At 60.2% G+C, this 229,825-nt stretch carries 200 protein-coding genes, 6 tRNA genes, 1 other RNA gene and 2 pseudogenes (1 of these 209 cut by a window edge); 136 read left to right on the forward strand and 73 right to left on the reverse strand.

Annotated elements, in window-relative coordinates:
• The first annotated feature begins 265 nt into the window (after positions 1-265).
• Positions 266-955: a FadR/GntR family transcriptional regulator gene (locus tag ACJ8KE_RS18095; protein ID WP_004933751.1), complete on the forward strand. Its 690-nt coding sequence runs from the start codon at positions 266-268 to the stop codon at positions 953-955.
• Between the two features lie 67 nt (positions 956-1,022).
• Positions 1,023-2,438, forward strand: coding sequence for a multidrug transporter subunit MdtD (mdtD, locus tag ACJ8KE_RS18100; protein ID WP_025160302.1), 1,416 nt, complete (start codon positions 1,023-1,025; stop codon positions 2,436-2,438).
• On the opposite strand, the gene rbsR is transcribed toward mdtD, so the two are convergent.
• From rbsR to kup, 7 genes are all read right to left on the reverse strand, one after another.
• Positions 2,435-3,436, reverse strand: coding sequence for a ribose operon transcriptional repressor RbsR (gene rbsR / locus ACJ8KE_RS18105; protein WP_025160301.1), 1,002 nt, complete (start codon positions 3,434-3,436; stop codon positions 2,435-2,437). The two genes, mdtD and rbsR, sit on opposite strands and share 4 nt — an antisense overlap.
• 4 nt (positions 3,437-3,440) lie before the next feature.
• Positions 3,441-4,373, reverse strand: coding sequence for a ribokinase (gene rbsK / locus ACJ8KE_RS18110; RefSeq protein WP_079450349.1), 933 nt, complete (start codon positions 4,371-4,373; stop codon positions 3,441-3,443).
• 61 nt (positions 4,374-4,434) lie between these two features.
• Positions 4,435-5,322 (reverse strand): ribose ABC transporter substrate-binding protein RbsB, encoded by an 888-nt coding sequence (gene rbsB / locus ACJ8KE_RS18115; RefSeq protein WP_049299635.1) that lies wholly within the window; start codon positions 5,320-5,322, stop codon positions 4,435-4,437.
• Between the two features lie 24 nt (positions 5,323-5,346).
• A complete protein-coding gene (gene rbsC / locus ACJ8KE_RS18120) occupies positions 5,347-6,315 on the reverse strand; it encodes a ribose ABC transporter permease (protein WP_004933766.1) in 969 nt (322 codons plus the stop codon).
• A 6-nt stretch (positions 6,316-6,321) separates the two neighbouring features.
• Entirely contained in the window at positions 6,322-7,827 is a 1,506-nt protein-coding gene (gene rbsA / locus ACJ8KE_RS18125) for a ribose ABC transporter ATP-binding protein RbsA (RefSeq protein ID WP_442517332.1), read from the reverse strand.
• Positions 7,828-7,834: 7 nt separating this feature from the next.
• Complete coding sequence (gene rbsD / locus ACJ8KE_RS18130; RefSeq protein WP_016929625.1) at positions 7,835-8,254, reverse strand: D-ribose pyranase; 420 nt, start codon at positions 8,252-8,254, stop codon at positions 7,835-7,837.
• A gap of 170 nt (positions 8,255-8,424) precedes the next feature.
• The gene (gene kup / locus ACJ8KE_RS18135) at positions 8,425-10,293 is read right to left on the reverse strand and encodes a low affinity potassium transporter Kup (RefSeq protein WP_015379467.1); all 1,869 of its coding nucleotides are present in this window, start codon (positions 10,291-10,293) and stop codon (positions 8,425-8,427) included.
• A 283-nt stretch (positions 10,294-10,576) separates the two neighbouring features.
• Between kup and ravA the strand changes: the two genes are divergently transcribed.
• Entirely contained in the window at positions 10,577-12,085 is a 1,509-nt protein-coding gene (ravA, locus tag ACJ8KE_RS18140) for an ATPase RavA (RefSeq protein ID WP_016929624.1), read from the forward strand.
• A 2-nt stretch (positions 12,086-12,087) separates the two neighbouring features.
• Positions 12,088-13,551, forward strand: a complete 1,464-nt coding sequence (viaA, locus tag ACJ8KE_RS18145) for an ATPase RavA stimulator ViaA (protein ID WP_004933781.1) — start codon at positions 12,088-12,090, stop codon at positions 13,549-13,551.
• A gap of 4 nt (positions 13,552-13,555) precedes the next feature.
• On the opposite strand, the gene asnA is transcribed toward viaA, so the two are convergent.
• Positions 13,556-14,548, reverse strand: a complete 993-nt coding sequence (gene asnA / locus ACJ8KE_RS18150) for an aspartate--ammonia ligase (RefSeq protein ID WP_016929623.1) — start codon at positions 14,546-14,548, stop codon at positions 13,556-13,558.
• Between the two features lie 155 nt (positions 14,549-14,703).
• On the opposite strand from asnA, the gene asnC reads away from it, so the two are divergent.
• From asnC to ACJ8KE_RS18265, 23 genes are all read left to right on the forward strand, one after another.
• Positions 14,704-15,165, forward strand: coding sequence for a transcriptional regulator AsnC (gene asnC / locus ACJ8KE_RS18155; RefSeq protein WP_004933786.1), 462 nt, complete (start codon positions 14,704-14,706; stop codon positions 15,163-15,165).
• Between the two features lie 100 nt (positions 15,166-15,265).
• On the forward strand, positions 15,266-15,706 hold the full coding sequence (gene mioC / locus ACJ8KE_RS18160; protein ID WP_016929621.1) for an FMN-binding protein MioC: 441 nt from the start codon (positions 15,266-15,268) through the stop codon (positions 15,704-15,706).
• Between the two features lie 380 nt (positions 15,707-16,086).
• Positions 16,087-17,976, forward strand: coding sequence for a tRNA uridine-5-carboxymethylaminomethyl(34) synthesis enzyme MnmG (gene mnmG / locus ACJ8KE_RS18165; RefSeq protein ID WP_033639108.1), 1,890 nt, complete (start codon positions 16,087-16,089; stop codon positions 17,974-17,976).
• 138 nt (positions 17,977-18,114) lie between these two features.
• Positions 18,115-18,735, forward strand: coding sequence for a 16S rRNA (guanine(527)-N(7))-methyltransferase RsmG (rsmG, locus tag ACJ8KE_RS18170; RefSeq protein ID WP_015379471.1), 621 nt, complete (start codon positions 18,115-18,117; stop codon positions 18,733-18,735).
• A gap of 639 nt (positions 18,736-19,374) precedes the next feature.
• Positions 19,375-19,758: a F0F1 ATP synthase subunit I gene (atpI, locus tag ACJ8KE_RS18175; RefSeq protein WP_004933796.1), complete on the forward strand. Its 384-nt coding sequence runs from the start codon at positions 19,375-19,377 to the stop codon at positions 19,756-19,758.
• A gap of 22 nt (positions 19,759-19,780) precedes the next feature.
• Complete coding sequence (atpB, locus tag ACJ8KE_RS18180; RefSeq protein WP_015376132.1) at positions 19,781-20,560, forward strand: F0F1 ATP synthase subunit A; 780 nt, start codon at positions 19,781-19,783, stop codon at positions 20,558-20,560.
• A 49-nt stretch (positions 20,561-20,609) separates the two neighbouring features.
• Positions 20,610-20,849, forward strand: a complete 240-nt coding sequence (gene atpE / locus ACJ8KE_RS18185) for a F0F1 ATP synthase subunit C (RefSeq protein WP_004093904.1) — start codon at positions 20,610-20,612, stop codon at positions 20,847-20,849.
• Between the two features lie 57 nt (positions 20,850-20,906).
• Positions 20,907-21,377, forward strand: coding sequence for a F0F1 ATP synthase subunit B (atpF, locus tag ACJ8KE_RS18190; RefSeq protein ID WP_004933804.1), 471 nt, complete (start codon positions 20,907-20,909; stop codon positions 21,375-21,377).
• Between the two features lie 14 nt (positions 21,378-21,391).
• Positions 21,392-21,925 carry a F0F1 ATP synthase subunit delta gene (atpH, locus tag ACJ8KE_RS18195; protein WP_015376133.1) on the forward strand — a complete coding sequence of 178 codons (534 nt, stop codon included), beginning with the start codon at positions 21,392-21,394 and terminating at the stop codon, positions 21,923-21,925.
• 12 nt (positions 21,926-21,937) lie between these two features.
• On the forward strand, positions 21,938-23,479 hold the full coding sequence (gene atpA, locus ACJ8KE_RS18200; protein ID WP_016929618.1) for a F0F1 ATP synthase subunit alpha: 1,542 nt from the start codon (positions 21,938-21,940) through the stop codon (positions 23,477-23,479).
• A gap of 59 nt (positions 23,480-23,538) precedes the next feature.
• On the forward strand, positions 23,539-24,402 hold the full coding sequence (gene atpG, locus ACJ8KE_RS18205) for a F0F1 ATP synthase subunit gamma (RefSeq protein WP_004933811.1): 864 nt from the start codon (positions 23,539-23,541) through the stop codon (positions 24,400-24,402).
• A gap of 32 nt (positions 24,403-24,434) precedes the next feature.
• Positions 24,435-25,817 (forward strand): F0F1 ATP synthase subunit beta, encoded by a 1,383-nt coding sequence (gene atpD, locus ACJ8KE_RS18210; RefSeq protein ID WP_004933813.1) that lies wholly within the window; start codon positions 24,435-24,437, stop codon positions 25,815-25,817.
• A 20-nt stretch (positions 25,818-25,837) separates the two neighbouring features.
• Positions 25,838-26,257, forward strand: a complete 420-nt coding sequence (locus ACJ8KE_RS18215; protein WP_004933814.1) for a F0F1 ATP synthase subunit epsilon — start codon at positions 25,838-25,840, stop codon at positions 26,255-26,257.
• Between the two features lie 290 nt (positions 26,258-26,547).
• A complete protein-coding gene (gene glmU / locus ACJ8KE_RS18220) occupies positions 26,548-27,921 on the forward strand; it encodes a bifunctional UDP-N-acetylglucosamine diphosphorylase/glucosamine-1-phosphate N-acetyltransferase GlmU (protein WP_442517333.1) in 1,374 nt (457 codons plus the stop codon).
• A 152-nt stretch (positions 27,922-28,073) separates the two neighbouring features.
• Positions 28,074-29,903, forward strand: a complete 1,830-nt coding sequence (glmS, locus tag ACJ8KE_RS18225; RefSeq protein ID WP_097103044.1) for a glutamine--fructose-6-phosphate transaminase (isomerizing) — start codon at positions 28,074-28,076, stop codon at positions 29,901-29,903.
• A 335-nt stretch (positions 29,904-30,238) separates the two neighbouring features.
• Entirely contained in the window at positions 30,239-31,279 is a 1,041-nt protein-coding gene (gene pstS / locus ACJ8KE_RS18230) for a phosphate ABC transporter substrate-binding protein PstS (protein WP_079450353.1), read from the forward strand.
• A gap of 91 nt (positions 31,280-31,370) precedes the next feature.
• Complete coding sequence (gene pstC / locus ACJ8KE_RS18235) at positions 31,371-32,327, forward strand: phosphate ABC transporter permease PstC (protein ID WP_016929615.1); 957 nt, start codon at positions 31,371-31,373, stop codon at positions 32,325-32,327.
• Position 32,328: 1 nt separating this feature from the next.
• A complete protein-coding gene (pstA, locus tag ACJ8KE_RS18240) occupies positions 32,329-33,219 on the forward strand; it encodes a phosphate ABC transporter permease PstA (protein ID WP_004933824.1) in 891 nt (296 codons plus the stop codon).
• Positions 33,220-33,273: 54 nt separating this feature from the next.
• Positions 33,274-34,044: a phosphate ABC transporter ATP-binding protein PstB gene (pstB, locus tag ACJ8KE_RS18245; protein WP_016929614.1), complete on the forward strand. Its 771-nt coding sequence runs from the start codon at positions 33,274-33,276 to the stop codon at positions 34,042-34,044.
• Between the two features lie 11 nt (positions 34,045-34,055).
• On the forward strand, positions 34,056-34,790 hold the full coding sequence (gene phoU / locus ACJ8KE_RS18250; RefSeq protein WP_016929613.1) for a phosphate signaling complex protein PhoU: 735 nt from the start codon (positions 34,056-34,058) through the stop codon (positions 34,788-34,790).
• A 168-nt stretch (positions 34,791-34,958) separates the two neighbouring features.
• Positions 34,959-35,798, forward strand: a complete 840-nt coding sequence (locus tag ACJ8KE_RS18255; protein ID WP_016929612.1) for an ABC transporter substrate-binding protein — start codon at positions 34,959-34,961, stop codon at positions 35,796-35,798.
• 81 nt (positions 35,799-35,879) lie between these two features.
• Positions 35,880-36,593 carry an amino acid ABC transporter permease gene (locus ACJ8KE_RS18260; RefSeq protein ID WP_016929611.1) on the forward strand — a complete coding sequence of 238 codons (714 nt, stop codon included), beginning with the start codon at positions 35,880-35,882 and terminating at the stop codon, positions 36,591-36,593.
• A 1-nt stretch (position 36,594) separates the two neighbouring features.
• Entirely contained in the window at positions 36,595-37,335 is a 741-nt protein-coding gene (locus ACJ8KE_RS18265; protein WP_004933841.1) for an amino acid ABC transporter permease, read from the forward strand.
• Here the strand turns inward: ACJ8KE_RS18265 and yieH are convergent.
• Together yieH and ACJ8KE_RS18275 are read right to left on the reverse strand one after the other, a co-directional pair.
• Positions 37,332-38,000, reverse strand: coding sequence for a 6-phosphogluconate phosphatase (yieH, locus tag ACJ8KE_RS18270; RefSeq protein WP_016929610.1), 669 nt, complete (start codon positions 37,998-38,000; stop codon positions 37,332-37,334). The genes ACJ8KE_RS18265 and yieH overlap by 4 nt on opposite strands.
• A 46-nt stretch (positions 38,001-38,046) precedes the next feature.
• Positions 38,047-38,451 (reverse strand): NUDIX hydrolase, encoded by a 405-nt coding sequence (locus tag ACJ8KE_RS18275; RefSeq protein ID WP_016929609.1) that lies wholly within the window; start codon positions 38,449-38,451, stop codon positions 38,047-38,049.
• Between the two features lie 231 nt (positions 38,452-38,682).
• Here ACJ8KE_RS18275 and ACJ8KE_RS18280 point away from each other — a divergent pair, with 231 nt between their 5' ends.
• Positions 38,683-40,020, forward strand: a complete 1,338-nt coding sequence (locus ACJ8KE_RS18280) for an NCS2 family permease (RefSeq protein WP_004933851.1) — start codon at positions 38,683-38,685, stop codon at positions 40,018-40,020.
• Positions 40,021-40,055: 35 nt separating this feature from the next.
• On the opposite strand, the gene ACJ8KE_RS18285 is transcribed toward ACJ8KE_RS18280, so the two are convergent.
• From ACJ8KE_RS18285 to ACJ8KE_RS18300, 4 genes and pseudogenes are all read right to left on the reverse strand, one after another.
• Positions 40,056-41,108: a hypothetical protein gene (locus ACJ8KE_RS18285; protein ID WP_033639104.1), complete on the reverse strand. Its 1,053-nt coding sequence runs from the start codon at positions 41,106-41,108 to the stop codon at positions 40,056-40,058.
• A 76-nt stretch (positions 41,109-41,184) separates the two neighbouring features.
• Entirely contained in the window at positions 41,185-41,751 is a 567-nt protein-coding gene (locus ACJ8KE_RS18290) for an NADPH-dependent FMN reductase (protein WP_004933859.1), read from the reverse strand.
• Positions 41,752-41,912: 161 nt separating this feature from the next.
• Positions 41,913-42,638, reverse strand: coding sequence for a 4'-phosphopantetheinyl transferase family protein (locus ACJ8KE_RS18295; protein WP_033639103.1), 726 nt, complete (start codon positions 42,636-42,638; stop codon positions 41,913-41,915).
• 275 nt (positions 42,639-42,913) lie between these two features.
• Positions 42,914-43,015: pseudogene (locus ACJ8KE_RS18300) on the reverse strand.
• Between the two features lie 193 nt (positions 43,016-43,208).
• Here ACJ8KE_RS18300 and ACJ8KE_RS18305 point away from each other — a divergent pair.
• Complete coding sequence (locus ACJ8KE_RS18305; protein WP_028128064.1) at positions 43,209-44,102, forward strand: hypothetical protein; 894 nt, start codon at positions 43,209-43,211, stop codon at positions 44,100-44,102.
• A gap of 56 nt (positions 44,103-44,158) precedes the next feature.
• Positions 44,159-45,280 (forward strand): threonine/serine transporter, encoded by a 1,122-nt coding sequence (locus tag ACJ8KE_RS18310; RefSeq protein ID WP_079450355.1) that lies wholly within the window; start codon positions 44,159-44,161, stop codon positions 45,278-45,280.
• Positions 45,281-45,290: 10 nt separating this feature from the next.
• Here the strand turns inward: ACJ8KE_RS18310 and ACJ8KE_RS18315 are convergent, their stop codons facing one another.
• The 6 genes from ACJ8KE_RS18315 to rpmH all read right to left on the reverse strand — a co-directional run bounded on the left by ACJ8KE_RS18315 (position 45,291) and on the right by rpmH (position 50,078).
• Positions 45,291-46,091 (reverse strand): MBL fold metallo-hydrolase, encoded by an 801-nt coding sequence (locus tag ACJ8KE_RS18315; protein ID WP_016929603.1) that lies wholly within the window; start codon positions 46,089-46,091, stop codon positions 45,291-45,293.
• A 147-nt stretch (positions 46,092-46,238) separates the two neighbouring features.
• On the reverse strand, positions 46,239-47,603 hold the full coding sequence (mnmE, locus tag ACJ8KE_RS18320; RefSeq protein WP_016929602.1) for a tRNA uridine-5-carboxymethylaminomethyl(34) synthesis GTPase MnmE: 1,365 nt from the start codon (positions 47,601-47,603) through the stop codon (positions 46,239-46,241).
• A 96-nt stretch (positions 47,604-47,699) separates the two neighbouring features.
• Positions 47,700-49,337 carry a membrane protein insertase YidC gene (yidC, locus tag ACJ8KE_RS18325; protein WP_016929601.1) on the reverse strand — a complete coding sequence of 546 codons (1,638 nt, stop codon included), beginning with the start codon at positions 49,335-49,337 and terminating at the stop codon, positions 47,700-47,702.
• Between the two features lie 2 nt (positions 49,338-49,339).
• Positions 49,340-49,597, reverse strand: coding sequence for a membrane protein insertion efficiency factor YidD (yidD, locus tag ACJ8KE_RS18330; protein ID WP_004933881.1), 258 nt, complete (start codon positions 49,595-49,597; stop codon positions 49,340-49,342).
• Positions 49,561-49,920 carry a ribonuclease P protein component gene (gene rnpA, locus ACJ8KE_RS18335; protein WP_004933883.1) on the reverse strand — a complete coding sequence of 120 codons (360 nt, stop codon included), beginning with the start codon at positions 49,918-49,920 and terminating at the stop codon, positions 49,561-49,563. Before rnpA ends, yidD begins: the two co-directional genes overlap by 37 nt.
• 17 nt (positions 49,921-49,937) lie before the next feature.
• On the reverse strand, positions 49,938-50,078 hold the full coding sequence (gene rpmH / locus ACJ8KE_RS18340; protein WP_000831330.1) for a 50S ribosomal protein L34: 141 nt from the start codon (positions 50,076-50,078) through the stop codon (positions 49,938-49,940).
• A 682-nt stretch (positions 50,079-50,760) separates the two neighbouring features.
• Between rpmH and dnaA the strand changes: the two genes are divergently transcribed.
• The 5 genes from dnaA to yidA all read left to right on the forward strand — a co-directional run bounded on the left by dnaA (position 50,761) and on the right by yidA (position 57,764).
• A complete protein-coding gene (dnaA, locus tag ACJ8KE_RS18345; RefSeq protein ID WP_004933889.1) occupies positions 50,761-52,155 on the forward strand; it encodes a chromosomal replication initiator protein DnaA in 1,395 nt (464 codons plus the stop codon).
• Positions 52,156-52,159: 4 nt separating this feature from the next.
• Positions 52,160-53,260 carry a DNA polymerase III subunit beta gene (gene dnaN, locus ACJ8KE_RS18350; protein ID WP_004933892.1) on the forward strand — a complete coding sequence of 367 codons (1,101 nt, stop codon included), beginning with the start codon at positions 52,160-52,162 and terminating at the stop codon, positions 53,258-53,260.
• Between the two features lie 45 nt (positions 53,261-53,305).
• Positions 53,306-54,391 carry a DNA replication/repair protein RecF gene (gene recF, locus ACJ8KE_RS18355; RefSeq protein ID WP_004933895.1) on the forward strand — a complete coding sequence of 362 codons (1,086 nt, stop codon included), beginning with the start codon at positions 53,306-53,308 and terminating at the stop codon, positions 54,389-54,391.
• A gap of 18 nt (positions 54,392-54,409) precedes the next feature.
• Positions 54,410-56,824: a DNA topoisomerase (ATP-hydrolyzing) subunit B gene (gene gyrB, locus ACJ8KE_RS18360; protein WP_016929599.1), complete on the forward strand. Its 2,415-nt coding sequence runs from the start codon at positions 54,410-54,412 to the stop codon at positions 56,822-56,824.
• 124 nt (positions 56,825-56,948) lie between these two features.
• Positions 56,949-57,764: a sugar-phosphatase gene (gene yidA, locus ACJ8KE_RS18365; protein WP_016929598.1), complete on the forward strand. Its 816-nt coding sequence runs from the start codon at positions 56,949-56,951 to the stop codon at positions 57,762-57,764.
• A 25-nt stretch (positions 57,765-57,789) separates the two neighbouring features.
• Here the strand turns inward: yidA and ACJ8KE_RS18370 are convergent, their stop codons facing one another.
• Both ACJ8KE_RS18370 and ACJ8KE_RS18375 read right to left on the reverse strand, forming a co-directional pair.
• Complete coding sequence (locus ACJ8KE_RS18370) at positions 57,790-58,731, reverse strand: ornithine cyclodeaminase family protein (protein WP_416170485.1); 942 nt, start codon at positions 58,729-58,731, stop codon at positions 57,790-57,792.
• Positions 58,718-59,686: a threonine/serine dehydratase gene (locus ACJ8KE_RS18375; protein ID WP_016929596.1), complete on the reverse strand. Its 969-nt coding sequence runs from the start codon at positions 59,684-59,686 to the stop codon at positions 58,718-58,720. The genes ACJ8KE_RS18370 and ACJ8KE_RS18375 overlap by 14 nt, the downstream gene beginning before the upstream one ends.
• 490 nt (positions 59,687-60,176) lie before the next feature.
• Between ACJ8KE_RS18375 and ACJ8KE_RS18380 the strand changes: the two genes are divergently transcribed.
• A complete protein-coding gene (locus tag ACJ8KE_RS18380) occupies positions 60,177-61,457 on the forward strand; it encodes a DUF3748 domain-containing protein (protein ID WP_079450359.1) in 1,281 nt (426 codons plus the stop codon).
• A 30-nt stretch (positions 61,458-61,487) separates the two neighbouring features.
• Here the strand turns inward: ACJ8KE_RS18380 and ACJ8KE_RS18385 are convergent, their stop codons facing one another.
• A complete protein-coding gene (locus ACJ8KE_RS18385; RefSeq protein WP_049299620.1) occupies positions 61,488-61,835 on the reverse strand; it encodes a YceK/YidQ family lipoprotein in 348 nt (115 codons plus the stop codon).
• A gap of 310 nt (positions 61,836-62,145) precedes the next feature.
• On the opposite strand from ACJ8KE_RS18385, the gene ibpA reads away from it, so the two are divergent.
• The 3 genes from ibpA (at position 62,146) to ACJ8KE_RS18400 (ending at position 64,924) form a co-directional block, all read left to right on the forward strand.
• Positions 62,146-62,559, forward strand: a complete 414-nt coding sequence (gene ibpA / locus ACJ8KE_RS18390) for a small heat shock chaperone IbpA (RefSeq protein WP_004933919.1) — start codon at positions 62,146-62,148, stop codon at positions 62,557-62,559.
• A gap of 107 nt (positions 62,560-62,666) precedes the next feature.
• Positions 62,667-63,095 (forward strand): small heat shock chaperone IbpB, encoded by a 429-nt coding sequence (gene ibpB, locus ACJ8KE_RS18395; protein ID WP_004933922.1) that lies wholly within the window; start codon positions 62,667-62,669, stop codon positions 63,093-63,095.
• A gap of 170 nt (positions 63,096-63,265) precedes the next feature.
• Positions 63,266-64,924, forward strand: a complete 1,659-nt coding sequence (locus ACJ8KE_RS18400) for a putative transporter (protein ID WP_016929592.1) — start codon at positions 63,266-63,268, stop codon at positions 64,922-64,924.
• A 42-nt stretch (positions 64,925-64,966) separates the two neighbouring features.
• Here ACJ8KE_RS18400 and ACJ8KE_RS18405 read toward each other — a convergent pair whose 3' ends face one another.
• Positions 64,967-66,220, reverse strand: coding sequence for a valine--pyruvate transaminase (locus ACJ8KE_RS18405; protein ID WP_016929591.1), 1,254 nt, complete (start codon positions 66,218-66,220; stop codon positions 64,967-64,969).
• 135 nt (positions 66,221-66,355) lie between these two features.
• Positions 66,356-68,419 (reverse strand): alpha-amylase, encoded by a 2,064-nt coding sequence (locus ACJ8KE_RS18410; RefSeq protein WP_261420199.1) that lies wholly within the window; start codon positions 68,417-68,419, stop codon positions 66,356-66,358.
• Positions 68,420-68,614: 195 nt separating this feature from the next.
• Here ACJ8KE_RS18410 and ACJ8KE_RS18415 point away from each other — a divergent pair, with 195 nt between their 5' ends.
• Positions 68,615-68,767 carry a hypothetical protein gene (locus ACJ8KE_RS18415; protein WP_019455508.1) on the forward strand — a complete coding sequence of 51 codons (153 nt, stop codon included), beginning with the start codon at positions 68,615-68,617 and terminating at the stop codon, positions 68,765-68,767.
• Between the two features lies 1 nt (position 68,768).
• Here the strand turns inward: ACJ8KE_RS18415 and ghrB are convergent, their stop codons facing one another.
• The 8 genes from ghrB to ACJ8KE_RS18455 form a co-directional block, all read right to left on the reverse strand.
• Entirely contained in the window at positions 68,769-69,746 is a 978-nt protein-coding gene (gene ghrB / locus ACJ8KE_RS18420; protein WP_016929588.1) for a glyoxylate/hydroxypyruvate reductase GhrB, read from the reverse strand.
• Positions 69,747-69,819: 73 nt separating this feature from the next.
• A complete protein-coding gene (locus tag ACJ8KE_RS18425) occupies positions 69,820-71,088 on the reverse strand; it encodes an MFS transporter (protein WP_016929587.1) in 1,269 nt (422 codons plus the stop codon).
• Between the two features lie 141 nt (positions 71,089-71,229).
• Positions 71,230-72,195, reverse strand: coding sequence for a sugar kinase (locus ACJ8KE_RS18430; RefSeq protein ID WP_442517350.1), 966 nt, complete (start codon positions 72,193-72,195; stop codon positions 71,230-71,232).
• A gap of 7 nt (positions 72,196-72,202) precedes the next feature.
• Complete coding sequence (locus ACJ8KE_RS18435; protein ID WP_016929585.1) at positions 72,203-72,955, reverse strand: sugar phosphate isomerase/epimerase family protein; 753 nt, start codon at positions 72,953-72,955, stop codon at positions 72,203-72,205.
• A gap of 166 nt (positions 72,956-73,121) precedes the next feature.
• Positions 73,122-74,156, reverse strand: a complete 1,035-nt coding sequence (locus tag ACJ8KE_RS18440; RefSeq protein ID WP_016929584.1) for a LacI family DNA-binding transcriptional regulator — start codon at positions 74,154-74,156, stop codon at positions 73,122-73,124.
• 124 nt (positions 74,157-74,280) lie between these two features.
• Positions 74,281-74,943 (reverse strand): OmpA family lipoprotein, encoded by a 663-nt coding sequence (locus ACJ8KE_RS18445; RefSeq protein WP_016929583.1) that lies wholly within the window; start codon positions 74,941-74,943, stop codon positions 74,281-74,283.
• Positions 74,944-75,189: 246 nt separating this feature from the next.
• Positions 75,190-75,642, reverse strand: coding sequence for an N-acetyltransferase (locus ACJ8KE_RS18450; RefSeq protein ID WP_028128062.1), 453 nt, complete (start codon positions 75,640-75,642; stop codon positions 75,190-75,192).
• Entirely contained in the window at positions 75,639-76,205 is a 567-nt protein-coding gene (locus ACJ8KE_RS18455; RefSeq protein WP_016929581.1) for a DNA-3-methyladenine glycosylase I, read from the reverse strand. The genes ACJ8KE_RS18450 and ACJ8KE_RS18455 overlap by 4 nt, the downstream gene beginning before the upstream one ends.
• A 196-nt stretch (positions 76,206-76,401) precedes the next feature.
• On the opposite strand from ACJ8KE_RS18455, the gene ACJ8KE_RS18460 reads away from it, so the two are divergent.
• The 7 genes from ACJ8KE_RS18460 to ACJ8KE_RS18490 all read left to right on the forward strand — a co-directional run bounded on the left by ACJ8KE_RS18460 (position 76,402) and on the right by ACJ8KE_RS18490 (position 87,441).
• Complete coding sequence (locus tag ACJ8KE_RS18460) at positions 76,402-78,390, forward strand: autotransporter domain-containing esterase (RefSeq protein ID WP_028128061.1); 1,989 nt, start codon at positions 76,402-76,404, stop codon at positions 78,388-78,390.
• Positions 78,391-79,113: 723 nt separating this feature from the next.
• The gene (gene glyQ / locus ACJ8KE_RS18465; protein WP_004933966.1) at positions 79,114-80,031 is read left to right on the forward strand and encodes a glycine--tRNA ligase subunit alpha; all 918 of its coding nucleotides are present in this window, start codon (positions 79,114-79,116) and stop codon (positions 80,029-80,031) included.
• 9 nt (positions 80,032-80,040) lie between these two features.
• Positions 80,041-82,110, forward strand: a complete 2,070-nt coding sequence (gene glyS / locus ACJ8KE_RS18470; protein ID WP_016929579.1) for a glycine--tRNA ligase subunit beta — start codon at positions 80,041-80,043, stop codon at positions 82,108-82,110.
• Between the two features lie 309 nt (positions 82,111-82,419).
• Positions 82,420-83,139, forward strand: a complete 720-nt coding sequence (locus tag ACJ8KE_RS18475) for a DUF3053 domain-containing protein (RefSeq protein WP_016929578.1) — start codon at positions 82,420-82,422, stop codon at positions 83,137-83,139.
• A 541-nt stretch (positions 83,140-83,680) separates the two neighbouring features.
• Complete coding sequence (locus tag ACJ8KE_RS18480; RefSeq protein WP_016929577.1) at positions 83,681-85,591, forward strand: PTS mannitol transporter subunit IICBA; 1,911 nt, start codon at positions 83,681-83,683, stop codon at positions 85,589-85,591.
• A 58-nt stretch (positions 85,592-85,649) separates the two neighbouring features.
• Positions 85,650-86,795, forward strand: coding sequence for a mannitol-1-phosphate 5-dehydrogenase (locus ACJ8KE_RS18485; RefSeq protein ID WP_117287573.1), 1,146 nt, complete (start codon positions 85,650-85,652; stop codon positions 86,793-86,795).
• Between the two features lie 94 nt (positions 86,796-86,889).
• Positions 86,890-87,441, forward strand: coding sequence for an MltR family transcriptional regulator (locus tag ACJ8KE_RS18490; protein WP_016929575.1), 552 nt, complete (start codon positions 86,890-86,892; stop codon positions 87,439-87,441).
• Here the strand turns inward: ACJ8KE_RS18490 and ACJ8KE_RS18495 are convergent.
• Positions 87,438-88,046 carry a LysE family translocator gene (locus tag ACJ8KE_RS18495; protein ID WP_016929574.1) on the reverse strand — a complete coding sequence of 203 codons (609 nt, stop codon included), beginning with the start codon at positions 88,044-88,046 and terminating at the stop codon, positions 87,438-87,440. The genes ACJ8KE_RS18490 and ACJ8KE_RS18495 overlap by 4 nt on opposite strands.
• A gap of 141 nt (positions 88,047-88,187) precedes the next feature.
• On the opposite strand from ACJ8KE_RS18495, the gene ACJ8KE_RS18500 reads away from it, so the two are divergent.
• Together ACJ8KE_RS18500 and ACJ8KE_RS18505 are read left to right on the forward strand one after the other, a co-directional pair.
• Positions 88,188-89,654, forward strand: a complete 1,467-nt coding sequence (locus tag ACJ8KE_RS18500) for an aminotransferase-like domain-containing protein (RefSeq protein ID WP_079450362.1) — start codon at positions 88,188-88,190, stop codon at positions 89,652-89,654.
• A 73-nt stretch (positions 89,655-89,727) separates the two neighbouring features.
• Positions 89,728-90,090 (forward strand): YibL family ribosome-associated protein, encoded by a 363-nt coding sequence (locus tag ACJ8KE_RS18505; RefSeq protein WP_261420201.1) that lies wholly within the window; start codon positions 89,728-89,730, stop codon positions 90,088-90,090.
• A gap of 11 nt (positions 90,091-90,101) precedes the next feature.
• On the opposite strand, the gene ACJ8KE_RS18510 is transcribed toward ACJ8KE_RS18505, so the two are convergent.
• Together ACJ8KE_RS18510 and yiiM are read right to left on the reverse strand one after the other, a co-directional pair.
• Positions 90,102-90,881, reverse strand: coding sequence for a class I SAM-dependent methyltransferase (locus tag ACJ8KE_RS18510; protein WP_261420203.1), 780 nt, complete (start codon positions 90,879-90,881; stop codon positions 90,102-90,104).
• A 102-nt stretch (positions 90,882-90,983) separates the two neighbouring features.
• Positions 90,984-91,655, reverse strand: coding sequence for a 6-hydroxyaminopurine reductase (gene yiiM, locus ACJ8KE_RS18515; protein ID WP_261420204.1), 672 nt, complete (start codon positions 91,653-91,655; stop codon positions 90,984-90,986).
• A 131-nt stretch (positions 91,656-91,786) separates the two neighbouring features.
• Here yiiM and ACJ8KE_RS18520 point away from each other — a divergent pair, with 131 nt between their 5' ends.
• A complete protein-coding gene (locus ACJ8KE_RS18520) occupies positions 91,787-92,401 on the forward strand; it encodes a histidine phosphatase family protein (RefSeq protein ID WP_028128060.1) in 615 nt (204 codons plus the stop codon).
• A gap of 32 nt (positions 92,402-92,433) precedes the next feature.
• On the opposite strand, the gene ACJ8KE_RS18525 is transcribed toward ACJ8KE_RS18520, so the two are convergent.
• Together ACJ8KE_RS18525 and sodA are read right to left on the reverse strand one after the other, a co-directional pair.
• Positions 92,434-94,362, reverse strand: coding sequence for a methyl-accepting chemotaxis protein (locus ACJ8KE_RS18525; RefSeq protein WP_033639082.1), 1,929 nt, complete (start codon positions 94,360-94,362; stop codon positions 92,434-92,436).
• A 125-nt stretch (positions 94,363-94,487) separates the two neighbouring features.
• Positions 94,488-95,108 (reverse strand): superoxide dismutase [Mn], encoded by a 621-nt coding sequence (gene sodA / locus ACJ8KE_RS18530; RefSeq protein ID WP_004934003.1) that lies wholly within the window; start codon positions 95,106-95,108, stop codon positions 94,488-94,490.
• A 416-nt stretch (positions 95,109-95,524) separates the two neighbouring features.
• On the opposite strand from sodA, the gene fdnG reads away from it, so the two are divergent.
• From fdnG to selB, 8 genes are all read left to right on the forward strand, one after another.
• Positions 95,525-98,572 (forward strand): formate dehydrogenase-N subunit alpha, encoded by a 3,048-nt coding sequence (gene fdnG / locus ACJ8KE_RS18535; protein WP_086013585.1) that lies wholly within the window; start codon positions 95,525-95,527, stop codon positions 98,570-98,572.
• A 12-nt stretch (positions 98,573-98,584) separates the two neighbouring features.
• Positions 98,585-99,487, forward strand: coding sequence for a formate dehydrogenase subunit beta (fdxH, locus tag ACJ8KE_RS18540; protein WP_033649532.1), 903 nt, complete (start codon positions 98,585-98,587; stop codon positions 99,485-99,487).
• The gene (gene fdoI, locus ACJ8KE_RS18545; protein ID WP_004934017.1) at positions 99,484-100,119 is read left to right on the forward strand and encodes a formate dehydrogenase cytochrome b556 subunit; all 636 of its coding nucleotides are present in this window, start codon (positions 99,484-99,486) and stop codon (positions 100,117-100,119) included. Before fdxH ends, fdoI begins: the two co-directional genes overlap by 4 nt.
• Positions 100,119-101,048 (forward strand): formate dehydrogenase accessory protein FdhE, encoded by a 930-nt coding sequence (fdhE, locus tag ACJ8KE_RS18550; protein ID WP_033639080.1) that lies wholly within the window; start codon positions 100,119-100,121, stop codon positions 101,046-101,048. The genes fdoI and fdhE overlap by 1 nt, the downstream gene beginning before the upstream one ends.
• A 114-nt stretch (positions 101,049-101,162) precedes the next feature.
• Positions 101,163-101,813: a DcrB-related protein gene (locus ACJ8KE_RS18555; RefSeq protein WP_442517334.1), complete on the forward strand. Its 651-nt coding sequence runs from the start codon at positions 101,163-101,165 to the stop codon at positions 101,811-101,813.
• Positions 101,814-101,848: 35 nt separating this feature from the next.
• A complete protein-coding gene (locus ACJ8KE_RS18560; protein WP_004934025.1) occupies positions 101,849-102,454 on the forward strand; it encodes a glutathione S-transferase in 606 nt (201 codons plus the stop codon).
• Positions 102,455-102,521: 67 nt separating this feature from the next.
• A complete protein-coding gene (selA, locus tag ACJ8KE_RS18565; RefSeq protein WP_442517335.1) occupies positions 102,522-103,916 on the forward strand; it encodes an L-seryl-tRNA(Sec) selenium transferase in 1,395 nt (464 codons plus the stop codon).
• Positions 103,913-105,769 carry a selenocysteine-specific translation elongation factor gene (gene selB / locus ACJ8KE_RS18570; RefSeq protein WP_239442352.1) on the forward strand — a complete coding sequence of 619 codons (1,857 nt, stop codon included), beginning with the start codon at positions 103,913-103,915 and terminating at the stop codon, positions 105,767-105,769. Before selA ends, selB begins: the two co-directional genes overlap by 4 nt.
• On the opposite strand, the gene ACJ8KE_RS18575 is transcribed toward selB, so the two are convergent.
• Positions 105,759-106,670 (reverse strand): LysR family transcriptional regulator, encoded by a 912-nt coding sequence (locus ACJ8KE_RS18575; protein WP_089196388.1) that lies wholly within the window; start codon positions 106,668-106,670, stop codon positions 105,759-105,761. The two genes, selB and ACJ8KE_RS18575, sit on opposite strands and share 11 nt — an antisense overlap.
• A 121-nt stretch (positions 106,671-106,791) precedes the next feature.
• On the opposite strand from ACJ8KE_RS18575, the gene ACJ8KE_RS18580 reads away from it, so the two are divergent.
• Positions 106,792-107,418, forward strand: coding sequence for a LysE family translocator (locus tag ACJ8KE_RS18580; protein WP_060448344.1), 627 nt, complete (start codon positions 106,792-106,794; stop codon positions 107,416-107,418).
• A gap of 54 nt (positions 107,419-107,472) precedes the next feature.
• Here the strand turns inward: ACJ8KE_RS18580 and ACJ8KE_RS18585 are convergent, their stop codons facing one another.
• Positions 107,473-108,720: an MFS transporter gene (locus ACJ8KE_RS18585; RefSeq protein WP_097103152.1), complete on the reverse strand. Its 1,248-nt coding sequence runs from the start codon at positions 108,718-108,720 to the stop codon at positions 107,473-107,475.
• 217 nt (positions 108,721-108,937) lie between these two features.
• Between ACJ8KE_RS18585 and ACJ8KE_RS18590 the strand changes: the two genes are divergently transcribed.
• A complete protein-coding gene (locus ACJ8KE_RS18590) occupies positions 108,938-109,930 on the forward strand; it encodes an acyltransferase (RefSeq protein ID WP_049299610.1) in 993 nt (330 codons plus the stop codon).
• Here the strand turns inward: ACJ8KE_RS18590 and ACJ8KE_RS18595 are convergent.
• The 3 genes from ACJ8KE_RS18595 to ACJ8KE_RS18605 all read right to left on the reverse strand — a co-directional run bounded on the left by ACJ8KE_RS18595 (position 109,925) and on the right by ACJ8KE_RS18605 (position 112,891).
• A complete protein-coding gene (locus ACJ8KE_RS18595; protein WP_442517336.1) occupies positions 109,925-110,848 on the reverse strand; it encodes a GlxA family transcriptional regulator in 924 nt (307 codons plus the stop codon). The two genes, ACJ8KE_RS18590 and ACJ8KE_RS18595, sit on opposite strands and share 6 nt — an antisense overlap.
• Positions 110,849-110,850: 2 nt before the next feature.
• A complete protein-coding gene (locus ACJ8KE_RS18600; RefSeq protein ID WP_016929556.1) occupies positions 110,851-111,402 on the reverse strand; it encodes a cysteine hydrolase family protein in 552 nt (183 codons plus the stop codon).
• A 100-nt stretch (positions 111,403-111,502) separates the two neighbouring features.
• Positions 111,503-112,891, reverse strand: coding sequence for an amidohydrolase family protein (locus ACJ8KE_RS18605; protein WP_442517337.1), 1,389 nt, complete (start codon positions 112,889-112,891; stop codon positions 111,503-111,505).
• 205 nt (positions 112,892-113,096) lie between these two features.
• Between ACJ8KE_RS18605 and ACJ8KE_RS18610 the strand changes: the two genes are divergently transcribed.
• Positions 113,097-113,717, forward strand: a complete 621-nt coding sequence (locus tag ACJ8KE_RS18610; RefSeq protein ID WP_016929554.1) for a nucleotidyltransferase domain-containing protein — start codon at positions 113,097-113,099, stop codon at positions 113,715-113,717.
• Positions 113,668-114,108 carry a DNA-binding protein gene (locus ACJ8KE_RS18615; RefSeq protein WP_097103021.1) on the forward strand — a complete coding sequence of 147 codons (441 nt, stop codon included), beginning with the start codon at positions 113,668-113,670 and terminating at the stop codon, positions 114,106-114,108. The genes ACJ8KE_RS18610 and ACJ8KE_RS18615 overlap by 50 nt, the downstream gene beginning before the upstream one ends.
• 6 nt (positions 114,109-114,114) lie before the next feature.
• On the opposite strand, the gene ACJ8KE_RS18620 is transcribed toward ACJ8KE_RS18615, so the two are convergent.
• Positions 114,115-114,969, reverse strand: a complete 855-nt coding sequence (locus ACJ8KE_RS18620) for a LysR family transcriptional regulator (RefSeq protein WP_033639068.1) — start codon at positions 114,967-114,969, stop codon at positions 114,115-114,117.
• Between the two features lie 126 nt (positions 114,970-115,095).
• On the opposite strand from ACJ8KE_RS18620, the gene ACJ8KE_RS18625 reads away from it, so the two are divergent.
• The 4 genes and pseudogenes from ACJ8KE_RS18625 to ACJ8KE_RS18640 form a co-directional block, all read left to right on the forward strand.
• Entirely contained in the window at positions 115,096-116,295 is a 1,200-nt protein-coding gene (locus ACJ8KE_RS18625) for a cyanate transporter (RefSeq protein ID WP_097103018.1), read from the forward strand.
• A gap of 75 nt (positions 116,296-116,370) precedes the next feature.
• On the forward strand, positions 116,371-117,714 hold the full coding sequence (locus ACJ8KE_RS18630; protein ID WP_442517338.1) for an esterase-like activity of phytase family protein: 1,344 nt from the start codon (positions 116,371-116,373) through the stop codon (positions 117,712-117,714).
• A 98-nt stretch (positions 117,715-117,812) separates the two neighbouring features.
• Positions 117,813-117,907 (forward strand) — tRNA-Sec (locus ACJ8KE_RS18635).
• A gap of 168 nt (positions 117,908-118,075) precedes the next feature.
• Positions 118,076-118,300: pseudogene (locus ACJ8KE_RS18640) on the forward strand (hydroxyacid dehydrogenase); the annotation flags it as partial.
• A gap of 45 nt (positions 118,301-118,345) precedes the next feature.
• On the opposite strand, the gene ACJ8KE_RS18645 reads toward ACJ8KE_RS18640, so the two are convergent.
• Positions 118,346-119,083 carry a DUF6216 family protein gene (locus ACJ8KE_RS18645; protein WP_015376218.1) on the reverse strand — a complete coding sequence of 246 codons (738 nt, stop codon included), beginning with the start codon at positions 119,081-119,083 and terminating at the stop codon, positions 118,346-118,348.
• 246 nt (positions 119,084-119,329) lie between these two features.
• The gene (locus ACJ8KE_RS18650) at positions 119,330-120,232 is read right to left on the reverse strand and encodes a LysR family transcriptional regulator (protein ID WP_097103017.1); all 903 of its coding nucleotides are present in this window, start codon (positions 120,230-120,232) and stop codon (positions 119,330-119,332) included.
• 140 nt (positions 120,233-120,372) lie between these two features.
• Here ACJ8KE_RS18650 and ACJ8KE_RS18655 point away from each other — a divergent pair, with 140 nt between their 5' ends.
• The 6 genes from ACJ8KE_RS18655 to ACJ8KE_RS18680 all read left to right on the forward strand — a co-directional run bounded on the left by ACJ8KE_RS18655 (position 120,373) and on the right by ACJ8KE_RS18680 (position 126,238).
• Complete coding sequence (locus ACJ8KE_RS18655) at positions 120,373-121,908, forward strand: MFS transporter (RefSeq protein WP_079450375.1); 1,536 nt, start codon at positions 120,373-120,375, stop codon at positions 121,906-121,908.
• Between the two features lie 41 nt (positions 121,909-121,949).
• Complete coding sequence (locus tag ACJ8KE_RS18660; RefSeq protein WP_016929545.1) at positions 121,950-122,993, forward strand: HlyD family secretion protein; 1,044 nt, start codon at positions 121,950-121,952, stop codon at positions 122,991-122,993.
• Positions 122,990-124,435, forward strand: coding sequence for an efflux transporter outer membrane subunit (locus tag ACJ8KE_RS18665; protein WP_110146488.1), 1,446 nt, complete (start codon positions 122,990-122,992; stop codon positions 124,433-124,435). Before ACJ8KE_RS18660 ends, ACJ8KE_RS18665 begins: the two co-directional genes overlap by 4 nt.
• On the forward strand, positions 124,416-125,189 hold the full coding sequence (locus tag ACJ8KE_RS18670; RefSeq protein WP_442517339.1) for a siderophore-interacting protein: 774 nt from the start codon (positions 124,416-124,418) through the stop codon (positions 125,187-125,189). The genes ACJ8KE_RS18665 and ACJ8KE_RS18670 overlap by 20 nt, the downstream gene beginning before the upstream one ends.
• A gap of 21 nt (positions 125,190-125,210) precedes the next feature.
• Complete coding sequence (locus tag ACJ8KE_RS18675) at positions 125,211-125,654, forward strand: universal stress protein (protein WP_079450378.1); 444 nt, start codon at positions 125,211-125,213, stop codon at positions 125,652-125,654.
• Between the two features lie 71 nt (positions 125,655-125,725).
• Complete coding sequence (locus tag ACJ8KE_RS18680; RefSeq protein WP_240293809.1) at positions 125,726-126,238, forward strand: Mpo1 family 2-hydroxy fatty acid dioxygenase; 513 nt, start codon at positions 125,726-125,728, stop codon at positions 126,236-126,238.
• Between the two features lie 64 nt (positions 126,239-126,302).
• Here ACJ8KE_RS18680 and ACJ8KE_RS18685 read toward each other — a convergent pair whose 3' ends face one another.
• Positions 126,303-126,473: a hypothetical protein gene (locus ACJ8KE_RS18685; RefSeq protein ID WP_167796742.1), complete on the reverse strand. Its 171-nt coding sequence runs from the start codon at positions 126,471-126,473 to the stop codon at positions 126,303-126,305.
• A gap of 386 nt (positions 126,474-126,859) precedes the next feature.
• On the reverse strand, positions 126,860-127,960 hold the full coding sequence (locus ACJ8KE_RS18690; RefSeq protein WP_016929541.1) for an alkene reductase: 1,101 nt from the start codon (positions 127,958-127,960) through the stop codon (positions 126,860-126,862).
• A gap of 380 nt (positions 127,961-128,340) precedes the next feature.
• Here ACJ8KE_RS18690 and ACJ8KE_RS18695 point away from each other — a divergent pair, with 380 nt between their 5' ends.
• Positions 128,341-129,507, forward strand: a complete 1,167-nt coding sequence (locus ACJ8KE_RS18695; RefSeq protein WP_016929540.1) for an MFS transporter — start codon at positions 128,341-128,343, stop codon at positions 129,505-129,507.
• 33 nt (positions 129,508-129,540) lie between these two features.
• On the opposite strand, the gene ACJ8KE_RS18700 is transcribed toward ACJ8KE_RS18695, so the two are convergent.
• The gene (locus tag ACJ8KE_RS18700; RefSeq protein ID WP_110146489.1) at positions 129,541-130,290 is read right to left on the reverse strand and encodes an NAD-dependent epimerase/dehydratase family protein; all 750 of its coding nucleotides are present in this window, start codon (positions 130,288-130,290) and stop codon (positions 129,541-129,543) included.
• Between the two features lie 658 nt (positions 130,291-130,948).
• Between ACJ8KE_RS18700 and bglF the strand changes: the two genes are divergently transcribed.
• The 3 genes from bglF to ACJ8KE_RS18715 all read left to right on the forward strand — a co-directional run bounded on the left by bglF (position 130,949) and on the right by ACJ8KE_RS18715 (position 135,753).
• Entirely contained in the window at positions 130,949-132,814 is a 1,866-nt protein-coding gene (gene bglF, locus ACJ8KE_RS18705; protein ID WP_016929538.1) for a PTS beta-glucoside transporter subunit IIABC, read from the forward strand.
• A gap of 14 nt (positions 132,815-132,828) precedes the next feature.
• Entirely contained in the window at positions 132,829-134,232 is a 1,404-nt protein-coding gene (locus tag ACJ8KE_RS18710; protein WP_004934102.1) for a glycoside hydrolase family 1 protein, read from the forward strand.
• A gap of 150 nt (positions 134,233-134,382) precedes the next feature.
• The gene (locus tag ACJ8KE_RS18715; protein WP_370530997.1) at positions 134,383-135,753 is read left to right on the forward strand and encodes a carbohydrate porin; all 1,371 of its coding nucleotides are present in this window, start codon (positions 134,383-134,385) and stop codon (positions 135,751-135,753) included.
• On the opposite strand, the gene ACJ8KE_RS18720 is transcribed toward ACJ8KE_RS18715, so the two are convergent.
• Positions 135,754-136,353 carry an HD domain-containing protein gene (locus ACJ8KE_RS18720; RefSeq protein ID WP_097103013.1) on the reverse strand — a complete coding sequence of 200 codons (600 nt, stop codon included), beginning with the start codon at positions 136,351-136,353 and terminating at the stop codon, positions 135,754-135,756.
• Positions 136,354-136,449: 96 nt separating this feature from the next.
• On the opposite strand from ACJ8KE_RS18720, the gene ACJ8KE_RS18725 reads away from it, so the two are divergent.
• From ACJ8KE_RS18725 to ACJ8KE_RS18760, 8 genes are all read left to right on the forward strand, one after another.
• Entirely contained in the window at positions 136,450-136,914 is a 465-nt protein-coding gene (locus tag ACJ8KE_RS18725; RefSeq protein WP_016929534.1) for a MarR family winged helix-turn-helix transcriptional regulator, read from the forward strand.
• A gap of 160 nt (positions 136,915-137,074) precedes the next feature.
• Complete coding sequence (locus tag ACJ8KE_RS18730; RefSeq protein ID WP_004934114.1) at positions 137,075-137,500, forward strand: organic hydroperoxide resistance protein; 426 nt, start codon at positions 137,075-137,077, stop codon at positions 137,498-137,500.
• Between the two features lie 225 nt (positions 137,501-137,725).
• Positions 137,726-139,420: a kdo(2)-lipid A phosphoethanolamine 7''-transferase gene (eptB, locus tag ACJ8KE_RS18735; RefSeq protein ID WP_016929532.1), complete on the forward strand. Its 1,695-nt coding sequence runs from the start codon at positions 137,726-137,728 to the stop codon at positions 139,418-139,420.
• A gap of 123 nt (positions 139,421-139,543) precedes the next feature.
• Positions 139,544-140,134, forward strand: a complete 591-nt coding sequence (gene uhpA / locus ACJ8KE_RS18740; protein WP_004934117.1) for a transcriptional regulator UhpA — start codon at positions 139,544-139,546, stop codon at positions 140,132-140,134.
• Positions 140,131-141,675, forward strand: coding sequence for a signal transduction histidine-protein kinase/phosphatase UhpB (gene uhpB, locus ACJ8KE_RS18745; RefSeq protein WP_016929531.1), 1,545 nt, complete (start codon positions 140,131-140,133; stop codon positions 141,673-141,675). The genes uhpA and uhpB overlap by 4 nt, the downstream gene beginning before the upstream one ends.
• Positions 141,676-141,771: 96 nt before the next feature.
• Positions 141,772-143,103, forward strand: a complete 1,332-nt coding sequence (locus ACJ8KE_RS18750) for an MFS transporter (RefSeq protein WP_004934121.1) — start codon at positions 141,772-141,774, stop codon at positions 143,101-143,103.
• Positions 143,104-143,223: 120 nt separating this feature from the next.
• Positions 143,224-143,300, forward strand: a tRNA-Pro gene (locus ACJ8KE_RS18755).
• Positions 143,301-143,337: 37 nt separating this feature from the next.
• Positions 143,338-143,466: non-coding RNA, RtT sRNA (locus tag ACJ8KE_RS18760), on the forward strand.
• A gap of 48 nt (positions 143,467-143,514) precedes the next feature.
• Here the strand turns inward: ACJ8KE_RS18760 and ACJ8KE_RS18765 are convergent.
• Together ACJ8KE_RS18765 and ACJ8KE_RS18770 are read right to left on the reverse strand one after the other, a co-directional pair.
• Positions 143,515-143,865 (reverse strand): HVO_A0114 family putative DNA-binding protein, encoded by a 351-nt coding sequence (locus tag ACJ8KE_RS18765; protein ID WP_016929530.1) that lies wholly within the window; start codon positions 143,863-143,865, stop codon positions 143,515-143,517.
• Positions 143,862-144,149 (reverse strand): toxin-antitoxin system TumE family protein, encoded by a 288-nt coding sequence (locus tag ACJ8KE_RS18770; RefSeq protein ID WP_079450383.1) that lies wholly within the window; start codon positions 144,147-144,149, stop codon positions 143,862-143,864. Before ACJ8KE_RS18770 ends, ACJ8KE_RS18765 begins: the two co-directional genes overlap by 4 nt.
• A gap of 397 nt (positions 144,150-144,546) precedes the next feature.
• Here ACJ8KE_RS18770 and ACJ8KE_RS18775 point away from each other — a divergent pair, with 397 nt between their 5' ends.
• The 6 genes from ACJ8KE_RS18775 (at position 144,547) to dppF (ending at position 152,533) form a co-directional block, all read left to right on the forward strand.
• A complete protein-coding gene (locus ACJ8KE_RS18775; protein WP_079450384.1) occupies positions 144,547-146,238 on the forward strand; it encodes a glycosyl hydrolase family 18 protein in 1,692 nt (563 codons plus the stop codon).
• 601 nt (positions 146,239-146,839) lie between these two features.
• The gene (dppA, locus tag ACJ8KE_RS18780) at positions 146,840-148,447 is read left to right on the forward strand and encodes a dipeptide ABC transporter periplasmic-binding protein DppA (RefSeq protein ID WP_016929528.1); all 1,608 of its coding nucleotides are present in this window, start codon (positions 146,840-146,842) and stop codon (positions 148,445-148,447) included.
• A 170-nt stretch (positions 148,448-148,617) separates the two neighbouring features.
• Positions 148,618-149,637 (forward strand): dipeptide ABC transporter permease DppB, encoded by a 1,020-nt coding sequence (dppB, locus tag ACJ8KE_RS18785; protein ID WP_033634229.1) that lies wholly within the window; start codon positions 148,618-148,620, stop codon positions 149,635-149,637.
• Between the two features lie 11 nt (positions 149,638-149,648).
• Positions 149,649-150,551: a dipeptide ABC transporter permease DppC gene (gene dppC, locus ACJ8KE_RS18790; protein ID WP_025304838.1), complete on the forward strand. Its 903-nt coding sequence runs from the start codon at positions 149,649-149,651 to the stop codon at positions 150,549-150,551.
• A 15-nt stretch (positions 150,552-150,566) separates the two neighbouring features.
• Positions 150,567-151,547 (forward strand): dipeptide ABC transporter ATP-binding protein, encoded by a 981-nt coding sequence (dppD, locus tag ACJ8KE_RS18795; RefSeq protein WP_004934132.1) that lies wholly within the window; start codon positions 150,567-150,569, stop codon positions 151,545-151,547.
• Positions 151,544-152,533, forward strand: coding sequence for a dipeptide ABC transporter ATP-binding subunit DppF (gene dppF, locus ACJ8KE_RS18800; RefSeq protein WP_016929525.1), 990 nt, complete (start codon positions 151,544-151,546; stop codon positions 152,531-152,533). Before dppD ends, dppF begins: the two co-directional genes overlap by 4 nt.
• Positions 152,534-152,831: 298 nt before the next feature.
• Here the strand turns inward: dppF and bcsG are convergent, their stop codons facing one another.
• From bcsG to bcsE, 3 genes are read right to left on the reverse strand one after another with little or no spacing between them, the layout of a single operon-like run.
• Complete coding sequence (gene bcsG, locus ACJ8KE_RS18805; RefSeq protein ID WP_079450385.1) at positions 152,832-154,487, reverse strand: cellulose biosynthesis protein BcsG; 1,656 nt, start codon at positions 154,485-154,487, stop codon at positions 152,832-152,834.
• Entirely contained in the window at positions 154,484-154,687 is a 204-nt protein-coding gene (bcsF, locus tag ACJ8KE_RS18810) for a cellulose biosynthesis protein BcsF (RefSeq protein WP_004934139.1), read from the reverse strand. Before bcsF ends, bcsG begins: the two co-directional genes overlap by 4 nt.
• Positions 154,674-156,242 carry a cellulose biosynthesis protein BcsE gene (bcsE, locus tag ACJ8KE_RS18815; protein ID WP_442517340.1) on the reverse strand — a complete coding sequence of 523 codons (1,569 nt, stop codon included), beginning with the start codon at positions 156,240-156,242 and terminating at the stop codon, positions 154,674-154,676. The genes bcsF and bcsE overlap by 14 nt, the downstream gene beginning before the upstream one ends.
• 189 nt (positions 156,243-156,431) lie before the next feature.
• On the opposite strand from bcsE, the gene bcsR reads away from it, so the two are divergent.
• The 9 genes from bcsR to ACJ8KE_RS18860 all read left to right on the forward strand — a co-directional run bounded on the left by bcsR (position 156,432) and on the right by ACJ8KE_RS18860 (position 172,469).
• The gene (bcsR, locus tag ACJ8KE_RS18820) at positions 156,432-156,623 is read left to right on the forward strand and encodes a cellulose biosynthesis protein BcsR (protein WP_016929521.1); all 192 of its coding nucleotides are present in this window, start codon (positions 156,432-156,434) and stop codon (positions 156,621-156,623) included.
• 3 nt (positions 156,624-156,626) lie between these two features.
• Positions 156,627-157,367, forward strand: a complete 741-nt coding sequence (gene bcsQ, locus ACJ8KE_RS18825) for a cellulose biosynthesis protein BcsQ (RefSeq protein WP_028127819.1) — start codon at positions 156,627-156,629, stop codon at positions 157,365-157,367.
• Complete coding sequence (gene bcsA, locus ACJ8KE_RS18830) at positions 157,364-159,967, forward strand: UDP-forming cellulose synthase catalytic subunit (protein WP_193843193.1); 2,604 nt, start codon at positions 157,364-157,366, stop codon at positions 159,965-159,967. Before bcsQ ends, bcsA begins: the two co-directional genes overlap by 4 nt.
• A gap of 62 nt (positions 159,968-160,029) precedes the next feature.
• Complete coding sequence (bcsB, locus tag ACJ8KE_RS18835) at positions 160,030-162,336, forward strand: cellulose biosynthesis cyclic di-GMP-binding regulatory protein BcsB (protein ID WP_028128283.1); 2,307 nt, start codon at positions 160,030-160,032, stop codon at positions 162,334-162,336.
• A 5-nt stretch (positions 162,337-162,341) separates the two neighbouring features.
• Positions 162,342-163,454, forward strand: a complete 1,113-nt coding sequence (gene bcsZ / locus ACJ8KE_RS18840; RefSeq protein WP_028127821.1) for a cellulose synthase complex periplasmic endoglucanase BcsZ — start codon at positions 162,342-162,344, stop codon at positions 163,452-163,454.
• Positions 163,436-166,909, forward strand: a complete 3,474-nt coding sequence (gene bcsC / locus ACJ8KE_RS18845) for a cellulose synthase complex outer membrane protein BcsC (RefSeq protein WP_016929516.1) — start codon at positions 163,436-163,438, stop codon at positions 166,907-166,909. Before bcsZ ends, bcsC begins: the two co-directional genes overlap by 19 nt.
• Before the next feature lie 230 nt (positions 166,910-167,139).
• Positions 167,140-169,146: a biofilm formation regulator HmsP gene (gene hmsP / locus ACJ8KE_RS18850; protein ID WP_028127370.1), complete on the forward strand. Its 2,007-nt coding sequence runs from the start codon at positions 167,140-167,142 to the stop codon at positions 169,144-169,146.
• Positions 169,147-169,419: 273 nt separating this feature from the next.
• On the forward strand, positions 169,420-170,706 hold the full coding sequence (locus ACJ8KE_RS18855) for a dicarboxylate/amino acid:cation symporter (protein WP_016929514.1): 1,287 nt from the start codon (positions 169,420-169,422) through the stop codon (positions 170,704-170,706).
• Positions 170,707-170,966: 260 nt separating this feature from the next.
• The gene (locus ACJ8KE_RS18860) at positions 170,967-172,469 is read left to right on the forward strand and encodes a M16 family metallopeptidase (RefSeq protein WP_028127369.1); all 1,503 of its coding nucleotides are present in this window, start codon (positions 170,967-170,969) and stop codon (positions 172,467-172,469) included.
• 26 nt (positions 172,470-172,495) lie between these two features.
• Here the strand turns inward: ACJ8KE_RS18860 and ppiC are convergent, their stop codons facing one another.
• Positions 172,496-172,777, reverse strand: coding sequence for a peptidylprolyl isomerase PpiC (gene ppiC, locus ACJ8KE_RS18865; protein WP_004934175.1), 282 nt, complete (start codon positions 172,775-172,777; stop codon positions 172,496-172,498).
• A gap of 109 nt (positions 172,778-172,886) precedes the next feature.
• Between ppiC and rep the strand changes: the two genes are divergently transcribed.
• Positions 172,887-174,911, forward strand: coding sequence for a DNA helicase Rep (gene rep / locus ACJ8KE_RS18870; RefSeq protein ID WP_004934177.1), 2,025 nt, complete (start codon positions 172,887-172,889; stop codon positions 174,909-174,911).
• Positions 174,912-174,943: 32 nt separating this feature from the next.
• On the opposite strand, the gene ppx is transcribed toward rep, so the two are convergent.
• Together ppx and rhlB are read right to left on the reverse strand one after the other, a co-directional pair.
• Positions 174,944-176,440 (reverse strand): exopolyphosphatase, encoded by a 1,497-nt coding sequence (gene ppx, locus ACJ8KE_RS18875; RefSeq protein WP_016929512.1) that lies wholly within the window; start codon positions 176,438-176,440, stop codon positions 174,944-174,946.
• Between the two features lie 5 nt (positions 176,441-176,445).
• On the reverse strand, positions 176,446-177,732 hold the full coding sequence (gene rhlB, locus ACJ8KE_RS18880) for an ATP-dependent RNA helicase RhlB (RefSeq protein WP_015376249.1): 1,287 nt from the start codon (positions 177,730-177,732) through the stop codon (positions 176,446-176,448).
• Between the two features lie 131 nt (positions 177,733-177,863).
• Between rhlB and trxA the strand changes: the two genes are divergently transcribed.
• The 19 genes from trxA to ACJ8KE_RS18975 all read left to right on the forward strand — a co-directional run bounded on the left by trxA (position 177,864) and on the right by ACJ8KE_RS18975 (position 195,457).
• Positions 177,864-178,190: a thioredoxin TrxA gene (gene trxA / locus ACJ8KE_RS18885; RefSeq protein ID WP_004934187.1), complete on the forward strand. Its 327-nt coding sequence runs from the start codon at positions 177,864-177,866 to the stop codon at positions 178,188-178,190.
• A 400-nt stretch (positions 178,191-178,590) separates the two neighbouring features.
• Entirely contained in the window at positions 178,591-179,850 is a 1,260-nt protein-coding gene (gene rho, locus ACJ8KE_RS18890) for a transcription termination factor Rho (protein ID WP_004934188.1), read from the forward strand.
• Positions 179,851-180,139: 289 nt separating this feature from the next.
• Positions 180,140-181,237 carry a UDP-N-acetylglucosamine--undecaprenyl-phosphate N-acetylglucosaminephosphotransferase gene (gene wecA, locus ACJ8KE_RS18895; RefSeq protein WP_028127624.1) on the forward strand — a complete coding sequence of 366 codons (1,098 nt, stop codon included), beginning with the start codon at positions 180,140-180,142 and terminating at the stop codon, positions 181,235-181,237.
• A 20-nt stretch (positions 181,238-181,257) separates the two neighbouring features.
• Positions 181,258-182,310: an ECA polysaccharide chain length modulation protein gene (wzzE, locus tag ACJ8KE_RS18900; protein ID WP_261420240.1), complete on the forward strand. Its 1,053-nt coding sequence runs from the start codon at positions 181,258-181,260 to the stop codon at positions 182,308-182,310.
• 85 nt (positions 182,311-182,395) lie between these two features.
• On the forward strand, positions 182,396-183,526 hold the full coding sequence (gene wecB / locus ACJ8KE_RS18905; RefSeq protein WP_028127626.1) for a non-hydrolyzing UDP-N-acetylglucosamine 2-epimerase: 1,131 nt from the start codon (positions 182,396-182,398) through the stop codon (positions 183,524-183,526).
• Positions 183,523-184,785, forward strand: coding sequence for a UDP-N-acetyl-D-mannosamine dehydrogenase (gene wecC, locus ACJ8KE_RS18910; RefSeq protein ID WP_016929507.1), 1,263 nt, complete (start codon positions 183,523-183,525; stop codon positions 184,783-184,785). The genes wecB and wecC overlap by 4 nt, the downstream gene beginning before the upstream one ends.
• Positions 184,782-185,849 carry a dTDP-glucose 4,6-dehydratase gene (gene rffG, locus ACJ8KE_RS18915; RefSeq protein ID WP_033639020.1) on the forward strand — a complete coding sequence of 356 codons (1,068 nt, stop codon included), beginning with the start codon at positions 184,782-184,784 and terminating at the stop codon, positions 185,847-185,849. The genes wecC and rffG overlap by 4 nt, the downstream gene beginning before the upstream one ends.
• A 48-nt stretch (positions 185,850-185,897) precedes the next feature.
• Positions 185,898-186,779 carry a glucose-1-phosphate thymidylyltransferase RfbA gene (rfbA, locus tag ACJ8KE_RS18920; protein WP_016929505.1) on the forward strand — a complete coding sequence of 294 codons (882 nt, stop codon included), beginning with the start codon at positions 185,898-185,900 and terminating at the stop codon, positions 186,777-186,779.
• On the forward strand, positions 186,757-187,488 hold the full coding sequence (rffC, locus tag ACJ8KE_RS18925) for a dTDP-4-amino-4,6-dideoxy-D-galactose acyltransferase (RefSeq protein ID WP_016929504.1): 732 nt from the start codon (positions 186,757-186,759) through the stop codon (positions 187,486-187,488). The genes rfbA and rffC overlap by 23 nt, the downstream gene beginning before the upstream one ends.
• Entirely contained in the window at positions 187,475-188,605 is a 1,131-nt protein-coding gene (rffA, locus tag ACJ8KE_RS18930) for a dTDP-4-amino-4,6-dideoxygalactose transaminase (protein ID WP_033634227.1), read from the forward strand. Before rffC ends, rffA begins: the two co-directional genes overlap by 14 nt.
• A gap of 1 nt (position 188,606) precedes the next feature.
• On the forward strand, positions 188,607-189,857 hold the full coding sequence (gene wzxE / locus ACJ8KE_RS18935) for a lipid III flippase WzxE (RefSeq protein ID WP_016929502.1): 1,251 nt from the start codon (positions 188,607-188,609) through the stop codon (positions 189,855-189,857).
• Positions 189,854-190,939 (forward strand): TDP-N-acetylfucosamine:lipid II N-acetylfucosaminyltransferase, encoded by a 1,086-nt coding sequence (locus ACJ8KE_RS18940; RefSeq protein ID WP_016929501.1) that lies wholly within the window; start codon positions 189,854-189,856, stop codon positions 190,937-190,939. Before wzxE ends, ACJ8KE_RS18940 begins: the two co-directional genes overlap by 4 nt.
• On the forward strand, positions 190,936-192,303 hold the full coding sequence (gene wzyE, locus ACJ8KE_RS18945; protein ID WP_016929500.1) for an ECA oligosaccharide polymerase: 1,368 nt from the start codon (positions 190,936-190,938) through the stop codon (positions 192,301-192,303). Before ACJ8KE_RS18940 ends, wzyE begins: the two co-directional genes overlap by 4 nt.
• A gap of 14 nt (positions 192,304-192,317) precedes the next feature.
• Entirely contained in the window at positions 192,318-193,058 is a 741-nt protein-coding gene (gene wecG / locus ACJ8KE_RS18950) for a lipopolysaccharide N-acetylmannosaminouronosyltransferase (protein WP_048796346.1), read from the forward strand.
• Positions 193,059-193,423: 365 nt separating this feature from the next.
• Entirely contained in the window at positions 193,424-194,827 is a 1,404-nt protein-coding gene (gene thrP, locus ACJ8KE_RS18955) for a bifunctional threonine/serine APC transporter ThrP (protein WP_004934226.1), read from the forward strand.
• 135 nt (positions 194,828-194,962) lie between these two features.
• Positions 194,963-195,039, forward strand: a tRNA-Arg gene (locus tag ACJ8KE_RS18960).
• 63 nt (positions 195,040-195,102) lie between these two features.
• A tRNA-His gene (locus ACJ8KE_RS18965) sits at positions 195,103-195,178 on the forward strand.
• 41 nt (positions 195,179-195,219) lie between these two features.
• Positions 195,220-195,306 (forward strand) — tRNA-Leu (locus ACJ8KE_RS18970).
• A 74-nt stretch (positions 195,307-195,380) separates the two neighbouring features.
• Positions 195,381-195,457: transfer RNA gene (locus ACJ8KE_RS18975), tRNA-Pro, on the forward strand.
• 718 nt (positions 195,458-196,175) lie between these two features.
• Here ACJ8KE_RS18975 and hemY read toward each other — a convergent pair.
• The 4 genes from hemY to hemC are packed head-to-tail and all read right to left on the reverse strand — an operon-like array spanning position 196,176 to position 200,201.
• Positions 196,176-197,372 (reverse strand): protoheme IX biogenesis protein HemY, encoded by a 1,197-nt coding sequence (gene hemY / locus ACJ8KE_RS18980; protein ID WP_004934228.1) that lies wholly within the window; start codon positions 197,370-197,372, stop codon positions 196,176-196,178.
• Positions 197,373-197,375: 3 nt separating this feature from the next.
• A complete protein-coding gene (hemX, locus tag ACJ8KE_RS18985) occupies positions 197,376-198,500 on the reverse strand; it encodes a uroporphyrinogen-III C-methyltransferase (protein WP_016929498.1) in 1,125 nt (374 codons plus the stop codon).
• 22 nt (positions 198,501-198,522) lie between these two features.
• Positions 198,523-199,263 (reverse strand): uroporphyrinogen-III synthase, encoded by a 741-nt coding sequence (gene hemD / locus ACJ8KE_RS18990; protein ID WP_028127629.1) that lies wholly within the window; start codon positions 199,261-199,263, stop codon positions 198,523-198,525.
• Positions 199,260-200,201, reverse strand: a complete 942-nt coding sequence (gene hemC / locus ACJ8KE_RS18995; protein WP_004934233.1) for a hydroxymethylbilane synthase — start codon at positions 200,199-200,201, stop codon at positions 199,260-199,262. Before hemC ends, hemD begins: the two co-directional genes overlap by 4 nt.
• A 316-nt stretch (positions 200,202-200,517) precedes the next feature.
• Between hemC and ACJ8KE_RS19000 the strand changes: the two genes are divergently transcribed.
• Positions 200,518-203,070 (forward strand): class I adenylate cyclase, encoded by a 2,553-nt coding sequence (locus tag ACJ8KE_RS19000; protein ID WP_004934235.1) that lies wholly within the window; start codon positions 200,518-200,520, stop codon positions 203,068-203,070.
• 36 nt (positions 203,071-203,106) lie between these two features.
• On the opposite strand, the gene cyaY is transcribed toward ACJ8KE_RS19000, so the two are convergent.
• A complete protein-coding gene (cyaY, locus tag ACJ8KE_RS19005; RefSeq protein ID WP_004934237.1) occupies positions 203,107-203,427 on the reverse strand; it encodes an iron donor protein CyaY in 321 nt (106 codons plus the stop codon).
• Between the two features lie 78 nt (positions 203,428-203,505).
• Between cyaY and lptM the strand changes: the two genes are divergently transcribed.
• The 6 genes from lptM (at position 203,506) to uvrD (ending at position 209,183) form a co-directional block, all read left to right on the forward strand.
• A complete protein-coding gene (lptM, locus tag ACJ8KE_RS19010) occupies positions 203,506-203,712 on the forward strand; it encodes an LPS translocon maturation chaperone LptM (protein WP_116403984.1) in 207 nt (68 codons plus the stop codon).
• Between the two features lie 71 nt (positions 203,713-203,783).
• Positions 203,784-204,608 carry a diaminopimelate epimerase gene (gene dapF, locus ACJ8KE_RS19015; protein ID WP_004934244.1) on the forward strand — a complete coding sequence of 275 codons (825 nt, stop codon included), beginning with the start codon at positions 203,784-203,786 and terminating at the stop codon, positions 204,606-204,608.
• Positions 204,605-205,318 carry a DUF484 domain-containing protein gene (locus ACJ8KE_RS19020; RefSeq protein ID WP_004934247.1) on the forward strand — a complete coding sequence of 238 codons (714 nt, stop codon included), beginning with the start codon at positions 204,605-204,607 and terminating at the stop codon, positions 205,316-205,318. Before dapF ends, ACJ8KE_RS19020 begins: the two co-directional genes overlap by 4 nt.
• On the forward strand, positions 205,315-206,226 hold the full coding sequence (xerC, locus tag ACJ8KE_RS19025) for a tyrosine recombinase XerC (RefSeq protein WP_016929495.1): 912 nt from the start codon (positions 205,315-205,317) through the stop codon (positions 206,224-206,226). The genes ACJ8KE_RS19020 and xerC overlap by 4 nt, the downstream gene beginning before the upstream one ends.
• Positions 206,226-206,942, forward strand: coding sequence for a 5-amino-6-(5-phospho-D-ribitylamino)uracil phosphatase YigB (yigB, locus tag ACJ8KE_RS19030; protein WP_016929494.1), 717 nt, complete (start codon positions 206,226-206,228; stop codon positions 206,940-206,942). The genes xerC and yigB overlap by 1 nt, the downstream gene beginning before the upstream one ends.
• Before the next feature lie 78 nt (positions 206,943-207,020).
• Positions 207,021-209,183, forward strand: a complete 2,163-nt coding sequence (gene uvrD / locus ACJ8KE_RS19035) for a DNA helicase II (protein WP_025304874.1) — start codon at positions 207,021-207,023, stop codon at positions 209,181-209,183.
• A gap of 46 nt (positions 209,184-209,229) precedes the next feature.
• Here the strand turns inward: uvrD and ACJ8KE_RS19040 are convergent, their stop codons facing one another.
• Complete coding sequence (locus ACJ8KE_RS19040) at positions 209,230-209,703, reverse strand: WbuC family cupin fold metalloprotein (RefSeq protein ID WP_016929492.1); 474 nt, start codon at positions 209,701-209,703, stop codon at positions 209,230-209,232.
• A 444-nt stretch (positions 209,704-210,147) separates the two neighbouring features.
• Between ACJ8KE_RS19040 and corA the strand changes: the two genes are divergently transcribed.
• A complete protein-coding gene (corA, locus tag ACJ8KE_RS19045; RefSeq protein WP_004934262.1) occupies positions 210,148-211,098 on the forward strand; it encodes a magnesium/cobalt transporter CorA in 951 nt (316 codons plus the stop codon).
• Positions 211,099-211,114: 16 nt separating this feature from the next.
• Here the strand turns inward: corA and rarD are convergent, their stop codons facing one another.
• Together rarD and ACJ8KE_RS19055 are read right to left on the reverse strand one after the other, a co-directional pair.
• Complete coding sequence (rarD, locus tag ACJ8KE_RS19050) at positions 211,115-212,002, reverse strand: EamA family transporter RarD (RefSeq protein WP_442517341.1); 888 nt, start codon at positions 212,000-212,002, stop codon at positions 211,115-211,117.
• Positions 212,003-212,068: 66 nt separating this feature from the next.
• Entirely contained in the window at positions 212,069-212,539 is a 471-nt protein-coding gene (locus ACJ8KE_RS19055; RefSeq protein WP_016929489.1) for a thioesterase family protein, read from the reverse strand.
• 203 nt (positions 212,540-212,742) lie between these two features.
• Between ACJ8KE_RS19055 and pldA the strand changes: the two genes are divergently transcribed.
• From pldA to rhtC, 3 genes are read left to right on the forward strand one after another with little or no spacing between them, the layout of a single operon-like run.
• Positions 212,743-213,621 (forward strand): phospholipase A, encoded by an 879-nt coding sequence (gene pldA / locus ACJ8KE_RS19060; protein WP_016929488.1) that lies wholly within the window; start codon positions 212,743-212,745, stop codon positions 213,619-213,621.
• 43 nt (positions 213,622-213,664) lie between these two features.
• On the forward strand, positions 213,665-215,497 hold the full coding sequence (gene recQ, locus ACJ8KE_RS19065; RefSeq protein WP_442517342.1) for an ATP-dependent DNA helicase RecQ: 1,833 nt from the start codon (positions 213,665-213,667) through the stop codon (positions 215,495-215,497).
• A gap of 12 nt (positions 215,498-215,509) precedes the next feature.
• The gene (gene rhtC, locus ACJ8KE_RS19070; protein ID WP_016929486.1) at positions 215,510-216,130 is read left to right on the forward strand and encodes a threonine export protein RhtC; all 621 of its coding nucleotides are present in this window, start codon (positions 215,510-215,512) and stop codon (positions 216,128-216,130) included.
• Positions 216,131-216,177: 47 nt separating this feature from the next.
• Here the strand turns inward: rhtC and rhtB are convergent, their stop codons facing one another.
• Entirely contained in the window at positions 216,178-216,798 is a 621-nt protein-coding gene (gene rhtB, locus ACJ8KE_RS19075) for a homoserine/homoserine lactone efflux protein (protein ID WP_004934282.1), read from the reverse strand.
• Positions 216,799-216,946: 148 nt separating this feature from the next.
• On the opposite strand from rhtB, the gene pldB reads away from it, so the two are divergent.
• Together pldB and yigL are read left to right on the forward strand one after the other, a co-directional pair.
• Positions 216,947-217,990 (forward strand): lysophospholipase L2, encoded by a 1,044-nt coding sequence (pldB, locus tag ACJ8KE_RS19080; RefSeq protein ID WP_033639011.1) that lies wholly within the window; start codon positions 216,947-216,949, stop codon positions 217,988-217,990.
• A gap of 4 nt (positions 217,991-217,994) precedes the next feature.
• A complete protein-coding gene (gene yigL / locus ACJ8KE_RS19085; protein ID WP_004934290.1) occupies positions 217,995-218,792 on the forward strand; it encodes a sugar/pyridoxal phosphate phosphatase YigL in 798 nt (265 codons plus the stop codon).
• 43 nt (positions 218,793-218,835) lie between these two features.
• On the opposite strand, the gene glpQ is transcribed toward yigL, so the two are convergent.
• Complete coding sequence (gene glpQ / locus ACJ8KE_RS19090; protein WP_342168275.1) at positions 218,836-219,915, reverse strand: glycerophosphodiester phosphodiesterase; 1,080 nt, start codon at positions 219,913-219,915, stop codon at positions 218,836-218,838.
• A gap of 82 nt (positions 219,916-219,997) precedes the next feature.
• A complete protein-coding gene (gene glpT, locus ACJ8KE_RS19095) occupies positions 219,998-221,353 on the reverse strand; it encodes a glycerol-3-phosphate transporter (RefSeq protein WP_004934295.1) in 1,356 nt (451 codons plus the stop codon).
• Positions 221,354-221,717: 364 nt separating this feature from the next.
• On the opposite strand from glpT, the gene glpA reads away from it, so the two are divergent.
• The 3 genes from glpA to glpC are packed head-to-tail and all read left to right on the forward strand — an operon-like array spanning position 221,718 to position 225,821.
• Entirely contained in the window at positions 221,718-223,367 is a 1,650-nt protein-coding gene (glpA, locus tag ACJ8KE_RS19100) for an anaerobic glycerol-3-phosphate dehydrogenase subunit A (RefSeq protein ID WP_016929484.1), read from the forward strand.
• Positions 223,357-224,625 carry a glycerol-3-phosphate dehydrogenase subunit GlpB gene (gene glpB, locus ACJ8KE_RS19105; protein ID WP_442517351.1) on the forward strand — a complete coding sequence of 423 codons (1,269 nt, stop codon included), beginning with the start codon at positions 223,357-223,359 and terminating at the stop codon, positions 224,623-224,625. Before glpA ends, glpB begins: the two co-directional genes overlap by 11 nt.
• Positions 224,622-225,821, forward strand: a complete 1,200-nt coding sequence (gene glpC, locus ACJ8KE_RS19110; protein WP_442517343.1) for an anaerobic glycerol-3-phosphate dehydrogenase subunit GlpC — start codon at positions 224,622-224,624, stop codon at positions 225,819-225,821. The genes glpB and glpC overlap by 4 nt, the downstream gene beginning before the upstream one ends.
• A 33-nt stretch (positions 225,822-225,854) precedes the next feature.
• Here glpC and ACJ8KE_RS19115 read toward each other — a convergent pair whose 3' ends face one another.
• From ACJ8KE_RS19115 to ACJ8KE_RS19125, 3 genes are all read right to left on the reverse strand, one after another.
• The gene (locus ACJ8KE_RS19115; protein ID WP_442517344.1) at positions 225,855-226,418 is read right to left on the reverse strand and encodes a DcrB family lipoprotein; all 564 of its coding nucleotides are present in this window, start codon (positions 226,416-226,418) and stop codon (positions 225,855-225,857) included.
• Positions 226,419-226,498: 80 nt separating this feature from the next.
• Entirely contained in the window at positions 226,499-226,933 is a 435-nt protein-coding gene (locus tag ACJ8KE_RS19120) for a GNAT family N-acetyltransferase (protein WP_016929480.1), read from the reverse strand.
• A 41-nt stretch (positions 226,934-226,974) separates the two neighbouring features.
• Positions 226,975-227,634: a 7-cyano-7-deazaguanine/7-aminomethyl-7-deazaguanine transporter gene (locus tag ACJ8KE_RS19125; RefSeq protein ID WP_115435377.1), complete on the reverse strand. Its 660-nt coding sequence runs from the start codon at positions 227,632-227,634 to the stop codon at positions 226,975-226,977.
• A 220-nt stretch (positions 227,635-227,854) separates the two neighbouring features.
• On the opposite strand from ACJ8KE_RS19125, the gene tusA reads away from it, so the two are divergent.
• A complete protein-coding gene (gene tusA, locus ACJ8KE_RS19130; protein ID WP_025304890.1) occupies positions 227,855-228,100 on the forward strand; it encodes a sulfurtransferase TusA in 246 nt (81 codons plus the stop codon).
• A gap of 80 nt (positions 228,101-228,180) precedes the next feature.
• Here tusA and ACJ8KE_RS19135 read toward each other — a convergent pair whose 3' ends face one another.
• Positions 228,181-229,825, reverse strand: the 3' portion of a protein-coding gene (locus ACJ8KE_RS19135; RefSeq protein ID WP_305179574.1) for a zinc/cadmium/mercury/lead-transporting ATPase. The gene runs 674 nt beyond the window's last position; only the last 1,645 of its 2,319 coding nucleotides appear in the window; its start codon lies beyond the right edge, outside the window — the gene reads right to left on this strand; its stop codon occupies positions 228,181-228,183.

The raw sequence follows: 229,825 nt of genomic DNA on the forward strand, positions 1-229,825 counted from the left end.
CGCCCGGAGAGTCAAGCGTTTATTTCGCTTTCTTCTCGCTGACCCGGCGGCTTGTCAGTCGTTGTTCCCGGTCAGTGGAGGCGCATTATAGGGAGTTCTCGGCAGGCCGCAACCCCTAAATGCAAAAAACTTTTCAAGCGCGTTTTTTTTCAACAAAAGGGCGAAAAAGCGGCGAATTTATGTCACTTTTTCAGGCAAACAGCCATAAAAGCTGGCGATCACTGGAGTAAAATAGAAATAACGATGTCAGTAAGGATCCGCAGCCATGCCGTTAAATGCACAACAACAGGCCGCCCAACGCAATCTTTCTTATCTGCTTGCAGAAAAACTCGGCCAACAAATTCTGGCAGGCGATTATCAGGCCGGCAGCATTCTGCCTGGTGAAATGGAACTGGGCGAGCAATTCGGCGTCAGCCGTACCGCAGTGCGCGAAGCGGTGAAGATGTTAGCCGCCAAAGGCATGTTATTGCCGCGCCCGCGCATTGGCACCCGCGTGATGCCGCAAAGCCAATGGAATTTCCTCGATCAAGATTTACTGACCTGGTGGATGACGCGGGAAAACTTCGATCAGGTGATGCAACACTTCCTTATCTTGCGCACCTCGCTGGAGCCGCAGGCCTGCGCGTTGGCGGCAAACCACGCCAGCCCGCAGCAAACCAAGTTGCTGGCGGGGCTGATGGCGGAAATGCGCGCGCTGCATACCCAGTTTGATCGCGAGCGTTGGATCCAGGTCGATACCCAATTCCACCAGCTCATCTACGAGGCCAGCGGCAACCCGTTCCTGACCTCGTTCGCCAACCTGTTCAGTTCGGTGTACCAAAGCTACTTCCGCGCCATCACCGGCAATGAAGTGATCAAGCTGCGCCATCATCAGGCTATCGTCGATGCGATACTCGCCGGAGACAGCGCAGGCGCCCTCGTCGCCTGCCAGGTACTGCTGAAAGAGAAAGACTAGACACGCTCCCCGCTTATATATAGAAGAAAGAGACGAGGGACAGACGACCATTTAACCAGGACCGACCATGACCCAATCCGCGCGCAGTATGGCAGGACTACCGTGGATCGCCGCAATGGCGTTCTTTATGCAGGCGCTGGACGCCACTATCCTCAACACCGCGCTGCCGGCGATCGCCCAAAGCCTGGGGCGTTCGCCGCTGGCGATGCAATCGGCCGTCATCAGCTACACGCTGACGGTGGCAATGCTGATCCCGGTCAGCGGCTGGCTGGCGGATCGCTTCGGCACTCGACGGGTATTCATCTTCGCCGTCACGTTATTCACCCTCGGTTCGCTGCTGTGCGCCTTGTCTCCTACGTTGAGCGCGCTGGTTGCCTCTCGCGTGCTGCAGGGCATCGGCGGCGCGATGATGATGCCGGTCGCGCGCTTGGCGCTGCTGCGCGCCTACCCGCGCAGCGAACTGCTGCCGGTGCTGAACTTCGTCACCATGCCCGGCCTGGTCGGGCCGATTCTGGGGCCGCTGCTGGGCGGCTGGCTGGTAACCTACGCCACCTGGCACTGGATTTTCCTGATCAATATCCCTATCGGTCTGCTCGGCATCTTCTATGCACGCAAATACATGCCGGACTTCACCACGCCCAAACGCCGCTTCGATTTCCTTGGCTTTATGCTATTCGGCCTGAGCCTGGTGCTGATCTCCACCGGGCTGGAGCTGTTTGGCGAGCGGGTGCTGGCCAGCTACGTTTCGCTGGGCATTCTGCTCAGCGGCTTCGTAATGCTGTTCGGCTACATCGCGCACGCACGCCGCCATCCTCAGCCACTGATCGGTCTCGACCTGTTCAAAACCCGCACCTTCTCGGTCGGCATCGCCGGCAACGTCGCCTCCAGACTGGGCACCGGCTGCGTGCCGTTTTTAATGCCGCTCATGCTGCAGGTGGGATTCGGCTACACGGCGATCGTCGCCGGTTGCATGATGGCGCCAACCGCCATCGGCTCGCTGATGGCGAAATCCACCGTCACTCAGGTACTGCGCTGGTTCGGCTACCGTAAAACGCTGGTCGGCATCACCGTTATCATCGGGGTGCTGATCGCCCAGTTCGCCCTGCAAAGCCCGGGCATGCCGCTGTGGCTGATGATCCTGCCGCTGTTCGTGCTGGGCATGGCGATGTCCACCCAGTTCACCGCCATGAACACCATCAGCCTGGCGGATTTGAACGACGCCAACGCCAGCGCCGGCAACAGCGTCCTGGCGGTCACCCAACAGCTGTCCATCAGCTTCGGCGTGGCGATCAGCGCGGCGGTGCTGCGTTTTTACGAATCCCTGTCGTTAGGCACCATGATCGACCACTTCCATTACACCTTTATCACCATGGGGATCGTCACCGTGGCGTCGGCGCTGGTGTTTATGTTGCTGAGAAGGAAAGATGGCCGCAATTTGATCAGCGGCCAGGAAAGCAAGAAAGAAGCGAAGGCGGCCAGTTAACGGCGCCCCACCGAGGCGCGTTCCACCAGCTCGGGCGTCAGCACCAGCACCTGGGGTGCGCGCTCCGGGTTCTGCAGGCGGTTGATCAGCGCATCGATCGCCAATTCGCCCAGCGAATCCTTCGGTTGGTGAATGGTGCTCAGCGGTGGCGCCAAATAACGCGCCAGCTCAATGTCATCGTAACCCATCACCGCCATATCCTGCGGCACGGAAAGCCCGGCCTGATACAGCGCCTGATAAACGCCTACCGCCACCGCGTCGTTGCCGGCGAACACCGCATGCGGCGGCTCGTCCAGCGCCAGCAGTTGGCGCATGGCGTTTACCCCGCCCTCAAACTCAAAGTCGCAATGCACTTCATACCCTGGCGGAACCGGCAATCCGGCGCGACGCATCGCGTTGCGATAACCTTCCAGTCGGTGACGGGCGGTGGTTTTATCCTGCGGGCCGGCGATGCAGGCGATCTTGCGGTAGCCGCGGGCGATCAGATGGTCGGTCGCCATCTCGCCGCCCAGCAGCGAGTTATCCTGAATAATGTCGTTGGCGCCCTCGAACGGCGCCCAGTCCATCATCACGATCGGCAATGACGGGTAGCGGCTCAGGGCATCTTGCGATGGCCGGTGGTTTTCGGTGCACATCAACAGCAAACCGTCGACGCGCTTTTGCAGCAGCGTCTCCATGCTGCGGTTCATGCGCGCGGCGTCTTCTTCGGTATTGCACAGAATTAAACTGTAGCCGCGTTCATAGCAGCTGCGCTCCACGCCGCGCACCACTTCGGCATAAAACGGGTTGTTGCTGGCGGTCACCAGCATGCCGATGGTGCGCGTCTGATTGAGCTTCAGGCTGCGCGCCAGCGCGGAAGGCGCATAGTTCAGCTGTTCCACGGCCGCCATGACCTTGTCGCGCACGCTGTCGCTGACAAAGCGATTGTTGTTGACCACATGCGAAACGGTAGAAGTTGAAACGCCCGCCAGGCGGGCGACATCTTTCATGGTGGCCAAAGGATCACCCCTGCTGCTGCAAGAAGGCGTCGATCTCTTCACGCCACGGCACCGAAGGTTGCGCGCCTGGGCGGGTCACGGCGATCGCCGCCGCCGCATGGGCGAAACGCACCGCGTCGGCCATGACCTTGCCTTCCAACAGGGCGGTCACCAGCGCACCGTTAAAGGTATCGCCGGCGGCGATGGTATCCACCGCTTGCACCTTGAAGCCGGGCACCCGTTTGCCGTTGCCGTTGCCGTTTTCGCTCAGCCACACGCCGCGGCTACCGAGGGTGATGATCACCGTCGCGATGCCCTTGTCGTGCAGCGCCTGCGCCGCACGCGCCGCATCGTCGTCGTTGTCCACGGCGATGCCGGTCAGGCGCTGAGCTTCGGTTTCATTCGGGGTGATGATATCGATCATGGCCAGCAGCTCGTCCGGCAGCTCGCGCGCCGGGGCCGGGTTGAGGATCACCTGCGTTTGATGTTGTTTCGCCAGGCGGGCGGCGGCGATCACCGTCTCCAGCGGCGACTCCAGCTGCATCAGCAGGGCATCGGCGTCGATGACTTTTTGTTGGTAGCGCGCCAGGTAATCCGGCGTCACCGCGGCGTTGGCGCCGGCATCAATGCCGATCACGTTCTCGCCTTCGGCGTTGACGAAGATCAGCGCCACGCCGGTGGTGCTGTCGGCGATGGCTTCAATCGGTTGAGTATCAATGCGATCGCTCGCCAGCTGCCGGCGGATACGCTCACCGATATCATCGGCGCCTACGCAGGCGATAAAGGCGATCTCCGCCCCGCTGCGCCCGGCCGCCACCGCCTGATTCGCGCCCTTGCCGCCAAACGCCACCTTATACTGTTTCCCGATCACCGTTTCGCCCGGGTGGGGGAACTGTTCAATATTGAGGATATGGTCGGCATTGATGCTGCCAAGAACCACCAGCTTACCTGTTTCCATCGCATTGATTCCTGAATTGCGCGCCATCGTAAACGCCCCGTTCCGATGGCGCTGGAATGACTTACTGAGTGACCAGCTTCAAATCCACCGGGATGGTCGCCGGCACTTTTTCGCCTTTCAGCACCTTATCGGCGGTTTCCACGCCGATCACGCCGATCTGATCGGGGCGCTGCGCCACGGTCGCCGCCAGCTTGCCGCCTTCGACCGCTTTCACGCCGTCGGCGGTGCCGTCGAAGCCTACCACGATCACGTCGGTTTTACCGGCAGTTTGCAGCGCACGCAGCGCGCCCAACGCCATTTCATCGTTCTGGGCAAATACCGCCTGCACATCCGGGTGAGCGGTCAGCAGGTTCTGCATCACGTTCAGACCCTTGGTGCGATCGAAATCGGCCGGCTGGCTGGCCAGCAGTGTGAATTTATTCTGATCCAGCGACTGTTTGAAGCCTTCGCCGCGTTCACGCGCGGCGGAGGTGCCGGCAATGCCTTCCAGCTGAATCACCTTGGCATCGGTGCCCGCTTTCTTGGCGATGAAGTCGCCGGCCATTTTGCCGCCCACGCGGTTATCCGAAGCGATGTGGCTCACCACGTCGCCCTTGCTCGCCACACGGTCCAGCGTGATGACCGGGATCTTAGCCTGGTTGGCCATCTTGATGGCGTTACCCACCGCGTCGGAGTCGGTCGGGTTGATCAACAGCAGCTTGGGCGCCCGCACCATCAGATCCTGCACGTTGGCCAGCTCTTTCGCCGGGTTGTTCTGGGAATCCAACACCACCAGGTTGTAGCCCAACTTGTTGGCCTCTTGCTGCGCACCATCCTTCATCGAAACGAAGAACGGGTTGTTGAGGGTGGACACCACCAGCGCGATGGTGTCTTTGGCCATGGCATTGGCGCTCAGGGTGGCGCTCAGCGCGATGGCGGAGGCTAAGGTTGCCAGTTTTTTCATTTTCATCATCGTGATTCCTGTAGGGGGAGGTTACTTGTTGCTTTTGTTATCTACCAGAACCGCCAGCAGTATCACCACTGCCTTCACGATCATTTGGTAGTAGGAAGAAACACCCAATAAATTCAGGCCGTTGTTCAGGAAGCCGAGGATCAGCGCCCCGATCAGCGTGCCGACGATGCGCCCCTTGCCGCCGGCCAGGCTGGTGCCGCCCAGCACCACGGCGGCGATGGCGTCCAGCTCATAGCCGGTGCCGGCGGTTGGCTGCGCCGACGACAGGCGCGCCACTTCGATTACCCCAGCCAACGCCGCCAGCAGGCCGCACAGCGAGTAGACGATAATCTTCACTTTATCGACGCTGATGCCGGACAGACGGGTCGCCGCTTCGTTGCCGCCCAGGGCATAAATATAGCGGCCCAGGCGCGTATGGTGCAGCATATACCAGGCGGCGATGAACACGATCGCCATGATCCAGATCGGCGTAGGCACGCCCAGCGGACGGCCGATGCCGAACCAGCCGAAGGTGTCGGCCACATCGGTGAAACCGGTGTTGATCGGGCTGCCGTTGGTGTACACCATGGTGACGCCGCGCAGCAACAGCATCATCACCAGCGTGGCGATAAAGGCCTGCACTTTGCCTTTGGCGACGATCACTCCGGTGCAGGCGCCAACCGCGGCGCCCAGCGCCAGTGCCGCCGCCACCGCCACCAGCGCGTTGACCTCAAAGCCGACGATCGACGCCGCCACCGCGCCGGTCAGCGCCAGTAGCGATCCCACCGACAGATCGATGCCGGACGTGAGGATCACCAGCGTCATCCCCACCGCCATGATGGCGTTCACCGAGGTCTGCTGCAGAATATTGAACAGGTTGTTCAGGGTGAAGAAGTTCGGGCTCATGGAAGAGACCACGGCGATCAGCACCAGCAGCGCAATCAACGACTTCTGCTCTAACAGCCACTCTTTACTGAACCAGCGCTTAGCTGCGATAGTCTGGGAACTCATATCTGATTACTCCTGCTTTACGCCGTATTGCTTGCCGACGGCTGCCGCCATCAACGCTTCCTGGGTGGCCTGTTCAATCGGGAAATCGCCGCTGAGATGCCCTTCGTGCATCACCAGAATGCGATCGCTCATGCCCATCACCTCCGGCATTTCCGAAGACACCAGAATGATGCTCAGCCCTTCCTGTTTGAACTGGTTGATTAACTGATAGATCTCTTTTTTGGCGCCGACGTCGACGCCGCGCGTCGGCTCATCGAGGATCAGCACCTTCGGCCGGGTCATCAGGCCGCGGGCGATCGCCACTTTCTGCTGATTGCCGCCGGAAAGCAGACCGATCGGCTGCTCCATCGACGGCGTTTTGATATTGAACAGGCGGATGAAGTCCCCCACCGCCTGCCGCTCGTCGGCCTGCTTCAGGCTGCCGTCGGCGCGGCTGAAGTAACGCAGCGCGGTCAGCGACATGTTTTCCTTCACCGACATGCCCAGCACCAGGCCGTCGCGCTTGCGGTCTTCCGAGATATAGACGATGCCGTTCGCCAACCCATCCTGCGGCGAATGGGTGACTACCTCGCGGCCGTCGAGGTTGACGGTGCCGGCCTTGCGCGGCGCGGCGCCATACAGGATCTTCATCAATTCGGTGCGCCCGGCGCCCATCAGCCCGGCCACGCCGAGGATCTCGCCGCGATACAGCGTAAAGCTGATGTCTTCAACGCCGGGGCCGGAAAGGTGGCTGACGTCCAGCCGCTTTTCCCCGCGCGGCAAATCAAGGCGCGGGTATTGTTCTTCCAGCTTGCGGCCGACCATCATCTCAATCAGCGAATCTTCCTGCAGCTCGCTCACCGGCCGCTCGGCGATGAACTGCCCATCGCGAAATACCGTCACGTCGTCGCAGATTTCAAAAATCTCTTTCAGGCGGTGCGAGATATACACGATGCCGCGCCCTTCGGCCTTCAGCTCGTTGATCACCTTGAACAGCGAGGCGGTTTCGGTATCGGTCAGCGCATCGGTCGGTTCGTCCATGATGATCACTTTCGATTCGAAGCTCAGCACCTTGGCGATCTCCACCATCTGCTGATCGCCAATCGACAGCTCGCCCACCAGCCGATGGCTGCTGTAGCGCAGGTTGAGGCGCGCCAGCAAGCGATCGGCCTCGGCGTACATGCGCTTCCAGTCAATGCGGCCGAAACGGTTGACGAACTCGCGGCCGAGGAAGATGTTTTCCGCAATCGTCAGTTGCGGGATCAGGTTCAGCTCCTGATGGATAATGCCGATGCCCGCTTCCTGCGAATCCTTGGGCCCGTTGAATACCACCTCTTTACCGAGAAAATACTGACTGCCGGCGTCTTTCTGGTAGATGCCGGTCAGCACTTTCATCATGGTGGACTTCCCGGCGCCGTTTTCCCCCACCAGCGCCATCACCTTGCCGGGATAGACGCTGAGGGCGGCGCCAGAAAGCGCCTTCACGCCGGGAAAGGCTTTATCAATCCCTTTCAGTTGCAGTAAAGGTTGCATAAACGCCTCAGAAAGTTACGCCGGCGCACAGGATCACGTTCGCGTAAGGCGAACACTCCCCGCTGCGAATCACCGCCCGGCTGTGCTCGGTTTGCGCTTTAAACGCCTGATGGCTGATATAGCGCACGCTGATGGTGTTACCCTGGCGTTGGCCCAGTGCGGTCAGTTCCGCCAGCAGCGCCTCGTGGAGCGACGGATTCTGTTTCACGATCTCTTCCGCCAGGATGGCGCTTTCTACCTGCATCTCTTGCGTGACCGCCGCGAACACCTGCATGAAGGTCGGCACGCCCTGCGTCAGCGCCAGATCGATGCGCTGCGTTTCCGCCGGTATCGGCAGGCCCGCGTCGCACAGAGTGAGCTGGTCGGTATGCCCCAGCCGGGCAATCACGGCAGACACGTCGGAATTCAGTAATACGCCTTTTTTCATCTTCTCACTCCGCTAGCGAAACGTTTCGCTCTTTGGAGGAGTTTAAAAAAACGGCAGGGGAAGGCAACCAGGACAATGCAGAAGTGTGATCGTTATCGAAACGTTTCGTTCGCACACGGACAAAGCGCAAACAAAAGGGGCTCAGCCATGCTGAGCCCCTGTCAGGCGGATTAGATCTCGACCTGCGTGCCGAGTTCGATGACCCGGTTCGGCGGAATTTCGAACTGATCCGGCGCGCGCAGCGCATTGCGGCTCAGAGCGACGAACAGTTTGCCGCGCAGGTAGAGGTACCATGGCCGCTTGGTGAGGATCAGCGATTCATGGGACATGAAGAACGACGTCTCCGACATGCGGCACGGCAACCCTTCCAGCCCGCAGCGGTGGAACACTTCCTCGACATTCGGCGTTTCACGCCAGCCGTAGCTGGCCACCACCCGCCAGAAGGTCGGCGACAGCTGCTCGATGGTTACCCGGCGCACGTTGTGCACGTAAGGCGCATCCTCGGTGCGCAGCGTCAGCAACACCACACGCTCGTGCAGCACCTTGTTGTGCTTCAGGTTGTGCAGCAGCGCAAAAGGAATGACGTTGGTGGCGCGCGACAAGAACACCGCGGTACCCGGCACCCGTACCGGCGGCGATTTCTCCAGCGAGGCAATCATCGCCTCCAGCGAGTTGCCGTGCTCATGCAGACGACGCAACAGGCGGAAACGCTCGCTCTTCCAGGTAGTCATAATGATGAACATCACCAGCGCCAAGGTCAGCGGCAGCCAGCCGCCGGAGAACAGCTTCAGGGCGTTGGCGGAAAACATCGGCACGTCGATGATCAGCAAGATGGTCACGATGCCGATCGCCAGGAAGCGATTCCAGTGCCAGTTATTGATCGCCACCGAGGTGACCAGAATGCTGGTCAACACCATGGTGCCGGTGACCGCGATGCCGTACGCCGCCGCCAGGTTGCTGGAGTGCTCGAAGCCGATGATCACCAGCACCACCGAGATGTACAGCGTCCAGTTGATCACCGGAATGTAGATCTGGCCGGATTCCATTTCCGAAGTGTGAATGATGCGCATCGGCGACAGATAGCCCAGGCGCACCGCCTGGCGAGTCAGCGAGAAGACGCCGGAAATCACCGCCTGCGAAGCGATCACCGTCGCCAGGGTCGCCAGAATCAGCAGCGGGATCAGCGCCCAATCAGGCGCCAACAGGAAGAACGGGTTTTTGATCGCCTCAGGATTTTTCAGCAGCAGCGCGCCCTGGCCGAAGTAGTTGAGCACCAGCGAAGGCAGCACCACGGTGAACCAGGCCAGACGGATCGGGAACTTGCCGAAGTGCCCCATATCGGCATACAGCGCCTCGACGCCGGTGATCGACAACACCACCGCCCCCAGCGCGAAGAACGACACCTTCTTATATTCCATGAAGAAATTGAGCGCCCATTTGGGATTCAGCGCCTGCAGCACTTCCGGGTTCGAAATGATGCTGCGCGCGCCCAGCACCGCCAACACGATGAACCACAGCAGCATTACCGGGGCGAACAGCTTGCCGACGCTGCCGGTGCCGTGCTTTTGGATAACGAACAGCAGCGTCAGCACCAGAATGGAGAGCGGCACGATATAGGCGTCAAGCGCAGGCGCGGCGATTTCCAACCCCTCTATCGCCGACATCACCGAGATCGCCGGGGTGATCACCACCTCGCCATAGAAGAAGCTGCCGCCGATCAGGCCCAGTATCACCAACACCGCAGTGGTGCGCGCCGAGGTATTGCGCCCGGCCAGCGACATCAGCGTCAGAATGCCGCCCTCGCCGGCGTTGTCCGCGCGCATCACGTAGGTGAGATATTTGAGGGAAACGATCACGATCAGCATCCAGAAAATCAGCGACAGGAAGCCGAAAACCACGTCTGGACGAACATCGAAGCCGTAATGGCCGGAGAAACACTCTCTCAACGTATAGAGAGGGCTGGTGCCGATATCACCGTAGACCACGCCGATGGCAGCCAAGGTTACCGCCGATAAGGACTGCTTATGCTCTGCGCTCATAATTCGTTTCTTTATCAGAACATCCGTTAGCGATGCATCCGCATCAGGCAAAATACGGGCTCAAAGATCCGTCACGCCCACCAGAAAGCCGCACAGTATGCACCATTTATACCGCTTGCCTACCCTTATATCAGAGCCGAAAAATAAACAAAATGTGAACCGAATATCCGGCTTAACTTAGAAAAATATTACTAATCAACAGGCTATACCACTAAAAATAATGGTGGTTTATCATCGGATTATCGACCAAGATTGGCTAACTCTCGGACAATGCGACAATTATATGACGCCATCATCCCTTCTGGCAGAACGAATTTCCCGCCTCAGCAACGCGCTGGAGAGCGGTCTTTATGAGCGGCAAGAGGCAATCCGTCTGTGCCTGCTGGCGGCGCTGAGCGGCGAAAGCGTATTCCTGCTCGGCCCGCCCGGCATCGCCAAGAGCCTGATCGCGCGCCGGCTGAAGTTTGCCTTCCGCAACGCCCGCTCCTTTGAATACCTGATGACGCGTTTTTCCACGCCGGAGGAGGTCTTCGGCCCGCTATCTATTCAGGCGCTGAAAGATGAGGGGCGCTATCAGCGTCTGACCGCCGGCTATCTGCCGGAAGCGGAGATCGTGTTTCTGGACGAGATCTGGAAGGCCGGCCCGGCGATCCTTAACACGCTGCTGACGGCGATCAACGAACGCCGTTTTCGCAACGGCAACAGCGAAGAACCGATCCCGCTGCGCCTGCTGGTCACCGCCTCCAACGAACTGCCCGAAGCGGACAACAGCCTCGAAGCCTTATATGACCGCATGCTGATCCGTCTGTGGCTGGACAAGGTGCAGGATAAACAGAATTTCCGCTCGCTGCTGGTCAACCGCCAGAGCGAAAGCCAAAACCCGGTGCCGGCAGCGCTGAGCATCAGCGACGAAGAGTTTCTGCAGTGGCAACCGCAGATCGACAAAGTCGCGCTGCCGGAAGCCTGTTTTGAGCTGATCTTCCAGCTGCGCCAGCGGCTGGATGCGCTGGAGCAGGCGCCTTACGTCTCCGATCGGCGCTGGAAAAAAGCCCTGCGCCTGCTGCAAGCCTGCGCCTTCTTCAGCGGGCGCGACGCCATCGCCCCGCTCGACCTGATGCTATTGAAAGACTGCCTGTGGCACGATCTCACCTCGCTGAAACTGCTGCAACAGCAGATCGATCAGTTGCTGACCGAGTCAGCCTATCAGCAACAATCGATGCTGATCCAGTTGCAACAGATCCACACCCGCTGGCTGCAGGACCAGCAACAGCAAAGCGATCGGCAGGCCATCAGCCTGGTGAAAAAGGGCGGCATGTTCAGCCGTAAACCGCAATACGCGCCGGCCACGCCGTTCCCCGGCGGCACCCTCACCCTGCTGCTGCAAAAACCGCTGCAGCTGCACGACATTCAGGTCAATCATCTGAGCATCGAAAGCAGCGCGCTGGACAACTGGCTGCAAAAAGGCGGCGACGTGCGCGCCAAGCTAAATGGCATCGGCTTCGCGCAGCCGATCGATTTGGACGTGGACGATCAACTACACCTCACGGTGTTGGACGTCAGCCGCCAGCCATCGTTGCTGGCGCTGCCGGGCAAACAGGCCACCGCCACGCCACAGGCGCTGCTGGATGAAATGGACGGATTGGCCCAGCGCCTGGCGGAGCAACGCCGCGCCTTCAGCCAACATCAGCCCTGTCTGTTCACGCCCGCCGCCGGCCTGGCCAAGATCGAAGCCAGTCTGCTGCAGGTCGCGGAACAGGTTAAACAACAACTGCAGCAAATGCGCGGCCAGTAACCATGCTCAGTCTGGAGACGCTCGATCTGCTGCTGGCGATCACCGAAGGCGAGATGATCGAGGAGATGATCGTCGGCATGCTGGCGGCGCCGCAGCTGTCGGTATTCTTTAAAAAGTTTCCGGCCCTTCGCCGGGCGCTGGATCGCGATCTGCCGCGTTGGAAGCTGCAGCTTAAGGAACGTCTGCAGGAGGCGATGGTGCCGCCGGCGCTGGCGCAGGAATTTTACCGCTACCAACAGTGCCAGTTGGAGAACAACACCCAGTTTTATCACAACCTCAACGACACGATGGAACTGCTGCGCCAGCTGGTCTCACCGTTTTATGAACAGGCGCGCGCGCTGGTGGACGCCGCCGATCTGCCCAATCACCCGCTTGACGACAGCTTTCAAACCCTGTTTCTGCAGCGCTGGCGCATCAGCCTGACGCTGCAGGCCACCATGCTGCACCACCAGTTGCTGGAACAAGAGCGCGAGCAGCTGATGGCGGAGCTGCAGGAGCGCCTGGCGCTGAGCGGCGCGCTGGAGCCGCTGCTGTCGGAAAATGACACCGCCGCCGGCAGGCTGTGGGACATGAGCAAAGGCCAGCTGCAGCGTGGCGATTACCAGCGGCTGGTGGAGTACGGCAACTTTTTGCAGCAGCAGCCGGAGCTGAAAAAGCTGGCGCAACAGCTGGGCCGCAGCTATCAGGCCAAGGCGGTGCAGCAACAGGACGCGCAGCCGGAGCCGTTCAGGGTCATGGTGCAGGTGCCGGCCACGCTGCCGGAAGAAGTGAGCGGCATTCATCAGAGCGACGACATCCTGCGCCTGCTGCCGCCGGAGCTGGCGACGCTGGGGATAGAAGAGCTGGAATTCGAGTTCTACCGCCGCCTGTTGGAAAAGCGGCTGCTGAGCTACCGTCTGCAAGGCGACGTCTGGCAGGAACAGATCCTGATCCGCCAGGTCACTCACCAGCAGCAGGATCAACAGCCGCGCGGGCCGTTTATCGTCTGCGTGGACACCTCCGGATCGATGGGCGGTTTTAACGAACAGTGCGCCAAGGCCTTCTGTCTGGCGCTGCTGCGCATTGCGCTGGCGGACAACCGCCGCTGCTATATCATGCTGTTCGCCAACCAGATCGTGCATTACGAACTCACCGCCGCCAGCGGCATCGAACAAGCGGTGCGCTTTCTCGGCCAGCAGTTTCGCGGCGGCACCGATCTGGCGGCCTGCCTGAACGCCACCGTCACCAAAATGGCGGAGAGCGGCTGGTTCGACGCCGATGCGGTGATCATTTCCGATTTTATCGCCCAGCGGTTGCCGGAGGAGGTAATAAAGAAGGTGAAACAGCAGCAACAAAGCCACCAGCAACGTTTCCACGCGGTGGCGATGTCCGCTTACGGCAAACCCGGCATCATGCGCATCTTCGATCATATCTGGCGCTTTGATACCGGGTTGAAAAGCCGTTTGATGCGCCGCTGGCGGCGCTAGGCGGTTAGAGCAGGCCTTCGACCGCGCCGCGCACTTCCGGCGACCACACACCGCACTGCACCTGGCCGATATGCGACAGCTGCAACAGCAGCATCACCAAACGCGACTGACCGATGCCGCCGCCGATGGTCTGCGGCATATCGCCGCGCAGCAGCGACTGGTGCCATTCCAGCTTCATGCGCTCTTCGTCGCCGGTCAGCGCCAGCTGATGTTTCAGCGCCGCGGCGTCGACGCGAATGCCCATGGAAGACAGCTCGAAAGCGTCCTGCAGCACCGGGTTCCACACCACGATATCGCCGTTCAGGCCCGCCAGTCCATCCGCCGTCGGCGTAGTCCAGTCATCATAATCCGGCGCACGCACATCGTGCGATTTGCCGTGCGACAGCTTGCCACCGATGCCGATCAGGAACACCGCGCCCAATTCTTTGGCAATCGCTCGCTCACGCCCTTTGGCGTCCAGATCCGGATAGCGCTGCAGCAGGGTTTCGCTGTGCACGAAGTGGATCTGTTCCGGCAGGAATGGGGTCAGGCCATGCTCACGGCTGACTTCCGCCTCCGTCGCCTTGATCGCAGCGTAAATGCTGCGCACGGTGTTTTTCAGGTAGTCCAGGCTGCGCTCACCGTCGCCCATCACCCTCTCCCAGTCCCACTGATCGACGTACACCGAGTGGATTGGCGTCAGACGGTCTTCATCCGGGCGCAGCGCCTTCATATGGGTATACAGGCCTTCGCCGGCACCGAAATCGTAGCTGCCCAGGGTTTTGCGTTTCCATTTCGCCAGCGAATGCACCACTTCGAAGGTGGCGTCCGGCAAGGTTTTGACTTTGACCTGCACCGCTTTCTCGCTGCCGGAAAGGTTATCCTGCGTGCCGTCGCCCAGGCGGCTAAGGATCGGGGCCTGCACTTCGATCAGACCGAGCTGTTGCTCCAGCTGGCGGGAGAAGAAGGATTTGACCTGGCTGATTTGTTGTTGTTTTTGGATAAACTGTTTTTTCATTGCCGTATCTCTTGTAAACCTGTCTCTGTTGCCATCGATTAAGCAACAAAATGACACGACTATTCAATATCCATTAATCAATATTGCCTTTTCACTTTTAATCGTTCATTTTTACCCGGACAGAATTCAACAATCGTTAATTAATGGGGGATTAAATGGCGGAAATTTATCAGATCGATAATCTCGATCGCGGCATTCTCAACGCCCTGATGGACAATGCGCGCACACCGTACGCCGAACTGGCGAAAAACTTCGCCGTCAGCCCCGGCACTATTCATGTGCGGGTGGAGAAGATGAAGCAGGCCGGGATCATCACCGGCGCGCGCATCGACGTCAGCCCCAAACAGCTGGGCTACGACGTGTGCTGCTTTATCGGCATCATCTTAAAGAGCGCCAAGGATTACCCTTCGGCGCTGAAGAAGCTGGAAAGCCTGGAAGAAGTGGTGGAAGCCTATTACACCACCGGCCACTACAGCGTCTTTATTAAGGTAATGTGCCGATCGATCGACGCGTTGCAACAGGTACTTATCAACAAGATCCAGACCATCGATGAGATCCAGTCTACCGAAACGCTGATCTCGCTGCAGAACCCCATTATGCGCACCATCGTGCCGTAACCCGCCAAATTGCATACCCACATTATCCACAGGTAGATCCCAGCCGATTCACAGCGTACAATGCAGCCACTTTGAGTGAGAAGGTTGGGATCGTTGGTTCATGGCAGACATTACTCTGATCAGTGGCAGTACGCTTGGCAGCGCCGAATACGTGGCTGAACATTTGGCTGAAAAGCTGGAAGACGCGGGTTTCTCTACCGAGATGCTGCACGGCCCTGAACTGGATGAACTGCCGTTGACCGGCCGCTGGCTGGTGGTCTCTTCCACGCACGGCGCCGGCGAACTGCCGGATAACCTTCAACCGCTGCTGGAACAGATCGCTGAGCAGCAGCCGGATCTTTCCGAGGTGCAGTTCGGCGCCGTCGGTTTGGGCAGTTCGGAATACGACACCTTCTGCGGCGCGATCAAACAGATCGACGATCTGTTGATCGCCAGAGGCGCTAAAAGGATCGGCGATCGTCTCGAGATCGACGTGACCGAGCATGAAATTCCCGAGGATCCGGCCGAGGAATGGGTAAAAAACTGGATTAATTTACTCTAATTCGTCTAAAGATCGCGCGAACGATTGTGGATAACTAAGCTTAAAAGCAGGGTAAAAGCCGTAGTTATCCCAATAACAACCGTAGAGCGCTTTTTGTCCTGTGCATAACAAGCCTTTTAGATCCCAGCTTATCTGCGTCGGGATCACCGATCATTCACAGCAAACGATCCTCCTTAATCTGCTGATCTTCATCGTGAATAGTCACTTATCCACAGAGGATCGCGATCCTAATAAGAGATCTAATAAAGAGATCTTTAAATAAAAAAGATCTTCTTTTAATTACCGACGATCCGGACCACTTGGTCGATCGTCTAAACTTGAGTAGAATCCCCGACCCCAGGGCAAATACGATCGTTCGCAATACGGCGAGGTGCAGTTCCATGTTTTATCCAGATCAATTTGACGTCATCATCATCGGTGGTGGCCATGCAGGTACCGAGGCCGCCATGGCCGCGGCGCGCATGGGACGTCAGACTTTATTATTGACACACAATATCGATACGCTGGGACAGATGTCCTGTAACCCGGCGATTGGCGGTATTGGTAAAGGGCATCTGGTTAAGGAAATTGATGCGCTCGGCGGCTTGATGGCGACGGCGATCGACCATGCCGGCATCCAGTTTAGGATACTAAACGCCAGCAAAGGCCCTGCCGTTCGCGCTACTCGCGCTCAGGCGGATCGCGTCTTGTATCGCCAGGCGATCCGTACCGCGTTGGAGAACCAGCCCAACCTGATGATCTTCCAACAGCCGGTTGAGGATCTGATCGTCGAAAACGATCGCGTAGTCGGCGCCGTCACACAAATGGGCCTGAAATTCCGCGCCAAGGCGGTGGTATTGACCGTAGGCACCTTCCTGGACGGCAAGATCCATATCGGCTTGGAGAATTACAGCGGCGGCCGCGCCGGGGATCCTCCTTCGATCTCGCTGTCGCAGCGTTTGCGTGAACTGCCGCTGCGCGTTAACCGCTTGAAAACCGGTACGCCGCCGCGCATCGACGCCCGCACTATCGATTTCAGCGTACTGGCGCCGCAACACGGTGATACGCCGGTGCCGGTATTCTCTTTCCTGGGCGATGCCAGCCAGCACCCGGAACAAATGGCGTGCTACATCACCCACACCAATGAAAAAACCCATGACGTGATCCGCAATAACCTCGATCGCAGCCCGATGTATGCCGGGATCATCGAAGGGATCGGCCCACGTTACTGCCCGTCGATCGAAGACAAGGTCATGCGTTTTGCCGATCGCAACGCGCACCAGATCTTCCTTGAGCCAGAAGGGCTGACCAGCAACGAGATTTACCCTAACGGGATTTCCACCAGCTTGCCTTTCGATGTGCAGATGCAGATCGTCCGTTCGATGGAAGGAATGCAGAACGCGCGTATTATTCGCCCTGGTTATGCCATCGAGTACGATTTCTTCGATCCGCGCGATCTGAAACCTACGCTGGAAAGCAAATTCATTCAGGGCCTGTTCTTCGCCGGCCAGATCAACGGCACCACCGGGTATGAAGAAGCCGCCGCGCAGGGCTTGCTGGCCGGTCTGAATGCCGGGCGTTTCGCCGATGAACAAGAGGGCTGGGCGCCACGTCGCGATCAGGCCTACCTCGGCGTGCTGGTGGACGATCTCAGCACCCTTGGTACCAAAGAGCCGTACCGCATGTTTACCTCTCGCGCCGAGTATCGTCTGATGCTGCGCGAAGACAACGCCGATCTCCGCCTGACGGAAAAAGGCCGCGAGCTGGGCCTGGTGGACGACGTGCGTTGGGCGCGTTACAGCGAGAAGCTGGAGCGAATCGAACGCGAACGTCAGCGCCTGCGCGACATCTGGATGCATCCGCACGCCGAGAACGTCGAACAGGTCAATGTGCTGCTGAAAGCGCCGCTGTCGCGTGAAGCGAACGGCGAAGAACTGCTGCGTCGCCCGGAGATGGATTACGCGCAGTTGACCGGCACCGACGCCTTCGCGCCGCCGCTGGACGACGTCCAAGCCGCCGAGCAGGTCGAGATCCAGGTCAAATACGAAGGCTACATCGCTCGCCAACAGGAAGAGATCGAAAAACAGCAGCGCAACGAGAATACCGTGCTGCCGCTGGATCTTGACTACCGTCAGGTTTCGGGACTGTCGAACGAAGTGATCGCCAAGCTGAACGATCACAAACCGAACTCCATCGGCCAGGCTTCGCGCATCTCCGGCATTACGCCAGCGGCGATCTCGATTTTGCTGATCTGGCTGAAAAAGCAGGGACTGCTGCGCCGCAGCGCATAAATCCCGCATCCAGGCGGCCGTTTGCTCAACCCGTAGCCAAACGGCCGCTGACATCACTTGCGCCCTGAATTATCATAGTCGCCTCATTGCGCCAGCTAACCATCCGCTGGTCGTTCAGCGCCTGCCAGAGGATCCGTTGTGCAAAAAAAATTAGACTCGCTGCTCGCGGCAGCTGGCATTGAGCTGCCCGATCAGCAGAAACAGCAGCTGCTGGGCTATGTCGGCATGCTGGATAAGTGGAACAAGGCTTATAACCTCACGTCGGTGCGCGATCCGCAACAAATGCTGGTGCGCCACATCCTCGACAGTATTGTGGTCAATCCGCATCTGCAGGGCTCGCGTTTTATCGATGTCGGCACCGGCCCCGGTTTACCGGGCATTCCGCTGGCGATCGTGCGCCCGGACGCGCATTTCACGCTGCTCGACAGCCTGGGCAAGCGCGTGCGTTTTCTGCGTCAGGTGCAGCATGAGCTGGGCCTGAACAATATCGAGCCGGTGCAGAGCCGCGTCGAAGCGTTTCCGGCCGAGCCGCCGTTCGATGGCGTGATCAGCCGGGCATTCGCTTCGCTGCAGGATATGCTGTCCTGGTGCCATCACCTGCCGGCGAAAGGGCAGGGGCGTTTTTACGCGTTGAAAGGCGTGCGTCCGGATGAAGAACTGACGCAGCTGCCGGCTGGCGTTAGCCTGGAGTCCATCGTGCGGCTGCAGGTGCCTGAACTGGAAGGCGAACGTCATCTGGTGATTCTTAAGGCAAACTGAGTTTGCTTTTGATCAAACAAGCGTGAATTAAAGGTCGTACCAAGCAGAAAGGTAAGCAGGCTAATTAGTTGGTCGCTTTTTTTAGTTAATTTACTTTCTATTAACACAAAAAACGCGGCTAATTAGCGACAATAGAGTAATTGCATTTGGAAATAGTCACGTTAGCAATCATGTGCGAAAGATTGGCGTTTGCTGCTAATGTTAATTGGCTGTTGGAATATTGCCCCGCTGCTTGTCAATAAAAGGTTTTCATCGGGTATACGGATTGTTTTTGAACAGTTAACTGGTAATGTTTTGATTTATATAATTTTTTGATCGCTCAAATTGCTAAAGACGGTTTGGTTGACCATCGGCTATAAATCAGGAAGGGACATTACTGTGATCGGCTTCGCGTTTCTAAACGCAACGCTGGAATAATCAGACAATTAAATGCGCCCTATTATTCCGACCGTTTTCTTGTGAAAATAGGCTGGAATAGGGAAATTTAAATAATTGTTCACCTTTTCGCTACTTATCGATTGAATTCGTTGGTATGCCCCGTATAATTTGCTCGTTTTTTGCTGCTTGACTCAGGACAGCAAAAACAGTTGTATACGTCACTCAGCATACCCCCTCTGGGGTACGGAGAGAACAAACGTCATGTCTGTGTCCCTTTACAGCGGGAAAGTCGCACGCAAACTGCTGTTTTTGCAGTTAATGACTTTTGTTCTGATCAGCGTTGCTTTCTGGCTGAAAAGCCCGGAATGGAGCGCTTCGGCGCTGGCAGGCGGTCTCGCCGCCTGGTTGCCGAGTGCAATGTTTATGCTGTTTGCCTTGCGCCATCAGGCGCAAACGCCGGCGCCCGGTAGGGTTGCCTGGTCGTTCGCCATCGGCGAGGGGCTAAAGGTCGTGATCACCATCGTTTTGCTGATCGTGGCGCTGGGGGTGTTCAAGGCGGAGTTTATACCGCTTGGCCTGACCTATTTAGCGGTGTTAGTGGTGCAGATAGTGGCACCGGCCGTGATTAACAGTTACCGAACTTAACTAAATAAGGGTAAGAGGCATCATGTCTGCAGGAGAAGTCTTGACTCCACAGGAGTATATCGGTCACCACCTGACGCAGCTTCAGGTCGGGACTGGGTTCTGGTCGATCAACATCGACTCGATGTTTTTCTCCGTCGTCCTCGGGGCGCTTTTCCTGGTGATCTTCCGCAAAGTGGCCAAAAACGCCACCAGCGGCGTGCCGGGTAAACTGCAAACCGCCGTGGAGCTGGTGGTCGGTTTCGTCGACAGCAGCGTGCGCGACATGTACCACGGCAAGAGCAAGGTGATTGCGCCGCTGGCGCTGACCGTGTTCGTCTGGGTGTTCCTGATGAACTTGATGGACCTGCTGCCCATCGACTTCCTGCCTTACGTTGGCGAACACATCCTCGGCCTGCCTGCGCTGCGCGTCGTGCCTACCGCCGATGTGAACGTCACGCTGTCGATGGCGCTGGGCGTGTTTATCCTGATTCTGTTCTATAGCATCAAAATGAAAGGCGTTGGCGGGTTTGTTAAAGAGTTGACCATGCAGCCGTTCAACCACCCTGTATTCATTCCTATCAACCTGATTCTTGAAGGTGTCAGCCTGCTGTCCAAACCTGTTTCACTGGGTCTGCGACTGTTCGGCAACATGTATGCGGGTGAGTTGATCTTCATCCTGATTGCCGGCCTGTTGCCGTGGTGGTCACAGTGGGTCCTGAGCTTGCCTTGGGCTATCTTCCACATCCTGATCATTACGCTTCAAGCCTTTATTTTCATGGTTCTGACGATCGTCTATCTGTCGATGGCGTCTGAAGAGCACTGATTTTCTTAAAACACTTGCACTTTTAAACTGAAACAAACTGGAGACTGTCATGGAAAACCTGAGTATGGATCTGCTGTACATGGCTGCCGCTGTGATGATGGGTTTAGCGGCAATCGGTGCTGCGATCGGTATCGGCATCCTGGGTGGTAAATTCTTGGAAGGCGCTGCTCGTCAGCCTGACCTGATTCCTCTGCTGCGTACACAGTTCTTTATCGTTATGGGTCTGGTCGACGCCATCCCGATGATCGCTGTAGGTCTGGGTCTGTACGTGATGTTCGCCGTCGCGTAAGTAGAGCAACCCTCTACGACGTAACCAAACTATTAACTTTTAAAGAGGCATTGTGCTGTGAATCTTAACGCAACAATCCTCGGCCAGGCCATCGCGTTCGTTCTGTTTGTCTGGTTCTGCATGAAGTACGTATGGCCGCCGATCATGGCTGCCATCGAGAAACGTCAGAAAGAAATCGCTGACGGCCTCGCTTCTGCAGAGCGTGCCAAAAAAGATCTGGACTTAGCGCAAGCCAATGCGACCGACCAGCTGAAAACTGCCAAAGCAGAAGCTCAGGTGATCATCGAGCAAGCGAACAAACGCAAAGCTCAGATCATGGATGAAGCGAAAGCCGAAGCCGAGCAGGAACGTAACAAAATCGTGGCGCAGGCTCAGGCTGAGATCGAAGCCGAACGTAAGCGCGCTCGTGAAGAGTTGCGTAAGCAAGTCGCGATGCTGGCAATTGCCGGCGCCGAGAAGATCATCGAACGTTCCGTGGATGAAGCTGCTAACAGCGACATCGTTGATAAACTGGTCGCTGAACTGTAAGGAGGGAGGGGCTGATGTCTGAATTTGTAACTGTAGCTCGCCCCTACGCCAAAGCAGCTTTTGACTTTGCCGTTGAGCACCAAAGCGTAGAGCGCTGGCAGGACATGCTGGCGTTTGCGGCTGAAGTCACTCGCAATGAACAGATTTCTGAACTGCTGTCTGGCGCGGTTGCGCCAGAAACGCTGTCCAAGACGTTCATCGCGGTTTGTGGCGATCGGCTCGACGAACATGGCCAGAACTTTATCCGTGTAATGGCCGAAAATGGACGTTTACTGGTTCTTCCTGCCGTGCTGCAGCAGTTCATCGAACTGCGCGCCTCGCTGGAATCCACCGTCGAAGTCGAAGTGCTCTCTGCGAGCGCGCTGAACGACGAACAGCAGGCGAAAATCGCCGCTGCGATGGAAAAACGTCTGTCACGCAAAGTTAAGCTGAATTGCAAAATTGACAAGTCTGTACTGGCCGGCATCGTTGTTCGCGCCGGCGATATGGTGATTGATGGCAGCGTTCGCGGTCGTCTTGAACGCCTGACAGACGTCTTGCAGTCTTAAGGGGACTGGAGCATGCAACTGAATTCCACCGAAATCAGCGAACTGATCAAGCAGCGCATTGCTCAGTTCAATGTAGTGAGCGAAGCTCACAATGAAGGTACTATCGTTTCCGTCAGCGACGGGATCATCCGCGTACACGGCCTGGCCGAAGTTATGCAGGGCGAAATGATCGCGCTGCCTGGCAACCGTTACGCAATCGCATTGAACCTGGAGCGCGACTCCGTCGGTGCCGTGGTCATGGGTCCGTACGCGGATCTGGCCGAAGGCATGAAGGTTAAATGCACCGGCCGTATCCTGGAAGTTCCAGTCGGTCGTGGTTTGCTGGGCCGCGTAGTTAACACCCTGGGCGCGCCAATCGACGGCAAAGGCCCGATTGAGAACGACGGCTTCTCTCCGGTAGAAGCTATCGCGCCAGGCGTTATCGAGCGTCAGTCCGTTGATCAGCCGGTTCAGACTGGCTACAAATCCGTTGACGCCATGATTCCAATCGGCCGTGGCCAGCGTGAGCTGGTGATCGGTGACCGTCAGACCGGTAAAACCGCGCTGGCGATCGATGCGATCATCAACCAACGCGACTCCGGCATCAAATGCGTTTACGTGGCTATCGGCCAGAAAGCGTCCACCATCGCTAACGTGGTGCGCAAACTGGAAGAGCACGGCGCACTGGCCAACACCATCGTGGTGGTGGCGACCGCTTCCGAATCCGCCGCACTGCAATACCTGGCGCCATACGCCGGTTGCGCAATGGGCGAATACTTCCGTGACCGCGGTGAAGACGCGCTGATCGTGTACGATGACCTGTCCAAACAGGCCGTTGCTTACCGCCAGATTTCCCTGCTGCTTCGTCGTCCGCCAGGTCGTGAAGCTTACCCAGGCGACGTATTCTACCTGCACTCCCGCTTGCTGGAGCGCGCAGCGCGCGTCAACGCCGAATACGTTGAAGCCTTCACCAAAGGTGAAGTTAAAGGCCAAACCGGTTCACTGACCGCTCTGCCGATCATTGAAACCCAGGCGGGTGACGTTTCCGCGTTCGTTCCGACCAACGTAATCTCGATTACCGATGGTCAGATCTTCCTGGAATCCAACCTGTTCAACTCCGGTATTCGTCCGGCAGTTAACCCGGGTATCTCCGTATCCCGTGTTGGTGGCGCCGCGCAGACCAAGATCATGAAGAAACTGTCCGGCGGTATCCGTACCGCGCTGGCGCAGTATCGTGAATTGGCTGCGTTCTCCCAGTTCGCCTCCGATCTGGACGACGCGACCCGCAAACAGCTGAGCCACGGTCAGAAAGTGACCGAGCTGCTGAAACAGAAACAGTATGCGCCGATGTCGGTTGCACAACAGTCTCTGGTGCTGTTTGCCGCAGAACGCGGTTACCTGAACGACGTCGAAGTCGCCAAAGTGGTGAGCTTCGAAGCCGCGCTGGTAGCCTATGCGGATCGCGAGCACGCCGAACTGCTGAACCACATCAACCAAACTGGCAACTTCAATGATGAGATCGAGGGCAAGTTGAAAGACGTCCTCGAGACCTTCAAGAAAACCCAGTCCTGGTAACGCCGAACGGTCCTGCTGTTGAAAGACAGCAGGCCGTCTGGCACTGAGGAGAAGCAGAGATGGCCGGCGCAAAAGAGATACGTAGTAAGATCGCTAGCGTGCAAAACACGCAAAAGATCACTAAAGCGATGGAAATGGTCGCCGCCTCCAAAATGCGTAAATCGCAGGATCGCATGGCGGCCAGCCGTCCTTATGCAGAGACCATGCGCAAAGTGATTGGTCACCTTGCGTTAGGGAATCTGGAGTACAAGCACCCGTACCTGGATGAGCGTGACGTTAAGCGCGTCGGGTATCTGGTGGTGTCTACTGACCGTGGTCTCTGCGGCGGCTTGAACATCAACCTGTTCAAAAAGCTGCTGGCGGAGATGAAAGCCTGGTCCGAAAAAGGCGTCGAAACCGACTTGGCGCTGATTGGCTCTAAAGCGGCCTCTTTCTTTGGTTCCGTGGGCGGCAACGTGGTTGCCCAGGTGACCGGCATGGGGGACAAACCTTCCCTGTCGGATCTGATCGGGCCGGTGAAAGTGATGCTGCAGGCCTACGACGAAGGTCGTTTGGACAAGCTGTACATTGTCAGCAACAAATTTGTTAATACGATGTCCCAAGAGCCGCAAGTGCTTCAGCTACTGCCGTTACCGCCAGCCGATGACGAAGAGCTGAAGAAAACGCCTTGGGATTACCTGTATGAACCCGATCCAAAAGTGCTGCTTGATACCTTGCTGCGCCGCTATGTGGAGTCGCAGGTTTATCAGGGCGTCGTGGAAAACCTGGCCAGCGAGCAGGCCGCACGAATGGTCGCGATGAAAGCCGCAACCGATAACGGCGGTAGCCTGATCAAAGAGCTGCAGTTGGTATACAACAAGGCGCGTCAGGCCAGCATCACTCAGGAACTCACCGAGATCGTTTCGGGAGCCTCCGCGGTTTAAGCTAGGTTTACGAATTACGTAGAGGATTCAAGATGGCTACTGGAAAGATTATCCAGGTAATCGGCGCCGTGGTGGACGTCGAGTTCCCTCAGGATGCCGTACCGAAAGTGTACGACGCCCTTGAGGTAGAAAACGGCACCGAAAAACTGGTGTTGGAAGTTCAGCAACAGCTGGGCGGTGGCGTGGTTCGCTGTATCGCAATGGGGACCTCCGACGGTCTGCGTCGCGGTCTGAAAGTGAACAACCTGGACCACCCGATTGAAGTGCCGGTGGGTAAAGCTACCCTGGGTCGTATCATGAACGTATTGGGTCAACCGATCGACATGAAAGGCGACATCGGCGAAGAAGAGCGTTGGGCGATTCACCGCGCGGCGCCAAGCTACGAAGAGCTGTCCAGCTCCCAGGAACTGCTGGAAACCGGTATCAAGGTAATGGACCTGATTTGTCCGTTCGCCAAGGGCGGTAAAGTCGGTCTGTTCGGCGGTGCGGGCGTAGGTAAAACCGTAAACATGATGGAGCTGATCCGTAACATCGCGATCGAGCACTCCGGTTATTCCGTGTTTGCGGGCGTGGGCGAGCGTACTCGTGAGGGTAACGACTTCTACCACGAAATGACCGACTCCAACGTTCTGGACAAAGTATCCCTGGTTTACGGCCAGATGAACGAGCCACCAGGTAACCGTCTGCGCGTTGCGCTGACCGGTCTGACCATGGCGGAGAAATTCCGTGACGAAGGCCGTGACGTTCTGCTGTTCGTTGACAACATCTACCGTTACACCTTGGCCGGTACCGAAGTGTCCGCACTTCTGGGCCGTATGCCATCCGCGGTAGGTTATCAGCCAACGCTGGCGGAAGAGATGGGCGTTCTGCAAGAACGTATCACCTCGACCAAGACCGGTTCCATCACTTCCGTACAGGCCGTTTACGTTCCTGCGGATGACTTGACTGACCCGTCTCCAGCCACCACCTTTGCGCACTTGGACGCAACCGTGGTACTGAGCCGTAACATCGCTTCTCTGGGTATCTACCCGGCCGTTGACCCGCTGGATTCCACCAGCCGTCAGCTGGATCCGCTGGTCGTTGGCCAGGAGCACTACGACGTAGCGCGTGGCGTGCAGTCCATTCTGCAACGCTACCAGGAACTGAAAGATATCATCGCGATCCTGGGTATGGACGAGCTGTCTGAAGAAGACAAGCTGGTCGTATCCCGTGCGCGTAAGATCCAACGCTTCCTGTCTCAGCCGTTCTTCGTGGCAGAAGTCTTCACCGGTTCTCCGGGCAAGTTCGTATCGCTGAAAGACACCATCCGTGGTTTCAAAGGCATTATGGACGGCGACTATGACCACCTGCCGGAGCAGGCGTTCTACATGGTTGGCACCATTGAAGAAGCAGTGGAAAAAGCCAAGAAACTGTAACGCCTTGAGAGGAGGGTGATATGGCTATGACTTACCATCTGGATGTAGTCAGCGCGGAAAAACAGATGTTTTCCGGCCTGGTGCAGAAGATCCAGGTGACAGGCAGCGAAGGTGAACTGGGGATCTTCCCTGGCCATGCGCCGCTGCTGACTGCCATCAAGCCTGGCATGGTGCGTATTGTTAAGCAGCACGGTGAAGAAGAGTTCATCTACCTGTCCGGCGGCATCCTCGAGGTGCAGCCGAGCGTGGTTACCGTGCTGGCGGACACTGCTATCCGTGGTACTGACCTCGACGAAGCGAGAGCGTTGGAAGCTAAGCGTAAAGCTGAAGAACACATTCGCAGCTCTCATGGCGATGTCGACTATGCTCAGGCATCCGCTGAACTGGCGAAAGCGATCGCAAAACTGCGCGTTATCGAGCTCACCAGAAAAGCGATGTAATGTTTGGGTGCTCTGCACCCAACTTTAAGAAAGCGGCCCATAGGGTCGCTTTTTTTTTACTTTAAAATAAGCATTTCGGCCCGGCTGGCAGAGTGGTATATAACCCCTGATATCGGGCAAGAAACGTCGCCGAACGCCGACAGTTTTTTTGCCCTGGAGCTGAATTGGGCATGGTGGTGACAGACCACGCGCCGCGCGGCCTGCGCCGGGTTCGTGATGAGAAATATGTAGTAATATCGTCGCTAAACGGTTTTACTTTCGTCTATCAAAATGGAGTTATCAGGTTGCTTATGTCGAACAGCGCAATGAGCGTAGTTATCCTCGCCGCAGGCAAGGGTACGCGCATGTATTCCGATCTTCCCAAAGTGTTGCACCCGTTGGCCGGCAAGCCGATGGTGCAACACGTCATTGATGCCGCGATGAAGCTGGGTGCGCAACATGTTCACCTGGTATACGGCCACGGCGGCGATTTGCTGAAAAGCACGTTGACTGACGGCGCGCTGAACTGGGTGCTGCAGGCCGAGCAACTGGGTACCGGTCACGCAATGCAGCAGGCCGCGCCGCATTTTGCCGATGATGAAGACGTGCTGATGCTGTACGGCGACGTGCCGCTGATCTCCGTCGATACGCTGCAACGCCTGTTGGCGGCTAAACCGCAGGGCGGCATCGGCCTGCTGACGGTCAAGCTGGACGATCCGAGCGGCTATGGCCGCATCGTGCGTGAGAACGGCGACGTGGTGGGCATCGTCGAGCATAAAGACGCCAGTGAAGCGCAGCGGCAGATCAACGAGATCAATACCGGCATCCTGGTGGCGAACGGGCGCGATCTGAAACGCTGGCTGGGAATGTTGAATAACGACAACGCACAGGGCGAGTTTTACATCACCGATATCATTGCGTTGGCGCATGCCGACGGCAAGAAAATCGAAGCCGTGCACCCGTCGCGTTTAAGTGAAGTGGAAGGCGTGAACAATCGTCTGCAGCTGGCGACTCTGGAGCGCGTATTCCAGTCGGAACAGTCTGAAAAGCTGCTGTTGGCCGGCGTGATGCTGCTGGATCCGGCGCGTTTCGATCTGCGCGGGGAACTTGTTCACGGCCGTGACATCACTATTGATGCGAATGTGATTATCGAAGGTCACGTCAAGCTGGGCGATCGGGTGAGAATCGGCGCCGGCTGCGTGCTGAAAAACTGCGTGATCGGTGATGACTGCGAGATCAGCCCTTACAGCGTGCTGGAAGACAGCGTGCTGGAAGCAGACTGCACGGTAGGGCCGTTCGCCCGCTTGCGCCCAGGCGCGGAGCTGGCGGCAGGGGCTCACGTCGGCAACTTCGTGGAAATGAAAAAGGCGCGCCTGGGCAAAGGCTCCAAGGCCGGCCACCTCAGCTACCTGGGCGATGCTGAAATCGGCAATGACGTGAATATCGGCGCCGGCACCATCACCTGCAACTACGATGGCGCCAACAAGCACAAGACGCTGATCGGCGACGGCGTGTTCGTCGGTTCCGATACTCAGCTGGTGGCGCCGGTGTCGGTCGGCAAAGGCTCCACCATCGCCGCCGGCACCACGGTGACGCGCGATATCGCCGAGAACGAACTGGTGTTGAGCCGCGTCAAGCAGGTGCACATTCAGGGCTGGCAACGTCCGGTGAAGAAGAAGTCATAGTGTGTTTTGCGTTGGGCTCCGTTCACGAGCCCAATACAAAACATAATAATCCCCACCATCTACAGGCTCGGGGGCGCACGGTAAAAACCGGCAAAAATCAGGTCAAGGCATCGAAAGCGCCCATGAAGGGCGTTCATTAGGAATATAACTGAATGTGTGGAATTGTAGGCGCAGTAGCGCAACGTGATATCGCAGAAATCCTGTTGGAAGGTTTACGTCGTCTCGAGTACCGCGGTTATGACTCCGCCGGTCTGGCGGTGGTCGATGAAAAAGGCAACGTCAGTCGCCTGCGTCGCGTTGGCAAGGTACAAAAGCTGGCCGAAGCGGCGGAACAAACCGATCTGCACGGCGGTACCGGCATCGCTCACACCCGTTGGGCTACGCACGGTGAACCGACCGAAGCGAACGCGCACCCGCATGTTTCCGACTACATTACCGTGGTGCATAACGGCATCATCGAAAACCACGAGCCGCTGCGCGAACTGCTGATTGAACGTGGTTACCGTTTCAGCTCTGAAACCGATACCGAAGTGATTGCGCACCTGGTGCACTGGGAACAACTGCAAGGCGGTACGCTGCTGGAAGTGGTTCAGCGCGTGATCCCGCAGCTGCGCGGCGCTTATGGCACCGTGGTGATGGACAGCCGCGATCCGAGCGTGCTGGTCGCGGCGCGTTCCGGCAGCCCGCTGGTTATCGGCCGTGGCGTTGGGGAAAACTTCATCGCTTCCGATCAGCTGGCGCTGCTGCCGGTCACCCGCCGCTTCATCTTCCTGGAAGAGGGCGACGTGGTGGAAGTGACTCGCCGCACCGTCAACATTTTCGACAAACAGGGCAACGCCATCGAGCGCCCTGAGATCGAGTCCCAGGTGCAGTATGACGCCGGCGACAAGGGCGCTTACCGCCACTACATGCAAAAAGAGATTTACGAACAGCCGCTGGCGCTGAAAAACACCCTGGAAGGGCGTTTCAGTCATGGCCAAATCAACCTGAGTGAGCTGGGGCCGCACGCCGACGAGCTGCTCGCCAAGGTGCAGCACGTGCAGATTATCGCCTGTGGCACTTCTTACCACTCCGGTATGGTGGCGCGTTACTGGTTCGAAGCGCTGGCCGGCGTGCCGTGCGATGTCGAGATCGCGTCCGAATTCCGTTACCGCAAATCGGCGGTGCGTCCGGGCAGCCTGATCATCACTCTGTCGCAGTCCGGCGAAACCGCCGACACTCTGGCGGCGCTGCGCCTGTCCAAAGAACTGGGTTATCTCGGTTCGCTGGCCGTTTGTAACGTTGCCGGCTCTTCGCTGGTGCGTGAATCCGATCTGGCGTTGATGACCAAAGCGGGCACGGAAATCGGCGTAGCCTCGACCAAAGCCTTCACCACGCAGCTCACCGTGCTGTTGATGCTGGTGGCGCGCCTGGGCCGTCTGAAAGGCATGGCGGAAAGCGTGGAGCACGAGATCGTGCATGGTCTGCAGGCGTTGCCGGCGCGTATCGAGCAGATGCTGTCGATGGATAAAGATATCGAAGCGCTGGCGGAAGGCTTCTCCGACAAGCACCATGCGCTGTTCCTCGGCCGTGGCGATCAGTATCCGATCGCCATGGAAGGGGCGCTGAAGCTGAAAGAGATCTCCTATATTCACGCCGAAGCTTATGCGGCGGGCGAGTTGAAACACGGCCCGCTGGCGCTGATCGACGCCGATATGCCGGTGATTGTGGTGGCGCCGAACAACGAACTGCTGGAAAAGCTGAAGTCCAACATTGAAGAAGTGCGCGCGCGCGGCGGCCAGCTGTACGTGTTCGCCGATCAGGACGCCGGCTTCGTCAGCAGCGAAGGCATGACCATCATTCCTCTGCCGCACGTCGAGGAAATCGTCGCGCCGATCTTCTACACCGTGCCGTTGCAGCTGCTGTCTTACCATGTGGCGCTGATCAAAGGCACCGACGTTGACCAGCCGCGCAACCTGGCGAAGTCTGTCACCGTAGAGTAATTTGCCGCAGGTAAACTGCAAAAGCCGGCCTTAGCGCCGGCTTTTTTCATGAGTGACCTTAAAGATGACAGCGCTGCCGTTTCGGTGATAAACGTTGTCATATTCAAGCGGATAGGCCGCGCCAAGCCGGTTTTTTATTGCTTGGGAAATGTGCTGTTTCACGGCTAACCTTCTGATTTAAATACAAACAAACACTCATTAAATGCACTGTAATATAACTGTCATATTGCGTACATTTTTCTGTCACCAAACTGTCCTATTTTCCCTCCTGCAGCAATACTTACTCTGATTAAAACGACTCGAAGTCGATTTTAAGTATCCCATTAGGAGGGATTATGAAACTGATGCGTACCACCGTCGCCAGTATTGTGGCAGCGACCTTCTCCCTGACCGCCGTGTCCGCGTTCGCTGCTGCCAGCCTGACCGGTGCAGGTGCGACATTCCCCGCTCCGGTTTACGCCAAGTGGGCAGATTCTTATCAGAAAGAAACCGGCAACAAAGTTAACTATCAGGGCATCGGCTCCTCTGGCGGCGTAAAGCAAATCGTGGCCAACACCGTTGACTTTGGCGCTTCCGACGCCCCGCTGTCTGACGACAAGCTGGCGGCCGACGGCCTGTTCCAGTTCCCGACCGTGATCGGCGGCGTGGTGCTGGCGGTGAATATCCCGGGCATCAAATCCGGCGAACTGACGCTGGACGGCAAAACCCTGGGCGATATCTACCTGGGCAACGTCAAAAAATGGAACGATCCGGCTATCACCAAGCTGAACCCAGGCGTGAAACTGCCTGACCAAAACATCGCCGTAGTGCGCCGCGCCGACGGTTCCGGCACTTCGTTCGTGTTCACCAGCTACCTGTCCAAAGCCAATGCGCAGTGGAAAGAAAAGATTGGCGCCGGTTCTACCGTTAACTGGCCGACCGGTCTGGGCGGTAAAGGCAACGACGGCATCGCCGCCTTCGTTCAGCGTCTGCCAGGCTCTATCGGCTACGTAGAATACGCTTACGCCAAGCAGAACAACCTGGCTTACACCAAGCTGGTGTCCGCTGACGGCAAACCGGTCAGCCCGACCGAAGAGAGCTTCAGCAACGCCGCCAAGGGTGCAGATTGGAGCAAAACCTTTGCTCAGGATCTGACTGACCAGAAAGGCGACAACGTGTGGCCAATCACCTCCACCACCTTCATCCTGGTGCACAAAGAGCAGAAAAACCCTGTTCAGGGCGCCGAAGTGCTGAAGTTCTTCGACTGGGCCTACAAAACCGGTGCAAAACAAGCTAACGAGCTGGATTACGCCACCCTGCCGGCAGAAGTGGTTGAGCAGGTGCGTGCGGCCTGGAAAACCAACGTAAAAGACAGTTCAGGTAAAGCGCTGTACTAACAACGCAGGGGCGCGGGTTCGCCGCGCCCCACACAGTTCTTCAGGCTCCGATCCCGGTTGGGGCTGCCAGGGTTCAAACAGAGAGTAATCTATGGCTGAGTACAAGCCGACCATCAAAGCACCGGGCAAAAACGGTGACATCATTTTCAGCGCGCTGGTGAGACTGGCTGCGCTGATTACCCTATTGTTGCTGGGCGGCATCATTGTTTCGCTGATCTTCGCCTCCTGGCCAAGCATGCAGAAATTCGGCTTTGCGTTCCTGTGGACCAAAGAGTGGGACGCGCCGGCGGAGCAGTTCGGCGCGCTGGTGCCGATCTACGGCACCGTGGTCACCTCGCTTATCGCGTTGATCATCGCCGTGCCGGTGAGCTTCGGCATCGCGCTGTTCCTGACCGAACTGGCGCCGAACTGGCTGAAGCGGCCGCTGGGCATCGCCATTGAGCTGCTGGCGGCCATTCCGAGCATCGTCTACGGCATGTGGGGACTGTTCGTGTTCGCCCCGCTGTTCGCCGAATACTTCCAGACGCCGGTGGGCGACGTGCTGTCGGGCATTCCAATCGTCGGCGAGCTGTTCTCCGGCCCGGCCTTCGGCATCGGCATCCTGGCCGCCGGGGTGATCCTGGCGATCATGATCATTCCTTACATCGCCGCAGTGATGCGCGACGTGTTCGAACAGACCCCGGTGATGATGAAAGAGTCGGCCTACGGCATCGGCTGCACCACCTGGGAAGTCATCTGGCGCATCGTGCTGCCGTTCACCAAAAACGGCGTCATCGGCGGGGTGATGCTGGGCCTGGGCCGTGCGCTGGGGGAGACCATGGCGGTGACCTTTATCATCGGCAACACTTATCAGCTCGACAGCGCTTCGCTGTACATGCCGGGCAACAGCATCACCTCGGCGCTGGCCAACGAATTCGCCGAAGCCGAGTCCGGCGTGCACACCGCCGCACTGATGGAGCTGGGCCTGATTCTGTTTGTTATCACCTTTATCGTGCTGGCGCTGTCGAAACTGATGATCATGCGTCTGGCCAAGAATGAGGGGCGTTAACATGGCGACGATGGATATGCAAAACGCAGTCGTTCTGGCGGAAAGCCGCCGCAAAATGCAGGCCTGGCGCCGGCAGAAAAATCGCCTCGCGCTGTTCCTGTCGATGGCGACCATGGCGTTCGGGCTGTTCTGGCTGATCTGGATCCTGATCGCTACCGTCACCAAAGGCTTCGACGGCATGTCGCTGGCGCTGTTCACCGAGATGACCCCGCCGCCGAATACCGCGGGCGGCGGCCTGGCCAACGCCATCGCCGGCAGCGGCCTGTTGATCCTGTGGGCGACCCTCTTCGGTACGCCGCTGGGCATCATGGCCGGCATCTACCTGGCGGAATACGGCCGTAAATCTTGGCTGGCGGAAGTGATCCGCTTTATCAACGACATCCTGCTGTCCGCACCGTCGATCGTGGTGGGCCTGTTCGTTTACACCATCGTGGTGGCGAAGATGGAACACTTCTCCGGTTGGGCCGGCATCGTGGCGCTGGCGTTGCTGCAGGTGCCGATCGTCATTCGCACCACCGAGAACATGCTGAAGCTGGTGCCGGATACGCTGCGCGAGGCCGCCTATGCCCTGGGCACGCCGAAATGGCGCATGATTTCCGCCATCACGCTGAAGGCGTCGGTGTCCGGCATCATCACCGGCGTGCTGCTGGCGATTGCGCGCATCGCGGGGGAAACCGCGCCGCTGCTGTTCACCTCGCTGTCGAACCAGTTCTGGAGCACCGACCTGATGCAGCCGATCGCCAACCTGCCGGTGACCATCTTCAAATTCGCCATGAGCCCGTTCGCCGAATGGCAACAGTTGGCCTGGGCCGGGGTGCTGTTGATCACCCTGTGCGTACTGTTACTGAATATCCTGGCGCGCGTAATTTTCGCCAAGAAAAAGCATTCGTAAAATTTTGAGCGCCGCTTTGGCGGCGCTGATGAAAAGAGAGAAGTCTTGATGAGTATGGTTACTGACGCTTCCAGCAGCAAAATTCAGGTACGCGATCTGAACTTCTACTACGGCAAATTCCATGCGCTGAAGAACATCACGCTGGATATCGCCAAGAACAAGGTCACCGCGTTTATCGGCCCATCCGGCTGCGGCAAATCCACCCTGCTGCGCACCTTTAACAAGATGTACCAGCTGTACCCGGAACAGCGTGCGGAAGGCGGCATTCTGCTGGACGGCCAGAACATCCTGACCGACAACTCGGATATCGCGTTGCTGCGCGCCAAGGTCGGCATGGTGTTCCAAAAGCCGACGCCGTTCCCGATGTCGATTTACGACAACATCGCTTTCGGCGTTCGCCTGTTTGAAAAGCTGTCGCGCGCCGATATGGACGAGCGCGTGCAGTGGGCGCTGACCAAGGCCGCGCTGTGGAACGAAACCAAGGACAAGCTGCACCAGAGCGGCTACAGCCTCTCCGGCGGCCAGCAGCAGCGTCTGTGCATCGCCCGCGGCATCGCCATTCGTCCGGAAGTGCTGTTGCTGGATGAGCCTTGCTCGGCGCTGGATCCGATCTCTACCGGCAAGATTGAAGAGCTGATCAGTGAACTGAAGGCCGATTACACCGTGGTGATCGTGACGCACAACATGCAGCAGGCGGCGCGCTGCTCCGACTCTACCGCATTTATGTATCTGGGCGAGCTGATCGAGTTCAGTGATACTGATAACCTGTTCACTGCGCCGCAGAAAAAGCAGACTGAAGACTACATCACTGGCCGTTATGGTTGATAGGAAGCATCATGGATAACCTGAATTTAAACAAACACATTTCCGGCCAGTTCAACGCAGAGCTCGAGCATATCCGCACCCAGGTGCTGACCATGGGCGGGCTGGTGGAGCAACAGCTGACCGACGCCATCACCGCGATGCACAATCAGGATGGCGAGTTGGCCAAGCGCGTAATTGAAGGCGACGCCAAGGTCAACATGATGGAAGTGGCGATCGACGAAGCGTGCGTGCGCATCATCGCCAAGCGCCAGCCGACCGCCAGCGATCTGCGCCTGGTGATGGCGATCATCAAAACCATTTCCGAGCTGGAGCGCATCGGCGACGTGGCGGACAAGATCTGCCGCACCGCGCTGGAAAAGTTCTCGCACCAGCATCAGCCGCTGCTGGTCAGTCTGGAGTCGCTGGGGCGCCACACCGTGCAGATGCTGCACGACGTGCTGGACGCGTTCGCGCGCATGGATCTGGACGAAGCGATCCGTATTTACCGCGAAGATAAAAAGGTCGACCAGGAATACGAAGGCATCGTGCGTCAGCTGATGACCTACATGATGGAAGACTCGCGCACCATTCCGAGCGTGCTGACCGCGCTGTTCTGCGCCCGCTCTATCGAGCGTATCGGCGACCGCTGTCAGAACATCTGCGAATTTATCTTCTATTTCGTCAAGGGGCAGGATTTCCGTCATTTGGGCGGCGATGCCCTGGAAAAGCTGCTCTCTCCGGGCGGTAAAGACGAAAAGGCCGACTAACTCTTTCCGGGTAATATCCTTCAAAGGCGCGGTTTCCCGCGCCTTTATTCCATCTTAAGCGCATAAAGATAAAAAGGTTATAAATATAGCTTTTTATATTATTTCCTGACCTATGTGGCGCTTGCTAGCTTATTCGCCAGCAGGACATCAACCACTTAGGAGCTTTCTATGAAACATCGCGCTTTGGCCTTAACGTTGTTAGCCAGTCTGACCGGCCTCGCCGCCGGCGCCGCGCACGCGGACAAACTTGACGATATCAAGCAAGCCGGCGTGGTGCGTATCGCGGTGTTCGACAGCAACCCGCCGTTCGGCTACATCGATCCGCAGAGCAAAAAGCTGGTGGGCTACGATGTGGACGTCGCCGACGCGATCGGCAAAGCGCTGGGGGTGAAAGTGGAGCTGCGCGCCACCAACCCGGCCAACCGCATTCCGCTGCTGGTGTCGAAGAAGGTTGACCTGATTGCCGCCAACTTCACCATTACCGACGAGCGCGCCAAGGAAGTGAACTTCAGCGTGCCGTATTTCGCCACCGGCCAGAAATTCATCGCCCGCAAAGGCGTATTGAAAACCCCGGAAGACATCAAGAAGCTGCGCATCGGCGCGGACAAGGGCACGGTGCAGGAAATCACCCTGCGCGAGCGTTTCCCGACGGCGAAAGTGATCTCTTACGATGATACCCCGCTGGCGTTCGTGGCGCTGCGCAACGGCAACGTGCAGGCGATCACTCAGGACGACGCCAAGCTGGTCGGCCTGCTCGGCAACCTGCCGGCGGCGCAGAAGGCGGAATTTGAAATTTCGCCGTTCAGCCTGACCAAAGAGTATCAGGGCGTGGGTATTCCCAAGGGCGAAGATCGCTTGACCGCCGCGGTGAATGAGACGCTGATCAAGCTGGAAAACGACGGCGAAGCGGTTAAGATTTACGATCGCTGGTTCGGGCCGGAAACCAAATCCGCCCAGCCGCGCGGCGATTTCAAAATCGCGCCTTTGGATCAGCAACCGAAAGCCTGATTTAACCGCTCGCGGTGAGATCGGTACGGAGGGGCGCAGCTTGCTGCGCCCCTGATGCATTCTGCAAGACAAGGATTGAACATGAACCTGGACTGGCTGCTGGCGCCGCAATACCTGAACTGGCTGTGGCACGGCTTTCTGCTGACGCTGTGGCTTTCCGCCTGCGCGGGCCTGGCGGCCACGCTGTTGGGCTTCGTGCTGGCGGCGATGCGCGACAGCAGCCTGCGGCCGTTGCGTTGGCTGGCGATGGGATACAGCTCGTTGTTTCGCAATACGCCGCTGCTGGTGCAGCTGTTCTTCTGGTACTTCGCCGCCGGGCAAATCCTGCCGTCCGCCGCCATGCAGTGGCTGAACAGCGCACATCAGGTCGGCCCGCTTGAGTGGCCGTCGTTCGAGTTTCTCGCCGGTTTCTTCGGCCTGACGCTGTACTCCACCGCCTTTATCGCCGAAGAGATCCGCTCCGGCATTCGCGGCGTCGCCGGCGGGCAGAAATATGCCGCTCAGGCGCTGGGGCTGACCGGCTGGCAGGCGATGCGCTACGTGGTGCTGCCGCAGGCGCTGAAAATCGCGCTGCCGCCGCTGCTGGGGCAATACATGAACGTGATCAAGAACTCGTCGCTGACCATGGCGATCGGCGTTGCCGAACTCTCTTACGCCTCGCGTCAGGTCGAAACCGAAACCCTGCGCACCTTCCAGGCGTTCGGCGTGGCGACGGTACTGTATATCGCCATCATCGCGCTGCTGGAAGGTTGGGGCATGTGGCGACAACAGCGTAAACCGCTGGGAGGACATTGAGATGGATTTCAGCGTGATTCACGACAACCTGGGTTACCTGCTGTGGGGCACCTGGCCGGATGGGCCGCTGGGCGGCGCGGCGCTGACGTTGGCGATCAGCCTGATGGCCGGGGTCGCCTCGGCGGTGCTCGGCACCTTACTCGGCGTGGCGCTGGCAATGTCGCGCGGCGTCGCCGCCGGGCTGCTGGCGGCGGTGTTGGGCTTTTTCCGCGCCATTCCGGTCATCATGCTGATCTTCTGGACCTATTTCCTGCTGCCGATGGTGTTTGGCGTCGAGATCCCGGAAATTACCACCGTGGTGTGTGCGCTGGCGCTGATCGCCTCGGCCTATCTGGCTCATGCGGTGAAGGCCGGCATCGCCGCGATCGGTCCCGGCCAGTGGCAGGCCGGGCTTTCTCTGGGGCTGACGCGCTGGCAGACGCTGCGCATGATCGTGCTGCCGCAGGCGCTGCGCATGATGGTGCCGTCGTTCATCAACCAGTGGATTTCTCTGATCAAAGACACCTCGTTGGCTTATATCGTCGGCGTTGGCGAATTGACCTTCCTGGCGACCCAGGTTAACAACCGCAGCATGGTCTATCCGATGGAAGTGTTCCTGTTTGTGGCGCTGGTCTATTTCGTATTCTGCCTGGCGCTCGATCTGCTGGCCAACGCGGTCAACCGCCGCTTCGGCGCGCAAACCCGCGCGCTGAAGCGGTCCTGGCGCTGGTGGCGCAACAAGCCGCCGTTGCCGGCCAGTTAATCGGCCGTCAGCCGCCAGCCGCGTTCGCGCCACAGCGCGGGCAATTGAGCCAGGTCGTCAAACGTGGTCACCAGCGGGTGATCGATCGGCGGATTATGCGGATCGGCGCAGAAGTAAAAGACCGGAATGCCGGCATTGATGCCGGCCTGCGCGCCGGCGGGCGAATCGTCCACCAGGATGCAGCGCGTCACCGGCACCCGCATCTGTTCGGCGGCGTGAAACACGATCGCCGGATCCGGCTTCCAGCGCTGAATGTCATAGCCGCTGAACAACCGGTCATCAAAATAAGGCAGCATGCCGGTCAGGCCGAGCGAGTGCTGCATCTTGCTGACCGGCCCGTTGGAGACGGTGCAGACAGGCACTGTCACCTGCGCCAGCAGCTCGCGGGCGCCGGCAATCTGTTGCAGCTCGCTGTCGAACAGCCGCGCCACTTCCTGCCGATACAGCGGCTCCAGCGTCTCTTTTTCCAGGTCAGTGCCCTGCTCGGCATTGACCCGATCGATAATCTCGTACAGCTTCACCCCTTTGTATTTCTTGAATACCTCTTCCAGCGACAGATGAATGCCGTAGTGGGCGAACATATGGACATAGGCTTTGCTGCACAGCACTTCGCTGTCCACCAGCGTGCCGTCGCAGTCGAACAAAATGCAGTCAATCTGATTCATGCGGGACAGGTTCCTTCGGGTTAACGCCGCTGAGGCGACTCAGCGATCACTTGATCAGGTTACGCGCCTTGAGATCGTGCAAAATCAGCGCGGCGACGTGTGAGCACTGCGGCAGATCGCGGCTGTCGCACCACTTCAGCTCAGCGATTTCGGCGGCGGGCTGCAACTGCCCGGTAAAGTCGGCCTGGTAGCAGCGAATGCGCACTTGGGTACCGTCCTGCTTGCCGTCCGCCGGGCCGGTGAACTCGCCGTAAAACGCGATGGATTGCGACAGCAGCGCAACGGTCAGCTCTTCGTCGATTTCGCGGCACAGCGCCTGTTCGTCGGTTTCGCCCGCTTCGCGCTTTCCGCCCGGCATATAAAACAGCGTCTTGTTGTGCGAGCGCACCAGCGCCACTTTGTCATCTTTCAGCGCGATCAACGCCAGCTTATCGATAAAGGTCGAAGACATGCGGATTCCTGTTTTAACGGATAGGGATAGAGGGGCGATAGGCTATTTTATCGGCCGTGCCGGCAAACGGCAACGCAGCGGGCGGCAAGGGGGATGAATGCCTGTAAATACAAGCCGTTGACGCGTTTAGCCGTAAAGACGGCGAAAAAAACCTGTGACCGGCGTCAAAAGCCCCACTTTTTGTTATAGGATAGCCGGCGACTGTCCATTCCCATTTTCGGAATTCTGATAATGACCAAACCAGTATCTGGCCTTGACGCTGAGCAAGGCTTGCTTGGGCGCGTGTTTAAACTCAAGCAACATGGCACGACGGCGCGTACGGAAACGATTGCCGGTATCACCACCTTCCTCACCATGGTGTATATCGTGTTCGTTAACCCGCAAATTTTGGGCGCAGCGGGCATGGATACCCAGGCAGTATTTGTCACCACCTGTTTGATCGCCGCCTTCGGCAGCATCTTTATGGGCCTGCTGGCGAACCTGCCGGTGGCGCTGGCGCCGGCGATGGGCCTGAACGCCTTCTTCGCCTTCGTGGTGGTCGGGGCGATGGGCATTTCCTGGCAGGTGGGCATGGGCGCCATCTTCTGGGGCGCGGTCGGCCTGCTGTTGCTGACCATTTTCCGCATCCGTTACTGGATGATCGCCAACATTCCGGTCAGCCTGCGCGTCGGCATCACCAGCGGCATCGGGCTGTTCATCGGCATGATGGGGCTGAAAAACGCCGGCATCGTGGTGGCCAACCCGGACACGCTGGTGACCATCGGCAGCCTGACCTCGCACAACGTGCTGCTGGGGGCGCTCGGCTTCTTCATCATCGCCGTGCTCTCTTCGCGCAACTTCCACGCGGCGGTGCTGGTGTCGATCGTGGTCACCACCCTGATCGGCTGGATGCTGGGCGACGTGAAATACGGCGGCCTGTTCTCCCTGCCGCCGAGCATCACCTCGGTGGTGGGCCAGGTCGACGTGGCCGGCGCGCTGAACATCGGGCTGGCCGGGGTCATCTTCTCGTTTATGCTGGTGAACCTGTTCGACTCTTCCGGCACCCTGATCGGCGTCACCGATAAAGCCGGCCTGACCGACAACCAGGGCAAGTTCCCGCGCATGAAGCAGGCGCTGTACGTTGACAGCATCAGCTCAGTGGCTGGTTCGCTGGCGGGCACCTCTTCCGTGACCGCTTACATCGAAAGCTCGTCCGGCGTCGCCGTCGGCGGCCGCACCGGTCTGACGGCGGTGGTCACCGGCCTGCTGTTCCTGCTGGTGATCTTCCTGTCGCCGTTGGCGGGCATGGTGCCGGCTTACGCCGCCGCCGGCGCGCTGATCTATGTCGGCGTGCTGATGACCTCCAGCCTGGCGCGGGTGAAGTGGGACGATCTGACCGAAGCGGTACCGGCGTTTGTCACCGCGGTGATGATGCCGTTCAGTTTCTCGATCACCGAAGGCATCGCGCTCGGCTTTATTTCCTACTGCGTGATGAAGCTCGGCACCGGCCGCTGGCGTGAAATCAGCCCGTGCGTGGTGGTCGTGGCGCTGCTGTTCGTGCTGAAGATCGTCTTCGTCGACGGCCATTGACAGCCAAAGGGCCGACGCCCGTCGGCCCTGAAACCCTAGACGCCCGGCGTCGCATCCGGCGCCCGATCCAGCACCCACTGCAACGGCCGCCTGAAGCGCGCCTGCCAACTGCCGGCGGCATCCTCTCCTTGGGCGAAGTGCAGCGTTTGCACCTGATTATCCTCCCCGAACAGATTGGCGAAGTGCAATGCCAGCGCCTGTTCGCTGAAATTCTGCCGATCGTAATACGCCATCACGATTTTCTTTTGCGCCGCCAGCGACTGCTGGGCCGGCTTGATCTCGCCGTTGGGGGCGATCAAGAGCGCGCCGGCATAAAACTGCGGGTACTTGGCGATCAGGTTGGCGGCGTGCAACGCGCCCTGGCCGCGGGCGCTGAGGTAAATCCGCCGGGGATCCAGCTTTAGCTGCGGAGCCAGCTGTTGCAGCGTACGCTGAATGGCGGTTTGGGTGCTCTCGTCGCTGTAATTCGACCAGCGGAAGCTGTTTTCCGACAGCATCTGCGTGCCGTTGAGCTCGATGTAGGCCACGCCCATTTCGCCGAACAGCAGCCGCTCCTCGGGGCTGATGGCGGCGGCTTTGCCGTAGGTATGCAGGAAGATCACCGTTGGCCACCCTTCGGGTGGCGTTTCGCCGTCCGGTATCGCGTAGCTGGCCTTGCCTTCATAGCGGCGAGCGTGCTGCAGATAGCGCGCTTTGGTGGCGGCCAGGATAGATTGGTAGGTGGCGGAGTGTTGGATGCTGTTGAAGGCGTCGTCCTCCAGCAGGTTGTAGTAGTACCACAGGCCGCGGTCGGCGCTCAGCTGCAGGTAGCGCTCCGCCAGCTCGGTTTGCCCTTTCTCCGCCGACGACACCGCCAGCTGGTAGGGCGCCCAGACATTGCGGCCGTCTTCGCGCATCAGCGTCAGGTACAGCGACATGGCGCCCAGTTTTTTATCTTCCTGGTTTTGCGCGGATCGCGACAGCTGGGCGTTGAGCGCGCTGTGCGCAGGCAGCTCCAGCGGTTCTTCACCGGCGGGATAACGCATGTCTGCGGCGAAAGCGGGACTGGTGATGGAAACGAAAAATAACGCTAAAATGAAAAAATACATGATGCTATGGCTTTAATTTCAATAAATTGACGGACGTCATGTCCTGTTGCGGCGCCCCGCGGGCGCCGCGAGACCTTCACTCCACGCGGCGAATAAAATCGCTGAACGCGGACAGCTGGCCGGTCAGGAAATCCAGCGTTCCCTGATCGCTCAGTTCACCGGCCTGTTCATCGACCTTGCTTTGGATCACGCCGCCCATAAACTCAGGCTTGTTCATTACCATCGCATCGAGGAACACCAGGATCTGACGCAGATGGTATTGGCAGCGCGCGCCGCCGATCGGCCCCATTGAGCTGGTTTGAATGGCCACCGGCTTGCCGGCCAGCGGCTGATTCGGTACGCGAGACAGCCAATCGATGGCGTTTTTCAACCCGCCGGGCACGGAATAGTTGTATTCGGGGGTGACGATGATCACGCCGTCGGCCTGGCGGATCTGCTCTGCTATCGCTTCGACTGCGGCAGGAAAGCCTTCACCCTGTTGCATGTCGGCGTCGTACAGCGGGATATCGCGGATGGAGGGCAGCGCTTCAATGGTGACGCCCTGCGGAGCCAGGCCAGGCAGGGCGCGGGCCACCATGGCGTTGTAGGAGCCTTTGCGCAGGCTGCCGAGTAGAGTGACGATTTTTAAGGCTTGGTCTGACATGGTGATTCTCCCTTTCGAATGAGCAGATTCAGCGTACAACATGGGCGAATAGTAGGCTAAAGCGCGGGTCGAGAATAGGCGATTGCTCAACATTTAGCTGTCTTTACAATTTAATCCAGTAACTCGTGCGGTAAAGATCGCGTTATCCGCTTTGCGCCGCGTCAACCTGGCGTCTTCAGGCCCGTCAGTTTAACGAAGCGTGAGGATGCCGCCGGGCTGCGCGGCGAGATTTCCCCGTCTTTGTGCAGGCCGCCGCGCTCTTCGTAGCGCCAGCACAGCAGGCGATCCAGCTCGGGGCTGCCGGCGCAGGCCCAGCTCAGATATTCGTCGGCGTCGCTCATCACCTGAACGTCCGGCGTGGCGCTGGAGCGCAGGTGACCGGAGAAGGGATGCAGACGTAGCGTGGATTGGCCGCTGTTGCCGAGACCGGAAATTTTCAGCACGCTTTGCCGAATGCTCCACAGCTGAGTCTCCGCCTCCAGCCGATCGTCCTGCGCGCCGATCCAGGCACTTTCCGCCGGCGTCTGATGCGCGTTCTGCAGCGCGCTTTGCCGGCTGCCGCGCGCCCGCATCACTTCGATATCCAGTCCGACTTTGCCCTCGTCGCTAAGCAGCACGCCCACGGTGTTGCTGGCATAGGCGAGGCTAAAATCGGGCAACTGATGATCGGCGAAGCAGGGGCGGCCGGTCGGCGTGGTGGCGATGGGGGGCAGCGTCGGCAGGCCGTACAGGTAGAACATCATTTCGGCGAGCAGAATGCGCCCTTGCAGGTAACGCGTGCGGCGCTTAACGGAAAAGGTGCGGGTGGCGGCTATCACTTCGTCGGAGAGTCTCTGGGTATCCAGGACAGCGGAGGCCGGGGTCCATCGGGCAAAATGACACGCCATTGTTCACTCCATGACAGAGGGTCGCTAAGAACGCAGGGGTGTTAGATTAAGACTAAGTTGAGGATTTATCATCAAAAAACACTATGCGGATTATCCGATTTGTTGGCTTTTGCGCTGTGCAGGAGGGCATGGGGGCATGCAAGGCGAAGGTTATTCAGACCTCAAATCGCGTTGCGTAACGGGGTCGTGCATAAAATTAATCAGTTCCGAAGCCAGCCGCTTTCGAATCGACGGCGTCCAATGAACCCATAAAATATCGCCTGATAAGAAAAAGTTGGCGGAGAGAGCAGGATTCGAACCTACGACACGATGACTCGTGTGGATTTAAGAAACGGTTAGTTTCTTAAATCTGGCTTAAACCACTCGCCCACCTCTCCGCGTTCGTTTGTTGGAAACATAAAACCACATAATTAAAATGGTTAAAATAACCTGAACTTGAAAATGTGAGCAAACCCACAAAAACCCTATTTATTGTGTGTGTTTATTAATTATCAGAGTCAGGTCACTAAATTTACATTAGCTATTGTTATAAAAAGTTGGCGTCATTGGCTACGAATAGGGAAGAAGGGTATGCCAGATCTCGAATTAATGCCGCTGCAAAGCGCCGATTTTTATAAGACAGCTGAACGTGTTGTTTTTAAAGAATATAAATGTAACTGCAAAAAAGGTTGGAAGGGTGAAGATCGCTTTATCGTCTACAAAGCCGATCAGAATAGGATCGCTGAGGTTATCAACAATGAGGTTTCAAATAACAACGTTGAAGACCTCATCGCGCTGGCATCGTCTTTTTTGACGGATAAGGTGGTGATTTCCGGCGGGCATACCGTGGTTAATTTGGACGATCGTTTTTCTGTCAGCAGTGAAGTGGAAAGGTCTGCGCGCTTCTGCATTGACTACATTGCCGAATCCATCAGACGGCTCAGTGTTCAGCCTGACTTCTTGATGGAAATAAATGATTTCTATATGGAAAAAAGCGATGGCAGCGAGATAGACGGCGCTAACGAATTCAGGAAGATGGCGACATCGCCGTACATTATTCCGGAAAAAATAAACGACTACATTCTGGCGTCGAATCAACGTCATGGCATTGATATCAATGCATTTTATGTCAGTGAAAAAAACATGGCGGATCGCTTTAAACGCCACATTAAAAACCGTATGGATAAAGAGGCGTATTTTCAGCGCCAAGACGGAAATGTGAAGATGACGGTGGGTGAACACACGTTCGATATCATCAAGGAAAATAAACCGACCTGCGCGGCGGGAAATGCTGCGACGTTCAGGGCTATTCGGTATCGCATTTCCCCCAATAAAATCTTTGATAATTACACGTCGCATATTGGCGTTTTTCCGCTGTGTTCACGCGTCAACGTGCTTAACGGCTATCGTGCGGCCGCGACTTTTTACGATAACTTCGCTTTGCCTTCTTTACTGGTCTTCTTCGGCAAATCCTGTTTCGAATGACATTTTTGTGCCAGCTGGCTATGCGTCACGCATAGCCATGATGGTCGAGCATCATCATGAAAATCTCACACCTGTATTGGCCTGTCACTTTCTTCTCCACGGCATTTGGCGCCGGGATTTTCTTTTTGCCACAGGCGGTGGGGCCGGGCGTGCTGGGGATGAAAGTGTTCATGCTGTTTATCGTTATCGCCATGTCGGTATCGATGATGGCGCACTATCTTTTTTTCAAATTCATCATTTCGCACCCGGAGAAAGATTTCCTGGCGGCATCATCGACATTTATCGGCGAGCGGGCAGCGGCAATCGTCTGTGTGCTGTTTATTTTGTCGATGATTATTATCGTGCTGATAAATTTCATCACCTTAGTCAACGTCGTCGCGTCTTTTTTCCACAACGGATTCTGGGTCAGGGGCGGCATTTCGCTGTTGCTGAGTGCCGCGCTGTCGGCGGCATGGTTGGCGTTTAGTCAGCGAATCGAGCACCTGATTTCCAGAATGGCACTGGTTTCTATCGTACTGGTGGCGATCCTGGCGGTGTTTTTCCTGTTACAACCTGCGGGGGGGCAGCAGGCGGTGCAGGCGCCGCCTGGCATTTCATTGCAGACGTGGCTGCTGCTGCCGATTTTTCTTTTTACATTTAACTTTACCCCGTGCATCCAACGCTTTGCGAAAAGCGCCTTACGACCGCAGGCGCGCAGTATTCTGTTTGGCAAGGTACTGATCATGGCGTTTATCGTCATGATCGTTATCGCCATCAGCCGCTTGCTGACGCTGGATGACATCTCAATCATTAACAGCCGCAATGTGGATGCGCTGTTTTATACCGCCGGTTTGACCGGCAACGCCACGGCGTGGTTAGGCGCTGCCCTGTTGCTGTGTTTACTGACCGGCGGCGCCTATATCGGCACGTTGACCGGCGTGATCGATGGCATTACGTCCTTCGGCGTGGCGGGCAAAAAGAGAATCATCGCAGGGAATATCGTTGTCTGTACGTTTATTGGCGCGATCAACCCGAGCATTATCAAGATCATCTCGGGCTGGTCGATACCCGTTATCGTGATGACCGTCTTTTTCATCCCATCACTGTATTTTTTGCTACGGGGCGGCGGCAGGCAAAAGGGGATCGGCGTCGTCGTGCTGGGCTGCGGGATCGCGGTAATCGCAACGTTGTTGGTGTAAAGCGGCACGCTTAATCCAGAACCAGCCTATCGCCGGTGGCCGGCGCGATCCCTTCCGGCAGCCATAGCCGGCCCCAGGCGCCGGTACAGTGGCAGCCCATAATCTTTTCCGGCTGATGCTGGCGCAAAAAACGGCGGACGCGCCAGAGCGTGCGCGGGGAAGCGCAGCGTAGATGAAAACCGCCGATCAAGGCGTGGATCCGATCGATCCCGGTGATTTGCTGGCAATGGCGCACGATATTCACGATCCCGCGGTGCCCACAGCCGGTCACGATCACCAGACCGCGATCCGATTTGTAAATCAGCACCCCTTCGTCAATAACGTAATCTACCGCTGCGTTCTCCCCGGCGATCACCCCGTAGGCGCGGGGTGCGGGCACCGCGATTTCGCCTGACCACATAAAGCGATCGCCGATCGCCAGCGGTTCGCGGCTGTATTGCATGCGGTGGCGCGAGTAGTCGATATCCAAAGAGAGCTTTTTGATTTTCCGAGTGTGGCCCAGCACCTTCAGCGCCGCATAGCGCTCATCGCCGACCTGCGGGTGGCAGATGATACGGCTGTTGTCTGGCAGCCAGGCGACGCCGCCGCAGTGGTCATAGTGGCCGTGGGAGAGCACCGTCGCGGTGATACGGGAGAGATCGACACCCATCAGCGCCGCATTGCGCAGAAAGCTGTCGTCGGGGCCGGTATCGAACAGTATGGACGTCGTATCATCCTCAATCAGCAGGCTTAACCCGGCCTTGGCCTGCAATAGCGGGTTGGCGCCGGCGGCGCGGCGGTTTTCCAGCAGTACCCTGAGGGTCAATGCCATGTTGACTCGTTCCTGAGAGAGATTCCTGACTGGCCAGTATAGCGCGGGACGCTGCGGCGGCTCTGTGAGCCGGCGCGCAGAGCGAGAGCGGAAAAGAAAAACGGCCGGAACAAGGGCTTGTCCCGGCCGTGAAGGTGTCTGGCGGTGTTACTTGCCGATACAGAAGCTGGAGAAAATGCGGCCCAGCAGGTCGTCGGAGGTGAATTCACCGGTGATTTCACTCAAGGCCAGCTGCGCCTGGCGCAGTTCTTCGGCCAACAGCTCCCCCGCGTAAGCGCTCACTAACTGTTCTTTGCCCTGCACCAGGTGCTGCGCCGCCAGTTCCAGCGCCTGCAGGTGGCGGCGGCGCGCCAGGAAGCCGCCTTCCATGTTGCTGGTGAAGCCCATGCTCTGTTTAAGATGATCGCGCAGCACATCGACGCCTTCGCCGGTGCGGGCCGACAGGCGAATAAGTGAGTGGTTATTCACTTCCGTCAGACCCAGCGTTTCACCGGTGATGTCGGCCTTATTGCGCACCACGGTGATCGGCAACGTGCCTGGCAGGCGCGCCATAAACTCCGGCCAGATCTCCGCCGGCTCGGTGGCGGCGGTGGTGGTGCCGTCAACCATAAACAGCACCCTGTCGGCCTGTTCGATTTCGTTCCATGCACGTTCGATGCCGATGCGCTCCACTTCGTCGCTGGCGTCGCGCAGGCCGGCGGTGTCGATGATGTGCAGCGGCATGCCGTCGATATGGATATGTTCGCGCAAGACGTCGCGGGTGGTGCCGGCGATATCGGTGACGATCGCCGCCTCGCGCCCGGCCAACGCATTGAGCAGGCTCGATTTGCCGGCGTTGGGGCGCCCGGCGATCACCACCTTCATCCCTTCACGCAGCAGGCTGCCCTGGCGCGCTTCGCCGCGCACGCTGTCCAGATCCGCCATGACGTCGTTGAGCTGCGCCTCGATTTTACCGTCGGACAGGAAGTCAATTTCCTCGTCCGGGAAGTCGATCGCCGCTTCCACGTAGATTCGCAGGTGAGTGAGCGCTTCCACGAGCTGGTGGATGCGGGTGGAGAACGCGCCTTGCAGCGAGTTCATCGCCGAACGCGCCGCCTGCTCGGAGCTGGCGTCGATCAGATCGGCAATCGCTTCGGCCTGCGCCAGATCGAGTTTGTCGTTGAGAAACGCGCGCTCGGAGAACTCGCCCGGCCGCGCGATGCGCACGTCGGGCAGCGCCAGCACGCGCTTGAGCAGCAGATCGAGGATCACCGGCCCGCCGTGGCCCTGCAGTTCCAGCACGTCTTCGCCGGTAAAGGAGTTCGGCCCCGGGAACCACAGCGCGATGCCCTGATCGAGGGTGGCGCCCGTGGCGTCGCGGAACGGCAGATAGTCAGCGTAGCGCGGCTTCGGCAGCTTGCCGAGCAACGCCTGGGCGACGTCTTTGGCCTTGCTTCCTGAAATGCGCAGAATGCCGACGCCGCCGCGTCCCGGCGGGGTGGCTTGGGCTACGATGGTATCGGTGGTGCTCATAACGGTTCTCTCTGACGATTAAGATGCAAAAAGGCGGTCTAATGACCGCCTTTGGTGTTACTGCAAGGGTCGGCGCGCCGAACCCCTACACTACGCTTAGCTTTTTTTCTTGTCGCGGCTGTGCAGACCGCGTTTTTCCAGACCACGGTAAATCAGCTGCTGCTGCAGGATGGTCACCAGGTTGCTGACGATGTAGTACAGCACCAGACCGGACGGGAACCACAGGAAGAACACTGTGAAGATCACCGGCATGAAGGTCATGATTTTCTGCTGCATCGGATCAGTCACGGTGGTCGGCGACATCTTCTGAATGAAGAACATCGTCACGCCCATCAGGATTGGCAGGATGTAGTACGGGTCTTGCGCCGACAGGTCATGGATCCACAGGGCGAACGGCGCGTGGCGCAGCTCGACCGAACCCATCAGCATGTAGTACAGCGCCAGGAAGATCGGCATCTGAATGATCAGCGGCAGGCAGCCGCCGAGCGGGTTCACTTTCTCCGCCTTGTACAGCGCCATCATCTCTTGGCTCATGCGCTGTTTGTCATCACCGATGCGCTCGCGCATCGCCTGCAGCTTCGGCTGCAGCATGCGCATTTTCGCCATCGAGGTGTACTGCGCCTTGGTCAGCGGGTACATGATGCCGCGCACGATGAAGGTGATGATGATGATGGAGAAGCCCCAGTTGCCGATAAAGCCGTGGATGAACTTCAGCAGTTTGAACAGCGGCTGGGAGATGAACCACAGCCAACCGTAATCCACGGTCAGATCCAGGTGCGGCGCCAACTGGGCCATCTGGTCCTGCAGCTCCGGGCCGACCCACAGGGTCGCGTTCAGCTGCTGCTGAGCGCCCGGCTGCACCACGACCGGCGTAGATTTGAAGCCGATGGTGGACAGGTTGTCGCCCGGTTTGGCGGTGTAGAAGGTGTTGTCACCTTTGGTCGCCGGCACCCACGCGGTGGCGAAGTACTGCTGCAGCATGGCGACCCAACCGTCTTTGGTGGTGACGCTCAGGTTTTCATCTTTGTCGAACGCGTATTTCTGGTACTTGTCCTCGCTGGACGAGTACGCCGCGCCGCGGAAGGTGTGCAGCGCAAAGTTGCTGCTGCCGGTGTCACGGTGCTTAGGCAATTCGGTGGTCTGCTTCAGCTGGCCGAACAGGGTCAGCTCCAGCGGCGTCGCGCCTTTGTTGTCGATGCTGTAATCCACGCCGACCGCATAGTGGTTGCGTTTAAGCACGAAGGTTTTGGTGTAGACCGCGCCGTCTTTATCGGTGTAGGTCAGCGGGATGCGCAGCTCGTCCTGGCCTTCTGGCAGGGTGTAGCTGTCCTGCGCCGCCTGATACAGCGGGCGTTCGCCGTTGGCCGGGTTGTCCGGGCCGTTTTTACCGGTCAGGCCGCTTTGCGCCTGATAGACGAACGACGGGGTGGTTTCCAGCAGTTGGAACGGAGTCGATGAACCCAGAGTATCCGGGTAGGCCAACAGTTTAGCCTGCTCGATATCGCCACCACGGGTGTTGATGGTCAGTGACAGCACGTCGGTGTTCACGGTAATCAGCTTACCCTGACCACTGGCTGGCACGGCCTGGCTGGCGGCATCACCGGCTACTGCGTTCGAAGTCTGTTGCGTGGTCTGTGCGGCCGGCTGCGGAGCGTTGTCCGTTTGCCATGCCTGCCAGATCATGAAAGACACGAACAGCAGAGCGATGAGAAGAAGATTGCGTTGCGAATCCATCGTTAGTGTTCTCTGTTATCGTCGGTTTTTGGCGGCACCGGATCATCGCCACCTGGGTTCAAAGGGTGGCATTTTAATACGCGTTTCAATGCTAACCAACTGCCTTTTATCATGCCAAACCTGCTTAATGCCTCAATTGCGTAATGAGAGCATGTCGGCTGGAAGCGACAACGAGGCCCTAGCAGCGGGCTGATGACGAGCTGATAGGCCCGCACCAGCCCGATCAGGATGCGGGAGCCTGGCGACAGTGGCGACGCCATAATTTATCCAAAGCTTCCGTCAGCGCGCGGTTATCCAAATCCGCTATCCCCTTTTTGGCCACCACGACAAAATCCATCGCCGGTAATTCGTGCTGGCGCAGGCGGAAGCTCTCGCGGGTTAGGCGTTTGATCCGATTACGCTCGTGCGCGCGTTTGACGTGTTTTTTGGCGACGGTAAGACCGATGCGGGGATGCCCCAGCTGGTTCAGGCGGCCGAGGATGGTGATTTGCGGCGTGCCAGCCCGTTGTGGCTGCTGGAAGACGAAAGTGAAATGAGTGGGAGTTAACAAACGTAACTCCCTGGGAAAAGCGAGCTTAACCACTCAGCGGGTTAGCTTTATTACTTAGAAACAGTCAGACGAGCACGGCCTTTCGCACGACGGCGGGCCAGAACTTGACGACCATTTTTGGTGGCCATACGAGCACGGAAACCGTGGCTACGGTTGCGCTTCAATACGGACGGTTGGAAAGTGCGTTTCATAGCGATTTCTACCTAAACTTAAAATAATTACTGATCAGTAAACGCGTTTGGCTACTCGGCGTGAAGATGACCGACGCCTCAATCGCAATACATAAAGAAGCGGGATTGTAATAATTGTACAGTCCTGAGTCAATTCGCATCGCGCCAGCCTACCTGGTTGTCTGCCAATAACGGAACAAAATCCGGTCTTGGCCCGTGGTCACCGCAGAATCCTGTCTGGCTAATGACGCACCATAAGGAACCAGGTATCACACGTAGGGCGAAGATTATACGGACTCGGGGTGAAATCGCAAGGATCCCCGTGAGATCCTTTGCGCGCGATCGCAGGATCCGGCGTGGATAACAGGGTATAACCGGTTGACAATGTAAAAAACGCGGCGCAGCGGCCGGGATCTGCGCGGTCATTCGGCGCTGGCGGTGAAAAGATCGCCGCCGGCCGCGGCCTGTGGATAAAATGGATCTAATCTGTGAGGAAGGGGAGGATCTCTTGCTCGGATTGCGCTATGATCCGTCATTCCGATCGCGATCCCTCATGCCGGGATCGTGAGGGACACAAACCGTGAAAGGCGGTTCGCATCCCCCACAGGCAAACAGCCGATGCCGGGTATGTGTCAAAAATCATGAGTTATAAAAAAGTTGCCCGTTTCTTTTCTTTATTGATCTTGTTCGAGTGGAGTCCGCCGTGTCACTTTCGCTTTGGCAGCAGTGTCTTGCCCGATTGCAGGATGAGTTACCTGCCACAGAATTTAGTATGTGGATTCGCCCATTGCAGGCGGAACTGAGTGACAACACCCTGGCGCTGTACGCGCCTAACCGTTTTGTGCTGGATTGGGTTCGCGATAAGTACTTAAACAACATCAATGGTCTGCTGAATGATTTCTGCGGCACGGACGCGCCTTTGCTGCGTTTTGAAGTCGGCAGCAAGCCGATCACGCAGGTGATCAGCCAGACCGTGACCGCCAGCGTCAGCAGCGCCCCTGCGGCTCCGGCGGCGCGCACGGCCGCGCCTTCGCGCCCGAGCTGGGACAACGCGGCGGCGCAACCCGAGCTCTCTTATCGCTCCAACGTCAACCCCAAACACACCTTCGACAACTTCGTCGAGGGTAAGTCCAACCAGCTGGCGCGCGCGGCGGCTCGCCAGGTGGCGGACAATCCGGGCGGCGCCTACAACCCTTTGTTCCTGTATGGCGGCACCGGCCTGGGTAAAACTCACCTGCTGCACGCGGTCGGCAACGGCATCATGGCGCGCAAGGCCAACGCCAAAGTGGTCTACATGCACTCGGAACGCTTTGTGCAGGACATGGTCAAAGCGTTGCAGAACAATGCCATCGAAGAGTTTAAGCGCTACTACCGTTCGGTCGACGCGTTGCTGATCGATGACATCCAATTCTTTGCCAACAAGGAGCGTTCGCAGGAAGAGTTCTTCCATACCTTTAACGCCCTGTTGGAAGGCAATCAGCAGATCATCCTGACTTCGGATCGCTACCCTAAAGAGATCAACGGGGTGGAAGATCGTCTGAAGTCCCGCTTCGGCTGGGGGCTGACGGTGGCGATCGAGCCGCCGGAGCTGGAAACCCGCGTGGCGATCCTGATGAAAAAGGCCGACGAAAACGACATTCGCCTGCCGGGCGAAGTGGCGTTCTTCATCGCCAAGCGCCTGCGTTCCAACGTGCGTGAGCTCGAAGGGGCGCTGAACCGCGTGATCGCCAACGCCAACTTTACCGGCCGGGCCATCACCATCGATTTCGTGCGCGAAGCGCTGCGCGATCTGCTGGCGCTGCAGGAAAAGCTGGTCACCATCGACAATATCCAAAAGACGGTGGCGGAGTATTACAAGATTAAAGTCGCGGATTTGCTGTCCAAGCGGCGTTCGCGATCCGTTGCCCGCCCGCGCCAGATGGCGATGGCGCTGGCGAAGGAACTCACCAACCACAGCCTGCCGGAAATCGGCGATGCGTTTGGTGGCCGCGACCATACCACGGTGTTGCACGCCTGCCGGAAGATCGAGCAGTTGCGTGAGGAAAGTCACGACATCAAAGAAGATTTCTCCAATTTAATCAGAACATTATCTTCATAGCGCTATGAAATTTATCGTTGAACGTGAGCATCTGCTAAAACCGCTGCAACAGGTGAGCAGCCCGCTGGGCGGCCGCCCGACCTTGCCGATCCTGGGCAACCTGCTGCTGCAGGTGACGGAAGGCTCCCTGCTGCTGACCGGCACCGATCTGGAGATGGAGATGGTGGCGCGCGTCGCCCTGTCCCAGCCGCACGAGCCGGGCGCGACCACCGTGCCCGCGCGCAAATTCTTTGATATCTGCCGTGGCCTGCCAGAAGGGGCGGAGATTGCCGTCACGCTGGAGAGCGAGCGCATGCTGGTGCGGTCTGGCCGCAGCCGCTTCTCGCTGTCCACGCTGCCCGCGGCGGACTTCCCGAACCTGGACGACTGGCAGAGCGAGGTGGAATTCACCTTGCCGCAGGCGACGCTGAAGCGCCTGATCGAAGCCACCCAGTTCTCGATGGCCCACCAGGACGTGCGTTACTACCTGAACGGCATGCTGTTTGAAACCGAAGGCGAAGAGCTGCGCACCGTCGCGACCGACGGCCACCGCCTGGCGGTGTGCTCGATGCCGATCGGCCAGCAGCTGCCGTCGCATTCGGTGATCGTGCCGCGTAAAGGGGTGATGGAGCTGGTGCGCTTGCTGGACGGCGGCGATTCGTTGTTGCAGCTGCAGATCGGCAGCAACAACATTCGCGCCCACGTCGGCGATTTCATCTTCACGTCCAAGCTGGTTGACGGCCGTTTCCCGGACTATCGCCGCGTCTTGCCGAAGAACCCGGACAAAACGCTGGAAGCCGGCTGCGATCTGCTCAAGCAGGCGTTCGCCCGCGCGGCCATTCTCTCGAACGAGAAATTCCGCGGCGTGCGGCTGTACGTCAGCCAGAACCAGCTGAAGATCACCGCCAACAACCCGGAGCAGGAAGAGGCGGAAGAGATCCTCGACGTCAGCTACGACGGCGCGGAGATGGAGATCGGCTTCAACGTCAGCTACGTGCTGGACGTGTTGAACGCGCTCAAGTGTGAAGACGTGCGCCTGCTGTTGACCGACTCGGTCTCCAGCGTGCAGATCGAAGACGGCGCCAGCCAGGCGGCGGCCTACGTTGTCATGCCAATGCGGTTGTAGTCTCGTTACCTTGAATTACAGCACCGTCATCGGTAAAGAGATTGCATGGCTCTGACGCGTTTATTGATTAAAGATTTCCGCAATATCGAGGCGGCGGATTTGGCGCTGGCGCCGGGATTCAACTTCCTGGTCGGCGCTAACGGCAGCGGCAAGACCAGCGTGCTGGAGGCGGTGTATACGCTCGGCCATGGCCGAGCCTTTCGCAGTCTGCAGGCCGGTCGGGTGATCCGCCACGACCAACCGGAGTTCGTGCTGCACGGCCGCATTGAAGGCGCGGAACGCGAGCTGTCGGTAGGATTGAGCAAGAGCCGTCAGGGTGACAGCAAAGTACGCATCGATGGCAGCGACGGCCACAAGGTGGCCGAGCTGGCGCAGCTGCTGCCCATGCAGCTGATCACCCCCGAAGGTTTTACCCTGCTGAACGGCGGGCCGAAATTCCGGCGCGCTTTCCTGGACTGGGGCTGTTTTCATAACGAACCCGGTTTTTTCACCGCCTGGAGCAACCTGAAACGGTTACTGAAGCAGCGCAATGCCGCGCTGCGCCAGGTGAGTCGCTATGCGCAGATCCGCGCCTGGGATCAGGAACTGATCCCGCTCGCGGAGCGCATCAGCGAATGGCGGGCGGAATACAGCGACGCGATCGCCGCGGATATCACCGCGACCTGCGCGCAGTTTCTGCCTGAATTCGCCCTGAGCTTCTCCTTCCAGCGCGGCTGGGACAAAGAGAGCGACTACGGCGAGCTGCTGGAGCGCCAGTTTGAGCGCGACAGGGCGTTGACCTATACCGCGGTGGGGCCGCATAAAGCGGACTTTCGCATTCGTGCCGACGGCACGCCGGTAGAGGATTTGTTATCGCGCGGTCAGCTTAAGCTGCTGATGTGCGCGTTGCGCTTGGCGCAGGGTGAGTTTCTCACCCGGCAGAGCGGGCGGCGTTGCCTGTATCTGATTGATGATTTTGCCTCCGAGCTGGACACCGGCCGTCGCCGGTTGCTGGCCGATCGCCTGAAAGCCACCCAGGCCCAGGTTTTTGTCAGCGCGGTCAGCGCTGAGCAAGTGACCGACATGGCCGGTGAAAAGGGCAAGATGTTCCGCGTGGAACAGGGTAAAATAGAGGTTCAACCACAGGACTAAAATGAGCGAGAAACGTTGATGTCGAATTCTTATGACTCCTCAAGTATCAAGGTATTAAAAGGGCTGGATGCGGTGCGCAAGCGCCCGGGCATGTATATCGGCGATACCGATGACGGCACCGGTCTGCACCACATGGTATTCGAGGTTGTGGACAACGCTATCGACGAAGCGCTCGCGGGCCACTGTAGCGACATTCAGGTCACTATCCATGCCGACAACTCGGTATCGGTGCAGGATGACGGCCGCGGCATTCCGACCGGCATTCACCCGGAAGAAGGGGTTTCAGCCGCAGAGGTCATCATGACCGTGCTGCACGCCGGCGGTAAATTCGACGACAACTCCTATAAAGTTTCCGGCGGCCTGCACGGCGTGGGCGTCTCGGTGGTTAACGCCCTGTCGGAGAAACTGGAGCTGGTGATCCGCCGCGAAGGCAAAGTGCACGAACAAACTTACAGCCACGGCGAGCCGCAGGCGCCGCTGACCGTGGTGGGCGAAACCGAGCAGACCGGCACTATGGTGCGTTTCTGGCCAAGCCACCAGACCTTTACCAATGTGACCGATTTCGAGTACGACATTCTGGCCAAGCGCCTGCGCGAGCTGTCCTTCCTCAACTCCGGCGTGTCTATCCGCCTGAAGGACAAGCGCACTGACCGTGAAGACCACTTCCATTACGAAGGCGGCATCAAGGCGTTTGTCGAGTACCTGAACAAGAACAAAACGCCGATCCACCCGAACGTGTTCTACTTCTCCACCGTGAAAGACGACATCGGCGTGGAAGTGGCGCTGCAGTGGAACGACGGTTTCCAGGAAAACATCTACTGCTTCACCAACAACATTCCGCAGCGCGACGGCGGCACGCACCTGGTCGGTTTCCGTACCGCGATGACCCGTACGCTGAACAGCTACATGGAGAAGGAAGGCTACAGCAAGAAGGCCAAGGTCAGCGCCACCGGCGATGACGCGCGTGAAGGCCTGATCGCCGTGGTGTCGGTGAAGGTGCCGGATCCCAAGTTCTCCTCTCAGACCAAGGACAAGCTGGTCTCTTCTGAGGTGAAAACCGCGGTTGAAACGCTGATGAACGAGAAGCTGGTGGATTACCTGATGGAAAATCCGGGCGACGCTAAAATCGTGGTCGGCAAAATCATCGACGCGGCGCGCGCGCGCGAAGCGGCGCGTAAAGCGCGTGAGATGACCCGCCGCAAAGGCGCGCTGGATCTGGCCGGCCTGCCGGGCAAGCTGGCGGACTGCCAGGAACGCGATCCGGCGCTGTCCGAACTGTACCTGGTGGAAGGGGACTCCGCGGGCGGCTCTGCCAAGCAGGGGCGCAACCGCAAGAACCAGGCTATCTTGCCGCTGAAGGGGAAAATCCTCAACGTCGAGAAGGCGCGTTTCGACAAAATGCTCTCTTCACAGGAAGTGGCGACGCTGATCACCGCGCTGGGCTGCGGCATCGGCCGTGACGAGTACAGCCCGGACAAGCTGCGTTACCACAGCATCATCATCATGACCGATGCCGACGTCGACGGTTCGCACATCCGTACGCTGCTGTTGACCTTCTTCTACCGCCAAATGCCGGAAATCATCGAGCGTGGCCACGTGTTCATCGCACAGCCGCCGCTGTACAAGGTGAAGAAAGGCAAGCAGGAGCAGTACATCAAAGATGATGAGGCGATGGATCAGTACCAGATCGCCATCGCGATGGACGGCGCCACGCTGCACACCAACGCCAGCGCACCGGCGCTCGGCGGCGAGCAGTTGGAAAAACTGGTGGCCGAGCACTATGGCGTGCAGAAGCTGATCGGCCGCATGGAGCGCCGCTACCCGCGCGCGCTGTTGAACAGCCTGATCTATCAGCCGACGCTGAACGAAGGCGATCTCAGCGATGAAGCCAAGGTGAAGACCTGGATCGCGTCGCTGGTGCAGGCGCTGAACGACAAAGAGCAGCACGGCAGCAGCTATGATTTCGTGATCTTCGAGAACCGTGAGCGCCAGATGTTCGAGCCGGCGCTGCGCATCCGCACCCACGGCGTGGATACCGACTACAAGCTGGACTTCGACTTCATCCACGGCGGCGAATACCGCAAGATCTGCCAGCTGGGCGAGCAGCTGCGCGGGCTGATCGAAGAGGGCGCGTTCATCGAGCGCGGCGAACGCCGTCAGCCGGTAGACAGCTTCGAGCAGGCGCTGGAGTGGCTGGTGAAAGAGTCGCGCCGCGGCCTGTCGGTGCAGCGTTATAAAGGTCTGGGCGAGATGAACCCTGAGCAACTGTGGGAAACCACCATGGATCCGGAAAGTCGCCGCATGCTGCGCGTGACCGTCAAGGACGCCATCGCTGCCGATCAGCTGTTCACCACGCTGATGGGCGATGCGGTTGAACCGCGTCGCGCCTTTATCGAAGAAAACGCCCTGAAAGCGGCGAACATCGATATCTGATGCGTTAATGGCTGTGAAAATCCGCGCCGGGCGACCCGCGCGGATTTTTTTTGGCCTTTTTTGGCGCTGACAGCCGAGGCTGAAACGCGTTAGCATGAATAAAAACCACTGGGAGAAGCGTTGAATGGCTATTGAACTGATTGCGATCGACATGGACGGCACGTTGCTGGATCCGCAGCATCAAATCACGCCGGCGGTAAAGCAGGCTATCGCGGCGGCGCGGCGCAAAGGGGTGCACGTGGTGCTGGCCACCGGGCGGCCATATGTCGGCGTGCAGGACTATCTGCGCCAGTTGGACATTCAGGGCCCTGGCGATTTCTGTATCACCTATAACGGCGCGCTGGTGCTGCGTGCGGCTGACGGCGCCTGCATTCTGCAAGAAACGCTGGGCTTTGAGGATTATCTGCACTTTGAGCAGATGGCGCGCGAGTTCGGCGTTCACTACCAGGCGTTTGATTTCGATACCCTGTATACCCCGAACAAGGATATCGGCAAGTACACCATACACGAAGCGGAAATGACCGGCATTCCGCTGAAATACCGCAGCGTGGAAGAGATGGATCGCCAGATGCGTTTCCCTAAAGTGATGATGATCGACGAGCCGGAGCTGTTGGACCGCGCTATCGCGCGCATCCCGGCGGAAACGCGCGAGCGTTATACCATCCTGAAAAGCGCGCCTTATTTCCTCGAGATCCTGCACAAGAACGTCGATAAGGGCGCCGGGGTGAGAATGCTGGCCGAGCATTTGGGCGTGGCGCGGGAAAACATCATGACGCTGGGGGATCAGGCCAACGATACGGCGATGATCGAATATGCCGGCGTCGGCGTTGCGATGGGCAACGCCATTCCCGAACTGAAAGCGGTGGCGCAGTTTGTCACCAGCGCCAATACCGAAGACGGCGTGGCGCGCGCTATCGAGAAGTTCGTGCTCAACGCCTGATAACGCGGGGCGCTGCGGCGCCTCTTTATACTTTCGCCAACACCCCTTTGGCGATCTGCAGATCCTGAATCGCCAGCCCGGTGAGATCGGCGATGGTGATGTGATGCGGCTCGCGTCGCACCCGTCCGCCCTGCGCCAATGCGGCGCCCATTTCGACGATTGGCGTTGAAGTCAGCTTGTGCTGCCGATAAGCCGTTGCGATCTCGCCATAGTCTGTACACTGAGCCAGTGCATCGACCAGCAGCGCGTCCGCGCGGGCCACCAGCTCGGTCGCCAGCTCCTGCTTACCGGGCGCGTCGGCGCCCACCGCGGTAATGTGCGTGCCGGGCCGAATATCCGCCGCCTGCAAAATCGGTTCGCGGCTGGGCGTGGTGGTGACGATCAGCTGACAGTGCGCCGCCAGCTCCGCCGCATCCTGCGTGACCCGCACCCGAAAACCCTCGGCCTCGACATCGCGTCGATACGCCGCCAGCGCCTGTTCGTTGCGGCCCCACACCCATACCTCGCGGCAATCGGTCACCGGTTTCAGACATTGCAGCTGCAGCCGCGCCTGCAGGCCGGTGCCGACCATGCCTATCGCCTGAATATGCGGCGGCGCGCACAGATCGGCGGCGATGCGGCCGGCCAGTGCGGTGCGCAGCGCGGTCAGCCAACCCTCATCCTGCAACAGTGCGCGGGGCTCGCCGGTTTGGGCGGAGAACGCCATCATCAGCCCTTGATTGCTCGGCAGGCCTTGTTCGGCATTGCGATAGAAACCGGTGGAGATCTTGACCACGAACAGTTCGTCGCCTTCCAACCAGGCGGATTTGATGCAGCAGTCGCCGGCGGCCTGTTCGAACAGGAAATGCTGCGCCGGGGGCTGTTGTACCCGTTGTTGCGAGTAGGCGATAAAACCCTGCTTCAGCAGCGGCGTTATGGTCTCGGCGTCGAACGCGGCGAGAATTTGCTGCCGATTAAGGATGCGCATCGGCGATGGCCTTGAGGTATTTCTCCAGCACGATGTTTTTACCGCACAGCACCACCGCCACCTTTTTGCCTCGGTATTCCGGCGCCAGTTTGATCGCTGCCGCCAACGCCACGCCTGCTGCGCCTTCGATAATCCAGCGATCGCTGGCGGCGATCCGGCGCATCGCGAGTTTGATCTCCGCCTCGCTGACCAGCACTTTGCGGTCAATCAGCTGCTGGCACAGCGGGAAGGTCACGGCGCCCGGCTCGACGCCGCCGGCGGTGCCGTCGGACAAGGTTTCTTGTTCTTCCACCGGGAAGATATGGCCGGCTTCCAACGCGCTGTACAGGCTGGTGGCGTTTTCCGGCCAGCAGGCGATAAGCTGCGTGTTTGGCGACAGTTGCCGCAGAACGGTGCCGATGCCGGCGATATAGCCACCGCCGCCCACCGCCACGAATACCGCGTCCAGATCGGCGAGTTGTTCAACCAGCTCCATGCCGCAGGTGCCCTGGCCGGCGATCACCTGTTCGTCGTTATACGGCGAGATATAGGTTTTCCCCTGTTCGCGTGCGGCCAGTTCCCCCGCCAGTTCGGCGTTCAGCGCATCGCCCGGCACCAATTCCACGATGCCGCCCAGCGCCCGGATGGTGTCGAGCTTGATGCTCGCCGCCGTCTCCGGCGCATAAACCGTGACGCCAACGCCCATACGCTGCCCCGCCAGAGCGACCGCCTGACCGTGGTTGCCGGTAGAGGCGGCGATCACGCCGCGCCGGCGTTGCTCGTTATCCAACAGCCGCAGCTTGTTGCTGGCACCGCGAAATTTAAAGGAACCGGTGTGCTGCAGGTGGTCGCATTTCAGATACAGCTCGCAGCCCAATTGCTGAGAAAGCAGCACGCTGCGCTCCAGCGGCGTGACCCGCACCTGAGGGCGCAGTTGCTGATGAGCGGAAACAATGGCATCGAAGAGGGTGTTCATACCGGCTCCAGAAGATTTGTTTGGACTAAAAATCCAGTTTGTACTTTTTTGTATTAATTGTAAACCCCCGCAGCCTGACCCTCGGGCACACCGATCAGAAAACGGCAACGGTCGGAAGGAACATTGCGTTTTCGGTGAAAATAATCATAAACCGGTCGTCTAGTGGCACGATTTTTTATTTATTTGCGTTAAGTAAGGCGCCGCCGCTGCCTTATTCTTATAAGGAAGATGAGAATGAAAAAATAGCGTTTTCATCACCCAACCTATTACATTGGCGCCGTTGAGTTTCGCCGGCAGGAATACAATTGCCTAGTCGGCCGCTTATTTCCTGCCGACGCCGTCGATCGGCTTAAATGATAAGACGCTGAAAAATAATTGCGTGATTTCGAACCGAAAAATTCCTCCCGCCTCACCCTCACAGGCCATATGAAACGCTGCGGGCGATCCGGTAAGATGACGGCTCAGCGCCAGCATGTGCAGGAGAGCCGCCATGAGCCATCGGGAAAAACAACTGACTTTCGACCCACGCGGGCATCAGTTAACCAATATCAACGTCTGGACGCCGGACAGCCAATGGCTGGCTTATGACGTGCGTCCGCGCGGCGCCTCTTTCACCGGCCTCAGCATCGAGCGTGTCAACGTCGCCAGCGGCGCGGTGGAGGTGATTTATCGCGCCCAGCACGGCGCCCACGTCGGCGTGGTCACGGTCAGCCCCGATGCGCCGGCGCGCTATGCCTTTATTCACGGACCTGAGCACCCGGACAGCGCCTGGCAGTATGATTTTCACCACCGCCGCGGGGTGATCGTCAGCGAACCGGATCGCGAGTTGGCCATCACCCTCGACGCGCTGGATATCACCGCGCCCTATACGCCCGGCGCGCTGCGCGGCGGCAGCCATGTGCACGTTTTCAGTCCGGACGGCAGCCGCCTCAGCTTTACCTACAACGATCACGTGATGCATGAACGCGATCCGGCGCGCGATCTGCGCAACGTCGGCGTGGCCGTGCCGCTGCACGGGGTTAACCCGCCAAAACAGCACCCGCGCGAGTACGACGGCAGCCACTATTGCGTGTTGGTCAGCGAGACGGTGCCGCAGCCGCGGCCGGGCAGCGATCAGATTAATCGCGCTTACGAAGAAGGCTGGATCGGCCGCGAAGGCTACCGTAAGGCCGACGGCAGCCGGCAGCGCTGGGCGCTGGCATTTATCGGCGATACGTTGTCCGCCGCCGGAGAGAAGCTGTCTGAGGTGTTTATCGTCGATCTGCCGGAGAACGACGTCGACTACGCCCGGGCGGGCGCTCTGCCGCTGCAGGGGACGGAAAGCGAGCTGCCGGCGCCGCCGCTTGGCGTCAGGCAGCGGCGGGTAACCTTTACCGGGGATCGCCGTTTTCCTGGCGTGGCTGGTGCGCCGCGCCACTGGCTGCGCAGTTCGCCGGACGGCAGCCAGATAGCTTTTCTGATGAAGGACGACGGCGGCGTGGTGCAGCTGTGGACGGTGTCGCCGAACGGCGGTGAGCCGCGCCAGGTCAGCCGCAGCGAGCATGACATCCAGTCGGCGTTCAGCTGGCACCCGCAGGGCGGGACGATAGCCTTGGTGTGCGACAACAGCGTGATGCTGTGCGAGGTGGCCAGCGGCCGCCTGCAGCGATTGACGCCGCGCAGCGTGCAGCCGCCGTCGGGGGATGCCGTGGTGTTTTCGCCGGATGGCAAGAAAGTGGCGTTTATGCGCGAGATAGCGGGGTTCAACCAGATCTTTGTGGTTGAGGCGTAAGGCGGGCCTGATGACCCGCTGCGTGTGCGATTAGTGCGTGGCGGTGCTGTCGTCGCCCTGACCGGGATTGCCGGTCGCCGCCAGATTCTGCTGCTCGCTGCGCAGGATACGCGCTTTTGGCGAGTCTGTGGTGGCGTCGTTGCCGGAGCGCAGATAGTCGTAAGGCAGCAGCACGGTATCCATCACCGCGGAGAACGGCAGATCCAGCGCCACCAGCGGCATCATCGCCCAGCTGGTGTTGTCGTCCTTCAGCATGTCCACGCTGGCGCGGGTGCCGGGATAGTAACCCTGATTCGGGCCGGTATGGCTCATTACGCTGGAGCAACCGCTGGTCGCCAACAACATGCAGCCCGTCGCTATCGCTTTCATCGTCGTCATTAATCCATCCTGCAGGGTTGCTGTTCCCCTAAATTAAGCTGATTTATAACATCCTGTTGCTGCTTTAAAAGAAGCAAAATCCCGCTCTGTGGCGGCTCTCTCACTTTAGTGTAAGTGGTAAAAAAAACTTTTACCTTATTGATGCAAATTTTTTTTGATCCTCGCCTGTTGAATTGATGAAAGCAACCCCCATTTTATCATCAGAGCCGAATTGAGAATTCGCCGTAAGGGAATTCTGGCTTAATTAGCCTGTCCAGAGTGGAAGGCGTATTTATTTCAACCTCGCTGAAGTGCCTTAGGAGGCTGTTTTATGCGTAATTTTGATCTTTCCCCGCTATACCGTTCCGCCATTGGTTTCGATCGCCTGTTCAACGCGCTGGAGGCTGGCCAGAGTCAGGGCAACGGCGGTTATCCCCCTTATAATGTCGAACTGGTGGATGAAAATCATTATCGGATCGCCATCGCGGTAGCCGGGTTTGCCGAGCAGGAGCTGGAGATCACCACGCAGGATAATCTGCTGATCGTGCGCGGGGCGCACAACAATGAACCGGCAGAAAAAACCTATTTATACCAGGGCATCGCCGAGCGTAATTTCGAGCGTAAATTCCAGCTGGCCGAACATATTCAAATTAAAGGCGCCAAACTGGAGAATGGCCTGTTGTATATCGACATGCAACGCATCGTGCCGGAAACATTAAAACCGCGCCGCATCGAAATTAAATAAATTTCCGTTTCGCCGGCAGGTACGCTGCCGGTAAATATGAAGTCATGATTAGCCTGCCGTCAGGGGGCTGAATAAACACATCTCGCTTAATGAAAGGAGTTGTTCCTATGCGTAATTACGATTTATCCCCGCTTCTGCGTCAGTGGATTGGTTTTGATAAATTGGCCAGTTCAATGGGCGGCCAGGAACCTCAGGGGTTCCCGCCGTATAACATCGAGAAAAGTGATGACAATCACTACCGCATTTCTCTGGCGCTGGCCGGTTTCCGGCAAAGCGAACTGAATATCGAAGTGGAAGGGCCGCGGTTGACCGTCAGCGGTAAACCCACGCCGCCGGAAAAACAGGTTGAATACCTGCATCAAGGTCTGGTGTGCAAAGAGTTCCAGCTGACTTTCACCCTGGCGGAGCATCTGCAGGTGTCCGAAGCCAAATTTGAAAACGGCCTGTTGCACATCGATCTGGTGCGTCAGGTGCCGGAAGCCTTGCAGCCGCAGCGTATCGCCATCGGTGCGACGCCGGAGCTGGAAGCGAAATAACCGACTGAAAAGCGGTCATCATCATGCGAGGGAGATCCCAACGGATCTCCCTCGCTGCGTTATGTGGCGCGTGCCACAGTCCCCCCTTCTGCCCGATGCCATAATCCTTGTTAATTGTGTGTCTTTGGCCGCAAATCCCGTGTTCAACTTTTTTGGCAAGGATGTGACCTATGAGCGATATCGCCCTGACCGTCAGCATGTTGGCGTTGGCGGCCGTCATTGGGCTGTGGATGGGGAACTGGAAGCTGTATGGCGTCGGGCTGGGCATCGGCGGCGTGCTGTTCGGCGGTATCCTGGTTGGCCACTTTGCCCAGAGCGGGCAAATCAGCCTGAACGGGGACATGCTGCACTTTATCCAGGAGTTTGGCCTGATCCTGTTCGTCTACACCATCGGCATCCAGGTCGGCCCCGGTTTCTTCTCTTCGCTGCGCGTCTCCGGTCTGCGGCTCAACGCCTTCGCGGTGCTGCTGGTGGTGACCGGCGGCATAGTGGCGGCGGCGGTACACAAGCTGTTCGACGTGCCGCTGCCGATCATCCTCGGCGTGTTCTCCGGCGCGGTCACCAACACCCCGGCGCTGGGCGCCGGTCAACAAATCCTGACCGATCTCGGTTCCGATCCGGCGCTGGTGGACGGCATGGGGATGGGCTACGCCATGGCCTATCCGTTCGGCATATGCGGCATCCTGCTGGTGATGTGGCTGATCCGGCTGTTTTTCCGCATCAACATCGAGCGTGAGGCGCAGGCGTTTGAAAGCCGTCTGGGCAATCAGCGCGAGCTGCTGCACGCCATCAACGTGGCGGTGCGCAACCCCAATCTGCAGGGCATGGCGATCAAAAGCGTGCCGCTGCTCAACGGTGAAGCGATCGTCTGTTCGCGCCTCAAGCGCGGGGAGCTGCTGATGGTGCCGGCGCCGCACGAGCGGCTGGAGCTTGGCGACTACCTGCACCTGGTGGGCAAACGCGAAGATCTGGAGAACGCCCGGTTGGTGATCGGCGAAGAGGTGGATGCCTCGCTGTCGACGCGCGGCACTGCGCTGCAGGTGGTGAGGGCGGTGGTGACCAACGAGCAGGTGCTGGGCAAGAAAATCCGCGATCTGAATCTGAAGCAAAAGTATGACGTGGTGATTTCACGCCTCAACCGCGCCGGCGTGGAGCTGGTGGCCGGCAGCAACGTGACGCTGCAGTTTGGCGACATTCTCAACCTGGTCGGCCGGCCGGAGGCCATCGACGCGGTGACGGCGATTGTCGGCAACGCCCAACAAAAACTGCAGCAGGTGCAGATGCTGCCGGTCTTTATCGGTATTGGTCTCGGGGTATTGCTCGGTTCCATTCCGCTGTTCGTGCCCGGCTTCCCGGCGGCATTGCGGCTGGGGCTGGCCGGCGGGCCGCTGGTGGCGGCGCTGATCCTGGGGCGCATCGGCAGCATCGGCAAGCTGTACTGGTTTATGCCGCCGAGCGCCAACCTGGCGCTGCGCGAACTGGGCATCGTGCTGTTTCTGGCGGTGGTCGGATTGAAGTCGGGCGGCAACTTCATCGATACGTTGCTGCACGGCGAGGGGCTGACGTGGGTCGGGTACGGCGCCTTGATCACCGCCATTCCGCTGCTGAGCGTCGGCATTCTGGCGCGCACGGTGGGCAAGATGAACTATCTGACGCTGTCCGGCATGCTGGCGGGATCGATGACCGATCCGCCGGCGCTGGCCTTCGCCAACGGTCTGCATCCCACCAGCGGCGCCGCCGCGCTGTCTTACGCCACCGTATATCCGTTGGCGATGTTCCTGCGCATCATGTCGCCGCAGCTGCTGGCGGTGCTGTTCTGGACGCTGTAATCCAAAAAAAGGGCGCCGTGGTGGCGCCCCGATGGGTTGAGCTCAGTTCGCTTCCTGATGCGCGCGTTCGATCTCTTCCGCCAGGATCGCCACGCCGCGCTCGATTTTCTCCGGATCGGGCACGTAGTTCATGCGCATGCACTGGTGAGTGTGCGGCCAGTCGTGCTCCAGCCCCGGGAAGAAGTAGTGGCCCGGCACCATCAGCACGCCGCGCTTTTTCAGGCGCTGATACAGCACTTCGGTGGTGATCGGCAGATCCTTGAACCACAGCCAGAGGAAGATAGCCCCTTCCGGTTTGTGGATCAGGCAGCGCTCCGGCGACAGGTAGCGGCGAATAATCTCGATGGTGTGCTCGACGCGCTGTTTGTAGAACGGGCGAATCACCTCGTTCGACAGTCGCAGCAGATCGCCGCGCGCGATCATTTCCGTCGCCATCGCCGGCCCCATGCTGCCCGGCGACAGGCTGATGATGCCGTTCATGTTGGTCAACGCGGTGATCACCTTCTCGTCGGCGATCACGATGCCGCAGCGCGAGCCCGGCAGGCCGAGTTTGGACAGGCTCATGCACAGAATGGTGTTCGGGTTCCACAGCGGCGTGGCGTCGCTGAAGATAATACCGGGGAACGGCACGCCGTAGGCGTTATCGATCACCAGCGGAATATCGCGTTGCTGCGCCAGCAGGTCGAGCTTCATCAGCTCTTCGTCGGTGATCACGTTGCCGGTCGGGTTGGTCGGCCGTGAAACGCAGATCATGCCGATGTCGTCGCCAAGGGTGAGGTGTTCGAAATCAACGTGATATTTGAACTGGCCGTCCGGCAGCAGCTCGATGTTCGGTTTGGCGGAGACGAACAGCCCTTCGTCCAGCCCGGCGTCGGCATAGCCGATATATTCCGGCGCCAATGGGAACAGCACGCGGCGGCGCGAACCGTCGGCGTAGCGGCCGGCGAACAGGTTGAACAAGTAGAAAAACGCGCTTTGGCTGCCGTTAGTCAGTGCAATATTCTGTGGCGAAATCTCCCAGCCAAGCTCGTCGCGCAGCAGATTGGCCAGCGCTTTCAGCAGCGCGTCCTTGCCTTGCGGGCCGTCGTAGTTGCACAACGCTTCGGTCAGTTTGCCCTGGTCGAGCATCTCCTGGCACAGCTGTTTGAAGTAGGCTTCCATCTCTGGGATCTGCGCCGGGTTGCCGCCGCCGAGCATGATGGCACCGGGGGTGCGCAGGCCTTCGTTCAGGTCGTCCATCAAACGGGTAATGCCCGCATAACGGGTAAATTTTTCGCCGAAAAGTGAGAAAGTCATAGGTGTAGCAGTACTGTTTCTTAGCAGGTAATCCCCCACCATACCGCCAGACAAATCCCGCTGCAATGCGGCCGACAAATCGACCAATGGGCAAAAGCTTCGCTCATTGGCCGATTGTTAGCATATTACGCTGGATTATTGTGACCGTTCGCCGGCCCATACCACCATCACCTTATCGTCGCCGAGCCGACGGCTGAAAGCATAGTAGGCGGCGTGCGGCTGCGGGTTTTGCACGCCGCCGCCGATCGCCGGGTGGCGAGCGCGGAACTGCCCCAACCGTTGCCAGTGGGCCAGCAGCGGGGCTTTTTCCCCCTGCAGATCAGGCCAGTTCATGTCGGAGCGGGTGCCCTGCAGCGGATCGGAGCCGGTTGGGCCGAGCGGTCGGCCGCTTTCATCGCCGTAGTAAATCTGCACCGCGCCCGGCGCCAGCAACAGCAGGTTCGCCGCCCGCTGTTGGCGCACCTGCGAGCCTTTGGCGTCGCTGGCGAAGAACAGCCGGGTGTCGTGTGAAGAGAGGTAGCTCAGCACGTTGAAGTCCTGCAGCCGTTCGGCCATCTGCCGGTAGGTGGCGTCGATATCAGCGAAGCAGCCCAGCGCCTGCGACGCCTGGTCCTGGAAATCGAAGTTGATCATCGCGTCGAAGCCGTTTTGGTAATAATCGCTTTTCATCACCCCGTGGCCCCAGGCCTCGCCGGTCATCCAAAACGACGCATCATCCAGCGCCTGCTGCGGATGCTCCGCTTTCCACGCCGCCAATGCCGCCGTGGCGCGCTGTTTCAACAGCGCCAGCGTCGGTTTTTCCACGTGCTTGGCGGTGTCGACGCGGAAACCGTCGATGCCGTAATCGCGCACCCACTGGCTGAGCCAGACGGTCAGGTAATCGCGGGTGGCGGCGCCGGGCATGTCGCGCGCGGCGGTGTCGGGTTTGTGGCGATAGAACAGCGGCAGGCCGCTGGCGCCGGGCGCTTCGGTTTTGATGTCCGGCAGGAAGGCCAGCGACATCGTCAAATCGTCATAGCCCGGCGCGTCATAGTCGCCGATGTCGGTGCGGATCCAATTTTTCCCCCACCATGGGCGCCAGCCCGCCTTGTCGCTGAAGTTGATGTAGTCGTTGAAGCTGTGCCAGTTTTGCCCTGGCCCGGGGCGCCAGTCGCTCCAGTTTTTCCCCAGGGTTTTCTCCACCTCCGCGCCTTGCAGATACAGCGAGCCGAAGTGGAACGTCTGCATATCCGCCAGCGTGGCGTAGCCGACGTGGTTCACCACCACGTCGAACAGAATGCGAATGCCGCGGCGATGCGCCTGCTCGACCAGCGTGCGCAGCTCCTGTTCGGTGCCCATGTTGGCGTCGAGGCGCGTCCAGTCCAGCGCGTAATAGCCGTGATAGGCGTAATGCGGGAAATCGCCTTGGGTGCCGCCGCCGACCCAGCCGTGGATCTGCTCCAGCGGCGAGCTGATCCACAAGGCGTTGACGCCGAGCTGCTGCAGATAATCCAGCTTCTGCGTCAGGCCGGCCAGATCGCCGCCGTGAAAGGTGCCTATTTCCTGCAGGCCGTCGCTGCGGCGCCCGTAGCTGTGGTCATTGGCCGGATTGCCGTTCTCAAAGCGATCGGTCAGCACGAAGTAGACCGTGGCGTTATGCCAACTGAACGCCGCCGGTTTCGCCGTGGCGGCGGATTCCAGCAACAACAGGCCGCCGCTGGCGGCGGCGGGCTGCAGCGTGATTTTCCCCTGGTTCACCTGCGCCGTTTGACCGGAATAGAAATCGCGCAGCGTTTCGCCTTCGGCGAAGGTGGAGGCGACGTCGACCGTGACCGGCTTGCCGTCCCAGCGCGGGCAACTGCGCACGGCAACGGCGGCGTTTTCCGGCGCGCTGCTCAGGCTGAGCTGCAGCGTCGGCGTGCCGCTGCGCGTGTCGATGCGCACCTGATAGTCGCCTGCGCGGAACTGCCGCCAGCTGACCGGCGGATGGGCGCCGCAGGGCTGCAGTGACAGCGCCTGGTTAAGTTTTACCGCCTCGGCCGGCTGCCAGCAGTGGTTATCCTGATACAGGCGCAGCGGCAACTGGCCTTTGGGCAGCGCGGCCTGGCTGGCGAACAGCCCGGCGGCCGTTTCGTCGAAGGCCGGGAATCCCGGCAACGTCCAGCCGGCCAGCGCCGAAGGCGACAGCAGCATCAACAAGGGCAGGGGTAACAGTTTCATGGCTCTCCTTACGCGCGGCAGGAAGCGTTTTTTCCGCTGGGTAGCGCCAGTGTGGCAAACGGCGGAAAAATGGCCTCCTCCCTGAGAGGGTTTTTCGGGGAGGAGAGGAAGGGCGGAGCGTTTTCGGATTGATTCGGCTTGGCTTTGCGCGCGCGCTGCGGCAGATTAAACGATGAACATCAAAGGAGGTTAGCGATGACGGACAAAAACTGGCGAGAAGAGATCGTTCAGGCAATTCAGGATGCCGAATTGCAGCACTTCGCCGAAGAACATCAGCTGCAGGCGCTGTTCGCGCCGCAGCAGGAAGAGCAACACGGCCGGTTATCCGCAGACCACCGGCCGCGCTGAGTTATTTCCGCAACAGCTGCGGGTTGACGCAGTTTTCTTTCACCGTGCCGGTCAACGCGGCGATCAAATTATCCACCGCGCAGGCGGCCATGCCGTAGCGCGTTTCATGGGTGGCGGAACCGATGTGCGGCAGCGCCACCACGTTCGGCATGCTGAGCAGCGGCGAATTGGCCGGCAGCGGCTCTTTCTCGAACACGTCCAACCCGGCGGCGTGGATCACGCCGTTTTGCAGCGCTTCGATCAGCGCCTGCTCATCCACCACCGGCCCGCGGCCGGCGTTGATCAGAATGCCGCTTTTCTTCATCTTCGCCAGCTGATCGCGGCCGATCATGTGGAAGGTTTGTTCGGTCAGCGGCAGCGTGATGCAAACGAAATCCGATTCGGCCAGCAGGGTATCCAGATCGCAGCGGCGCGCGTTGAAGCGCTGTTCCGCCTCTTCGTGCGTGCGGCGGGCGTTGTAGAGCACCGGCATGCCGAAGCCGAAGTGCGCGCGCTGCGCTAGCGCCAGGCCGATGCGCCCCATGCCGAGGATGCCGATGGTTTTGTGGTGCACGTCGACGCCGAACCAGTCCGGCCCGATGCTGCCGCGCCATTCGCCGGCCTTCACCCGCTCCGCCACTTCCACCACCCGGCGCGCGGTCGCCAGCACCAGGCTCATGATGGTGTCGGCGACGGTTTCGGTCAGCACCGTCGGGGTATGCATCAGCAGCACGTTATGGGCGTTGAGCGCCTCGACGTCGAAGTTGTCGTAGCCGACGGAAACGGTCGAGGCCGCGCGCAGTTTGGGCGCCTGCTGCAGGAAGGCTTCGTCAATTTTACCGCCGGAACCGATGATCCCTTCGGCCTGCTGCAGCGCCTGGCGCAGTTCGTCGCGGTTCTCCGGCTGCAGGCCGTTGAAGGCGTGCACGGTGAAGTGCTGTTCCAGACGTTCACGCAGATCGGCGGGCAGGCTTTTGTACAATACGATAGAAGGCTTCATCACGAACTCCAGCTGAGCCAAAGGGGGCATGGCGCCCCCCCGGTTGGGTTAACAGAGAAAAAGTATAACCGGATCAAGCCAATTGCGGCTGGATCTCGTTGCGGGCGGGCTTGACGATCAGCGTCAGCACCACCGCCACCACCAGTGCGATGGCCATAAACATGTAAGAGGCCGCCGGGCTGCCGGTGGCGCCATTCAGATAGCCGACGAACCACGAACCGAAGAACGAACCCAGCGCGCCCATGCTGTTGATCAGCGCCATGGCGCCGCCTGCGACGTTTTTCGGCAGCATTTCCGGAATGATGGCGAAGAACGGCCCATAAGGGGCATACATCGCAGCGCCGGCGACCACCAGCAGGCCGTAGGAGATCCAGAAGTGGTTGGCGCCGACGGCGTAAGATCCGAAGAACGCCAGCGCGCCGATCAGCAGCAGCGGCCAGACGAACAGCTTGCGGTTTTGCATTTTGTCCGACGCCCAGGAGACGACGATCATGGCGATGGTTGCCGCCAGGTAAGGCACCGCCGACAGCCAGCCGGCTTCCACCATGCCCATCTGCATGCCGCTGCGCAGGATGGAAGGCAGCCACAGCACGAAGCCATACACGCCGATGCTCCAGGCGAAGTACTGCACGCACAACAGGATCACGTTGCGTGAGCGGAAGGCTTCGCCGTAGTTGCGCACGGCCTTGATGCCTTTCTGCTCTTCGTCCAGTTGCTGTTGCAGCACCTGTTTCTCATCGGCGCTCAACCAGCCGGCCTGCGCCGGTTTGTCTTTCGCCAGCACCCACCAGCAGAACGCCCAGATAATCGCCGGAATGCCCTCGATGATAAACATTTCGCGCCAGCCGAAGGCGTGGATCAGGTAGCCTGACACCACCGACATCCACAGCACCGTCACCGGGTTGCCGAGGATCAGGAAGGTATTGGCGCGTGACCGTTCCGATTTGGTGAACCAGTTGCTGATGTAGATCAGCATCGCCGGCATCACCGCCGCTTCCACCACGCCGAGAATAAAGCGGATGGCGGCCAGCATCGGGATATTGCTGACCACGCCGGTCAGCGAGGCGCAACCGCCCCACAGGATCAGGCACCAGAAGATCAATTTTTTGACGCTGCGGCGTTCGGCGTAGATGGCGCCGGGAATTTGGAAGAAGAAATAACCGAGGAAAAACAGCGCGCCCAACAGCGAGGCCATGCCCTTGGTGATGCCGAGATCTTCATTGATGCCGGCGGCAGAGGCGAAGCTGAAGTTGGCGCGATCGAGATAGGCCAGGCTGTAGGTGATAAACACGATGGGCATGATGTACCACCAGCGTTTGGCCGCGACAGTCGCTTTGTTCATGTTCAGTATCCTTCAGTGGTGTTGCATCCCCTTCGCATGGCACGCTGGGCGTGAAAGACGAAGGGGCAGATGCTCTCCCGACGCGTCCCGGTTGTAGGGCCAGAGGCTGACGTCATGCGGAGAAGTCGTTTTTTTTTATTGTTATTCGGCCAGCGCCGCACGGGTCGGCAGGCCTTCGCTGTCGCCGATGGCCTGGATCGCCAGCGAGCCGATTTTGTTGCCGCGCTGCACCGCCTGTATCAGCGTTTTGCCTTCCAGCAGGGCGCTGAGGGTGCCGACGGCAAAGCCATCACCCGCCCCCACGGTATCCACCACGTTGTCGACCTTGACTGCGGCCATCGCCGCTTTATCGCCGGCGGCGGTTTTAAACCAGGCGCCGTCCGGGCCGGTTTTGATGATCACCGCCTGCACGCCGCGTTCCAGATAGAAATCGGCGATGCCTTCCGGCGTCGATTGGCCGGTGAGGATCTGCCCTTCTTTCAGCCCCGGCAGCACCCAGTCGGCGGCGAACGCCAGTTGGTTCAGCTGCTCGATCATCACCTCGCGGCTGGGCCACAGCACCGGGCGCAGATTGGGGTCGAACGAAATGGTTTTGCCCATGGCGCGCATCTCGCACGCCGCATGGTGGCACAGCGCCAGCGATTCGCTGGACAGCGCCGCCGCCACGCCGCTCAGGTGCAGGTGGCGCGCGGAACCGAAATACTCGCGGTTAAAATCGGCAATCGACAGGTGGCTGGCCGCCGAGCCCTTGCGGAAGTATTCCACGCTGGGATCGGTACCATCGGTGGTTTTGGATTTCACCTGAAAACCGGTGGGGTAGTGGCCGTCGACCGTCACCTGCCGGTAATTGATGCCTTCCTTTTTCAACTGCTGCAGGGTGAAGCGCCCGAACGAGTCGTTGCCGACGCGGCTGACCCAGCCGACGTTCATGCCCAGACGGGCCAGGCCGATCGCCACATTCAGTTCGGCGCCGGCGATGCGTTTGGTGAAGGTTTCCACCTCCGCCAAGTCGCCGGTCTGCGCCGCTACGAACATCGCCATGGCTTCACCCAGCGTGACCACATCCAGGGGCGCCTGCTGTGCCGTCGTTGCCGTTAACGTTGTCATCATGGGGTTACTCCGCACGCAAGATATTGACGTAATGGCGGGTGACGGCTTCCAGGTCATCGCCCTGCAACGGGAATTCGATACCGCGCGGCACATCGTGCGGCAGGCGGGCCAGCAGGTCGCGCCAGCTGCCGTCGGTATCGTCCAGCGCGATGGCGCGCCAGCCGCGCGGGCCTTGGGTGGCGGCTTTGACGTGCACGTAACCGACGTGGCGGGCCAGGCGTTCGGCGGCGGCGAAGGCGTCTTGCCCCACCCACAGCCAGTTGGCCATATCGAAGGTCATGCTGACCGGCAGGTGGCTATCTTCCGCGGCGTGGAAAAAGGCGTTCAGCATCGACAAAATGCCGCAGTCCGGCGTTTGGTCGTTCTCGACCACCAGCTTGACCGGGTGTTGCTCCAGCGCCACTTTCAGCTCGGTAAAGTCGAAGCCGGGGCGGAAATGGCCGAGGGACAGCTTCAGCTGGCGCGCATTCAGCGTCTGCGCTTCCGCCAGCAGCGCCGGCAGGTTGGGGTTCAGCGTATGTTGCGGGGTGAACAGCGCCTCAGGGGCGGAGTAGACGGCGAACAACTGCTGGCGATCGATCTCTTGCGCCAGCGCCGGCAGGCTGTCCAGCTCGCCGGCGGTGAACAGTTCGCGGCGGATCTCCACTCCGTCGGCGCCCGCGCCGGCGATGAGGGGCAACAGCGCGCGCTGGCCGCCGTGTTGTTTGACGGTATCGGTGCCGTAGGCGCCGGTGACCACGATGATTTCTGTTTTCATTTTGACTCCTGAGGCGGCATTGTCGCCGCCGCTGCTGTTACCGGTACGTTAAATGGAACCGGTTCCAGCGAAAAGCGGCAGAGTGTAAAAATATGATCGCAATCACGAAGCTGAGCAAAAAACAGCCGGCGAGGGCGGGGCGGTCAACGGCCCCGGAAAAGGCGGGTTAGCGGGTGGTGGAGCCTCGGACGATCAGCTCGCCGGAGAACATCTGCTCGCCGCTGGGGGCGGCCAGGCCCTGAATGCGTTGCACCAGCCGCTCCAGCGCCGCGTGCCCCATTTGGTAGGTGGGCTGTTTCAGCGTGGTGATGCCGACGCCCGCCAGTTCCGCCCACTCCAGCTCGTCGAAGCCCAGCAGGCCGATGTCGTTGCCCCACTGGATGCCGAGCCGACGCATGGCGCGCGCCACCTGCAGCGTCAGGGCGCCGTTGGCGGAGATCACCGCCTTGCGCATGCCGCGGTGGCGGCCGCTGAAATCGCTCAGCACCTGCTCCAGTTTCTGCCGATCGTTGAGCGGCGTTTCGGCCTGCTCCGCCAACAGCGCGGGGTGCTGCGCCATGGTATGCCTGAAGGCGTGCAGGCGTTCCAGGCGGGTATTGACCGTACCGAGCGGCTCGCTGAGGAACAGGATCGCTTCGAAACCTTGTTGCAACAGGTGTTCGGTGGCGACGGTGGCGGCTTCGCGGTTGTTCAGGCCCACCACATCGCAGGCGAAGTCGGGGATTTTGCGGTCGATCAGCACCATCGGCAGCATCGACTGTTGCAGCGTGGATAACGCTTCCTCGCGCATGCCGACCGCGTTGACCACAATGCCTTCCACCCGGTAACTGCTGAGCAGCTGCAGGTAGTGCTGTTCCTGATTGACTTCGTTGTTGGTGTTACACACCAGCAGGGTAAAACCGTGTTGACGGCAGGCGGCCTCGATGCCGCGCATCACGTCCACTGAATAGGGGTTGGTGATATCGGCGAGGATCAGGCCGATCAGGCGGGTCTGGCCGCCCTTCAGGCTACGCGCCATCTGGCTTGGCCGGTAGTCGAGCTGCTGGATAGCCTGTTCGATGCGCTGTTTGAGATCGTCGGAAAGCAGGTGCTGTTCACCATTCAGATAGCGCGACACGCTGGTCTTGCCGGTTTTGGCGATGCTGGCCACATCGCTGATGGTGGCGCGTCCTGAGGCGCGCGTTGCCTTGCCTGTGCTCACAGCCGATCCCTCCTGCGGTTAATTGCCAAGGAGACTACCATACCCGATGTGCGAGCGGGAATATTGAAGGATAAGGAGAAAGTCGGGAGGAAGCGGCGGGGCGCAGGTGGCGCCCCGCACGGGATTACTGCAGCGGGCTGAGGGTGATCTCGACGCGGCGGTTTTGCGCCTTGCCTTCCGCGGTGCTGTTGGAGGCGATCGGGTTGTCCGGGCCGGCGCCGGTGGTGCGGATACGGTTCGCCGCCACGCCCTGGGTGATCAGCGCGCTGGCTACGCCGTCGGCGCGCTGCTGCGACAGGTTCATGTTGAGCGAGCGGGAACCGGTGCTGTCGGTGTAGCCGACCACGTTGACCGCGGTTTTCGGATACTCTTTCAGCACCATGGCGACGCCGGTCAGGGTGTTGGCGCCCGCCGGTTTCAGCGTGGCGCTGCTGCTGTCGAAGGTCACGTTGTTCGGCATGTTCAGCACGATGTTGTCGCCCTGACGGGTGACGCTGACGCCGGTGCCTTTCATCTTGTCGCGCAGCTTGGCTTCCTGCACGTCCATGTAATAGCCTGCGCCGCCGCCGAGGGCTGCACCGGCCGCTGCGCCGATCAGCGCGCCCTTGCCGCGATCTTTCTTGGAAGAGGACAGCACGCCGACGCCGGCGCCCAGTGCGGCGCCGAGGCCTGCGCCGATGCCGGATTTGCCGACTTCGGATTCGCCGGTGTAAGGGTTGGTGGTACAGGCTGACAGCGTGAGCGCGACGCTCACTGCGCCGGCAATAATTGCAATGCGTTTTTTCATGTTCTTGTCCTTAATGGCATCAATTCTGTACGCGCCGGCCCAACACGGGGGCGCAAAAAGTAGGCGACGCAGGTGGGGCCCGCATCACCGCGCTACTATGACGCGTTGGCTCGCCGGCAGTTCCGGAGAAAAACGTGACAAATGATGAGCGCGGGTAAGTGCTGGGGGAGTTATGCGACAAAACGCCGGGCGGCGCCATGCAGCGGATTCCTAATTGCGCGCCGCCAGGGCGCGAATGCGCCTTTTTTAACCGTAACCGGTTGAATTCTCGATTGCCGGCCAGTTCATGATCAGCGTATAGGCCTGGGTTTCGTCGTTAAACAGGCGTTGCGTTACCTGAAAACCGTGCTTGTGGTAAAACGCGCAGGCGCGCAGGTTTTGCTGATACACCTCCAGGCTGAGCCGACGGTAGCGCTGCTGTACGTGCGTCATCAACGCCTGGGCGACGCCGCGGCCGTGAAACGCCCGATCGACAAACAGCGCGCCGATGAACTGCTCGTCCAGCACGCTGATAAAGCCGACGATTTCGTCGTCATGCCAGCAGGCCCAGCTTTGCGCGCGCGGCAGATAGTTTTCCCGCACCAACGCGGCGCTCTCACGCCAGTATTTTTCCGCCACGAACGGATGGGCGGCGATGGTGCTGGGCAGCCACAGCGCCATCAGCCGTTCGATATCCTCCGGGCCACAGGGGCGGATCACCGTGGCTTTGGGTAACACATGCACCCCGTGAGATGATCGTTCACCAGCCCGCTGGCCTGCATGAAGGCGTAACAGATGGTGGAGCCGATAAACTTGAAGCCGCGCTTTTTCAGCGCCTTTGACATGGCGTCGGACTGCTCGGTTTTGGCCGGCACCTGATTCAGCGCTTGCCAGCGGTTAAGCTGCGGCCGGCCGCCGACGAAGTCCCAAATGAAGGTAACGAAATTCTCCCCGGCCGCCTCCATCGCCAGATAGGCCTTGGCGTTGGTGATGATGGCTTCTATCTTGCCGCGGTGGCGGATGATGCCGCTGTCCTGCAGCAGGTTTTCCACGTCTTGTTCGGTCATGGCGGCGACACGCCGCGGATCGAAATCGTGGAAAGCGCGGCGGTAGTTCTCGCGCTTTTTCAGGACGGTGATCCAGGAAAGGCCGGCTTGCTGCCCCTCGAGGCACAACATTTCAAACAGCTCGCGCGCGTCGGTGGTGGGCGCGCCCCATTCCTTGTCGTGATACTCGAGATACAACGGATCGGCCGTCACCCAACCGCAACGTTCGTCTGCCATCCTGAATGTCCTTATGCTGTGTTTATGAACAGTAATCATCGCTCGAAGCGCCGAACTTGGCAAGCCTCTGATTGTTTTGTCATCGGCCCGCTTGACGTGACGAAAAAGCCGACAATAGTTACTACATGGCCGGTGGAAAACTGACCAACGATAAAAACGACATGGCCTTCATTTGCAGGCTCTCAGGAGTCGATCCATGCCTCTAAAAATAACGTGCATGCCCCGCCCGGCGGCGCTTGCAGTGGCGTTACTTTGCAGTGTGACCCTTCCGGCTCAGGCGTACGATCAACTCTACGTCTTTGGCGACAGCCTGAGCGATACCGGCAACAACGGCCGGTTCACCTATGACGGCAGCCAGCACCTGCTGTACGACGAAGCATTGGCGCAACGCATCGGGGCGGCGCTGGTAGCTTCGGACAACGGCGGTGAGAACTACGCCGCCGGCGGCGCGGTGGCGGTGCCGGGCCTGAACCCGGCCGACAACACCCAGGAGCAGGTGCAGCGTTACCTGAACCGGGTCAATGGCCAGGCCGACGGCGACGGTTTGTATATTCATTGGATCGGCGGCAACGACCTGGCGGCGGCAGCGCTGAATGCCGCTACCGCGCCCGGCGTGGCCTATAACAGCGCCGCGGCGGCGGCGGCGCAAGTGCATTCGCTGCTGAACGCCGGCGCCGGCACGGTGATCGTGCCGACGGTGCCGAACATCGGCTCCACGCCGCAGCTGATGGAATTGATCATTCAACAGGCGCTGTCACCGGTGCAGGGGGCGGCGATCCAGGCGGCTTATGCCACGCTTAGTTCGGTGGCGACGCCGGACAACGCTTCACGCACGCAGGCGATCCACGCGGCGTTGACCGCTGCGGCGAAGCAGGGCAGCGCCATTCCTCAGGTGCAGCAGGCGATCGCCGCGCAGCTTATCGCGGCGTATGACGGCCTGAGCGCGCAGGCCGCTCAACTGACCGATTTCTATAATCAAAGCGAAGACCGTTTGCTGGCGCAGGGGAGCGGCAATATCGTGCGGGTGGACGTCAACAAGCTGTTCGCCGAAGCGATCGCCAATCCGGCGCAGTTCGGCTTCGCCAACACCGCCGGCATGGCTTGCCCGCCGGGCGTTTCCTCGGCGGTCTGCCGTTCCGACATGCCCGGCTTCGACGCCGGCCAGTCCTATCTGTTCTCCGACCATTTCCACCCCAGCCCACAGGCGCACCTGCTGATTGCGGATTATATCCAGGCGGTATTGGATGGTCCGGCGCAGGTGGTGGCGCTGAATCAGGCGACGGCGGCGATGGCGCGCGACAGCCGCGCCACGCTCGACAGCCGCTTCCAGCAGCTGCGCAACGGCGACAACCCGCAGGGTTCGCTGGGGGTGTTCGGCGGTTACGCCGGCCAGCACTACGACTATGCCGATAACCGGGCCGCGGGGGACGGCAACGCCACCACCCACAACCTGACCGTCGGCGTGGACTATCAGCTGACCGACAGCTGGTTGATCGGCGCGTTGATCGCCGGTTCCAACGACGATCAGCATCCTTCCAGCCGCTTTGATTACAAGGCGCGCGGGCTGCTGCTGTCGGCTTTCAGTTCACTGGCGATCTTCGAGCACGGCTGGGTCAACGCCGATCTGCACTATGCGACGATGGATTATGACGACATCCGCCGCAGCATGCGGCTGGGGCCGCTGACGCGCACCGAAACCGGTTCGACCACCGGCAGGCAGTGGGGCGCGCGCGTGACCGCCGGCTATGACTTCCCGATCGCCTCTTACCTGACTACCGGGCCGGTGGCGCAGTTCGCCTGGGACTACAGCCGCGTTTCCGGCTACAGCGAAGACAGCGATGACAGCACCGCCATGCGCTTCAACGATCAAACCTACCACTCGCAGATCGGTGCGTTGGGTTGGCGGCTGGATACGCAATTCGGCGTGTTTAACCCTTATGCGGAGGTGAGTTATCAGCACCAGTTCGGTGACGACGTCTACCGCGCCGGCGGCGGCCTGAAATCGACGCAAACCTCGTTCACCCGCGACAGTGCGGGCCAGGACAAAAATTGGGTGGATGTCACGTTGGGGGCCAACATGCCGTTGACGGACCGGGTATCGGCCTTCGCCACCGTCTCGCAAACCGGCGGGCTGAGCAGCGGCGAGCAGTTTATGTATAACGTCGGCGTCAGCGCGCGTTTTTGAATTGGCCATCGGCGCGCTCAAGATAAGCCATAAGGTCTGATAAGGGATTTATGCGGAAGGCGGCCTGGGGAAATTATGCGGGCCGCAATGAGGTTGGCGGAAAGACAAAAAAAAACTGATCCTATGAAAGGATCAGGTAGCCACTTGGCCAACACCAGGGAAAATTTTATTTATTATTGTATAACCAAAGATTAACTGTCAATTTGTTTCTGTGGCCCGTTAGCGCCGTATTTCATCCCTGGCCGTTCCTCCCATGCCCTGCGCGTCGGCACGCCGCGCGATATCACCTTATTTTTCACGATAATAAGAAATAATCCGGCACTTGATCACATTATCTCTCGATGAGGGGAGTTTTTTAGTTGATAAAATTAACAAAAATAACATCGGCGCAACTTTATCTCGTGGGAAATATAAGGATATGCGCACGTAAATCAGCATAAATTTAATCGGTGAAGGGGGAAATAGCGTTCAGCCAATTGATTATTTAAACGGCGGCGAGTGATGTTTTTGTTAAATGTTTCTAATGTGTGTGCCGGGTGTGTTTTTCTGGACGGCGAGGGGACCGGCAGACGCGTTGTTTTTCCCGCTGTGCCCGATGCGTGAAAATCCAGCGTTTCTCACCCCGATTCGCACTTGTTGCCGGATTCTGGCTGTATATCTTACGGTCAAAGGGTATACTGGCGCATTCCATCTAAATCCACTTGTATCGCGTGCGAATTCAACATGCAAAAGTTTGATACCAAGACCTTCCAGGGCCTGATCCTGACACTGCAGGATTATTGGGCGCGCCAGGGCTGCACCATCGTTCAACCATTGGACATGGAAGTCGGCGCGGGAACCTCACACCCGATGACGTGCCTGCGCGCACTGGGGCCGGAGCCGATGGCCGCCGCCTATGTGCAGCCATCTCGCCGCCCGACCGACGGCCGCTACGGTGAAAACCCGAACCGTCTGCAGCACTACTACCAGTTCCAGGTGGTGATTAAGCCATCGCCGGACAACATTCAGGAACTCTACCTGGGCTCGTTGAAAGAGCTGGGTCTGGATCCGACCATCCACGACATTCGCTTTGTGGAAGACAACTGGGAAAACCCAACGCTCGGCGCCTGGGGCCTGGGTTGGGAAGTGTGGCTGAACGGCATGGAAGTGACGCAGTTCACTTACTTCCAGCAGGTCGGCGGCCTGGAGTGCAAGCCGGTGACCGGCGAGATCACCTACGGTCTGGAGCGTCTGGCGATGTACATCCAGGGCGTGGACAGCGTGTACGATCTGGTGTGGAGCAACGGCCCGCTGGGCGTCACCACCTACGGCGACGTGTTCCATCAGAATGAAGTGGAGCAGTCCACCTACAACTTCGAATACGCCGACGTCGACTTCCTGTTCTCCTGCTTCGAGCAGTACGAGAAAGAAGCCCAATCGCTGCTGGCGCTGGAAAAACCGCTGCCGCTGCCGGCCTACGAACGCATCCTGAAGGCGGGCCATACCTTCAACCTGCTGGACGCGCGCAAGGCGATTTCGGTAACCGAGCGTCAACGCTACATTCTGCGCATCCGCACGCTGACCAAAGCCGTTGCCGAAGCCTACTACGCTTCCCGCGAAGCGCTGGGCTTCCCGATGTGCAACAAGAAGAACGAGAACTAAGAGGCAGCCATGACTCAACAGACTTTCCTGGTGGAAATCGGCACGGAAGAGCTGCCGCCGAAGGCTCTTCGTTCCCTGGCGGAATCTTTCGCCGCCAACTTCACCGCCGAACTGGACAACGCCGGCCTGGAACACGGTGAAGTGAACTGGTTCGCCGCACCGCGCCGCCTGGCGCTGAAAGTGGCCAACCTGAGCGCGGCGCAGGCCGATCGCGAAATTGAAAAACGCGGCCCGGCGATCGCCCAGGCGTTCGACGCTGAAGGCAAACCGAGCAAAGCGGCCGAAGGCTGGGCGCGCGGCTGCGGCATCACCGTCGATCAGGCTGAACGCCTGGTGACCGACAAGGGCGAGTGGTTGATGTACCGCGCCCACGTCAAAGGCCAGTCGGCGCAACAACTGCTGGCCGGCATGGTCAGCACCGCGCTGGCTAAACTGCCGATCCCGAAACTGATGCGTTGGGGCGACTCTGACGTGCAGTTCGTGCGTCCGGTGCACACCGTTACGATGCTGCTGGGCGCCGATCTGATCCCGGGCACCGTGCTGGGCATCGACTCTGCGCGCACCGTGCGCGGCCACCGCTTCATGGGCGAAGCCGAGTTCACCCTCGATAACGCCGACCAATACCCGCAGATCCTGCTGGAGCGCGGCAAAGTGGTCGCCGACTACGAAGCGCGTAAAGCCCTCATCAAACGCGACGCCGAACTGGCGGCGCAGAAGATTGGCGGCAAGGCCGATTTGAGCGACAGCCTGTTGGAAGAAGTGGCCTCGCTGGTGGAATGGCCAGTGGTGCTGACCGCCAAATTCGAAGAAAAATTCCTGGCGGTGCCGGCGGAAGCGCTGGTGTACACCATGAAGGGCGACCAGAAGTATTTCCCGGTGTACGACGCCGCGGGCAAACTGCTGCCGAACTTTATCTTTGTGGCCAACATCGAGTCGAAAGACCCGCAGCAGATCATTTCCGGCAACGAGAAGGTGGTGCGTCCGCGCCTGGCCGATGCCGAGTTCTTCTTCAACACCGATCGCAAGAAACGCCTGGAAGACAATCTGCCGCGCCTGGAAACCGTGCTGTTCCAACAGCAGCTGGGCACCCTGCGCGACAAGACCGATCGCATTCAGGCGCTGGCGGGCTGGGTTGCCGGCCAGATCGGCGCCGACGTCAACCACGCCACCCGCGCGGGCCTGCTGTCGAAGTGCGACCTGATGACCAACATGGTGTTCGAATTTACCGACACCCAGGGCGTGATGGGCATGCATTACGCGCGCCACGACGGTGAGGCGGAAGACGTCGCCGTTGCGCTGAACGAGCAGTATCAGCCGCGCTACGCCGGTGATGCGCTGCCGCAGTCGCTGGTGGCCTGCTCGCTGGCGATCGCCGACAAGATGGATACCCTGGCCGGCATTTTCGGCATCGGGCAGCATCCGAAAGGCGATAAAGACCCGTTCGCGCTGCGCCGCGCCGCGCTGGGCGTGTTGCGCATCATCGTCGAGAAAAACCTGCCGCTGGATCTGCAGACCCTGACCGAAGAGGCCGTGCGCCTGTACGGCAGCAAGCTGACCAACGCCAAGGTGGTCGACGAGGTGGTGGAATTCATGCTGGGCCGCTTCCGCGCCTGGTATCAGGAAGAAGGCCACGCCGTCGATACCATTCAGGCGGTGCTGGCGCGCCGTCCGACCAAACCGGCCGACTTCGACGCGCGCGTCAAGGCGGTATCCCACTTCCGCACGCTGGACGAGGCGGCGGCATTGGCTGCGGCCAACAAACGCGTCTCCAACATTCTGGCCAAGTCTACCGAAACGCTGAACGACAGCGTGCGCGCCTCGGTGCTGAAGGATGCGGCGGAGATCCAGTTGGCGACTCACCTGGTGGTGCTGCGCGACAAGTTGCAGCCGTACTTCGCGGCGGGCAACTACCAGGAAGCGCTGGTGGAACTGGCCGCGCTGCGTGAGCCGGTGGATGCGTTCTTCGACAACGTGATGGTGATGGCGGACGATGCGGAAGTGCGCGTTAACCGTCTGACGCTGCTGAGCAAACTGCGTGAGCTGTTCCTGCAGGTGGCGGATATCTCCGTGCTGCAGTAAGCGGTTCTTTGCTGTGAAAAGGCGCCTGCGGGCGCCTTTTTTATTTCCGAAGCTGGGCTGTGAAGGTAAGCTCGCCCGGCGGCTTGGGGTGACTGACTTGGGAGAATTGCAGCCTCCGCTCGCCGACGGCAATGAACCTCAGTGCGTTTTGCGCACGATGTTCAACCGCCACCGGCCGAGACAATGTTCACCGCAAACGGAATCGCGTATCGGAACGCCGCCAGTTGATCTATTCTTATAGGCGCACGGAGTGCGGAAAAAGGGGCGGAGTCCAATGAAAAAGCAGGTTTATAACAGGAGTTATGTCACATGGCGGTAGGAATCCAGAGCAGAGGTTTCGCGCGTTGGTTGGCACCGGTATTGGCATTGTTGGTGGTCATGCAATTGACCGCCTGCGGCGATAAAGAGCCGGAACAGCGCAAAGCATTTATCGATTACTTACAGAATACCGTGATGCGCAGCGGGGCGAATATCCCCACGCTGAGCGAAGACCAGAAGCAGAAGTTCGGCAACTATGCCGGCGATTACGCGATTTTGGTCGGCTTTTCACAGCAGCTGTCCAAGTCGGTCGGCGCCAGCCTGACCCCGGCGCTGGATCAGATTAACCAGATCCGCACCGCACAGGACTATCTGAACAAACGCGATGCGCTGCAGCAATCGGTCGGGGCGTTGAACCTGCTGGGCCAGCAGATCCAGTCCGCCAAGTCGCAGGCGGATACCGCCCGCGCGGCGTTGAAACAGCCCGACGATCTGAAGGCGGTGTACAACCAGGCCTATGACAAAATCGTCACCGCGCCGGCCAACGCCCTGATGCCGGCGATCCCGACCACCGCCAGCTTTGTGCAGGATCTGGTGCAGGTTGGCGATTTCCTGCAGAGCCAGGGCAATCAGGTCAGCTTCAACAACAACGGCGTGCAGTTCCGCACTGCGCAGCAGGTGGCGCAGTACAACACCATGATGTCGAATCTGGTGGCCAAACAGCAGAACCTGGTGAATGCGCAGAAAGCCATTCAAAGCGTGACGCAATAACGCGCCTACGACGATCTACAGGCCGGCATTGCCGGCCTGCTTTATTTCCCCTCAGCGTTTCCAATAGCTTGCTGGTTTATTGCGCAGGCTTCTGTACTACACTTCAATTAATCCATTCATTCGGCAATGTAGTTTTCTTTCATTCATCACTTCGCTAGTTCCCGGCGGGATGAGTGCTCACAGGGAAGATCAAACAGAGCGTCGCGATTGGTCGCTGCAGCCAAAAATAAATTGTGATGTTTATCACAGTTTAAAAACAAATAACCAAGTTAAAAATGTGACCGTTATCACTTTATTGTCGATTTTTGGGCGGTTTTTTTCTCACTGTGCTTTTTTTACACGTCATAAGTGTGATCTTTATCACTATAAATGAGGGTTTGTTGGGGTGTTGTGTGTGACTTGTATCACAAAAAATTCGTGAAGTTCGCGTGACAAAAACAGCGTGATAGAGTCCGTTTCGCATACAGCGGCAACACGGCTGGATCGTCACAACAATAATCACGCGCTCTATTGTCAGCGCGTAACAATAGGGGTGTGTTTTATGTTTTCACCAGACATCAAGGTTAAAGTGCAAAACTTTGGCCGCTTCCTGAGCAACATGGTGATGCCCAACATCGGCGCCTTTATCGCCTGGGGGATTATCACCGCGCTATTCATTCCAACCGGCTGGCTGCCGAATGAAACCTTAGCCAAGCTGGTCGGCCCGATGATCACCTATCTGCTGCCGCTGCTGATCGGCTACACCGGCGGGCGGCTGGTGGGCGGCGAGCGCGGCGGCGTGGTCGGCGCCATCACCACCATGGGCGTCATCGTCGGCGCCGACATGCCGATGTTCCTCGGCTCGATGATCGCCGGCCCGCTGGGTGGCTGGGCTATCAAGCATTTCGACCGCTGGGTGGACGGCAAGATCAAAAGCGGCTTTGAAATGCTGGTGAACAACTTCTCCGCCGGCATCATCGGCATGCTGCTGGCAATCCTGGCTTTCCTGGGCATCGGGCCGCTGGTGGAGGTGCTCTCCAAGCTGCTGGCGGCGGGCGTGCACGTGATGGTGAAGAACAACCTGTTGCCACTGGCGTCCATCTTCGTTGAACCGGCGAAAATCCTGTTCCTGAACAACGCCATCAACCACGGCATCTTCTCGCCGCTGGGTATCCAGCAGGCCACGGAAGTCGGTAAGTCGGTATTCTTCCTGATTGAAGCCAACCCAGGCCCGGGCATGGGCGTGCTGATGGCCTACATGTTCTTCGGCCGCGGCAGCGCCAAGCAATCCGCCGGCGGTGCGGCGATCATTCACTTCCTGGGCGGCATCCACGAAATCTACTTCCCTTACGTGCTGATGAATCCACGTCTGCTGCTGGCGGTGATCCTGGGCGGCATGACCGGCGTATTCACCCTGACGATGCTGAACGGCGGCCTGGTTTCTCCGGCTTCCCCGGGTTCGATCCTGGCGGTGCTGGCGATGACTCCGAAAGGCGCCTACTTCGCCAACATTGCGGCGGTGTGCGCAGCCTTTGCCGTCTCCTTCGTGGTGTCTGCTTTCCTGCTGAAAACCTCCAAAGTGAAAGAGGATGACGATCTGGAAGCCGCGACCCGCCGCATGCAAGAGATGAAATCGCAGTCCAAAGGCGGCGCAGCGGCGCCAGCGTCGGTCGACGGCGATCTGAGCACCGTGCGCAAAATCATCGTCGCCTGCGATGCGGGCATGGGTTCCAGCGCCATGGGCGCCGGGGTGTTGCGCAAGAAAGTGGCGGACGCCGGGCTGAAGAACATCTCGGTGACCAACAGCGCCATCAACAGCCTGCCGGACGATGTGGATCTGGTCATCACGCACCGCGATCTGACCGAGCGCGCGATGCGCCACGCGCCGCAGGCCCAGCACATCTCGCTGACCAACTTCCTCGACAGCAAGCTGTACAGCGATCTGGTCGAGCGTTTGCTGGCGGCCAACCAAACCAGCGACAACCAGCAGAAGGTGCTGGATGACAGCGTCGAAGCCGGTGAGCCGAACCTGTTCAAGCTGAGCGAAAGCAACGTGTTCCTCAACCTGCAGGCCAGTGACAAAGAGCAGGCGATCCGCTTCGCCGGCGAGCAGCTGGTGAAGGGCGGCTACGTTGAGCCGGAATACGTGCCGGCGATGCTGGAGCGCGAAAAGCTCACGTCCACCTACCTGGGCGAGTCGATCGCCGTGCCGCACGGCACCATCGAGGCTAAAGACCGGGTGCTGCGCACCGGCGTGGTGTTCTGCCAGTACCCGCAGGGCGTGCGCTTCGGCGATGAAGAGGACGAAGTGGCGCGCCTGGTGATCGGCATCGCCGCGCGCAACAACGAGCATATTCAGGTGATCACCAGCCTGACCAACGCGCTGGATGACGAGAGCGTGATCGAGCGGCTGGCGAATACCACCAGCGTCCAGGAAGTGCTGGACCTGCTCGGCGGCAAAAAAGCCGGATAACAGAATCATTTTAAAGGGTGCAGCTTGCTGCACCCTTCGACATTAAGAAGGTAGAGTTATGAAAGCATTACATTTTGGCGCAGGGAACATCGGCCGCGGTTTTATCGGCAAGCTGCTGGCGGACGCGGGCGTTGAGCTGACCTTCGCCGACGTCAATCAAACGGTGCTGGATCTGCTGAACAGCCGAAAAAGCTACTCGGTGCACGTGGTGGGCGAGCAAGAGCGCGTGGAGAACGTCACCAACGTCAGCGCCGTCAACAGCGGCGGCGAAGCCGCGGTGGCGCTGATCGCCGAGGCGGATCTGGTGACCACCGCCGTGGGTCCGCAAATTCTCGCCAAAATCGCCGGCACGATCGCCAAAGGACTGGTGCTGCGCCATCAGCAGGGCAATGTGCAGCCGCTGAACATCATCGCCTGCGAGAACATGGTGCGCGGCACCAGCCAGCTGAAGCAGCACGTGTTCGCCGCGCTGCCGCAGGACGAGCAGGCATGGGTTGAGCAGCATGTCGGCTTCGTCGATTCGGCGGTCGATCGCATCGTGCCGCCGGCGGACAGCAGCGATCCGCTGGAAGTGACGGTGGAAACCTTCAGTGAATGGATCGTCGATCAGACGCAGTTTAAAGGCCAGCCTCCGGCGATCGCCGGCATGGAGCTGACCGACAACCTGATGGCCTTCGTCGAGCGCAAGCTGTTCACCCTCAACACCGGCCACGCGATCACCGCCTACCTCGGCCAACGGGCCGGGCTGCAAACCATTCGCGACGCCATTCTCGATCCGGCGATCCGCCGGGTGGTGAAAGGGGCGATGGGAGAGAGCGGCGCGGTGCTGATCAAACGCTACGGCTTCGACGCCGACAAGCACGCCGCCTACATCAACAAAATTCTCGGCCGCTTCGAAAACCCGTATCTGCACGATGACGTCGAGCGCGTGGGGCGCCAGCCGCTGCGCAAACTGAGCGCCGGCGATCGCCTGATCAAACCGCTGCTGGGCACGCTGGAATACGGCCTGCCGCATGCCAACCTGATCCAGGGCATCGCCGCCGCCATGAGTTACCGCAGCGAACAGGATCCGCAGGCGTTGGAGTTGGCGGAATTGCTGAATACGCTCGGGCCGAAAGCCGCGCTGGCGCAAATTTCCGGCCTGCCGGCGGAAAGCGAGGTTGTAGAAGAGGCCGTTGCTGTGTATAACGCCATGCACAAGTAGAATCGTGATGATGAACACCCGAGCGCAGCTTGCTGCGCTCCTGGAACCCGAGTTCGGCATCGACGGCCCTCCCCACGCCTTTCGAAAAGCGACGATGGAAGAAGCACAGGCATTTGAAAACCAGGTTCTGGAAAAGCTGAACGCGGGCAAAACGGTGCGCAGCTTCCTGATCGCGGCGGTAGAGCTGCTGGCGGAAGCGCTCAACGTGCTGGTGGTGCAGGTATTCCGCAAGGATGACTACGCGGTGAAATATGCCGTCGAACCGCTATTGTCCGGCAGCGGCCCGCTGGGGGAGCTGTCGGTGCGCCTGAAGCTGATGTACGGCCTGGGGGTGATTTCCCGCCACGAATATGAAGACGCCGAACTGCTGATGGCGATGCGCGAAGAGCTGAACCACGACGGGTCGGAATACCGCTTCGTCGACGACGAAATACTCGGGCCGTTCGGCGAGCTGCACTGTGTGGCAGCGCTGCCGCCGGTGCCGACTTTCCTGCAGCCGGGCGAGGCGGATGAAGCGCTGATCGCCATGCAGCGCCAGCGCTATCAGCAGATGGTGCGCTCCACCATGGTGCTGTCCATTACCGATCTGATCGCCGGCATCGGCGCCAAGCAACCCTCCCGGCTCTCTCCTCTCGGCCGCGGCTAGGCAAAGGCCGCGCGCCACTCGTCGAACAACAACCACAGCGCGGTGGCGGCCATCAGCCCGGACATCGCGCCGTTGAACACCCGCAGCTTCCAGGTGACCCGCAGCGCGTTGCGCAAGCGGTCGCCCAGCACCGCCCACAGCAGCACGCAAGGCAAGTTCAGCAGCGCGAAACCGGCGATGACCGACAGCGTATGGACAAAGGTGGCGCCTTCGCGCGGGGTGAACAGGATCGCTACGTTGATCACCATCAGCCAGGCCTTGGGGTTGACCGCCTGAAACAGCGCGCCGTTGAGCAGGCTCATCGGCTGCGCCTGCTCTTTGGCGTCCGGCGAGGCCGCCTGGAACAGTTTCCATGACAGCCACAGCAGATAAGCGCAGCCGATCACCGCCAGCGGCAGGCGGATGACGCCGGCCCAGCTCAGCGCCAGCGCCAGCAGCGGGATAATGATCGCCAGCTGTACCGCACAACCGACGCAGATGCCAAACAGCATCGGCAGGGTGCGGCGCAGGCCGAAGTTGACGCCCGACGAGGCCAGCAGCAGGTTGTTGGGGCCGGGGGTGATCGACATGACGGTGACGTAGCTGACAAAGGCAGAGTCCAGCATGGCAGGTTCCTTGAAAATGACGGTGATGACGAGAGATCAGCATAATCGCTGCAATGGGATGGTGACAGAACCACAAATCGGATATTGTCATGGTTACAGTTGTACAGAATGTAAACTGTACCCATTGCCTGGAGAGAAACTGTGACCCTGCTCGATGAAACCCCGGATACCCGTTACCTGCAGCTGGCGGACACGTTGGCCGAAGCCATTCGCCGCGGCACGCTGCAGCCCGGCGACCGCTTGCCTTCGGTGCGGCGCTGTGCGCAAACCCATCGCGTCAGCATCAATACCGTGGTGTCGGCTTACCGCACGCTGGAGGATCGCGGGTTGATCGAGGCGCGACCGCAGTCGGGGTTTTATGTCCGCAGCACGCTGCCGGCGCTGAAGATGGCCTCGGCGCCCAGCGGGCGCATCGAACCGCCGGCGGACGACGTGCTGGCGCTGATCGACACCGTGTTTGCCGCCCAGCAAAACCCGGCCTTCACCAACATTGCGTTGGCTTGCCCGCAGACCAGCGACTTTTATCCCGGCGGCAAGTTGGGGCGCATGCTGTCCTCTCAGCTGCGCCGCCAGCCGGATCTGATCGGGCAGTATCCGTTGCCGCCCGGCAGCCTGCGGCTGCGTCAGCAGATCGCCCGCCGCTCGATGACGCTGGGCATGCTGCTGGAGCCGGGCGACGTGGTGCTGACCCACGGCTGCATGGAAGCGCTGCAGCTGGCGCTGCGCGTCACCACCAAACCGGGCGACTGCGTCGGGCTGGAGTCGCCGACCTATTTCTACCTGCTGCCGCTGCTGGCCAGCCTGGGGCTGAAAGCGCTGGAAATCCCTACCGATCCGCAGTTGGGACTGTCGTTGGACGCGCTGGAGCTGCTGTTGAACGAGAAGCGGCTGAATGCGGTGATCGCCATGCCGACGGTGCAAAACCCGCTGGGCTGCACCATGCCGCTGGCGGCGAAAAAGCGGCTGGCGCGGCTGATGAACGATCATCAGGTGCCGTTAATTGAAGATGGGCTGTATGCCGAGATCCAGTTCGGCGGCGCGCTGTCGCCGGCGGTGAAGGCGTTCGATCGCGACGGCTGGGTGCTGTTTTGCTCCAGCTTTACCAAAACGCTGGCGCCGGATTTTCGCGTCGGCTGGGTCTGCGGCGGCCGCTTCCACGAGGCGTTGCGCAAGCTGAAGGCGGTGTCGTCGATGTCAGAGTCGCAGCTGCTGTCGGAAACGCTGGCGACCTTCCTGGAGAGCGGCGGTTACGATCACCATTTGCGCAACCTGCGCAAGCGCTATGCGGCGCAGGTCGACGAGGCGCGGGCGCTGATCGCCCGGCATTTCCCGCGCGGCACGCTGGCCACGCAGCCGGCGGGCGGCTTCGTGTTCTGGGTCGAATTCCCCCCTGGCGTGGACAGTGTGGCGCTGTTCCATCAGCTGCTGGAGGAGCAGATCTGTTTAACGCCGGGCACCCTGTATTCGCCCAGCGGGCGTTACCGCAACGCGCTGCGGCTCTCCTGCTGCTACCCGTTCAACGCGCGCTACACCCAGGCGTTGGCCCGGCTCGGCGCCAGGGCCTGCGAGATGAGCGGCTTGCCGCCCGGCATTGCGCAGGACGGGTAACGGCGCGCGCCTTTTGCTACAATGCCGGTATCATTGATTAGCGTGCCATTTTGGGCACAACGGGCCAGAGACCATGAAAGAGAAAGAAAAGGCAGAGATCAAGCGCCTGAGCGACCTGCTGGACGCCTTGAACCACAAAGACGCCACCGTGATCCAACAGGGCAACCCTGAGTTGATCGCGCAACACACCAAAGAGAAAGAGAAACTGGCGACGGAGATCGAGCGCCTGAAAAACGTGCGCGGCGAGAAGCTGAGCGCCGAAGCGCAGAAGCTGAGCAAGCTGCCGTTCAGCCGCGAGATCACCAAGAAAGAGCAGGCCGATATGGGCGCGCTGAAGAAAAGCGCGCGCGGGTTGATCGTGGTGCACCCGATGACCGCGCTGGGCCGCGAGATGGGCCTGAAAGCGGTCACCGGCTACGCCAAGAAAGTGTTCTGAACCCCTGGGCGTCAGACCTTGGTGGTGTAATACGCCTTGGTCTGATAGGGCACGGTGACCGTGTCCTGGCCCCGTAGCTCCTCTTCTTCCGCCACCAGTTGGCGCAACCGATCGATAACCTGCTCCTGTTGCGGCTGCGGCAGCGCGGCGATAAAGCTGGTTGAACGCACGCGGTTGTAGATCACGTCCTCCACCGCACCCCGGTGGCCCAGCATAAACACCTGCTCCTGCAGCGGTTCAAAGCCTTTGAACGGGAAGAACTTGCGCCATTCGCCGGTATAGTAACGCGGCGCATCGCCTTCGTGGCTATCGACGATCTGATTCAGTTTGCGCACCCAGCCGACGCGCGCATCGCGCATGTTCCACACCAGACCGAGTTTGCCGCCGGGCTTGAGAATGCGCTGGATTTCCGCCAGCGCCTGCGGCGTGGCGAACCAATGGAAGGACTGGGCACAGACCACGGCATCGACCGACTCGTCCGGCAACGGGATCGCGTCGGCGGTGCCCGCCAGCGTTTTCACCTGCGGCAGCGCTGCCGACAGTTTTTCCAGCATTTGCGGCACCGGTTCGACGGCGATCACCTGCGCGCCGGTTTCCAGCAGGCGCGGGGTGAACTTGCCGGTGCCGGCGCCGAGATCGATGACCGTCATGCCGGCGTGCAGGCCGATGACGTCACGCAGCCAGACGGCGATTTCCGGCGGGTAATCCGGCCGGCCTTTCACATAGCGATCGGCATTGGCCTGATAGCCTTCGGCGGCGGCGTGATGAATCGAATGGGTCGGGGTGGTCATATACCTGGCTCCTGGCTGAAAAAACGTGCGGCTACAGTATAGGCGGAAGAAAAGGGTTAACGCGGCATTCGGCGCACGTTTTTCATTTTTCCGCCCGCGCTTTCAATGGCCGAGCAGGCGGCGGTTGAAATCCTCAAGGCGCCCTTCGGCGAGCCGCGTGAGCATGGTCTTGCTCCAGCTCGCGGAGAGGCCGGCCACCGCCAACAGGCGGCGATACTGTTCCGCGTCGAACGGCATGTGCCAGGCGATGGCGATGGCTTCGGCCACCGACACATCGCTGTTGCGCGCCGCCAGCGCCAGCGGACGATCGCCGCTGACCGCGCCCGGCGACACCACCCGATACAGCCAGCCGCAGCGGCCGCTTTGCTGCATCAGCAGCGAAATGTCCTCAATGGCGAAGTGATAGTTGAGCTTGAAGCACGGCGAGCGCGGCTGGGTGACCTGGATCAGCGCCTCGCCCCAGCGGAAGACGTCGCCCATAAACACATTGTGTTCGGTCAGCCCTTCGGTGGAGATATTCTCGCCGAAGGCCGGGGCGCAAAACTGCTCCGCCTGCGCCGGAAACTGCTCGCGCCAGTGGGCGTAATGCTCGCGCGGGTAGTGGCACAGCGCGCGATCCGGCCCGCCGTGATAGCTTTTCTCCGCCTGTTCGTCGCCTTCCAGCCCGAGCGGCGTGAGCCGGACAGCGCCATCCACCTGGCGTTTGGCGATGGCGCTGGGGCGCCCGCCCTCATAGGGTTGAATGCTGCCGATGTAAACGTCTGGGTGATGCATGTGCGCCTCCGTGTCTCGCGTCGAGGGCTCAGCATAGCCTGAGTTGTTCTCGTACACTACCCGGCGTTTACCTGTACGGAAGGATGTGTTTTTCCTGTCTATATTTAGGCTTTTATCGTCGAGAAAAAACCATGCGTTTCATTGTATTGAGGCATGCGGAGTCAGAATGGAACCGCTCGGGGATTATTCAGGGGCGAAGTGACAGTCCGCTGACAGAAGAGGGGCGACGTCAAATCGCTGGGCTTGGCGCTCGCTTGCAAATGTTATCGGTCACTTCGTTGATCAGTTCACCGACTGGTCGGGCTTTTACGACAGCGGAGACGTTGGCTGAGCGATGTGGCTGCACTGTGCAAATGGATGAGCGTTTGCAGGAGCAAGATTTTGGCCGACTGGAAGGATTATCTTATGCGCAGGCCATGCGCGATTATCCTGAAGCGACGCAGTGCCTCTTTGCCGGTAAGGCAGAGGCGTCGGCGCCGGGAGGGGAGAATGCTTATGAGGTTGCCTGGCGCCTGATGGCTTGTCTGTCCGATCTGGCTGTCGATGGACAAAATCAAACGCTTGGTGTTGTTACGCACGGCCATGCTCTGCAGGCACTGATTTGGTGGCTTAAAGGGGCCGACCCGCAGGAGGACCTTCGCAGATACGGTCATCGCAATTGCGGCTATGCAATGCTTGATGTGACCGCCTCTGGTTTTAATTTGTTGAATTGGGGAGTCGCGACCCACCTGTTGCCAAAAAGATAGGGCGAGGAACGGATATTCCTCGCCTGAGGGCGTCAGAAGGTGGTCCAGTTATCTTCCGCTGCGGCGTTGGCGGCCGCGGGTTTGACGGCTGGCGCTTTCGGCGCGGCGGCTTTGGCGGCGAGGGGCTCGGTCTGTTCCGCCAAGCGGAACACCGAAACGCTCTGCAGCAGCATATCGGCCTGCTCTTCCAGCGAATCGGCGGCGGCGGCGGACTCTTCCACCAGCGCGGCATTCTGCTGGGTGGTGTGGTCCATCTCGACGATCGCCTGGCCAATCTGGGCGATGCCGCGCGTCTGTTCATCGGAGGCGGCGGCGATCTCGGCCATGATGTCGCGCACGTGGGTGACCGAACGGACGATCTGTTCCATGGTATTGCCGGTGCTTTCCACCAACTCAGTGCCGGTTTTCACCCGGCTGACCGATTCGGCGATCAGCCCTTCTATTTCCTTGGCCGCCTGGGCGCTGCGGCTCGCCAGGCTGCGCACTTCACTGGCGACCACCGAGAAGCCGCGGCCCTGTTCGCCGGCGCGCGCCGCTTCCACCGCGGCGTTGAGCGCCAGGATGTTGGTCTGGAAGGCAATGCCGTTAATCAGGGTAGTAATTTCGGCGATACGCTGCGAACTGCTGGAGATATCGCGCATGGTGCTGACCACGTTTTCCACCAGCTTACCGCCCTGTTGTGCGGTCTGCGAGGCGTCGGTGGCCAGTTGGTTGGCGTGATGAGCATTGTCGGCGTTTTGTTTCACCGTGGCGGTCAGCTGTTCCATGCTGGCCGCGGTTTCCTCGACCGCCGCCGCCTGCTGTTCGGTGCGGGAGGAGAGATCGGTGTTGCCGGCGGCGATTTCCGCCGAGGCGGTGGAGACCTGGCTGACCCCCATCTGGATCTTCTCAATCATGGTGCGCAGGTTTTGGCTCATCGCCGCCACTGCGTTCAGCAGTTGCCCCAGCTCGTCGCGGCGGGTGCTGGTCTGCGCCTGGCGCAGGTCGCCGCCGGCGATGCGTTCCGCCATGGCCAGCGTGCTGTGCAGCGGACGGGTGATCTGCAGGGTGATGCGCCAGGCGATAAGCACCCCGGCGATGATGGCGATCAGGGTGGTGACGCCCATCTGCAGCTGTGCCAGATTGATGTTGTTGCGCGTCTGCACCAGTTCGTCCTGCATAAAGGCGTTCACCAGCGTGCCGATCGCTTGCGCGCGTTCGCCGAGCTGCCGGCTGATTTGCTGTTCGTGCTCATAGGCCGGCAGGTAGGCCGCGATGCGGTTTTTGTAATCGTCCAGCGCGGCCAGCAGCGGTTGCAGCTGCGGGCGCTGCGCGTCGCTGACCCGGCGGCTCAGGGCGTTGGCCGCGTCGCGCGCGTCGTCGATGGCCGCCATCAGCGGCGCTTCGGTTTCCTTGTTCAGGCTCAGCAGCAGACCGCGCGCACCGTAGCGCACCTGGGTCAGCTTCTGGTTAAGCTGGATGAAGGCCAGCTGCAGATCGCCGTTGGTGAGCTGACGCTCCACCTGGCTCAGGCTGGCCTGCACTTCCGACATGTTCCAGCTCTGGCGCACCGCGTCTTTTGCCGTGACCGCCTGCTCAAAGACTTTTTGCTGCTGTTGATATTCCCCGATCAGCGTCACCAGACGCTGCAGATCCTTGCGGCTTTGGGCGTCCCAGTCCAGCGCCTGCCCCTGATCTATCAGCTTGACGGCATTTTCAATATTGGCGCGGTTGTTCTGCAGATACTCCGGCTGGTAGGTCTGGCCGTACATGGCGCGGTTGTATTTGGCCTGGTTGATCTCCTCGTTCAGCCGGTTGCTGAAGTCGATGCGATCGGCGCGGGATTCGATGATATGCAGATATTGCGCCCCGGTGCCGGCGATGACGACCGCCAACAGCAACAACAGCGCGAAGCCGAGACCGAGCTTTTTACCTACGGTGAGATGAGTGAACTTTCCTGCCAATGCTTGCAATGCCGCCATAGCGTTTTTCCTTCTCCGGGCGAACGTCAATTGAACAAACCATCGGCAAGAAGTGGTCAAACTTTAGCGGATTTCAGGCAAAAAAATACCCGCCGGTGGCGGGCATCTTTATCAACGGGGGCGAGTTACTTCTTCGCGGCGAAGCGTGCGGCGGCTTCATCCCAGTTGACCACGTTCCAGAACGCCTTGATGTAGTCAGGGCGTTTGTTCTGATATTTCAGGTAGTAAGCGTGTTCCCACACGTCCAGGCCGATGATTGGGAAACCGGAAGCGCCGGCGACGGCTTCGCCCATCAGCGGGCTGTCCTGGTTGGCGGTAGACACTACGGCCAGCTTGCCGTCTTTCAGCACCAGCCAGGCCCAACCGGAACCGAAGCGGGTGGCTGCGGCTTTCTCGAACTCTTCCTGGAATTTCTCAACGCTGCCGAAATCGCGCTCGATGGCCGCTTTCAGATCGCCGCCCAGCGTGGTGCCGGTTTTCAGGTTTTTCCAGAAGAAGCTGTGGTTGGCGTGACCGCCGGCGTTGTTGCGCATGAAGGTGCGTTTGTCGGCAGGCACTTTGTCCAGATCCTGGATCAGTTCTTCAACGCTGTATTTGGCCAGCTCAGGGTAGGCTTCCAGCACGGTGTTGGCGTTGTTGACGTAGGTCTGGTGGTGTTTGGTGTGATGGATTTCCATCGTCTGCTTGTCAAAATGCGGTTCCAGTGCGTCGTAAGCGTACGGCAGGGATGGCAGTGAATAACTCATAATCATCATCTCCAGTGGTATATGGGCGGCGCAAAGGGCGAGCACCGCGTAAGCAGTCGGATCATTATAGTTAATTAAATGATATTGAAAATGATTATCAATGCCCTGTGAATTGTGTGGTTAATGAACAAATCGTTGCGTTAACATGTTGATAGAAGAGGGCGCTGGGTGGCCGGTTCAAACCGTCGCCCCGGCACGTTGGTTACTCTCTATACTGTAGGGAGCGCCAACGTCGAAATGTATCGAAATGTGCCAATGCGTTCACTGAATGAGCACGAGTGTGTAACAACCACAAGCACGCTGTGGTAATATGGCCGGCGTTCGTAGCAAGCATAACAACAGTGACATTCGCGTTTGCCGCGCTAGCGGGCAGGCGCATTTGAACAATGTGACAATCGAGAGTAAAGGAGACCCCCATGCAGGTCAGCAGAAGGCAGTTCTTTAAGATCTGCGCTGGCGGTATGGCAGGAACGACGGTGGCCGCGCTGGGCTTTGCCCCCGAAGTGGCGTTGGCGGAAACCCGGCAGTACAAACTGCTGCGCGCCCGCGAGACCCGTAATACCTGTACGTATTGTTCCGTCGGCTGTGGGCTGTTGATGTACAGCCTTGGTGATGGCGCCAAAAACGCCAAAGAAAGCATTTTCCATATCGAAGGGGATCCGGATCACCCGGTAAACCGCGGCGCGCTTTGCCCGAAAGGCGCCGGCCTGGTTGACTTCATCCACAGCGAGAGCCGCCTCAAGTACCCGGAATACCGGGCGCCGGGGTCGGACAAATGGCAGCGCATCAGCTGGGACGACGCCTTTACCCGCATCGCCAAGCTGGTGAAAGAAGACCGTGACGCCAACTTCATCAAAACCAACGATCAGGGCGTTACCGTCAACCGTTGGCTGACCACCGGCATGCTGTGCGCTTCGGCCGCCAGCAATGAAACCGGTTTTCTGTCGCAAAAATTTAGTCGCGCTCTCGGCATGCTTGCCGTAGACAACCAGGCGCGTGTCTGACACGGACCAACGGTAGCAAGTCTTGCTCCAACATTTGGTCGCGGTGCGATGACCAACCACTGGGTTGATATCAAGAACGCGAATTTGATTATCGTCATGGGCGGTAATGCGGCGGAAGCGCATCCGGTGGGGTTCCGCTGGGCGATGGAAGCCAAAATACACAACAATGCCAAGCTGATCGTGATCGATCCGCGCTTTACCCGAACCGCGTCGGTGGCGGACTTCTACACGCCGATCCGCTCCGGGACCGACATCGCTTTCCTGTCGGGCGTGTTGCTGTATCTGATGACCAACAACAAGTTCAACCGCGAATACGTCGAGGCCTACACCAACGCCAGCCTGCTGGTGCGGGAAGACTTTGCCTTCGAAGACGGGCTGTTCAGCGGCTACGACGCGGAAAACCGCAAGTACGACAAAACCACCTGGAACTACCAGTTCGACGAGAACGGCTTCGCCAAGCGCGACGTCACGCTGCAGGATCCGCGCTGCGTGTGGAACCTGCTGAAACAGCACGTGAGCCGCTACACGCCTGACGTGGTGACCAACATCTGCGGTACGCCGAAGGACGATTTCCTCAAGGTGTGCGAATACATCGCCGAAACCTGCGTCGCGGATAAAACCGCTTCGTTCCTGTACGCCCTGGGCTGGACTCAGCACTCGGTCGGCGCGCAGAACATCCGCACCATGGCGATGATCCAGCTGCTGCTCGGCAACATGGGCATGGCGGGCGGCGGCGTCAACGCGCTGCGCGGCCACTCCAACATCCAGGGGCTGACCGATCTCGGCCTGCTGTCGCAGAGCCTGCCGGGCTACTTGACGCTGCCGTCGGAGAAACAGACCGATCTCGACACCTACCTGAAGGCCAACACGCCGAAGGCGCTGCTGCCGGGCCAGGTGAACTACTGGGGCAACTACCCGAAATTCTTCGTCAGCATGATGAAGACCTTCTACGGCGACAAGGCGCAGAAGGACAACAGCTGGGGCTTTGACTGGTTGCCGAAGTGGGACAAAGGCTACGACGTGCTGCAGTACTTCGAGATGATGGCGCAGGGCAAGGTCAACGGCTACTTCTGCCAGGGCTTTAACCCGGTGGCGTCGTTCCCGAACAAAAACAAGGTGGTGGCTTCGCTGTCCAAGCTGAAGTTCCTGGTGACCATCGATCCGTTGAACACCGAGACTTCCAACTTCTGGCAGAACCACGGCGAGTTCAACGAGGTGGATCCTTCGCAGATCCAGACCGAAGTGTTCCGCCTGCCGTCCACCTGCTTCGCCGAAGAGAACGGCTCGATCGTCAACTCCGGCCGCTGGCTGCAGTGGCACTGGAAAGGCGCGGACGCCCCGGGCGAAGCGCTGAACGACGGCGAGATCCTGGCGGGCATCTTCAGCCGCCTGCGCGAGATGTATGCGCGCGACGGCGGCGCGGTGCCTGAGCAGGTGCTGAACATGACCTGGGACTACCTGACGCCGGACAACCCGGCGCCGGAAGAGGTGGCGCAGGAGAACAACGGCAAGGCGCTGGCGGATCTGCTGGATGCCGACGGCAAAGTGCTGGTGAAAAAAGGCGAGCTGCTCAGCTCGTTCGCGCAGTTGCGCGACGACGGCACCACCGCCAGCGGTTGCTGGATCTTCGCCGGCAGCTGGACGCCGGCCGGCAACCAGATGGCGCGGCGCGACAACGCCGATCCGTCCGGCCTCGGCAATACGCTGGGCTGGGCCTGGGCATGGCCGCTCAACCGCCGCATTCTGTACAACCGCGCCTCGGCGGATCCGCAGGGCAAACCGTGGGATCCGAAACGCCAACTGCTGGAGTGGGACGGCGCCAAGTGGGTCGGGGCCGATATCCCGGACTACAGCACCGCTGCGCCGGGCAGCGACGTCGGGCCGTTCATCATGCAGCCGGAGGGCATGGGCCGCCTGTTCGCCACCGACAAGATGGCGGAAGGGCCGTTCCCTGAACACTACGAGCCGTTCGAAACGCCGCTCGGCACCAACCCGCTGCACCCGAACGTGGTGTCCAACCCGGCGGCGCGCGTGTTCAAGGACGATCTGGCGGCGATGGGCAAATCCGACAAGTTCCCTTACGTCGGCACCACCTATCGTCTGACCGAGCACTTCCACTACTGGACCAAGCACGCGCGGCTGAACGCCATCGCCCAGCCGGAGCAGTTCGTGGAGATCGGCGAAAAGCTGGCGGAGAAGAAGGGCATCAAGCAGGGCGATACCGTGAAAGTCAGCTCCAACCGCGGCTACATCAAGGCCAAGGCGGTGGTGACCAAGCGTATTCGCACGCTGCAGGTGCACGGCCAGGAAGTCGACACCATCGGCATCCCGATCCACTGGGGTTACGAAGGGGTGGCGAAGAAAGGCTTTATCGCCAACACGCTGACGCCGTTCGTCGGCGACGCCAATACGCAAACGCCGGAGTTCAAGGCGTTCCTGGTCAACGTGGAAAAGGTGTAACGGAGACGAATTATGGCCATGCAATCTCAAGACATCATTCGTAAATCCGCCACCAATGGTTTCACGCCGGCGCCGCGCGCCCGTGACCACCAGGAAGAAGTGGCCAAACTGATCGATGTCACCACCTGTATCGGCTGCAAGGCCTGTCAGGTGGCCTGTTCCGAATGGAACGACATCCGCGACGAAGTGGGGCACAACGTCGGGGTGTACGATAACCCCGCCGATCTGACCGCCAAGTCGTGGACGGTGATGCGCTTCTCCGAGGTGGAGGAAAACGGCAAGCTGGAATGGCTGATCCGCAAGGACGGCTGCATGCACTGCGCCGATCCGGGCTGCCTGAAGGCCTGCCCGTCGGAAGGCGCGATCATTCAGTACGCCAACGGCATCGTCGACTTCCAGTCCGAGCACTGCATCGGCTGCGGCTACTGCATCGCCGGCTGCCCGTTCGACGTGCCGCGCATGAACAAGGACGACAACCGGGTGTACAAGTGCACCCTGTGCGTCGACCGCGTGGACGTCGGCCAGGAACCGGCCTGCGTGAAAACCTGCCCGACCGGCGCCATTCACTTCGGCACCAAGGAAGCGATGAAGCAGGTGGCGGCGGATCGCGTCAGCGAGCTGAACACCCGCGGCTACCAGAACGCCGGTCTGTACGATCCGGCGGGGGTGGGCGGCACGCACGTGATGTACGTGTTGCACCACGCCGACAAACCGCAGCTGTACCACGGTTTGCCGGACAACCCGAGCATCAGCCCGGCGGTGACCTTCTGGAAGGGCGTGTGGAAACCCCTGGCGGCCATCGGTTTTGCCGCCACCTTCGCGGCCAGCGTGTTCCACTATGTCGGCGTCGGGCCTAACCGCGTCGACGATGAGGACGAGCACGACGAGTCGCACGACGAGGAGACGCGCAAATGAGAAAGGAAAAGCCCATTCAGCGTTACAGCGCGCCGGAGCGCATCAACCACTGGATCGTGGCATTTTGCTTCGTGTTCGCCGCCATCAGCGGGCTGGGGTTCTTCTTCCCCTCCTTCAACTGGCTGATGAACATCTTCGGGACGCCGCAGCTGGCGCGCATTCTGCACCCGTTTGTCGGGGTGATCATGTTTGCCGCGTTCCTGCTGATGTTCCTGCGCTACTGGAAGCATAACCTGATCAACCGGGAAGATATCGTCTGGGCCAAGAACATCCACAAAATCGCCATGAACGAGGAAGTGGGTGATACCGGGCGCTATAATTTCGGCCAGAAGTGCGTGTTCTGGGCGGCGATTATCAGCCTGGTGCTGCTGCTGGCCAGCGGCGTGGTGATCTGGCGGCCGTATTTTGCGCCGTCGTTCTCCATCCCGCTGATCCGCATCGCGCTGCTGGTGCATTCGCTGGCCGCGGTCGGCCTTATCATCGTGATTATGGTGCACATTTACGCCGCATTGTGGGTAAAAGGCACCATTACCGCGATGGTGGAAGGCTGGGTGCCGGCGGCCTGGGCCAAGAAACATCATCCGCGCTGGTACCGTGAGGTCCGCGAGAAACGACAGGAAGATAAACCCTGATGAGTATCCGCATCGTTCCTAAAGAGCAGTTAGGGGCACAGCGTGAGAAGTCCACAACGGCGGAGAACATCCCGCCGTTACTTTTCGCCAACCTGAAAAGCCTGTACAGCCGCCGCGCCGATCGTCTGCGTCAGCTTGCGGTCGACAATCCGCTGGGCGACTACCTGAACTTCGCCGCCGAGCTGGCGCAGGCGCAGCAGCATGCGCTGCACGATAACCCGCTGCAGCTCGATCTGAGCGAAGCGCTGGCGCAGGGCGCCGCCAGCGGCAAACCGCCGCTCGATCTGAGCGTGTTCCCGCGCAGCGAGCACTGGCGCAAGCTGCTGACGTCGCTGATCGCCGAGCTGCGCCCGCAGGCGCCGGAGCATATCCTGGCGGTGCTGGACAACCTGGAGAAGGCCTCGGCGCACGAGCTGGAGCTGATGGCCGACGCCTTGCTCAACCGCGAGTTTGGCAAGGTGGGCAGCGAAAAGGCGCCGTTCCTCTGGGCCGCGCTGTCGCTCTATTGGGCGCAGATGGCCAGCCTGATCCCTGGCAAGGCGCGCGCCGAATACGGCGAGCAGCGTCAGTTCTGCCCGGTGTGCGGCAGCATCCCGGTCTCCAGCATGGTGCACATCGGCACCGTCAACGGCCTGCGCTATCTGCACTGCAACCTGTGCGAAAGCGAATGGCACGTGGTGCGGGTGAAGTGCAGCAACTGCGAGCAGACCCGCGATCTCAACTACTGGTCGCTGGACAGCGAACAGGCGGCGGTGAAGGCGGAAAGCTGCGGCGACTGCGGCACTTACCTGAAAATCCTCTATCAGGAAAAAGACCCGCAGGTCGAAGCGGTGGCCGACGATCTGGCTTCGTTGGTGCTGGACGCTCGTATGGAAGAAGAAGGCTTCGGCCGCAGCAGTATCAATCCGTTCCTGTTCCCGGCGGAGTAACCGCCCGGCCCCGTTCGCGCGGGGCCGGACCAGCAATTTCAGCACGGGCTTCTGGCAATCGCCCGGGCGAGTTGCTACGTTTAGGCCATAACGCGCCAAGCGAAAGGAACCACGATGTTAAACACCCTGGCAAAACTGACCGCGGTCGCCGTGTTGGCGATCGGACTGGCGGCCTGCGACAACAAGGACGACACCAAACCGGCGGTGCCGCCACCCGACACCAAACCGACCGTGACGCAGCCCGCGCCACCGCCGCCGCCTGCGCCGGTAGAAACCCCGCCCGCGCCGCCGGGGCTGAACGTGTCGCTGCAGAAGGGCAAGATCACCTTCGAGCTGCCGCCGGGCTTTAGCGATCAAACGCTGAACAGCGGCATCATCAACGACAGCACCTCCACCATCCAGCGCTTTCTTGACGGCAAGTCGCGCCAGAGCGCAGTTTCGTCCGAAGTGATCCCGCCGGACGGCATGAAGCTCAATACCAGCGACAAAATGCTGAAAGAGCTGACGCAGAGCGCCATCACGGTGCTGGCCGAACGCTATCAGAATATCCAGACCACCAAAGAAGAGAACTTCAGCGTCGGCAAACAGAAGTTTCGCCGGGTGGATACCGAACAGACCGTCAACGGGCAAAAGGTGGTCTCCACCCTGGTGTTGACGGTGTTCAACAAGCGGGTGGTAACGTTGCAAATACTGTCGCCGGCCAAAACGCCGGAAGTGCATCAGGCGCTGGTGCAGCGGATTATCGATACCCTGGCGGTGAAGTAAGGACGCCGCGGCCAGGACGAAGCGGAGGAGACCGGATGAAGCTTATCGGCAGTTACACCAGCCCCTTTGTGCGCAAGATTTCCGTGATGCTGCTGGAGAAGGGGATTGCGTTCGAATTCGTCAACGATCCGCCGTATGAGCCCGGCAGCCGGGTGAAGGAGCTGAACCCGCTCGCCAAGGTGCCGGTGCTGATCGCCGATGACGGCGAGGTGTTTTACGACTCGCCGGTGGTGGCCGAATACCTCGAGCTGCTGGCGGTGGAGCCGGCGTTTTTGCCGGCCGAACGCGCCGCCGCGTTGCGCGTTCGGCAGGTGGCGGCGTTGGCGGACGGCGTGACCGAAGCGGCGGCGACCCTGTTTCGCGAAAGCCGGCGCGCGCCGGAAAAACAGGACGAAAACTGGATGCTGCGCCAGCGTGACAAGCTGACGCAGGGCCTGGACGCACTGGAGGCGCTGGCGCGGGAAAAAACGTGGCTCAATGCCGAGCGGCTGACGCTGGCGGATATCGCCACCGGCTGCGCGCTGGGCTACCTCAATTTCCGCCGCATCCTGCCCAACTGGTGCGTCGAGCGCCCGACGCTGGTCAAGCTGGCCGAACGCCTGTTCGCCCGCGAAAGTTTCGCCCGCACTGCGCCACCTTGAGTTTTTTTCTCCCCGCCGCGGCGGGGTTTTGCTATGCCGATACGTCTAAATTGAAAACCGAGCGACCATGAGCACTGAATCCCACCTTCTTTACAGTCAACTGCCCGCCATCGACCGTCTGCTGCGTGAACCCGCGATTGAACCGCTGGTGGCGCAGCATGGCCAGACGCTGATCGGTGAACTGTTGCGCCGGCTGCAGGCCCAGGCGCGCGACGCGATCAAGCAACAGCAACGCTTGCCGGCCTGGTGCGGCGACTGGCCGCAGGCGCTGCGGGCCGAGCTGGCCCGGCAGCAACGCCCGGCGTTATTGCCGGTGTTCAACCTCAGCGGCACCGTGCTGCACACCAACCTCGGGCGCGCCCTGCTGGCGCAGCCGGTGAAGGATGCGGTGAGCGCGGTGATGGGGGAGGCGGTGACGCTGGAGTACGATCTGGACGGTGCCGGGCGCGGCCATCGCGATCGGGCGGTGGCGGATCTGCTGTGCCGGCTGACCGGCGCGGAGGACGCCTGCATCGTCAATAACAACGCGGCGGCGGTGCTGCTGATGCTGGCGGCGATCGCCCCCGGCAAAGAGGTGGTGGTGTCGCGCGGCGAGCTGGTGGAAATCGGCGGCGCGTTCCGCATTCCCGACGTGATGCGCCAGGCCGGCTGTCAATTGGTGGAGGTCGGCACCACCAACCGCACCCATCTGAAGGATTACCGCCAGGCCATCAATGAGCAGACTGGCCTGTTAATGAAAGTGCACACCAGCAACTACAGCATTCAGGGCTTCACCGCGGCGGTCGACGAGGCCGAACTGGCGCAGCTCGGGGCCGAACAGGGCGTGCCGACCGCCACCGATCTGGGCAGCGGCTCGCTCATCGATATGGCGCAGTACGGACTGCCCGCCGAACCGATGCCGCAGCGGTTGCTGGCTGCCGGCGTCGATCTGGTGACGTTCTCCGGCGATAAGCTGCTGGGCGGCCCGCAAGCCGGCATCATCGTCGGCAAAAAGGCGCTGATCGCGCGCCTGCAGCAGCACCCGCTCAAGCGCGCGCTGCGCGTCGGCAAGCTGACGCTGGCGGCCCTGGAGGCCACGCTGCGGCTTTATTTGCAGCCGGAAAAACTGGCTGAGCAACTGCCGACGCTGCGGCTGCTGACCCGCCCGCAGCAGGAGATGCAACAGGCGGCCGAGCGGCTGCTGGCGGCGCTGGCGCCGCGGTTCACCGCCGATTTCGCGCTGCGCGCCGAACCGTGCTGGTCGCAGATTGGCAGCGGTTCGCTGCCGGTGGATCGCCTGCCCAGCTATGCGCTGACCTTCACGCCGCGCGACGGCCGCGGCGCCACGCTGGAAGCGCTGGCTGAACGCTGGCGCCGCCTGCCGCAGCCGGTGATCGGCCGCCTCGGCGACGGCCGGCTGTGGCTGGATCTGCGCTGTCTGGAACAGGAAGGGGCGCTGATCGACGCGCTGAGCGCATCATGATCATCGCCACCGCCGGCCATGTCGATCATGGCAAAACCACCCTGCTGCAGGCGATCTCCGGGATCAACGCGGATCGCCTGCCGGAAGAAAAGCGCCGCGGCATGACTATCGATCTGGGCTACGCCTACTGGCCGCAGCCGGACGGCCGGGTGCTGGGCTTTATCGACGTGCCCGGCCACGAGAAATTCCTCGCCAATATGCTGGCGGGCGTCGGCGGTATCGACCATGCGCTGCTGGTGGTGGCCTGCGACGACGGCGTGATGGCGCAGACCCGCGAGCATCTGGCGATCCTGCGCCTGAGCGGGCGCCCGGCGCTGACGGTGGCGCTGACCAAGGCCGACCGGGTGGAGGCGGCGCGGGTCGATGAGGTATGCCGCCAGGTGCGCGACGAGCTGGCGCGTCAGGGCTGGCCCGATGCGCCGCTGTTCGTGACCGCAGCGGCGGCGGGAGTGGGCATCGAGGCGCTGCGCGCGCATTTGCTGGCGTTGTCGCCCGGCGAGCATGCGCTGACGCGCCGTTTTCGTCTGGCGGTAGACCGCGCGTTCAGCGTCAAAGGGGCGGGGCTGGTGGTGACCGGCACCGCGCTCGGCGGCCGGGTGAAGGTGGGGGATACGCTGTGGCTGACCGGCGCCGATGCACCGGTGCGGGTGCGCGGCCTGCATGCCCAGAATCAGACCGTGGAACACGCGCAGGCCGGGCAGCGCATCGCGCTTAACATCAGCGGCGATGTCGATAAAGAGCGGATCGCGCGCGGCGATTGGCTGCTGGCGCAGCGTCCGCCCGAAGCGGCGGAACGCATTCTGGTGGCGCTGGAGACGGATCGGCCGATCCGCCATTGGCAGCCGCTGCATCTGCACCATGCCGCCAGCCACATCACCGGGCGCATTTCGTTGCTGAACGACGGGCTGGCGGAACTGATCCTCGATCGCCCGCTGTGGTTGGCACAGAACGATCGGCTGGTGCTGCGCGATATCGGCGCGCGGCAAACGCTGGGCGCGGCCCGGGTGCTCAGGCTGAATGCGCCCAAGCGCGGCAAGCGCCAGCCGGACTATCTGGCATGGCTGCAGGCTTTGGCGCAGGCGCAAGACGATGCGCAGGCGCTGGCGCTTGAGTTGCCGCATGGCGCGCTGTCGCTGGCGGCGTTCGCCTGGGCGCGACAATTGACGGACGATGGCCTGAACGAGCTGTTGGCGAACGGCGATCTGCTGATCGTCGGTGACCGGGCGCTGGCGCAGGATCAGGTGCAACAGGCGGAAAGCCGCCTGCTGCAGGTGCTGACGGACTATCACCAACAGCACGCCGATCAGCTGGGCTTAGGGCGCGCCCGCCTGCGGCGTATGGCTCTGCCTCAGCAGCCGGAGGCGTTGGTGTTTATGATGATCGATCGGTTGCTGAAGGCCGGCGCGCTGCGCAATACGCGCGGCTGGCTGCACCTGCCGGAACACGGCCTGGCGTTCAGCGCCGAAGAGGCGCCGCTGTGGGCGCGCATCGAACCGCTGTTCGGCGACGAGCCGTGGTGGGTGCGCGATTTGGCAAGCGAACTGGGCGAGGAAGAGAGCCGGGTGCGCGCGCTGCTGCGCAAGGCGGCCCAGTTGGGCCATGTGACGGCGGTGGTGGTGGATCGCTACTACCTCAGCCGACGCATCGATCAGTTCGCGGCGCTGATCCGCGAGCTGGATGCGGAGCGCGGTGGCGCCAACGCCGCCGATTTCCGCGATCGGCTCGGCGTCGGGCGCAAGCTGGCGATCCAGGTGCTGGAGTTCTTCGATCGCAGCGGCTTTACCCGCCGCAAGGGCAACGAGCATCTGCTGCGCGACGGCGGGCTGTTCGGTAGCGAGTCCCCTACCCGATAAACCTGACGGCGGCCCGGCTGACGTCGGGCGTCTGGGCGGTGAGAAACGCCTGTAAACGTTCGATCAGCGGCCGTTTTGCCGATTCTTCCGGCCAAACCAGATAGTAACCGTCGCCGGTGCGCACGGCGACGTCACAAGGCAGCGCCAATAATCCCTCCTCAATCGTTCGCAGGCTCAGCGCCAGATCGCCGATCGAGACGCCGTGCCCGGCGATGGCCGCCGCGTTGCCCTGTTCCAGCGAATCAAATACCTGGCCGCGCGTGAGATCGATCGGGGCCGCGATGCCGCTTTTTTGCAGCCAGCGTCGCCAGTCGCGCCGATCGGGCGAAGGATGGATCAGCGGGCAGGTGGCGAGATCGCGCTGCGCGTCGGCGAGCAGCGCGGGGGCGCAAATTGGGATCAGCCATTCGTCGAACAGCTTGGCGGCGGCGGTATTGGCGCCGAAATGGCCGTTGCCGAGCAGGATGGCGCAGTCGTAGGGTTCGCTGAAAAAATCCACGCTGTCGATGTCCATCCACACGCTGGCTGCCTGCACCTCGAACGCCTGCGCCGTTTGCCGGAATCGGCTCAGGCAGTCCAGCAGCCAGCGTAGGGTCAGGGTGGAGGGCGCCTTCATCCGCAGCAGATCGCGGTGGCTTCTGAACAGCTCGCAGGCTTGTTCGATGCGGCCAAACCCTTGCTGCAGCTCGGCGGCGAAGATTTTCCCCTGCGGCGTGACCTCGATACGCGGGCCGTTGCGCTGGAACAGCCGACAGCCGAAGTGCTGCTCCAGCGTTTTGATGTGCTTGCTGACGGCGCTGGGGGTGAGATGCAGCTCGTCGGCGGCCAGCGTGAACGAGCCGGTGCGGGCGGCGCTCTCGAAGGCGCGCAGAGCGTAAAGCGGCGGAAGGGAACTGGCCATCGCGGCGTCTCTAAGAATGAGTCTGGCTCACAGTAAACGACAGGATTACTCCTTTTTCAAGGCGGGGGCTACGGCATCATAATGATCCGACGCCAACCGCCTGAATGTGAGTGAAATAAAGATGAACCTGTCGTTGCTGGCGGCGTATTTCGCCGCCATTTTCTTGCTGATCGCCACGCCAGGGCCGGTGGTGATGATGGTCGCCAACACCGCGGCGCGCTTTGGCGCCCGGCGCGCGCTGTTGACCGCGCTGGGAAGCAATGGGGCCTCTTTGTTGCTGATCGGTATTGCCGCGCTGGTTGTCACCGGGCTGTTCGCGGTGGATATGCGCTTGCTGCAGTGGATAGGCCTGCTGGGCTGCCTGTTTATCGGCCGCATGGCGATCGCCTCGCTGTATGAGGATTTATCCGCACGAACCCCCGATGCGCAGCCCGTTGCACCGTCGCAAAAACGCTCGGCGATCGCGTACGGTTTTCTGGTAGGCATCGCCAATCCCAAGGACATCATCTTTTTCGTCGCCTTTTTTCCGCAGTTTATCGCCGTCACCCCTTCGGTCGGCGCCAGCCTGACGCTGCTGACCGCGCTGTGGGTGCTGGCGGATTTCGCCATCTTGCTGGCCTATATCACCCTGCTGTCGGGAACGGCGCTACAGCGCGCGCGGCGGGCGATCTCTGTCCTGTCGGCGTTGCTGCTGTTGGGGGTGGCGGTAGTGGGAGCGGGGTATGCGCTGTGGGAGCTGCTCGGCTGAGGCCGCATAAAAAAACGCCGGTCGGGAAACCGGACCGGCGTTTTATCGTCGCGTTTACACCGCGCCGGTCGGCTGCGGTGTGGGGTCGCCGTTGCGGCGTTTGCCGAGGAACAGCGCCACCAGCGTCAGCCAGCACAGGCCGCTGATGAGGTTGAACAGGTTGAACAGCCCGCTGCCGCCCCAGACGTAGGCGACCTTGGCTAGCTCGATGCCGACGGTGAACACCATCATGCTCAGCATGCCCATAGTGGCCGACACCGTGCCTTTGCTGACATTGCTGGAGAACAGCGTCAGGCGGTACAGCCCGGCGTTGGCGAGGCCGATGCCGAAAGCGTACAGGCTCAGGCCGGCGGTCATCCACAGGTAGGCGTGGCTGGAGAACTGGGTCGCCAGCGCGGCGATCAGCAGCCCCAGCAGCATCGGGCCCGCGCCCAGCTTGATCAGGCGCTCCACGCTGTTTTTGCCGGTCAGGCGCGCCAGCGTCAGGTTGCCGAGGATCAGCGCGCCGAACACCGGGATTTGCAGCAGGCCGTAATCCAGCGCCGACAGCGACTCACCGCTGATCAGGATCACCGGCGACTGGGCGATCCAGGCCAGCAGCGGCAGGCTGGCGAAACCGATCGCCAGGGCGCCGCACAGGAAGCGGCGGTTGCCCAACACCTGGCGGTAGTCGCGCCATAGGTTGGCGGCGGAAAACGCCTCGCCCTGCAGCGTGGCGGTTTCCGGCATGGCTTTCCACAGGCCGTAGAAGGCGATGGCCGCCAGCGCCGCAAACAGCACGAACATGCTTTGCCACGGCGCGACGTGGATCAGCGCCGCGCCGGCCAGTGGCCCCAGCAGCGGGGCGATCAGCGCCACGTTGGCCATCAGGGCGGTGATCTTGATGCACACCGCCTCCTCGAACGACTCCTGGATCGTGGCGTAGCCGACCGCGCCGATAAAGCACAGGCCGATGCCCTGCAGGAAACGCATGGCGATAAACTGCTCGATGGTGGTGACCAGCAGGATAGCCAGGCAGGAGACGATAAAGAACGCCACCCCGGCCAGCATCACCGGACGACGGCCGCGGCGATCCGACAGCGGCCCGAGCAGCCACTGCAGGAAGATGCCGCCGGCCAGGTAGGCGGTCATCGAGGTAGGCACCCACTCTTCGCCGGCGTTGAAATCCGCCACGACGGCCAGCATGCCCGGCTGAATCATATCGTTGCCGATATAGGTGGCGAACTCGAACAGCACCAGACAAAGAGGGAATAAAAGCGCCTGTCGGCCCAAACGTGCCGCAGGTGGTAATGTCGTTTTCATATTATTGTACTGATAGTAAAAGAGAAAAAGGAACTGCCAGGGCGGGAAGCGCAAACTGAGCGAGTTGTGGCGGCTATTTTGCCGCCAATTGTTCACCTTCGCAATCATAAGGTGTTGTTTAAGTGCATTCTGATATTTCGCTTTTGGGTTGTCGCCGAACGCCGTGCCCGATAACCTCTTCTTAACATATCAATATGACACAAGATCGGGCGAGCGTTTGAGCGAGAAAATCGGCTGGATAGACAACCTGCGGGCGATGGCGTGCATGATGGTGGTGATGATCCACGCCACCACCTATTACGTCACCAACGGCGCGGCGATAGGGCTGCACAACTGGGATATCGCCAACGTGCTGAACTCGCTGTCGCGCGTGTCGGTGCCGCTGTTCTTTATGATTTCCGGCTACCTGTTCTTCGGCGAAAAGAGCGCCGGCCGGCGGCATTTCACCCGCATCGCCTGCTGCATTCTGTTCTACAGCGCCATCGCGCTGATCTACATCGCGGCCTTCACCAAGATCGGTTTCTGGCCGTCGCTGCGCGGCATTTTGCAAAAGCCGGTGTTCTATCATCTGTGGTTTTTCTACGCCATTGCAGTGATTTACCTGCTGTCGCCGCTGATCAGCGTCAAACCGGTGTCGCGCCGCTACCTGGCCGCCGCGCTGGTGGTGTTGGCGGCGATCGCCAACCCGAATACCGACAAGCTGACTTTCGGCAACGCGCATCTGCTGCCGGTTAACCTGTATATCTACGGCGATACCTTCTACTACCTGCTGTATGCGTTGGCCGGGCGGGCGATTGGCATGATGGAGACGCGCGGGCGCGCCGTGGGCTGGCTGGCGGCGTTGGGATTTGCGCTGTGCGTGGCGCTGATCGCGCGCGGCACCAAACATCAGCTGTTCATCAACGGCAACTTCGCCGATACCTACTACATCTACAGCGGCCCGCTGGTGTTTATGGCGGCAGTGGCGCTGCTGGTGTGGGTGAAACACTGTCTGCCGCAGCCGATCGGCTGGCTGAGCGCGTTTTCCCGCCATTCGCTGGCGATTTACGGTTTTCACGCCCTGATCGTCAACGTGATGCGCAATCGGCACCTGGATTTCACCGGCCACCCGCTGCTGGATATCTTCTGGGTGTTCGGCGTGGCGCTGGGGCTCAGCCTGCTGCTGTCTGTCGGCCTGCAGCGGCTGGATACCCGCCGGCTGGTGTCATAGCGGCGAGCGCTGGCGCTGCTGGGCGCGGCGCAGCTGCCGCCCGGAGGAAAAACCGGCCGCCAGCGCGGCCTTCTCCAAGCCATATCCTTGCTGCAGGCGCTGTTGCGCCACCGCCAACCGCAGCTGTTCATGATATTCCCGTACGCTGATGCCGACGTGGCTGCGAAACAGCCGCGCCAGATGGCGGCTGCTGACGTGCGCCTTCTCCGCTATCTGCGGCACCGACCAGTCGGCCTCCGGCTCGGCGGCCATCACGTCCTGCGCGCGGTGCACCGCCGGGTGCAGGTGGTTGCGGTAACGCAGCCAGGGCGACAGCTGCGGATCGTCGCCGGCGCGGCGGAAATAGACCACCATGTCGCGGGCGACGTCGCGCGCCCGGCCGGAGCCGCAGTGGCGGTGGACCAGGTGCAGCGCCAAATCGATGCCGGTGGTGATGCCCGCGCTGGTGTAGACGCCGCGGTCTTCAACGAAGATGCGGTTCTCTTTCACCTGCGCCGCCGGCGCCTGCCGGCGGATACGCTCGATAACGTCGTGGTGGGTGGTGCACTGATAGCCGTCGAGCAACCCGGCCTGCGCCGCCAGCAGCGCGCCGGAACAGATGCACACCAGGGTGATGCGCTGCCGCTGCAGATCGGACCGCAGCGTCGCCAGCCAGCGACGCGCCTGCTCGGCCTCTTCCCCGGCGAAATAGCGCTGCGAATCGCCGACCCCCGGCAGCACCAGGATAGCGCCGTCGTCCAGGCGTTCGGGCAACGGCTGCAGGCCGCTCAGCGTCATGCCGATGGAACAGACGATCTGCGGCGCCGGGCTGAGATAACGCAGGCTGAACTGCCCGGCGAGGCGCAGGGTTTCCGCCGGGCCGCTGACGTCCAGCGACAGCACGTTGGGCAACAGCAGAAAATAGACGGCCTGCGACATGATTACTCCTGTGCGAGTTGCGCCAGCGCCTCATCCACGCTGGCGATGCGGGCGAAACGATCGACCAGTACGGTTTCAGTATGCCGCTTCAACTGCGCGGGGGTAAAGACTTCGCCGTCGGGATGGCGCATCGGGAAGGTCAGCGTCGCCTCGGTGACGAAAGTCACCCGATAACCGAGATCGGACGCCACCCGGGTGGTGGTTTCGCAGCACTGTTCGGTGCGGATGCCGGAGACGATCAGGTGGGTGATGTCCCGCTCGCGCAGCCAGGCGTCGAGGCCGGATTCGGTCAGCGCATTGTGCACATGCTTATGCACGGTGACATCCGCCTGGTGGGTGAGGAACGGCAGGCGCTGCACGTGGCCTGAAGCCAGTGAGAACGGCCCCTGCGGCGAGACGTGCAGCACGTCGACCAGCGCCGCGCCGCGTTGTCGGCAGCCCGCGATCAGGCGGGTCAGAGCCTGTTGAAACGCCGGCAGATCGTCCTCCTGCCAGAATGGACGGTGCTGGAATGATTGCTGGACATCGATGATCAATAACGCGCTCTGTGACATTTTCGGCCCTCCGCCAGTGTGTGTAGCGACCATCTTGCGCCGCACCTTACTCGGACAGAAGGCCAAAAACGGCCATCATGATGACAACAGCGGACCGACCTTAGGCTTTGCTCACCTGACCGGCCACCAGGCGCCCCCGATGGAAGGTGGCGCTGCGTGCCGGCAGACGGGCGACCGCCTCGGCGGAACAGCTGGCGTTGACCAGCACGAACTCGGCGGCGTCGCCGGCTTGCGGCCAGGCGCGCTGCCCCTTATCGTCCAGCGGCAGCACGCCGCCGGTGGAGATGGCCATGGCGCGCGACAGGTGATACTCGTCGGAGCCGCGGTACAGTTGGGCGTACAGGTTGGCCTTCTCCAGGATGTCGCCGGTGCCGAACGGCGACCAGTGATCGATTACGCTGTCGGTGCCGGTCATCACGAACACCCCTTTCTCGCTGAGCTGCGGCAGCGGCATCATCAGGCCGCCGATCGGCACCGTGGAGGCGATGGTGATCTGCTGCGCCGCCAGCCGGGTGGCGGTTTCCGCCAGTTCGCCCTGCGTCAGCGTGGTCAGGGCGAAAGCGTGGCTGATGGTGACCTTGCCGCGCAGCGCCGGGTTTTTCTCCACGGTGGCGATCATGTAGTTGATGGCGGCGACCCCGGCCGGGCTGGTTTCATGCAGGTGGATATCCACGCCTTTGCCGGTATCGAGGGCGATCTGGAACATGGCGTCGAGCGATTTCTCCATCGCGCCGTCGACGTTGGTCGGATCCAGCCCGCCGACGTACTGCACGCCCATCTGCATCGCTTCGCGCATCAGCGCGTCGACCCTGGAGTGCAACAGGCCGTGCTGCGGGAAGGCGACGATTTCACAGCTGAAGTCCGCCCGGTGGTTTTCCAGCGCGCGCTGCAGGTGCTCCAGGCTTTTCAGGCCGCTGACCGGATCGATATTGCAGTGGCTGCGCGCCACGGTGCTGCCTTTGGACTGCAGCAGGGCAATCAGGTTTTCCGCCCGCTGCTGCGAGGTGGGCAGCAGTTTCGGGATCAGCGTCTGCTCCAGCGCGATCATGTCCATGATAGTTTTGCCCTGGCGCGGGCGCGGCGCCTGCCACGGGCCGCTGTAGAAGGTTTTGTCCAGGTGGATGTGCATATCGCGGAACGCCGGCAGCAGCAGCTGGCCCTGCGCCTTATAGCGGGGCACGCCGGCGGGCAACGCGGCGTTGGCGGCGTGAATGGCGGCGATCTTGCCGTCTTTGATCTCCAGGGTGTACAGCGCGGTGCGGGTGCCGATCACCGTTTCGCCGTCGTATTCAAAGCCGTCTTCCAGCCGCACCTCACTCAGGCAGTAGTGGCGATCGGTCAGGGTCATCGGCGTTGGCGCACACGGCTCGCCGCCAGGCGAAGCGGCCTGCGCCATGCCGCCTGTCAGGCCGATCACCGCGCAGGCGGTGGTGAGTTTGCCGGTTTGGCTGAGGAAGGCTCTGCGGCCCGGTTGCTGAGGGTTTTCCACGTTCGGTTCCTTAATCCAGAGGTGAGGGGTGAAAACATCCTCCAATTTAGGAGAGGAACCGGCCGGTTGGCAGCGACATTTGCCACTGGTGACTATTCGATTTGGTAATGACCGGCGTGCGCCGGGGCAAGGATTTTCCTGGCTTGCTCTTTCGTAGCTTTAATGGCTACATTTGTAGCCATTAAAGCTACATGAGGTTAGCGTTATGCACGATCCGATGCTCGAGTTGCTGTTCAGCGAATACCGTAGAAAAGTGCTAAGCCTGCTGTTTATTGAAGCCGGGCGTGCGTTTCATGTGCGAGAAATTGCGCGGCGCACCGCAACTCAGGCCGGCACTTTACATAAAGAGTTGAGCAGGTTGGCGGAGAGCGGCATCTTGCTCAGGCAGCGGCAGGGCAACCAAATTTGCTATCAGGCCAACGCCGATTGCCTGATTTTCCCTGAGCTGGCGGCGATTTTCCGCAAGGTTTGCGGGCCGGCGGAGTGCTTAAGGCAGACATTGGCAGCGTTTGGCGAAGCTATTGAACGCGCTTTTATTTTTGGTTCTGTCGCCAGTGGCAAAGCGACGGCGGCCAGTGATATCGATGTTCTGATTGTCGGCAAACTGTCTTTTGCGGAGGTGATTCAGGCGGTTTACCCGCTGCAGGCAACGCTGGGTCGGGAAATTAACCCCAAACTGTACTCGCCAGAAGAGTGGCGAGCGGCTTTGGCCGAGAACTCCGCGTTTATACAGGACATTATGCAGAAACCCCAACTTTGGATTGCGGGAGACAAGGATGACGCTGGACAATCTGGTCGGGCTGGGACTGGAGGTGATAACGCCTGACGCGGGGGCGATTAAAAAATTGCTGGCCGCCGCCGCTCGCAATCGACGCGATGCGGGTATCACTCAGCTCAGCAATGAGAGCCGTTTCGACACGGCATATAAAGCGGTCATGCAAATGGCGAATGCCGCTTTGCAAGCCAAAGGATACCGCACGCTGACCAGCAAACCCGGCCATCACCAGATCATGATCCAATCGTTGCCGCTCACCGTAGGGCTGCCGCAAGAGGAAATGATCTGCCTGGATGCATTGCGAAAACAGCGCAACGTGGCGGATTATTCCGGCGACTTGGTGACGGACGCGGCGGTACAGGCTTGCCTTGAGCAGACAGAAGCGCTGTGGGTACGGATTATCGACTGGCTGCAGCACGAACATCCGCAGATAGTGGCGTAAGCTGCCTTACTTCAGCCCGCAAAACACCGTTAGCCGCTGGGCCAGCGCCAACGTGGCGGCAGGGGCGCCGTCGCGGTAGTAGAGCGCCAGTTCGAAGCTGTCTATCGGCGGCAATCCTTCGGCTCCGCCCAGCACCCGGTGCGTCGGCAAACGGCAGCCGGCCGGCAGCAGGGTGACGCCCAGCCCGGCGGCCGAAGCGGCGGTCAGCGCCGCCAGGCTGGCGCTGCTGTAGCCGATGCGCCAGCGTTTGCCGAGGTTGTCGAGCGCCTGGCACAGCTCGTCGCGGTACAGGCCGTTCAGTGGAAATACCGCCAGCGGCACCGGCGATTGCTCGATGGCCGGGAAGGCCAGGCTGTCCAGCCACAGCAGCGGTTCCGGCCGCGCGGCGCGCGGCGGTTGCCGGCGGCGCTGTTTCACCAGGATCAGATCCAGCTCTTCACGCGCGTAGGCGCTGTGCAGATCGGCGCTCAGGCCGCTGGCGACGTCCAGCCGCAGGTGCGGGTGCTCGCGGCTGAAGTCGGCCAGCAGTTCGGTGGTGGGCACGGCGAAATCCTCCGGCATGCCGATCCGCAGCACGCCGTCGCGCCAGATGCCGGTCAGCGCGTCATGGGCTTCTTCATTCAGCGCGATAATGCGGCGCGCGTAGCTCAACAGCTTGACGCCTTCTTCGGTCAGCAGCACCTGGTGCGAGGAACGCTCAAACAGCGGCTTGCCCAGCATCTCTTCCAGCCGGCGCACCTGCTGGCTGACGGTGGACTGCGACAAAAACACCCGCTCTGCGGCGCGGGTGAAGCTGTTGCTGTCGCACACGGCGACGAAGCTGAGCAGCAGCTGCGGATTGAACATCGGGTAGCGATTCATTTTCCCACTGTTGGCTATTTTATTATTTAATTTCCCAATACTAGCGGCGTTGCCTACAGTAACGCAACGCTGCGGCGATCGCGCTGTGACGCCGCACTCTTCATTTCGCAGTACCAGGAATATGCCGTGTTAAATCATTCTGTTAATTCACCTTCCCCGCGCCGCTGGCTCAACCCTCTGTTGCTGGCGCTGGTGTTGATCGGCCTGAACATGCGGCCGCTGTTGACCTCGATCGGCCCGTTGCTGCCGACGCTGCGTCAGGCCACCGGGCTGAGCTTTGGCGGCGCGGCGCTGCTGACCACGCTGCCGGTGCTGATGATGGGGCTGATGGCGCTGGCGGGCGGCGCCATCAATCGGCTGTTCAGCGAACGCAGCGCCGTGACGTTGAGCCTGCTGGCGATCGGGCTGGGCGCGCTTTGGCGCGAACTGGCCCCCGGCAGCGCGCAACTGCTGATGAGCGCGGTGCTGGGCGGGCTCGGCATCGGGGTGATCCAGGCGGTGATGCCCGGCATCATCAAGCATCACTTCCTGAAAAGCATGGCGCTGGTGGCCGGGCTGTGGTCGGCGGCGCTGATGGGCGGCGGCGGGCTGGGGGCGGCGATCACCCCGTGGCTGATGAGCGCGGGGCACGACTGGCACAGCGCGCTGGCCTGGTGGGCGTTGCCGGCCCTGGTGGCGCTAGTGGCCTGGTGGCCGGTCAGTCGGGGGCTGTCTCGCCTGGGCGCGGCGGGAGAACACCGCGGCCCAAGCCTGCTGCGCAACCGGCGCGCCTGGCTGCTCGGCGCCTATTTCGGCCTGATCAACGGCGGCTATACCAGCCTGATCGCCTGGCTGCCGCCGTATTACATGCAGCTTGGCTGGCAGCCGCAGGCCAGCGGTTCGCTGCTGGCGCTGATGACCTTCGGCCAGGTATTGGGCGCGTTGCTGCTGCCGGCGCTGGCGCGCAATCATGACCGGCGGCCGCTGCTGTTGCTGGCGCTGATGATGCAGCTGATCGGCTTTATCGGCCTGATTTATCTGCCGCAGACGTTGCCGTGGCTGTGGGTGTTGCTTTCCGGGCTGGGGCTGGGCGGCGCGTTCCCGCTGTGCCTGGTGCTGGCGCTCGATCATCTGCACCAGCCGGCGGCGGCCGGGCGGCTGGTGGCCTTCATGCAGGGTGTCGGTTTCCTGCTGGCGGGCGTCACGCCTTACCTTTCCGGCCTGCTGCGCGATTACAGCGGCGGCTTCGTGCTGGACTGGCAGATCCACGCGCTGCTGGTGGTGGTGCTGATCGCCATCACCTGGCGCTTCCACCCGCACAGCTATCGGCGGGCGTTCGCCGAATAATATTTCTGTCATTGCCGCTCCCTATAGTGACGTTGCTTTTACTTCTGGGCGATAACAACGAAAAGGGACAATGACATGCACAACACCAAAACCCGGCTGGCGCTGCTGGTCGGCTGCATGGCGCTGAGCGCCAACCTGTGGGCTGAGGCGCAGCCGGTGCAGGCGACGCTGGCGGGGCATGCGCTGCTGCCGGTGAAATCCGCCGTTTCCACACCGAAGGATGCGCCGAGCGATTTGCAGCAGAGCGGCAAATACACCAGCGGCAAACGCGTCACCGAGCTGGGCAGCGTGGCGGGCAAATCCGCCGATCGCCTGACCGGCATCGGCCTGCCGATCAACGGCCAACCGCTGCAGGGCCACTCCGGCATCAAACACATGCCCGACGGCACCTACTGGGTGCTGACCGACAACGGTTTCGGCAGCAAGGCCAACTCCCCGGACGCCATGCTGTACCTCAACCACTACAAAATCGATTTCAAAGACGGCACGGTCGCGCCGCTGAAGACGGTGTTCCTGCACGATCCGGATAAAAAGGTGCCGTTCCACATCATCAACGAGAGCACTGAGCAGCGCTATCTGACCGGCAGCGATTTCGATCCGGAAAGCTTCCAGTTTGCCGATGATGCCTTGTGGATCGGTGAAGAGTTCGGGCCTTACCTGATCAAGGCCGACCTGAACGGCAAGGTGCTGGCGGTGTTCGACACCCAGGTGGACGGCAAGGTGGTGAAATCGCCGGACAACCCGACGCTGACCCTGCCGGGCGCGCCGGACGGCAAGCAAAACTTCCAGGTGGCGCGTTCCAAAGGCTTTGAAGGCATGGCCGCCTCGCCGGACGGCAGCAAGCTGTATCCGCTGCTGGAAGGGGCGCTGTGGGATGGCGAACAGTTCGAGAACGTCGGCGGCAAACGCTACCTGCGGGTGCTGGAGTTCGACGTCAAACAGCAGGCCTGGACCGGCCGCAGCTGGCAGTACGTGCTGGAAGACAACCAGAACGCCATCGGCGATTTCAACATGATCGACGCCACCCACGGGCTGGTGATTGAGCGCGACAACGGCGAAGGCACGCCGGATAAAGCCTGCACCGCCGGCGCGCCAACCGACAACTGCTTCAGCCAGGTGGCCAAGTTCAAGCGGGTGTATAAAATCGCCTTCTCGGAGGCCAACGTCGGCAAACCGGTCGAAAAATTGGGCTATATCGACCTGATGAACATTCAGGATCCGAACAAGCTGGCGCGCAAGCCGCTGAACGACGGCGTGCTGACCTTCCCGTTCTTCACTATTGAGAACGTGGACGTGGTGGACGCCAACCACATCATCGTCGGCAACGACAACAACTTCCCGTTCTCCTCCAGCCGCCAGCCCAATATGGCGGATGACAACGAGTTCATCCTGCTGGACGTGAAGGATTTCCTGAAGTAGCGCTCCCCGGCCGCCGAATCGCCGGCGGCCGCCATTTCCCGCTTAGCGCAGCGAACAAACTGCGCTATAATCAGCGCCTTGCTTCTTCTCTTCTCCAAGGAAGATCCTCGTCCCCGGTGGGGCGGCCGGACTTCAAATCCGGTTGGGGCCGCCAGCGGTCCTGGGCAGGTTCGACTCCTGTGATCTTCCGCCAAATTACTGTTTCCCTCACTTTCTTAAATTCAACAAAATCCTATCCAAGCGAGTCAGGTTGCAGACATTTTTTGGAAAATAACTGTTGTTCGAGTAATGAGCTTTGATGTGGTTCTCTGGCATACTGAGCGAATTACAGCGTTGTCAGTCAGATTAAAGCGGAGGAGACATGGCAAACAAGCACTTAACCCAATCACCGGTAGGTGAGTTTGTTATGTTTGCCAGCGATGATGGCGAAGTGCGCGTTGAATGTCGATTTGAGCAAGAAACGCGAGCGACCATCGCGTTTCTTTATCAAGTGACTCCCCAGGCGATTACGCAACATATCAAAGCGATCTGCGAAGAAGCTGAACTTGAACAAAACGCAACCTGTAAGTCTTACTTACAGGTTCAATAGAAGGGGAAACGCCAGATAAGTCGCAATATTTAAGCTAAGCGGTTATGTGATATAGTAATATGCTCTTTCTTGTTGTTTGATGATGTAGTTCCTTACTTTTCTCTTAAGGGAAAGAGTAAGAAAAATACTGATTATTAACCAGAAAAGAATGATTTCTATGATGGTCAATATTGGGTATATAATTATCTTGTCTTTTTTTACTTCATCTATGTATTTATTTAGTTCAACTTGGTTTTTCTCATCATTAAATATTTCGCAAATCAATGATGACAACTCTGGAGAGATGTTTTTTATTCTTTTTAGTTGATTGTTATTTCCAAGGCATTGTTTTTTGTCAATAGACCAAGGGTGACGGGAAAACAAAGATGATTCCTTGGCGGAATGGTTGGTGATAAAGAAGCTTTCATTTGTTGTTTTTAACGTTAAAAGAGTCCACCCATTTTGAATGCGTAATGTTTGTATGTGCATGTGAAACACAAATAAAAGCCCAATGGTCACTGAAAAAATAATAAAACCAGACAGTATTTTATCAATGAGTGTGTTCTGGGGTGTTTTTTTTAGAGGAATAGATATGGAGAACAATCTAATTGTCCAGTTGGGGATACCTGCTTTACTCAAGTATTCAGATTCGCCGTTTAATGGTTTGTTTAAATATTTAAGTGTTATCATTCCTGTTGCGAATATACTTCCTAATACTCCAAGGATGCTTGAAAATATTTCAATGGTTGACTTGAAACTTTCGTCAGTAAATAATTCAGTGATAGATAGTGCGTTACTCATGTTGTTTCCTCATTGTGACTGTTACGCTTTGTTGATTTTTTATTATTCTTATAATTTTTTCAAGTTGTTAACAGCTATCTAGTCTATGATAAGTACATGGTGTTATTGATATGAAACTCATTGAGTTGGGAAATGATTAGTGGTTAATATACGAAATGTCTTCCTATATTTAGCTAAGCGGCTATTTTAGTAACAGCATAATATATCTGAAATACGATTTGCTATAAGCCCCCACACCTAACCCCCTCACTCCCGCTGCAAAAAGAACTGCTTGATGGTCTGCCGTAGCCAGCGGTGCGCCGGATCGCGATCCAGGCGCGGGTGCCAGGCCTGGACGATAAACACCGATTCCAGCTCGAGCGGCAGCTCGATCTCCGCCAACGGCAGGTGGATGTTGCTCACCCCTTGCAGCACGTGGCGCGGCAGCGGCAGGATAAAGTCCGATTTCATGGTCAGCATCATCGCCGAATGGAAGCCCGGCAGGGTCAGGGCGACGTTGCGCTGCAGGCCGAGATCGCGCAGCGCGTCGTCGATCGGCCCCTGCGTGCGCCCGCGGCGGGAGACGCTGATATGCGGGTAATGGGTCAGGGTTTCGGGCGTTACCCGGCCGATGATCGGGTGCCCAGGGCGCACCAGCGCCTGAAAGGTGCTGGTGAACAGGCTCTGCGTCTTGATTTCCGGATGCCAGTCGCGTGAGGAACCGATCACCAGATCCACCTTGCCGCTGCGCAGCGCGTCATCCTCGCCGTCGCTTTCAGCGATAAACTTCAGGCCGCTTAACGGCGCCATGTCCCGCAGCGTCTCCAGCAAGCCGCCCGCCAGCGCGCCGATAAAAATGTCGTTGGCGCGAATGGTGAAGGTTCGGGTCAGCTTGCCGGGTTCGAACGCAACATTCGGTGCGATCAGCGCGGCGGCCTGCTCGATGATCTCGCCGAGCTGGCGTTTCAACTCCAGCGCGCGCGGCGTCGGCACCAGATGCTTGCCGGCCCTGACCATGATCGGATCGTCGAACTGCCGGCGGATGCGCCCCAGAATGCGGCTCATCGCCGGTGCGCTCAGATTCATCTTTTCGGCGGCGCCGCTCACGCTCCCTTCTTCCAGCAGCAGATTCAGCGCATAGATCAGGTTGAAATCAATTTTTTGCGGCATGGACTCTCCGGTGGTGGCGCGTTCAATGGATTGCGTTTTGTGCAACTAGTTAATTACATCATTTCATTTTAAACAATCGAAATAAGTCCGGATACTGCCCACGACAACAAAGATTGAGGCTGAAACAGCAGGAGTGGGGAATGGTTGAGGTGTCTGTTACGCCGCACCACAAAAATCGATGGCTCGCCAGCGCCGGTGAAATCAACGGCCGCACCTGGCTGGGGCTGTTCGGCGTGTTTTTGGCGGTGATGGCCAGCGGTGTGGGGGAAAACGCCAGCAAGTTCGCGCTGGCGGATATACAGGGCGGCATGCTGCTGAGCTTCGATGCCGGCAGTTGGCTGACCACCTGTTACGTCACCGGCTTTGTGATCGGTTCCGGGTTCACGCCCTGTTTTTGGCCAACCTTTTCGCTGCGCCGGGTGGCGTTGACGATGTGCGGCCTTTACCTGGCCGGTGGGCTGCTGACGCCCTGGTTGGGAGAACAGTATGGCGTGCTGCTGGCGGTGCGCAGCCTGCAGGGCTTCGCCGGCGGCGCGTTGCCGCCGATGCTGATGACGGTGGTGCTGCGTTTTATGCCGCCGCTGATCAAGGTGCTGGGGCTGGGCGCCTACGGCTGGGTCTCGGCCTGGAGCGCTACGCTGGGCGCCACCGCAGCCGCCTTTGCCTTTCACTGGGGTTGGAGCGGGTACTTCTACTGGAACCTGCCGCTGATGGCGATCGCCGCTGTGTGTATCGGCTACGGTCTGCCGCAGGATCCGTTGCGGCTGGAGCGCCTGCGGCAGTTCAACTGGCGCGGTCTGCTTCTTGGCGGCATGGCGCTCGGCATGCTGACGATGGGCATCTCACAGGGGGAGCGCCTCGACTGGCTGAACTCACCGCTGATCTACGTTTTATTGTTGGGCGGCATCGGGTTATTGGCATTATTTCTGATGAACGAATGGTATCACCCGCTGCCTTTTTTCAATTTGCAGCTATTAAGCAAAAAGAATTTGTCCTTCTCCTTAATTACGCTGGGTGGCGTGCTGTTAATTATGGTGTCGCTGGTCAATATTACGTCGGGATATTTATCCGCGATTCAGGGCTATCGTCAGGAACAAACCTCCGACTTAATGCTGTGGGTGTCATTGCCGCAATTAATTACGCTGCCGATTGTCGCCATTATTTGCAATACGCCGCGGGTGGATTGCCGCTGGGTGCTGGCGATCAGCCTGCTGTTGATGGCCACCGCCTGCGTGCTGGCCGCCCAGCTGACGCCGGAATGGAACGGCGATACGTTTCGCGTTATCGCGCTGTTGCAGGCGGTCGCGCAACCGATGGCGATCATCCCTCTGCTGATGCAGGCGACCGGCGGACTGTTGCCGACCGACGGGCCGTTTGCGGCGGCCTGGTTCAACGCGGTGAAGGGTTTCGCCGCCACCGCGGCCGGCGGCGCCATCGCGCTGCTCAGCCGACAGCGCGGGGACTATCACGCCGGCACGATTGCCGACGGCTTCGGCTCGGCCTACAGCCGCGCATCGGGATCGGCGGAGCAGCTGGCGCAGCTTGCCGCCCGGCAGGGCCACGTGCTGGCCAGCGCCGATCTTTATTTGTTGGTTGCCGGCCTGGCGTTATTGCTGACCGCGCTGATTTTAGTTATGCCGACCCGTATTTATCCGCCGCGTTCGGTCGCCGCCTGACATTTTATCATCAGAAATAAATATTAAGTGGAGTCACTTTTATGGCTAACAAGAAAGTCGCCGTCGCCGTATTGGCGGTTGCCGTCATTACGCTGGGGTTAATAATGAATAAGTTCTTTATTAAAGAGACACAGCAGAATACCAATGATGCCTATATTCGCGCCGATATCTCGCGTATTTCTCCGCAGATTGCCGGTGAAATTGCGCAGGTGTTGGTCAGAGACAACCAGTGGGTCAAACAGGGGGAATTGCTGGCGGTGATCGACCCGCGTGAATTCAACGTCGCGCTGGCGCAGGCGACGGCGCAGGAGCAATCCGCCCGCGCCCGGCAGGACGACGCCAGGGCCAACCTCACCCGGCAGAGCGCGCTGATCGCCGCCGCGCTGGCGGAGCGACAGGCGGCGCAGGCGGAGCTGGCGTTTGCGCGCCAGGAGCAGAACCGCTACCAGAGAATGGCCAGCAGCGGCGCGGGGTCGCAGCAGGCGGCGCAGCAGGCGACAACGCGGGTGCACACGCTTTCCGCCAATGTGGCGCAGGCGGAGGCGACGCTCAAAGCGGCGCGAAACATGGAGCAGGTGCTGCAAGCCAAGCTGGCGGACAGCGACGCCGAGCTGATGCTGGCGCAGGCGAAGAAAGCGATGGCCGAACTGAATCTGTCTTACACCCGCATCACCGCGCCGATCGGCGGCGTGATCGGCAAGAAAAGTCTGCGGGTCGGAGAGTTCGTCAAACCGGGCGATGCGCTGCTGGCCATCGTGCCGCAGGACAAGCTGTACATCATCGCCAACTACCAGGAAACCCAGCTGGAAAACATTGCGCACGGGCAGTCGGTAGACATCCATATCGATACCTTTCCCGGCCAAACGCTGAAAGGGCAGGTGGACAGCATCGCGCCGGCTTCCGGCGTCAGCTTCGCGGCCGTGGCGCCGGAAAACGCCACCGGCAACTTCACCAAGATCGTTCAGCGCATCCCGGTGAAAATTGTATTTGATATCAACAAAGAGCACGCCGCTTTGTTGAGCGCCCTGCGCGTCGGCATGTCTGCGGACGTCAGCATCAATACGCTGGACGGGGGCCTGCAATGAACAGAGCCGTGATCCCGCTGCTGTTGATGGCGCTGAGCGGCTGCCGGGCGGTGGGGCCGGACTACGCTCGGCCGCAGAACGCGCTGCCCGAGAGCTGGGGTGAGCAGGCCGGCGGCGGGGCGCTGCCGGTGGCCTGGTGGTCGATATTCAACGATGCGTCGCTGTCGCAACTGGTGCAGCGCGCGGCGGCCGGCAACCTGGATCTGCAGCTCGCCACGGCGCGCATGCAGCAAAGCCGCGCCTTGCTGGGCGTGACAGAGGCGGCGCTGATGCCGGATCTGAGCATGGACGGCGCCTATCAGCGCCAGCGCGCCACCTCGGTGGGCAGCATGGATCCGTCCGGCAACGGCGGAGAGGCGGATTATAACCTCTGGCGCGGCGGATTCAGCGCCACCTGGGAGCTGGACATGTGGGGCAAGCTGCGTCGCGCATCGGAAAGCGCGCGCGCCGGCTTCGCCGCTTCGCAGGAGAATCGGCGCGCGCTGCTGACGTCGGTGACGGCGGAGGTGGCGAGCGACTATCTGCGTCTGCGCGCCACGCAGCAGCAGCTGGCGGTGGCGCAGGAAAACCGCGCCACGGCGCTGCGCACGCTGCAGCTGACGCAAAGCCGTTATCAAAGCGGCGCGGGCAACGAACTGGATATCGATCAGGCGCAGGTGCAGTTGGCGCAGGTGGATGCCCTGCTGCCGACGCTGTTCGATAGGCAGGAACGCTTGATCAACGCCATCAGCCTGCTGTTGGGCGAGCGGCCTGGCGCGCTGAAAGCGATGTTGTCGCCGACGGGGCCGCTGCCGACGCTGGCGCGCGCGGTGCCGATGGGGGTGCCGTCGGATCTGGCGCTGCGCAGGCCGGATATTCGTGAAGCGGCGGCGCGTTTGCATCAGGCGACCGCCGAGATCGGCGTCGCCACCGCCGACTACTATCCGCGCATCACGCTGACCGGCAACGCGGGTTATCAGGCGCTGGCGCTGGCGGATATGGGCAGTTGGTCCACGCATACCTTCGCCATCGGCCCCGCCCTGTATCTGCCGCTGTTCGACGGGGGGAAAATCACCCAGCGGGTGCGCCTGAGCGAATACCGGCAGCAGGAAATGGCCATCGCCTACCAGCAAACGGTGCTGCGCGCCTGGCACGAGATCGACGACGCGCTTTCCGGCTATCGCGCCCAGCAGCGCCGCCAGACACACCTGGCCGAGGCGCTGGCCGCCAACCGGCACGCGTTTGCGCTGGCGCGCGACAGCTATCTGAACGGCGCCAGCGATTTTATCCACGTTCTGAGCACGCAGCGTGCGCTGCTGGATCTGCAGTCCGCGCAAATTGTTTCAGAGGAGGAGACGGCGATCGCCGTGGTGAATATCTATCGAGCGCTGGGCGGCGGCTGGGAACACACCTACCCGTCTGCGGCGCCACAGGAGAAGGCTGATGCACAACACGCTGAATAAGATTGTCGACGAGATGCTGGAAAGGGACACCCGCCGCAAACGGGAGGCCCGGGTGAGCGCCGTGCGGCAAGTCACCACTCGGATCCGCCGCATCACGTTGAGCGGCGATGATGTGGATAAGTTTATCGCCGATCCGCGCGCGCAGGAGCCGGCCAGTTGGGTCAAGGTGTTCTTCCCGTGGCGCGACACGCTGGCCGGGCGGGCCTACACCCTGAGCGGCATCGACAAACTCGCCCGCACCTTCGATATCGATATGGTACTGCACGGCGAAGGCCCGGCGTCGAACTGGGCGCGCGACGCGATGCCGGGCGACAAGCTGGGGTTCGCCGGCCCTTGCTCCGGCGGCTTTCGGCTGTTGCCGCAAACTCGCTGGCTGCTGTTGCTGGGTGATGAGACCGCGCTGCCCGCCATGCGCACCATTCTCGCCTCGCTCTCCGATCCGTTGCCGGTGCTGTGGTTCGCCGAAGTGGGCGATGCGCAGGAGATCCAGGACGTCGATTGCTCCTTTTTGCAGGTGAACAGCTGGCAAATCCGCACCCGACATTTCGACAGCGTGATGAACAGCCCGCTGGTGCAGGCCGTCAGCCATTGCGAGCTGCCGGCCGGCGAAGGGCAGGTGTGGCTGGCCTGCGAACACCAGGTCGCCGCCTATCTGAAGGCGCGTTTTATCAACGAAATGGGCATCTCCCGCGCCGCCTTGTTTGCCAAAGGTTATTGGAAAAAGGGCGAAGCCAATTTCAAGGGCGCGATTTAACTCGGGCGAATGAGGATGGTTATGATTGAGAGAGTGTTATTGGCGGTGGATTGCTTTGAACACAGCGGCAACGCCCTGGAATTTATGGCGCGCCTGCAAGGCAGCATCGGCGGCGTGATCGTGCTGACGGTGGTGGACAATGCCTTCACGCTCAGCCGCAGCGGCCTGCGTTTCGACAGCGGTGAGCGCGAGGAGTATCCCGCCGCCCAGCGGGAAGAGGCGCTGGCGGAAAAGCAGGTCGGGCAGGTGACGCGGGCGCTGAAACAGCAGGGCTTCAATGCCCAGGGCTTGCTGGCCGCGGGGACGCCCATCGAAGTGATCCCGGAACAGATGGCGCTGTTCAACTGCGATCTGTTGATCATCTCGCACCGCCACCTGTCTTCGTTGGGGCGCTGGCTGAACGCTTCTGTCACGCGCGGCCTGCTGGATGAGATCGGTCAACCGGTATTGGTGATCCCGCGCTAAGCTATGGATAAGGGCAGCCGCATGCAGCTGCGCGCGTTCGGCGACGAAGGCCGCACATACCGGAGGTCAACATGCGAAGTCTGGAAGATCACCTTGCCGCTTATGCCGCCTATCACCGCGATGCGCGCAATATCGTCACGCACTTTATCGGCATCCCGCTGATCGTCGTCAGCCTGCTGACGCTGCTCTCCCGGCCGGCATGGGGCGCGGGATGGCTGCCGTTTTCGCCGGCCTGCGCGGCGGTTATCGTGTCGGCCCTCTATTACCTGTGGCTGAGCCTGCGTCTTGGCGTCATGATGTTGGCGTTGCTGCTGCTGTGCCTCGCGTTCGGCGCCTGGGTGGCGTCGCTGTCGACGGCGGCGTGGCTGAGCGTCGGCATCGGCGGTTTCGTCATCGGCTGGCTGTTTCAGTTTGTCGGGCATTTCTGGGAGGGACGAAAGCCGGCGTTTATGGACGACGTGACGGGCCTGATCATCGGCCCGTTGTTCGTGCTGGCGGAAGCCTGCTTCCTGGCCGGCGGGCTGCGCGCATTGCAGCGGAGCATCGAAATGCGCGCGGGCAAAGTGCGCAATGGGAGGGAATGAAATAAGGCATCATAGGATTTTTCTGCGAGGCCCCTTTTGAAAAAAGAGGCCTGAAGATGACGGATTATGCGTATTGGATCAATTTCCAGGTGACCCCTTTGCCGCCATAAGGCGGCATGATATTGCCTTTAGCGATTGGCGCTGTGGTTGAGGGGTTGCCAACCACTTCCCAGACGCCGCTTTCCGGGCATTTTTGCCCTGTCGTGGCTGTAGTGCCAATAGGTGATTTAGACATAAGATCTTTCCTTAATCAACGCAGCGCCACAATAGCGCTGTTCGGAAAGATATTTACACGTTCGCATATATATTCAACCCTGTTCGGGAAATACGGGTTATGTGTTTAAATTTTGATTAAATATTGTGTTTTAAGTTTTCATTTTTCTTGGTTTCATTGTTTTTATTTCAACTTATATTGTTTTTATATGTTTTGTTTTTTTTGTATTCTAATAAAAAATTGCAATGAAAATGTTTAATTTATTATTTTATATCTAAGGTTTTCGATTTATTTTTTATTTATCGTGCGGACCCAGAAAATCTGGGTTATGTCGCTTATTCAGAAGAGCGTTGTTTACCAAGCCAGCGAAGCCCCCCGCACTTGCAGGCTCGGGGGGCTGAACATATTTACCCGATCGTCGGGTAATCGGTGTAGCCTTCCCGGCTGCCGCCGAAGAATTTCTCTTTGATGGGCGCATTCAGCGCCAGCCCGTGTTGCAGGCGGTGAGGCAGATCCGGGTTGGCGATGAACGGGCGGCCGAAGCCGATCAGATCCGCCCAGCCTTTGGCCAGCGCTTCTTCAGCGCGTTCACGCGTGTATTTGCCCGAGTAAATCAGCGTGCCGCGGAAGATCAGACGCAGCGACTCTTTGAACGCCGCCGGCATTACCGGGGCGTCATCCCAGTCCGCTTCGGCGATGTGAATATAAGCGGCGCCGATATCGTTCAGCACGCTGGCCGCCGCCAGATAGGTGGCTTCCGGGGTATCGTCCTGCGAGCCCATCAGGGTGGTCAGCGGCGCCAGGCGCACGCCCAGTTTCTCTTTGCCGATGGCGTCCGCTACCGCCTGCGCCACTTCCCGCAGGAAACGCAGGCGGTTTTGCAGTGAACCGCCGTATTCGTCGTCGCGCTGGTTTTCCCGCGAGTCGATAAACTGATTGATCAGATAGCCATTCGCGCCGTGCAGCTCTACGCCGTCGAAACCGGCGGCGATGGCGTTGCGGGCCGCCTGAGCGTAGTCATTGACGATCGCCGGAATTTCTTCCCGGGTTAAGGCGCGCGGTGCGGAGTGTTGCACCATTTCACCCACGCCATGTTCCGGCCCGCGGCCTTCGACATCCACGAACACTTTGACCCCGTCGGCCTGGATGGCGGAGGAGGAGACCGGCGCGGCGTGGTCAGGCTGTAGAATGGTATGCGACACGCGGCCGACGTGCCAAAGCTGCGCGAAGATCTTGCCGCCGGCCTGATGTACGGCGTCGGTGACTTTTTTCCAACCGGCGATGTGTTCCGGGGTGTAAATGCCGGGCGTCCAGGCATAACCCTGGCCTTGCTGGCTAATCTGCGTGCCTTCGCTGACGATCAGCCCGGCGCTGGCGCGCTGGGCATAATATTCAGCCATCATGTCGGTGGCGACGTCGCCGGCGCCGGCCCGAGAGCGGGTCATGGGCGGCATGACGATGCGATTGTTCAGCGATAAACCGTTTAAAGAATACGAGTCAAAAAGCATGGCGCTTCCCTCTGTGTGTATTGGGCCGTAGGGCCTTGATGTTTTACTGAGGCCATTATATTTCGTCGTTTAATTCTAAAAACGCGCACAATAACAAAACACTTTTGCTCTGTGTTCAATAGTTGCGGTAGCCGCCGGCGGGCCGATATGGCGGCTTGCCGCAGGTGGCGAGAATGAACCCGATGTGCGCTCGGGCGACGGCGGCTATTGCCTGTCGGTGCGTGGTTAAGATAGAGTCGGCTGCTGTTTTCCCCCACGATTTTTAACAAAATCGCAAAAGTCTTTTAGCCTCCCGCCTGCTTATCTTTGGTGTGATCAATGTCATACTTTTGGCATCTTAACTTTCCCGCGCTTCGGCAGCGGTTAACCGGAGTTGTTGAATGAAAATTAACTTTCCCTTATTAGCCCTGGCGGTGGGGGCGTTCGGCATTGGCACGACCGAGTTTTCCCCGATGGGGTTGCTGCCGACCATCGCCAAAGGGGTGGACGTCTCCATCCCGATGGCCGGCATGTTGATCAGCGCCTACGCCGTCGGCGTGATGGTCGGCGCACCGCTGATGACGTTGCTGCTTTCTCACCGGGCACGCAGAAGCGCGCTGATCTTCCTGATGGCGATCTTTACCCTGGGTAACGTGCTGTCGGCCGTTGCGCCTGACTACACCACCCTGATGCTGTCGCGCATCATCACCAGCCTGAACCACGGCGCGTTCTTTGGCCTCGGCTCGGTGGTGGCCGCCAGCGTGGTGCCGAAGGAGAAACAGGCGAGCGCCGTGGCGACCATGTTTATGGGCCTGACCATCGCCAATATCGGCGGGGTGCCCGCCGCGACCTGGCTGGGTGAAACCATCGGCTGGCGCATGTCGTTTCTGGCGACGGCCGGGCTGGGCGTGATCGCCATGCTGGGGCTGTGGTTCTCGTTGCCGAAAGGCAGCGCCGGCGCGCGTCCGGATGTGAAACGCGAGCTGTCGGTATTGGTGCGCCCGCAGGTGCTGTCTGCCTTGCTGACGACCGTGCTGGGCGCGGGCGCGATGTTCACGCTCTATACCTATATCTCGCCGGTGTTGCAGCACATCACCGATGCGACACCGCTGTTCGTGACGTCCATGCTGGTGTTGATCGGCGTCGGTTTCTCCATCGGCAACTACCTCGGCGGCAAGTTAGCCGACCGCTCCGAAAGCGCGACGCTAAAAGGCTTCCTGTTGCTGCTGGTGGTCATTATGCTGGTGATCCCGTTCCTGGCGCGCAGTGAAATCGGCGCCGCGGTCAGCATGGTGATTTGGGGCGCGGCGACCTTTGCCGTGGTGCCGCCGCTGCAGATGCGCGTGATGCGCGTCGCCAGTGAAGCGCCGGGGCTGTCGTCTTCGGTCAATATCGGCGCCTTTAACCTGGGCAATGCGCTGGGCGCCGCCGCCGGTGGCGCGGTAGTCTCCGCCGGGCTGGGATACAGCTTCGTGCCGGTGATGGGGGCGATTATTGCCGGATTGGCGCTGCTGCTGGTGCTGTTCACCCACCGTCAGGCCGAAAAAGTGGCCTACGTCAACGGTTAAAAACGACAGCGTGCGGCGGGTTCCCCGCCGCGCTCACTCAAAGCCGAGCAGGCTGAACGCATCGTCCTGCGGGGAGTAGCCGAGCAGGCGACGGGTCTCTTCCAGCGACAAACGCGTGTAGCGGTTATTGGAAACCCCGTGCACCACCGCATATTGCACCCCTTCGACACGAATGCAGCGCTCCAGCAGATCGGCGGCGTCGCGATGGCTGAGAAACGCGCTCATGTCGCGGGCGCTGAGCCGATCGCCCGGGCTGAGGGTGGTGAAGTTGGCGATGCGCACCGACAGGGCGGAAAGCCCTTCCTGATGGGCGAAGTAGGCGGCGATGCCTTCGCCGAACGCCTTGCTGGCGCCGTACAGGTTTTTCGGTTTCGGCGCGTCATCCGGGCGGATTTGGTAATCGAGCGGATAGCCTTCCACCGCCTGCGCGCTGCTGGCGAACACCACCCGGCGGCAGCCGGCGTCTTTCGCCGCGCGGAAGATATTGAAGGTGCCGAGAATGTTGTTGTCCATCAACGAACCGCAAAAGTCGGCATCGGGGGAGGGATCGGCCGCCAGGTGCAACACGGTGTCGATATTGGCGCAGGCCGCGCGGCAGGCGTCGAGATCGGCGATGTTGAAGCTGATGACTTCGTCGCCGGGCCGCAGATCGCTCAGCAGGCTGATGTCTCGTTCCGCCAGGCGCAGCGCGTAGCGATCGCCCATCGCCTGGCGAAACGCCGTGGCTACCCGGCCGCCGGCGCCGGTGATCAGAATCCGTCCCAACTCAGTCCGCAACGTCATGGCCGCTGTCATCCCTACAATCGATTACGCGTTGACCAGTAATAATCGCCCGCGTGACTTTTGTCCAGTCGTTTTAATTAGTCATTCTGATGTTTCTTTCGCCATCGTCAATTGCGTATGGTGATTTTCGCGCGGGTGAATATCGTGGAATGTTAACGATGTGCAATCAAGTTTGGCGATCTATTTGCCTTATGGATTGCCGGTTGTGACTAAAAAGTGGGGATTGACAGTGGATGGACGAGCGCTTTGCTTTCGCCTGATAGTGAATTATTAGGTTAGTTAATCTTATGTTTTTGCCTGAGGCGGGCGATATTCCGCCCCTCTCTATTCCGCCTGCGCGATATATCACTGCTGCGCTGAAGCCGATAGAGGGCGACAGCCCTTATTTGATACCTCAGATCGGTTTTGCCCGCCCGATCACAGTTCGGCAATTTGCCGACGCAAGGCCTTGCCCCGGCAAAATCCGCGGTGTTAACGTCATAACTCAACCGATTTAGGGTTGTTACTGCTACGGCAGGCAAAACCTAAACCTCGCGTTTCTGTTCCCCGATGGGGCAGAGGCCGCGAGGTTTAGGTTTTTTTTTGCGCCGAATTTCGCCTCAGCGCCAGGCCAGTGCGGGGCGGGGAGCGGCAGAACGCGAAGTCTAAGGATAACCGTATGAAATATGACACATTAGCCAGTGAGATTTTGGCCGGCGTCGGTGGCCGCGACAATGTGAAAAGCCTGGTGCATTGCGCTACCCGCCTGCGTTTCAAGCTGCGCGACGACAATCGCGCCAACGCGGCAGCGCTGAAGAAAAATCCGGGCGTCATCATGGTGGTGGAGAGCGGCGGCCAGTTCCAGGTGGTGGTGGGCAACCACGTGGCGGAGGTGTTCGACGCGGTCAATCGGGTCGGCGGATTGGCTGACGGTGCGTCGAACGGCAGCGATGCGGACGATAAAAAAGATAACCTGCTCAGCCGCTTTATCGATCTGGTGTCCGGCATTTTTACCCCGCTGCTCGGGGTGATGGCCGCTTCGGGGATCCTGAAAGGCTTCCTGGCGCTGAGCCTGGCCTGCGGCTGGCTGCTGGAGAGCGGCGGCTCCTTCAAAATGTTGTTCGCCGCCAGCGACTCGTTGTTCTACTTCTTCCCGATCATGCTCGGCTACACCGCCGGAAAAAAATTCGGCGGCAACCCCTTCGTCACCATGGCGATCGGCGGCGCGTTGACGCATCCGCTGATGATGGCGGCCTTCGAAGCGGCGCAGCAGCCGGGCGCGGTGCGCGAGTATTTCTTCGGCATTCCGCTGACCTTCATCAACTACAGCTCGTCGGTGATCCCGATCATCTTTGCGGCCTGGGTGTCCTGCCGCCTGGAGCCGTTGTTTAACCGGGTGATCCACAGCGCGCTGCGCAATTTCATCACGCCGCTGCTGTGCCTGGCGATCACCGTGCCGTTGACCTTCCTGCTGATCGGCCCGGCGGCAACCTGGCTCAGCCACCTGCTGGCCAACGGCTATCAAAGCATTTACGCCTTTAACCCGATCATCGCCGGCGCCTTTATGGGGGCGATGTGGCAGGTGTGCGTGATCTTCGGCCTGCACTGGGGATTGGTGCCGTTGATGATCAACAACCTGAGCGTGCTGGGGCGCGACACCATGGTGCCGCTGCTGTTGCCGGCGGTGATGGGGCAGGTCGGCGCCACGCTGGGCGTGATGCTGCGCACCCGCGACGCCAAACTGCGGGCGCTGTCCGCTTCGGCCATCGGCGCCGGGATTTTCGGCATCACCGAACCGGCGGTGTACGGCGTCACGCTGCCGAACAAACGCCCATTCATCTTCGGCTGCATCGGCGGCGCGCTGGGCGGTGCGGTGATCGGCTACTTTCATACCTCGGTCTACTCGTTCGGCCTGGTGAGCGTATTCACCTTCGCGCAAATCATTCCCAACGGCGGCATCGACGCCACGGTATGGGGCGCGATCGGCGGCACCCTGCTGTCGTTCGTGTTCGCCGCGCTGGCCAGCTACCTGTTCGGCGTCGCGCCTGCGGAAGAGACGGCGCAGCCTGAAGCCGCCGCGCCGCTTAACCGCAAACAGACCATCCTCAGCCCGATCGCCGGCGACATCGTGCCGCTGGATCAGGTGAACGACGCGACCTTCGCCAGCGGCCTGCTGGGGAAAGGGGTGGCGATCGCGCCGCAGCAGGGGCGCGTAGTGGCGCCGGTGAGCGGCAGCGTGGCGTCGCTGTTCAAAACCAAACACGCCATCGGCATCGAATCGGACGACGGCGCGGAGATTCTCATCCACGTCGGCATCGATACCGTGAAGCTCGACGGGGCGCATTTCACCGCCCACGTTCGGGAAGGCGAGCGGGTCGCCCCGGGCGATCTGCTGATCGAGTTCGACCAGGCGGCGATCCATGCTGCCGGCTATGACACCACCACGCCGATCATCATCAGCAACAGCGATGACTACGTGGACGTGTTGACCAGCGGCCTGTCTCCGGTGCAGGAACAGGCGCCGCTGCTGACTTTATTACGTTAATTGAGGAGCAAGCGATGAACGGCAAGTTTCCGCAACATTTTCTGTGGGGCGGCGCGGTAGCGGCGAACCAGGTAGAAGGCGCGTATCAGGCCGACGGCAAGGGGTTGTCGACCTCCGATCTGCAGCCGCAGGGCATCTTCGGCGCCATCACGCCGCGCGCGGCGGGCGACAGCGGCATCAAGGACGTGGCGATCGATTTCTATCATCGTTACCCGGAGGATATCGCGCTGTTCGCCGAGATGGGTTTCAAGTGCCTGCGCACCTCGATCGCCTGGACGCGCATTTTCCCGCAGGGCGACGAAGAGACGCCGAACGAAGCCGGGCTGGCGTTTTACGATCGGCTGTTCGATGAGATGGCGAAATACGGCATTCAGCCGCTGATCACGCTGTCGCACTATGAAATGCCTTACGGCCTGGTGAAGCGCTACGGCGGCTGGGGCGATCGGCGCACCATCGATTTCTTCGAGCGCTACGCGCGCACCGTGTTTGAACGCTACAAGCACAAGGTCAAACACTGGCTGACCTTCAACGAGATCAACATGTCGCTGCACGCGCCTTTCACCGGCGTCGGCCTGCCGCCGGAGAGCGACAAGAGCGCCATCTATCAGGCGATCCACCATCAGTTGGTGGCCAGCGCCAAAGCGGTGAAGGCCTGCCACGAGATCGTGCCGGAGGGCAAAATCGGCAACATGCTGCTGGGCGGCATTCTGTATCCGCTGAGCTGCAAGCCGGAAGATCTGCTGGAAACCCAGCGGCAAAACCGCGACTGGCTGTTCTTCGGCGATGTGCAGGCGCGCGGCTATTACCCGGCCTATATGCAGCGCTTCTTCCGTGAAAACGGCATTCAGGTGGCGATCACCGAGGAAGATCGGCGAACGCTGCGCGAAACCATCGATTTCATCTCGTTCAGCTACTACATGAGCGGCTGCGTCACCGCCGACCCGGAGCAGTATGAGACGGCGCGCGGCAACATTCTCGATATGGTGCCGAACCCGCATCTGGCCAGCTCGGAATGGGGATGGCAAATCGACCCGATCGGGCTGCGCTACCTGCTCAACGTGCTGTACGACCGCTATCAGAAGCCGCTGTTCATCGTCGAGAACGGGCTGGGCGCCAAAGATCGCGTCGAGGCCGACGGCAGCATCAACGACGACTACCGCATCAACTACCTCAATGACCACCTGGTGCAGGTGGCGGAAGCGATCGACGACGGCGTCGAGGTGATGGGTTACACCAGCTGGGGGCCGATCGATCTGGTCAGCGCTTCGAAGGCCGAAATGTCGAAGCGCTATGGCTTCATTCACGTCGACAGGGACGATGCCGGCAACGGCAGCCTCGAGCGCCGCCGCAAGAAGAGTTTCTACTGGTACCGCGATGTGATCCACAGCAACGGCGCCAGCCTGAAAGACCGACGCTAACCCTTCAGCCCGGCGGCAAGCGCCGGGCGTTAACTAACGTTATTCGCTGCTGTTCATGATGGGAAATTCTCTCCCAGGGAATGCTGTTGCCCGCAGTCAGCCGTTATGCGGAGAAATATAATAATGATGAAAAGCTTATTACCTCGTTCCATGACCCTGGCGGCGCTGGCGTTGCTCTGTAGCCAGGCGCAGGCGGAAACGCTGCAAACCGGCAAGGACGTCGAAGCCCCCACCGCCAAATGGGAAGGGGTGGCGCTCGGCTTTGAACCGCCGCAGCCCGGGCTGTTGGGGGATATGCTGGGGATCAGGCCGATCCTGGAGGATCACGGCTTCCACTATAATCTCGGCTACCTCAGCCAGCTGTCGTATAACGCCGGTGGCGGTTACAACCACGATAAACAGGCGTCGTATATCGACCAGTTTTCGCTGACCTTCAGCCAGGATTTGCAGGCGCTGACCGGCATTCCGGACGCGGCAATCGAAGGCAATATCGTCAACCGCAACCATGACAACAACCTGACCCGCGATCGGCTGCAGGATCCGCGCGTCGGCCTGACCGATCTGTCGCAGGAGAGCTTTGGCGGGCAGTCGATCACCCGGCTGGGTTGGTTGACCTTCAGCCGCTCCTTCCTCGATCGCCGGCTGCAGTGGCGCATCGGCATGATGAACAAGGTGCAGGATTTCGATCAGATTATCCCCTGCGATTTTCAGACGCTGACACTGTGCGGCGGCAAGTCCGCCAACTCGTTGACCTGGTACAATTGGAACGTGCATTACTGGGGCACCACGCTGCAATACAAGCTGACCGACGGCCTGACGCTCAAGGGCGGGGTGATGGAACAGAACCCGAGCGCCCCCAGCCGCAGCCACGCCTGGAGTTGGTCCACCAAGGGCAGCAAAGGCTTCCTGTTGCCGATGGAGCTGGAGCTGAAAACCCACGCCGTCAACCAGTTGCCGGGGGTGTATAACCTGGGCGTGCTGTTCACCAACGCGCGCCAGCGCGATCTTTATGAAGGGGTGTCCGGCGGGCCGGGCGCCAGCGATCCGCAGGGCTATCGCAGCCACGATCGCACCTGGTTCCTGTATACCGGTTTCAACCAGCAGGTGACGCGCCATGCGGACGACGTCAACCGCGGTCTGAGCGTGTTTTACAGCCTGGGGCTGGGGGATCAGCGCAGCAACTACCTGCACTGGTCAACCTCGACCGGCATCCGCTATCGCGGTCTGTTCGATGCGCGGCCGGACGACTGGCTGGGGCTCGGCGTCTCGGTGGTGAAACTGAGCGACCGCTACAAAGACAATCAGCGTTATCTCAACCAGATGAGCGGCATCAGCGATTATCACGATCCGAATTACCGGCCGGTGCCGGGCCACTCGGTGACGGCGGAGCTCTATTATCGCGTTAACGTCACGCCGTGGCTGCAGCTGCAGCCGGGCCTGCAATACTGGCATCACCCGGCGGGCGTCAGCGAGACGCAGGACGCCTGGGTGACGGCGTTGAAAACGGTGGTGACCTTCTGATCAGGCCGCGTCGCTCTCGCGGTAGCGCCGGCGGGCGTGCTCAAACCAGCTGGCGGGCACGTTGTGCGGCGGCTGCTGCAACCTGAGCAGCCCCTGTTCAACGATATGGCTGGCCTGGCGCCACAGCGTCGGGTCGCCTTCGGTCAGCACCTCCAGCAGGCGCTGTTTCTCGATCAGGTAGGTCTGGGCGAAGTGGCTGTCGTAGTCCAGCAGCGAGCGGGTGTTATCGATAAGATCCGCCAGCTTGATGGTTTTGGCCTGCGGCGACGCGTCGGCGCTGTGGCGCCGATCGCGGTTTTTGCGCTCGAAGCGGTTGCCGTCCTCGGCGCGGCTGACGTTGGTCAACATCCGCACCAGTTCCGCCACTTTTGGCCCAAAGTGGCTGTCGATATCGCCGAGGGTGGTGGGCGTGTCTTCCACCGTGTCATGCAGCCAGGCGGCCGCCAGCATCTCTTCGGTGTGCGGCACGCTGCGCACCAGCTCCATGACCGCCTGCGGGTGGACGATGTATGGATCGTCGGTGTATTTGCGGCGCTGATCGATGGCCGCATGCGCCTTGGTGGCGTAGCGGCGCGCGCGTTCTGCAAGCGTATTCGTCATTTCCTTTCCCTCCGAGCATCCTCTGCATAAAAAAAGGTAGCATATCTCACAAGAAATAGCTTGCGATTACATCGTGCACTATCTATATTCACAAGCATGAAAAGCACCGATACCGCACAACCCAACGCGAAGAACCTGCTGCAGCTCGATCAGCAGCTCTGTTTCGCGCTGTACTCCGCCAACCTGGCGCTGCACAAAGTCTACCGCAAGCTGTTGAATCAGCTCGAACTCACCTACCCGCAATACCTGGTGATGATGGTGCTGTGGGAGCGCGATCGGGTGACGGTATCGGACATCGGCGAGCGGCTGTTCCTCGATTCCGCCACGCTGACGCCGCTGCTGAAGCGGCTGGAAACCGCCGGTCTGCTGGTGCGCTATCGCGCCACCGCCGACGAGCGGCAGGTGATCATTGCTCTCACCGAAGCCGGCCGCGCGCTGCGTGAGCGGGCGCAATCGGTGCCCGAGGCGGTGATGTGTGCCACCGACTGCAGCCTGGACGAGATCGTCTCGCTCAAACAGCAGTTGGAAAAGCTGCGCGGCAGCCTGATCGATCAGATTTGACCCGCCGCCGCCGGACGCAAGAACGGCAGGGGTGGTCTACACTGGTTAATAAGCGTCAAAAATAAGTAGTGCGCGATTTAATCGCAAAAGATAAATATGTGACCGGCTTTACTTCGTGGAAGCCGTAGTCATCTCGCCAACCAGCAAGAAGGAATGAACGATGTCTATTGAGAAAGTGGTTTACCGCGCTCACGCCACCGCAACCGGCGGCCGCGACGGCCGTGCGACCTCCTCCGACGGCGTGTTGGACGTGAAACTGGGCGTGCCGAAAGAGATGGGCGGCGCCGGCGGCGAAGTCACCAACCCCGAGCAGCTGTTCGCCGCCGGTTACTCGGCCTGCTTCCTCGGCGCGTTGAAGTTTGTCGCGGCGAAAGAAAAGGTCAAAATCCCGGCCGAAGCCAAGATCGACGGCACCGTCGGCATCGGTGAAATCCCCAACGGTTTCGGCATCGAAGTGCAGCTGGATATCTCGCTGCCGGGCATCGAGCGCAGCGTGGCGGAAGATTTGGTGAAAAAGGCGCACGTGGTGTGCCCATACTCCAATGCTACCCGTGGAAATATCGATGTGACTCTGAACGTTAAGTAAGATTTTTGCCGAAATCTGGAAAAAATGGAGGGTTTATCCCTCCATTTTCTTGCGTGCCCTGCCTGAAAATCGCTCAAAAAAACGGTAAATTTTGTCCGTTTTGTGAGAATTCTCTTGATTATTACCCGCAAAATAACGCTTATTGCCGGTTGGCTGAACCAGAAGCCGCAATCAGTGTCTGACTGAGTCAGAACCGCTACACCGTCCCCGGAGCCACCGCGTTACATGAACAAAGTTAAATCGCTATCACAGCAGAATTTATCGTTATTGTTAGCGATCTATATCGGCATCTTTCTAAACCTGTCCGTTTTCTATCGCCGTTTTGATTCGCTGGCGCACGGCATTCAGGGAATTAAGCTTATTTCGGCGGTGACGGAAGTCATCGCTATCGTCCTGTTTACGTTCTTCATCATGCGGCTGGTATCGCTCGGCGGCCGGCTGTTTTATCGCATCGTCGCCTCGCTGCTGGTGTTGATTTCGGTTGCCGCCAGCTACTACATGACGTTTTTCAACGTGGTGATCGGCTACGGCATCGTGGTGTCGGTGATGACCACCGACATCGATCTGTCGAAAGAGGTGGTCGGCCTGCACTTCGTGCTGTGGATGGTGGCGCTCAGCGCCTTGCCGCTGCTGCTGATCTGGAAAAACAACCTGCGCTATACCCTGATAGAACAGCTGAAAACCCCTGGTCATCGCATCAAGCCGCTGCTGGTGTTGCTGGCGGTGGTGGCGCTGGTCTGGCTGCCGCTGCGCATGCTGGACGACGAGCAGAGCGTGCAAGAGAAGCTTTCCAACGTCGATTTGCCGAGCTACGGCGGCGTGGTGGCGCACTCGTATCTGCCGTCCAACTGGCTGTCGGCGCTGGGGCTGTTCGCCTATACCCGCTATGACGAAAGCCAGGACCAGAGCACGATGTTCGATCCGGGCAAACACTTCACTTATGTACCGCCGGCGGACATCGACGACACCTACGTGGTGTTTATCATCGGTGAGACCACGCGCTGGGATCACATGGGCATGCTGGGCTACGAGCGCGATACCACGCCGCGGCTGTCTAAAGAGAAGAATCTGGTGGCGTTCCGCGGCGAGTCGTGCGATACCGCCACCAAGCTGTCGCTGCGCTGCATGTTCGTGCGCGAAGGCGGCACCGAGGACAATCCGCAGCGCACGCTGAAAGAGCAGAACGTGTTCGCGGTGCTGAAGGATCTGGGCTTCTCATCCGAGCTGTTCGCCATGCAGAGCGAGGTGTGGTTCTACAACAACACCGAGGTGAACAACTATTCGTTCCGCGAGATGATCGCGTCCGAGAAGCGCAACGACGGCAAGGCGGTCGACGATATGCTGCTGGTGGACGAAATGAAGGAGTCGCTGGCGCGTTATCCGAAGGGTAAGCACCTGGTGATCCTGCATACCAAAGGCTCACACTACCTGTACTCGCAGCGTTATCCGCGCAGCTATGCGCGCTATCAGCCGGAGTGCATGGGGGTGGATGACTCGTGCACCAAGGCGCAGTTGATCAACGCCTTCGACAATACGGTGCTGTATACCGACAGCTTTATCAGTAATGTGATCGATCAGGTGCGCGACAAGAAGGCCATCGTGTTCTATGCCGCCGATCACGGCGAATCGATCGGCGAGAATACGCACCTGCACGGCACGCCGCGCGAAATGGCGCCGCCGGAGCAATTCCGCGTGCCGATGATCGTGTGGGCGTCGGACAAGTTCCTCGAAAACCCGCAACACCTCAGTGCCTTTGAGCAGTTGCAGGCGCAGCAGCGCATCGGCAAAACGCATCGCCACGTCGAGCTGTTTGACACCCTCCTTGGCTGCCTCGGATACACGTCTCCCGATGGCGGCATCGTGGACAAAAACAACTGGTGCCATCTGCCGCAGGATAAAACGGCGCCTGCCCGCCTGTAACCTCTCCCGCCGGGTGCCTGCCTTGCGCACCCGGTAATTTCACCCAATACATTCTCTTCATCAATTATTCCGGTGTGCGCATACGGTATACTTGCGCACTTCCCCTGCTAACCGGAGATTTCCATGACCCTGCGCGTGGCGTTTATCGACGATCATGACATTGTGCGTTCGGGCTTTGTGCAACTGCTGTCGCTGGAGGCCGATATTCAGGTGGTGGGCGAGTTCAGCAGCGCGGCGCAGGCGCGCGCCGGCCTGCCGGGGCTGGAAGCGGAAATCTGTATTTGCGACATTTCGATGCCGGACGGCAGCGGGCTGGATCTGCTGGCGGACATTCCTTCCGGCATCCGCGTGGTGATGCTGTCGATGCACGATAACCCGGCGCTGGTGGAAATGGCGCTGGAACGCGGCGCCAGCGGCTTTCTCTCCAAGCGCTGCAAGCCGGAAGATCTGATCACCGCGGTGCGCACCGTCGCCGGCGGCGGCGTCTACCTGATGCCGGAAATCGCGCAGCAGCTGGCGCGGGTGAGGGTCGATCCGTTGACCCGCCGCGAGCGCGAGATCGCGCTATTGCTGGCGCAGGGCCAGGAGGTGCGTGAGATCGCCGCCGCCTTGGGGCTGTCGCCGAAAACGGTGCATGTGCACCGCGCCAACCTGTTCGCCAAGCTGGGCATCAACAACAACGTCGAGCTGGCCAGACGGATGCTGAACCTGTGACGCAGCGCCTGATCACCCAGCTGGCGCTGTTTTTCATCTACGCCGCCAGCGCGTTTTGCCTGTGGGGCATCGGCACCGCGCTGATCGACCCCCCCTGGCAGGCGCTGCTGCTGTTTCCGTTCGGCCTGCGCATGGGCATTTTGCTGCAGAGCCCGTACCGTTTCTGGCCGGGGATCCTGCTGGCCGACCTGCTGCTGATGGCATTGCTGGCGGATCAGTTCGGCTACGGCCCGGCGCTGTGGGCGTCGGTGGCGGTGCTGGTGTTGACGGTGTTGCTCAGCCTGCTGGCCTCGCCGTGGCTGTTGCGCCATCAGCAGAGCGACAGCGAATGGCGCTGGCCGCTGTTGCAGGGCGCGGTGGTCGCCATTGCCGCCTTGCTGCAGGCGCTGGTATGGCAGCTGGTGAGCGGCGAAGGCGCCCGCGCGCTGTTGCTCGGCCTGACCGGCGGTTTCACCATCGCGCCAACCTGCCTGCTGTTGTGGCACTATCTGGCGCGCCAAATCTGGGTGCCGCTGGAGCCGGGGCTGATCCACAAGCCGGTGGAGCTGCGTCTGGGCCACCTGGCCAGCTATCTGTTGCTGTTTGCGTTCAGCATCTGGCTGCAGCAGCAGGTTAACGCCGCCGAGCTGCGCCGTTTCGCGCCGTTCTGCCTGGCGATCCCCATCGTGTTCATGTCTTATCGCTATGGCTGGCAGGGCGCGCTGTTGGCGACGTTGCTCAACGGCGTGGCGCTGATGGTCAACGAGCCGCCGCAGCCGGAGTCGCACCGCGATCTGCTGCTGTCGCTGCTGGCCCAAAGCCTGACCGGGCTGCTGCTGGGCGCCGGCATTCAGCGCCAGCGCGAACTGAATCAACAGCTGCGGCTGCGGCTGGCGGAGAATCGGCAGCTGGCGCGGGCGCTGGTGACGGCGGAGGAGCAAACCCGGCGCGAGGTGGCGCGCGAGCTGCACGATGAAGTGGGGCAGACCATCACCGTGATCCGCACCCAGGCCAGCATCGTCAAACGTCTGGCGCCGGAACCGGCGGTGATCGGCTGCGCCGACGCCATTGATGCGTTGGCGCTGCGGGTTTATGACGGGGTACACGATGTGCTGACCCAGCTGTGGCCGGCGGCGCTGAACAACCTGCCGCTGTCGGCGGCGGTGGCGGCGATGCTGCGGGAGTCGCTGCCGCAGGACGCGTCGCTGGTGAGCAGCCTGCAGTGGCAGGTGCCGGACGAGCTGCTGGATGAAACGCTGAAAATTACGCTGTACCGGGTGTGTCAGGAAGGGGTGACCAATGTGTGCCGCCACGCCGGCGCCAGCCGCCTGGAGCTGGATGCGCGCCTGCAGCCGCGCAAAGGCGCCGCGCCGCAGATCGCCCTGACCATCCGCGACAACGGCGTGGGCTTCGATGCGGAAAACCATCAGCCGGGATACGGCCTGCGCGGCATGCAGGAGCGCATCAGCGCCCTCGGCGGCAGCCTGCGGTTCACCGCTGAGCGGGGCGCCTGTTTGAGTGTGATCTTGCCCACAGTTTCACCGGCGCAAACGCAAAACTAGGAAAAACTCCTAACCGCGTCGGGAATCCGGCGTAAGCCCCCTGCGCGCGCGAGGAGCATCATAGCGGCACTTTAATTCAATCCTCTGAGGTTCCACATGTGGTCTTTCCTTAAAAGCCGCCCGGATGCGCCGCAGGTCACCGATCAACGGCAGATCGACGCCAGCTACAAATACTGGCGTATTCAGCTGATGTGCACCATGTACATCGGTTATGCCGCGTTTTACTTCACGCGCAAAAGCTTCAACTTCATCATGCCGGCGATGCTGAGCGATCTGGGTCTGACGATGTCCGACGTCGGCATCCTCGGCACGCTGTTCTACATCACCTACGGCTGCTCGAAATTCATTTCCGGCATGATCAGCGATCGCTCCAACCCGCGTTACTTTATGGGGCTGGGCCTGATCATGACCGGGGTGCTGAATATCTTCTTCGGTCTCAGCTCATCGTTGCTGATGCTGGGCACGCTGTGGATCCTCAACGCCTTCTTCCAGGGTTGGGGTTGGCCGCCGTGCTCCAAAATCCTCACCAGCTGGTATTCGCGCTCCGAGCGCGGCAGCTGGTGGGCGATCTGGAACACCTCGCACAACGTCGGCGGCGCGCTGATCCCGCTGTTGGTCGGCTTTATCTCGCTGCACTTCAGCTGGCGTTACGGCATGATCATTCCCGGCATCATCGGCGTGGTGCTCGGCCTGCTGATGTGCTGGCGCCTGCGTGACAAGCCATCCACCCTGGGACTGCCGAGCGTCGGCAAATGGCGCAACGACGCCATGGAGCTGGTGCAGGAATCGGAAGGCCAGGGGTTGAGCAACCGCGAGATCATCAAACGCTACGTGCTGACCAACAAGTACATCTGGCTGTTGGCGGTCTCTTACGTGCTGGTGTACATCGTGCGCACCGCGATCAACGACTGGGGCAACCTCTATCTGACGCAGGAAAAGGGCTATTCGCTGATGACCGCCAACTCGGCCATTTCGCTGTTTGAAGTGGGCGGCTTCATCGGTTCACTGGTGGCCGGTTGGGGCTCCGACAAGCTGTTCCGCGGCAACCGCGGCCCGATGAACCTGATTTTCGCCATCGGTATCTTCCTGTCGGTGGCGGCGCTGTGGCTGATGCCGGGCGTGACCTACCTGCTGCAGGCCTGCTGTTTCTTCGCCATCGGCTTCTTTATCTTCGGCCCGCAGATGCTGATCGGCATGGCGGCGGCGGAGTGCTCGCACAAGGATGCGGCGGGCGCCGCGACCGGTTTCGTCGGCCTGTTCGCCTACCTGGGCGCGGCGCTGTCCGGCTACCCGATCGCGCGGGTGATGGAGATCTGGCACTGGAACGGCTTCTTCGTGGTGATTTCCATCGCCGCCTGCCTGTCGGCGCTGTTCCTGCTGCCATTCCTGCGCGCGCAGACGCCGGCGCTGAAACCGGCCAACGCCTGAGTAAAATACGCTGCGCAGCCCCCGGCGCAGCGCATTATGGCGCTTTTATCACCACTTGAAGTGCAGGGGCAAAAAAGTGATTGACGCCTATAACCGCCAGCAGTAAGATGCGCCCCGCATCGGCGAGTAGCGCAGCTTGGTAGCGCAACTGGTTTGGGACCAGTGGGTCGGAGGTTCGAATCCTCTCTCGCCGACCACCATTCGAAAAACCTGCTTTTTTAAAGCAGGTTTTTTTTCGCCCGTCGTTTATGAGGATGAGCACCTCCGCAGGAGGTTCGAGCCTCGCGAAGCGAGACAACGTTGCTTTAGCAACGGCCCGCAGGGCGCGCATCAACGATGCGCGTAATCCTCTCTCGCCGACCACCATTCGAAAAACCTGCTTTTTAAAGCAGGTTTTTTTTCGCCCGTCGTTTAGGCGGCTTTGCCTACGACGAAGTCAAAATGGATTTCGTCATAGGGGAAAATCACGCCTTGTTCACCTCTATCGACGATGCCACAGCCTAACAGCGACTGCAGATCGGTATGCACCGCTTTCACATCGCGCTTCACTCGGCGCGCGATTTCCCGAATGGAAAGTTCGCCGGCGCCGGTCATGGTATGCAAGATATGCATTTTCTTGGGTGATAAGGTTTTCCACAGACTCTCCCAATCCAGGAATGTGATGTATTGCCCTTGAGCGCTTTGATGACCTGTTGTGGCTTCCTTCAGTGCAAGTTTCATTTCTTCGACTGAAGCGACCCGAATAGTGACTGTGTTCATCATGACTCCTCTGTAAGCTGCATAACCTCGCGCCAGAAACTGTCGAGCAAGGCATCAATGGTCGTGAAATTAAGCGGCTCTTCTTTTCCATCGATATGTTTGTGATCGCCTTTACCCGCTTCATTGTCATAGCGCAGTCGACAAATGCCGTCTTTTACATAAGCAAATCGGTATTTATAACAGTGGCCGCTGGCCCTGACGGGCGGCACCACCCGCCAAATGACGAGCGGCGCAAATGCTGCAGGTGCCAGAGGTATCCTGTCTTGGTAGATTAGCTGCGAAGGCATGCCCTTTCCTTAAGTGTTGTTCACATTACCAACACAGTCAGGGTGTTGTCAATAATGACAACACCCTGACTGAAGAGTGTGGTGCAATACTGATAAATATTTATCTTTCCTTAATAGAAAATTCACTATCCTTATTTGTCATGCTTTCTTTTATTTATATTAAAATAAATTCACGCTTGCTGAATAAAACCCAGTTGATAGCGCTCTTGTTTTTGCGCCTTTTTTATTTATAGTCTGAATGTACGCGGTGGGAATGATTATTTCGCCACGTGGAAAGACGCTGTTGTTATTCATTGATTTTAACCTTCGCGGATTATTGCGGAATTTTTTCGCTTCGGCAATGCATCGCGACGATTAACTCTTTTATGTTTATCCTCTCGGAATAAAGGAATCAGTTATGCGCAAATTTAATAAACCGCTGTTGGCGCTGTTGATCGGCAGCACGCTGTGTTCCGCGGCGCAGGCCGCCGCGCCGGGCAAGCCGACCATCGCCTGGGGCAACACCAAGTTCGCCATCGTTGAAGTTGACCAGGCGGCTACCGCTTATAATAATTTGGTGAAGGTAAAAAATGCCGCCGATGTTTCCGTCTCCTGGAATTTATGGAATGGCGACACCGGCACGACGGCAAAAGTTTTATTAAATGGCAAAGAGGCGTGGAGTGGTCCTTCAACCGGATCTTCCGGTACGGCGAATTTTAAAGTGAATAAAGGCGGCCGTTATCAAATGCAGGTGGCATTGTGCAATGCCGACGGCTGCACCGCCAGTGACGCCACCGAAATTGTGGTGGCCGACACCGACGGCAGCCATTTGGCGCCGTTGAAAGAGCCGCTGCTGGAAAAGAATAAACCGTATAAACAGAACTCCGGCAAAGTGGTCGGTTCTTATTTCGTCGAGTGGGGCGTTTACGGGCGCAATTTCACCGTCGACAAGATCCCGGCGCAAAACCTGACCCACCTGCTGTACGGCTTTATCCCGATCTGCGGCGGCAATGGCATCAACGACAGCCTGAAAGAGATTGAAGGCAGCTTCCAGGCGTTGCAGCGCTCCTGCCAGGGCCGCGAGGACTTCAAAGTCTCGATCCACGATCCGTTCGCCGCGCTGCAAAAAGCGCAGAAGGGCGTGACCGCCTGGGATGACCCCTACAAGGGCAACTTCGGCCAGCTGATGGCGCTGAAGCAGGCGCATCCTGACCTGAAAATCCTGCCGTCGATCGGCGGCTGGACGCTGTCCGACCCGTTCTTCTTCATGGGCGACAAGGTGAAGCGCGATCGCTTCGTCGGTTCGGTGAAAGAGTTCCTGCAGACCTGGAAGTTCTTCGACGGCGTGGATATCGACTGGGAGTTCCCGGGCGGCAAAGGCGCCAACCCTAACCTGGGCAGCCCGCAAGACGGGGAAACCTATGTGCTGCTGATGAAGGAGCTGCGGGCGATGCTGGATCAGCTGTCGGTGGAAACCGGCCGCAAGTATGAGCTGACCTCCGCCATCAGCGCCGGTAAGGACAAGATCGACAAGGTGGCTTACAACGTTGCGCAGAACTCGATGGATCACATCTTCCTGATGAGCTACGACTTCTATGGCGCCTTCGATCTGAAGAACCTGGGGCATCAGACCGCGCTGAATGCGCCGGCCTGGAAACCGGACACCGCCTACACCACGGTGAACGGCGTCAATGCGCTGCTGGCGCAGGGCGTCAAGCCGGGCAAAATCGTGGTCGGCACCGCCATGTATGGCCGCGGCTGGACCGGGGTGAACGGCTACCAGAACAATATTCCGTTCACCGGCACCGCCACCGGGCCGGTTAAAGGCACCTGGGAGAACGGTATCGTGGACTACCGCCAAATCGCCGGCCAGTTCATGAGCGGCGAGTGGCAGTATACCTACGACGCCACGGCGGAAGCGCCTTACGTGTTCAAACCTTCCACCGGCGATCTGATCACCTTCGACGATGCCCGCTCGGTGCAGGCCAAAGGCAAGTACGTGTTGGATAAGCAGCTGGGCGGCCTGTTCTCCTGGGAGATCGACGCGGATAACGGCGATATTCTCAACAGCATGAACGCCAGCCTGGGCAACAGCGCCGGCGTTCAATAATCGGTTGCAGTGCGTTGCCGGGGGATATCCTTTCGCCCCCGGCTTTTTCGCCGCCGAAAGTTTTTTTACGCCGCACAGATTGTGGGCCTGCCCGGAGCAAAACGCGCTCATCGGACTCACCCTTTTGGGTAATCCTTCAGCATTTCCTCCTGTCTTTAACGGCGATCACAAAAATAACCGTTCAGATATTCATCATTCAGCAACAAAGTTTTGGCGTTTTTTAACGGAGTTAAAAACCAGTAAGTTTGTGAGGGTCAGACCAATGCGCTAAAAATGTCCGCTTAGCATAAATTTTCATGCTGGAACTGTTAACAAAAGGTTTTTTTTATGTTTGTTTGCTGTTTCTCACAGTCTGCGTAAATCCCCACTGGTTATATTGACGACACCCCAAACAGTTGGCAACTTGATAGCCTCAGGGGTAAGAGCGAGAGTTGTTTGAGTGAATTCCACGCGCTCAGACGTCCCCGCCGCGATGCGTTCCATCCGGCATTCTCTCCTCGTACGCCTTCTGCCTTCGGGCGCCGATCGCACAGGCCACGCAATAAAAAATACAGGCCTGGCGGCAATTACACACATCACATCACACAATGGAGCACTAACGATGACACGTTCCTTGGGTAAATCGGGGATTCTGAAATTCGGTATTGGGCTGATCGCGCTGACCGTGGCGGCCAGCGTACAGGCCAAGACGTTGGTTTACTGTTCTGAAGGTTCCCCGGAAGGGTTCAACCCGCAGCTGTTTACCTCCGGCACCACCTATGACGCCAGCTCGGTACCGATCTACAACCGGCTGGTCGAATTCAAGACCGGCACCACCGAACTGCAGCCGGGCCTGGCTGAGAAGTGGGACGTCAGCGAAGACGGCAAAACCTACACCTTCCACCTGCGCAAAGGCGTGAAGTGGCAGAGCAGCAAAGACTTCAAACCGACGCGCGATTTCAACGCCGACGACGTGGTGTTCTCCTTTGAACGCCAGTTGGATGCGAACAACGCCTATCACAAAGTGTCCGGCGGCAGTTACGAATACTTTGAAGGCATGGACATGCCGAAGCTGATCGCCAAGATTGAAAAAGTGGACGACAACACCGTGCGCTTCGTGCTGAACCGCCCGGAGGCGCCGTTCCTGGCTGACCTGGGCATGGACTTCGCGTCCATTCTGTCCGCCGAATACGCTGACGTGATGATGAAAGCCGGCACGCCGGAGAAAGTCGATCTGAACCCGATCGGCACCGGCCCATTCCAGCTGCTGCAATACCAGAAAGACTCCAAGATCCTGTACAAGGCGTTCGACGGTTTCTGGGGCACCAAGCCGAAGATCGATCGCCTGGTGTTTTCCATCACGCCTGACGCCTCCGTGCGCTACGCCAAACTGCAGAAAAACGAATGCCAGGTAATGCCGTACCCGAATCCGGCCGACATCGCCCGCATGAAACAAGACAAATCCATCAACCTGCTGGAGAAACCGGGGCTGAACGTGGGCTATCTGTCGTTCAACACCGAGAAAAAACCGCTGGATAACGTGAAGGTGCGCCAGGCGTTGACCATGGCGGTCAACAAACAGGCGATCATCGACGCGGTTTATCAGGGCGCGGGTCAGGCGGCCAAGAACCTGATCCCGCCGACCATGTGGGGCTATAACGACGCGGTGCAGGATTACGCTTACGATCCGGCCAAGGCGAAAGAGCTGCTGAAAGAAGCGGGCATGGCCGACGGTTTCAGCATCGACATGTGGGCAATGCCGGTGCAACGTCCATACAACCCGAACGCGCGCCGCATGGCGGAAATGATCCAGGCCGACTGGGCCAAGATCGGCGTGAAAGCCAAAATCGTCACTTATGAGTGGGGTGAATACCTCAAGCGCGCCAAAGCGGGCGAGCACCAGACGGTGATGATGGGCTGGACCGGCGACAACGGGGATCCGGACAACTTCTTCGCCACGCTGTTCAGCTGCGCGGCGGCGAAAGACGGCTCCAACTACTCCCGCTGGTGCTACAAGCCGTTTGAAGATCTGATTCAACCGGCGCGCGCCGAATCCAACCACGACAAGCGCATCGAACTGTACAAGCAGGCGCAGGTGGTGATGCACGATCAGGCTCCGGCGCTGATTGTCGCACACTCCACCGTGTACGAGCCTGTGCGTAAGGAAGTGAAAGGCTACGTCGTGGATCCGCTCGGTAAGCATCACTTCGAGAATGTCTCTGTAGACTGATTTCGACCGCTTTACCGGAGACGCACGAATGGACTTGCAGGGGCGCAACAGGTTTGCGCCCCTGCTGACCAGTCTCCGGCGTATGGCCGTCGAATCGTTCAAAGGCATGTGAGCGTTAATAAGCCTGGCGGACGATGAGCTGCCGGGCATTGATACAGAGAGTTCGGGATATGTTGCAGTTCATACTCCGACGTTTGGGGTTAGTTATCCCAACGTTTATCGGCATTACATTGCTGACTTTTGCATTCGTCCATATGATCCCCGGCGACCCGGTGACCATCATGGCCGGGGAACGCGGTATCTCCGCCGAGCGCCACGCGCAGCTGATGGCGGAAATGGGGCTGGACAAGCCGCTCTATCAACAATATTTCTCCTACGTGTCCAACGTGCTGCACGGCGATCTGGGCACCTCGCTTAAAAGCCGCATCTCCGTCTGGAGCGAGTTCGTTCCGCGCTTTCAGGCTACGCTGGAGCTGGGCATTTGCGCGATGATCTTCGCGGTGCTGGTGGGCATCCCGGTCGGGGTGCTGGCGGCGGTCAAACGCGGCTCGATCTTCGACCACACCGCGGTGGGCATCTCGCTGACCGGCTATTCGATGCCGATTTTCTGGTGGGGCATGATGCTGATCATGCTGGTGTCGGTGCAGCTTAACCTGACGCCGGTGTCGGGGCGCATCAGCGACACGGTATTCCTCGACGACAGCCAGCCGCTGACCGGCTTCATGCTGATAGACACCCTGATCTGGGGCGAGCCGGGCGACTTCGTCGACGCGGTGATGCACATGATCCTGCCGGCCATCGTACTGGGCACCATCCCGCTGGCGGTGATCGTGCGCATGACCCGTTCCTCGATGCTTGAAGTGTTGGGCGAAGACTATATCCGCACCGCGCGCGCCAAGGGCGTGAGCCGCATGCGAGTGATCGTCGTCCACGCGCTGCGCAACGCGCTGCTGCCGGTGGTGACGGTGATCGGGCTGCAGGTCGGCACCATGCTGGCCGGCGCCATTCTGACCGAAACCATCTTCTCCTGGCCGGGGCTGGGCCGCTGGCTGATCGACGCGCTGCAGCGCCGCGATTACCCGGTGGTGCAGGGCGGGGTGTTGCTGGTCGCCTGTATGATCATTCTGGTTAACCTGCTGGTAGACGTGCTCTACGGCGTGGTCAACCCGCGTATTCGCCACAAGAAATAAGGGGCGCTCTCATGTCTCAAATCACTGAGTCTGCAGTTAAAGGTGCGCCGAAGCCGATGACCCCGTTTCAGGAGTTTTGGCACTATTTCAAGCGCAATAAAGGGGCCGTGGTCGGCCTGGTGTATATCGTTCTGATGCTGGTGATAGCGCTCGGCGCCGGCGTGCTGGCGCCGCATGCGCCGGCGGACCAGTTCCGCGACGCGCTGCTCAAGCCGCCGGTGTGGCAAGAAGGCGGCAGCTGGCAATATATCCTCGGCACCGACGACGTGGGCCGCGACGTGCTGTCGCGCCTGATGTACGGCGCACGGCTGTCGCTGTTGGTCGGCTGCCTGGTGGTGGTGCTGTCGCTGATCATGGGCGTGATATTCGGCCTGCTGGCCGGTTATTTCGGCGGCGTGGTGGACGCGATTATCATGCGCGTCGTCGACATCATGCTGGCTTTGCCGAGCCTGTTGCTGGCGCTGGTGCTGGTGGCGGTATTCGGGCCGTCGATCGTCAACGCCTCGCTGGCGCTGACCTTCGTCGCCCTGCCGCACTATGTGCGTCTGACGCGCGCGGCGGTGCTGGTGGAGGTCAACCGCGACTACGTCACCGCTTCGCGGGTGGCGGGCGCCGGCGCGCTGCGCCAGATGTTCGTCAATATTCTGCCTAACTGCCTGGCGCCTTTGATCGTGCAGGCTTCTCTCGGTTTCTCGAACGCCATTCTGGATATGGCCGCTCTCGGCTTTCTGGGCATGGGCGCGCAGCCGCCGACGCCGGAGTGGGGCACCATGCTCTCCGACGTGCTGCAGTTCGCGCAAAGCGCCTGGTGGGTGGTGACCTTCCCCGGCGTGGCGATCCTGCTGACGGTGCTGGCATTCAACCTGATGGGGGACGGTTTGCGTGACGCTCTCGACCCCAAACTCAAGCAGTAACAGAGGACGAGAGAGATGGCGTTATTGAATGTAGACAAGCTTTCGGTGCACTTCGGTGACGAAGGCACCCCGTTCCGCGCGGTAGACCGCATCAGTTACAGCGTGGAGCAAGGTCAGGTGGTCGGCATCGTCGGTGAATCCGGCTCCGGCAAATCCGTCAGCTCGCTGGCGATCATGGGCCTGATCGATTTCCCCGGCAAGGTGATGGCCGACAAGCTGGAGTTCAACGGCCAGGATCTGCGCAAGATCTCCGAAAAAGAGCGCCGCCAGCTGGTGGGCTCCGAAGTGGCGATGATCTTCCAGGATCCGATGACCAGCCTGAACCCGTGCTATACCGTCGGTTACCAAATCATGGAGGCGCTGAAGGTGCATCAGGGCGGCAATCGCCGCACTCGCCGCCAGCGCGCTATCGACCTGCTGACCCAGGTGGGCATCCCCGATCCGGCTTCGCGGCTGGACGTATACCCGCACCAGCTTTCCGGCGGCATGAGCCAGCGCGTGATGATCGCCATGGCCATCGCCTGTCGGCCGAAGCTGCTGATCGCCGACGAGCCGACGACCGCGCTCGACGTGACTATCCAGGCGCAGATCATCGAACTGCTGCTGGACCTGCAACAGCGCGAAAACATGGCGCTGCTGCTGATCACTCACGATCTGGCGCTGGTGGCGGAAGCGGCGCATCACATCATCGTGATGTACGCCGGCCAGGTGGTGGAATCCGGCAAGGCGGCGGAGATTTTCCGCGCGCCGCGCCACCCGTACACTCAGGCGCTGCTGCGCGCGCTGCCGGAGTTCGCCGCCGACAAGGCGCGGCTGGCTTCGCTGCCGGGCGTGGTGCCGGGCAAATACGATCGCCCGACCGGTTGCCTGCTCAACCCGCGTTGTCCGTACGCCAACGAGCGCTGCCGTAACGAGGAGCCGGAACTGCGCAGCATTCCCGGCCGTCAGGTTAAATGTCACACACCGCTGGATGATGCGGGGAGGCCGACCGTATGAGCCAGAATCAACCTTTACTGCAGGCGATTGACCTGAAGAAGCATTACCCGGTGAAAAAGGGTCTGTTCGCGCCGGAGCGGCTGGTCAAGGCGCTCGACGGCGTGTCCTTCACCCTGGAGCGCGGCAAAACGCTGGCGGTGGTCGGTGAGTCGGGCTGCGGCAAATCAACGCTCGGCCGCCTGCTGACGATGATTGAAGTGCCGACCGGCGGCGAGTTGTATTACCAGGGGCAGGATCTGCTGAAGCCGGACGTCTCGGCCGAGAAGCTGCGGCGGCAGAAGATCCAAATCGTGTTCCAGAATCCTTACGGATCGCTCAACCCCCGCAAGAAGGTCGGGCAGATCCTCGAGGAGCCGCTGTTGATCAACACGTCGTTCAGCGCCGCCGAACGGCGGGAAAAAGCGCTGGAGATGATGGCGAAGGTCGGCCTGAAGACCGAGCATTACGACCGCTACCCGCACATGTTCTCCGGCGGCCAGCGCCAGCGTATCGCCATCGCCCGCGGGCTGATGTTGAATCCGGACGTGGTGATCGCCGATGAACCGGTGTCGGCATTGGACGTGTCGGTGCGCGCTCAGGTGCTGAACCTGATGATGGATCTGCAGCAGGAGCTGGGGCTGTCCTATGTGTTCATCTCGCACGATCTGTCGGTGGTGGAACACATCGCCGACGAGGTGATGGTGATGTACCTCGGCCGCTGCGTGGAAAAGGGCAGCAAAGAGGCGATCTTCAATAACCCGCGTCATCCGTACACCCAGGCGCTGCTGTCGGCGACGCCGCGGTTGAACCCGGATATGCGCCGCGAGCGTATCAAGCTGACCGGCGAACTGCCCAGCCCGATGAATCCGCCGCCGGGCTGTGCGTTCAATGCCCGCTGCCGCCGCGCTTTCGGCACCTGCGTGCAGCTGCAGCCGCAGCTCAAACAGTACGGTGAGCAGATGGTGGCCTGCTTTGCGGTCGATCAGGACGAACATCCGGGGGCGTAAAGCGTCGAACGTCATCGCTTAAATTCACGCCGGCATCACGCCGGCGTTTTTTATTACTCAATCAAAGGGTTAATAATTAGAAAACTACCACAGTCCGCCATTTTAATTACCTCACTAATTAAATTCTTATAAGAGTTATTTTTCTAAGAATCTTCGTATGTTAATGGTTGTCGAATAATTGAATTTAACGAATTGTTATTAATAACGTAAGGTTGGCCGATAAGCTTCGCTATATCTATTATAAAAGCCCTAATAAAAAAGCGCGCCGGCGGCGCGCTTTAGGTTGATGAGGCCGCGCTTATTGCGGATAAGGCACCCAGTCGCCGCCGTTCAGGCGAATGTAAGGTTTCCCCTGATATTGCATCACGATGGCGTTGTCGTTTTCAGAGATGACCGGGGTCTGCGGCAGCCCCTGTGTCAGTGTCTGCCAATCGACGCTGGATTCGCTGAAGACCTTGCCGTCCACCAGGCGCGACACCAGTTCAGACAGCGCCAGATAGCTGCTCGGCGTTTTGATTTGCAGCGGGCCGCCCTGATGCGGCGCCTTCATGCCCACCAGTTTGATGCCGACCGGCGTATGGGTGATGTTCGGGCTCGGGATGTCGCGCAGGCCGGACATCTGCATCTTGTCGCCCACCAACGCCGCGCCGTGTTCCGGCACGATCACCACCACCACTTTGCGGCCGGATTTCTCCAGCTGATCGAGGAAAGTGTTCAACTGATCGAACAGCTTCTGCGCGCGCGGCTGGTAGTCGGCGCTTTTGTTGGAGCCGACGAAGCGGTTGCCGTCGTGCAGCGGGATGACGTTGAAGAAGGTGGCGGTGCGGCCGTCACCGCCTTTTTGCTGCTGATCCAGCCAGCGGGTCAGCAATTCGAGATCGTTATAAATCGGCTCACCGTCGAACGACGTCAGCTCGTTGCCGACGCCGGCCTGCGACATCAGCGGCGCCTGCATGCCGCCCTGTTCACGCAGTTCTTTCAGGAAGTTGCCGAACACCCCGGAGTGATCGAGCATCAGCTGTTCCTTGAAGCCGAGCTTCGCCAGGTTGTCGAACAGGTAACACTGCTGGTTCACCGGCTGATACAGATCGTGATGCGAAAGCTGGCCGCAGCTGGCGCGCAGCAGGCGGATGGCCGCCGGGCCGCTGTAGGCGGTGGCCGAGTTGAAGTTGTCGAACATGATGTCCATTTTCGACCACAGCGGATGATTCTGCAGGTTGACCGCGTCCATATCGGCCCAGGCCAGCGAACAGATGTTGATCACCAGCAGATCGAACGGCTGGGCGTCGGCGGGCAAGGCGGCCGGGAATGCGGTGGCGCGGCCTTTTTCCCGCTCGTAGAACTGGTTCAGGTAGGCCGTCAGGTTGGCGCTGGTCGGCGGCAGGCTGTCTGCCGGCGCCGCGTCCCCCGCCGCCGGCGCAGATGTGGCCGGGGTATTGGCGCCGCCGGCGGTCGCCGTGGAAGCGGCGGGCAGCAGTGAAACCGCCGGCCCGGCGATGTTGACGATATTGAGCCACGCCAGCGCCGCCACGGTGAACACCGTGACGCGCACCCACTGTGCGACGAACAGGTAGGCGATAAACAGCACGAAGGCCGCGCCGATCATCTGCCAGTTGATAAAGCGGTTGATCAGCTCCAGCAGATACTGGGCGCTGAAGCCGGCCAGCTGTGAGCCCTGGCTGAGGATGCTGTTGATGCCCGGCAGCCAGGTGTCGTGGTAGAACAAGGCGATGCCGATCGGGATGGCGAGGTAATGGCGCCAGCGATGCAGGCGTTGCGAAGGGATCGGCATCAGCAGAAACGCCATGAACACCAGGTTCGGCAGCGCGTGGAAATTCAGGTAGCCGAACCACAGCAGGGCGAATTTAGCCAGAAAGTAGAGGTTCCAGCCACCCAGCCCGCGCCAGTAGCGCCACAGAGCGTTATCGGATTGCGTATTCGAGTTTCGAGTCATGGCTGCTTCTTACGTTTAATCTGGGAGGAGGAGCCTGTGCGCACCCATAAACCGGCGGATTTCAAATAGCGCGGCGATAACAACAGGTTTTGCCAGTATTGACGCAAATGCGGAAAACGCCGGTGAAAGGCGTAGCCCAGCGGAATGAAGATCAGCGCGCACAGCAGGATCAGTTGCACGATGTCGTTAAGGTTCAGCATGCGGTTCCTCCTGCGGGCCAAGCGGCAGCGTGAAGGCGACCGGCTGCCGCCGTTCCGCGGGCACCTCGGGAGCCGCCACGCGAGGGCGCGGCGCGGCGCCCGCGGGGCCGGTGGCCGAAATCTGCCAGCGTCCCTGGGCCATGCGTTTGATTTCCGAAATGATATCGACATCCTGGTGCCACACCACCCGGTTGCTGAAGGCTTCATCCACCGGCAGGCGGAAGATGAACTTCAGCGCGGTATCCAGATCGTTGATGCGGCAGGTGGAAAGGAACAGCACCAGCCGCCCCTGCACCACGGTCATCACGTCGCCGAACCGCCGCAGGTGGCACAGGGTCATCGCCTGTTCGGCGCGCAGACCGGTGGCCGGGCGCAGCGCCACCATCACGCCTTTGCCATCCTCGGGCAGCAGCGTGTTGCCCATCAGCGAAAGCACCGCCTGGCTGAACGCTTCCGGCCGCATGTAGCCTTTGAGCTGCAGCGGACGCAGCCCGGCCAGCAGCGCATCGATGTCGGCGGGCACATGCCGTGAGAAGCGTTGCCCCTGGATGCCCTCGAGCATGGTCAGAAAACGCGACAGCGGCGCGACGTGCGGCACGATCAGGTTGGCGCCGCAGGCCAGCAGCAGCCGTTCGTCGCTGTAGCGCAGGCTGGCGCTCATCTCGCGCACCGCGATTTTCAGGCCGTTGCCGCGGCTGCGGCGCAGGGTGTGGATCTGGTGCGCCAGATGATCGATTTGGTCGCTTTGATACAACGCGAAAATCAACGTCGCCGAGAGTCTCAGCATGCCGTGCTGCGCCAGTTCATCGTTGCTCTCCAGCAGCAGCCAGTTGGCGGACAGCGGCGGCGCGCCTTCGAGGATGCTGCGCTCGGCCAGATACTGGCTTTCGTCGCTGCGCAAGGCGGTGGGGGAGGGTTGGCTATTTTCATCCTCGCCCTGCCAGCCACCTTCCGCCGCATACAAGGTCAGCAGCTGATTGGCGTTGATGCCGTTTTCGGTGCTCCACCAGTTCACCAGGTATTGCGCGCTGTCCTGCTGCCATTGCAGGCTGGACAGGCCGTTCAGGATGCGGTGCTGTGCGCTGAGCTGCCCTTTGAGCTTATTGATGCCGCCGCCGTGGCTGAGGATCAACAGCGTACAGTCCTGCCGCCGCAGCCAGGCGGCGAGGGTGCGCGTCCACTCGCGCAGCTCTTCGGTGGTGAAGGTTTGCCACAGGCTGGCGTGGGCCAGCAGGATAAGTAAGCGATTTTGCGGCCTCAGAGCGCGCATCAGATCGTCGTTCAACTGTGTCAGCGCAGCTTTTTTCTCCGGTAATTGATACAGCGGCAGCTTCTGCAACGCGGGCGCAGCCAGCTCGGCCAGCAGGCGCTCGGGTTTGTCTCCGCTGCAGATCAGGGCGACTTTGTGGGTGGCCGGTTGAGCGGCGATGGCCTGGCGACACAGCAGCGCGGCGTCGCTTTGCCTGTCGATATTGATCCAATAAAGCCCGGGGGCCTGCATCACCGACAGCTCTTCCCAAATCTGCCGAATGCCTAGAGAAAAAGAGTGCGCCATAGGATGTGTTCTACTTTCGTTGAAAGCCGACTAAAGGCGTTTATATTTAAAGATAGCCATTTTTACGCTGGCAATAATAAATCTCCGACGCTCTTCAACAATATTTGTTGAGAATCATCTTATTGCCTGTCTCTTTTTGTATCGTTGCTATAGTTAATTAACATAGCCTATTTTCGCCAAGGCGGAAGAATGAATAACGCATCCATCCATTTTCGTGCAGCGGCGCCTGGGGAGAGCCAGGATGACCTGCAGGCGCTCAGTCAGGCTTTTTCATTGCCGAAATTACGCTATGTCGATATTTCACGGCAGGAGCGGTTAACGCAAATGATGACGCGCTGGCCACTGTTGGCCGAATTGGCGCAGACCACGGGGAGCCACTGATCTATGCCGGTGCTCGCGCTGCAAGGGTTGCGGGGTGGAATGGGGACGACCTCGGTCACGGCGGCGCTCGCCTGGGCGTTGCAGCAACTGGGCGAGTCGGTGCTGGCGATCGACTTCACGCCGGATAATCTGCTGCGCTTGCATTTCAACACGCCGTTCGAGCTGGCGCGCGGCTGGGCCCGCGCAGAGCAGGATGGCGGCGCTTGGCAGGAAGGTGCGCTGCGTTATTGTGAAAACCTCGACTTTCTGCCTTTTGGCCGCCTGAATGGGGCGGAAAGGCTGGAAGTGCAGCGCCAGTGTCGTCAACAGCCGGAACGCTGGCGCGACAACTTGCGCCAACTGATCGCCGGCGATCCGCAGCGCTGGATCCTGCTGGATGTCCCGGTCGGGGACGGCGTGTTGGCGCAGCAGGCGCTGCAGCTTGCCGACAGCGTGTTCGTGCTGTTGAACCCCGACGCCAACTGTCAGGTGCGGCTCCATCAACAGACGCTGCCGAATGACTGCCGTTTCCTGGTCAATCACTACTCCTCCGCCAGCCAGCTGCAGCAGGATCTGCATCAGCTGTGGCTGCAAACCCTGAGCGGCCTGCTGCCGGTGGTGATCCACCGCGACGAAGCGTTGGCGGAAGCGCTGGCGGTCAAACAGCCGTTGGGCGAGTATCGCCCCGAGAGCCTGGCGGCGGATGAAGTGCTGACGCTGGCCAACTGGTGCCTGATCAACCTCAAACGGGGCGTTGCGCCATGAGCCGGGTGCTGAGCCTGCTGCTGGTGCCGCCGGTGCGTCAGGCGGTACAGGCGCGCTACCGCGGCTATCGCCGCAACGGCGCGTCGGCGCTGACCGCCTTTTTTGCCACGCTGCTGGTGGTGCTGGGGTGGATGCTGCTGCGCTTCGAGTCACCGGCCTGGCAGCGCGTGCGCGTCGGCCGCGCTTACTGGTTCCCGCATCTGTCCGCCGAACGCCCGCGCCCGGCGGATGCGCTGCGCTATCTGCTGCAGGGTCTGTGGCTGCTGCTGTTTCGCAGCGGCCGCGCGCCGGTGCCGCGCGACTATTTCGCCGGGTGGCGGCGGCTGCAGCAGCGCTACGCCGATTGGCTGCAGAGCCTGCCGCAACGGCTGAAAAACGCCGGCGTGGAACAGCGTTCGGTAGAGCGCCTCGGCCGCATGAACCGCGGCATGCGACGCGCGCTGTTTATTCTGGTCGGCGTGTTGGCGGCGATCCTCGCCATGCTGTGCATCTCGCAACCGTTCGATCTGTCGGCGCAGTTCGTGTTCGTCGTGCTGCTGTGGGGGATCGCGATGGTGGTGCGCCGGGTGCCGGGGCGTTTGCCTGCGCTGATGCTGATCGTGCTGTCGCTGACCGTTTCCTGTCGTTACCTGTGGTGGCGTTATACCGCCACGCTGAACTGGGACGACCCGCTCAGCCTAGTGTGCGGCCTGTTGCTGCTGGTGGCGGAAACCTACGCCTGGGTGGTGCTGGTGCTGGGCTATTTCCAGACCGTCTGGCCGCTTAACCGTCAGCCGGTGCCGTTGCCCGCTGACAGCGCCACCTGGCCGACCATCGATCTGATGGTGCCGACCTACAACGAAGATCTCGGGGTGGTGAAGCCCACCATCTATGCGGCGTTGGGCATCGACTGGCCGAAAGAGAAAGTGAACATTTATATCCTCGACGACGGCAATCGCCCTGAATTCCGGGCGTTCGCCGCCGAAGTGGGGGTGAAATACATCGCCAGGCCGACCCACGAACACGCCAAGGCCGGCAACATCAACAATGCGCTGAAGCAGGCCACCGGCGAGTTCGTGGCGATTTTCGACTGCGACCACGTGCCGACGCGCTCCTTCCTGCAACTGACCATGGGCTGGTTCTTCAAAGACAAAAAGCTGGCGATGCTGCAGACCCCGCACCACTTTTTCTCGCCGGATCCGTTCGAGCGCAACCTCGGCCGCTTCCGCCAGACGCCCAACGAGGGCACCTTGTTCTACGGGCTGGTGCAGGACGGCAACGACATGTGGGACGCGACCTTCTTCTGCGGCTCTTGCGCCATCCTGCGCCGCAGCGCGCTGGATGAGATCGGCGGCATCGCGGTGGAAACCGTCACCGAAGACGCCCACACCTCGCTGCGCTTGCACCGGCGCGGACACACCTCGGCCTATATCCGCATTCCGCAGGCCGCCGGGCTGGCGACCGAAAGCCTGTCGGCGCACATCGGCCAGCGCATTCGCTGGGCGCGCGGCATGGTGCAGATCTTCCGGCTCGACAACCCGCTGCTGGGCAAGGGGCTGAAACTGGCGCAGCGCCTGTGCTACGCCAACGCCATGCTGCACTTTCTGTCGGGCATTCCGCGGCTGATCTTCCTCACCGCGCCGCTGGCGTTTTTACTGCTGCATGCCTACATCATCTTCGCGCCGGCGCTGGCGATCGCGCTTTATGTGCTGCCGCACATGATCCACGCCAGCCTGACCAACTCGCGCATCCAGGGGAAATACCGCCATTCTTTCTGGAGCGAAATCTATGAAACGGTGCTGGCCTGGTATATCGCGCGGCCGACGACGGTGGCGCTGTTCAATCCGCACAAGGGCAAATTCAACGTGACCGCCAAGGGCGGGCTGGTGGAGGAGGAGCACGTCGACTGGGTGATCACCCGGCCTTACATGTTCCTGGTGGTCCTGAACCTGGCCGGGCTGGCGTTCGGCGCCTGGCGGCTGGCCTATGGCCCGACGGACGAGGTGATGACGGTGATCATCAGCCTGGTGTGGGTGCTGTACAACATGACCATTCTCGGCGGCGCGGTGGCGGTGGCGGTGGAGGCCAAGCAGGTGCGTCAGGCGCATCGCGTGGAGATCGCCATGCCGGCGGCGATCGCGCGTGCCGATGGCCACCTCTACCCCTGCACGCTGCGCGATTACTCCGACGGCGGCGTGGGCATTGAGATGCGAGTGGAAAACGCGTTGAAAGACGGCGACAAGGCCTCGCTGCTGCTCAAGCGTGGCCAGCAGGAGTACAGCTTCCCCTGTGTGGTGACGCGCGCCTTCGGCAACAAGGTGGGGGTGCGTCTGGTCAGTCTCTCCACCCGTGAACACATCGATTTCATTCAGTGCACCTTCGCCCGCGCCGATACCTGGGCGCTGTGGCAGGACGGGTTCCCTGAAGACCGGCCGATCGAAAGCCTGCGCGACGTGCTGGCGTTGGGCTTCCGGGGCTATGTGCGCATGGCGGACTACGCGCCGCCGCTGGTGCGCGGTCTGCTGGTCGGGGTCACGTCGCTGACCGCCTGGGTCGTGTCGTTTATTCCGCGCGGCGTCGGCAGGGATCCGACCTTGGATCAACAAGAAACAGTGGGTTAGCTGCGAGTTCAACCGCCCGCTCACTCGCCCGGTGAACAGGCTCCAACATTGATGATGATACGATGACGCGAAAAATAACCTGGTTAACTGCTCTGGCCTTAGGCATCAGTACCCTGTCGCAGGCCGAAACCGCCACTGCGCCGACCGTGGCGGCTCAGCCGCCGATCGCCGCGGCGGCCGATACGGCGACCGCGCCACCGTCGGCCGCCGCGCCGCAGGATCCGAATGCGCCGGTGCGCGACGTATCGCTGCCGTTTGCGCAGATAGCGCCGCCGCCGGGCACCTTTGTTCTGCGCGGCACCCGGCCGGACGGACAGATCGAATTCGGCGTGCGCAGCGATGAGGTGGTCTCGCAGGCGATGCTCGATATGGAGTTTACGCCGTCGCCGGCGCTGATCCCGGTGGAGTCGCACGTCAAGGTCTATCTGAACGACGAACTGATGGGCGTGACCACCCTCGCCAAAGAGCAGCTGGGCAAGCCCAATCGCATCCAAATGGCGATCGATCCGCGCTATATCACCGATTTTAACCGCGTCAGGCTGGTGTTTGTCGGCCATTATCAGAACATCTGCGAAAACCCGGCCAGCACTTCGCTGTGGCTCGACGTCAGCAAGTCCAGCGCGCTGAAGCTGCGTTTCCAGACGCTGCCGGTGAAAAACGAGCTGTCGCACTTCCCTGAGCCGTTCTTCGACAGCCGCGATAATCGGCCGCTGACGCTGCCGATGGTATTCGCCGGCCAGCCTGATCTCGCCCAGCAGCGCGCGGCGGGCATTCTGGCCTCGTGGTTCGGCAGCAAGGCGCAATGGCGCGGGCAATCCTTCCCGACGCTGTACAATGCGCTGCCGACGCAGCACGCGGTGGTGTTCGCCACCAACTCGCAGCGCCCGGATTTCCTGCGCGATTATCCGGCGGTCAACGGCCCGACGGTGGAGATGATCAGCCACCCCGACAATCCGTACGTCAAACTGCTGTTGATTCAGGGGCGTGACGACAACGATTTGATCACCGCGGTGAAGGGCATCGCGCAGGGTAACATCCTGTTCCGCGGCCAGAACGTGGCGGTGGACAAGGTGGAACAGCTCGCGCCGCGCCAGCCTTACGACGCGCCGAACTGGGTGCGCACCGATCGGCCGATGACCTTCGCCGAGCTGCAGCAATATGCCGAACAGCTGCAAACCAGCGGCATCGAGCCCGGCCCGATTTCGCTGACCATGAACCTGCCGCCGGACCTGTTCCTGATCCGCAGCACCGGTATCGATATGCACCTGAAATACCGCTATACCGCGCCGCGCATTCAGGATGGTTCGCGGCTGAGCGTCAGCCTGAACAACCAGTTCGTGCAGGCTTACTCGCTGGTGCCGGAACACGAGCAGGGCGCGCAGCTGCTGCGCCTGCCGTTGACGCAGGGGCTGCTCGACTCCGACAAGAACGTCAGTATCCCGGCGCTGCGGCTGGGCGCCACCAACCAGCTGCGCTTTGACTTTGACTACACCACGCTGCTGGCCAGCGGCGCGGAAGGGCGCTGCGAAACCTACTCCTTCACGCAAAACCACGCGGTGATCGACGGCGCGTCTACCATCGATTTCTCCGGTTATCGCCACTTTATGGCGATGCCGGACTTGCGCGCCTTCGCCAACGCCGGCTTCCCGTTCAGCCGCCTGGCGGATCTGTCGCAAACGCTGGTGTTGGTGAACCAGAAACCGCAGCCGGCGCAGGTCAGCGCGCTGCTGAACGCGCTTGGCGTGATCGGCGCGCAAACCGGCTACCCGGCGCTGGCCTTTACGCTGAGCGACGACTGGTCGCAGGCCAAGGATCGTGACGACGATATTCTGATGGTCGGCACCATTCCGCCGGCGCTGCGCGACGATAAGAAAATCAGCCTGCTGGTGGACGCCACCCAAAGCTGGGTGAAGCAGCCGACGCGACAGCCGCCGCTGCCGAGCGCGGAATTGCTGGCGGAGGACGCCAAGCCGGACAGCAAGACCACCGTCAGTTCCGAGGGCGCGATGTCGGCGATCATCGGCGTGCAATCGCCGTTCAACGATCAGCGCAGCATCGTGGCGCTGCTGGCGGACAGCCCGCGCGGCTATGAGTTGCTGAACAATGCCCTGCTGGACAGCGGCAAGCGCGCCGCGGTGTTCGGCTCGGTGGCGGTGATCCGCGAATCGGGGGTCAACAGCTTGCGCGTCGGCGATGTTTACTATGTCGGCCACCTGCCGTGGTGGGAGCGGCTGTGGTATGCCCTTTCCACCCATCCGGTACTGCTGGCGGTGATCGCGGTGGTGCTGGTGGTGATCCTGGGGCTGATGCTGTGGCGCGGCCTGAAGGCCTTCAGCCGGCGTCGTCTGGCGCCTGAAGATCGGGATTGACGGCGGTGAACGCGATGCTGCAACGCCTGTCGCTCGGCATGCTGCTGCTGTGCGCCTTCAGCGCCGCCGCGGCCTGCGAGTGGCCGGGTTGGCAACAGTACAAGCAATTCTACATCAGCCCGCAGGGGCGGGTGATCGACCCAAGCAGCCCGAACAAAATCACCACCTCCGAGGGACAGAGTTACGGCCTGTTTTTCGCCCTGGTGGCCAACGACCGGCCGACCTTCGACCTGTTGTTGACCTGGACGGAGAACAATCTGGCGGCGGGCGATCTCAGCGCCCGCTTGCCCGCCTGGCTGTGGGGAGAGAGCGACGATAAGCAGTGGAAGGTGCTGGACGCCAACTCGGCGTCGGACGCCGACCTGTGGATTGCTTACAACCTGCTCGAAGCCGGCCGCCTGTGGAAAAGCCGGCGTTATCAAACCCTGGGAACGCTGCTGCTGCAACGCATCGGCCGCGAGGAAGTGGCCGACATTCCCGGCCTGGGCCTGATGCTGCTGCCGGGCAAAGTCGGGTTCGTGGCGGAAGATCGCTGGCGGCTGAATCCCAGCTACCTGCCGCCGCAGCTGTTGGCGCGTTTTGCGGCGCTGAACGGCCCATGGCGTGCGATGCGCGAGATCAATCAGCGACTGTGGCTGGACACTGCGCCGCACGGCTTCTCGCCGGATTGGGTGGTGTGGCGGGTCGGCGCCGGTTGGCAGCCGGACACCGTCAAGCCAAACGTCGGCAGCTACGACGCCATTCGGGTTTATCTGTGGGCCGGCATGCTGGCGGACGACGATGAACACAAGGCGGCGCTGCTTGAACGCTTCCAGCCGATGGCGCAGCTCACTGCCAAACAGGGCGTTCCGCCGGAGAAAACCGATACCGCCAGCGGCAAAACTACCGGCGACGGCCCGGTCGGTTTCTCCGCTTCTATGCTGCCGATGCTGGCGACGCAGGCTGAAGCGCTGGCGGTGCAGCGGCAGCGCATCAGCGAGCATCCGCCGGGTGATGACGCCTATTTCAGCGCCTCGCTGACCCTGTTCGGTCAGGGATGGGATCAACAACGTTATCGCTTTAATCGTCAGGGTGAATTGCAACCCTCGTGGGACGGCCAATGCACAACTTCAAAATAAACTGGCTGAATTTGATTCCGCTGAGCCTGGCGATGCTGCCGCAGGCGCGCGCTGCGGAGGCCGTGGCCCCGGAACAGTGGCTGCTGGAACAGGTGCGCATTGGCGAGGCCGGCAACAAGGACGATCTGGTGCGCCAGTCGCTGTACCGGCTCGAGCTGATGGATCCGAACAACCCGGACGTGATCGCCGCGCGCATGCGTTTGGCGCTGCGGCAGGGCAACATGGCGCTGGCGCAGCAGCAGTTGGACAAGCTGAAAACCCTCGCGCCGCAGTCCAGCGCCTATCGCCAGGCGCAAATGAACATGCTGCTGACCCAGCCGGAAACCCGGCAAAAGCTGCAGCAGGCGCGCCTGATGGCGACCGCCGGCCGGTTGCCGGAAGCCAAGGCGCAGTACGATGCGCTGTTTCACGGCGAGCCGCCGACGCTCGATCTGGCGGTAGAATACTGGCGGCTGGTGGCGCGTTTGCCGGGGCAGGAGGCGAAGGCGTTAAAGCAGCTGCAGGCGCTGGATCAGCAATATTCAGGCAATGTGGCGCTGCGCATGTCGCTGGCGCGTATGCTGTTCAGTCAGAACCAGGACGCGCAGGCCTTTGAACTGCTGCAGAAGATCGCCGCCGATCCGGCCGGGCGCGGTGACGCCGCCGATCTGTGGCTGGACAAGGTCAAAGCGATGCCGGTCAGCGCGCAGAGCGTAGCGGCGCTCAACCGTTTCCTCGGCGTATTCGACACCGGCGATCAGGCGACCCGCGCCCGCGAAGAACTGGCCAGACAGCAGAAGCTGTTGGCCGATCCGGCTTATCAGGCGCGGGTGCGCGGTCTGGCGCAGGTGGATAAAGGCGGCAGCCGGGCAGCCATTCCAGAGTTGCAAAAGGCGCTGGCGGCGGCGCCGAACGACGCCGAGGTGCTGGGCGCGCTCGGCCAGGCCTACTCGCGCGCCGGCAACCGCCCGCAGGCGCTGAAGCTGTTTCGCCAGGCGCTGGCCGCCGACAAGAGCGGCTACGGCAGCGGAAAATGGCAGAGTCTGATCAAGAGCACCGGCTACTGGCTGGCGATCGACGAGGGCGACAAAGCGCTCAAGGCCGGCAATCTCGCGCTGGCTCGGCAGAAATATCAACAGGCGCGCCAGCTCGACGACAGCGACGGCGATGCGTTTATCGGCCTGGGCGATGTGGCGGTGGCGAGCAAGGATGACGCCGCGGCGGAAGGGTTTTATCAGCAGGCGTTGCGGCGCGATCCCGGCAACGGCAGCGCGCTGCGCGGCCTGGTGAATATCTATCAACGCCAGTCGCCGGAAAAAGCGCTGGCCTACCTCAACGGCCTGCCGCGCAGCCAACAGGCCAAGCTGCGCAGCACCCTCGACGGACTGCGGCTCGATATGTTGAAGCAGCAGGCGGAGACGCTGGCGGCACAGCAGCAGTGGCAGCAGGCGGCGGAAATCTATCGCCGCGCCCAGCCGATGGCGCCCGACGACGTCTGGCTGACCTATCGCTATGCGCAGGCGCTGCGTCAGGCCGGGCAGCCGCAGCAGGCGGACGCTCTGTTCCGGCAGCTGGCGCTGCGCCAACATGCCAATCCGCAGCTGACCTACGCCTATGCGCTCTATCTTTCCGGCAGCGATCGCGACAGGCAGGCGCTGGCGCAGCTCAATACGCTGCCTGCGGCGCAATGGAACGACAACATGCGCGAACTGGCGCAGCGGCTGAAAATGCAGGCGGTAATCGAGCATGCCGAACGGCTGCGGGCCGCCGGTGACGAAGCGGCGGCGGAAGCCTATCTGCGTCGGCAGCCGGCGGACACCCGCATCGATTTGCTGCTCGCCGACTGGGCGCTGGCGCGCGGGGAGTATGCGGCGGCGCTGGACGACTATCAGCGGGTGAAACGGCGTGAACCGAACAACCCGGATGCGCAGCTGGGCGAGATCGAAGCCTATGTGGCGCAGGGGGATCTGGACGCGGCGCGTCAGCGGCTGAAAACCGAACCGCAGCCGCAAGACGCTTCGCTCAACAGCCAACGGCGGGTCGCCAACGCCTGGGGCGCGGTCGGCGATCCGCAGCAGGCCGACGCGCTCTTCAGCCGGCTGAAAACGGCGGCGGCTTCGGAGCCCGCCGGGCAGACCAAGGCGCTTGTTTATCGTGACGCCGCCCGGCTGGAACGGGCTCAGCAACAGCCTGAGCGGGCGCAGCAGGATTACCGCCAGGCGATGGTGGCCGGCGGCATCACGCCGACGCTGCCGCAGGATAATGACGGCTACACCTATTTGACGCGCAATAATCCGAACGACGACTGGCTGAAACGCGGCATCCGCTCCGACGCCGCGGATCTGTATCGACAGCAAGACGTGAACGTCACGCTCGATCACGATTACTGGCGTTCGAGCGGCACCGGCGGCATTTCCGACTTCAACGCGCACGACACCATGCTGCAGGTGGACATGCCGCTGTATGACGGGCGCGCCTTCTTGCGGACCGACACCGTGCAGCTGGATGCCGGCCGCTTCTCGACCGACGGCAGCGGCAAATACTACGAGACCTTCGGCACCTGCAATACGCAAGGGTGCCGCGGCGATGAACACCAGAAAACCACCGGCACCAGCGTGGCGGCCGGCTGGAAAAACGATCGTTGGGCCGCCGACATCGGCACGACGCCGATGGGCTTTGAGGTGGTCGACTGGACCGGCGGCCTGGCCTACAGCGGCGACTGGAACCACATTGGCTGGACGCTGGCGGCCTCGCGGCGGCCGATTTCCAGCTCGCTGCTGGCGTTCGGCGGCGCCAAAGACCCGAATACCGGCATCACCTGGGGCGGCGTGCGCGCCACCGGCGTCAGCCTGAGCGCCAGCTACGATCGCGGCGAGGCGAACGGCGTCTGGGCCGATCTCAGCGCGCATCAGATTACCGGCAAGAACGTGGCGGACAACCAGCGGCAACGGTTGATGGCCGGTTACTACTACAAGCTGATCAACGAAGACAATCGCCGCCTGAGCGTCGGGCTCAATACCATGCTGTGGCACTACCAGAAGGATTTGAGCGGCTATTCGCTGGGGCAGGGCGGCTATTACAGCCCGCAGCAATATCTGTCGCTGTCGCTGCCGGTCAACTACCGTCAGCGCACCGAGAACTGGTCGTGGGAGCTGGGCGGTTCGGTTTCACTGTCCCATTCCAAAACCGACAGCCAGCGCCGTTATCCGCTGCAGGGACTGATCCCGGATTCGTTGCCCGATAAGTTCGCCGTCGAGGACGGCAGCTCCTCGAGCGGCGTCGGTTATACCCTGCGGGCGATCGTCGAACGCCGTCTCAGTTCGCACTGGACGCTCGGCGCCGGCATCGACATTCAACAGGCGAAGGACTATACGCCGAGCCACGCGCTGATTTATCTGCGTTATTCCCTGGCCGGCTGGCAAGGGGATCTCGATTTGCCGCCGCAGCCGCTGACGCCTTACGCCGACTTCAAGTAGCCGGAAGGGGGAAAGATTCAGAGTGTCGGACGCCGGGGAGTTTTGTTACCCTGTGTGCGGGTCGCGTTTGTTCGCTTTAGGAAAAGACTGAAACCCGCGATTTTCTTGGTTTTGCCTGCGGCATAGCCAGATAAAAACAGCCGATGATCGAGTATACTCAGCCCGGTTCGAGGGGGCGGGTGAGAGTCAGCCCCCTTTTTTGTTTCAGCCCGATTTCACGGAGAGCAGGTTTGCGGGTCAGGCGTTCGTTAACGATTAAGCAGATGGCGACAGTGTCCGGCGTGGCGCTGGTTACGATCTGCATCTTTATCGTGATCCAGTTATTCCACTTTGTGCAGCAGCGCAGGGATGACTACGCCCAGCAACTGGAGAATATCGCCCACTCCGTGCGCCAGCCGCTGGCGGAGGCGGTGCTGCGCATGGACGTGCCGGAAGCCAAAAGGGTGCTGAACACGCTGTTGCCGGTCGGCATTCTCAGCCGGGCGGATATCGTCTTGCCGAACGAGTTTCAGGCGCTGCACGCCAATTTCCCGCCGGAGCGGCCGGTGCCGACGCTGATCGCCCGGTTGTTTGAGCTGCCTATCCAAATTTCCGTGCCGCTCTATTCGCTGGAACGGGTGCCGGCCAACCAGCAGCCGCTGGCCTATCTGGTGCTGCAAGCCGATTCGTTCCGCATGTACCAGTTTATCCTCAGCATTTTGTCGACCATGCTGTCGACCTACCTGTTGCTGGCGCTGATCCTGTCGGTGGCCATCACCTGGTGCATGAACCGGTTGATGGTGCATCCGCTGCGCGCGATGGCCAAAGAGCTGGAGAACATCTCGCAGGACGAAGCGCCCTATCACCAGCTGATGCTGCCGGCGCTGCACCAGGACGATGAGCTCGGCCTGCTGGTGCGCAATTACAACCGCAATCAACAGACGCTGGCCAAGGCGCATGCCGACATGAGCCGCCTGAGCACCCGCCACCCGGTGACCGAACTGCCGAATCCTGCATTGCTGAACGCGTTGCTGGAACAGCATATCGCCTCCAGTCTGCGCCCTGAGCGTTTTAACCTGCTGGTGATCGGCATTGAGACGCTGCATGAAGCGTCTGGCGTGATGAGCCCGGCGATGCGCGAAGCGCTGCTGCTGGCGCTGGCGAAGAAGCTGCGCGGCTGCATCGACGAAAACGGCGTGTTGGCGCAGCTGAGCAATACCGAATTTGCCATTCTGGCCAAGGGTATCGAGCGGCCGTTCCACGCCATGCAGCTGGCGCGGCGCATCATGGCGGAGATCAATGCGCCGTTGACGCTGGAAGGTCTGGCGCTGCGGCCCAACGCCAGCATCGGCATCGCGCACTACCTCAATCAGGGGGAGAGTGCGGAACAGCTGCTGCGCAGCGCCACCTCGGCGATGATGTCCGCGCACCGCGAAGGAAAAAATCAGATCCTGTTCTTCGAACCCAGCCTGACGGAACGCACGCAGAAGCGGCTGACGCAGGAGAGCGAGATCCTGCACGGCATCGAGCAGCGGCATTTCACGCTGTTCCTGCAGCCGCAGATCGACATGCAGTCCAACGAGGTGATCGGCGCCGAAGCGCTGCTGCGTTGGCAGCAGTATGACGGCAGCTATACCCTGCCGGCCGACGTTATCCCGCTCGCGGAAGAGCTGGGCGTGATCGTGCCTCTCGGCAACTGGGTGCTGGAAGAGTCTTGCCGCATCCTGGCGGACTGGCAACAACGCGGCATTGCGCTGCCGCTGGCGGTTAACGTTTCCGGAATTCAGATGCAGGATGAAGCGTTCGTCCCGCATCTGAAAAACCTGCTGGCGCAGTATCGGATCGATCCGCGCAAGCTGCTGCTGGAGATCACCGAGACGGTACGCATCGACGATCTCGATCGCGCTCTGGCGCTGCTGCGCGAGCTGCACGACCTGGGGCTGTCGATCGCGCTGGACGACTTCGGCATGGGCTACTCCAGCCTGGAGTACCTCAACCGCTTGAAATCCCTGCCGATCGATTTGATTAAGATCGACCGCAGTTTCATTCAGGGGCTGCCGGCCGACGATGCGATGGTGCGCATCGTCAGTTCGATCTCCGAAGTGCTGGCGTTGCCGGTAATGGCCGAAGGCGTGGAAAACGCCGAACAGCGCGACTGGCTGCTGCAGCACGGCATTCGCAGTGGGCAGGGATTCCTGTTCGCCCGGCCGCTGCCGCGCGAAGCGTTCGAAGCCGAGTTTTGCCGCGCGGCGCGGTGAGCGTCGCGATACCTTTCCGGTACTTTTCCTCGTCCGAAAATCGCCATTCTTTATCTACCTCTTTTGCGTTAGTGCAAACAAAGGCTTACGCAATTTTCAGCTTTGCACCCCGACTGACGCGTTTCAGCTCTTAAATTCACATCAACCCCACACGGTGGGTGCAACAAATTATTTCCATGTTGTTAAGTGGGTGTTATTTTCCGCGCAAGCGATGAACAGGCTGGATTTTTAGACTGCTGCCTGGTGCGTGTCTTCCCCCCATAGGATGTTCATATGAAAACAACGATCTTTAAGAGCCTCTATTTTCAGGTGCTGACGGCGATCACGCTGGGTATCCTGCTTGGCCATTTCTACCCTGACCTCGGCGCCGAGATGAAACCTCTGGGCGATGGCTTCGTCAAACTGATCAAGATGATCATCGCGCCGGTGATCTTCTGCACCGTGGTGACCGGCATCGCCGGCATGGAAAGCATGAAGGCGGTAGGGCGCACCGGCGCCATCGCGCTGCTGTATTTTGAAATCGTCAGCACCATCGCGCTGATTATCGGCCTGGTGATCGTCAACCTGGTGCAACCGGGCGCCGGCATGAACGTCGATCCCGGCACGCTGGACGCCAAAGCGGTAGCGGTCTACGCCGAGCAGGCGCAGCAGCAGGGCATCATCCCGTTCCTGCTGGATATCATCCCCGGCAGCGTGATCGGCGCGTTCGCCAGCGGCAACATTCTTCAGGTGCTGCTGTTCGCGGTGCTGTTTGGCTTCGCCCTGCATCGTCTGGGCGACAAAGGGCAGCTGATCTACAACGTGATCGACAGCTTCTCGCGGGTGATTTTCGGCATCATCAACATGATCATGCGCCTGGCGCCGCTGGGGGCCTTCGGCGCCATGGCGTTTACCATCGGTAAATACGGCGTCGGCACCCTGGTGCAACTCGGCCAGCTGATCGTGTGCTTCTATATCACCTGCATCCTGTTCGTGGTGGTGGTGTTGGGCAGCATCGCCCGCGCCAACGGCTTCAGCATCTTCAAATTCGTCAACTACATCAAAGAAGAGCTGCTGATCGTGCTGGGGACCTCGTCGTCCGAATCCGCGCTGCCGCGCATGCTGGATAAAATGGAGAAGCTGGGCTGCAAGAAATCGGTGGTGGGTCTGGTGATCCCGACCGGATACTCCTTCAACCTGGACGGCACCTCTATCTACCTGACCATGGCCGCGGTGTTTATCGCTCAGGCGACCAACACCCACATGGATATCATGCATCAGATTACCCTGCTGGTGGTGTTGCTGCTCTCCTCCAAAGGGGCGGCGGGCGTGACCGGCAGCGGCTTTATCGTCTTGGCCGCCACCATCTCCGCCGTCGGCCACCTGCCGTTGGCCGGCCTAGCGCTGATCCTCGGCATCGACCGCTTTATGTCGGAAGCCCGCGCGCTGACCAACCTGGTGGGCAACGGTGTGGCGACCGTGGTGGTGGCAAAATGGTGTAACCAGCTGGATGAAAAACAGCTGAAAGACACGCTGAACAACAAAAACACCGGCGCGGACAAAACGCTGCCTTCCGCCTGATATCGGCGGTAAATCACCGGCCGCATCCGCGGCCGGTGAGCTTCTTCCCCTGCCTCGTAACGATTTTTTGCATTAAAAACCCCGCAATCCATTATTTTTCACTCTAATGAGTGACATCCGCAAAGGCGCGCGGTCTAACACGATGGTACACTTTCTGCTTTCCGCCCCACCGTGAAACTCAGGGCGTATTTTTATGATTCCATTGAATGGAATACACGCATTTGCATAAGAAATTGGATAGTCATTAAGTAGGGGTTCACATGCAGGGCACCAGAATTCATCTTATAGTTGGTGGGCTGCTATTGGCTGCAGCCAGTAGCAGCGTGCAGGCTGAAGCACTACAACCCGATCCTGCCTGGCAGCAGGGGGCGCTGGCCAACGGGTTTTCATGGCAGATTCTCGATACGCCTCAGCGGCCAAGCGACCGCGTGGAACTGCGGCTGATCGTCAATACCGGCTCTTTGGTGGAGTCTTCGCAGCAGACCGGTTTCGCCCACCTGCTGCCGCGGCTGGCGTTGACGCGCAGCGAAAGCTTTACCGCGCCGCAGCTGCGCGCCCTGTGGCAACAGAGCGTGGATAACGAGCGGCCGCTGCCGCCGGCTATCATCTCGTATGATTTCACCATGTATAACCTCAGCCTGCCGAACAACCGGCCCGACCTGCTGAAAGAAGCGCTGGCCTGGCTGGCGGACACCACCGGCAAACTGGCGATCGACGAGCATACGGTGCACGCGGTGATGAATTCCACCATCAATCCGGTCGGCACTTTCCCGCCCAATACCCAAGATGTCTGGTGGCGTTACCGCCTGAAAGGTTCGACGCTGCTGGCGCACGATCCGGCTCAGCCGGCGAAACGGCCGGTCAACCTCGAGCAGTTGAAGAAATTTTATCAGCAGTGGTATACCCCGGACGCCATGACGCTGTTCGTGGTCGGCAAGGTTGACAGCCGCAGCCTGGGCGAGCAGATCAACAAGGCGTTCTCGCCGCTGCAAGGCAAACGTGAAACCCCGGCCCCGATGCCGACGCTGACACCGCTGCCGCAGCAGCCGGTGAGCCTGATCAGCGAGCAGGTGAAACAGGATACGCTGTCGATCATGTGGGATTCGCCGTGGCACCCGATTCGCGATTCGCAGAGCCTGCTTCGTTACTGGCGTGGCGATCTCGCCCGCGAGGCGCTGTTCTGGCATCTTCAGCAGACGCTGGAAAAAAGCGACCAGAAGAGCCTGCATCTGGGCTTTGACTGCCGCGTGCAGTACCAGCGCGGGCAGTGCGCCATTCATCTGGATACGCCGAACAACAATCTGAACGGCAGCCTGGGCTTTATCGCCCGCGAGCTGGCCAACGTGCGTGACAACGGCCTGTCGAAAGAAGAATTCGATGCGCTGCTGGCGCAGAAAAACGATCAGCTGAGCAAGCTGTTCGCGACCTACGCCCGCACCGACACCGATGTGCTGATGAGCCAGCGCCTGCGTTCGCAGCAGAGCGGGGTGGTGGATATCGCGCCGGAGCTGTATCAGAAGCTGCGCCAGGAATTCCTGTCCAGCCTGACGCTGGAGACGTTGAATCAGGCGCTGAAGCTGCAGCTGTCTCAGGAGGCGACGCTGGTGCTGATGCAGCCGAAAGGCGAGCCGGAAATGAGCATGAAGCAGCTGCAGGAAACTTATGACGGCATCATGATGCCGGCGCCGGCGGTGGTGACGGAAGAAGCCAAACCGGCCGACGCTGCGGTGGCTGCGCCGGCGACGGACGCCGGCGCGCAGTAATATCGCGACAGGGGGCTCAGGCCCCCTCAGTTGCGATACAGCACCTTGATGATGTGGTAACCGAACTGGGTTTTGACCGGGCCGTAAGGTTTGAGCAGCGGTATGCTGAACACCGCTTTATCGAACGCAGGCACCATCGCGCCCTTGTTGAATTCGCCCAGCGAGCCGCCGTTGCGTTTTGACGGGCAGCTCGAATATTTGCGCGCCAGCGTGTCGAAGCTGACGCCGCGCTTCAGCTTGGCCAGCAGCTCGTTGGCCAGCTTTTCATTGTCTACCAGAATGTGCAGGGCGCACGCCGTTTTTGCCATGGTATTGCCTTTGTCGATGCGAAAATTGCGCTGATTATACCCGCTAAATCTCATCGGCGCTTTCTGCTACAATTCCCTTCCACGTTTTACAGTCGAGCAAGCCAGCACCATGCGATTAAACCCCAGCCAACAACAAGCCGTCGAATTCGTTACCGGGCCCTGCCTGGTGTTGGCCGGTGCCGGTTCCGGCAAGACGCGCGTTATCACCAACAAGATAGCCCACCTGATCCACCACTGCGGCTATCAGGCGCGGCACATCGCCGCCGTGACCTTTACCAACAAAGCCGCGCGCGAGATGAAAGAGCGCGTGTCGCAAACCCTGGGGCGCAAAGAGGCGCGCGGGCTGATGATTTCCACCTTCCACACCCTGGGGCTGGAAATCATCAAGCGGGAATATGTGGCGCTGGGCATGAAGTCCAACTTCTCGCTGTTCGACGACCAGGATCAGCTGGCGCTGTTGAAAGAGCTGACCGAAAAGTGGCTGGAAAGCGATAAAACGCTGGTGGCGCAGCTGATTTCGACCATCTCCAACTGGAAAAACGACCTGATCGATCCCCAGCGCGCGGCGGAGCTGGCGCGCTCGGAGCGCGACAAGCTGTTCGCCCACTGCTACGGCCTGTACCACGCCCATATGCGGGCGTGCAACGTGCTGGACTTCGATGACTTGATCCTGCTGCCGACGCTGCTGTTGCAACGCAACGAAGAGGTGCGCGAACGCTGGCAGCAGCGCATCCGCTATCTGCTGGTGGATGAGTACCAGGATACCAACACCAGTCAGTACGAGCTGGTGAAGCTGCTGGTGGGCAACCGCGCGCGCTTTACCGTGGTGGGCGACGACGACCAGTCGATCTACTCCTGGCGCGGCGCGCGGCCGCAGAACCTGGTGCTGCTGAAGGAAGATTTCCCGGCGCTGCAGGTGATCAAGCTGGAACAAAACTACCGTTCCAGCGAGCGCATTCTGAAGGCGGCCAACATTCTGATCGCCAATAACCCGCACGTGTTTGAAAAGCGGCTGTTTTCTGAACTGGGGTATGGCGAAGAGCTGAAGGTGGTGACCGCCAACAATGAGGATCACGAAGCCGAGCGGGTGGTGGGGGAGTTGATCGCCCACCACTTCGTGAAAAAGACCAATTACGGCGACTATGCGATCCTGTACCGCGGCAACCACCAGTCGCGGGTGTTTGAAAAGATGCTGATGCAGAACCGCATCCCGTACAAGATTTCCGGCGGTACGTCGTTCTTCTCTCGCCCCGAGATCAAGGATCTGCTGGCTTACCTGCGCGTGCTGACCAACCCGGAAGACGACAGCGCCTTCCTGCGCATCGTCAATACCCCCAAGCGCGAGATCGGCCCGGCGACGCTGCAGAAGCTTGGCGAGTGGGCCAACCAGCGCAACAAGAGTTTGTTCCATGCCAGCTTCGATCTGGGGCTGAGCCAGCATCTGACCGGGCGCGGGTTGGAATCGCTGCAGCGTTTCACCCACTGGCTGGGCGGCATCGCCCAGCAGGCGGAGCGTGAGCCGGTGGCGGCGGTGCGCGATCTGATCCGCGGCGTGGATTATGAGAGCTGGCTGTTTGAAACCTCGACCAGCCCGAAGGCCGCCGAAATGCGGATGAAAAACGTCAACACGCTGTTCGGTTGGATGACGGAAATGCTGGAAGGCAACGATCTGGACGAGCCGATGACGCTGACCCAGGTTGTGACGCGCTTCACTCTGCGCGACATGATGGAACGCGGCGAAAGTGAAGAGGAGCTGGATCAGGTACAGCTGATGACGCTGCACGCTTCCAAAGGGTTGGAGTTCCCTTATGTGTTCCTGGTGGGCATGGAAGAGGGTCTGCTGCCGCATCAGAGCAGCATCGACGAAGACAATGTCGATGAAGAGCGGCGTCTGGCCTATGTGGGGATCACCCGCGCGCAAAAAGAGCTGATTTTCACCCTGTGCCGCGAGCGCCGTCAGTACGGCGAGCTGGTGCGGCCGGAGCCGAGCCGGTTCCTGCTGGAGCTGCCGCAGGACGATTTGGCGTGGGAAACCGAGCGCAAAGTGGTGAGCCCGCAGGAGCGGATGCAGAAGGGGCAGAGCCATCTGGCCAATATCCGCGCCCAGCTGGCCAAGGCCAAAGGCGGGAATTAAAAAGAAAGGGCGCTCATCGCGCCCTTGTCATGTCAACGTTGTTCTTCCAACCGCAGCGTCCAGTGGACGTAGCTCTGCCAGTGGCTTTCCTGCTCCAGCGCCTCGGCGCGCAGCGGATGCTGCTCCAGCCAACCCGGCGGCAAGATCACCGTCAGTTCATCGTCCTGATTGGCGCGTAAACGCACCGCCGGCAGCGTGTCGTCGCGGCGGCGGCTGGCGAAGATGATCGCCAGGCGCAAAATGCGGCACAGACGCTGCGCGGTGCGCGGCGGCAGGGCGTTTTGCTGGTTCAACAGCGACAGGTCGAGGGTGTTGCTCTGGTTTTGCAGCAGGGTGGCCAGCAGTTTTTTCTGCGCGGGGGTAAAGCCGGGTAAGTCCAGGTGGCGGATCAGGTAGGCGGCGTGTTGCGGCGCCTGCTTGAAATCGACGCTGAGGCCGAGTTCGTGAATCAGGCTGGCGCTGTGCAACAGCTCGCGACATCGCGCATCCAACTGCCACTCGTTGGCGACCTGCTGCGAGAAGTTGGCGGCGAGCTGGCTGACGCGCTCGGCCTGCTCGGTATCGATCAGGTAACGGCGCTGCAGGTTGCGGATGGTGCGGATGCGAATATCCTGCTCCACCGGCAGATGCAGCATGCCGTAAACCAGGCCTTCACGCAGCGCCCCGCCGGCCAGCATCATGCTCTCGATGCCCAGCTCCTGGAAGATGGCCAACAGAATGGACAGGCCGCTCGGGAACACCAGCGCGCGCTCCAGCGTCAACCCTTCGATCTCCAGCTCTTCCAGCTTGCCGCACTGAATGGCGCGCTGTTTCAGCTGGCGCAGTTTGGGCAGGGTGATGCGCTCATCCATGCCCTGCGCCACCATGATTTCCTGCAGCGCTTGCACGGTGCCGGAAGCGCCGACGCAGATCTGCCAACCTTGCTGGCGCAATTGCGGTGCGATCGGCCGCACCATGTCGCGCGCGGCCTGTTCGGCGCGCTCGAAGTTTTCTTGCCCGAGGTTGCGATCGCTGAAGTAGCGTTCCAGCCAGGTGACGCAGCCCATCGACAGGCTATACAGCTGCGTTGCCTGTGCGCCGGTGCCGGTGACCAGTTCGGTGCTGCCGCCGCCGATGTCGACGACCAGCCGGCGATCCGGCCCGCCGGTGGTGTGCGCGACGCCGTGATAGATCAGCCGTGCCTCTTCTTCGCCGCTGATCACCTGTACCGGGCAGCCGAGGATTTGCTCGGCGGCCTGCAGGAACTCATCGGCGTTGGACGCCAGGCGCAAGGTGGCGGTGGCGACGACGCGGATCTGCTCGCGCGGTATGTCCTGCAGGCGTTCGGAGAACAGCCGCAGGCACTGCCAGCCGCGTTGCATGGCTTCATGCGACAGGTGATTGTTCTGATCCAGCCCGGCCGCCAGGCGCACTTTGCGCTTGATCCGCGCCAGAGTCTGAATGCTGCCGGCCACCTCGCGCACTACCAACATGTGGAAGCTGTTGGAGCCGAGATCGATGGCAGCATAAAGCGTGCTGGAACTGAGCATGGCGATCAGCTCGAACGTTTACGGTTGTTGCGCGGCGCGCCGCCGCGACGAGGCGCGGAGTTGCGACGTGGGCCGTTGCCGCCGCGCGGGCGCGACAGGCGCTTCGGCGCCGGCAAATCGGTCAGCAGCGCATCGCTGTTGTACTTGCTCACCGGAATGCTGTGGTCGATATAGGTCTCGATCGCCGGCAGGTTGAGCGCATACTCTTCACACGCCAGGCTGATGGAGTGGCCGCTGGCGCCTGCTCGGCCGGTACGGCCGATGCGGTGCACGTAGTCTTCGCAGTCGTCAGGCAGATCGTAGTTGAAGACGTGCGTGACGGAAGGGATGTGCAGACCGCGCGCGGCGACGTCGGTGGCGACCAGAATATCGAGGTTGCCTTTGGTGAAGTCGTCGAGGATGCGCAGGCGTTTTTTCTGCGCCACGTCGCCGGTCAGCAGGCCCACGCGGTGACCGTCGGCGGCCAGATGGCCCCAGATGTCTTCGCAGCGGTGCTTGGTGTTGGCGAAGATGATGGCGCGATCCGGCCACTCTTCTTCAATCAGCGTCTGCAGCAGGCGCATTTTTTCTTCGTTGGACGGGTAGAACAGCTCTTCTTTAATGCGGTGGCCGGTTTTCTGTTCCGGTTCCACTTCAACATATTCGGCGTTGTTCATCTGCTCGAAGGCCAGTTCGCGTACGCGATAGGACAGGGTAGCGGAGAACAGCATGTTCAGGCGTTGATCGGCCGCTGGCATGCGGCGGAACAGCCAACGGATGTCTTTGATAAAGCCAAGATCGTACATGCGATCGGCTTCATCCAGCACGACGACCTGCATCGCGCCGAGATCGACATAGTTCTGTTTGGTGTAATCGATTAAACGGCCGGTGGTGCCAATCAGAATGTCCACGCCGCTTTCCAGCACTTTCAGCTGTTTGTCGTAGCCGTCGCCGCCGTAGGCCAGGCCCAGCTTCAGGCCGGTGCTCTGGGAGAGGGCTTCCGCATCGGAGTGGATTTGCACCGCCAGTTCACGCGTAGGCGCCATGATCAAGGCGCGCGGCTGATTGGTCTGGCGATCCTGTTTCGCCGGGTGGGTCAGCAAATAGTGAAAAGTAGACGCCAAAAACGCCAGCGTCTTTCCGGTACCGGTTTGCGCCTGACCTGCAACGTCACGCCCGGAGAGCGTGAGCGGCAATGCTAACGCCTGGATGGGCGTGCAATTGTGAAACCCTTTTTTCTCAAGGGCTTCAAGGACTAACGGGTGCAGGGCGAAGTCGGAAAACTTCTGTTCGGTCAAGTGTGTTTTGCTCATAGTGTGGTAGAATATCAGCTAACTATTGCTTTACGAAAGCACATCCGTTGAAATAAACGCGGTGCAATAAAATCACCTTGAGTTGGTTAATGCTACACCAACAAGGTAGACATAATCCTGTGGAGTAGAACATGAGCGATAAAATTATTCACCTGACTGACAGCAGCTTCGAAGCTGACGTGCTGAAAGCGGAAGGGCCGATCCTGGTCGATTTCTGGGCTGAATGGTGTGGGCCGTGCAAGATGATTGCTCCGATTCTGGATGAGATTGCCGAAGAGTTCGAAGGCAAACTGACCATCACCAAGCTGAATATCGATCAGAACCCGGCTACCGCGCCTAAGTACGGTATCCGTGGCATCCCTACGCTGTTGCTGTTCAAGAACGGTGAAGTGGCCGCGACCAAGGTTGGCGCGTTGTCCAAAGGTCAGCTCAAAGATTTCCTGAACGCGAATCTGTAATCGGGCGGGAAGCCCAGTATCAGGCGCCTGGCGGTGATGTTCAATTCACCGCTAGACGCCTGCCAAGAAGCGTGTTAAGTTTAACCACACTGCATATAGAACTTGCCCGAAGTTTTAAATCTAAAGAGTTTGAATCTAAAGCTATACTCTGTGTCGAACCACTGGCGTTGAAAGTAAACTGAACTCAGCCCGTGTTTTGGCAATCAAACGGTTTTGCAAAAATCATTTTTAAGGTACCTTCGATCTTCAACCGTCAATGCGTGCGCCCGATGTAAGCCATTTCTTACCGCGACGGCTCTGCGCCCGGTGATCGAACGTCCAGTAAACAGGCACGCATTTCGCTGCCATACCATTCACGATACAAGTTCGAGACATACCCCGAGTTTAAGAACCCACCACTATGAATCTTACCGAATTAAAGAATACGCCGGTTTCTGAGCTGATTACTCTCGGCGAAAATATGGGGCTGGAAAACCTTGCCCGCATGCGCAAGCAGGACATTATCTTCTCCATTCTGAAGCAACATGCGAAAAGCGGAGAAGATATCTTCGGCGACGGCGTGCTCGAGATATTGCAGGATGGATTCGGTTTCCTCCGCTCTGGAGACAGTTCCTACCTCGCCGGTCCCGACGACATCTACGTATCCCCTAGCCAAATCCGCCGCTTCAACCTCCGCACAGGTGACACCATTTCCGGTAAGATTCGTCCGCCAAAAGAAGGCGAGCGCTATTTTGCCCTGTTGAAAGTCAACGAAGTCAACTACGACAAGCCGGAAAACGCCCGCAGCAAGATCCTGTTCGAGAACTTGACGCCGCTGCACGCCAATTCCCGTCTGCGGATGGAGCGCGGCAACGGCTCGACCGAAGACCTGACGGCGCGCGTACTGGATCTGGCGGCGCCGATTGGCCGCGGCCAACGTGGCCTGATCGTGGCACCGCCGAAAGCCGGTAAAACCATGCTGCTGCAGAACATCGCGCAGAGTATCGCCTACAACCACCCAGACTGCGTGCTGATGGTGCTGCTGATCGACGAACGTCCGGAAGAAGTGACCGAGATGCAGCGTCTGGTGAAGGGCGAAGTGATCGCCTCGACCTTCGACGAGCCGGCTTCGCGTCACGTGCAAGTGGCCGAAATGGTGATCGAGAAGGCCAAGCGCCTGGTTGAGCACAAGAAAGACGTGATCATTCTGCTCGACTCCATCACCCGTCTGGCGCGCGCCTACAACACCGTGGTACCGGCCTCTGGCAAGGTGCTGACCGGTGGTGTGGACGCCAACGCCCTGCACCGTCCGAAGCGTTTCTTCGGTGCGGCGCGTAACGTGGAAGAGGGCGGCAGCCTGACCATCATCGCGACTGCGCTGGTTGATACCGGTTCGAAGATGGACGAAGTGATCTACGAAGAATTTAAAGGCACCGGCAACATGGAATTGCACCTGGCGCGTAAAATCGCCGAGAAACGCGTATTCCCTGCGATCGATTACAACCGTTCCGGTACCCGTAAAGAAGAGCTGCTCACCACCTCCGAAGAGCTGCAAAAAATGTGGATCCTGCGCAAAATCATTCACCCGATGGGTGAGATTGACGCGATGGAGTTCCTCATTAATAAGTTGGCGATGACCAAAACCAACGATGAATTCTTCGATATGATGAAACGCTCATAATTCGTTAAAAAATTCGCTGAACGCCACGCCTAGTCGTGGCGTTTTTTGCTTTTGGCGGATACGATAAGTAGCGGTAATGGAAAAGTAAGTTGTTTCTACGACTTATTGAGAATTCTTCTTGTTTTCGATATCTGAGTATGCGGCATGTTACTGCCGGAATTGGCCGCGGTGCTGGGGCGAATGAGAATGAATTCCCGCATCATAAGAAATGACTGAAAGGCAACGGGATCTCATGGCATAGCCTGTCGCCCATGTTAAGCTGCCTATCTTCTTACGAGATCTGTTAATTGTGAACCTACTCACTATGAGTACTGAAATTCTATTTGTTTTCCTATTCTCCTTAGCTTTCCTCTTTGTTGCCCGTAAGGTAGCGAAACGCATTGGGTTGGTTGATAAGCCGAACTATCGTAAACGTCACCAAGGATTAATTCCGTTGGTTGGCGGTATTGCGGTCTATGCCGGTCTATGTTTCGCTTTCTTTATATCGGAACAAAAGATTGCACACAGTGAACTTTACCTCACCTGCGCGGGCATTTTAGTGTTCATCGGTGCCTTGGATGACCGTTTTGATATCAGCGTTAAGATCAGAGCGTTAGTTCAGGCATTGGTAGGCATTGCCATGATGGTGTTCGCCGGTTTGTATCTGCGCAGCTTTGGCCATGTACTGGGGAACTGGGAAGTCTTACTGGGTCCCTTTGGCTATTTGGTGACGCTGTTTGCGGTATGGGCGGCTATCAATGCTTTCAATATGGTTGACGGCATTGATGGCTTGTTGGGTGGTTTGTCGTGTGTCTCCTTCGGTGCGCTGGGCCTGCTGCTGTACCTGAGCGGCCATAACGAGCTGGCGTTCTGGTGCTTTGCGATGATCGCTGCCATCGTTCCCTATATTTTGCTCAACCTCGGTATCCTCGGCCGCCGCTATAAAGTGTTTATGGGTGATGCCGGCAGCACCCTGATCGGCTTTACCGCCATTTGGTTGCTGCTGCAAAGTTCGCAGGGAGCCACTCGCTCGATCAATCCGGTGACGGCGCTGTGGATCATCGCGATTCCGCTGATGGACATGATAGCGATCATGTATCGTCGCTTGCGCAAAGGAATGAGTCCCTTCTCTCCCGATCGTCAACATATTCACCATCTGATCATGCGCGCCGGTTTTACGCCAAGGCAGGCTTTTGTGCTCATCACTCTGGCTGCCGTGTTGTTAGCTGCAGTTGGCGTGATCGGCGAGCGCCTGACTTTTATCCCAGAGTGGGTTATGTTGGCATTATTCTTGCTTGCTTTCTTCCTGTACGGTTACTGCATCAAGCGCGCCTGGCGGGTTGCGCGGTACATTAAGCGTATCAAGCGTCGCCTGCGGCGTTCGAGCGATAACAAGCAAGTATCTTAACCAGAGGCTTTTTGGCTGTGATGAATCCAGAAACAACGTCTGACAAGCATACCCCGGCGGTGGATAACGAACTCGATATCCGCGGCCTGTGCTGCACCCTGTGGCGCGGCAAACTGTGGATTATCGGCATTGCGGTGCTGTTCGCGGCGGTCGCGTTGATCGTCTCTTATCTGGTTAAGCAAGAGTGGAGCGCGACCGCAATCACAGACAAACCCACGGTGAATGCGTTGGGCGGTTACTACTCCCAGCAGCAGTTCCTGCGTAATCTGGATGTGCGCACGCTGCCGGCGACGGCCGGCGATCAGCCGAGCATTGCGGATGAAGCGTACAATGAGTTCATCATGCAACTGGCGGCTTACGATACGCGTCGCGATTTCTGGCTGCAGAGCGATTACTACAAGCAACGTCAGGAAGGGGATGCCCGCGCCGATGCGGCGCTGCTCGACGAGCTGATCAACAACATCCTGTTCACGCCGCGCGACGACAAAAAAGTCCCGAACGACGGCGTGAAGCTGACGGCGGAAACCGCGGCGGACGCCAACCGCCTGCTGCGTCAATACGTGACCTTCGCCAGCCACCGCGCTGCCCTGCACCTGAACGAAGAGATCCAGGGGGCGTGGGCCGCTCGTACCACCTCGATGAAGGCACAGGTCAAGCGCCAGGAAGCGGTCGCGGAGTCGGTTTACAAGCGCGAGCTGAACACCACGCAGCAGGCGCTGAAAATCGCCGAGAGCCAGGGGATCAGCCGCACGCAAACCGACACCCCGGCAGAACAGTTGCCGGATTCGGATCTGTTCTTGCTGGGCCGGCCAATGCTGCAGGCGCGTCTGGAAGGTCTGCAGGCCTCCGGCCCGACCTACGATCTGGATTACGATCAGAACCGCGCAATGTTGGCGACGCTGAACGTTGGCCCGACGTTGGATGAGAAGTTCCAGACCTACCGTTATTTGCGCACGCCGGAAGAGCCGGTAAAACGCGACAGCCCGCGCCGGGTATTCTGGCTGATTCTGTGGGGCGCGATGGGCGCTTTGGTTGGCGCGGGTGTTGCCTTGGCGCGTCGGCCGCGTAGTTAAAAATAATATAATAATCTGATGCAGGGCGCGTGAGCGCCCCATTCGCAGGCTGGGCCTGCGATTAACCGACCAAAAGAGATTCGCTGTGAAAGTGTTGACTGTTTTCGGCACCAGGCCTGAAGCCATTAAAATGGCACCGCTGGTACATGCACTGGCCCAGGATGAGGCTTTTGAAGCAAGAGTCTGCGTAACGGCACAGCATCGTGAGATGTTGGATCAGGTATTGCGGTTGTTCGGGATCACGCCGGATTACGACCTGAACATCATGAAACCCGGCCAGGGGCTAACGGAAATCACCTGTCGCATCCTGGAAGGGCTGAAAGGGGTGCTGGAAGACTTTAAACCGGACGTGGTGCTGGTGCACGGCGATACCACCACCACGCTGGCGACCAGTCTGGCAGCGTTCTATCAACGCATCCCCGTCGGGCATGTCGAGGCCGGGCTGCGCACCGGCAATCTGTATTCTCCCTGGCCGGAAGAGGCCAACCGCAAACTGACCGGCCATCTGGCGATGTTCCACTTCGCGCCGACCGAGAACTCGCGCCAAAACCTGCTGCGCGAGCTGCTGCCGGACAACCGTATTTTTGTGACCGGCAATACGGTGATCGACGCGCTGTTCTGGGTGCGCGATCGCGTGATGAGCGATGCTGCGCTGCGCGCTGGCCTGGCGCAGCGTTACCCGTTCCTCGATGCCGACAAAAAACTGATTCTGGTCACCGGCCATCGCCGGGAAAGCTTTGGCGGCGGTTTTGAGCGGATTTGCAGCGCGCTGGCGGAGATCGCCCGCAGCCACCCGGAAGTGCAGGTGGTGTACCCGGTGCATCTCAATCCGAATGTCAGCGAGCCGGTGAATCGCATTTTGAAAGGCATCGACAACGTCATGCTGATCGAGCCGCAGGATTATTTACCGTTTGTCTATCTGATGACCCACGCTTACATGATCCTGACCGACTCCGGCGGCATTCAGGAAGAGGCGCCCTCGTTAGGCAAGCCGGTGCTGGTGATGCGCGACACCACCGAGCGCCCTGAGGCGGTAGATGCGGGCACGGTGCGCCTGGTCGGCACCGATGTGTCCAAAATTGTTGAAGCGGTGACCCGGCTGTTGACGGACGAAAGCGAATATCACGCGATGAGCCGGGCGCACAACCCATACGGCGACGGGCATGCCTGTCAGCGTATCCTCGAAGCTTTAAAGAATCATCAGGTGACACTATGAGTTTTGACACTATTTCGGTTATCGGCCTGGGTTATATCGGCTTGCCAACGGCGGCGGCGTTTGCTTCTCGCAAGAAAAAAGTGGTGGGTGTAGATGTTAACCAACATGCGGTAGATACCATTAACCGCGGCGCGATCCATATCGTCGAGCCGGATCTGGACAAAGTGGTCAAGGCCGCCGTCGACGGCGGTTTCCTGCAGGCGGTGACCAAGCCGCTGGCGGCCGATGCATTCCTGATCGCGGTGCCTACGCCGTTCAAGGGCGATCACGAGCCGGATCTGGCCTATGTTGAAGCGGCGGCGAAATCGCTGGCGCCGGTGCTGAAAAAAGGCGATCTGGTGATCCTCGAATCCACCTCGCCGGTGGGCGCCACCGAACAGATGGCGGAATGGTTGGCGCAGGCGCGCAGCGATCTCAGCTTCCCGCAGCAAGCGGGCGAAGCGGCGGACGTGAATATCGCCTACTGCCCGGAGCGCGTGTTGCCGGGGCAGGTGATGGTAGAGCTGATTCAAAACGACCGCGTGATCGGCGGCATGACGCCGAAGTGCTCGGAACGTGCCAGCGCGCTGTACAAGATTTTCCTCGAGGGCGAATGCGTGATCACCAACTCGCGCACTGCCGAGATGTGCAAGCTGACGGAAAACAGCTTCCGCGACGTGAATATCGCCTTTGCCAACGAATTGTCGTTGATCTGCGCCGAACAGGGGATCAACGTCTGGGAACTGATCCGCCTGGCGAACCGCCATCCGCGGGTGAATATTTTGCAGCCGGGGCCGGGCGTAGGCGGTCACTGCATCGCCGTCGATCCGTGGTTTATCGTGGCGCAAAACCCGCAGCAGGCGCGCCTGATCCACACCGCACGCCTGGTGAACGACGGAAAACCGCTGTGGGTGGTCGACCGGGTGAAAGCGGCGGTGGCCGATTGCCTGGCCGCCACCGATAAGCGCGCGTCCGAGGTGAAAATTGCCTGCTTCGGCCTGGCCTTCAAGCCGAATATCGACGATTTGCGTGAAAGCCCGGCGGTAGAAGTGGCGCACCTGATCGCCGAATGGCACGTCGGCGAAACGCTGGCGGTGGAGCCGAACGTCGAACAGTTGCCGAAGTCGCTGGCGGGCCATGTGACGTTGATGCCAATCGCTGAGGCGTTGCAGCAGGCCGATGTGATCGTGATGTTGGTCGATCACCAACAGTTCAAGGCCATCCGGCCGGAAGAGATCAAGCAAAGCTGGGTGGTGGATACCAAGGGAGTCTGGCGTTGAAGCGTATCTTGGTGACCGGTGGCGCCGGTTTCATTGGCTCCGCAGTTGTGCGGCACATCATCGAGGCCACCGGCGACAGCGTGGTGGTAGTGGATAAGCTGACCTATGCCGGTAACCTCGAGTCGCTGGCGGTGGTGGCCGAGAGCGAGCGCTATGCTTTCGAGCAGGTCGACATCTGCGATCGTGCTGAGCTGGATCGGGTATTTGCCCGGTATCAGCCGGACGTGGTGATGCACCTGGCGGCGGAAAGCCACGTCGATCGCTCTATCGATGGCCCGGCGGCCTTTATCGAGACCAACGTGGTTGGCACTTACACGATGCTGGAAGCGGCGCGCCATTACTGGCAGCCGTTGGCGGCGGAGAAGAAGCAGTCTTTCCGTTTCCATCATATCTCCACCGACGAAGTGTACGGCGACCTGCACGGCACCGACGATCTGTTCACCGAAACCACGCCATATGCACCGAGCAGTCCGTATTCCGCCTCCAAGGCGTCGAGCGATCATCTGGTGCGTGCCTGGTTGCGCACCTACGGTTTGCCGACCCTCGTGACCAACTGTTCGAACAACTACGGCCCTTATCACTTCCCGGAAAAGTTGATTCCGTTGGTGATCCTGAATGCGGTAGCCGGCAAACCGCTGCCGGTATACGGCAACGGCGCGCAGGTGCGCGACTGGCTGTATGTCGAGGATCACGCGCGCGCGCTCTATCAGGTGGTGACCGAAGGCGTGGTAGGCGAAACCTACAATATCGGCGGCCATAACGAGCGCAAGAATATTGAAGTAGTGCAGACCATTTGCGATCTGCTGGAAGAACTGGCGCCGAACAAGCCGCAGGGCGTGGCGAACTACCGCGATCTGATCACTTACGTGAAGGATCGCCCGGGCCACGATATGCGTTACGCCATCGACGCCGGCAAAATCGATCGCGAGTTGGGTTGGCGGCCACAGGAAACGTTCGAAAGCGGCCTTCGCAAAACCGTGGTTTGGTACCTGAACAACGAAACCTGGTGGCGCCGGGTGCAAGACGGTTCTTATGCCGGCGAGCGTTTGGGGTTGTCAGATTAATCTAACGCCGCGCCGCTTTGCGGCGGCGCGGCGGGTTTTGGAGTACGTATGAAAGGTATTATTCTGGCTGGCGGTTCCGGTACGCGTCTGCATCCGATTACTCGTGGTGTGTCCAAGCAACTGCTGCCGATCTACGACAAACCGATGATCTATTACCCGTTGTCGGTGCTGATGCTGGCGGGAATCAAAGACATTCTGATTATCTCCACGCCGGAAGATCTGCCTTCATTCAAGAGGCTTTTGGGCAGCGGCGAAGCATTCGGCATTAATCTCAGCTATGCCGAACAGCCAAGTCCCGATGGCCTGGCTCAGGCCTTTTTGATCGGCGAAGAATTTTTGGCCGGTGAGCCGAGCTGCCTGGTATTGGGTGACAATATTTACTTTGGTCAGGGGTTCAGTCCCAAACTGAAAAGCGTTGCAGCGCGCACCACCGGTGCGACCGTGTTTGGCTATCAGGTGATGGATCCCGAGCGCTTTGGCGTGGTGGAGTTTGACGACCACTTCCGTGCGCTGTCGATCGAAGAAAAACCGGTTAAACCGAAATCTAACTGGGCGGTGACCGGCCTGTACTTCTACGATAGCCAGGTGGTGGAGTTTGCCAAACAGGTGAAGCCTTCTGAGCGCGGCGAGCTGGAAATCACCAGCATTAACCAGATGTATCTGGAACGCGGAGAGCTGGCCGTCGAGCTGTTGGGGCGCGGTTTTGCCTGGCTGGACACCGGCACTCACGACAGCCTGCTGGAAGCCAGCAGCTTCGTGCAGACGGTCGAGAAACGCCAAGGCTTTAAAATCGCCTGTCTCGAGGAGATCGCCTGGCGCAATGGCTGGCTGGATGATGAGGGCGTGAAACGCGCGGCTCAGACGCTGGCCAAAACCGGTTACGGCAAATACTTACTGGATTTATTGCATGCGCGTCCACGCCAGTATTGAACCGCTGAATTGGGAGAGCGACTTCTTCCACTTGAAAAGCGCCAAGTTACATTTCGATAGCTCGGCAGCGCCCGTGGCCGAGGCTGATTTGGATGCTTATACGTTGGTGCAGGCCAAAATCCCCGCTTGCCGCCTGGAGTGGGCCGATGCGCTGTCGGCGCTGGGATTCCGGCTGGTCGAAGGGGAAGTGGACCTGGCAGTGAACGTTGCGTCTGAAAGCACGACGGCCGATGTCGCTTCGGCGGCTGCGGTGCGTCTGGCCGTTCCCGAGGATATCCCGTCATTGCGGGCTGCCGCCGGTGAGGTGTTCGCCGCCAGCCGGTTTCGTGCACCGTGGTACGATCGCGCCGATAGTGGGCGATTCTATGCGGCCTGGATCGAAAAAGCGGTGCTGGGCACCTTTGATCATCAATGTTTGCTGGTACTGAACAACCAGGGGCAACCCGAAGGCTTTGTCAGCCTGCGTGACATTGGCGGCCAGGAAACGCGCATCGGCCTGTTGGCGGCTTTCCCCGGTGCATTCGGCCGGGGCGTGGGCGCCAGGCTGATGACGGCGGCGATCGCCGAATGTCGACGGCAAGGGATGCAGCGCCTGCGGGTCGCGACCCAGGTAGGCAATATCGCCGCATTACGACTCTATCAACGACAGGGTGCCGTGATTGAAAGCACCGCGTATTGGTTATACAGAGGTAGACATGATTCCATTTAACGCTCCACCGGTTGTTGGCACTGAACTGGAATATATGCAGGCTGCCATGGGCAGCGGCAAGTTGTGCGGCGACGGCGGTTTCACCCGTCGCTGCCAGCAGTGGATGGAACAGCGTTTCGGCAGCGCGAAAGTGTTGTTGACGCCTTCCTGCACCGCGTCGTTGGAAATGGCCGCCATCCTGCTGGATATCCAGCCGGGTGACGAAGTGATCATGCCGAGCTTTACCTTCGTTTCAACCGCCAACGCCTTTGTGCTGCGCGGCGCCAAAGTGGTGTTCGTCGACCTGCGTCCGGACACCATGAATATCGACGAAACCAAAATCGAAGCGGCGATCACCGATAAAACCCGCGCGATCGTACCGGTGCACTACGCCGGCGTCGCCTGCGAGATGGATACCATCATGGCGCTGGCGAAGAAATATAACCTGTTCGTAGTGGAAGACGCCGCGCAGGGCGTGATGTCGACCTACAAAGGCAAGGCATTGGGCACCATCGGCCATATCGGCTGCTTCAGCTTCCATGAAACCAAAAACTACACCGCCGGCGGCGAAGGCGGCGCGACGCTGGTGAACGATCCGGCTCTGATCGATCGGGCGGAAGTCATCCGCGAGAAGGGCACCAACCGCAGCCAGTTCTTCCGTGGCCAGGTGGACAAATATACCTGGCGCGATATCGGTTCCAGCTATCTGATGTCTGACCTGCAGGCCGCCTACCTGTGGGGCCAGCTGGAAGTGGCGGAACGCATCAACCAGCGCCGTTTGGCTCTGTGGCAGAAGTACTACGACAGCTTCCTGCCGTTGGCGCAGTCAGGGCGCATCGAGTTGCCGATCGTGCCGGCGGACTGTGAGCACAATGCGCACATGTTCTATATCAAGCTGCGTGATATCGAAGAGCGCACGGCCTTTATCGACTACCTGAAGGAAGCCGAAATCATGGCGGTGTTCCACTATATCCCGCTGCACGCGTGCCCGGCCGGCGAACAGTTCGGCCGCTTTGCCGGCGAAGATCGTTACACCACGCAGGAAAGCGCGCGTCTGGTGCGCTTGCCGCTGTTCTACAATATGTCTGATGTCAATCAGCGTACGGTAATCAATACCATCCTGAGCTTCTTTGCCTGATATGTCGTTGGCAAAAGCATCGATATGGACTGCCGGCTCCACGCTGATCAAAATCGGCGTGGGGCTGTTGGTGGTGAAACTGCTGGCGGTAGCGTTTGGCCCCAGCGGGGTGGGGCAGGCGGGTAACTTCCGCCAGTTGATTACCGTGCTGGGCGTGCTGTCCGGCGCGGGCATTTTTAACGGCATCACCAAATACGTGGCGGAGTACCACCAGGATCCACAGCGTCTGCGTCTGGCGGTGGGCACCGCGTCGAGCATCGTGCTGGTTTTTTCGACCTTGCTGGCGCTGGTGTTTTTGTTCGCCGCCGAACCGATCAGCATTGGGCTGTTCGGGCATGCCGATTACGTCGGCGTGGTGCGCGCCGTCGCTTTCATTCAGATGGGCATCGCCTACGCCAACCTGTTCATGGCGGTGCTGAAAGGCTATCGCGACGCGATGGGCAATGCGCTGGCGGTGATCGGCGGCAGCCTGATTGGCGTGGTGGCTTATTACCTGTGCTTCAAGCTGGGGGGCTATGAAGGCGCGCTGGCGGGGCTGGCGCTGGTGCCGGCGTTGGTGGTGTTGCCTGCCGGGCTGATGCTGTGGCGGCGCAAAACGTTGCCGCTGCGCTATCTGGCGCCGCGTTGGGACAAACTCGTGGCCGGCAACCTCGGCAAATTCACCCTCATGGCGTTGATCACCTCGGTGACGCTGCCGGTGGCTTACGTGATGATGCGTAACCTGCTGGCCGCGCATTACGGTTGGGATGAGGTGGGGATTTGGCAGGGCGTCAGCAGCATTTCCGATGCCTATCTGCAGTTCATCACCGCCTCGTTTACCGTCTATCTGCTGCCGACGCTGTCGCGGCTGACGGACAAGGGCGCCATCTCGCGGGAGATCGTGCGCTCGTTGAAATTCGTGCTGCCGGCGGTAGCGGCGGCGAGCTTTACGGTGTGGCTGCTGCGTGATTTCGCCATCTGGCTGTTGTTCTCGGACAAATTCGTCGCCATGCGCGATCTGTTTGCCTGGCAGCTGGTGGGCGATGTGCTGAAAGTCGGGGCCTATGTGTTCGGCTATTTGGTGATCGCCAAAGCGTCGCTGCGCTTTTATATCCTGACGGAAGTCAGCCAGTTTCTGCTGCTGACGCTGTTCTCGCACTGGCTGATCCCGCTGCATGGCGCGCTGGGGGCGGCTCAGGCCTATATGGCAACCTACATCGTGTATTTCGCGCTCTGTAGCTGCGTGTTTCTTATTTATCGTAGACGAGTATGACCACACTGATTCACGTTCTGGGATCCGATATCCCGCATCATAACCAGACGGTGCTGCGCTTCTTCAATGACGTGCTGGCGCCGCGTCTGCCGGCTGAGCAGACGCGGCATTTTATGGTGGCGGCCAAGGATGTGGCGGCACTGGGAGATTTCCCCGCCCTGAACATTGAGCCCTACGCGGATAAGAAAAGCCTGGCGGCGGCGGTCATCGCGCGCGCCCAAGCCGATCGCGATACGCGTTTCTTCCTGCACGGCCAGTTCAACCCGGGGCTGTGGCTGGCGCTGCTGAGCGGCAAGATCAAAGCGCGTCAGGTCAGTTGGCATATTTGGGGCGCCGATCTGTATGAAGACGCCGCCAGCTGGAAATTCCGGCTGTTCTATCTGCTGCGCCGCATTGCGCAGGGGCGGGTAGGGAATGTGTTTGCTACCCGCGGCGACGTGATTCACTACCAGCAGCGCCATGCGCGGGTGCCGGCCTCGCTGCTGTACTTCCCGACCCGCATGGATCCGGCGCTGACCGACGTTCACGTCGAGAAAAACCTGGCCGGGCCGATGACGATTCTGGTGGGCAACTCCGGCGATCGCAGCAATCGGCATATCGAAGCGCTGCAGGCGATTCATCAGCAGTTCGGCGCCGACGTGCGCGTGATCCTGCCGATGGGTTATCCGGCCAACAACGATGCTTACATCGAGCAGGTGCGCGCCGCCGGATTGCCGCTGTTCGGCGAGAAAAACCTGCAGCTGCTCACGCAGCAGGTGGCGTTTGAGGACTACCTCAATATTCTGCGCGCCTGCGATCTCGGCTATTTCATTTTCAATCGCCAGCAGGGGATTGGCACCCTGTGCCTGCTGATTCAGTTCGGCGTGCCTTTCGTGCTCAGCCGGCAGAACCCGTTCTGGCAGGATTTGGCGGAACAGCACCTGCCGGTGCTGTTCTACGGCGACTCGCTCGACGAGGCGGTGGTGCGCGAAGCGCAGCGTCAGCTGGCGGCGGTGGATAAACAGGCGATCGCCTTCTTCAATCCGAACTATGTTGACGGCTGGCAGCAAGCCCTGGCGTTGGCAGCGGGAGAGCATTCATGACGTTGGCGCAATTCGGCGGCCTGTTTGTCGTCTATCTGGTCAGCCTGACGTTTATCCTGACGCTGACCTACCAGGAGTTTCGGCGCGTGCGCTTTAACTTCAACGTCTTCTTCTCGCTGCTGTATTTGCTGACGTTCTATTTCGGCTTCCCGTTAACCTGCCTGCTGGTGTTTCAGTTTGACGTCGAGGTGGTGCCGGTGGAGTTTCTGCTGTACGCCCTGCTGTCGGCGACGGCGTTTTACGCCATCTATTACGTCACTTACAAGACCCGGCTGCGCAAGCGCCGCACTCAGCCGCGCGCGGCGCTGTTTACCATGAACCGGGTAGAGACTCATATGACCTGGGTGCTGCTGGCGCTGGTGGCGATCGGTACCGTGGGCATCTTCTTCATGCAGAACGGCTTCCTGCTGTTCAAGCTCAATTCCTACAGCCAGATCTTCTCCAGCGACGTGTCCGGCGTGGCGCTCAAGCGGTTCTTCTACTTCTTCATTCCGGCGATGCTGGTGGTCTATTTCCTGCGGCAGGATCTGCGCGCCTGGTTCTTGTTCCTGGTGGCGACGGTGGCGTTCGGCATTCTGACCTACGTGATCGTCGGCGGCACCCGTGCCAACATTATCATCGCTTTCGCGCTGTTCCTGTTTATCGGTATCGTGCGCGGCTGGATCACGCTCTGGATGCTGGCGGCGGCGGGCATATTCGGCGTGGTCGGCATGTTCTGGCTGGCGTTGAAGCGCTATAGCCTGGACGTCAGCGGCGCGGAAGCGTTTTATACCTTCCTCTATCTGACCCGCGATACCTTCTCTCCGTGGGAAAACCTGGCGCTGTTGCTGCAAAATTACGACAAGATCGATTTCCAGGGCCTGGCGCCGATCTTGCGTGATTTCTACGTCTTTATCCCAACCTGGCTATGGCCGGGCCGGCCGGACGTGGTGCTGAACTCCGCCAACTATTTCACCTGGGAAGTGCTGAACAACCACTCCGGGCTGGCGATTTCGCCGACGCTGATCGGTTCGCTGGTGGTGATGGGCGGCGCGCTGTTTATCCCGATCGGCGCGATTCTGGTGGGCATGATCATCAAGTGGTTCGACTGGCTGTATGAGCTGGGCAAAACCGAGCCGAACCGCTATAAGGCGGCTATCCTGCAAGGATTCTGCTTCGGCGCGGTGTTCAACATGATCGTGTTGGCGCGCGAAGGGGTGGACTCATTCGTGTCGCGCGTGGTGTTCTTCTGCATTATTTTCGGCGCCTGTCTGGTGCTGGCGAAGTTGCTGTATTGGCTGTTCGATACCGCCGGGCTGATCAAGGCCAGAGTGACGCGTGCCCGCGCGCTGGCGTCTCCGCCTCGGGCCAACGGTCTTTTGTAAGGGTAATGAGAACGATGGAAACAAAGATTTCGGTGCCGCAGTATGAGCTGCGCGGTTTCAGCCTGTGGGGCTTTCGCGATATGGCGCATTGCATGGACTTTCTGTTCGACGGCGGCCGGGTCAAACAGGGCACGCTGGTGGCGATGAACGCGGAAAAGATCCTGAAGGCGGAAGAGGACCAGGCGCTGCATGCGTTGCTGGATGAAGCGGAGTACAAGTACGCCGACGGCATCAGCATGGTGCGCTCAATCCGCCGCAAATACCCGGCGGCGGATGTGTCGCGCGTCGCGGGCGCCGATCTGTGGGAAGCCTTGATGCAGCGCGCAGGCCGCGAAGGCACGCCGGTCTTCCTGGTCGGCGGCAAGCCGGAAGTCTTGGCGGAAACCGAGCAAAAGCTGCGCAGCCAGTGGAATGTCAACCTGGTGGGCAGCCAGGACGGCTATTTCAAACCGGATCAACGAGAGGCGCTGTTCGAGCGTATTCGCGCCAGCGGCGCCGCTATCGTGACGGTGGCGATGGGATCGCCGAAGCAGGAGCTCCTGATGCGCGACTGCCGCAAGGTGTATCCGCAGGCGCTGTATATGGGCGTGGGCGGCACCTACGACGTCTTTACCGGGCATGTGAAGCGTGCGCCCAAGGTGTGGCAGAACCTCGGTCTGGAATGGCTCTACCGCCTGCTCAGCCAACCCAGCCGCATCGGCCGACAGTTGAAGCTGTTGAAGTTTGTCGGCTACTACTACAGCGGCAAGATGTAACCCCTCATCCGGGGTGGAAAGTGCTGTTCCGCTCCGGACTGCTGTACCAATAATCTGCTTTTGCGCGTTTCTCCCGCATATCTATAACCCTCGGCCCTAAACGCCGCCGCATTTATTCCATAAAGTTTTAAATTGCGGTTTGCTTATAGCGGCGAAATGCGAAACGATACCGCCCGGAAATTATCCCTGGCCGCTGAAGCCTGATGCGACAGCGCTGAACGATGTTCTTCTCACGGTAACTTCGCTCCGACTACCCGTTGATGCCAACTCGAACGGCAGGGGATGATTTATTCTTTTAATAATGACAATAACGACCGGCAGCGGCCGGCAGGCAAACACAACCCGAGAAAAACTATTGAGGATTTATGGCACACAAAGAGAAACCGCAAGGGCTACACCGAGGCCTTGAGGCCCGGCACATCGAGCTTATCGCTCTCGGGGGCACCATCGGTGTCGGCCTGTTTATGGGATCGGCCAGTACGCTGAAATGGGCGGGGCCGTCGGTACTGCTGGCTTACATCATCGCCGGGCTGTTCGTATTCTTCATTATGCGTTCGATGGGGGAGATGCTATTCCTTGAGCCGGTCGCCGGGTCGTTCGCCGTTTACGCGCACAAGTACATGAATCCCTATTTCGGCTACCTGACCGCCTGGGGCTACTGGTTTATGTGGATCGCCGTCGGCATTTCGGAGATCACCGCCATCGGGGTGTATGTGCAGTTCTGGTTCCCGGAAATACCGCAGTGGGTTCCCGCGCTGATTGCCGTGGCGATGGTGGCGCTGGCCAACCTGGCGGCGGTGCGTCTGTACGGTGAGCTGGAGTTCTGGTTCGCCATGATCAAGGTCACCACCATCATCGTGATGATTCTGGTGGGGCTGGGGGTGATCTTCTTCGGTTTCGGCAACGGCGGTGAACCTATCGGTTTCGCCAATCTGACGGCGCACGGCGGCTTCTTTGCCGGCGGCTGGAAGGGCTTCCTGTTTGCGCTGTGCATCGTGGTGGCGTCCTATCAGGGGGTTGAGCTGGTGGGCATCACCGCCGGGGAAGCCAAAAACCCGCAAGTGACGTTGAAACGCGCGATCAACAATATCCTGTGGCGCATCCTGATCTTCTATGTCGGCGCGATCTTCGTCATCGTGACCATCTTCCCGTGGAACGGCATCGGCACCACCGGCAGCCCGTTCGTGCTGACCTTCGCCAAGATCGGCATCGTCGCCGCCGCCGGCATCATCAACTTCGTGGTGCTGACCGCCGCGCTTTCCGGCTGCAACAGCGGCATGTACAGCGGCGGCCGCATGCTGTACGCCCTGGCCAAGAATCGCCAACTGCCGGCGGCGCTGACCAAGCTTTCCGCCAGCGGCGTGCCGGTCAACTGCATCGCCGTCACCATTGGCTGCCTGTTGGTGGGCTCCGCGCTGAACTACATTATCCCTAATCCGGAGCAGGTGTTCGTCTATGTCTACAGCGCCAGCGTGTTGCCGGGCATGGTCCCGTGGTTCGTGGTGCTGATCAGCCAGCTCTATTTCCGCCGCGCGCACAAGGAAGCGATCAAAAACCACAGCTTTAAGTCGATCATGTTCCCGTATGTGAACTATCTGACCATCGCTTTTCTGGTTTGCGTGCTGGTCGGCATGGGAATCAACCCGGATACGCGAATTTCCCTGCTGGTTGGGGCGATTTTCTTAGCGGGCGTCAGCCTGTGCTACTTCGCTTTCGGCATGCATAAGAAACATCATCCGGCTGAAAATCGGGTAGAAACGCGGCAATAAACGGTGAAAAGGGGCTACGGAGTGCGCTTTCCTGCGCAGGAGTGAGCAAAGCGTAATCAAACGCAACATTTCTGCGAAAAAGCACTAGACAGGATTGGCGTAAATCCGTAGTATCCCCTCCCGCAACGGCGCTACGCGCCCGTAGCTCAGCTGGATAGAGCGCTGCCCTCCGGAGGCAGAGGTCTCAGGTTCGAATCCTGTCGGGCGCGCCATTAAGTTTGTGCGCAGGAGCTGCGGTGGTAATATTACCGCGTGAGTAAGAAGAAGTAGTAATGGTGGCTATAGCTCAGTTGGTAGAGCCCTGGATTGTGATTCCAGTTGTCGTGGGTTCGAGTCCCATTAGCCACCCCACTTCCTGATGAAGTGAAGATTTAGCAGTATTTTGTGACAGTGCGAAGGTGGCGGAATTGGTAGACGCGCTAGCTTCAGGTGTTAGTGTTCTTACGGACGTGAGGGTTCAAGTCCCTCTCTTCGCACCACGCAAAATATCTGATAAATATAAGATTTATATGGACAGCGGTCTGATAAATCGGGTAGTATGAGCAACACAAATCGGCGAGTAGCGCAGCTTGGTAGCGCAACTGGTTTGGGACCAGTGGGTCGGAGGTTCGAATCCTCTCTCGCCGACCACATTCGAAAAACCTGCTTTTAAAGCAGGTTTTTTTTCGTCTGTCGTTTATGAGGATGAGTACCTCCGCAGGAGGAGCCTCGCGAAGCGAGACGAGAAGGCAGGCCCGCGCAGCAATGTGCGGGCTTTTTGCATCCATGAGGGCTGGCATCTTGTGCCTGCCTGTGAGCGTGTTGGTTTTCAGCGACATGACCATCCAGCGCTGTCGTCAGGTTGAGACAAATAATTTATTGATTTTAAAAGATAAAAACGGATTTGGCTTAAGCCGTCGTTTTGAAGCGACATTCTTATAACGGCCGCTGGCATGGAATGCCAGGGAGAGATATCAGGCAGGGAGGGTGGGGAGGAAGTATAAATTATTTATATTTCAATACATTGAATTAAATTTCCTATTGAAAATGGGCTCAATCTAAAAGTTGGCACGTCAAATGCAATATCTATAGCGTAGATGCTCATTCCACCTCTTATGTTCGCCTTAGGCTTCATAAACCCTGGGAATGACGCAGAGCCGATTTAGGGTGCCTATCGCCCACGAGAACGATGACTAACCCGTCATCACGCTCAGGGCAAAACGTTGAGTGAGGCACCGCCCCTGTTGTCCTAGACCTGATTGCTTCTTTATACACTTGCCATACGGCAAGTGTTTTTTTTGCGCCACAGAAAACCCTGGGCAAAAAAAGCGCGGCATCGGAGCCGCGCTTTTCTCACTTGGGCAGGGCGTTATTCGCCGCCGTTCTGTTTCAGCGTCAACATCAGTCCCTCACGTCGCATCTGCGCCGCTTCATCCGAACGATGCAGTTTTTCCAGCGTATCGGCCAACCAGGCGTAGTCGTAAGCATCCGGGCGCTGTTTCAGCGCTTCGCGGAAGGCGTCGGCCGCTTGCTGCCACTCGCCGTGCTTCATCAGCAGTTGCCCCAGCGTGCTGTTTAACAGCGGCGTCGCGCCGTGTTGTTTCATCTGCTGACGCAGCGCTTTCTCAAGCTGCTCGGGGTTGCCGGACTTCAGCCGCGGCAGCAATAGCACCAGACGCTCGTCGTATTGGCGCTTCAGGCTGTCGAGCACAATCTCCTGCGCCAGTTCGTGGTCGTTGCATTCGATCAGGTGTTCAACCATCGCGATTTGCAGCGGCACCTCGTGACGCGTCTTGCGGCTCTGATCTTTCCACCAGCGCTTCAGTCCTTCGCTGCCTTCGTCCGCCATCGCCTGATTCATCAGCCCGATATAAGCCTGTTGCTGCAATGCCTGCAACTGCTCTTCACTGTGGAGTTCGATTTTACGCATCGACGGCAGCACTTCCAGCAGCGACGCGTAGGCGCCGGTGCGCAGATAGGCTTGTTCCGCCAGGCGCAGCACTTCCGGATGGCGCGGCGCCTGGTTCAGCAGGCGATCGACGCCGTGGCGCGCGGCGTGGTTCTCGCCCTGCGCCAGCTGGATACGAACCCGGGTGATATCCACCGGCAGCTGATCGGTGTCGGCGGCTTCAGCGGCGCGCTCCAGATATTGGTTGGTGCGGAAGTCATCGCCGCGTTGTTGTGCGGCCTCGGCGGCCAGCAGGTAGTTCACCACCGGCTGTTCGGCGTGGTCGGCGTTGCGCGTCATCAGCTTTTCAACCTGCTTGTAGTCGCCTTCCGCCAGTTTGATCAGCGCGGCTTTGGTTTGCTGGCGCGCGCGGGTGCGCTTGCGGCCGATAAACCAACCGCGCGTGCGGGCGCCGGTACGGAAGATGCGGCGCAGGATCCACTCGATCGCCAGCAGCACCACGAACAGCAGCACCAACATGATCACCAGGCCGGTGACGCTGGTTTCAATATTGTAGTTATCGGTCTGGATCAGCACATAGCCCTGATGCCCGGCCAACATCGGCCCGAGCACCACGCTGGCGATCACCACCAGGAACAGAAATAGCACGCGTAACATGGCTTAACCCTCCTGATGAGCGGCAGGGGACTGGGTCATCAGGTTGCGCACCCGGGTCTGCATCACTTTTTCGAGCAGCGGCTGGCTTTTCAGCTGATCCGGCACGTCCATCGAGATCGACTGTTGGCTCAGGTTGTCCAGCTCTTCAAGGAAGGCCTTGGTCGCCGGGTCGGTGGTGTCGAAATAGGCGCGCACCCAGGTGGAGACGGTTTCCAGCGACTGCTTGTAGGTCTCGTTCTGGTGACGCGGAATGGCCTGTGCGGCCACCAGCAGGCGCGAACGGATGTTTTCGCGCAGGTAGATGTCCTGATTCGGGGCCAGCAGCGGTTCGGCGCTGGTATCGCGACGGCGGATGGTGATGAAGTCGGCCATGAAATTGCGCCAGCTCTTGGCCAGGTTCTGCCGCCATTCGCCGATCGAGCCGGAGAGCTCGCTGCTGTTTTGATCCATCGGCGCTTCGTCGGTGTCGTTATCGGCCAGGCGCAGGTTATCCACCTGATTGGACAGCTGATTGACCTTGAGGATGATGCCGTCGTAATCGACCTGGGTCAGCGTGGAAAGCGTGCTGATGTCTTCGGTAATGGCGCGGCGCACATCGAGCAGGCTCGGATCGTTCATATCCGCCAGGCTGGCGTCGGCGCTTTTCAGCAGCGCGGCGGCGCTGGTCACGTCCTGATCGCTCCACAGCTTGCGGCCGGCCATTTTCACCAGGAAATCGGCCTGCGCCAGCAGCCAGGTTTTGGCGTCGCTGCCGGAGATGGTCGCCACTTTTTCCTGCAGCTCGCTCAGTTGGCGCGCCAGGTTCGCCTGCTCGCGATCGGCGGCGTCCAGGGTTTTACCCTGTTGCTGCAGCAGGCCTTCCAGCGCATTTCTTTCCTGCTGTTGGCTCTGCTTCACGCCTTCAAGCTGCTGCTGCAGCGCCTGATTGGCGGCGATCAGCTGTTGCGCCTGCTTGTGCGTGTGGTAATAGCCGCCCGCGCCGAGGGCGATGACCAGCACGATAGCGATCGCGCCGAGCACCGGGCCGGTGTTCTTGCCTTTGCGGCTGGCAGCGGCTGGCTGCTGGGAGCTCTCAACCGCGGTGGTTGGCTCTTCAACCGGGGCGGCTGGGGTATTTTGTTCCGTCATAGTGGCACATCCCATAGTCAGATTATTGTAGCGCGCGGATCAGCGCGTCATTATCGGCGTTGTCAGCTACCCGAATCGTACGCCAGCCCAAATCCCGGGCGAGGGTAGCCAGGCGTTCGCTCACTACTACCAGGCGGCAACGCAGCAGCCATGAAGAACGATAGTAATCAGGAACTAAAGTATAGAGCTGTTGTAACATTTCACCGCTGGTCACCACCAGCGTATCCACACCGGCGCGCTGCCAGTGGGCGCTTTGCTCGCTGCCGTCATAGTGCACCGGGCTGCGTTGATAGCATTCATAATAGCTGACGTCGGCGCCGCGCTCGCTCAGCGTCGACCCCAACAGTTCGCGGCCGCCGTTGCCGCGCAAAATCAACGCGCGTTTGCCCGCCAGCTTTTGCAGCGCCGGCAGCAGCAGCAGCGTTTCGCTGATCTCGCGTTCGCGCGGGTATTCCACCGGCAAACTGCTGATGCGGTGCAGCGCCAGCCCGGTGGTGCGGCCGATGGCGTAATAAGCCAGGTGAGCGGGCCAGCTCAGCCCGGCGCGGCCAATGACCGAATCGGCATAGTTCACCGAATGCTGCGACAGCACGAACACCAGATCGCCGGCGTTCAACTGTTGCAACGCCTGCGGCAGCTGCGGCAGATCGCCGCCGGGGGCGAAGTCGATCAGCGGCGCATGATAGGCAACCCGGCCGAGTGCGCGCAGCCGGCTCACTAACTGCTCTCCCGAAGGCGATGGGCGGGTTACCAGGATCGTCATGCCGGCGGATTTCCCTGATAAACTTCGCGCAGGATCTCGCGCGCGCCGCGCGCCAGCAGCTCTTCCGCCAGCTCAACGCCCATCCGTTCGGCTTCGGCGGCCGGGCCGCGGCGTTCGCCGCGCACCATCTGGCTGCCGTCCGGCGCGCCGACCAGGGCGCGCAGCCACAGGCTGTCGCCATCCAGTTCGGCATAGCTGCCGATCGGCACCTGGCAGCCGCCTTCCAGGCGGGTGTTCATCGCCCGCTCGGCGCGCACGCGGGTTTCGGTGGCCGCATGGTTCAGCGGCGCCAGCAGCGCGCGGGTGACGCTGTCGTCGAGACGGCATTCAATGCCGACCGCACCCTGGCCGACCGCCGGCAGGCACTCTTCGGCGCTCAGCGGGCTGCGGATGCGTTGCTCCAGCCCCAGGCGCTTCAGGCCGGCCACCGCCAGAATAATTGCGTCGTAGTCGCCGTTGTCCAGCTTGGCCAGGCGAGTGCCGACGTTGCCGCGCAGGTCGCGCACGATCAGATCCGGGCGGCGTTCGCGCAGCTGGCACTGGCGGCGCAGGCTGGAGGTGCCGACCACGCTGCCCTGCGGCAGCTGATCGAGCGAGGCGAAACGATTGGAAACAAAAGCGTCGCGCGGATCTTCACGTTCGCAAATGGTGGTCAAACCGAGCCCGGCAGGGAAATCGACCGGCACGTCTTTCATCGAGTGCACGGCGATGTCGGCGCGGCCTTCCAGCAGCGCCAGCTCGAGTTCTTTAACAAACAGGCCCTTACCGCCGACTTTCGCCAGCGGCGTATCCAGAATAACGTCGCCGCGCGTCACCATCGGCACCAACTCGACCTGCAGGCCGGGATGGCAGGCCATCAGACGTTGCTGCACATAATGTGCTTGCCAAAGTGCAAGCGGGCTTTGTCGGGTGGCAATTCGAATAATTTTGTCTAACATGCTTGTTACCGTTTTTATATTTCGCCATCCATCCTACCACTGAGAGCCAATACTGTCAGTGCAAGAAGCCGGAGGCGGAAAAAGGACAACGGAATCAAAGGGACGTGTGATGTGCTTTGGGGCAGTTAACACTGCGGGTAAATCGTTTAGGGAAGCGCTACAATAATTGTGAAGCGTTACCTCCTTTACGGTCAATCAGCAAGGTGTTAAATTGATCACGTTTCCAGCAATAAGTCGCCAAATATTCTTCTTACACTAACGGCGCTTATGGAATACGGGTTTTTTTCTAAACACCGGGATAATCAGGCGAGACGTCTTGTACCTCTACATCGAGACATTGAAGCAGAGACTGGATGCGATCAATCAGCTACGCGTCGATCGCGCCCTGGCGGCTATGAAGCCCGCGTTTCAACGGGTATACAGTCTGCTGCCCACCTTACTGCACCACCACCACCCGCTGATGCCGGGTTACCTGAACGGTAACGTTCCCCACGGCATTTGCCTCTACACGCCTGATGAAACTCAACAAGAATATCTGAACGATTTAGAAGACAAATGGGGCAGCCCGTTTGACAAACCGGCCAGCGGCGAGCTGCCGATCACCGGCGTCTACTCGATGGGCAGCACCTCGTCTATCGGCCAAAGCTGCAGCTCGGATCTCGACATCTGGGTCTGCCACCAGTCCTGGCTGGACAACGAAGAACGCACCCGCCTGCAGCAAAAATGCAGCCTGCTTGAGAAGTGGGCCGCCTCGATGGGGGTGGAAGTCAGCTTCTTCCTGATCGATGAAAACCGTTTCCGCCATAATGAAAGCGGCAGCCTGGGCGGCGAAGATTGCGGCTCGACGCAGCACATCCTGTTGCTCGACGAATTCTATCGCACCGCGGTGCGCCTGGCCGGCAAACGCATCCTGTGGAACATGGTGCCGGGCGAAGAAGAAGCGCACTACGATGAATACGTGCTGTCGCTGTACGCGCAGGGCGCGCTGACGCCGAACGAGTGGCTGGATCTCGGCGGCCTGAGTTCGCTGTCGGCGGAAGAGTACTTTGGCGCCAGCCTGTGGCAACTGTATAAGAGCATCGATTCGCCTTACAAGGCGGTGCTGAAGACCCTGCTGCTGGAAGCCTATTCCTGGGAATACCCCAATACCCAACTGCTGGCGACGGACATCAAACACCGGCTGCATCAGGGCGAGATCGTCAGCTTCGGGCTCGACGCCTACTGCATGATGCTTGAGCGCGTGACCCGCTACCTGACCGACATCAACGACACCACCCGCCTCGATCTGGCCCGCCGCTGTTTTTACCTGAAAGTATGTGAAAAGCTGTCGCTGGCCAAGGCCTGCGTCGGCTGGCGGCGCGAGATCCTCAGCCAGCTGGTCAGCGAGTGGGGCTGGAGCGAAGAGCGTCTGGCGATGCTGGACAACCGCGCCAACTGGAAAATCGAGCGGGTGCGCGAAGCGCATAACGAACTGCTCGACGCGATGATGCAGAGCTACCGCAACCTGATCCGTTTCGCTCGCCGCAACAACCTCAGCGTCAGCGCCAGCCCGCAGGATATCGGCGTGCTGACCCGCAAACTGTATGCGGCGTTCGAAGCGCTGCCCGGCAAGGTGACGCTGGTGAACCCGCAGATTTCACCGGACCTGTCGGAAAACGATTTAACCTTTATTCACGTGCCGGTTGGCCGCGCCAACCGCACCGGCTGGTACCTGTACAATCAGGCGCCGGCCATGGATTCGATCGTCAGCCATCAGCCGCTGGAATATAACCGCTACCTGAACAAGCTGGTGGCCTGGGCCTATTTCAACGGCCTGCTGACGCCGCAGACCCGCCTGCACATCAAGAGCGGCAACCTGTGCGACACCGCCAAGCTGCAGGAGCTGGTGGCCGACGTTTCCCATCACTTCCCGCTGCGCCTGCCGGCGCCGACGCCGAAAGCGTTGTACAGCCCGTGCGAGATTCGCCATCTGGCGATCATCGTCAATCTGGAAAACGATCCGACCGCCGCCTTCCGCAATCAGGTGGTGCACTTCGATTTCCGCAAGCTGGACGTGTTCAGCTTCGGCCAGCAGCAGCAGTGTCTGGTGGGCAGCATCGATCTGCTGTACCGCAACTCCTGGAACGAGGTGCGCACCCTGCATTTCAGCGGTGAGCAGTCGGTGCTGGAAGCGCTGAAAACCATTCTCGGCAAAATGCATCAGGACGCCGCGCCGCCGGAATCGGTGGAAGTGTTCTGCTACAGCCAGCACCTGCGCGGCCTGATCCGCACCCGTATCCAGCAACTGGTGTCGGAGTGCATCGAGCTGCGCCTGTCCAGTACCCGTTTGGAACCCGGCCGCTTCAAGGCGGTGCGCGTCGCCGGGCAGACCTGGGGGCTGTTCTTCGAGCGCTTGAGCGTATCGGTGCAAAAGCTGGAGAATGCGGTGGAGTTTTACGGCGCCATCTCCAACAACAAGCTGCATGGCCTGTCTATCAAGGTGGAAACCGATCAGGTGCATCTGCCGCCGGTGGTGGATGGCTTCGCCAGCGAGGGGATCATCCAGTTCTTCTTCGAAGACACCTCAGACGACAAGGGCTTCAACATCTATATTCTGGATGAGTCGAATCGGGTTGAGGTGTATCACCACTGCGAGGGCAGTAAAGAGGAGCTGGTGCGCGACGTTAGCCGCTTCTATTCCTCGTCGCACGATCGCTTCACTTACGGCTCCAGCTTCATCAACTTCAATCTGCCGCAGTTCTATCAGATTGTGCAGCTCGACGGGCGCACGCAGGTGATCCCGTTCCGCAGCAACGTGCTGTCCAGCCTGTGCGTGACGGTGGCCGACGGCGCCGCTCAGCCGCTGAAGCAGCAGTTCCAGCTGCATTGACGCCGCAAGGGCTCGGTTGCCGAGCCCTGCTTAGCTTCAGGAAAAATGCAGTTCCTCGCCGGCCTGCGCGCTGGCCGCTTCGCTGAGCAGCTGATAAAACGGCTGCCCGCTGCGATCGCATAGCCAAACGCCGTCGCGGTAGTTGAAGTGGTAACCGCCGGCCTTGGTGGCGAGCCACACCTGGTGCAGCGGCTCCTGGCGGTTGATGACGATTTTGGTGCCGTTTTCGAAGCTCAGCGTCATCACGCCGCCATTGGTTTCGTAATCGATGTCCGCATCGCCGTCAAAATCGTCCAGTGTCTCTTCAATATTCAGCATCAGCTGGTCGGCCAACTGGTGAAACTCGCTGTCGTTCATATTCAATTCCTATTGCTTTTCATGATCCACCTGCGATTATAGAGACCTTGGACGCATGAATTACAGGCATTAATGCAAATGAAAAAACAACTACGCTATGCGCTGATGGCAGTTCTGGTTACCGGCCTCGCCGGCTGTGGTCTGAAAGGCCCGCTTTACTTCCCGCCTGCCGATCCCGCCAGCCAGAAACCGGCCAAGCCGCCGGTGCAAACGGGCGATCAGGTGCAAAAGAACCAGCAGGAGCAGTCTGGCTCTCAGCAAAAACCGTCGATGGTTGCCCAGTAACACCCTGTTTGCGGTGGCGAGCGCCGCCGTAAAATCAAGACGGATAGCGCGTCCAGATAGCGGAGTATGATATGCAGTTCTCCAAAATGCACGGTCTGGGCAACGACTTTATGGTGGTCGATGCCGTTACACAGAATGTCTATTTTTCACCTGAGCTGATCCGCCGGCTGGCCGATCGGCACCTGGGCGTCGGCTTTGACCAGATGCTGGTGGTAGAACCGCCTTACGATCCCGAACTGGATTTTCACTACCGAATTTTTAACGCCGACGGCAGCGAAGTGGCGCAGTGCGGCAATGGCGCGCGTTGCTTCGCGCGTTTCGTGCGGCTGAAAGGGCTGACCAACAAACGTGACATCCGCGTCAGCACCCAAACCGGGCGCATGGTGCTCAGCGTCACCGACGACGATCTGGTGTGCGTCAACATGGGTGAGCCGAATTTCGACCCGCAGGCGGTGCCGTTCCGCGCCGCCAAGGCTGAAAAGACCTACATCATGCGCGCGGCGGAACATACCGTGTTGTGCGGCGTGGTGTCGATGGGCAACCCGCATTGTGTTTTGCAGGTGGACGACGTAAAAACCGCCAAGGTGGAGCTGCTCGGGCCGGTGCTGGAAGGGCATGAACGCTTCCCGGAACGGGCCAACATCGGCTTTATGCAGGTGGTCAGCCGCGATCACATCAAGCTGCGCGTTTATGAGCGCGGCGCCGGTGAAACGCAGGCCTGCGGCAGCGGCGCCTGTGCGGCGGTGGCGGTGGGGATCCAACAGGAATTGCTGTCAGAAGAAGTGCATGTAGAACTGCCGGGCGGCAGCCTGCATATTCGCTGGAAAGGGCCGGGCAACCCGCTGTTTATGACCGGTCCGGCAACCCATGTCTATGACGGATTTATTCATCTATGAAAAGCGTAGAAGAACAGAGCGTCGCCGGCCTGGCGCTGGATGACGACACCGTGATGCAGTACCTGCTGCAGAACCCGGATTTCTTTATTCGCAACGCGCGCCAGGTTGAGCAGATGCGCGTGCCGCACCCGGTGCGCGGCACCGTTTCGCTGGTGGAATGGCATCTGGCCCGCCAGCGCAATCACATCGAACGGCTGGAAGAAGAGATCACGCTGCTGATGGAGCAGGCCAGCGCTAACGAAGGGCTGTTCGCCCGGTTGCTGCACCTGCAGGCCGATTTGGCCACCGCCGACAGCTTGCAGGACATGCTCAACCGGCTGCAGCGCTGGGCGCGCGGCTTCGGTTTGGCCGGCGCCACGGTGCGCCTGTTCGCCGAGCGCTGGAATATCGGCGCGCCTTCCGATTTCACCCATCTGGCGCTGACGCGTTCGGCGTTCGAGCCGTTCCGCATCCAGCGGCTGGGCAGCGAACAACACTACCTCGGCGGCCTGAACGGCCCCGAACTGCTGCTGCTGTTGCCGCAGGCCAAACAGATCGGCCAGATTGGTTCGGTGGCGCTGTCGATGCTGGGCGATGACGGCGAGCTGGGCATGGTGATCTTCAGCAGCCGCGATACGCAACACTATCAGCAGGGCATGGGCACGGTGATGCTCAATCAACTGGCGCGCATGCTGCCGGAACTGCTGGAACGCTGGATCGAACGCGCATGACGCCGATTGCGCCCAGCCTGCAGCAGCCGGTGGACGCTTTTCTGCGTTATCTCAAGGTAGAACGGCAACTTAGCCCACTGACGCAGCTCAGCTATTCACGCCAGCTGGCGGCGCTGATGCGCCTGGCGCAGGAGATCGGCGTCACCGACTGGGCGGCGCTGGACGCCGCCCGGGTGCGCATGCTGGCGGCGCGCAGCAAACGCGCCGGCCTGCAGTCCGCCAGCCTGGCGCTGCGGCTCTCTTCGTTGCGCAGTTTCCTCGACTGGCTGGTCAGCCAGGGCGTGCTGCACGCCAACCCGGCCAAAGGCATCCGCACGCCGCGCAGCGGTCGCCATCTGCCGAAAAATATCGACGTCGATGAAATGAACCAGCTGCTGGAGATCGATCTCAACGATCCGCTGGCGGTGCGGGATCGCGCCATGCTGGAGGTGATGTACGGCGCCGGCCTGCGTCTCTCCGAGCTGGTGGGGCTGGATTGCCGCCATGTCGATATGGCGGCCGGCGAGGTGTGGGTGATGGGGAAAGGCAGCAAAGAGCGTAAACTGCCGATCGGGCGCACTGCCGTCACCTGGCTGGAACACTGGCTGGCGATGCGCGATCTGTTCGGGCCGGAAGATGACGCGATGTTCCTGTCCAATCAGGGGCGGCGCATCTCGACGCGCAACGTGCAAAAGCGCTTCGCCGAATGGGGCGTGAAACAGGGCGTCAACAGCCATATTCACCCGCACAAACTGCGTCACTCCTTCGCGACCCACATGCTGGAGTCGAGCGGCGATCTGCGTGCGGTGCAGGAGCTGCTCGGCCACGCCAACCTGACCACCACGCAAATTTATACCCACCTCGACTTTCAACATCTGGCGAACGTGTACGATGCCGCGCATCCGCGCGCCAAACGGGGGAAATCCTGATGCATTTTTATCGCCCGCTGCGCCCGCTGGCGGCGCTGACTTTCGATCTGGACGACACGCTGTATGACAACCGTCCGGTGATCCGGCAAACCGAGCAGCAGTCGGTGGCCTTCCTGCAGAGCTACCATCCCGGCCTGAACAGCTTCCAGTCGGCGGATTTCCACCGCTTGCGCCAGGAGCTGCGCGAGCAGGATCCGGAGATCTACCACGACGTCACCCAGTGGCGCTGGCGCGCCATTCATCTGGCGCTGAGCCGGCAGGGGCTGCGCGACGCCGAAGCGGCGATCGGGGCCGATGCGGCGATGCAAAACTTCGCGCTGTGGCGCAGCCGCATCGAGGTGCCGGAAGCGACCCACGCCACGCTGAAGGCTCTGGCCGCGCGCTACCCGCTGGTGGCGATCACCAACGGCAACGCCGATCCGGCGCAGTGCGGCCTGGACGGCTACTTCCAGTTCGTGTTGCGTTCCGGGCCGGACGGGCGCGCCAAGCCATACCAAGACATGTATCACCTGGCCGTCGAACGGCTGGGCGTGGCGCCCGAGCAGATCCTGCACGTGGGCGACGATCTGACTACCGACGTCGCCGGCGCGCTGCGCGCGGGGCTGCAGGCGTGTTGGATCAACGATCGGCAACGCTGCCTGATGCAGGCCGCCGACAGCCGCCTGCTGCCGCATATTGAGATTTCGCAGTTGGCATCGCTGACAGCATTGTTATAATCCCTGCCAGAACTCTGTATAAATTTCCAGTGAAAAACCCGTCACCGGCGGGTTTTCCCTTAACCATTAGTGGTGCCTATGGACGTCTCCGATCTGCTCGACAGCCTGAATGAAAAACAACGTGAAGCCGTGGCGGCGCCGCGCAGCAACCTGTTGGTTCTGGCAGGAGCGGGCAGCGGCAAGACGCGGGTGCTGGTGCATCGCATCGCCTGGCTGCTGTCGGTGGAGAACTGCTCGCCGTATTCGATCATGGCGGTGACCTTCACCAACAAGGCGGCGGCGGAAATGCGTCACCGTATCGAACATCTGATCGGCACCAGCCAAGGCGGCATGTGGATCGGCACCTTCCATGGCCTGGCGCATCGTCTGTTGCGCGCCCACCACCTGGAGGCCAACCTGCCGCAGGATTTCCAGATCCTCGACAGCGACGACCAACTGCGGCTGCTCAAGCGCATCATCAAGGCGCTGAACGTCGACGAGAAGCAGTGGCCGCCGCGTCAGGCGATGTGGTACATCAACGGCAAGAAAGATGAGGGCCTGCGCCCGCAGCACGTCGAAACCTACAACAACCCGGTGGAGGCCACTTGGCTGCGCATCTACCAGGCCTATCAGGAAGCCTGCGATCGCGCGGGGCTGGTGGATTTCGCCGAGCTGCTGCTGCGCGCGCACGAGCTGTGGCTGAACAAGCCGCATATCCTCAACCACTACCGCGAGCGTTTCACCAACGTGCTGGTGGACGAATTCCAGGATACCAACAGCATCCAGTACGCCTGGATCCGTCTGCTGGCGGGCGGCAACAGCAACGTGATGATCGTCGGCGACGATGACCAGTCGATCTACGGCTGGCGCGGCGCGCAGGTGGAAAACATCCAGCGCTTCCTGAAGGATTTCCCCGGCGCGGAAACCATCCGCCTGGAGCAGAACTACCGTTCCACCAGCAACATCCTGAAAGCGGCCAACACCCTGATCGCCAACAACGACGGGCGCATGGGCAAAAACCTGTGGACCGAAGGCGGCGAAGGCGAGCCGATTTCCCTCTACTGCGCCTTCAACGAACTCGACGAAGCGCGCTTCGTGGTCAACCGCATCAAGACCTGGCAAGACAACGGCGGCGCGCTGAACGACTGCGCCATCTTGTACCGCAGCAACGCCCAGTCGCGCGTGCTGGAAGAGGCGCTGCTGCAGACGGCGATGCCGTACCGCATCTACGGCGGCCAACGCTTCTTCGAACGTCAGGAAATCAAGGATGCGCTGGCTTACCTGCGCCTGATCTCCAACCGCAACGACGACGCGGCCTTCGAGCGCGTGGTCAACACCCCGACGCGCGGCATCGGCGACCGCACCCTCGACGTGGTGCGCCAGGCGGCGCGCGATCGCCAACTGACGTTGTGGCAGGCGACGCGCGAACTGATGCAGGACAAGGTTCTGGCCGGCCGCGCCGCGTCGGCGCTGCAGCGCTTCATCGAGCTGGTGGAGTCGCTGGCTCATGAAACCGCCGATATGCCGCTGCACGTGCAGACCGACCGGGTGATCCGCGATTCCGGGTTGTTCATCATGTATGAGCAGGAAAAGGGCGAAAAGGGGCAGGCGCGTATCGAAAACCTTGAGGAACTGGTGACGGCGACGCGCCAGTTCAGCTATCAGGAAGAAGATCAGGATCTGATGCCGCTGCAGGCGTTCCTGTCGCATGCGGCGCTGGAAGCGGGCGAAGGCCAGGCCGACGCCTATCAGGATGCGGTGCAGCTGATGACCCTGCACTCGGCCAAAGGGCTGGAGTTCCCGCTGGTGTTTATCGTCGGCATGGAAGAAGGCATGTTCCCGAGCCAGATGTCGCTGGATGAAGGCGGCCGTCTGGAGGAGGAGCGCCGTCTGGCCTATGTGGGCGTAACGCGCGCCATGCAGAAGCTGACGCTGACCTACGCCGAAACGCGCCGTCTGTACGGCAAAGAGGTTTACCATCGGCCGTCGCGCTTTATCGGCGAACTGCCGGAGGAGTGCGTGGAAGAAGTGCGCCTGCGCGCCAGCGTATCGCGGCCGGTCAATCACCGCCGCATGGGCACGCCGATCAGCGAGAACGACACCGGATACAAGCTGGGTCAGCGCGTGCGCCATCCCAAGTTTGGCGAAGGCACCATCGTCAATCTGGAAGGCAGCGGCGAGCACAGCCGGCTGCAGATCGCCTTCCCGGGCGAAGGCATCAAGTGGCTGGTGGCGGCCTACGCTCGGCTGGAAACGGTATAAGAGAGGGGCGATTTGCAGGAGTTTAAGCCCCTGCAATCGTTCATCATCAGTGAGGGTAGCGATCGCCGACCTGCGCGGTGGCATACCAGCGCATCACCGCTTCGGTGCCTTCGCCGCCTTCCTGCGGCGCCCACGGCATGCAGTCTTCTTCGGTCAGCGCCTGATACGGACCCCGCTTCACTTCGAACACCACGCCGCCGGCATCGACCGACAGCACCGCATGCCAGGTAAATGCCGGCATCTCCAGCACTTTGGTTTCTTCGCCGAGCAGGGTGCGCTGCGTCACGACGCCGTCATCGTTGAACTGCAGCACGACAAAACGGCCGCGCAGCGGCGTCAGCAGCTCCCAGGTTTGCGGGTGGCGGTGCGGGCGGATATAGGTGCCGGGTTCCATGGCGATCGCCAGGCGTTGCACCGGGTCGCTCAGCTCTTCGTGTAAGGTGCGGTGCGCGCGCAGGCGGGGCACGCTGGCGGCCTGTTCGCTCATCGCGGTCAGTTCATGGGCGGTAATCTGTTTCATCGTTTAAATCCGCATGCTTGTCGTACCATTAGGGTGATGTCATCTTAGCAACATTCTTGGTGGCGGTAAGCGATCGCCGCGACTTTTTCAGTACGGTTTAAGCGCCATTTCTGCCATTGATCATCGTGATGATTTGTTGCGCAATTATCCCACCTAACGTGTTGACAGGCTTTTTCTTCTCGGCGTAACATGCGCGCACTATTATCATTGAGGACAGACGCCTTGGACACACCCAGTAGATACTGGCTCACTGACCTGCGCCGCAGGTATAACTTCTAAGGCTCTCCGTTTTTGCTGATAGCCTTCGTGGTTGTCGGCGACCCCGCAAAGCGTCGCTATGAGTCAGATCTCTTCATGGTCTGAAACAATCGGTGATACGCATCCCCTCTGTTTCTGTGCTTCAACGCGTTGTCCGCACCCGTTACCTTCACGGAGTTTTGGCACATGCTGAGCGCTTTTAAATTAGATAACCGCCGCTTGTCCCGTCTGGAACTGGACGACTCGGATGATCTCACGTCATCGCTGTGGGTTGATCTGGTCGAGCCGGAAGAGGGCGAGCGTGAGCGCGTGCAGAATGAGCTGGGACAAAGCCTGGCGACGCGTCCCGAACTGGACGACATCGAAGCCTCCGCCCGTTTCTTCGAAGACGAAGACGGTCTGCATATCCACTCCTTCTTCTACTTCGAAGATGCGGAAGATCACGCCGGCAACTCCACGGTGGCCTTCACCATCCGCGACGGCCGCCTGTATACCCTGCGTGAGCGTGAACTGCCGGCGTTTCGCCTGTACCGCATGCGCGCCCGCAACCAGACCATGCTCGAAGGCAACGCCTACGAACTGCTGCTGGATTTGTTCGAAACCAAGATTGAACAGCTGGCGGACGAGATAGAGAACATCTACAGCGATCTGGAACAGCTCAGCCGGGTGATCATGGAAGGGCATCAGGGCGACGAATACGACGCCGCGCTGTCGACGCTGGCGGAGCTGGAAGATATCGGCTGGAAGGTGCGTTTGTGTCTGATGGATACCCAGCGCGCGCTCAACTTCCTGGTGCGCAAGGCGCGTTTGCCGACCGGCCAACTGGAGCAGGCGCGTGAAGTGCTGCGCGACATCGAATCCCTGCTGCCGCACAACGAATCGCTGTTCCAGAAGGTGAACTTCCTGATGCAGGCGGCGATGGGCTTCATCAATATCGAACAGAACCGCATCATCAAGATCTTCTCGGTGGTGTCGGTGGTGTTCCTGCCGCCTACGCTGGTGGCCTCCAGCTACGGCATGAACTTTGAATTCATGCCGGAACTGAAATGGTCGTTCGGCTACCCGGGCGCCATCACCTTGATGATCCTGGCGGGCCTGGCCCCTTACCTGTACTTCAAGCGCAAGAACTGGCTGTAACCCGGCGGCGCCGGGCTCAGCGCAGCTTGCGCTGGGTATAGAGCGCGTCGAGGGTGAACAGGATCAGCGCCGTCCAGATAAAGCCGAAGGTCACCAGCTTGTCCTGGCCGATGGTCTCGCCGTAGAAGGTGACCGCCAGCAGGAACATCAGCGTCGGGCCGAGATACTGGAAGAAACCGAGCGTCGACAGGCGCAGCCGGGTAGCCGCCGCGGTGAAGCACAGCAGCGGCACGGTGGTGACGATGCCGGCGGCGACCAGCAGCAGATTCAGCGACCACGGGTTGGCGCTCAGGTGGCTGGTGGGGCTATCGGCGAACAGGAACAGGTAGCCCGCCGCCACCGGCAGCAGCCACAGCGTTTCAATCAGCATGCCGGTCTGCGCGTCGATGGCGATTTTTTTGCGCAGCAGGCCGTAGAAGGCGAAGCTGAACGCCAACCCCAGACCGATGATCGGCAACGAACCGAACTGCCAGAGCTGCACCAGCACCCCGGTGAACGCCAGCGCCACCGCCACCCACTGCATGCGGCGGAAACGTTCGCCGAGAAACAGCATCCCCAGCAGCACGTTAACCAGCGGGTTGATGAAGTAGCCCAGGCTGGCTTCCAGCATATGGTGATTGTTCACCGCCCAGATGAACAGCAGCCAGTTGCCGCCGATCAACAGCGCGGTGACCGCCAGCAACAGCAGCCGTTTGCGGTTTTGGCAGGCGGCGCGCACTTTCGGCCAGTTTCGGCCCAGCGTGATCAGCGCCAGCATGAAGAAAAACGACCAGATGATCCGGTGGGTGAGGATCTCGTCCGCGGACACTTGCTGGATCAGTTTGAAATAGGCCGGGGCGATGCCCCACATAAAATAGGCGGCCAGGGCGAAGAAAATGCCCTGACGCGTTTGCTTTGCGTCCATGACGTCACTCTGGTGGGGAACGTAAGATGCGGTGAGTGTACTGAAGTCGCTCACCGCACACAATCATCAGCCGACCAGATAGGTGGCGGTGGCGGTCGCGATATGCAGGCCGTCGTGGTTATGCAGTTCTACGCGCGCGACGGCGACCTTGTTGCCGCTGCGCAGCACGCTGGCGGAGGCGACGAAGTGTTCGCCGCGGCCGGGGCGCAGATAGTCGACGCGCAGATCGATGGTGCCCATGCGCGACAGTTTGGCGGCGATCTCTTCTTCGATCAGCGGTTCCAGGCGCGTCAGCACGCCGCCGGCGCAAGCCAGCCCGGCGGCGACGTCCAGCACCGCGGCGATCACGCCGCCGTGCAGAATTTCCTGTGCGGCGTTGCCCACCAGCTTGCGCTGGTTTGTGAAGCTCAGTTCGACGTAGTCATCGTCGAAGCGGCGCAGCTCCAGGCCAAGCTCGCGGTTGAACGGCATGTGGTAGACAAAAATTTCGCCGATCTTGCGGCGGGCGGCTTCCAGGGTCAGTGGTGTGGTCGACATAGCGGGTTTCCGTTTTTCTTTTGCGTTTTAAGGGAGCTAACTGGTCAGTCCAGGTTAATGGAATGTTGATTTTATGCTTAACCTTTGTTGCTTTCCAGACTATTCCAATAAAACCGGACCGCGCTGCGGTAAAGCCTCCTTTGTGTGTAAAATGGCCTGATTTTTTCCGGGCTTGCCCTTTTTCGTTGGAGTGAGGAGAGGTTATGCGCATTTTGTCAGGGATCGTTTCCGCCACACTGCTGATGCCGGCGCTGGCATTGGCTGAGGAAGCCAAAGAGCAGCAGATTCACGATAGGCCGGCGGTGCGCGGCAGCATTATCGCCAACCTGCTGCAGGAGCACGATAATCCGTTCACGCTGTATCCTTACGATCCCAATTACCTGTTGTACACCGACACCAGCGATATCAACAAAGAAGCCATCAAGACGTACAACTGGGCCGACAAGGCGCGCAAGGACGAGGTGAAATACCAGCTTAGCCTGGCGTTTCCGCTGTGGCGGGGCATTGCCGGCGACAATTCGGTGCTCGGCGCGTCTTATACTCAGCGCTCCTGGTGGCAATTGTCCAACCGCGGCGAGTCTTCGCCGTTCCGCGAGACCAACTACGAGCCGCAACTGTTCGTGGGGTGGGCGACCGATTACCGCTTTGCCGGTTGGACGCTGCGCGATGTTGAAATCGGCGTTAACCATCAGTCTAACGGCCGCTCGGACCCGACGTCGCGCAGCTGGAATCGCGGTTATGCGCGGCTGATGGCGCAAAACGGCAATTGGCAGGTGGATCTCAAGCCCTGGTTCCGTTTCTCGGAGAGCTCGAGCAACGACGACAACCCGGACATCACCAAATACATGGGATACTACCGGTTGAAGGTCGGTTACGCCTGGGGCGACAGCGTGTTCAGCGTCGACAGCCACTACAACTGGAACAGCGGCTACGGCGGCGCGGAACTGGGCTGGAGCTACCCGATCACCCGCAACGTGCGATTCTATACCCAGGTGTTCAGCGGCTACGGCGAATCGCTGATCGACTACAACTTCCGGCAGACACGGGTGGGCGTTGGTGTCATGCTGAACGATATTATGTAATCATACCCGGTGGGTGTGTACCGATGAAAAAATGGGGAAGTGTGTGTCAACCGCAGCAGTGATTAACAGAGAGTTGCTGGCCGAGCAGGTATTGCGCGATACCTTCGGCTACCAGCAATTCCGTCCGGGCCAACAAACGATTATCAATGCCGCGATCGGCGGGCAGGATTGCCTGGTGGTGATGCCGACCGGCGGCGGCAAGTCGTTGTGCTACCAAATCCCGGCGCTGGTGATGGACGGCCTGACCCTGGTGGTTTCCCCGCTTATCTCGCTGATGAAGGACCAGGTCGACCAACTGTTGGCCTACGGCGTTTCCGCCGCCTGCTACAACTCGACGCAAACCCGCGAGGAGCAGTTGGACGTCATGGCCGGCTGCCGCAACGGCGCCATCAAGATGCTGTACATCGCGCCGGAACGGCTGATGATGGAAAGCTTCCTCAACCTGCTCGATCACTGCCCGCCGGCGATGCTGGCGGTGGATGAGGCGCACTGCATCTCGCAGTGGGGCCATGACTTCCGGCCGGAATATCGCGCGCTGGGCCAGCTGAAACAGCGCTTCCCGGCGATGCCGGTGATCGCGTTGACCGCCACCGCCGACGAAGCCACGCGCGGCGATATCGTGCGCCTGCTGTCGCTGCAGGATCCGCTGGTGCAGGTCAGCAGCTTCGACCGGCCGAACATCCGCTACACGCTGGTGGAAAAATTCAAACCGCTCGATCAGCTGTGGCGCTTCGTGCAGGATCAGCGCGGCAAGAGCGGCATTATCTATTGCAACAGCCGCGCCAAGGTGGAAGACACCGCCGCGCGCCTGCAAAGCCGCGGGCTGAGCGTCGGCGCCTACCACGCCGGGCTGGACAACGAGCGCCGCGCCCAGGTGCAGGAAGCGTTCCAGCGTGACGATCTGCAGGTGGTGGTGGCCACCGTCGCCTTCGGCATGGGCATCAACAAACCCAACGTGCGCTTCGTGGTGCATTTCGACATCCCGCGCAATATCGAATCCTATTATCAGGAGACCGGCCGCGCCGGGCGCGACGGCCTGCCGGCCGAAGCGATCCTGCTGTACGATCCGGCCGACATGGCCTGGCTGCGCCGCTGTCTGGAGGAAAAACCCGCCGGGCAACAGCTGGACATCGAGCGCCACAAGTTGAACGCCATGGGGGCGTTCGCCGAGGCGCAAACCTGCCGCCGTCTGGTGTTGCTCAACTACTTCGGCGAAGGCAAGCACGAGAACTGCGGCAACTGCGATATCTGCCTCGATCCGCCCAAGCGCTACGACGGGCTGGAGGACGCGCGCAAGGCGCTGTCCTGCGTGTACCGCGTCGGCCAGCGCTTTGGCCTCGGGTACATCGTGGAAGTGCTGCGCGGCTCCAACAACCAGCGCATTCGCGAATACGGTCACGACAAGCTGCCGGTGTACGGCATCGGCCGCGATCAGACCACCGAACACTGGACCAGCGTGCTGCGTCAGCTGATCCACCTGGGCTTTATCACCCAGAACATCGCCATGCACTCAGCGCTGCAATTGACCGAGGCGGCGCGTCCGGTGTTGCGCGGCGAGGTGGCGCTGCAGCTGGCGGTGCCGCGTATTCAGAGCCTGAAGTCGCGCAGCAGCGCCAACCAGAAATCCTACGGCGGCAATTACGATCGCAAGCTGTTCGCCAAGCTGCGCAAACTGCGCAAATCGATCGCCGACGAAGAAAACATTCCGCCTTACGTGGTGTTCAACGACGCCACGCTGCTGGAAATGGCCGAACAGATGCCGATCAAGGCCGGCGATCTGCTGAGCGTCAACGGCGTCGGCCAGCGTAAACTGGAGCGTTTCGGCGCGCCCTTTATGGCGATGATCCGCGACCATCTCGACAATGACGAAGACTGAGGGCGATATATCATGCTGATGCTGTTTCTCACCGTGGCGCTGGTGCATCTGATTGCGCTGATGAGCCCGGGGCCGGACTTCTTTTTCGTGTCGCAAACCGCCGCCAGCCGCTCGCGCCGCGAGGCGATGATGGGCGTGGTCGGCATTTCGCTCGGCATCGTGGTATGGGCCGGCGTGGCGTTGATGGGGCTGCATCTGATCCTGCAGAAGATGGCCTGGTTGCATCAGATCATCATGGTTGGCGGCGGCATTTACCTGTGCTGGATGGGGTGGCAACTGCTGCGTTCCGCGCGGGCGCAGCAAGCGCAGCCGGCGGCGGAGGCCCAGGTGGCGTTGCCGAAGGCCGGGCGCAGCTTTATTCGCGGCTTCCTGACCAATTTGTCCAACCCGAAAGCGGTGATCTATTTCGGCAGCGTGTTCTCGCTGTTCGTCGGCGACAGCGTCGGCGCCGGAGCGCGCTGGGGGCTGTTCTTGCTGATCGTCGCCGAGACCTTCGTCTGGTTCAGCCTGGTGGCGGTGGTGTTTGCGCTGCCGGCGATGCGCCGCGGCTATCAGCGGTTGGCCAAGTGGATAGACGGGGTGGCGGGCGTGCTGTTTACCGGCTTCGGGTTACATCTGATATTTACCCGCTAACCGCAGTGAAATGCCCAAGGCCGAGCAGCGATGCCCGGCCTTTTTTGTCAGGCTTTGCGGGCGGTCGCCAGCAGCCCCGCCACCAGAATGAACAGCGAACCGAACAGTCGGTTGAGCAGCTGCATCTGGCGCGGCGTTCTCAGCCAGCCGGCGATGCGCGTCGCCAGGGTGGCGTAACCGATCATCACCAGAATATCCACCACCACGGTGGTGACGCCGAGCACCAGATACTGCTCAGCCTGGGGCTGATTGGGCAAGATGAACTGCGGGAACAGCGCGGCGAGGAACACGATGCTTTTCGGGTTGGTCAGGTTGACCAGCACCGCGCGGCGGAACAGACGGCGGCGCGGCATGCTGCCCGCCAGCGCATGCAGATCCAGCGCCCCGGCGGCGCGCCATTGCTGGATGCCGAGCCACACCAGGTAGGCGGCGCCCAGCCATTTCAGCAGCTCGAACGCCAGCAGCGATTGCGATATCAGCGCGCCGAGGCCGATGCCCACCAGCACGATGTGCGCGCTCAACCCGACCTGCAGCCCGGCGATCGACGCGGCGGCGCCGCGATAGCCGTGGCTGATGCCGGTGCTCATGGTATTGATGGCGCCTGAACCGGGGGAGAGGCTCAGGATAAGCGTGGTCAGCAGATAGGTTAACCACCAGTCCAAGGTCATGGTGCTTCGGCTCCCTGAAAGTGTCGTTTTGTGCCACAATGCGCCGAGGCGGCGCCGTTTTTGTAAGAATTGAATCACAATACGCTAGTATGATTTCTTGTGCCAGCGGTCACATTTTTCCGCCGGCCCCACAGGGAAAACGCTCTCGATGACCTCGTTCACTCTCAGCTCCGATGACTGGTTAACGCGTGAAACGCAGTTCGCTGCCTTCGCCACCGGGCCGCTGCTGGATTTCTGGCGGCAGCGCGAAGAAGGCGAATTCAGTGGCGTGGACGGCGTGCCGATCCGCTTTGTGCGCTTCAGTTCCGCGCGGCATCAGCGCGTGGTGGTGGTCAGCCCCGGCCGCATCGAAAGCTATGTGAAATACCCCGAGGTGGCCTACGATCTGTTCCACTGCGGCTACGACGTGGTGATCGTCGATCATCGCGGCCAGGGGCGTTCCGGGCGTTTACTGGCGGATACGCACCGCGGTCATGTGGTAAACTTCGCCGACTACGTGGACGATTTCGAGCAGCTGTGGCTGCGCGAGGTCGAATCGCGCGGTTATCGGCAGCGCTTCGCGCTGGCGCATTCGATGGGCGGCGCGATCCTGGCGCAGTTCCTGCAGCGCCGGCCGCAGGCGTTCGACGCGGCGGCGTTTTGCGCGCCGATGTTCGGCATCCGGTTGCCGATGCCGGGTTGGCTGGCCGATCGCATTCTCGACTGGGCGGAGACCCGCCCGGCGATCCGCGATTATTACGCGGTGGGCACCGGCCAGTGGCGTCCGTTGCCCTATGTGGTCAACGTGTTGACCCATAGCCGCGAGCGTTACCGGCGCAGCCTGCGCTATTATGCCGATTACCCCGAGCTGCAGGTGGGCGGGCCGACCTACCATTGGGTGCGGGAGAGCATCCGCGCCGGCCGGCAGATTATCGCGCAGGCCGGGGAGATCACCACGCCGCTGTTGCTTTTGCAGGCCGGTGAAGAACGGGTAGTCGACAACCGTTCGCACCAGGCTTTTTGTCAGGCTCTGTCAGACGCGGGGCGCCCTTGCGAAGGGGGGCTCCCGTGGGTTATCAACGGCGCACGCCATGAGATCCTGTTCGAGCGGGACGCGCTGCGCGCCGAAGCACTGAACGCAATTCTGCGCTTCTTTGCTCAACACTTAGGCGGCGCGCTGCCGCCGACAACTCCATCAGAGGTTAGAACATAACGCTATGTATCACGTCGTCGCTTCCGATTTAGATGGCACGCTGCTGTCTCCCGACCATACCCTGTCGCCGTACGCTAAAGAAACGCTGAAGTTGCTGACTCAGCGCGGCGTGCATTTCGTGTTCGCTACCGGCCGCCACCATATCGACGTGGCGCAGATCCGCGACAGCCTGGAGATCAGCGCCTTTATGATCACTTCCAACGGCGCACGGGTGCACAACACCGCCGGCGAACTGATTTTCAGCCACAACCTGGACGGAGATATCGCCCGCGATCTGTACGGCATGCTGCACGACGATCCGGATATCACCACCAACGTCTACCGTAACGACGATTGGTTTACCAACCGCGAAAGCCCGGAGCAGGAAGAATTCTTCCAGGAGTCGGTGTTCAAATATCAGCTGTTTGAGCCGGGCCTGCTGGAAACCGACGGCGTCTGCAAGGTTTACTTCACCTGTGAAGATCACGAGCGGTTGCTGCAGGTGGAAGACGCCATCAACGCGCGCTGGGGCGATCGGGTCAACGTCAGCTTCTCGTTCCCGACCTGCCTGGAAGTCATGGCGGGCGGCGTGTCGAAAGGGCATGCGCTGGAAGAAGTGGCCAAGATCATCGGCTATACGCTGCAAGAGTGCATCGCCTTCGGCGACGGCATGAACGATCTGGAGATGTTGTCGATGGCCGGCAAGGGCTGCATCATGCGCGACGCGCATCAGCGCCTGAAGGACATGCTGCCGGAGCTGGAAGTGATCGGTTCCAACGTCGATAACGCGGTGCCGCACTACCTGCGCAAGATGTTCCTCTGAAATAACCTTTAAATAATAAGGGCGCCTTGCGGCGCCCTCGGCATTACTTGTGCTGGCCCTGCTTCTGCAGGAACTGCACGCCCTTGTCCGGGAAGTCGGTGAACACGCCGTCGACGCCGGCCTGGTTGTAAATCACGTCATACAGCTGGTTTACGTCGGTCACATACTTCGGCAGCGCATCGGCGCGGATGGTGAACGGATGCACCGCCAGCTTGCTGGCGTGCGCTTCTTTCACCATGTCGGTCAGCACGATGTGGCTCGGCTTGGATTGGTCCGCCACCACCAGCATGTGGTAGTCCGGCCCGATGCCGTCGGCATACTGAGCGATTTTCTTCATCGCGCCCGGTTTGAACATCCAGTCGTAGTCGTATTCCACCCACTTGCCGTCGGCTTTCTGCTCGTAGGTTTCCTGCCAGTCGTTATAGGCGATCAGCTGCACCAGCTTCAGATCCATGCCCAGCTTCGGTTCCAGCTCGTTCTTGATGCGTTTGAGCTCGTTGGCGTCGAAGCACTGCAGGTAGACGTTGTCGTTCTTGCCGGTGTAGCCGTACTGCTTGAGCACCGCCAGCACTTTGCTGGAGATGTCTTTGCCTTCCTGTTTGTGGAACCACGGCGCCTTGATTTCAGGGTAGATGCCGATGTTCTTGCCGGTCGAATGGTTCAGACCCTGCACGAACTCGATCTCTTCCTGGAAGGTGTGCACGCGGAAGTCGGATTTGCCCATCGGGAAGCGGCCAGGGTAGCCCTGCACTTTCTTGCCGTTTTCGATTTCAAAGCCTTCGGTGAACTTCAGCGATTTGATCTCCGCCAGCGTAAAATCGATGGCGTAATAACGGCCGTCTTTGCGCGCGCGGTCCGGGAAGCGTTCGGCGACGTCGGTGACGCGATCGAGGTAATGGTCGTGCAGCACCACCAGCTCGTTGTCTTTGGTCATCACCAGATCTTGTTCGAGGTAATCGGCGCCTTGCGCGTAGGCCATCGCCTTCGCCGGCAGAGTGTGTTCCGGCAGGTAGCCGCTGGCGCCGCGGTGGGCGATCACCACTTTGTCCGCCGCCTGCGCGGCGCTGACCATTGAGGTGGCGAGAATGATCCCTGTCAGCAGGGCTTTGACTTGAGTCCGCATTCCGTTTTCTCCATGTTGTTGGGGGCAGGGTAGTAAAAAGGCCGCAGGGCGGCCTTTAAATCATGCAAAAGTCGTGTGACGCTTAGCCGCGTTTGCCGGCTGCGATTTCCGCGTGGTGTTTCTTTTCGTTCAGCATGGTCAGCAGCAGCAGGATAACCGCCAGCACGCCGCCGCCGATCATCACCATGAAGCCGCCGTCCCAACCGAAGAAGTCTACGGTGTAGCCGACGATGGCGCTGGCCGCGACCGAGCCGCCCAGGTAGCCGAACAGGCCGGTGAAGCCCGCGGCGGTGCCGGCGGCTTTCTTCGGCGCCAGCTCCAGCGCGTGCAGGCCGATCAGCATCACCGGGCCGTAGATCAGGAAGCCGATGACCAGCATACAGATCATGTCTACGGTCGGGTTACCGGCCGGGTTCATCCAGAACACCACGGTGGCGATGGTCACCAGCGTCATGAAGAACACGCCGGTGGCGCCGCGGTTGCCTTTGAACACTTTGTCCGACATCCAGCCGCACAGCAGGGTGCCCGGGATACCGGCGTATTCGTACAGGAAGTAAGCCCAGGAAGACTTGTCCAGCGCGAAGTGCTTCACTTCTTTCAGGTAAGTCGGCGACCAGTCCAGAATGCCGTAACGCAGCAGGTAGACGAACACGTTGGCGACCGCGATGTACCACAGCAGCTTGTTCGGCAGGATGTACTGCATGAAGATCTGCTTGGCGGTCAGCTCTTCTTCGTCTTTTTCGCTGTAGTCGTCCGGGTAGTCGTTTTTGTACTCTTCAATCGGCGGCAGGCCGCAGGATTGCGGGGTGTCGCGCATCAGGGCGAAGGCGATCAGGGCCACCAGGATGGCGCCGAAGGCCGGCATGTACAGCGCCGCGTGCCAGTCGTTGAACCAGGCCATGCCCAGCAGGAACAGCAGCGGCGGCAGGCCGCCACCCACGTTGTGGGCGCAGTTCCAGATGGAAACGATGCCGCCGCGTTCTTTCTGCGACCACCAGTGCACCATGGTGCGGCCGCACGGCGGCCAACCCATGCCCTGGAACCAGCCGCACAGGAACAGCAGGACGAACATGATGGCGATGCTGGAGGTGGCCCACGGTACGAAGCCCATGAACAACATCACCGCCGCCGCCAGGATCAGGCCGGCAGGCAGGAACACTCGCGGGTTGGAACGGTCGGAGACCGAACCCATGATGAATTTGGAGAAGCCGTAGGCGATGGAGATGCCCGACAGCGCGAAGCCGAGGTCGCCGCGGCTGAAGCCTTGTTCGATCAGGTAAGGCATGGCCAGGGTGAAGTTCTTACGCACCAGATAGTAAGCGGCGTAACCGAAGAAGATCCCCAGGAAAATTTGCCAGCGCAGCTTACGGTAGAGCGGGTCTACCTTATCGCTCGGCACACGGGCGATGTGTGCGGCCGGCTTAAAAATACTCAACATGAGCGCCTCCGATGGCTTTATCTGTTATCACATCAATATGACCTTTTACGTTCATTTGATGATTGAGCGGATATCGAATGTGGTGTTTTTGTGTTCCATAACGAGCGCCATTGTCATCAAATACGCCTGGTGTCGCTGTGACGAATGGCGCAATTGTTACACTTTCATGAAACCACGGCGGATTTTGAGCGATTCGTTAACGTTATGAAATAGAAAAACGTCCAAAAATCGTGATTATGATCACATTGATGGTTTTTTGTGGACATTTTTATTTCGTTTTATGTTCGTTCTTGTTCCTTATCAAACAAAGACCCTAATAACCGTGGCTCAATAGGCTCATAACTACCGATCCTGAGAGAGCGACATGAGCAGCTATTTTGACGGCGGCGAAACGGATGTGATCATCATCGGCGGCGGCGCCACCGGCGCAGGCATTGCCCGCGATTGTGCGCGGCGCGGCTTGCGCTGCATTTTGCTGGAGCGTCACGACATCGCCACCGGCGCCACCGGCCGCAACCACGGCTTGCTGCACAGCGGCGCGCGCTATGCGGTGACCGACGGCGAGTCGGCGCGCGAGTGCATCGAAGAGAACCGCATCCTGAAACGCATCGCGCATCACTGTATCGAGCGCACCGATGGGCTGTTCATCACCCTGCCGCAGGACTCGCTGGACTATCAGCAGCAGTTTATCGCCGCCTGCCGCCAGGCCGACATCGACGCCGAGGCGATCGACCCGCAGCTGGCGCTGCGGCTGGAGCCGGCGGCTAACCCGGCGCTGATCGGCGCGGTGCGGGTGCCGGACGGCACCGTCGATCCTTTCCGGCTGACCGCCGCCAACATGCTGGACGCGCGCGAACACGGCGCGCAGATCCTGACTTACCACCAGGTGGTGGGGCTGCTGCGCAGCGGCGACCGGGTGACGGGCGTGCGCGTTTACGACCATCAGAATCAGCGGCGCTATGAGCTGCACGCACCGGTGGTGGTCAACGCCGCCGGCATCTGGGGCCAGCAGATCGCCGAATACGCCGATTTGCGCATCCGCATGTTCCCAGCCAAGGGAGCGCTGCTGATCCTCGGTCACCGCATCAACAATATGGTGATCAACCGTTGCCGCAAACCGGCGGACGCCGACATCCTGGTGCCGGGCGACACCATCTCGCTGATCGGCACCACCTCGACCCATATCGACTACGACCAAATCGATAACATGCTGGTGACGCCGCAGGAGGTGGACATTCTGATCCGCGAAGGGGCGCTGCTGGCGCCCACCCTGGCGCAGACCCGCATTCTGCGCGCCTATGCCGGGGTGCGGCCGCTGGTGGCCAGCGACGACGATCCCAGCGGGCGCAACGTCAGCCGCGGCATCGTGCTGCTCGATCACGCCAGCCGCGACGGGCTGGAAGGGTTTATCACCATCACCGGCGGCAAGCTGATGACCTATCGTCTGATGGCGGAGTGGGCCACCGACAAGGTGTGCGAAAAGCTTGGCGTAAACCGCCCGTGCACCACCGCGCAGGACGCGTTGCCCGGATCCCGCCAGTCGGCGGAGGAGACGGTGCGCAGCGTGGTCTCACTGCCCGCCAGCATTCGCGGCTCGGCGATCTACCGGCACGGCGATCGCGCCAGCCAGGTGCCGGCGGCCGATCGGCTCGACACCAGCCTGGTGTGCGAATGCGAGGCGGTGACCGCCGGGGAAGTGCGCTATGCGGTCAATTCGCTGACCGTCAATAACCTGGTGGATCTGCGTCGCCGCACCCGCGTCGGCATGGGCACCTGCCAGGGGGAACTCTGCGCCTGCCGCGCCGCCGGACTGCTGACGCGCTTCAAGGTCAGCACGCCACAGCAATCCATCGTGCAGCTGTCGCAGTTCCTCAACGAACGCTGGAAAGGCGTGCGGCCGATCGCCTGGGGCGACGCGCTGCGCGAGAGTGAATTCACCAGTTGGGTTTACCAGGGATTATGCGGGCTTGAGGCCCAGGCAGACAAAGAGCAGGAGGCGGATGATGCGATTTGACGTAGTGGTGATTGGCGGCGGCCTGGCGGGCCTGAGCTGCGCCATTGCTGTGGCCGAGCTGGGCAAACGCTGTGCGGTGGTCAGTTCCGGCCAGAGCGCGCTCTACTTCTCCTCCGGCTCGCTCGATCTGCTGGCGAGATTGCCGGACGGCACGCCGGTCGAGATGCCGCTGGCGGCGTTGCCGCAGCTGGCGCAACAGGCGCCGCAGCATCCGTATGCCCTGATCGGGCCCGGCCGGGTGGCGGCGCTGTCCGCCGCCGCACAGCGGTTGCTGGAGCGCTGCGGGCTGCACCTGCAGGGCGAGGGAGCCAACAACCATCTGCGCATTACGCCGCTTGGCACGCGCCGCGCCACCTGGCTCAGCCCGCAGGCGATCCCGACGCTGCCGCTGACCGGCCAACTGCCGTGGCGGCGCATCGCGGTGATCGGCATCGAGGGTTTCCTCGACTTCCAGCCGCAGATGGCCGCCGACGCCTTGAGCCGCGAGCTCGGCGTAGAGACGGAGGTAGCCTATCTGCACATGCCGGCGCTGGACAGATTGCGCAATAACCCCAGCGAGTTTCGTGCGGTGAACATTGCCCGGGTACTGGATTTGATGGAAAGCCTGCCGCCGATGGCCGAAGAGCTGCGGCGGCTGGCGGGCGAGGCCGAGGCGCTCTTCCTGCCGGCCTGTCTGGGCCTGGAGGACGACGCGTCGCTGGCGGTGTTGCAGGATGCGGTCGGCAAGCCGATCCGACTGCTGCCGACGTTGCCGCCTTCGGTGCCCGGCATGCGCTTGCATCAGGCGCTGCGGCGGCGTTTCCAGCAGTTGGGCGGCGTTTTCATGCCGGGCGACAGCGTGCTGCGCGCCGAGAGCGAAGCCGGCCGCGTCACCGGTTTGTACACCCGCAACCACGGCGATATTCCGCTGCGAGCGCAGCAGGTGGTGCTGGCCAGCGGCAGCTTCTTCAGCAATGGACTGGTGGCCGATTTCGACGGGGTGCGCGAACCGATCTTCGGGCTGGACGTACACAGTCGGGCGGATCGCGCCGACTGGAGCCGGCGCGAGCTGTTCGCGCCGCAGCCTTATCTGCAGTTTGGCGTGCGCACCGACGGCAGGCTGCGGGCGATGAAGCAGGGAATGCCGTTCGACAATCTGTATGCCATCGGCGCGGTCGCCGGCGGCTACGATCCGCTGCAGCAGGGCTGCGGCGCCGGCGTGTCATTGATCGGTGCGCTGCACGTCGCGCAGCAGATCGCCGCGGAGGAGTGCGTATGAGCCTGCATCAGGACCACAGCTTTGAAAGCTGCATCAAATGTACCGTCTGCACCACCTACTGCCCGGTCGCCAAAGTGAACCCGCTCTATCCGGGGCCGAAACAGGCGGGGCCGGACGGCGAGCGGCTGCGGTTGAAAGACCCGGCGCTGTACGACGAAGCGCTGAAATACTGCACCAACTGCAAGCGTTGTGAAGTGGCCTGCCCGTCCGACGTCAAAATCGGCGACATTATTCAGCGCGCCCGCGCCGACTTCGCCCAGAGCAAGCCGACGCTGCGTGACGCCATCCTCAGCCACACCGATATCATGGGCTCGCTGTCGACGCCGTTTGCGCCGATCGTCAACGCCGCCACCGGGCTGAAACCGGTGCGCAAGCTGCTGGACAAGGCGTTGAAGATCGATCACCGCCGCGAACTGCCGAAATACTCGTTCGGCACCTTCCGCCGCTGGTACCGGCAACAGGCGCAGGCGCAGCAGCGTTACGCCGAGCAGGTGGCGTTTTTCCATGGCTGCTTCGTCAACTATAACCACCCGCAGCTGGGCAAGGATTTGATCCGGGTGTTCAATGCGCTGGATATCGGCGTGCAACTGCTGAAGCGCGAGAAATGCTGCGGCGTGCCGCTGATCGCCAACGGGTTTATCGAGCAGGCCAAGAAGCAGGCCAGGGTTAACGCCGAGTCGCTGCATGAAACGGTGCTGGAGCGCGGCATTCCGGTGGTGGCCACTTCATCGAGCTGCACCTTCACCCTGCGCGACGAATACCCCTACTTGCTGGACGTAGACACCACCCCGGTGCGCGATCGGGTGGAGCTGGCGACGCGCTATCTCTATCGCCTGATCAATCAGGGGCGCAGCCTGCCGCTGAAACGCACGCCGCTGCGGGTGGCGTATCACACGCCTTGCCATATGGAGAAGATGGGCTGGACCGCCTACACCCTGGAGCTGCTGCGGCAGATACCGGGGCTGGAGCTGGTGGTGCTGGATTCGCAGTGCTGCGGCATCGCCGGCACCTACGGGTTCAAATCGGAGAACTACGCCACGTCGCAAGGCATCGGCGCGCCGCTGTTCCGGCAGATAGAAGAGAGCGGGGTGGATCTGGTGGTGACCGACTGCGAGACCTGCAAATGGCAGATAGAAATGTCCACCAGCAAGCGCTGCGAACATCCGATCACCCTGCTGGCGCAGGCGTTGGCATAAAACGAAAGGGCCGGCAGGCCGGCCCCTGCGGGATTACTGTTTCAGCTTCAGGGTAGAGATGATGCCTTCGGCTTCAGTCTGCGCCTGCTGCTGATTGTCTGCCGGCAGCGTTACCTGGATGGTCAGCATGTTGTTGTTCAGCGAACCGATCAGGACGGAAGAATAAGCCTTTTCACCGCCGCTGGTGATGATGCTGTCCAGCTGACGTAGCGGCACGCCGTTGACGTCGAGCGCCTTGTTGGTGATCACCTGCAGGTTGGTGTCACGCGCGCGCTGGGTATTCTCCAGGCGTTTGGCCAGAGTCTCCAGGCTGTCGGCGGTCTTGTCGCCCAAGATGACGATCACCGCGCGCTGACCGGTGCTGTCTGCGTAAACATGCATGTTGTTGGCCTGGTTGCCCAGCTTGCCGCTCTGATCCGCCATGCCGACCGGCAGGGTGAACGCCAGTTTACCGTCCAGCAGGCTCACCTGCTGCCCGGCCGGCGCGCTGGCCGCCGCGCCGTCTGGCGCTGCCTTGGTGTCTTTGGTTTCGCCGTCGCAGGCCGCGAGGCCAAGCGCCAGCAGGCTGATACCCATCAATTTCGCTACTTTACGCATCGGGCTTCCTTCTTCCTTTCCGGTAGGGATTCACTGTCGTATCGCAACCTATTCCAGGTTGAAATGCAAGGCAGATGTTGTCACAAGTTTTTTTCCAGTAATAGCCGATAATCAGCCACTTCGCCTTTCTTTTCCAGCTGAACAATCTGATAGTGGTGGGCGATCAGCATCGTCAGCATGGCGCGGAACCGGTTACGGGTTTTGACCGTCAGTTGGCGATAGCCCTGCGCCCGCGCCCAACGTTCCTGTTCAGCCAACAAGGCCTGCGCCACGCCGTGGCGACGAAATGCCGGCAGCACGCCGCCCAGCCAGCTGTAAAACACCGTTTCCTGCCGTTGATAACCGAGTTTGAAACCGGCCGGCTGTCCGGCTATCTCGGCGATCAACAGGCTGGCGGGGGCGGCGCCGATACGTTGCTGCAGATCGGCCAGGCTATGCAGGCCGCCGAATTCGGGGATGCGTTGGTAAAGGCGGTGGATGTCTTCGAGCGTGGCGGTGCGGACGATTGGGGTCATGAGCGGCCTCCAAAGGATAAGGCCGCCCAGAATAACACGACTCAGCCCGGCTGCAGGCCGCCGCTGCGCGCCGCGATGCGTTTGAGCAGCATGTTCAGCAACACGCCGTACATCGGCAGGAAGAACAGCAGGCAGATCATCACCTTGAAGCTGTAATCCACCAGCGCGATCTCCACCCAGTTGTTGGCCATGAAGGGATCGCTGCTCTTATAAAAGGCGATGAAGAAGAACGCCAGCGTATCGCTGATGTTGCCGAGGAACATCGCCGCCGCCGGCGCCACCCACCAGGCGCTGCGTTGGCGCAGGCGGTTGAAGACGTGTACGTCGAGGATCTGGCCGAGCACATAGGCCATAAAGCTGGCGACAGCGATGCGCGCCACGAACAGGTTAAAACTGCTCAGCGCCGTGAAGCCCTGCCATTCTCCCTGATAGGTGACGGTGGAGATCACATAAGAGATGAACAGCGCCGGCACCATCACCGCCAGGATAATGCGTCGCGCCAGCGGCGCGCCGAAAATGCGTACGGTCAGATCGGTCGCCAGGAAGATAAACGGGAAGGTAAAGGCGCCCCAGGTGGTATGGAAGCCGAAAACGGTGATCGGCAGCTGCACCAGGTAGTTGCTGGAGGTAATGATGGCGATATGAAACAGCGAAAGCCAGACCAACGCGGTGAAGCGCTGCTGTGCGGTAAACGAATACATGTTGTAGCCTTTTTAGCAGTGGGGTGAGGGAACCCAGTGTGTCTTGTCAAAACAGCAAAAAACGCTGCGCGGCGGCATGATACGCGTTTGCGCAACCAATGCAATGGTTAAATTTAACGCAAACGTTAACGCATCTTGCGCAGAAAAACTACCGGCGTAAACTAGGCGCTAATGAGATGCGGCGAGCGTTCGCCGATCGTTTTTGAACGAGAAAAATTGCATGACTGACTTATTTGCCCAGGCAGACCAGACGCTCGACGCGCTGGGGCTGCGTTGCCCGGAACCGGTGATGATGGTGCGCAAAACCGTGCGCCATATGGACAACGGCGAAACGCTGCTGATTATCGCCGACGATCCGGCCACCACCCGCGATATCCCGGGGTTCTGCCGCTTTATGGAGCACACGCTGGTGGCGCAGGAGACCGAGCAGGCGCCATACCGTTATCTGCTGCGTAAAGGCGTCTAACGGCGGCGCGGCCGAGTTAAAAGTTCCCTCCCCCAAATGACAACGGGCGCGGTATGCCGCGCCCGTGTTTGTTTCCAAACTTAGCTGCGCTTTCTCAATAGCCGCAGCGCGTTGGCGGTGACCAGCGCGGTGGCGCCGGAGTCGGCCAGCACCGCCAGCCACAGCCCGGTCAGCCCCAGCAGGCTGGTGATCAGGAAGACCCCTTTCAACCCCAGCGCGATGGTGATGTTTTGCCGGATATTGGCGTGGGTGGCGCGCGAGATGCGGATCATCTCCGCGACGCCCACCAGCCGATTGTGGGTCAGGGCGGCGTCGGCGGTTTCCAATGCCACGTCGGTGCCGCTGCCCATGGCGATGCCGATGCTGGAGGCTTTCATCGCCGGGGCGTCGTTGATGCCGTCGCCGATCATCGCCGTCGGGCGCAGTTCGCTCAGTTCGGTGACCGCGCTGACCTTATCTTCCGGCAGCAGACCGGCGCGATAGTCGAGGCCCAGCTCGCCGGCGATCGCCGCGGCGGCGCGCGGGTTATCGCCGGTCAGCATCACGCCGCGAATGCCCAGCGCGTTCAGTTCGGCTATCGCCTGCCTGGCGTCGCCGCGCAGCGTATCGCGCAGCGCCAGCAAACCGATGGGCGCGCCGTCTTCCAGCACCACCACCGCCGTTTTACCGGCGTTTTCCAGCTTGTCTACCTGGTTCTGCCATTGGGTGGCGAGCAGGCCCGGCGCCAGCTTGCCCGGCGCACTGATCAGCACGGTCTTGCCGTCCACGATCCCTTCCACGCCGACGCCGGCCAGCGCGCGGCGCGCCTGCGCCAGCGGCAACTCAGCCCCGCTTGCGGCGGCGCGGTTGATGATCGCCTGCGCCAGCGGGTGATGTGAACCGGCTTCCACCGCGGCGGCAAGCTGCAACAGCCGTTGTTCGGTCAGCGCGCCGATAGGCAGCACGTCGGTGACCGTCGGCTTGCCTTCGGTCAGGGTGCCGGTCTTATCGAAGGCGATGGTTTGAATCTGGCCCAGTTGCTCCAGCGCCGCGCCGCCTTTAATCAGCGCGCCGCGCCGCGTGGCGGCCGCCAGCCCTGATGTGATGGCCGCCGGCGTTGAGATCACCAGCGCGCATGGACAGCCGATCAGCAGCAGCGTCAGGCCGCGATAGATCCAGGTCTCCCACGGCTGTGAGAACAGCAGCGGCGGTACCAGGATCACCGCGACCGCCAGCAGCATAATGGCCGGGGTGTAGTAGCGGCTGAAGCGATCGAGGAAGCGTTCGATCGGCGCGCGGCGCTCTTCGGCCTCTTCAATCAGCTGCAAAATGCGGTCGATGGCGTTTTTGCCAGGCTCGGAGATCACCTTCATCTGCGCCGCCTGATCGACGGACAGGCTGCCGGCGGCCACTTTCTCACCCTGTTGGCGCTCGACCGGCACCGATTCGCCGCTCAGGGCGCTTTCATCGAAGCTGGCGAACGGATTGAGCAGCTCGGCGTCGGCCGGCAGGCGCCCGCCGGGCGCGATTTCAATCACGTCGCCGGGGCGCAGGCTGGCGACCGGCACGCGTTTGCGTTCCGTGCCTTGCAGCAGCAGCGCATCTTCGGGTACCAGCTCCATCAGCGCCGTCACCCCGCGCCGTGCGCGGTTGGCGGCGTAGGATTCCAGCAGTTCGCCGACCATAAACAGCAGCAGCACCATCGCCGCTTCGGCGGTGGCGCCGATGAACAGCGCGCCGATGGCC

The organism is Serratia sp. CY56464 (assembly GCF_052168435.1).
Lineage (GTDB): Bacteria > Pseudomonadota > Gammaproteobacteria > Enterobacterales > Enterobacteriaceae > Serratia > Serratia marcescens.

Bases quoted from the DNA above. Each gene is read 5' to 3' on its own strand.
- ACJ8KE_RS18260 (WP_016929611.1), top strand. From the start codon at position 35,880: ATGAACCTGGACTGGCTGCTGGCGCCGCAATACCTGAACTGGCTGTGG.
- rpmH (WP_000831330.1), bottom strand. From the start codon at position 50,078: ATGAAACGCACTTTCCAACCGTCCGTATTGAAGCGCAACCGTAGCCAC.
- rep (WP_004934177.1), top strand. From the start codon at position 172,887: ATGCGATTAAACCCCAGCCAACAACAAGCCGTCGAATTCGTTACCGGG.
- ACJ8KE_RS18775 (WP_079450384.1), top strand. From the start codon at position 144,547: ATGCGCAAATTTAATAAACCGCTGTTGGCGCTGTTGATCGGCAGCACG.
- ACJ8KE_RS18655 (WP_079450375.1), top strand. From the start codon at position 120,373: ATGGTTGAGGTGTCTGTTACGCCGCACCACAAAAATCGATGGCTCGCC.
- mdtD (WP_025160302.1), top strand. From the start codon at position 1,023: ATGACCCAATCCGCGCGCAGTATGGCAGGACTACCGTGGATCGCCGCA.
- selA (WP_442517335.1), top strand. From the start codon at position 102,522: ATGAGCACTGAATCCCACCTTCTTTACAGTCAACTGCCCGCCATCGAC.
- bcsA (WP_193843193.1), top strand. From the start codon at position 157,364: ATGAGCCGGGTGCTGAGCCTGCTGCTGGTGCCGCCGGTGCGTCAGGCG.
- ACJ8KE_RS18575 (WP_089196388.1), bottom strand. From the start codon at position 106,670: ATGGCCAGTTCCCTTCCGCCGCTTTACGCTCTGCGCGCCTTCGAGAGC.
- rhtB (WP_004934282.1), bottom strand. From the start codon at position 216,798: ATGACCTTGGACTGGTGGTTAACCTATCTGCTGACCACGCTTATCCTG.
- ACJ8KE_RS18615 (WP_097103021.1), top strand. From the start codon at position 113,668: ATGACGCTGGACAATCTGGTCGGGCTGGGACTGGAGGTGATAACGCCT.
- atpA (WP_016929618.1), top strand. From the start codon at position 21,938: ATGCAACTGAATTCCACCGAAATCAGCGAACTGATCAAGCAGCGCATT.
- ACJ8KE_RS18405 (WP_016929591.1), bottom strand. From the start codon at position 66,220: ATGACTTTCTCACTTTTCGGCGAAAAATTTACCCGTTATGCGGGCATT.
- lptM (WP_116403984.1), top strand. From the start codon at position 203,506: ATGAAAAAACAACTACGCTATGCGCTGATGGCAGTTCTGGTTACCGGC.
- sodA (WP_004934003.1), bottom strand. From the start codon at position 95,108: ATGAGTTATTCACTGCCATCCCTGCCGTACGCTTACGACGCACTGGAA.
- fdoI (WP_004934017.1), top strand. From the start codon at position 99,484: ATGAGAAAGGAAAAGCCCATTCAGCGTTACAGCGCGCCGGAGCGCATC.
- ACJ8KE_RS18660 (WP_016929545.1), top strand. From the start codon at position 121,950: ATGGCTAACAAGAAAGTCGCCGTCGCCGTATTGGCGGTTGCCGTCATT.
- glpB (WP_442517351.1), top strand. From the start codon at position 223,357: ATGCGATTTGACGTAGTGGTGATTGGCGGCGGCCTGGCGGGCCTGAGC.
- ACJ8KE_RS18720 (WP_097103013.1), bottom strand. From the start codon at position 136,353: ATGACGAATACGCTTGCAGAACGCGCGCGCCGCTACGCCACCAAGGCG.
- bcsG (WP_079450385.1), bottom strand. From the start codon at position 154,487: ATGACTCGAAACTCGAATACGCAATCCGATAACGCTCTGTGGCGCTAC.
- ACJ8KE_RS18520 (WP_028128060.1), top strand. From the start codon at position 91,787: ATGCGTTTCATTGTATTGAGGCATGCGGAGTCAGAATGGAACCGCTCG.
- ACJ8KE_RS18275 (WP_016929609.1), bottom strand. From the start codon at position 38,451: ATGTCTTCGACCTTTATCGATAAGCTGGCGTTGATCGCGCTGAAAGAT.
- ACJ8KE_RS18860 (WP_028127369.1), top strand. From the start codon at position 170,967: ATGCAGGGCACCAGAATTCATCTTATAGTTGGTGGGCTGCTATTGGCT.
- ACJ8KE_RS18610 (WP_016929554.1), top strand. From the start codon at position 113,097: ATGCACGATCCGATGCTCGAGTTGCTGTTCAGCGAATACCGTAGAAAA.
- bglF (WP_016929538.1), top strand. From the start codon at position 130,949: ATGAAATATGACACATTAGCCAGTGAGATTTTGGCCGGCGTCGGTGGC.
- ACJ8KE_RS18710 (WP_004934102.1), top strand. From the start codon at position 132,829: ATGAACGGCAAGTTTCCGCAACATTTTCTGTGGGGCGGCGCGGTAGCG.
- ACJ8KE_RS18430 (WP_442517350.1), bottom strand. From the start codon at position 72,195: ATGACAACGTTAACGGCAACGACGGCACAGCAGGCGCCCCTGGATGTG.
- dppC (WP_025304838.1), top strand. From the start codon at position 149,649: ATGTCTCAAATCACTGAGTCTGCAGTTAAAGGTGCGCCGAAGCCGATG.
- ACJ8KE_RS18380 (WP_079450359.1), top strand. From the start codon at position 60,177: ATGAGCCATCGGGAAAAACAACTGACTTTCGACCCACGCGGGCATCAG.
- ACJ8KE_RS18695 (WP_016929540.1), top strand. From the start codon at position 128,341: ATGAAAATTAACTTTCCCTTATTAGCCCTGGCGGTGGGGGCGTTCGGC.
- gyrB (WP_016929599.1), top strand. From the start codon at position 54,410: ATGTCGAATTCTTATGACTCCTCAAGTATCAAGGTATTAAAAGGGCTG.
- rbsA (WP_442517332.1), bottom strand. From the start codon at position 7,827: ATGCAACCTTTACTGCAACTGAAAGGGATTGATAAAGCCTTTCCCGGC.
- thrP (WP_004934226.1), top strand. From the start codon at position 193,424: ATGGCACACAAAGAGAAACCGCAAGGGCTACACCGAGGCCTTGAGGCC.
- ACJ8KE_RS18730 (WP_004934114.1), top strand. From the start codon at position 137,075: ATGTCTATTGAGAAAGTGGTTTACCGCGCTCACGCCACCGCAACCGGC.
- pstA (WP_004933824.1), top strand. From the start codon at position 32,329: ATGGCGACGATGGATATGCAAAACGCAGTCGTTCTGGCGGAAAGCCGC.
- glmU (WP_442517333.1), top strand. From the start codon at position 26,548: ATGTCGAACAGCGCAATGAGCGTAGTTATCCTCGCCGCAGGCAAGGGT.
- wecG (WP_048796346.1), top strand. From the start codon at position 192,318: ATGGAAACAAAGATTTCGGTGCCGCAGTATGAGCTGCGCGGTTTCAGC.
- ACJ8KE_RS18715 (WP_370530997.1), top strand. From the start codon at position 134,383: ATGACCCTGGCGGCGCTGGCGTTGCTCTGTAGCCAGGCGCAGGCGGAA.
- cyaY (WP_004934237.1), bottom strand. From the start codon at position 203,427: ATGAACGACAGCGAGTTTCACCAGTTGGCCGACCAGCTGATGCTGAAT.
- ACJ8KE_RS18675 (WP_079450378.1), top strand. From the start codon at position 125,211: ATGATTGAGAGAGTGTTATTGGCGGTGGATTGCTTTGAACACAGCGGC.
- rfbA (WP_016929505.1), top strand. From the start codon at position 185,898: ATGAAAGGTATTATTCTGGCTGGCGGTTCCGGTACGCGTCTGCATCCG.
- yiiM (WP_261420204.1), bottom strand. From the start codon at position 91,655: ATGCATCACCCAGACGTTTACATCGGCAGCATTCAACCCTATGAGGGC.
- ACJ8KE_RS18505 (WP_261420201.1), top strand. From the start codon at position 89,728: ATGAAAGAGAAAGAAAAGGCAGAGATCAAGCGCCTGAGCGACCTGCTG.
- ACJ8KE_RS18620 (WP_033639068.1), bottom strand. From the start codon at position 114,969: ATGAATCGCTACCCGATGTTCAATCCGCAGCTGCTGCTCAGCTTCGTC.
- mnmG (WP_033639108.1), top strand. From the start codon at position 16,087: ATGTTTTATCCAGATCAATTTGACGTCATCATCATCGGTGGTGGCCAT.
- ACJ8KE_RS18460 (WP_028128061.1), top strand. From the start codon at position 76,402: ATGCCTCTAAAAATAACGTGCATGCCCCGCCCGGCGGCGCTTGCAGTG.
- ravA (WP_016929624.1), top strand. From the start codon at position 10,577: ATGACGCCATCATCCCTTCTGGCAGAACGAATTTCCCGCCTCAGCAAC.
- dapF (WP_004934244.1), top strand. From the start codon at position 203,784: ATGCAGTTCTCCAAAATGCACGGTCTGGGCAACGACTTTATGGTGGTC.
- yieH (WP_016929610.1), bottom strand. From the start codon at position 38,000: ATGAATCAGATTGACTGCATTTTGTTCGACTGCGACGGCACGCTGGTG.
- fdhE (WP_033639080.1), top strand. From the start codon at position 100,119: ATGAGTATCCGCATCGTTCCTAAAGAGCAGTTAGGGGCACAGCGTGAG.
- ACJ8KE_RS18560 (WP_004934025.1), top strand. From the start codon at position 101,849: ATGAAGCTTATCGGCAGTTACACCAGCCCCTTTGTGCGCAAGATTTCC.
- ACJ8KE_RS18480 (WP_016929577.1), top strand. From the start codon at position 83,681: ATGTTTTCACCAGACATCAAGGTTAAAGTGCAAAACTTTGGCCGCTTC.
- bcsR (WP_016929521.1), top strand. From the start codon at position 156,432: ATGAATAACGCATCCATCCATTTTCGTGCAGCGGCGCCTGGGGAGAGC.
- ACJ8KE_RS18375 (WP_016929596.1), bottom strand. From the start codon at position 59,686: ATGAACACCCTCTTCGATGCCATTGTTTCCGCTCATCAGCAACTGCGC.
- atpE (WP_004093904.1), top strand. From the start codon at position 20,610: ATGGAAAACCTGAGTATGGATCTGCTGTACATGGCTGCCGCTGTGATG.
- recF (WP_004933895.1), top strand. From the start codon at position 53,306: ATGGCTCTGACGCGTTTATTGATTAAAGATTTCCGCAATATCGAGGCG.
- rhtC (WP_016929486.1), top strand. From the start codon at position 215,510: ATGCTGATGCTGTTTCTCACCGTGGCGCTGGTGCATCTGATTGCGCTG.
- ACJ8KE_RS18295 (WP_033639103.1), bottom strand. From the start codon at position 42,638: ATGGCGTGTCATTTTGCCCGATGGACCCCGGCCTCCGCTGTCCTGGAT.
- atpD (WP_004933813.1), top strand. From the start codon at position 24,435: ATGGCTACTGGAAAGATTATCCAGGTAATCGGCGCCGTGGTGGACGTC.
- ACJ8KE_RS18690 (WP_016929541.1), bottom strand. From the start codon at position 127,960: ATGCTTTTTGACTCGTATTCTTTAAACGGTTTATCGCTGAACAATCGC.
- ACJ8KE_RS18525 (WP_033639082.1), bottom strand. From the start codon at position 94,362: ATGGCGGCATTGCAAGCATTGGCAGGAAAGTTCACTCATCTCACCGTA.
- rho (WP_004934188.1), top strand. From the start codon at position 178,591: ATGAATCTTACCGAATTAAAGAATACGCCGGTTTCTGAGCTGATTACT.
- glpT (WP_004934295.1), bottom strand. From the start codon at position 221,353: ATGTTGAGTATTTTTAAGCCGGCCGCACACATCGCCCGTGTGCCGAGC.
- ACJ8KE_RS18285 (WP_033639104.1), bottom strand. From the start codon at position 41,108: ATGTATTTTTTCATTTTAGCGTTATTTTTCGTTTCCATCACCAGTCCC.
- ACJ8KE_RS18265 (WP_004933841.1), top strand. From the start codon at position 36,595: ATGGATTTCAGCGTGATTCACGACAACCTGGGTTACCTGCTGTGGGGC.
- ACJ8KE_RS18305 (WP_028128064.1), top strand. From the start codon at position 43,209: ATGCCAGATCTCGAATTAATGCCGCTGCAAAGCGCCGATTTTTATAAG.
- rbsK (WP_079450349.1), bottom strand. From the start codon at position 4,373: ATGGAAACAGGTAAGCTGGTGGTTCTTGGCAGCATCAATGCCGACCAT.
- yidA (WP_016929598.1), top strand. From the start codon at position 56,949: ATGGCTATTGAACTGATTGCGATCGACATGGACGGCACGTTGCTGGAT.
- glyQ (WP_004933966.1), top strand. From the start codon at position 79,114: ATGCAAAAGTTTGATACCAAGACCTTCCAGGGCCTGATCCTGACACTG.
- hemY (WP_004934228.1), bottom strand. From the start codon at position 197,372: ATGTTACGCGTGCTATTTCTGTTCCTGGTGGTGATCGCCAGCGTGGTG.
- rhlB (WP_015376249.1), bottom strand. From the start codon at position 177,732: ATGAGCAAAACACACTTGACCGAACAGAAGTTTTCCGACTTCGCCCTG.
- ACJ8KE_RS18415 (WP_019455508.1), top strand. From the start codon at position 68,615: ATGACGGACAAAAACTGGCGAGAAGAGATCGTTCAGGCAATTCAGGAT.
- xerC (WP_016929495.1), top strand. From the start codon at position 205,315: ATGACGCCGATTGCGCCCAGCCTGCAGCAGCCGGTGGACGCTTTTCTG.
- ACJ8KE_RS18555 (WP_442517334.1), top strand. From the start codon at position 101,163: ATGTTAAACACCCTGGCAAAACTGACCGCGGTCGCCGTGTTGGCGATC.
- eptB (WP_016929532.1), top strand. From the start codon at position 137,726: ATGAACAAAGTTAAATCGCTATCACAGCAGAATTTATCGTTATTGTTA.
- ppiC (WP_004934175.1), bottom strand. From the start codon at position 172,777: ATGGCAAAAACGGCGTGCGCCCTGCACATTCTGGTAGACAATGAAAAG.
- bcsQ (WP_028127819.1), top strand. From the start codon at position 156,627: ATGCCGGTGCTCGCGCTGCAAGGGTTGCGGGGTGGAATGGGGACGACC.
- yigB (WP_016929494.1), top strand. From the start codon at position 206,226: ATGCATTTTTATCGCCCGCTGCGCCCGCTGGCGGCGCTGACTTTCGAT.
- ACJ8KE_RS18770 (WP_079450383.1), bottom strand. From the start codon at position 144,149: ATGCCTTCGCAGCTAATCTACCAAGACAGGATACCTCTGGCACCTGCA.
- yidD (WP_004933881.1), bottom strand. From the start codon at position 49,597: ATGGCGTCGCCACTGTCGCCAGGCTCCCGCATCCTGATCGGGCTGGTG.
- ACJ8KE_RS18595 (WP_442517336.1), bottom strand. From the start codon at position 110,848: ATGTCGCAGGCCGTCTATTTTCTGCTGTTGCCCAACGTGCTGTCGCTG.
- ACJ8KE_RS18940 (WP_016929501.1), top strand. From the start codon at position 189,854: ATGACCACACTGATTCACGTTCTGGGATCCGATATCCCGCATCATAAC.
- ACJ8KE_RS19055 (WP_016929489.1), bottom strand. From the start codon at position 212,539: ATGTCGACCACACCACTGACCCTGGAAGCCGCCCGCCGCAAGATCGGC.
- ACJ8KE_RS18600 (WP_016929556.1), bottom strand. From the start codon at position 111,402: ATGTCACAGAGCGCGTTATTGATCATCGATGTCCAGCAATCATTCCAG.
- rffA (WP_033634227.1), top strand. From the start codon at position 187,475: ATGATTCCATTTAACGCTCCACCGGTTGTTGGCACTGAACTGGAATAT.
- ACJ8KE_RS19040 (WP_016929492.1), bottom strand. From the start codon at position 209,703: ATGAAACAGATTACCGCCCATGAACTGACCGCGATGAGCGAACAGGCC.
- corA (WP_004934262.1), top strand. From the start codon at position 210,148: ATGCTGAGCGCTTTTAAATTAGATAACCGCCGCTTGTCCCGTCTGGAA.
- glpC (WP_442517343.1), top strand. From the start codon at position 224,622: ATGAGCCTGCATCAGGACCACAGCTTTGAAAGCTGCATCAAATGTACC.
- ppx (WP_016929512.1), bottom strand. From the start codon at position 176,440: ATGCTCAGTTCCAGCACGCTTTATGCTGCCATCGATCTCGGCTCCAAC.
- glpA (WP_016929484.1), top strand. From the start codon at position 221,718: ATGAGCAGCTATTTTGACGGCGGCGAAACGGATGTGATCATCATCGGC.
- ACJ8KE_RS19120 (WP_016929480.1), bottom strand. From the start codon at position 226,933: ATGACCCCAATCGTCCGCACCGCCACGCTCGAAGACATCCACCGCCTT.
- bcsE (WP_442517340.1), bottom strand. From the start codon at position 156,242: ATGGCGCACTCTTTTTCTCTAGGCATTCGGCAGATTTGGGAAGAGCTG.
- ACJ8KE_RS19115 (WP_442517344.1), bottom strand. From the start codon at position 226,418: ATGCGTAAAGTAGCGAAATTGATGGGTATCAGCCTGCTGGCGCTTGGC.
- atpB (WP_015376132.1), top strand. From the start codon at position 19,781: ATGTCTGCAGGAGAAGTCTTGACTCCACAGGAGTATATCGGTCACCAC.
- pstS (WP_079450353.1), top strand. From the start codon at position 30,239: ATGAAACTGATGCGTACCACCGTCGCCAGTATTGTGGCAGCGACCTTC.
- ACJ8KE_RS18670 (WP_442517339.1), top strand. From the start codon at position 124,416: ATGCACAACACGCTGAATAAGATTGTCGACGAGATGCTGGAAAGGGAC.
- dppF (WP_016929525.1), top strand. From the start codon at position 151,544: ATGAGCCAGAATCAACCTTTACTGCAGGCGATTGACCTGAAGAAGCAT.
- ACJ8KE_RS18455 (WP_016929581.1), bottom strand. From the start codon at position 76,205: ATGGCAGACGAACGTTGCGGTTGGGTGACGGCCGATCCGTTGTATCTC.
- pldA (WP_016929488.1), top strand. From the start codon at position 212,743: ATGCGCATTTTGTCAGGGATCGTTTCCGCCACACTGCTGATGCCGGCG.
- yidC (WP_016929601.1), bottom strand. From the start codon at position 49,337: ATGGATTCGCAACGCAATCTTCTTCTCATCGCTCTGCTGTTCGTGTCT.
- uvrD (WP_025304874.1), top strand. From the start codon at position 207,021: ATGGACGTCTCCGATCTGCTCGACAGCCTGAATGAAAAACAACGTGAA.
- ACJ8KE_RS18645 (WP_015376218.1), bottom strand. From the start codon at position 119,083: ATGAGTAACGCACTATCTATCACTGAATTATTTACTGACGAAAGTTTC.
- phoU (WP_016929613.1), top strand. From the start codon at position 34,056: ATGGATAACCTGAATTTAAACAAACACATTTCCGGCCAGTTCAACGCA.
- viaA (WP_004933781.1), top strand. From the start codon at position 12,088: ATGCTCAGTCTGGAGACGCTCGATCTGCTGCTGGCGATCACCGAAGGC.
- bcsC (WP_016929516.1), top strand. From the start codon at position 163,436: ATGCACAACTTCAAAATAAACTGGCTGAATTTGATTCCGCTGAGCCTG.
- ACJ8KE_RS18510 (WP_261420203.1), bottom strand. From the start codon at position 90,881: ATGACCACCCCGACCCATTCGATTCATCACGCCGCCGCCGAAGGCTAT.
- ACJ8KE_RS18685 (WP_167796742.1), bottom strand. From the start codon at position 126,473: ATGTCTAAATCACCTATTGGCACTACAGCCACGACAGGGCAAAAATGC.
- rarD (WP_442517341.1), bottom strand. From the start codon at position 212,002: ATGGACGCAAAGCAAACGCGTCAGGGCATTTTCTTCGCCCTGGCCGCC.
- pstB (WP_016929614.1), top strand. From the start codon at position 33,274: ATGGTTACTGACGCTTCCAGCAGCAAAATTCAGGTACGCGATCTGAAC.
- hemD (WP_028127629.1), bottom strand. From the start codon at position 199,263: ATGACGATCCTGGTAACCCGCCCATCGCCTTCGGGAGAGCAGTTAGTG.
- ACJ8KE_RS18580 (WP_060448344.1), top strand. From the start codon at position 106,792: ATGAACCTGTCGTTGCTGGCGGCGTATTTCGCCGCCATTTTCTTGCTG.
- trxA (WP_004934187.1), top strand. From the start codon at position 177,864: ATGAGCGATAAAATTATTCACCTGACTGACAGCAGCTTCGAAGCTGAC.
- bcsF (WP_004934139.1), bottom strand. From the start codon at position 154,687: ATGCTGAACCTTAACGACATCGTGCAACTGATCCTGCTGTGCGCGCTG.
- dppB (WP_033634229.1), top strand. From the start codon at position 148,618: ATGTTGCAGTTCATACTCCGACGTTTGGGGTTAGTTATCCCAACGTTT.
- ACJ8KE_RS18585 (WP_097103152.1), bottom strand. From the start codon at position 108,720: ATGAAAACGACATTACCACCTGCGGCACGTTTGGGCCGACAGGCGCTT.
- wzyE (WP_016929500.1), top strand. From the start codon at position 190,936: ATGACGTTGGCGCAATTCGGCGGCCTGTTTGTCGTCTATCTGGTCAGC.
- wzzE (WP_261420240.1), top strand. From the start codon at position 181,258: ATGAATCCAGAAACAACGTCTGACAAGCATACCCCGGCGGTGGATAAC.
- ACJ8KE_RS18495 (WP_016929574.1), bottom strand. From the start codon at position 88,046: ATGCTGGACTCTGCCTTTGTCAGCTACGTCACCGTCATGTCGATCACC.
- atpG (WP_004933811.1), top strand. From the start codon at position 23,539: ATGGCCGGCGCAAAAGAGATACGTAGTAAGATCGCTAGCGTGCAAAAC.
- ACJ8KE_RS18315 (WP_016929603.1), bottom strand. From the start codon at position 46,091: ATGGCATTGACCCTCAGGGTACTGCTGGAAAACCGCCGCGCCGCCGGC.
- ACJ8KE_RS18290 (WP_004933859.1), bottom strand. From the start codon at position 41,751: ATGTCAGACCAAGCCTTAAAAATCGTCACTCTACTCGGCAGCCTGCGC.
- ACJ8KE_RS18855 (WP_016929514.1), top strand. From the start codon at position 169,420: ATGAAAACAACGATCTTTAAGAGCCTCTATTTTCAGGTGCTGACGGCG.
- wzxE (WP_016929502.1), top strand. From the start codon at position 188,607: ATGTCGTTGGCAAAAGCATCGATATGGACTGCCGGCTCCACGCTGATC.
- mnmE (WP_016929602.1), bottom strand. From the start codon at position 47,603: ATGAGCACCACCGATACCATCGTAGCCCAAGCCACCCCGCCGGGACGC.
- atpH (WP_015376133.1), top strand. From the start codon at position 21,392: ATGTCTGAATTTGTAACTGTAGCTCGCCCCTACGCCAAAGCAGCTTTT.
- ACJ8KE_RS18425 (WP_016929587.1), bottom strand. From the start codon at position 71,088: ATGAACAAAGCGACTGTCGCGGCCAAACGCTGGTGGTACATCATGCCC.
- ACJ8KE_RS19020 (WP_004934247.1), top strand. From the start codon at position 204,605: ATGAAAAGCGTAGAAGAACAGAGCGTCGCCGGCCTGGCGCTGGATGAC.
- ACJ8KE_RS18680 (WP_240293809.1), top strand. From the start codon at position 125,726: ATGCGAAGTCTGGAAGATCACCTTGCCGCTTATGCCGCCTATCACCGC.
- rbsD (WP_016929625.1), bottom strand. From the start codon at position 8,254: ATGAAAAAAGGCGTATTACTGAATTCCGACGTGTCTGCCGTGATTGCC.
- yigL (WP_004934290.1), top strand. From the start codon at position 217,995: ATGTATCACGTCGTCGCTTCCGATTTAGATGGCACGCTGCTGTCTCCC.
- ACJ8KE_RS18280 (WP_004933851.1), top strand. From the start codon at position 38,683: ATGACCAAACCAGTATCTGGCCTTGACGCTGAGCAAGGCTTGCTTGGG.
- ACJ8KE_RS18370 (WP_416170485.1), bottom strand. From the start codon at position 58,731: ATGCGCATCCTTAATCGGCAGCAAATTCTCGCCGCGTTCGACGCCGAG.
- hemC (WP_004934233.1), bottom strand. From the start codon at position 200,201: ATGTTAGACAAAATTATTCGAATTGCCACCCGACAAAGCCCGCTTGCA.
- ACJ8KE_RS18435 (WP_016929585.1), bottom strand. From the start codon at position 72,955: ATGAAAACAGAAATCATCGTGGTCACCGGCGCCTACGGCACCGATACC.
- kup (WP_015379467.1), bottom strand. From the start codon at position 10,293: ATGAGCGCAGAGCATAAGCAGTCCTTATCGGCGGTAACCTTGGCTGCC.
- ACJ8KE_RS18650 (WP_097103017.1), bottom strand. From the start codon at position 120,232: ATGCCGCAAAAAATTGATTTCAACCTGATCTATGCGCTGAATCTGCTG.
- ghrB (WP_016929588.1), bottom strand. From the start codon at position 69,746: ATGAAGCCTTCTATCGTATTGTACAAAAGCCTGCCCGCCGATCTGCGT.
- ACJ8KE_RS18665 (WP_110146488.1), top strand. From the start codon at position 122,990: ATGAACAGAGCCGTGATCCCGCTGCTGTTGATGGCGCTGAGCGGCTGC.
- mioC (WP_016929621.1), top strand. From the start codon at position 15,266: ATGGCAGACATTACTCTGATCAGTGGCAGTACGCTTGGCAGCGCCGAA.
- rbsB (WP_049299635.1), bottom strand. From the start codon at position 5,322: ATGAAAATGAAAAAACTGGCAACCTTAGCCTCCGCCATCGCGCTGAGC.
- uhpA (WP_004934117.1), top strand. From the start codon at position 139,544: ATGACCCTGCGCGTGGCGTTTATCGACGATCATGACATTGTGCGTTCG.
- dnaN (WP_004933892.1), top strand. From the start codon at position 52,160: ATGAAATTTATCGTTGAACGTGAGCATCTGCTAAAACCGCTGCAACAG.
- ACJ8KE_RS18700 (WP_110146489.1), bottom strand. From the start codon at position 130,290: ATGACGTTGCGGACTGAGTTGGGACGGATTCTGATCACCGGCGCCGGC.
- glyS (WP_016929579.1), top strand. From the start codon at position 80,041: ATGACTCAACAGACTTTCCTGGTGGAAATCGGCACGGAAGAGCTGCCG.
- wecC (WP_016929507.1), top strand. From the start codon at position 183,523: ATGAGTTTTGACACTATTTCGGTTATCGGCCTGGGTTATATCGGCTTG.
- glmS (WP_097103044.1), top strand. From the start codon at position 28,074: ATGTGTGGAATTGTAGGCGCAGTAGCGCAACGTGATATCGCAGAAATC.
- ibpB (WP_004933922.1), top strand. From the start codon at position 62,667: ATGCGTAATTACGATTTATCCCCGCTTCTGCGTCAGTGGATTGGTTTT.
- dppA (WP_016929528.1), top strand. From the start codon at position 146,840: ATGACACGTTCCTTGGGTAAATCGGGGATTCTGAAATTCGGTATTGGG.
- atpI (WP_004933796.1), top strand. From the start codon at position 19,375: ATGTCTGTGTCCCTTTACAGCGGGAAAGTCGCACGCAAACTGCTGTTT.
- ACJ8KE_RS19125 (WP_115435377.1), bottom strand. From the start codon at position 227,634: ATGTATTCGTTTACCGCACAGCAGCGCTTCACCGCGTTGGTCTGGCTT.
- rffC (WP_016929504.1), top strand. From the start codon at position 186,757: ATGCGCGTCCACGCCAGTATTGAACCGCTGAATTGGGAGAGCGACTTC.
- pldB (WP_033639011.1), top strand. From the start codon at position 216,947: ATGACCTCGTTCACTCTCAGCTCCGATGACTGGTTAACGCGTGAAACG.
- bcsB (WP_028128283.1), top strand. From the start codon at position 160,030: ATGACGCGAAAAATAACCTGGTTAACTGCTCTGGCCTTAGGCATCAGT.
- ACJ8KE_RS18385 (WP_049299620.1), bottom strand. From the start codon at position 61,835: ATGACGACGATGAAAGCGATAGCGACGGGCTGCATGTTGTTGGCGACC.
- ACJ8KE_RS18475 (WP_016929578.1), top strand. From the start codon at position 82,420: ATGGCGGTAGGAATCCAGAGCAGAGGTTTCGCGCGTTGGTTGGCACCG.
- ACJ8KE_RS18095 (WP_004933751.1), top strand. From the start codon at position 266: ATGCCGTTAAATGCACAACAACAGGCCGCCCAACGCAATCTTTCTTAT.
- glpQ (WP_342168275.1), bottom strand. From the start codon at position 219,915: ATGCGGACTCAAGTCAAAGCCCTGCTGACAGGGATCATTCTCGCCACC.
- ACJ8KE_RS18445 (WP_016929583.1), bottom strand. From the start codon at position 74,943: ATGAAAAAACGCATTGCAATTATTGCCGGCGCAGTGAGCGTCGCGCTC.
- pstC (WP_016929615.1), top strand. From the start codon at position 31,371: ATGGCTGAGTACAAGCCGACCATCAAAGCACCGGGCAAAAACGGTGAC.
- ACJ8KE_RS18490 (WP_016929575.1), top strand. From the start codon at position 86,890: ATGGAAGAAGCACAGGCATTTGAAAACCAGGTTCTGGAAAAGCTGAAC.
- hemX (WP_016929498.1), bottom strand. From the start codon at position 198,500: ATGACGGAACAAAATACCCCAGCCGCCCCGGTTGAAGAGCCAACCACC.
- tusA (WP_025304890.1), top strand. From the start codon at position 227,855: ATGACTGACTTATTTGCCCAGGCAGACCAGACGCTCGACGCGCTGGGG.
- ACJ8KE_RS18630 (WP_442517338.1), top strand. From the start codon at position 116,371: ATGCACAACACCAAAACCCGGCTGGCGCTGCTGGTCGGCTGCATGGCG.
- asnC (WP_004933786.1), top strand. From the start codon at position 14,704: ATGGCGGAAATTTATCAGATCGATAATCTCGATCGCGGCATTCTCAAC.
- ACJ8KE_RS18725 (WP_016929534.1), top strand. From the start codon at position 136,450: ATGAAAAGCACCGATACCGCACAACCCAACGCGAAGAACCTGCTGCAG.
- ACJ8KE_RS18410 (WP_261420199.1), bottom strand. From the start codon at position 68,419: ATGAAACTGTTACCCCTGCCCTTGTTGATGCTGCTGTCGCCTTCGGCG.
- ACJ8KE_RS18310 (WP_079450355.1), top strand. From the start codon at position 44,159: ATGAAAATCTCACACCTGTATTGGCCTGTCACTTTCTTCTCCACGGCA.
- selB (WP_239442352.1), top strand. From the start codon at position 103,913: ATGATCATCGCCACCGCCGGCCATGTCGATCATGGCAAAACCACCCTG.
- ACJ8KE_RS18215 (WP_004933814.1), top strand. From the start codon at position 25,838: ATGGCTATGACTTACCATCTGGATGTAGTCAGCGCGGAAAAACAGATG.
- ACJ8KE_RS18765 (WP_016929530.1), bottom strand. From the start codon at position 143,865: ATGATGAACACAGTCACTATTCGGGTCGCTTCAGTCGAAGAAATGAAA.
- rbsC (WP_004933766.1), bottom strand. From the start codon at position 6,315: ATGAGTTCCCAGACTATCGCAGCTAAGCGCTGGTTCAGTAAAGAGTGG.
- ibpA (WP_004933919.1), top strand. From the start codon at position 62,146: ATGCGTAATTTTGATCTTTCCCCGCTATACCGTTCCGCCATTGGTTTC.
- ACJ8KE_RS18255 (WP_016929612.1), top strand. From the start codon at position 34,959: ATGAAACATCGCGCTTTGGCCTTAACGTTGTTAGCCAGTCTGACCGGC.
- asnA (WP_016929623.1), bottom strand. From the start codon at position 14,548: ATGAAAAAACAGTTTATCCAAAAACAACAACAAATCAGCCAGGTCAAA.
- ACJ8KE_RS18400 (WP_016929592.1), top strand. From the start codon at position 63,266: ATGAGCGATATCGCCCTGACCGTCAGCATGTTGGCGTTGGCGGCCGTC.
- dppD (WP_004934132.1), top strand. From the start codon at position 150,567: ATGGCGTTATTGAATGTAGACAAGCTTTCGGTGCACTTCGGTGACGAA.
- fdxH (WP_033649532.1), top strand. From the start codon at position 98,585: ATGGCCATGCAATCTCAAGACATCATTCGTAAATCCGCCACCAATGGT.
- ACJ8KE_RS18750 (WP_004934121.1), top strand. From the start codon at position 141,772: ATGTGGTCTTTCCTTAAAAGCCGCCCGGATGCGCCGCAGGTCACCGAT.
- ACJ8KE_RS18485 (WP_117287573.1), top strand. From the start codon at position 85,650: ATGAAAGCATTACATTTTGGCGCAGGGAACATCGGCCGCGGTTTTATC.